At 43.6% G+C, this 230,686-nt stretch carries 182 protein-coding genes, 3 tRNA genes, 3 rRNA genes and 7 pseudogenes (2 of these 195 only partly in view); 125 read left to right on the top strand and 70 right to left on the bottom strand.

Going from position 1 to position 230,686, the window contains the following annotated elements:
* The 4 genes in view from tssF to tssB are tightly spaced (at most 20 nt apart) and all read right to left on the bottom strand, a layout consistent with a single transcriptional unit that may run on beyond the window.
* Positions 1–63, bottom strand: the beginning of a protein-coding gene (gene tssF / locus Xish_RS09025) for a type VI secretion system baseplate subunit TssF (RefSeq protein ID WP_099117584.1). It extends 1,770 nt beyond the left edge of the window; 63 of the gene's 1,833 nt are visible here — the first part of the coding sequence; the start codon lies at positions 61–63; its stop codon lies off the left edge, out of view.
* On the bottom strand, positions 64–504 hold the full coding sequence (gene tssE / locus Xish_RS09020) for a type VI secretion system baseplate subunit TssE (protein WP_074024612.1): 441 nt from the start codon (positions 502–504) through the stop codon (positions 64–66).
* A gap of 2 nt (positions 505–506) precedes the next feature.
* Positions 507–1,985, bottom strand: a complete 1,479-nt coding sequence (tssC, locus tag Xish_RS09015) for a type VI secretion system contractile sheath large subunit (RefSeq protein WP_099117583.1) — start codon at positions 1,983–1,985, stop codon at positions 507–509.
* A 20-nt stretch (positions 1,986–2,005) separates the two neighbouring features.
* A complete protein-coding gene (gene tssB / locus Xish_RS09010) occupies positions 2,006–2,503 on the bottom strand; it encodes a type VI secretion system contractile sheath small subunit (protein WP_099117582.1) in 498 nt (165 codons plus the stop codon).
* A 930-nt stretch (positions 2,504–3,433) separates the two neighbouring features.
* On the opposite strand from tssB, the gene Xish_RS09005 reads away from it, so the two are divergent.
* The 5 genes from Xish_RS09005 (at position 3,434) to Xish_RS08985 (ending at position 12,158) form a co-directional block, all read left to right on the top strand.
* Positions 3,434–3,952 carry an Hcp family type VI secretion system effector gene (locus Xish_RS09005; RefSeq protein ID WP_074024615.1) on the top strand — a complete coding sequence of 173 codons (519 nt, stop codon included), beginning with the start codon at positions 3,434–3,436 and terminating at the stop codon, positions 3,950–3,952.
* 622 nt (positions 3,953–4,574) lie between these two features.
* A complete protein-coding gene (locus tag Xish_RS09000; RefSeq protein ID WP_099117581.1) occupies positions 4,575–6,245 on the top strand; it encodes a ShlB/FhaC/HecB family hemolysin secretion/activation protein in 1,671 nt (556 codons plus the stop codon).
* 125 nt (positions 6,246–6,370) lie between these two features.
* Entirely contained in the window at positions 6,371–10,759 is a 4,389-nt protein-coding gene (locus tag Xish_RS08995; protein WP_099117580.1) for a hemagglutinin repeat-containing protein, read from the top strand.
* A gap of 139 nt (positions 10,760–10,898) precedes the next feature.
* Entirely contained in the window at positions 10,899–11,876 is a 978-nt protein-coding gene (yhjD, locus tag Xish_RS08990; protein ID WP_099117579.1) for an inner membrane protein YhjD, read from the top strand.
* Between the two features lie 75 nt (positions 11,877–11,951).
* Positions 11,952–12,158 (top strand): 2-hydroxymuconate tautomerase family protein, encoded by a 207-nt coding sequence (locus Xish_RS08985; RefSeq protein WP_099117578.1) that lies wholly within the window; start codon positions 11,952–11,954, stop codon positions 12,156–12,158.
* Positions 12,159–12,268: 110 nt separating this feature from the next.
* Here Xish_RS08985 and Xish_RS08980 read toward each other — a convergent pair whose 3' ends face one another.
* From Xish_RS08980 to glyQ, 11 genes are all read right to left on the bottom strand, one after another.
* Positions 12,269–14,413 carry a phosphocholine-specific phospholipase C gene (locus Xish_RS08980; RefSeq protein WP_099117577.1) on the bottom strand — a complete coding sequence of 715 codons (2,145 nt, stop codon included), beginning with the start codon at positions 14,411–14,413 and terminating at the stop codon, positions 12,269–12,271.
* Between the two features lie 84 nt (positions 14,414–14,497).
* The gene (locus Xish_RS08975; protein ID WP_099117576.1) at positions 14,498–15,964 is read right to left on the bottom strand and encodes an insulinase family protein; all 1,467 of its coding nucleotides are present in this window, start codon (positions 15,962–15,964) and stop codon (positions 14,498–14,500) included.
* Between the two features lie 87 nt (positions 15,965–16,051).
* Entirely contained in the window at positions 16,052–16,777 is a 726-nt protein-coding gene (locus Xish_RS08970; protein ID WP_099117575.1) for a HAMP domain-containing protein, read from the bottom strand.
* Between the two features lie 273 nt (positions 16,778–17,050).
* Positions 17,051–18,067, bottom strand: coding sequence for a dipeptide ABC transporter ATP-binding subunit DppF (gene dppF, locus Xish_RS08965; protein ID WP_099117574.1), 1,017 nt, complete (start codon positions 18,065–18,067; stop codon positions 17,051–17,053).
* A complete protein-coding gene (gene dppD / locus Xish_RS08960) occupies positions 18,064–19,044 on the bottom strand; it encodes a dipeptide ABC transporter ATP-binding protein (protein ID WP_099117573.1) in 981 nt (326 codons plus the stop codon). Before dppD ends, dppF begins: the two co-directional genes overlap by 4 nt.
* 13 nt (positions 19,045–19,057) lie before the next feature.
* A complete protein-coding gene (dppC, locus tag Xish_RS08955) occupies positions 19,058–19,972 on the bottom strand; it encodes a dipeptide ABC transporter permease DppC (RefSeq protein ID WP_099117572.1) in 915 nt (304 codons plus the stop codon).
* A gap of 9 nt (positions 19,973–19,981) precedes the next feature.
* A complete protein-coding gene (gene dppB, locus Xish_RS08950; RefSeq protein ID WP_099117571.1) occupies positions 19,982–21,001 on the bottom strand; it encodes a dipeptide ABC transporter permease DppB in 1,020 nt (339 codons plus the stop codon).
* 96 nt (positions 21,002–21,097) lie between these two features.
* The gene (gene dppA / locus Xish_RS08945) at positions 21,098–22,708 is read right to left on the bottom strand and encodes a dipeptide ABC transporter periplasmic-binding protein DppA (protein WP_099117570.1); all 1,611 of its coding nucleotides are present in this window, start codon (positions 22,706–22,708) and stop codon (positions 21,098–21,100) included.
* Between the two features lie 582 nt (positions 22,709–23,290).
* Positions 23,291–23,367 (bottom strand) — tRNA-Pro (locus Xish_RS08935).
* 185 nt (positions 23,368–23,552) lie between these two features.
* Positions 23,553–25,622 carry a glycine--tRNA ligase subunit beta gene (glyS, locus tag Xish_RS08930; RefSeq protein WP_099117569.1) on the bottom strand — a complete coding sequence of 690 codons (2,070 nt, stop codon included), beginning with the start codon at positions 25,620–25,622 and terminating at the stop codon, positions 23,553–23,555.
* 9 nt (positions 25,623–25,631) lie between these two features.
* A complete protein-coding gene (glyQ, locus tag Xish_RS08925) occupies positions 25,632–26,540 on the bottom strand; it encodes a glycine--tRNA ligase subunit alpha (RefSeq protein WP_099117568.1) in 909 nt (302 codons plus the stop codon).
* Positions 26,541–26,745: 205 nt separating this feature from the next.
* Between glyQ and Xish_RS08920 the strand changes: the two genes are divergently transcribed.
* Positions 26,746–27,297 carry a DNA-3-methyladenine glycosylase I gene (locus Xish_RS08920; RefSeq protein ID WP_208614847.1) on the top strand — a complete coding sequence of 184 codons (552 nt, stop codon included), beginning with the start codon at positions 26,746–26,748 and terminating at the stop codon, positions 27,295–27,297.
* Between the two features lie 131 nt (positions 27,298–27,428).
* A complete protein-coding gene (locus Xish_RS08915) occupies positions 27,429–28,685 on the top strand; it encodes a valine--pyruvate transaminase (protein WP_099117566.1) in 1,257 nt (418 codons plus the stop codon).
* Between the two features lie 337 nt (positions 28,686–29,022).
* Here the strand turns inward: Xish_RS08915 and Xish_RS08910 are convergent.
* Positions 29,023–29,196 (bottom strand): annotated as a pseudogene (locus Xish_RS08910) (aspartate-alanine antiporter-like transporter); the annotation flags it as partial.
* A 553-nt stretch (positions 29,197–29,749) separates the two neighbouring features.
* Between Xish_RS08910 and Xish_RS08905 the strand changes: the two are divergent.
* Positions 29,750–30,097 (top strand): YceK/YidQ family lipoprotein, encoded by a 348-nt coding sequence (locus Xish_RS08905; protein WP_099117565.1) that lies wholly within the window; start codon positions 29,750–29,752, stop codon positions 30,095–30,097.
* A gap of 93 nt (positions 30,098–30,190) precedes the next feature.
* On the opposite strand, the gene Xish_RS08900 is transcribed toward Xish_RS08905, so the two are convergent.
* A complete protein-coding gene (locus tag Xish_RS08900) occupies positions 30,191–31,480 on the bottom strand; it encodes a YidR family protein (RefSeq protein ID WP_099117564.1) in 1,290 nt (429 codons plus the stop codon).
* Between the two features lie 135 nt (positions 31,481–31,615).
* Between Xish_RS08900 and Xish_RS08895 the strand changes: the two genes are divergently transcribed.
* Entirely contained in the window at positions 31,616–32,233 is a 618-nt protein-coding gene (locus Xish_RS08895) for a trimeric intracellular cation channel family protein (protein WP_074020083.1), read from the top strand.
* Positions 32,234–32,281: 48 nt separating this feature from the next.
* Here Xish_RS08895 and ligB read toward each other — a convergent pair whose 3' ends face one another.
* Positions 32,282–34,048 carry an NAD-dependent DNA ligase LigB gene (gene ligB / locus Xish_RS08890; protein ID WP_099117563.1) on the bottom strand — a complete coding sequence of 589 codons (1,767 nt, stop codon included), beginning with the start codon at positions 34,046–34,048 and terminating at the stop codon, positions 32,282–32,284.
* A 334-nt stretch (positions 34,049–34,382) separates the two neighbouring features.
* Between ligB and gmk the strand changes: the two genes are divergently transcribed.
* The 5 genes and pseudogenes from gmk (at position 34,383) to recG (ending at position 39,712) form a co-directional block, all read left to right on the top strand.
* Positions 34,383–35,006: a guanylate kinase gene (gene gmk / locus Xish_RS08885; RefSeq protein WP_099117562.1), complete on the top strand. Its 624-nt coding sequence runs from the start codon at positions 34,383–34,385 to the stop codon at positions 35,004–35,006.
* Between the two features lie 54 nt (positions 35,007–35,060).
* On the top strand, positions 35,061–35,336 hold the full coding sequence (gene rpoZ, locus Xish_RS08880) for a DNA-directed RNA polymerase subunit omega (RefSeq protein WP_074020086.1): 276 nt from the start codon (positions 35,061–35,063) through the stop codon (positions 35,334–35,336).
* A gap of 18 nt (positions 35,337–35,354) precedes the next feature.
* Positions 35,355–37,469, top strand: a complete 2,115-nt coding sequence (gene spoT, locus Xish_RS08875) for a bifunctional GTP diphosphokinase/guanosine-3',5'-bis pyrophosphate 3'-pyrophosphohydrolase (RefSeq protein ID WP_099117561.1) — start codon at positions 35,355–35,357, stop codon at positions 37,467–37,469.
* A 5-nt stretch (positions 37,470–37,474) separates the two neighbouring features.
* Positions 37,475–37,591, top strand: a pseudogene (locus tag Xish_RS08870) (tRNA (guanosine(18)-2'-O)-methyltransferase TrmH); the annotation flags it as partial.
* A gap of 39 nt (positions 37,592–37,630) precedes the next feature.
* The gene (recG, locus tag Xish_RS08865) at positions 37,631–39,712 is read left to right on the top strand and encodes an ATP-dependent DNA helicase RecG (RefSeq protein ID WP_099117560.1); all 2,082 of its coding nucleotides are present in this window, start codon (positions 37,631–37,633) and stop codon (positions 39,710–39,712) included.
* 71 nt (positions 39,713–39,783) lie between these two features.
* Here the strand turns inward: recG and gltS are convergent, their stop codons facing one another.
* Positions 39,784–40,998, bottom strand: coding sequence for a sodium/glutamate symporter (gene gltS, locus Xish_RS08860; RefSeq protein WP_099117559.1), 1,215 nt, complete (start codon positions 40,996–40,998; stop codon positions 39,784–39,786).
* Positions 40,999–41,239: 241 nt separating this feature from the next.
* Between gltS and Xish_RS08855 the strand changes: the two genes are divergently transcribed.
* Both Xish_RS08855 and Xish_RS08850 read left to right on the top strand, forming a co-directional pair.
* Positions 41,240–42,625 carry a nucleobase:cation symporter-2 family protein gene (locus Xish_RS08855; protein WP_099117558.1) on the top strand — a complete coding sequence of 462 codons (1,386 nt, stop codon included), beginning with the start codon at positions 41,240–41,242 and terminating at the stop codon, positions 42,623–42,625.
* Positions 42,626–42,767: 142 nt separating this feature from the next.
* A complete protein-coding gene (locus Xish_RS08850) occupies positions 42,768–44,549 on the top strand; it encodes an AsmA family protein (RefSeq protein ID WP_099117557.1) in 1,782 nt (593 codons plus the stop codon).
* Here Xish_RS08850 and fabY read toward each other — a convergent pair.
* The 4 genes from fabY to typA all read right to left on the bottom strand — a co-directional run bounded on the left by fabY (position 44,539) and on the right by typA (position 48,690).
* On the bottom strand, positions 44,539–45,456 hold the full coding sequence (gene fabY, locus Xish_RS08845) for a fatty acid biosynthesis protein FabY (protein WP_099117556.1): 918 nt from the start codon (positions 45,454–45,456) through the stop codon (positions 44,539–44,541). The two genes, Xish_RS08850 and fabY, sit on opposite strands and share 11 nt — an antisense overlap.
* 49 nt (positions 45,457–45,505) lie before the next feature.
* Positions 45,506–45,943: a D-aminoacyl-tRNA deacylase gene (dtd, locus tag Xish_RS08840; RefSeq protein ID WP_099117555.1), complete on the bottom strand. Its 438-nt coding sequence runs from the start codon at positions 45,941–45,943 to the stop codon at positions 45,506–45,508.
* Between the two features lie 39 nt (positions 45,944–45,982).
* Positions 45,983–46,600, bottom strand: coding sequence for a glucose-1-phosphatase (yihX, locus tag Xish_RS08835; protein ID WP_099117554.1), 618 nt, complete (start codon positions 46,598–46,600; stop codon positions 45,983–45,985).
* A gap of 266 nt (positions 46,601–46,866) precedes the next feature.
* A complete protein-coding gene (gene typA / locus Xish_RS08830; RefSeq protein ID WP_099117553.1) occupies positions 46,867–48,690 on the bottom strand; it encodes a ribosome-dependent GTPase TypA in 1,824 nt (607 codons plus the stop codon).
* Positions 48,691–49,187: 497 nt separating this feature from the next.
* Here typA and glnA point away from each other — a divergent pair, with 497 nt between their 5' ends.
* From glnA to glnG, 3 genes are all read left to right on the top strand, one after another.
* Positions 49,188–50,597: a glutamate--ammonia ligase gene (gene glnA / locus Xish_RS08820; protein WP_099117551.1), complete on the top strand. Its 1,410-nt coding sequence runs from the start codon at positions 49,188–49,190 to the stop codon at positions 50,595–50,597.
* A 208-nt stretch (positions 50,598–50,805) separates the two neighbouring features.
* Positions 50,806–51,849: a nitrogen regulation protein NR(II) gene (gene glnL, locus Xish_RS08815; RefSeq protein WP_425275025.1), complete on the top strand. Its 1,044-nt coding sequence runs from the start codon at positions 50,806–50,808 to the stop codon at positions 51,847–51,849.
* Positions 51,850–51,869: 20 nt separating this feature from the next.
* Positions 51,870–53,297, top strand: coding sequence for a nitrogen regulation protein NR(I) (gene glnG, locus Xish_RS08810; RefSeq protein WP_099117549.1), 1,428 nt, complete (start codon positions 51,870–51,872; stop codon positions 53,295–53,297).
* 10 nt (positions 53,298–53,307) lie between these two features.
* Here glnG and Xish_RS18925 read toward each other — a convergent pair.
* A pseudogene (locus tag Xish_RS18925) lies at positions 53,308–53,415 on the bottom strand (transposase); the annotation flags it as partial.
* Between the two features lie 253 nt (positions 53,416–53,668).
* On the opposite strand from Xish_RS18925, the gene Xish_RS08800 reads away from it, so the two are divergent.
* Positions 53,669–54,229 (top strand): hypothetical protein, encoded by a 561-nt coding sequence (locus Xish_RS08800; protein ID WP_099117547.1) that lies wholly within the window; start codon positions 53,669–53,671, stop codon positions 54,227–54,229.
* A 3-nt stretch (positions 54,230–54,232) separates the two neighbouring features.
* The gene (locus Xish_RS08795) at positions 54,233–54,670 is read left to right on the top strand and encodes a type II toxin-antitoxin system YafO family toxin (RefSeq protein WP_099117546.1); all 438 of its coding nucleotides are present in this window, start codon (positions 54,233–54,235) and stop codon (positions 54,668–54,670) included.
* Positions 54,671–54,776: 106 nt separating this feature from the next.
* Here Xish_RS08795 and hemN read toward each other — a convergent pair whose 3' ends face one another.
* Together hemN and yihI are read right to left on the bottom strand one after the other, a co-directional pair.
* The gene (gene hemN / locus Xish_RS08790; protein WP_099117545.1) at positions 54,777–56,150 is read right to left on the bottom strand and encodes an oxygen-independent coproporphyrinogen III oxidase; all 1,374 of its coding nucleotides are present in this window, start codon (positions 56,148–56,150) and stop codon (positions 54,777–54,779) included.
* Positions 56,151–56,310: 160 nt separating this feature from the next.
* Positions 56,311–56,859, bottom strand: a complete 549-nt coding sequence (gene yihI, locus Xish_RS08785; RefSeq protein WP_099117544.1) for a Der GTPase-activating protein YihI — start codon at positions 56,857–56,859, stop codon at positions 56,311–56,313.
* Positions 56,860–57,006: 147 nt separating this feature from the next.
* Between yihI and Xish_RS08780 the strand changes: the two genes are divergently transcribed.
* Positions 57,007–58,476: a glycosyltransferase family 39 protein gene (locus tag Xish_RS08780; protein WP_099117543.1), complete on the top strand. Its 1,470-nt coding sequence runs from the start codon at positions 57,007–57,009 to the stop codon at positions 58,474–58,476.
* A 73-nt stretch (positions 58,477–58,549) separates the two neighbouring features.
* Here Xish_RS08780 and Xish_RS08775 read toward each other — a convergent pair whose 3' ends face one another.
* The 12 genes from Xish_RS08775 to greB form a co-directional block, all read right to left on the bottom strand.
* Positions 58,550–59,887 carry an NCS2 family permease gene (locus Xish_RS08775; protein ID WP_099117542.1) on the bottom strand — a complete coding sequence of 446 codons (1,338 nt, stop codon included), beginning with the start codon at positions 59,885–59,887 and terminating at the stop codon, positions 58,550–58,552.
* A 303-nt stretch (positions 59,888–60,190) separates the two neighbouring features.
* On the bottom strand, positions 60,191–60,934 hold the full coding sequence (locus tag Xish_RS08770; RefSeq protein ID WP_099117541.1) for an amino acid ABC transporter permease: 744 nt from the start codon (positions 60,932–60,934) through the stop codon (positions 60,191–60,193).
* Position 60,935: 1 nt separating this feature from the next.
* Complete coding sequence (locus tag Xish_RS08765; protein WP_099117540.1) at positions 60,936–61,673, bottom strand: amino acid ABC transporter permease; 738 nt, start codon at positions 61,671–61,673, stop codon at positions 60,936–60,938.
* 102 nt (positions 61,674–61,775) lie between these two features.
* Positions 61,776–62,621 (bottom strand): ABC transporter substrate-binding protein, encoded by an 846-nt coding sequence (locus tag Xish_RS08760; protein ID WP_099117539.1) that lies wholly within the window; start codon positions 62,619–62,621, stop codon positions 61,776–61,778.
* 110 nt (positions 62,622–62,731) lie between these two features.
* A complete protein-coding gene (gene phoU, locus Xish_RS08755; protein WP_099117538.1) occupies positions 62,732–63,448 on the bottom strand; it encodes a phosphate signaling complex protein PhoU in 717 nt (238 codons plus the stop codon).
* Between the two features lie 15 nt (positions 63,449–63,463).
* Entirely contained in the window at positions 63,464–64,270 is an 807-nt protein-coding gene (pstB, locus tag Xish_RS08750) for a phosphate ABC transporter ATP-binding protein PstB (RefSeq protein ID WP_099117537.1), read from the bottom strand.
* 49 nt (positions 64,271–64,319) lie between these two features.
* Entirely contained in the window at positions 64,320–65,228 is a 909-nt protein-coding gene (gene pstA, locus Xish_RS08745; RefSeq protein ID WP_099117536.1) for a phosphate ABC transporter permease PstA, read from the bottom strand.
* A 1-nt stretch (position 65,229) separates the two neighbouring features.
* On the bottom strand, positions 65,230–66,189 hold the full coding sequence (gene pstC, locus Xish_RS08740) for a phosphate ABC transporter permease PstC (RefSeq protein WP_099118710.1): 960 nt from the start codon (positions 66,187–66,189) through the stop codon (positions 65,230–65,232).
* Positions 66,190–66,220: 31 nt separating this feature from the next.
* Positions 66,221–67,243 (bottom strand): phosphate ABC transporter substrate-binding protein PstS, encoded by a 1,023-nt coding sequence (gene pstS, locus Xish_RS08735; RefSeq protein ID WP_099117535.1) that lies wholly within the window; start codon positions 67,241–67,243, stop codon positions 66,221–66,223.
* 203 nt (positions 67,244–67,446) lie between these two features.
* A complete protein-coding gene (locus tag Xish_RS08730; protein ID WP_244185962.1) occupies positions 67,447–68,457 on the bottom strand; it encodes an ATP-binding protein in 1,011 nt (336 codons plus the stop codon).
* Entirely contained in the window at positions 68,454–69,173 is a 720-nt protein-coding gene (gene ompR, locus Xish_RS08725) for an osmolarity response regulator transcription factor OmpR (protein WP_099117534.1), read from the bottom strand. Before ompR ends, Xish_RS08730 begins: the two co-directional genes overlap by 4 nt.
* A gap of 117 nt (positions 69,174–69,290) precedes the next feature.
* Positions 69,291–69,773 carry a transcription elongation factor GreB gene (gene greB, locus Xish_RS08720; protein WP_099117533.1) on the bottom strand — a complete coding sequence of 161 codons (483 nt, stop codon included), beginning with the start codon at positions 69,771–69,773 and terminating at the stop codon, positions 69,291–69,293.
* A 275-nt stretch (positions 69,774–70,048) separates the two neighbouring features.
* Between greB and Xish_RS08715 the strand changes: the two genes are divergently transcribed.
* Positions 70,049–72,385: a Tex family protein gene (locus Xish_RS08715; RefSeq protein ID WP_099117532.1), complete on the top strand. Its 2,337-nt coding sequence runs from the start codon at positions 70,049–70,051 to the stop codon at positions 72,383–72,385.
* A gap of 97 nt (positions 72,386–72,482) precedes the next feature.
* On the opposite strand, the gene Xish_RS08710 is transcribed toward Xish_RS08715, so the two are convergent.
* Complete coding sequence (locus tag Xish_RS08710; protein ID WP_099117531.1) at positions 72,483–73,076, bottom strand: ATP-dependent Clp protease proteolytic subunit; 594 nt, start codon at positions 73,074–73,076, stop codon at positions 72,483–72,485.
* A 284-nt stretch (positions 73,077–73,360) separates the two neighbouring features.
* Between Xish_RS08710 and Xish_RS08705 the strand changes: the two are divergent.
* A pseudogene (locus Xish_RS08705) lies at positions 73,361–73,645 on the top strand (IS1 family transposase); the annotation flags it as partial.
* A 75-nt stretch (positions 73,646–73,720) separates the two neighbouring features.
* On the opposite strand, the gene Xish_RS08700 reads toward Xish_RS08705, so the two are convergent.
* Genes Xish_RS08700 through Xish_RS08680 form a run of 5 tightly spaced genes read right to left on the bottom strand, consistent with a single transcriptional unit; the run spans position 73,721 to position 79,369 of the window.
* Complete coding sequence (locus Xish_RS08700; protein WP_099117529.1) at positions 73,721–74,842, bottom strand: aminotransferase class V-fold PLP-dependent enzyme; 1,122 nt, start codon at positions 74,840–74,842, stop codon at positions 73,721–73,723.
* Complete coding sequence (locus tag Xish_RS08695) at positions 74,835–76,055, bottom strand: MFS transporter (protein WP_099117528.1); 1,221 nt, start codon at positions 76,053–76,055, stop codon at positions 74,835–74,837. The genes Xish_RS08700 and Xish_RS08695 overlap by 8 nt, the downstream gene beginning before the upstream one ends.
* The gene (locus Xish_RS08690; protein WP_099117527.1) at positions 76,048–77,304 is read right to left on the bottom strand and encodes an ATP-grasp domain-containing protein; all 1,257 of its coding nucleotides are present in this window, start codon (positions 77,302–77,304) and stop codon (positions 76,048–76,050) included. Before Xish_RS08690 ends, Xish_RS08695 begins: the two co-directional genes overlap by 8 nt.
* Before the next feature lie 19 nt (positions 77,305–77,323).
* A complete protein-coding gene (locus Xish_RS08685; RefSeq protein WP_099117526.1) occupies positions 77,324–78,295 on the bottom strand; it encodes a proline dehydrogenase family protein in 972 nt (323 codons plus the stop codon).
* Positions 78,296–78,319: 24 nt separating this feature from the next.
* Positions 78,320–79,369: a fatty acid desaturase family protein gene (locus Xish_RS08680; protein WP_099117525.1), complete on the bottom strand. Its 1,050-nt coding sequence runs from the start codon at positions 79,367–79,369 to the stop codon at positions 78,320–78,322.
* A 1,013-nt stretch (positions 79,370–80,382) separates the two neighbouring features.
* On the opposite strand from Xish_RS08680, the gene Xish_RS08675 reads away from it, so the two are divergent.
* The 6 genes from Xish_RS08675 to Xish_RS08650 all read left to right on the top strand — a co-directional run bounded on the left by Xish_RS08675 (position 80,383) and on the right by Xish_RS08650 (position 88,411).
* On the top strand, positions 80,383–83,364 hold the full coding sequence (locus Xish_RS08675; protein ID WP_167383244.1) for an inverse autotransporter beta domain-containing protein: 2,982 nt from the start codon (positions 80,383–80,385) through the stop codon (positions 83,362–83,364).
* Positions 83,365–83,742: 378 nt separating this feature from the next.
* Positions 83,743–84,153, top strand: coding sequence for a hypothetical protein (locus Xish_RS08670; RefSeq protein ID WP_141553964.1), 411 nt, complete (start codon positions 83,743–83,745; stop codon positions 84,151–84,153).
* Positions 84,154–84,965: 812 nt separating this feature from the next.
* Positions 84,966–85,193, top strand: a complete 228-nt coding sequence (gene feoA / locus Xish_RS08665; protein WP_074020765.1) for a ferrous iron transporter A — start codon at positions 84,966–84,968, stop codon at positions 85,191–85,193.
* A gap of 126 nt (positions 85,194–85,319) precedes the next feature.
* Entirely contained in the window at positions 85,320–87,632 is a 2,313-nt protein-coding gene (feoB, locus tag Xish_RS08660; RefSeq protein ID WP_099118708.1) for a Fe(2+) transporter permease subunit FeoB, read from the top strand.
* Between the two features lie 22 nt (positions 87,633–87,654).
* A complete protein-coding gene (locus Xish_RS08655; RefSeq protein WP_074023279.1) occupies positions 87,655–87,894 on the top strand; it encodes a FeoC-like transcriptional regulator in 240 nt (79 codons plus the stop codon).
* Between the two features lie 73 nt (positions 87,895–87,967).
* Positions 87,968–88,411, top strand: a complete 444-nt coding sequence (locus Xish_RS08650; protein ID WP_099117522.1) for an OsmC family protein — start codon at positions 87,968–87,970, stop codon at positions 88,409–88,411.
* Positions 88,412–88,474: 63 nt separating this feature from the next.
* Here Xish_RS08650 and bioH read toward each other — a convergent pair whose 3' ends face one another.
* Complete coding sequence (gene bioH / locus Xish_RS08645; protein WP_099117521.1) at positions 88,475–89,242, bottom strand: pimeloyl-ACP methyl ester esterase BioH; 768 nt, start codon at positions 89,240–89,242, stop codon at positions 88,475–88,477.
* A gap of 38 nt (positions 89,243–89,280) precedes the next feature.
* On the opposite strand from bioH, the gene gntX reads away from it, so the two are divergent.
* The 6 genes from gntX (at position 89,281) to glpD (ending at position 94,630) form a co-directional block, all read left to right on the top strand.
* Complete coding sequence (gntX, locus tag Xish_RS08640; RefSeq protein ID WP_099117520.1) at positions 89,281–89,964, top strand: DNA utilization protein GntX; 684 nt, start codon at positions 89,281–89,283, stop codon at positions 89,962–89,964.
* 59 nt (positions 89,965–90,023) lie between these two features.
* Positions 90,024–90,599 carry a Fe-S biogenesis protein NfuA gene (gene nfuA / locus Xish_RS08635; protein WP_099117519.1) on the top strand — a complete coding sequence of 192 codons (576 nt, stop codon included), beginning with the start codon at positions 90,024–90,026 and terminating at the stop codon, positions 90,597–90,599.
* A gap of 175 nt (positions 90,600–90,774) precedes the next feature.
* Complete coding sequence (gene glpE / locus Xish_RS08630) at positions 90,775–91,098, top strand: thiosulfate sulfurtransferase GlpE (RefSeq protein WP_099117518.1); 324 nt, start codon at positions 90,775–90,777, stop codon at positions 91,096–91,098.
* Positions 91,099–91,189: 91 nt separating this feature from the next.
* On the top strand, positions 91,190–92,047 hold the full coding sequence (gene glpG / locus Xish_RS08625; protein WP_099117517.1) for a rhomboid family intramembrane serine protease GlpG: 858 nt from the start codon (positions 91,190–91,192) through the stop codon (positions 92,045–92,047).
* Between the two features lie 84 nt (positions 92,048–92,131).
* On the top strand, positions 92,132–92,890 hold the full coding sequence (locus tag Xish_RS08620; protein ID WP_099117516.1) for a DeoR/GlpR family transcriptional regulator: 759 nt from the start codon (positions 92,132–92,134) through the stop codon (positions 92,888–92,890).
* A gap of 246 nt (positions 92,891–93,136) precedes the next feature.
* Positions 93,137–94,630 carry a glycerol-3-phosphate dehydrogenase gene (gene glpD, locus Xish_RS08615; RefSeq protein WP_099117515.1) on the top strand — a complete coding sequence of 498 codons (1,494 nt, stop codon included), beginning with the start codon at positions 93,137–93,139 and terminating at the stop codon, positions 94,628–94,630.
* Positions 94,631–94,752: 122 nt separating this feature from the next.
* Here the strand turns inward: glpD and Xish_RS08610 are convergent, their stop codons facing one another.
* Positions 94,753–96,258 (bottom strand): adenosine deaminase family protein, encoded by a 1,506-nt coding sequence (locus tag Xish_RS08610; protein ID WP_167383243.1) that lies wholly within the window; start codon positions 96,256–96,258, stop codon positions 94,753–94,755.
* Between the two features lie 535 nt (positions 96,259–96,793).
* Between Xish_RS08610 and yhfZ the strand changes: the two genes are divergently transcribed.
* The 9 genes from yhfZ (at position 96,794) to soxR (ending at position 105,077) form a co-directional block, all read left to right on the top strand.
* Positions 96,794–97,702 carry a GntR family transcriptional regulator YhfZ gene (yhfZ, locus tag Xish_RS08605; RefSeq protein ID WP_244186118.1) on the top strand — a complete coding sequence of 303 codons (909 nt, stop codon included), beginning with the start codon at positions 96,794–96,796 and terminating at the stop codon, positions 97,700–97,702.
* A gap of 44 nt (positions 97,703–97,746) precedes the next feature.
* A complete protein-coding gene (locus tag Xish_RS08600; RefSeq protein ID WP_099117512.1) occupies positions 97,747–98,109 on the top strand; it encodes a PRD domain-containing protein in 363 nt (120 codons plus the stop codon).
* 92 nt (positions 98,110–98,201) lie between these two features.
* Complete coding sequence (locus Xish_RS08595; RefSeq protein ID WP_099117511.1) at positions 98,202–99,392, top strand: YhfX family PLP-dependent enzyme; 1,191 nt, start codon at positions 98,202–98,204, stop codon at positions 99,390–99,392.
* Between the two features lie 89 nt (positions 99,393–99,481).
* On the top strand, positions 99,482–100,390 hold the full coding sequence (locus Xish_RS08590) for a phosphotriesterase-related protein (RefSeq protein WP_099117510.1): 909 nt from the start codon (positions 99,482–99,484) through the stop codon (positions 100,388–100,390).
* Between the two features lie 102 nt (positions 100,391–100,492).
* Positions 100,493–100,855 carry a DUF2620 domain-containing protein gene (locus Xish_RS08585; protein ID WP_099117509.1) on the top strand — a complete coding sequence of 121 codons (363 nt, stop codon included), beginning with the start codon at positions 100,493–100,495 and terminating at the stop codon, positions 100,853–100,855.
* A 10-nt stretch (positions 100,856–100,865) separates the two neighbouring features.
* The gene (locus Xish_RS08580) at positions 100,866–102,215 is read left to right on the top strand and encodes a YhfT family protein (protein ID WP_099117508.1); all 1,350 of its coding nucleotides are present in this window, start codon (positions 100,866–100,868) and stop codon (positions 102,213–102,215) included.
* Positions 102,216–102,218: 3 nt separating this feature from the next.
* Positions 102,219–103,304: an aminotransferase class V-fold PLP-dependent enzyme gene (locus tag Xish_RS08575; RefSeq protein ID WP_099117507.1), complete on the top strand. Its 1,086-nt coding sequence runs from the start codon at positions 102,219–102,221 to the stop codon at positions 103,302–103,304.
* A gap of 196 nt (positions 103,305–103,500) precedes the next feature.
* Complete coding sequence (locus Xish_RS08570; protein ID WP_099117506.1) at positions 103,501–104,469, top strand: methyltransferase; 969 nt, start codon at positions 103,501–103,503, stop codon at positions 104,467–104,469.
* Between the two features lie 146 nt (positions 104,470–104,615).
* Complete coding sequence (gene soxR, locus Xish_RS08565; RefSeq protein ID WP_099117505.1) at positions 104,616–105,077, top strand: redox-sensitive transcriptional activator SoxR; 462 nt, start codon at positions 104,616–104,618, stop codon at positions 105,075–105,077.
* A 337-nt stretch (positions 105,078–105,414) separates the two neighbouring features.
* On the opposite strand, the gene paaZ is transcribed toward soxR, so the two are convergent.
* The gene (gene paaZ, locus Xish_RS08560) at positions 105,415–107,487 is read right to left on the bottom strand and encodes a phenylacetic acid degradation bifunctional protein PaaZ (RefSeq protein ID WP_099117504.1); all 2,073 of its coding nucleotides are present in this window, start codon (positions 107,485–107,487) and stop codon (positions 105,415–105,417) included.
* A gap of 326 nt (positions 107,488–107,813) precedes the next feature.
* On the opposite strand from paaZ, the gene paaA reads away from it, so the two are divergent.
* From paaA to Xish_RS08435, 23 genes and pseudogenes are all read left to right on the top strand, one after another.
* Positions 107,814–108,755: a 1,2-phenylacetyl-CoA epoxidase subunit PaaA gene (gene paaA, locus Xish_RS08555; protein WP_099117503.1), complete on the top strand. Its 942-nt coding sequence runs from the start codon at positions 107,814–107,816 to the stop codon at positions 108,753–108,755.
* 41 nt (positions 108,756–108,796) lie between these two features.
* Positions 108,797–109,084 (top strand): 1,2-phenylacetyl-CoA epoxidase subunit PaaB, encoded by a 288-nt coding sequence (gene paaB / locus Xish_RS08550; protein ID WP_099117502.1) that lies wholly within the window; start codon positions 108,797–108,799, stop codon positions 109,082–109,084.
* Between the two features lie 11 nt (positions 109,085–109,095).
* Entirely contained in the window at positions 109,096–109,866 is a 771-nt protein-coding gene (paaC, locus tag Xish_RS08545) for a 1,2-phenylacetyl-CoA epoxidase subunit PaaC (protein WP_099117501.1), read from the top strand.
* 39 nt (positions 109,867–109,905) lie between these two features.
* Entirely contained in the window at positions 109,906–110,415 is a 510-nt protein-coding gene (gene paaD / locus Xish_RS08540) for a 1,2-phenylacetyl-CoA epoxidase subunit PaaD (RefSeq protein ID WP_099117500.1), read from the top strand.
* Positions 110,416–110,445: 30 nt separating this feature from the next.
* On the top strand, positions 110,446–111,534 hold the full coding sequence (gene paaE, locus Xish_RS08535; protein ID WP_099117499.1) for a 1,2-phenylacetyl-CoA epoxidase subunit PaaE: 1,089 nt from the start codon (positions 110,446–110,448) through the stop codon (positions 111,532–111,534).
* 29 nt (positions 111,535–111,563) lie between these two features.
* Positions 111,564–112,337 carry a 2,3-dehydroadipyl-CoA hydratase PaaF gene (paaF, locus tag Xish_RS08530; RefSeq protein WP_099117498.1) on the top strand — a complete coding sequence of 258 codons (774 nt, stop codon included), beginning with the start codon at positions 111,564–111,566 and terminating at the stop codon, positions 112,335–112,337.
* A gap of 3 nt (positions 112,338–112,340) precedes the next feature.
* Positions 112,341–113,138 (top strand): 2-(1,2-epoxy-1,2-dihydrophenyl)acetyl-CoA isomerase PaaG, encoded by a 798-nt coding sequence (paaG, locus tag Xish_RS08525; RefSeq protein WP_099117497.1) that lies wholly within the window; start codon positions 112,341–112,343, stop codon positions 113,136–113,138.
* Between the two features lie 2 nt (positions 113,139–113,140).
* Positions 113,141–114,772, top strand: a complete 1,632-nt coding sequence (locus tag Xish_RS08520; protein WP_099117496.1) for a 3-hydroxyacyl-CoA dehydrogenase — start codon at positions 113,141–113,143, stop codon at positions 114,770–114,772.
* Positions 114,762–115,244 (top strand): hydroxyphenylacetyl-CoA thioesterase PaaI, encoded by a 483-nt coding sequence (gene paaI, locus Xish_RS08515; protein ID WP_099117495.1) that lies wholly within the window; start codon positions 114,762–114,764, stop codon positions 115,242–115,244. Before Xish_RS08520 ends, paaI begins: the two co-directional genes overlap by 11 nt.
* A pseudogene (gene pcaF, locus Xish_RS08510) lies at positions 115,241–116,454 on the top strand (3-oxoadipyl-CoA thiolase). The gene paaI and the pseudogene pcaF overlap by 4 nt, the downstream one beginning before the upstream one ends.
* A gap of 141 nt (positions 116,455–116,595) precedes the next feature.
* Complete coding sequence (paaK, locus tag Xish_RS08505) at positions 116,596–117,927, top strand: phenylacetate--CoA ligase PaaK (RefSeq protein WP_099117494.1); 1,332 nt, start codon at positions 116,596–116,598, stop codon at positions 117,925–117,927.
* Positions 117,928–118,095: 168 nt separating this feature from the next.
* Positions 118,096–119,037: a phenylacetic acid degradation operon negative regulatory protein PaaX gene (paaX, locus tag Xish_RS08500; RefSeq protein ID WP_099117493.1), complete on the top strand. Its 942-nt coding sequence runs from the start codon at positions 118,096–118,098 to the stop codon at positions 119,035–119,037.
* Positions 119,034–119,663, top strand: a complete 630-nt coding sequence (gene catB, locus Xish_RS08495; protein ID WP_099117492.1) for a type B chloramphenicol O-acetyltransferase — start codon at positions 119,034–119,036, stop codon at positions 119,661–119,663. Before paaX ends, catB begins: the two co-directional genes overlap by 4 nt.
* A gap of 9 nt (positions 119,664–119,672) precedes the next feature.
* The gene (locus Xish_RS08490; protein WP_099117491.1) at positions 119,673–120,212 is read left to right on the top strand and encodes a dihydrofolate reductase family protein; all 540 of its coding nucleotides are present in this window, start codon (positions 119,673–119,675) and stop codon (positions 120,210–120,212) included.
* A 265-nt stretch (positions 120,213–120,477) separates the two neighbouring features.
* Positions 120,478–121,911, top strand: coding sequence for a PTS trehalose transporter subunit IIBC (treB, locus tag Xish_RS08485; protein WP_099117490.1), 1,434 nt, complete (start codon positions 120,478–120,480; stop codon positions 121,909–121,911).
* A gap of 18 nt (positions 121,912–121,929) precedes the next feature.
* Positions 121,930–123,591 carry an alpha,alpha-phosphotrehalase gene (gene treC / locus Xish_RS08480; RefSeq protein WP_099117489.1) on the top strand — a complete coding sequence of 554 codons (1,662 nt, stop codon included), beginning with the start codon at positions 121,930–121,932 and terminating at the stop codon, positions 123,589–123,591.
* Positions 123,592–123,833: 242 nt separating this feature from the next.
* Positions 123,834–125,165, top strand: a complete 1,332-nt coding sequence (locus Xish_RS08475) for a PI-PLC domain-containing protein (RefSeq protein ID WP_099117488.1) — start codon at positions 123,834–123,836, stop codon at positions 125,163–125,165.
* Between the two features lie 130 nt (positions 125,166–125,295).
* A complete protein-coding gene (locus Xish_RS08470) occupies positions 125,296–125,727 on the top strand; it encodes a hypothetical protein (RefSeq protein WP_099117487.1) in 432 nt (143 codons plus the stop codon).
* Complete coding sequence (locus Xish_RS08465; RefSeq protein ID WP_099117486.1) at positions 125,728–126,054, top strand: lysozyme inhibitor LprI family protein; 327 nt, start codon at positions 125,728–125,730, stop codon at positions 126,052–126,054. It begins immediately after the preceding gene.
* A gap of 554 nt (positions 126,055–126,608) precedes the next feature.
* The gene (locus Xish_RS08455; protein ID WP_099117484.1) at positions 126,609–128,168 is read left to right on the top strand and encodes a recombinase family protein; all 1,560 of its coding nucleotides are present in this window, start codon (positions 126,609–126,611) and stop codon (positions 128,166–128,168) included.
* On the top strand, positions 128,161–129,033 hold the full coding sequence (locus tag Xish_RS08450; RefSeq protein WP_099117483.1) for a ParB/RepB/Spo0J family partition protein: 873 nt from the start codon (positions 128,161–128,163) through the stop codon (positions 129,031–129,033). The genes Xish_RS08455 and Xish_RS08450 overlap by 8 nt, the downstream gene beginning before the upstream one ends.
* A gap of 10 nt (positions 129,034–129,043) precedes the next feature.
* A complete protein-coding gene (locus Xish_RS08445) occupies positions 129,044–129,922 on the top strand; it encodes a plasmid partitioning protein RepB C-terminal domain-containing protein (protein WP_099117482.1) in 879 nt (292 codons plus the stop codon).
* A 742-nt stretch (positions 129,923–130,664) separates the two neighbouring features.
* Positions 130,665–131,564 (top strand): YopJ family acetyltransferase, encoded by a 900-nt coding sequence (locus Xish_RS08435; protein ID WP_099117481.1) that lies wholly within the window; start codon positions 130,665–130,667, stop codon positions 131,562–131,564.
* Between the two features lie 272 nt (positions 131,565–131,836).
* Here the strand turns inward: Xish_RS08435 and Xish_RS18570 are convergent.
* Positions 131,837–131,931, bottom strand: a tRNA-Sec gene (locus tag Xish_RS18570).
* 225 nt (positions 131,932–132,156) lie between these two features.
* On the opposite strand from Xish_RS18570, the gene prlC reads away from it, so the two are divergent.
* Positions 132,157–134,199 (top strand): oligopeptidase A, encoded by a 2,043-nt coding sequence (gene prlC / locus Xish_RS08430; protein WP_099117480.1) that lies wholly within the window; start codon positions 132,157–132,159, stop codon positions 134,197–134,199.
* Positions 134,200–134,204: 5 nt separating this feature from the next.
* On the top strand, positions 134,205–134,948 hold the full coding sequence (gene rsmJ, locus Xish_RS08425; protein WP_167383242.1) for a 16S rRNA (guanine(1516)-N(2))-methyltransferase RsmJ: 744 nt from the start codon (positions 134,205–134,207) through the stop codon (positions 134,946–134,948).
* 81 nt (positions 134,949–135,029) lie between these two features.
* Here the strand turns inward: rsmJ and gdhA are convergent.
* A pseudogene (gene gdhA, locus Xish_RS08420) lies at positions 135,030–136,372 on the bottom strand (NADP-specific glutamate dehydrogenase).
* Positions 136,373–136,630: 258 nt separating this feature from the next.
* Positions 136,631–137,062 (bottom strand): universal stress protein UspA, encoded by a 432-nt coding sequence (gene uspA / locus Xish_RS08410; RefSeq protein ID WP_099118707.1) that lies wholly within the window; start codon positions 137,060–137,062, stop codon positions 136,631–136,633.
* Between the two features lie 348 nt (positions 137,063–137,410).
* On the opposite strand from uspA, the gene uspB reads away from it, so the two are divergent.
* Entirely contained in the window at positions 137,411–137,740 is a 330-nt protein-coding gene (uspB, locus tag Xish_RS08405; RefSeq protein WP_099117477.1) for a universal stress protein UspB, read from the top strand.
* A 63-nt stretch (positions 137,741–137,803) separates the two neighbouring features.
* Here the strand turns inward: uspB and pitA are convergent, their stop codons facing one another.
* Positions 137,804–139,294: an inorganic phosphate transporter PitA gene (gene pitA / locus Xish_RS08400; protein ID WP_099118706.1), complete on the bottom strand. Its 1,491-nt coding sequence runs from the start codon at positions 139,292–139,294 to the stop codon at positions 137,804–137,806.
* Between the two features lie 298 nt (positions 139,295–139,592).
* Between pitA and Xish_RS08395 the strand changes: the two genes are divergently transcribed.
* From Xish_RS08395 to Xish_RS08370, 6 genes are all read left to right on the top strand, one after another.
* Positions 139,593–140,819: a BaiN/RdsA family NAD(P)/FAD-dependent oxidoreductase gene (locus Xish_RS08395; protein ID WP_099117476.1), complete on the top strand. Its 1,227-nt coding sequence runs from the start codon at positions 139,593–139,595 to the stop codon at positions 140,817–140,819.
* Between the two features lie 490 nt (positions 140,820–141,309).
* The gene (locus Xish_RS08390) at positions 141,310–142,440 is read left to right on the top strand and encodes a LuxE/PaaK family acyltransferase (RefSeq protein WP_099118705.1); all 1,131 of its coding nucleotides are present in this window, start codon (positions 141,310–141,312) and stop codon (positions 142,438–142,440) included.
* Position 142,441: 1 nt separating this feature from the next.
* A complete protein-coding gene (locus Xish_RS08385; RefSeq protein ID WP_099117475.1) occupies positions 142,442–144,862 on the top strand; it encodes an acyl-CoA reductase in 2,421 nt (806 codons plus the stop codon).
* A gap of 15 nt (positions 144,863–144,877) precedes the next feature.
* A complete protein-coding gene (locus tag Xish_RS08380; protein ID WP_099117474.1) occupies positions 144,878–146,122 on the top strand; it encodes a phenylacetate--CoA ligase family protein in 1,245 nt (414 codons plus the stop codon).
* An 11-nt stretch (positions 146,123–146,133) separates the two neighbouring features.
* Positions 146,134–147,093, top strand: a complete 960-nt coding sequence (locus tag Xish_RS08375; RefSeq protein ID WP_099117473.1) for a GNAT family N-acetyltransferase — start codon at positions 146,134–146,136, stop codon at positions 147,091–147,093.
* A 284-nt stretch (positions 147,094–147,377) separates the two neighbouring features.
* Positions 147,378–148,073, top strand: a complete 696-nt coding sequence (locus tag Xish_RS08370) for a pirin family protein (RefSeq protein ID WP_099117472.1) — start codon at positions 147,378–147,380, stop codon at positions 148,071–148,073.
* A gap of 67 nt (positions 148,074–148,140) precedes the next feature.
* Here Xish_RS08370 and pckA read toward each other — a convergent pair whose 3' ends face one another.
* The 4 genes and pseudogenes from pckA to Xish_RS08350 all read right to left on the bottom strand — a co-directional run bounded on the left by pckA (position 148,141) and on the right by Xish_RS08350 (position 153,362).
* Positions 148,141–149,760, bottom strand: coding sequence for a phosphoenolpyruvate carboxykinase (ATP) (gene pckA, locus Xish_RS08365; protein WP_099117471.1), 1,620 nt, complete (start codon positions 149,758–149,760; stop codon positions 148,141–148,143).
* A gap of 187 nt (positions 149,761–149,947) precedes the next feature.
* Complete coding sequence (gene hslO / locus Xish_RS08360) at positions 149,948–150,826, bottom strand: Hsp33 family molecular chaperone HslO (protein ID WP_099117470.1); 879 nt, start codon at positions 150,824–150,826, stop codon at positions 149,948–149,950.
* A 97-nt stretch (positions 150,827–150,923) separates the two neighbouring features.
* The gene (gene hslR, locus Xish_RS08355; RefSeq protein ID WP_099117469.1) at positions 150,924–151,328 is read right to left on the bottom strand and encodes a ribosome-associated heat shock protein Hsp15; all 405 of its coding nucleotides are present in this window, start codon (positions 151,326–151,328) and stop codon (positions 150,924–150,926) included.
* Positions 151,309–153,362: pseudogene (locus Xish_RS08350) on the bottom strand (IgaA/UmoB family intracellular growth attenuator). Before Xish_RS08350 ends, hslR begins: the two are co-directional and overlap by 20 nt.
* Positions 153,363–153,768: 406 nt before the next feature.
* Between Xish_RS08350 and nudE the strand changes: the two are divergent.
* Positions 153,769–154,320, top strand: coding sequence for an ADP compounds hydrolase NudE (gene nudE, locus Xish_RS08345; protein WP_099117468.1), 552 nt, complete (start codon positions 153,769–153,771; stop codon positions 154,318–154,320).
* Between the two features lie 408 nt (positions 154,321–154,728).
* Here the strand turns inward: nudE and mrcA are convergent, their stop codons facing one another.
* Positions 154,729–157,260 carry a peptidoglycan glycosyltransferase/peptidoglycan DD-transpeptidase MrcA gene (gene mrcA, locus Xish_RS08340; protein ID WP_099117467.1) on the bottom strand — a complete coding sequence of 844 codons (2,532 nt, stop codon included), beginning with the start codon at positions 157,258–157,260 and terminating at the stop codon, positions 154,729–154,731.
* 207 nt (positions 157,261–157,467) lie between these two features.
* Here mrcA and pilM point away from each other — a divergent pair, with 207 nt between their 5' ends.
* The 11 genes from pilM to trpS all read left to right on the top strand — a co-directional run bounded on the left by pilM (position 157,468) and on the right by trpS (position 167,191).
* Positions 157,468–158,316 carry a pilus assembly protein PilM gene (gene pilM / locus Xish_RS08335; protein WP_099117466.1) on the top strand — a complete coding sequence of 283 codons (849 nt, stop codon included), beginning with the start codon at positions 157,468–157,470 and terminating at the stop codon, positions 158,314–158,316.
* Positions 158,316–158,864 (top strand): PilN domain-containing protein, encoded by a 549-nt coding sequence (locus tag Xish_RS08330; protein ID WP_099117465.1) that lies wholly within the window; start codon positions 158,316–158,318, stop codon positions 158,862–158,864. The genes pilM and Xish_RS08330 overlap by 1 nt, the downstream gene beginning before the upstream one ends.
* Positions 158,854–159,405 (top strand): hypothetical protein, encoded by a 552-nt coding sequence (locus tag Xish_RS08325; RefSeq protein WP_099117464.1) that lies wholly within the window; start codon positions 158,854–158,856, stop codon positions 159,403–159,405. Before Xish_RS08330 ends, Xish_RS08325 begins: the two co-directional genes overlap by 11 nt.
* The gene (locus Xish_RS08320; RefSeq protein WP_208614815.1) at positions 159,402–160,460 is read left to right on the top strand and encodes a secretin N-terminal domain-containing protein; all 1,059 of its coding nucleotides are present in this window, start codon (positions 159,402–159,404) and stop codon (positions 160,458–160,460) included. The genes Xish_RS08325 and Xish_RS08320 overlap by 4 nt, the downstream gene beginning before the upstream one ends.
* A 445-nt stretch (positions 160,461–160,905) precedes the next feature.
* Positions 160,906–161,427 (top strand): shikimate kinase AroK, encoded by a 522-nt coding sequence (aroK, locus tag Xish_RS08310; protein ID WP_074023338.1) that lies wholly within the window; start codon positions 160,906–160,908, stop codon positions 161,425–161,427.
* Between the two features lie 45 nt (positions 161,428–161,472).
* Complete coding sequence (gene aroB, locus Xish_RS08305; protein ID WP_099117462.1) at positions 161,473–162,591, top strand: 3-dehydroquinate synthase; 1,119 nt, start codon at positions 161,473–161,475, stop codon at positions 162,589–162,591.
* Positions 162,592–162,832: 241 nt separating this feature from the next.
* Complete coding sequence (locus Xish_RS08300) at positions 162,833–163,792, top strand: SPOR domain-containing protein (RefSeq protein WP_099117461.1); 960 nt, start codon at positions 162,833–162,835, stop codon at positions 163,790–163,792.
* Between the two features lie 85 nt (positions 163,793–163,877).
* A complete protein-coding gene (gene dam, locus Xish_RS08295; protein ID WP_099117460.1) occupies positions 163,878–164,696 on the top strand; it encodes an adenine-specific DNA-methyltransferase in 819 nt (272 codons plus the stop codon).
* Positions 164,697–164,755: 59 nt separating this feature from the next.
* Entirely contained in the window at positions 164,756–165,430 is a 675-nt protein-coding gene (gene rpe, locus Xish_RS08290) for a ribulose-phosphate 3-epimerase (protein WP_099117459.1), read from the top strand.
* Positions 165,430–166,152 (top strand): phosphoglycolate phosphatase, encoded by a 723-nt coding sequence (locus Xish_RS08285; protein ID WP_099117458.1) that lies wholly within the window; start codon positions 165,430–165,432, stop codon positions 166,150–166,152. Before rpe ends, Xish_RS08285 begins: the two co-directional genes overlap by 1 nt.
* 4 nt (positions 166,153–166,156) lie before the next feature.
* On the top strand, positions 166,157–167,191 hold the full coding sequence (gene trpS, locus Xish_RS08280) for a tryptophan--tRNA ligase (RefSeq protein WP_099117457.1): 1,035 nt from the start codon (positions 166,157–166,159) through the stop codon (positions 167,189–167,191).
* Positions 167,192–167,251: 60 nt separating this feature from the next.
* Here trpS and yiiM read toward each other — a convergent pair whose 3' ends face one another.
* A complete protein-coding gene (gene yiiM, locus Xish_RS08275; RefSeq protein ID WP_099117456.1) occupies positions 167,252–167,923 on the bottom strand; it encodes a 6-hydroxyaminopurine reductase in 672 nt (223 codons plus the stop codon).
* A gap of 128 nt (positions 167,924–168,051) precedes the next feature.
* A complete protein-coding gene (gene sodA / locus Xish_RS08270; RefSeq protein WP_099117455.1) occupies positions 168,052–168,678 on the bottom strand; it encodes a superoxide dismutase [Mn] in 627 nt (208 codons plus the stop codon).
* 380 nt (positions 168,679–169,058) lie between these two features.
* Between sodA and acs the strand changes: the two genes are divergently transcribed.
* From acs to actP, 3 genes are all read left to right on the top strand, one after another.
* The gene (gene acs, locus Xish_RS08265) at positions 169,059–171,014 is read left to right on the top strand and encodes an acetate--CoA ligase (RefSeq protein ID WP_099117454.1); all 1,956 of its coding nucleotides are present in this window, start codon (positions 169,059–169,061) and stop codon (positions 171,012–171,014) included.
* Between the two features lie 167 nt (positions 171,015–171,181).
* Positions 171,182–171,493 (top strand): DUF485 domain-containing protein, encoded by a 312-nt coding sequence (locus tag Xish_RS08260; protein ID WP_099117453.1) that lies wholly within the window; start codon positions 171,182–171,184, stop codon positions 171,491–171,493.
* Entirely contained in the window at positions 171,490–173,139 is a 1,650-nt protein-coding gene (gene actP, locus Xish_RS08255; RefSeq protein WP_099117452.1) for a cation/acetate symporter ActP, read from the top strand. The genes Xish_RS08260 and actP overlap by 4 nt, the downstream gene beginning before the upstream one ends.
* A 75-nt stretch (positions 173,140–173,214) precedes the next feature.
* On the opposite strand, the gene rrf is transcribed toward actP, so the two are convergent.
* The 4 genes from rrf to Xish_RS08235 form a co-directional block, all read right to left on the bottom strand.
* Positions 173,215–173,330, bottom strand: a 5S ribosomal RNA gene (gene rrf / locus Xish_RS08250).
* A gap of 81 nt (positions 173,331–173,411) precedes the next feature.
* A 23S ribosomal RNA gene (locus Xish_RS08245) occupies positions 173,412–176,321 on the bottom strand.
* Between the two features lie 188 nt (positions 176,322–176,509).
* Positions 176,510–176,585, bottom strand: a tRNA-Glu gene (locus Xish_RS08240).
* Positions 176,586–176,668: 83 nt separating this feature from the next.
* A 16S ribosomal RNA gene (locus tag Xish_RS08235) occupies positions 176,669–178,211 on the bottom strand.
* Together the 16S, 23S and 5S rRNA genes with 1 tRNA gene alongside form the textbook arrangement of a ribosomal RNA operon.
* Before the next feature lie 580 nt (positions 178,212–178,791).
* Between Xish_RS08235 and mdtD the strand changes: the two genes are divergently transcribed.
* Positions 178,792–180,186, top strand: coding sequence for a multidrug transporter subunit MdtD (gene mdtD / locus Xish_RS08225; RefSeq protein ID WP_099117450.1), 1,395 nt, complete (start codon positions 178,792–178,794; stop codon positions 180,184–180,186).
* Positions 180,187–180,494: 308 nt separating this feature from the next.
* Here mdtD and rbsK read toward each other — a convergent pair whose 3' ends face one another.
* Positions 180,495–181,424 (bottom strand): ribokinase, encoded by a 930-nt coding sequence (rbsK, locus tag Xish_RS08215; RefSeq protein WP_099117449.1) that lies wholly within the window; start codon positions 181,422–181,424, stop codon positions 180,495–180,497.
* Positions 181,425–181,750: 326 nt separating this feature from the next.
* Between rbsK and ravA the strand changes: the two genes are divergently transcribed.
* Complete coding sequence (ravA, locus tag Xish_RS08205; RefSeq protein WP_099117447.1) at positions 181,751–183,244, top strand: ATPase RavA; 1,494 nt, start codon at positions 181,751–181,753, stop codon at positions 183,242–183,244.
* 76 nt (positions 183,245–183,320) lie between these two features.
* Here ravA and Xish_RS08200 read toward each other — a convergent pair whose 3' ends face one another.
* Entirely contained in the window at positions 183,321–186,800 is a 3,480-nt protein-coding gene (locus Xish_RS08200) for a DEAD/DEAH box helicase (RefSeq protein ID WP_099117446.1), read from the bottom strand.
* A gap of 160 nt (positions 186,801–186,960) precedes the next feature.
* On the opposite strand from Xish_RS08200, the gene viaA reads away from it, so the two are divergent.
* The gene (viaA, locus tag Xish_RS08195) at positions 186,961–188,418 is read left to right on the top strand and encodes an ATPase RavA stimulator ViaA (RefSeq protein WP_099117445.1); all 1,458 of its coding nucleotides are present in this window, start codon (positions 186,961–186,963) and stop codon (positions 188,416–188,418) included.
* A 3-nt stretch (positions 188,419–188,421) separates the two neighbouring features.
* On the opposite strand, the gene asnA is transcribed toward viaA, so the two are convergent.
* Positions 188,422–189,414, bottom strand: a complete 993-nt coding sequence (gene asnA, locus Xish_RS08190; protein WP_099117444.1) for an aspartate--ammonia ligase — start codon at positions 189,412–189,414, stop codon at positions 188,422–188,424.
* A 165-nt stretch (positions 189,415–189,579) separates the two neighbouring features.
* Between asnA and asnC the strand changes: the two genes are divergently transcribed.
* The 15 genes from asnC (at position 189,580) to glmS (ending at position 204,599) form a co-directional block, all read left to right on the top strand.
* A complete protein-coding gene (gene asnC / locus Xish_RS08185) occupies positions 189,580–190,041 on the top strand; it encodes a transcriptional regulator AsnC (protein ID WP_074018962.1) in 462 nt (153 codons plus the stop codon).
* Positions 190,042–190,132: 91 nt separating this feature from the next.
* A complete protein-coding gene (gene mioC / locus Xish_RS08180; protein ID WP_099117443.1) occupies positions 190,133–190,573 on the top strand; it encodes an FMN-binding protein MioC in 441 nt (146 codons plus the stop codon).
* 375 nt (positions 190,574–190,948) lie between these two features.
* Positions 190,949–192,838, top strand: a complete 1,890-nt coding sequence (mnmG, locus tag Xish_RS08175) for a tRNA uridine-5-carboxymethylaminomethyl(34) synthesis enzyme MnmG (protein ID WP_099117442.1) — start codon at positions 190,949–190,951, stop codon at positions 192,836–192,838.
* Between the two features lie 16 nt (positions 192,839–192,854).
* On the top strand, positions 192,855–193,475 hold the full coding sequence (gene rsmG, locus Xish_RS08170; protein ID WP_099117441.1) for a 16S rRNA (guanine(527)-N(7))-methyltransferase RsmG: 621 nt from the start codon (positions 192,855–192,857) through the stop codon (positions 193,473–193,475).
* A 611-nt stretch (positions 193,476–194,086) separates the two neighbouring features.
* Complete coding sequence (gene atpI, locus Xish_RS08165) at positions 194,087–194,464, top strand: F0F1 ATP synthase subunit I (RefSeq protein WP_074024336.1); 378 nt, start codon at positions 194,087–194,089, stop codon at positions 194,462–194,464.
* Between the two features lie 31 nt (positions 194,465–194,495).
* Positions 194,496–195,320, top strand: coding sequence for a F0F1 ATP synthase subunit A (atpB, locus tag Xish_RS08160; RefSeq protein ID WP_047770879.1), 825 nt, complete (start codon positions 194,496–194,498; stop codon positions 195,318–195,320).
* Between the two features lie 51 nt (positions 195,321–195,371).
* Complete coding sequence (atpE, locus tag Xish_RS08155) at positions 195,372–195,611, top strand: F0F1 ATP synthase subunit C (protein WP_045967711.1); 240 nt, start codon at positions 195,372–195,374, stop codon at positions 195,609–195,611.
* A 58-nt stretch (positions 195,612–195,669) separates the two neighbouring features.
* A complete protein-coding gene (gene atpF / locus Xish_RS08150; protein WP_099117440.1) occupies positions 195,670–196,140 on the top strand; it encodes a F0F1 ATP synthase subunit B in 471 nt (156 codons plus the stop codon).
* Between the two features lie 12 nt (positions 196,141–196,152).
* Positions 196,153–196,686, top strand: coding sequence for a F0F1 ATP synthase subunit delta (atpH, locus tag Xish_RS08145; protein ID WP_099117439.1), 534 nt, complete (start codon positions 196,153–196,155; stop codon positions 196,684–196,686).
* A 14-nt stretch (positions 196,687–196,700) separates the two neighbouring features.
* A complete protein-coding gene (gene atpA, locus Xish_RS08140; RefSeq protein ID WP_099117438.1) occupies positions 196,701–198,242 on the top strand; it encodes a F0F1 ATP synthase subunit alpha in 1,542 nt (513 codons plus the stop codon).
* A gap of 72 nt (positions 198,243–198,314) precedes the next feature.
* Complete coding sequence (atpG, locus tag Xish_RS08135) at positions 198,315–199,178, top strand: F0F1 ATP synthase subunit gamma (protein ID WP_074019112.1); 864 nt, start codon at positions 198,315–198,317, stop codon at positions 199,176–199,178.
* Positions 199,179–199,212: 34 nt separating this feature from the next.
* On the top strand, positions 199,213–200,595 hold the full coding sequence (gene atpD / locus Xish_RS08130) for a F0F1 ATP synthase subunit beta (RefSeq protein ID WP_099117437.1): 1,383 nt from the start codon (positions 199,213–199,215) through the stop codon (positions 200,593–200,595).
* A gap of 21 nt (positions 200,596–200,616) precedes the next feature.
* Positions 200,617–201,039, top strand: a complete 423-nt coding sequence (locus tag Xish_RS08125) for a F0F1 ATP synthase subunit epsilon (RefSeq protein WP_045967700.1) — start codon at positions 200,617–200,619, stop codon at positions 201,037–201,039.
* Between the two features lie 188 nt (positions 201,040–201,227).
* Entirely contained in the window at positions 201,228–202,628 is a 1,401-nt protein-coding gene (glmU, locus tag Xish_RS08120; protein ID WP_099117436.1) for a bifunctional UDP-N-acetylglucosamine diphosphorylase/glucosamine-1-phosphate N-acetyltransferase GlmU, read from the top strand.
* Between the two features lie 141 nt (positions 202,629–202,769).
* The gene (glmS, locus tag Xish_RS08115) at positions 202,770–204,599 is read left to right on the top strand and encodes a glutamine--fructose-6-phosphate transaminase (isomerizing) (protein WP_099117435.1); all 1,830 of its coding nucleotides are present in this window, start codon (positions 202,770–202,772) and stop codon (positions 204,597–204,599) included.
* 69 nt (positions 204,600–204,668) lie between these two features.
* Here the strand turns inward: glmS and Xish_RS08110 are convergent, their stop codons facing one another.
* The 3 genes from Xish_RS08110 to Xish_RS08100 all read right to left on the bottom strand — a co-directional run bounded on the left by Xish_RS08110 (position 204,669) and on the right by Xish_RS08100 (position 207,239).
* Complete coding sequence (locus tag Xish_RS08110; protein WP_099117434.1) at positions 204,669–205,229, bottom strand: hypothetical protein; 561 nt, start codon at positions 205,227–205,229, stop codon at positions 204,669–204,671.
* Complete coding sequence (locus tag Xish_RS08105) at positions 205,195–205,617, bottom strand: TPM domain-containing protein (RefSeq protein ID WP_167383241.1); 423 nt, start codon at positions 205,615–205,617, stop codon at positions 205,195–205,197. Before Xish_RS08105 ends, Xish_RS08110 begins: the two co-directional genes overlap by 35 nt.
* 209 nt (positions 205,618–205,826) lie before the next feature.
* Entirely contained in the window at positions 205,827–207,239 is a 1,413-nt protein-coding gene (locus Xish_RS08100; RefSeq protein WP_099117432.1) for an MFS transporter, read from the bottom strand.
* Positions 207,240–207,333: 94 nt separating this feature from the next.
* Here Xish_RS08100 and Xish_RS08095 point away from each other — a divergent pair, with 94 nt between their 5' ends.
* Positions 207,334–207,993 carry a helix-turn-helix transcriptional regulator gene (locus tag Xish_RS08095; RefSeq protein WP_099117431.1) on the top strand — a complete coding sequence of 220 codons (660 nt, stop codon included), beginning with the start codon at positions 207,334–207,336 and terminating at the stop codon, positions 207,991–207,993.
* Positions 207,994–208,076: 83 nt separating this feature from the next.
* Here Xish_RS08095 and Xish_RS08090 read toward each other — a convergent pair whose 3' ends face one another.
* On the bottom strand, positions 208,077–209,726 hold the full coding sequence (locus tag Xish_RS08090; RefSeq protein ID WP_099117430.1) for an LTA synthase family protein: 1,650 nt from the start codon (positions 209,724–209,726) through the stop codon (positions 208,077–208,079).
* Between the two features lie 362 nt (positions 209,727–210,088).
* Here Xish_RS08090 and Xish_RS08085 point away from each other — a divergent pair, with 362 nt between their 5' ends.
* The 4 genes from Xish_RS08085 to Xish_RS08070 all read left to right on the top strand — a co-directional run bounded on the left by Xish_RS08085 (position 210,089) and on the right by Xish_RS08070 (position 215,736).
* Positions 210,089–212,170 carry a plasmid pRiA4b ORF-3 family protein gene (locus Xish_RS08085; RefSeq protein ID WP_099117429.1) on the top strand — a complete coding sequence of 694 codons (2,082 nt, stop codon included), beginning with the start codon at positions 210,089–210,091 and terminating at the stop codon, positions 212,168–212,170.
* A 133-nt stretch (positions 212,171–212,303) separates the two neighbouring features.
* On the top strand, positions 212,304–213,149 hold the full coding sequence (fdhD, locus tag Xish_RS08080; protein ID WP_099117428.1) for a formate dehydrogenase accessory sulfurtransferase FdhD: 846 nt from the start codon (positions 212,304–212,306) through the stop codon (positions 213,147–213,149).
* Between the two features lie 243 nt (positions 213,150–213,392).
* Positions 213,393–214,109: a Slam-dependent surface lipoprotein gene (locus Xish_RS08075; protein ID WP_099117427.1), complete on the top strand. Its 717-nt coding sequence runs from the start codon at positions 213,393–213,395 to the stop codon at positions 214,107–214,109.
* A gap of 121 nt (positions 214,110–214,230) precedes the next feature.
* Entirely contained in the window at positions 214,231–215,736 is a 1,506-nt protein-coding gene (locus Xish_RS08070) for a surface lipoprotein assembly modifier (protein ID WP_099117426.1), read from the top strand.
* On the opposite strand, the gene Xish_RS08065 is transcribed toward Xish_RS08070, so the two are convergent.
* Positions 215,733–216,497 carry a transferase gene (locus tag Xish_RS08065; protein WP_099117425.1) on the bottom strand — a complete coding sequence of 255 codons (765 nt, stop codon included), beginning with the start codon at positions 216,495–216,497 and terminating at the stop codon, positions 215,733–215,735. The genes Xish_RS08070 and Xish_RS08065 overlap by 4 nt on opposite strands.
* A gap of 548 nt (positions 216,498–217,045) precedes the next feature.
* Between Xish_RS08065 and Xish_RS08060 the strand changes: the two genes are divergently transcribed.
* From Xish_RS08060 to Xish_RS08015, 10 genes are all read left to right on the top strand, one after another.
* A complete protein-coding gene (locus Xish_RS08060) occupies positions 217,046–217,789 on the top strand; it encodes a Slam-dependent surface lipoprotein (RefSeq protein ID WP_244185958.1) in 744 nt (247 codons plus the stop codon).
* An 87-nt stretch (positions 217,790–217,876) separates the two neighbouring features.
* Entirely contained in the window at positions 217,877–219,352 is a 1,476-nt protein-coding gene (locus Xish_RS08055; RefSeq protein ID WP_099117423.1) for a surface lipoprotein assembly modifier, read from the top strand.
* Between the two features lie 17 nt (positions 219,353–219,369).
* A complete protein-coding gene (locus tag Xish_RS08050; protein WP_099117422.1) occupies positions 219,370–222,348 on the top strand; it encodes a TonB-dependent receptor domain-containing protein in 2,979 nt (992 codons plus the stop codon).
* Positions 222,349–222,368: 20 nt separating this feature from the next.
* Positions 222,369–223,190, top strand: coding sequence for an energy transducer TonB (locus Xish_RS08045; protein WP_099117421.1), 822 nt, complete (start codon positions 222,369–222,371; stop codon positions 223,188–223,190).
* A gap of 300 nt (positions 223,191–223,490) precedes the next feature.
* A complete protein-coding gene (locus Xish_RS08040; protein WP_167383240.1) occupies positions 223,491–223,955 on the top strand; it encodes an acyl carrier protein in 465 nt (154 codons plus the stop codon).
* An 85-nt stretch (positions 223,956–224,040) separates the two neighbouring features.
* Complete coding sequence (locus tag Xish_RS08035) at positions 224,041–225,303, top strand: beta-ketoacyl synthase N-terminal-like domain-containing protein (RefSeq protein ID WP_099117419.1); 1,263 nt, start codon at positions 224,041–224,043, stop codon at positions 225,301–225,303.
* A gap of 3 nt (positions 225,304–225,306) precedes the next feature.
* A complete protein-coding gene (locus Xish_RS08030) occupies positions 225,307–226,389 on the top strand; it encodes a hypothetical protein (protein ID WP_099117418.1) in 1,083 nt (360 codons plus the stop codon).
* The gene (locus Xish_RS08025) at positions 226,389–227,687 is read left to right on the top strand and encodes a beta-ketoacyl-[acyl-carrier-protein] synthase family protein (RefSeq protein ID WP_099117417.1); all 1,299 of its coding nucleotides are present in this window, start codon (positions 226,389–226,391) and stop codon (positions 227,685–227,687) included. The genes Xish_RS08030 and Xish_RS08025 overlap by 1 nt, the downstream gene beginning before the upstream one ends.
* The gene (locus Xish_RS08020; RefSeq protein ID WP_099117416.1) at positions 227,677–228,441 is read left to right on the top strand and encodes a hypothetical protein; all 765 of its coding nucleotides are present in this window, start codon (positions 227,677–227,679) and stop codon (positions 228,439–228,441) included. Before Xish_RS08025 ends, Xish_RS08020 begins: the two co-directional genes overlap by 11 nt.
* 14 nt (positions 228,442–228,455) lie before the next feature.
* Positions 228,456–230,686, top strand: partial view of an aminotransferase class III-fold pyridoxal phosphate-dependent enzyme gene (locus tag Xish_RS08015; protein ID WP_099117415.1) — the 5' portion only. Its footprint extends 613 nt past the window's final position; only the first 2,231 of its 2,844 coding nucleotides appear in the window; it begins with the start codon at positions 228,456–228,458; its stop codon lies off the right edge, out of view.

The raw sequence follows: 230,686 nt of genomic DNA, 5'->3' as shown, positions 1-230,686 counted from the left end.
GGCTTCTTTCCCCAGTTGTCGCAGATAGTTCAACTCATCTCTGAAATATTTTTCAAATGACATTTATTGAGTTCGCTCCAGGCAATAGCGCCGGTTGTTATCCAACTGGATGCTGAATTCCACAAGGTCGTTGATATCATCCAAAGAGATTTCAGCGCTGATATGAAAGCTCAACAACAACGGATCTGAATCATCATTGATGGCGCTGACAGAAACCGCTGATATTCTTGGCTCATAATTTCTGATGCACTCTTCAATCTCCCACTCGATACTTTGCTTGAAATCCACCGATGTCGCGGTCGCGTCATTGAGATCGATAACCCCTAAATCAACGGCACTTTGGCAGGCACCAGGACGGGAATTTAGCACTTCATTTAAATGCTTTTTGATAGAATCAAGTAGTGCACGCATCCTTGACTGACGGGAAGAGCCGGAGCTCTTCCCTTGAATGCGCTCGAACAGACTGGCAGAGCTGCCTCTGTTCCAACTGTACAGCGCAGCCATGATTATTCCTTATCCAAACGTCCAACCAGAGACAGTTCGAAGCTTGCACCCATGTATTTGAAGTGCGGACGAACTTGCATCGCCACCTGATACCAGCCTGGATCACCTTCAACATCCAGAACCTTGATTTCAGCAGCACGCAGAGGACGGCGGCTACGAACATCAGTTGGTGGGTTTTCCTGATCAGCGATGTACTGTTTCAGCCACATGTTCAGTTCGCGCTCCAGATCCTGACGCTCTTTCCAGGAACCAATCTGTTCACGCTGCAACACTTTGATGTAGTGAGCCAGACGGTTGATGATGAACATGTATGGGAGCTGAGTACCCAACTTGTAGTTGGTTTCCGCAATTTTCCCTTCACGAGTATTTGGGAACACTTTTGGTTTCTGAACGGAGTTTGCCGAGAAGAATGCTGCGTTATCGCTACCCTTACGCATGGTCAGGGTAATGAAGCCTTCTTCCGCCAATTCAAATTCACGGCGATCGGTGACCAGAACTTCTGTTGGGATTTTCGCCTGAATTTGCCCCATCGCTTCATACAGGTGAACTGGCAGATCACTCACAGCCCCACCGCTCTGTGGACCAATGATGTTCGGACACCAGCGATATTTAGCGAAGCTGTCAGTCAGACAACTAGCTAACAAGTACGCAGTGTTACCCCACAAGAAATGTTCGTGGTCACGGCTAACATTTTCCTGATAGTTGAAGTTCTTGATTGGGTTTTCAACATTGGAATAAGGCAGACGCAGGAGGAAACGTGGTGCGGTCAGGCCTAAGTAACGTGAATCTTCTGACTCACGCAGCGCACGCCATTTAGTATGTGAAGGGCCTTCAAAGACAGACTTAAGATCCTTGATGGCAGGCAGCTCAGTAAAGCTGTTAATGCCAAAAAATTCCGGTGAAACGGAAGACAAGAATGGCGCATGAGCCATCGCCCCCACCGAACTGACATACTGCATCAATTTGATATCAGGCGTAGTATTGTTAAACGCGTAGTTACCGATGACGGAAGCAACAGGTTCACCACCGAACTGGCCGTAGCCTGAAGAATAAACGTGTTTGTAGAAGCCGGACTGAATAATTTCAGGAGAGAATTCAAAATCTTCCAACAGTTCATCTTTAGTAGCATGAAGGATATTGATTTTGATGTTTTCACGGAAATCAGTGCGATCCACCAAAATTTTCAGTGAACGCCAGGAAGATTCCAATTCCTGGAACTGCTTAGCGTGCATGATTTCATCCATCTGCTCACTGAGCTTTTTATCCAACTCAACGATCATCTTATCAACAAGCAGTTTGTTGATTGGTTCGTCGTTAGAGCCAGTATCCAGGATGCTACCGATAAACGCAGCAACACCTTGTTTAGCAATATAGTAGCCATCATTTTCCGGAGTCATTCTCGCTTGAGACATAATTTCATCAAGCAAGGAAGTCGTTGCGCCAGAAGCAATAGCTGTGCTGTTTTCTTCGTGCTGAGCCATTTAAAAATTCCTTTAACCAGTTATTTTTTATTGACGATTTCAAGTTCTTTCAGGAGTTGCTCACGAACGGATTCATCATCCAGCAGTGACTGCAAACGAGCACGAAATGCTGGGATATTTCCCAATGGGCCTTTTAATGCAACCAATGCCTCACGCAGTTCGAGAAGTTTATTTAATTCAGGTACTTTCTTCGCGATATTATCCGGTGAAAAATCATTCAGCGATTTTATTTCCAGATTAACTGGCAGATCTTCTTCGCTTTTTTCATCGAGACGATTAGGAACGTTAAAAGTTAGGTTGATGTTCGCTTCATTCATTACGGCATTAAAGTTGTTCTTATTGATAGAAACTGTCTGCCGCTCTTCAATTGGCGTATCTTCGCTTTTTCCTTTCAAATCACCAACAACCAATAGATTCAGAGGTAATTCAACTTCTGCGGTTTGGTCACCAGTATTAGGAACATACTTAATATTAATTCTTTCTTTCGGAGCTACGCTACCTGGACTATTCTTACTCATATTTGAATCCTTTGGCTAATACAACCATGAACTGTCTAACAACCCATTATTGGTGAGAGAATGACTCCAATGTTCACCCATATAATAAATACAGAAAATCTTCCTAAAAAATAGGCTAAAGAAGACAACTATATTTGTAGGCACGAATAGTTTTATATCAATATATAGTTAAATAATCAGATATACCCTATGCAATCGTGGAAATAACATCGATACGAGAAATCGTCAAGTTCGAGTTTGACATTTTATTTTTTTGATGTAAAGCCAAAACACAAATTGATAAATACCTCTATTCAAGCTTTTAATCTACACATCCCAATGCAAAGCAATTTATAAACATTTTTCCTCTCTAAAAATAGAGAAAAATTTGGTTTTACACTCTCTAAGAGCATTTGATCCAATTATCTATCACTTGCATCAAAAGAAATATTTTTCATATTCAATTGAATAAAATATAACCTTTCAATTCACTATTAATCATTACCGTCAATATCATTTTTTATTTTGTTTTTATTAATTAAATACCATAAAAACTCAAGTTATTTTCATTTTTTTGATCTAGATAACACTTTTCAAATGATCATACTAAAACAGCTAAGTAAAAAACAAAAATACCATAAATATCATTCAGTTAAGAAAACAAAAAAATCACAGATTATTTTTAAACCAGTCAAAGAAACTCATTGTTTATAAAAAATCAGCTATAAATATTACAACGGCAATAATTATAAAATTTTTATTTGTCATTGAAGTAGAGCATATGTTGCATTTTTCAAATAACTTTGCATTAGACAATTTCAGCTTTATTATTCGCTTCGAGTGTTTGGCAAGCGATAATTTCATCTAATTAGCATTTGGTTAATAAATGGAATAATCACGTAAGGAACGAACACTTACACTAATATTGGTAAATTTTTATAGGATATTCATATGCCAACTCCATGTTATATTTCCATCCATGGTAAAACTCAGGGTCATATTACCGCTGGCTCATTCACTGCTGAATCCGTAGGTAATATCTTTGTTCAGGGTCACGAAGACGAAATGCTGGTTCAAGAATTTGACCACATCGTAACTGTCCCAACTGATCCACAGTCAGGACAACCTTCTGGCCAGCGTGCGCATAAACCATTCCGCTTTACCGTTGCGTTGAATAAATCAGTTCCTCTGCTGTACAACGCACTGGCTTCTGGCGAAATGCTGCCTACTGTAGAATTGAAATGGTATCGTACTTCAATCGAAGGTAAACAAGAGCATTTCTTTACTACAAAACTGGAAGATGCAACTATCGTTGATATCGATTGCAAAATGCCACACTGCCAAGATCCAGCTAAATCAGAATTCACCCAATTAGTTCGTGTATCTCTTTCTTATCGTAAGATTACCTGGGAACACACTACTGCGGGCACTTCTGGTGCTGACGACTGGCGCGCACCGATTGTTGCTTAATATCTTATTCATTAAATATTAAGTAATAACTTTTCAGCCAATGAATATTATTCATTGGCTGAATAAATTAAATATATTAAAAAACCATAAATTTACTTTAATTCCTATTTTTATTTTTTATATTTGTTTTTCTGTTTTTTTTCTTCTGTCAGGTTTTCGTATAGTAATTATTTTCAAAATAAATAAAAATCGGTGAATTTATAATCACATGCATGATTAATTCGTAGACAAACCATCCGGCTAAAAAATATCTGTTCTTACGTCTTATATTCCCTCCACCTCAATACCTTTCATTAACAATCCATAAGTAAAACGTTCAAATAGAAAGCTAAAAATACAAAAAAACTCTAATTTCACCTCATTATTCTGCTGAAACATTGATTAACCAAAATTAAATTTAACTTAACTCTTCACATTGAGATAGTACATAACTAAAATGAATTATCATAAATAACTAATGTAAATTTATAACTAGAAATTATAATTCTTAACAAAACTCCCTTGTTAATCAGAGCAACATAAAAGATTTTCTATGCTCTAATGCCTAATTAATAAACCAGGATGTTTAAACCTAACCCAACACGATATCTTTCCTATCAACTATTGTCATTTGGGTATTTCCATGATTAAAAGGACAACAATCTTCATCTTATTATGTTCTGCATTTCAGGTGAGCGCAGCGTCTGACATGCTTAACCCAGCGTTCCCTACAGATGAAGCCAGAAGAACCTTACAGGATAGTTCACGGGAAATAGACCAATTAATTGAAGAACGCCGTCATCAAGGATTGATTAATCGCACAGATAGCGTTTCTCCACAAACTGTCTCACCCGTGCTGGAGGAAGCACCGCCCTGTTTAGCTGTTCATGGCGTTTACCTTCAAGGCATTACTTTACTCTCCCTAAAAGATTTGAACACACTCAGTGCGCTGCCAGATAACTGTATTACCAGCAATGACATCAACAAGCTGTCAGCGGAAATCACTAATCTTTATATTGCCAAAGGCTATATTACGGCACGGGTACAATTTATTCCCCCCAATACCAATGGCGAGCTAGGGATCAATGTCGTTGAAGGTTTTGTCGAGGCGATAGAGGGAGATGACCGCTGGGTCAATAGCCAAACACTATTCCCACGTTTGATAAATAAGCCACTCAACCTGAATCAAATTGATCAAGGACTGGATCAGGCAAATCGTTTGCAATCAAACAAAACCACTCTCGATATTCTGCCAGGGACAGTTAATGGTGGTTCCATCATCAGGCTGCACAATCAGCACGCTTCCCCGTGGAGAATCACCACCACAACCGATAATTATGGACAGAAAAACACGGGAAAATGGATCACGCGACTCAATGCCAGCGTCGATAGTCCATTGGGGCTATCTGACTTTGTGAGTCTCAGCGGTGCCAGTACCGTAGATAAACCCAGTACCCAATATAATCGCGCCTATACTCTGCTCTATTTGCTCCCCTATGGAGCCGTAACATTGAGTGGATTCAACAGTTATTCCCAATACACCAGCCATCCCCGTTTAAATATAAATTTGGCCAAATTGTACGGGAATTCACAACAAACAGGTATTCGCGCCGATTGGGTCTTTCATCGTAACCAATCGCAAATTAGTACATTAAACACTCAATTTGTTTATAAGAATTACACAAACCATTTTCAGGATGCCAGACTCTCCGTCAGTAGTCAGACATTGAGTGTCCTCGAGCTAGGTATTAGCCATTTACAAATTATCCCTTCAGGATTGATCTCCCTCAATATGAGTATTGAGCAGGGAATGCCGTGGTTCGGCGCCCAAACCTCTACAGCCAGCCTGAATAAGCAGTTTACCAAAGGGAAATTATCGGCAAATTTACAGCAGCGTTTCACACTCTTTTCTGTGCCTTACCAATTCAGTAGCCAATTTTATACCCAGTACAGCGAAAGCGGGCTACCAGGTGTTGAGTGGATAAATATGACCGACCGTAATGCCGTACGAGGATTCAGCAAAAATGTGTCATCGGCTGATAATGGCTGGTATTTGAGAAATACGTTTTCCCACTCTATCCCCATTGGCAAAGGCTCACTTTCGCTGCGTACCGGCGTGGATATCGGTCAGGTTAAAGGCTACCGCAGTCAGGATGGATGGAAAAGCAGTGCCGGATTAAGTGCAGGTTTGACACTACGCTATCAGCAACTATTTGCAGATGTTGAGTTCAGCCGAGGCAAATTTCTTTCTCACCAAAGTAGGGACACGGATGAACCTATGCAACTGTTAACCCGCTTTTCTTACACTTTTTAGTTTTTTGAACCATTTGATGTTTTTTAACCGCAGCCAGTTGTGGGGATCATTTCTAGCATAATTTTCTGGAACCATGATCCCCAGAGCACTGCACATGGCAATAAAGAAGCAAATAAGGTAATTATATGAAAAATAAAAAATTTAAATTATCTCCAACAGGAAAGCTTGCCGCCTCTATGGCAATTATTCTGGCAACCAGTTCTGTCAGTTTTGCCAATGGAATTACGCCTGGTGGCGACGCTGCCCACAGCCCGAATGTTATCCAGGCTGATACCGGTGCAACTGTGGTCGATATCGTTGCGCCTTCCGAATCAGGGTTATCACATAACCAATATCAGGATTTCAACGTCAATCAAATGGGAGCGGTATTCAATAACTCTTTGGAAAATGGAACATCACAATTGGCAGGTGAATTATCTGCCAACAGTAACCTCAATGGACAAGTTGCCAGTGTGATCTTAAATGAGGTTATCAGCCGCAATCCTTCACTCCTGCTCGGCGAACAGGAAGTATTTGGTATCGCTGCCGATTATGTACTGGCAAACCCTAACGGTATCACTTGTAACGGCTGTGGTTTTATCAATACCAATCAGGCGTCATTGGTCGTCGGCAACCCATTGGTGGAAAATGGGATACTGCAAGGCTTCAACACCTTTGATAATCTGAACTCCCTGAATATCAAAAACAATGGCTTATCCCATAATGATGTGCTGAATCTGATTGCCCCCAAAATTGACATCAACGGTCAGGTGATCACCGCAAAAAATCTCAATATCACAACAGGGAATAACAAGATTTCGACCGATGGCCGCATTCTGGATATCCAGCAAGCGAATATTGGCGCACTCGATAGTTATTATTTGGGCAGTATGCGGGCAGGACGCATTCGTTTGCTGAACACGGCGGAAGGGAGCGGAGTCAATTTAAAAGGCCAAGTCACTGCCGATAATGGCATTGAAGTTGAATCCTACGGTGATGTGAAGTTGGAAGCGGCGGTGCTAAAAGGCGGGAATATTACCTTGAGCGGTAATAATGTGCTGTCCCAAGGACGCCTGAACCAATCTCCATCAAACGAAACGGGCAGTGATAATCACCAAAGCATTTTTAGTGGTATTTATACCGAACAAAAGCAAAGCAGTGAATCTGTTGCCCGTACCCAATTAGCAGGCAAGAACATCACGCTGGTGGCTAAACAAAACAATCAGGTAATGGCAACTGATATTGAAGGGGATAGTGTCAAACTGACTGGCACCAACCTGAAACTGGATGGGCAACAGCTTCATCAACTTGACCGTAGCACCAACAATCAATGGAAAATGTCTTGGCAATACGATGTCACCCATGAGAGTGAAAAACATCAATACGAAGGCAATACCATCAACGCCCGTGAAAATGTCCATTTGGCCGCCAGTGAAGGCAATGTAGAAGTCCTTGGCAGTAAAATCAAAGCCGGTAACCGATTGTACGTATCAGCCCAAAAAGATGTGAAGCTGGCAGGTCTGATAGAATCAGAAATGACCTCAGAGAAGGGATATAAAAAGAACCATTCAGCATCACTGCAAACGGGTAATTGGAATGAAGTCAATACTACCCAAAGAAGTACCGGCAATGAATTAAGCGCAGGCGGGGTTTTAGGTATCGAGGCGAAAGGCGATGTTGACATTGCAGGAACCCACATTAACTCAGGCAAAAACCTGATTATCTCTGCGGGTCAGAAAGCCAACATTACTGTGCAATCCCTCGTTGATGATCAGAGAATTACCAAGGATAAAACCTATTGGCGCGGTATTGCGGGTGGCAGCAAAAAAGATAACCGCGATAAGTCAGAAACCCATCATATTTCAGAAGTGACGGCGGGCGAGCTCTTGCTGCTGTCTGGTGAAAATGGTGTCACCATTACGGGCAGTAAGGTCAAAGCCCAAAAAGGCGCTTATGTTTCAGCCAATGAAGGGCAGTTAACTATCGATAATGCAGTCAGCAATATTTCTAAAGAGGTGGATGAAAGAAAAGGAACCATCTTCAACATCACCAAAAATACGAATAAAGAACACAACGAACAGCAAAAATCTTCCGGTAGTCAATTGATTTCTGATGCAGATCTGAAATTACTCAGTAATAAAGACATCAATGTCATTGGCAGTCTGGCAAAAAGTGCTGGCGAACTACAACTAAATACGTCAGGCAATATTAATATCCTGAATTATGGTGAGAAGAATCAGTACCAGCAGGAAAAAACCAACCTTGACTGGCTGTACTACACCAAGGATATGAAAGATAACCAATATCGTGCTGGTGTGGGTTTTGAACACACAACCGATAAACAGCAAGATGACAGCACAACACAACGCCTGTCCGAATTGAATGGTGGCCACCTTACCGTCAATGCAGGTCAAAATGTCACCGTGACTGGTTCTAAATTGGTCACAACTCTGGGCGATGCGAAAATTACCGGCAATAACATTGCGTTGTTGGCTGGAGAAAACAGCACATCAACCTCAACCTCACAAGAAAAGCTGAGCGGCAGTGTGTTTGTCACTGGTGGCATGGACAAGCTCGGTGGTGGTGTTGAAGGAAACTACAACAGCAATGGAAAATCCAACAGCCGAACAACAGCAGAGGTGACGAAAACTCAGGTGACTGGCAATCTTGGGCTGAATGCAGTGGGTGAATTGAAGCAACAAGGTACGGATCACCAAGTACAAGGCTCTTATCAGGCGAATGCCGGCAGCATTAAAAATGTAGCAACGGCCAATACCGAATCTAGCTCAACCAGCCAATTACAGGTAGGTGGAGAAATTAGCGGGACTGCCGATTACAGTGCAACCACCCGTCCTATGGAAAAAACCGCCAAAGCTGCCGCAGATAAAAAACTAGATACTGCCATCACAAAGACCGGTTTGCCTAATGCCGGTATTGAACTGGCGATGAATGGCAACAGCCATTACACCAATAACCATCAGTCCAATGCGGTAGTGACAACCATTCAGGCGGGCGATGTCAAAGCTACCACGAATGGTGATATCTACGACCAAGGTACGCAATACCAGACTAACAAAGGCGGTGTTTCGCTGACTGCTGGCAGCCATACCAGTGAAGCGGCAATCAATAGCCAAAACGCCCATACCGCTGATACCACTGGCAATGCCAGCTTGCGCGTCTACACCACAACCGGTGCAGATATCTCCGTTAATGGCAAAGGCAGTGGCAGCTATCAAGAAACATCCAACAACAATACCAGTGCAGTGACCAGCAACATCAATGCCCAAAACGGTGTTAATGTTCAGGTGACCAGAGATGCACGCTACCAAGGCACCTCAATCAATGCAGGCGAAGGTTCAGCCAACGTTAATGCAGGAGGAAATATTCAGTTCAATCAGGCCACTAACCGCAATGAGAAACAAAGCAATGGTTACAATGGGGAGACTTCTCTGACCGTGGGAACCAACCCTGATGGCAAGAATTTCAGTGGCAGCCTAGGTGGTGGTTATAACACCGACAATCAGAACAATACTACCGCCCAAACCAGCAATATCACTGGTGATCAGGGGGTAAATCTGAATGCAGGCAATAACCTGACGTTACAAGGTGCTAATGTTTCCGGCAAGCAGGTAGATTTAACTGCACAGCGTGGGAAAATCGAGCTGATTTCGGCTCAGGATAGTGCCAACGCCAATGGTTGGAACGTCGATGCTAAAGCGAAAGGCGGTATGTCCTCTACAGCCCGCAAAGGAGGGGGAGACGGTACGGCGGCAAGCGACGATCCGGCTAACAGAATTATCGACAGCAAATATAACATCGGCGGTGAATTGAAATTTGGCGTTAACCAATTGGATCAGACCACACACCGTAATGCACAGGTTTCCGGTGGTAATGTCACACTGACCAGCGCGGGAGATACCTCACTCAAAGGCGCTAATGTGGCTGCGGATCAGGTAACGGGCAACGTCGGTGGCAATTTCAATGTCGAAAGCCGCAAGGACAGCACTCATAGCCTGAATGTGGGTCTGGATGCTGGCTTGGGTTATAGCAAAACCGTCAAAGGGGATGCGGCTGCTAAAGAAGTTGTTGAAACCGCGTCGGCTAACAACACTAAAACCGGAGATAAAGCACCCAGTTTGACAGATCAATTGAAAGCCACATTCAAAGGCTTTGATGGCAAACTCAAAGGCAATTACGATACTCTCGATCGAGAAATTGTCGGTAAACAGACAACATTGACCGGCACTCAAGGGGTTGATCTGGATGTCTCTGGAACAACCTCTTTAGTGGGCAGCAAAATTGATAGCGCACAAGGTGCGGTTTCGCTGAATACCTTGCAAACTAACCACCAATCTATCGCCGGATACGATAAGGGCAAAAACTTAGGCGTTGATGTACCCGGCTCCCTCACCGGTCTGGCAACCTCTGCACAAAAAGACATTTTCTCTGGTAAAGTTCCTTTTGTGAAAAATGAGGGTCACGATACTGAACTTCCGGCAATCCATAGTGAAGTTAAGGGTCGTCAATTAAATTGATCATCGTGATCAACGATTGATCTCCTATACGGTAGCCACTACAAGGCTACCGTATTTTTTGATATTTCTTCATTAGTTGCCTTTTCCATTTTGCCTGTTACTCTTTTTCCGCATACATGTTTTTTCACCAGGGGATGTAATGCCAGGTAACCATGCAAAAAGGGAACAACTCAATACAGGGAAGGATCTTACACCATTAGAGAAAGGGCTATATGGCAGTAAAAAAGCGCTTTCCGTAACCATCCGTATTGGCAATGCCATCCGACGAATTCCTTTTATCGCCCACTTTATTCGGGCGGCGCAACGTTTCAATGACCGAATGGGTAGCCAATTTGGTGCTGCCATCACCTATTTTTCGTTTCTATCCTTAATCCCAATTCTGATGCTCTCTTTTGCCGTCGCAGGTTTTGTGCTGGCCTCCAATCCTGACTTACTGGCACGTTTGATCAATGGTATCGCCAATAGTATCAGCGATCCCACTCTCGCCAACACGCTGAAAAACAGCGTAGACACGGCAATCAACCAAAGAACGACTGTAGGATTGACGGGGTTGGCGATCGCTCTTTATTCAGGTATGAACTGGGTCGGAAATTTACGCGAGGCAATACTCGCCCAATCCAGAGATGTTTGGGAACGCAATCATGAAGATAAGGAGAAAATTTACTTCCAGTATATTCGCGACTTTTTCTCCTTATTCGGCCTGCTATTTGCGTTGGTCATCACTCTTTCTCTGACTTCCATAGCAGGCTCTGCCCAAGCCACTATCGTCCACGCTCTGGGACTGGAGGGTATCGAATGGCTCCGGCCTGCATGGACATCAATTGGCATGACTATTTCTATTTCAGCCAATTATTTGTTATTCCTTTGGATATTGTGGATCTTGCCACGTCATCGCCCTGAAAGAACAGCCCTGTTCAAAGGCACCTTAATGGCAGCCATTGGATTTGAAGTCATCAAATCTATTATGACCATGATGCTGCCACGCCTTGCCAGCTCTCCTTCTGGTGCTGCTTTTGGTTCGGTGATTGGCTTAATGGCATTTTTCTACTTCTTTGCCCGCCTGACTCTGTTTTGCGCCGCGTGGATCGCCACCGCGGAAGAGAAGAAAGCCAAATAAACATATATATCAATAAGTAAGAGTGTTTTTGCTGTACCTACTTGTATATAACAAACCCAAAAAGGAGTCATTTTTATGCCATTTGTGAACATCAGAATTACCCGTGAAGGCGCAACCGCTGAGCAGAAAAAACAACTCATTGAAGGTGCAACCCAATTGCTGGTAGATGTACTTGGGAAAAATCCGGCAACGACTTTTGTGATTATTGATGAAGTAGAAACGGATAATTGGGGTATTGGGGGTAAAAACGTGACTGAGTTACGGGTTGCCGCGAAGAAGTGAGTTAAGAGTTTCAGAAAGCATTAACTATTTAAATCGGGGCGGGTTAAACCGCCCCTTAGGACGATAGATAGAATCCATTTTCCGTTTTTTGCATATCAGGCACGACTATCTTATTCCTCTCCCATCAATGGATCGCTGATGCTGTGCTCACCGTTTTCCAGTCTACCCGCCAAGCGGCGGTACCACCCTTTTGGCCCCACCAGTGAAATATCGTACCAGCCACCACTGATGCGGATGTCAAAAGTCTGGCTGTGACAGCTTCCCGCGGGCATTTCAATGTGCCATGGTCCCTGCAATGTATAAGGGCAGCGTCTTATCGTGATCTCCACCGTTGTGTCACTCGGATTGTTCAGTTCTAGTTGCAGGCAGGTATTATTCTCGATTTGGCTCACTTCTGGCTGTCGCTGTGTCAGTGAGCCGCTCAACGCACGGTGAAAGCCGTTGGGTCCTAGCAACCAGAGATCATAGTTATCTGCCGTCTGCCAGTCATCACTAAGCGACTTACCTGCTTCAACAGTATAACGCCGCGGGATATCATCCAGATGCAGTCTGTCGTAAACATGAAATACCACACCCTGTTCGCCTGTGTTGTGAAAGCTCAGTGTCAGCAAACCTTTATCGGGATAAGCCGAGGCTTCAACATTAAGTCGGTAAGGCAACGCGCGGGATGGGCGAATCTGTCGCCATTGATACGGCAATTGTTGCTTTCCAACCTCCGGTAACGGCACCCGTGGTAACTCCTCTTGGCACCGGCGCAGGCTGTCTGCTGCCTGTCGCGTGATGGCCGGCAAACGAGGCACTTCATTGTTGGGATTGACAAAGTTGAACGCTGAAGTGAGATCACCGCACACTGCACGCCGCCAATCGCTGATATTCGGCTCGCGTACACGGAAACGCTTTTCCAAAAACTGTAGGACTGAGGTGTGATCGAATACCTGTGAGTTAACCCAACCTCCACGACTCCAGGGTGACAGTATCAACATAGGCACCCGCGGCCCAGGGCCATAAATAAGCCCATCTGGTGACGGCTGCCCCTGCGAGCCATCTGGGGCTGGGTGTTGGAAGATTTCGGTGTCAAATGGTACTGTGGATTTGCCGGCGAAACTACAGTCTTTCCGTTGCGACGGTGCAGAGGGCGAAGGTATGTGGTCAAAGAAACCATCATTCTCATCGAAATTCACCAGCAGTACCGTTTTGCTCCACACCTGCGGGTCTTCTGTCAGCGCATTGAGGATCTCCTGAATGAACCAGCCACCCTGTACAGGACAGGAAGGTACTGGATGTTCACAATAGGCCTCCGGTGCAACTATCCAGCTTACCTGTGGCAGTTTGCCCTTCTTCACCTCGGCACGGAATCCGGCCAGTATCGTTTCAAAATCGTCACCGCTGGCAGCCGGCAGAGTATTGCCGTTGCCCTTATACAGCGGGATCTTATCGTTCAGTTCATCACTGTAGGGGACAAAATCGTTGAAATCCTGCGGCGGCTGTGCCGGATTACCGGCCTCGACGCTGGCAGCACGGTACTGGCGGAAACCAGCCAGCGGGTTATCACCGAAGTTGTCCGGCAGGTATTGATAAACTTTCCAGCTAATACCGTTCTCCTCCAGTCGCTCTGGGTAGGTTTTCCATGTATATCCTTCCTCTGGAGGACCAGGAGTGTCCCATTCATTGATCACTGCGGCAACGTTAGCGGCACTGGGGCCGTTGGTGCCGCTCCAGAGGAAAAGACGGTTGGGATTGGTTCCTGCATGGATCGAACAATGATATGCGTCACACAAGGTAAAGGCGTTGGCTAAAGCAAACTGGTACGGCAGCTCGCTCTGGCAGTAATAGCCCATTGAGATTGTTGTTTTATAGGTTGGCCAGGCATTCATACGGCCATTGTCCCAAGCGGAGTGTTCATCCCCCCAGGAATGAGGCGTACCACCAGCCCGCTGTGCATTACCGCATCGGCTGTCCAGATAATAAGGCAAGACCAACCGTCCATCTCCCTGTTGCTGCCAGATGTTGCGCCCATCGGGAAGTGGAATGGTGATACGGTCGCTAAAACCACGAACGCCAGGCAAGGTGCCGAAATAATGGTCGAAGGAGCGGTTTTCCTGCATCAGGATCACCACATGCTCCACATCATTAATAGTACCGGTTCGGTTGTTGGCGGGGATGGCTAGCGCTTTGTGAATCGAGGCGGGTAGTGATGGATTGTCTGCCCCGATAGCCGCAGCCCGTAATATTTTTCTGTGTGAAAAGTTAGGCATAAGTTATCTCCTGAGACGTGTCTTGAAAAGAGCCTCAAGGCAAATGCACCAATATGAATGGAGGAATGAACCCCGTTTACCTTCTTATTCCCTATCGCTCACTGTTTTAGGCTCTTTCAGTTTTTCCGGCAGTGGTCCCGGTCTCATAATCTGATTAAAGCTATTTTTAATTTCACTCACATCAACTGGGGTTTCACCTTTTGGTTGCACCAGAATAAAAGAGATTTCTTGCGACAACATCTCTTGCAGTTTTTTATTCAAAAGTTGTGGTGTCAGGGAGGATAAAAATGCCTGTCTTAACCGTTGGAATTGTTCAGGGGCAATATCTATCACATTATTTTGCTGTGACAACAGACGTTGGTTAATCAGAACATCGGTATCGATGCGGGCATACATAGCAAATAGCTGCTGGAGCTGGCTCCGCTTCTGAGCATGGAGTTCATCAAATTGTTCCTGTGGTAATCCATTTTCCCGCAATGATGACAGTTGGGAAGCCAGATAAAGTGTGGAACCCATCAGCTTATCCGTAGGGGAATCCAAATTTAATGAGCAGTTCGCTCTCTGATATAGCACCCGGCAATCCAAACCTAACTGCATCTCATCCTTGTTCTTTAGCCCTAATTGCAGATAACGGTAAAGCGCTTCACGCGTCAGGTCATTTAACCAGTATTGAATCAAGGTTTGAGAATCGTTAATCGGCAACCAGTTCAGATTCCAGGTCAAAGACAAGCGATCCTGTGTGGCCTTATCACTCACTACACCAATCGTTGCTGCTTTCAGTGGCAGTAACGTAGGAACGGGCACTGGTGTCTGCCGTTTTCCCCCCAATGACGCAAATGCCTGATTAATCCGCTCTGACAGTAATCTGTTGTCAACATTCCCTGCGATATACAGCGTCATCGCGTCCGGCGTGTACCATTGATGATAGAAATTCTCGACTTTTTTTACATCTACAGGCACTGATACGGACATCCCCGGATCATGGTCGATAAGCGTCGAACCTTGCAAACGCATACGCCATACTGGATCTTGGATATCAGATGGAAAAGTCGTTACAAGATGCGCATCCCCTTTCATCGCTTGTGCCAATGTTTCTGGTGTAAATACCGCACCACCAGCAATGTCGGATAACCATATCAATGCATCTTGCAATAGTTCGGGGCGATTATTTGGCAGGCTCAGGCTATAAAGGGTGAAATCATAGGAAACAATGGCAGGTGGAAAGAGATTTTTAGTATCCATCGCATTGTGCCATAAATTTTCCAGCTTCTGCGATGATAAATCTTTACTGCTGGATAAGACGATTTTGGGAATCAGGTAGGTATAGCCCCGTTGCTGGTTTTTCTCAGACAATGAACCTGTCTTTACCAATAACCGCAACTGTATTTTGTCGTTAGGCCGCTGTGGTGTTTGCAGGATTTGCCAACTGAATCCATTTTCAAGTTTGCCTTGTTGCCAGGCCGGATCAGGTTGCAAGGTCTCAGCATGTACCAAATAAGTTGTAGCCAGGATCACACCACCAATAAAATACCCGATTTTGTTGCCCAGCATGTTCACTTACCCCTACCTGTTGAATTTTATCCTGCAAAACCTAAGACAATCAGCCATCCCTAAATATTATCATCAAGGATTAGACCATTATTCATCTTGTAAGGTTTCATTTTGATGGCGTTTTCTGCTATTAACCTGACGATTATAGCCTTTTACCAGCATTCCCAGCTCATCATCCTGATGGCTTTTAGGGCAAGACATAGGCCTTGGCGGCTGTTCTTCATTCAGTTCTCGCGCAACATCGCGCAATGGATGGACGATAATGCGATTTACGCACCAGCTTATCGACACCGTAAGAATCAGTGCGAGTAATAAATAAGTGGTCAACATTAATGCCAGTGTATTCAAAGCAAAACGATACACTCGATTGGAATCAACCTGCAAAATAAGGTGCCCCTGTGATTCCGCTGTTTTTGGCGAAACACCATAAACATAGAGAGGAATATTGACCTCAACAGGAATACCAAAAACCTTCTTTGCCAGTTCAGGTATAGGGCGATGAGTTGCAAAATCCAGGCTCATCACCCGAATATTATCAGGTAATAGCACATCGGCTCGCCCCAGAATGCCCGAGGTCTTCAAACCAATCAATAGTGTTTTCGCTTTATTGAGATCTGAACTTAACAATGCTTCTGCTAAAGGTGTCTGGATTTGTACAGCCGCATTATTAAGCTGGCTGATATAGTCATCTTTCCGTTGTTGTAATAAATGAGATAACTGGATGGTGATGAAAATAGCAATGGTAACCAAAGTGACTCCGGTCACTGCGGCCATCTGTTTAATGGTTAACGAACGTTTGACACGCAATTTCATCTTATCCAAACCAATACCAAACTAATAGTGAAAACATTGACCAATACATCTTAACAATGGGGGTGAGTATACTTGATTTTACTTGCGGTCGTCTTATTTTGATGAATAGCGATGCAAGAAAGAAAATGACCGGGATATAACGGCATCACTCGATAAGCGATTGTATAACGTTCATACTAAAATCGACTATAATCGACTCTACAACAACTTCCCAAAAACACCTTAGGCTCAGCGTTCAAAGGGTGTCAAACGTTATACCGCGGTCAGGTACGATTAGATGGATGGGTTTTCATCCTGTTCGACCGCAAAACATGCGATCAGTTGTCCGCCATATTGCTTTAACTTAGGCTGGAATTGGGTACATTGGCTAAATGCGCGACGACAACGAGCAGCAAAAGCACATCCCGAAGGCGGGTTCATCGGGCTTGGCAGCTCTCCCGTCAGCTTAATACGTTCACGGCGCAGTTCAGGATTAAGGCGAGGCGTCGCCGACAATAATGCCTGTGTGTAAGGATGGCGCGGATTGTTGAAAATCATTTCTTTACTGCCTTTTTCAACACAGCGTCCCAAATACATTACTATTACTTCATCAGCAATATGTTCGACGACTGAGAGATCATGGGATATAAAGACGTAAGACAATCCCAGCTCCTGCTGCAAATCCATCATTAAATTCAGAACCTGCGCTCGCACGGAAACATCCAACGCTGAAACGGGTTCATCTGCAATCACCACGTCTGGGTTTAACATTAATCCGCGGGCAATGGCGATACGCTGACGCTGACCACCAGAAAACATGTGTGGATAACGCGCATAATGTTCCGGTTTTAGTCCTACTTTCGCCATCATCTGTAAGACTTTTTCCTTACGTTTGCTCGCAGTAAGTGAAGTATTAATCAGCAATGGTTCTTCCAAAATTTGTCCCACTTTTTTCCGGGGATTTAAGGAAGCATAAGGATTTTGAAATACAATCTGGATTTTCTGGCGACGAAGCTTTTCTGCTTCTTTATTTGGCACCAACAGGTCTTGCCCCAGATAATAAAGCTCCCCATCAGTCGGTTTTTCAATCATGGTCAGCAGGCGACCCAATGTGGATTTTCCACAGCCCGATTCACCAACAACCGCCAGCGTTTTACCTTTTTCCAGTTCAAATGAGACACCATCCAACGCTTTAACCATACGCTCAGGCGAGAATAAGCCTGTTTTCACTGGATAATATTTCTTCAATGCAGTGGCTTTCAGTAAAGGTGCTTCGGCCTTCTCCTGCTCTCTGCTTTGTGGAATGTTCATACTGTTGGCCTCCCCTGATCATCCAGTGGCGTGTGACATTTAACCTGACGCCCTCTCATTGATTTCAATGGCGGCTCCTCCTGACGACAATACTCATTGGCATAGGGGCAACGGGGATTGAGCAGGCACCCCATCGGGCGATCATATTTTCCGGGAACAACGCCAGACAACGATGCCAAACGGGATTTATCCACCGCAAATTCCGGCAATGCCCGCAATAATGCCTGCGTATAAGGATGGCGAGGTGCGCGGAAGATTTCCGTTGCCTTGCCAATTTCCACCACCTGTCCGGCATACATCACAATAATATGATGGGCGGCTTCTGCCACCAGTGCCAAATCGTGGGTGATCAAGAGTAATGCCATGTTTTCCTGCTGCTGTAATTCCAGCAACAATTCGATGATTTGCGCCTGAATGGTGACATCCAGAGCTGTTGTCGGTTCATCGGCAATCAGGAGCTTTGGACGACATGCGATAGCCATCGCGATCATCACACGCTGGCTCATCCCTCCCGATAATTGATGTGGATAAACATCCAGACGAGAGACCGGATCGGGAATACCTACCAAGGTCAATAAGTCGATTGCCCGCTGATGTCGCGTTTTCCGGTTGCCACCCTGATGGACTTTCAAGGCCTCCATAATCTGATAACCGACGGTGTAGCACGGATTCAAACTAGTCATAGGATCTTGGAAAATCATCGCGACTTCTGCTCCCACCAACTGCCGACGTTCTTTTTCTGAAATTTTGGTCAGGTCACGGCCACCGAATTCCAGTTTTTCTGCCATAACTCTGCCCGGATAATCAATCAGCCCCATAATCGCCAATGAACTGACTGATTTACCTGAGCCGGATTCTCCAACGATGCCGACAACCTCTCCCTGCTCAACACAGTAGCTAATACGGTCAACGGCGCGAAATGGGATATCTTCATCCCCGAAATGCACCGACAATTGGTCTACATTCAATAATGCCATTTCTCAATCCCCCCTACTGCTTGAGCTTGGGATCAAGTGCATCACGCAACCCGTCCCCCATCAGGTTAAATGCCAGTACCGTCAACAGGATAGCCAGCCCCGGAAAGGTCACAACCCACCACGCACTCTGGGTAAATTGCAAAACATCGGCCAGCATGGTTCCCCATTCCGGAGTCGGTGGCTGTGCCCCCATTCCCAGAAACCCTAAGGCCGCCATATCAAGAATAGCGTTTGAAAACCCTAATGACGCTTGCACAATTAACGGCGCAAGGCAGTTTGGCAGGATATTGATAAACATCTGACGTACGGCTCCCGCACCGGCTACCTGGGAAGCAGTCACATAATCGCGGTTAACTTCCACCAATACCGCCGCTCTTGTCAGACGGATATAGTGGGGCAAGGCGACAAAAGTCAGTGCCAATGACGCATTGACAATTGATGGGCCAAAGATCGCCACCAGCACCAATGCCAGTAGCAGGCTTGGCAAGGCCAACATAATATCGACGATACGCATGATAATAGTATCTACCATACCGCCGAAATATCCCGCCAATACCCCCAGAATAATCCCCATGATAAGTGACATCACCACGACCAGGCAGCCAACCAATAATGAAAGGCGTGCCCCATACATCAGGCGAGACAGAATATCGCGCCCAACATCATCGGTGCCGAGAATAAATTGCCAGCTTCCACCTTCCTGCCATACCGGAGGCGTCAGTAAGGAATCACGGAACTGTTCTGCCGGACCATGCGGCGCTAATATCCCCGCCAATAATGCAACCAGCAGCATCAGGACAATATAGACAAGGCCAATCACTGCGCCTTTGTTACGCTTAAAGTAGTGCCAAAATTCCTGTAGAGGCGTCATTAATTTCGGTGCACCCGATACTACACCCGATACGACAGGCTCAGTTGCTTGAGTCATCATGTGCTCCTATTTTTTATGACGAATGCGCGGATTGACAATGCCGTACAACAAATCAACCACCAGATTGACCAGAATTATCATGGTCGCTACCAACAATACCCCACCCTGTACTACCGGATAGTCACGACGTTGCAGGGCATCAATCAGCCAACGCCCTAATCCTGGCCATGAGAAAATCGTTTCTGTCAGAATGGCACCGGCCAACATGATACCCACTTGCAGACCAATCACTGTGACCACGGGTAACAAAGCATTACGCAACGCATGAACAATAATGACACGAATGCGGCTCAACCCTTTTGCCCGGGCAGTACGGATATAATCTTCTCCCAGCACTTCTAGCATAGAAGAGCGTGTCATGCGCACGATGACGGCTAACGGGATCGTTCCCAGCACAATGGCAGGCAGGATTATGTGCATAACAGCATCAGTGAAATCGCCCTCCTCACCCCAAATCAGCGTATCAATCAGCATAAATCCTGTCAGGGGATTGCTGTCATCAATAAACACACTATCACCGATTCGGCCAGAAACAGGGGTCAAATTCCAGTGGACTGAGACCAGCATGATCAGCATGATCCCCCACCAGAAAATTGGCATGGAATAGCCGGTCAATGACAAACCAATTGCGGTGTGATCAAAGACAGAACCCCGTTTGACTGCCGCCAATACCCCGACTGGAATACCGACAGCGATGGCAAATAACATGGCACAGATGCCCAGTTCGAAAGTCGCTTTAAAACGCGGAACAAACTCATCCCACACAGGAATGCGACTTTTCAACGAGATCCCCAAATCACCATGCAATACGCCATTGATGTAATGAAAATATTGCTCCCAGAGAGGCTTATCCAACCCCATTTCAGCCAATAATTGGGCATGACGTTCAGCAGAAATACCACGTTCTCCCGCCATAATCAGCACGGGATCACCAGGTATCATGTGCACAAACGCGAAAGTCAGCAGCGTAATACCAATAAACGTCGGGATCACTAACCCTAGACGTCGGAGGATAAATTGCAGCATATCCTGAGTTCCCTTTTTAAATACCTCAGAGAAGCGAAACCATCCCCACAGAAAAATCTGGGAGGATGGTTAATCACAACAGCTCAACAGTAAGAATTATTTGAGATCAACGTTGTAAAAATGATGTTTACCAAAAGGATCAATTACATAACCTTTCACTTCTTTACGGATAGGTTCATAAACCGTGGAATGGGCAATGATTATTGCAGGAACTTGCTCGTGCATGACAACCTGCGCCTGTTTATAAAGCTCTGTACGCTTGTTGGTATCAGCGGTTTCACGTGCTGGCTGGATAATGTCTTCAAATGACTTGTAACACCATTTGGAATAGTTGGAACCCCTTTCTTTGGCAGCGCAGCTAAATAAAGTGCCAAAGAAGTTATCAGGATCGCCATTATCTCCTGTCCATCCAAACAAAACAGTTTGCGGTTCACCATCTTTGGCGCGTTTCAGGTATTCACCCCATTCATAGCTGACAATCTTGGCCTTAACACCAATTTTCGCCCAATCGGCCTGAATCATTTCCGCCATGCGACGGGCATTCGGGTTATACGGACGCTGTACTGGCATCGCCCACAAATCAGTTTCAAAACCACTCGGGAAACCGGCCTCTTTTAGCAATTCCTTCGCTTTGGCGGGATCATAAGAGTAGTCTTTAATGTCATTGTCATAGCTCCACATTGTAGGAGGGATCAGATTTTTCGCTTTCTGCCCTGCGCCCTGATATACAGCCTCAATAATGGCGTCTTTGTTCACCGCCATAGCCAGTGCCTGACGCACTTTCACGCTATCCAATGGCTGCTTGGTGACATTGAAAGAGAGGTAACCCACGTTCAAGCCAGCCTGTTCCAGCAAGACAATGTTTTTATCCTGCTTCATGCGGGAGATATCCGCAGGGTTTGGATACGGCATAACCTGACATTCATTTTTCTGCAATTTTGCATAACGCACAGAAGCATCAGGCGTAATGGAGAAGACTAAGCGATCAATTTTAGCTGGCCCTTCCCAATAATCCTTAAAGGCCTTATAGAGAATTCGAGAGTCTTTTTGGTATTGCACTAGCTGGAATGGACCTGTACCAATGGGATTCAGGTCAACTTTCTCGGGAGTTCCTGCTTTCATCATCACATCAGCATATTCCTTGGACATGAGCGACGCAAAATCCATCGCTAGATTGGCCATAAAAGGTGCTTCAGAGCGTGACAGGACAAAGCGGACGGTATAATCATCGACTTTTTCTATTTTGCTGATGATATTCCCCATATCCATACCAATAAAATATTCGTAGCTGCCACCCGAAACCTGATGGTACGGATGATTTTTATCTTTCTGGCGCATAAAAGTAAAAATCACATCATCAGCATTAAAATCACGGGTAGGTTTGAACTCCTTATTGCTATGCCACTTCACACCTTCGCGTAAATGGAAGGTATAAACTTTACCATCCTCACTCACATCCCATCGTTCAGCAAGGCTAGGAATAATCTCTGTGGTGCCCAGCTTAAAATCCACTAAACGATTATAGATTGGAACTGAACTAGCATCATAAGTTGTACCAGAAGTGAATAACTGTGGGTTAAAGCCTTCAGGAGACCCTTCAGAGCAATAGACCAACGTTTTAGCCTGAATACTGGCTGTGACAGCCAGAGCAACGAGACCGACACCCAGTTTTAACAAACCAGACTGTTTTTTCTTGGAAATTGTCATTACTTAAACCCCGTTTGTGATGTTTAGCTTGTTTTATTATTTTTCGCTTATCAATTAATCAATTGTTATGCCTGACGTCAACATCATCACACACAACACCAGAAACATAAGAAAAACACAAAAGAAAAGAATTATTAACAACAATGGTTAAAAAACATGACATAAAGCACACAGAATAGACAAATCAACTAAATATTAAGCAAGCAGAAAGAATTTATCTCTGGTGATGATAATTTTGAATTTGTGACCACATGCTTAAACAATGAGCATCATGGCTTATGAAGAAGGTGGGAATATATAAGATGAGAATATTTAACTTATTGGAGCATAATATCATGGCTATTCAAGCAAATATGCACGAGACGAAAACACATTTAAGCCAACTGACAGATAAAACTGTTGACGGAGTTCAGCAATGAGAAAGAATATCAGGAGGAGTAGACGATGATGTCAGCATAGATGAAAAATTTTCGAAGCTGACCAGAATATACAGAAAATGTTTACAGGATCTTTATGAAAAGGCGTTTATTGGGTTGTTTGATATAGAAAAACCCCGCTCATAAGAGCGGGGTTTCTGAATGCTGGTCGGCGAGAGAGGATTCGAACCTCCGACCCACTGGTCCCAAACCAGTTGCGCTACCAAGCTGCGCTACTCGCCGAAAACGAAGCGCATCTTACTGCCAGAGCTACAAACCGTCAATACCTTTTTAAGGATAAGCAATCAATTGGCGACAAACCATCCAAAGCGGCCGTTATAGGCGATATTACAGACAAAAAAAAGCCTTACCCTAAAAGGTAAGGCTGTTCGATTAAACTGATTGACACTACCCCAATCAATCAGAAATTACTGGAGCAGTGAAATATCGGCGACACGCAAGAACAGGTCACGCAATTCACTTAACAGCGTCAGACGATTGACCCTGACTTGACTGTCTTCATCCATAACCATCACATTGTCGAAGAACGCATCCACCACTTCACGCAGGGAAGCCAATTCAACCAACGCATCCTGATAGTTACCTTCGGCAAACAAAGGCGCCAGTTTCTCTTTCAACACCACAAGGTGTGTCGCCAGTTGGATCTCTTCTGCTGCTTTCAATACGGAAGCAAGAACAGTGTCATTCAACTGTTCTTCTGATTTCGCCAGAATGTTGGAAACGCGTTTATTGGCCGCTGCCAAAGAAACGGCTGCATCCAGGGTGCGGAAATGCGTAACCGCTTTCATACGGGCATCAAAGTCTGCCGGTTGAGTCGGACGACGTGCCAGTACCGCCTGAATAGTATCAACGCTATAACCCAGTTCTTGATACCAGGCGCGGAAACGGCCGAGCATAAACTCAACCACATCATCCACCGCTTTTTCGTTGGTCAGCTTGTCACCATACAGACGTACCGCTTCTTCTGCCAACGTCTGGAGGTCAAGAGGCAATTTTTTCTCAACGATAATGCGCAGAACACCCAATGCCGCACGGCGCAGAGCAAACGGGTCTTTATCCCCTTTCGGATGCTGACCAATCCCGAAGATCCCCGCCAAAGTATCCATTTTATCGGCAATGGCAACGGCACAGGAAACCCCTGTTGATGGCAATGCATCACCAGAGAAACGTGGCTGATACTGTTCATTCAGTGCCAGTGCCACATCTTCGGCTTCCCCATCATGACGCGCATAATGCATTCCCATTACGCCTTGCGTATCGGTGAATTCAAACACCATATTGGTCATCAGGTCACATTTGGACAATAGACCTGCACGAGTCGCATGATTGACATCTGCACCGATTTTTTCCGCAATCCAGCCAGCCAGAGCCTGAATTCGATCAGTTTTGTCACGCAGTGTTCCCAGTTGTTTCTGGAACAAAACGCTCTCTAAACGAGGCAGGTTGTCTTCCAAACGTTGTTTACGGTCAGTCTTGAAGAAGAATTCTGCATCCGCCAGACGTGGACGAACAACTTTTTCGTTACCTGAAATAATTTGCTGAGGATCAGAAGATTCAATATTGGTGACAAAGATAAAGTTCGCCATCAATTTGCCGGCCTTATCGTAAACCGGAAAATATTTCTGGTCACCTTTCATGGTATAAACCAGCGCTTCAGCAGGAACTTGCAGGAATTTTTCTTCGAATTTCGCCGTTAGTACAACTGGCCATTCCACCAGAGAAGTCACTTCTTCCAACAAACTGTCGCTCAGATCCGCAACCCCGCCAAGCTGCATTGCCGCCTGCTCTGCATCACGCTTGATTATCGCCTTACGAGCTTCGTAATCTGCGATAACCCGACCACGCTCCTGCAAAATAGCGGGATACTGCTGCGCATTCTCAATAGTAAATTCCGCCTCACCCATAAAGCGGTGACCACGAATAATGCGATCCGATTGAATCCCCAGAATTTCGCCTTCAACCACTTCGCTGCCCAGCAGCATAGTGACCGTATGTACCGGACGAACAAACTGGGTCTGTTTATCGCCCCAACGCATCAACTTAGGGATCGGTAACTTACTCAGAGAACTGCTCACCATATCCGCCAGCAGCTCTTTTGCTTCGCGGCCTTTGACCTGGGCACGATAGAGCAACCATTCCCCTTTGTCCGTTACCATGCGTTCAGCCTGATCAACGGTGATACCGCAACCACGCGCCCAACCTTCTGCGGCTTTGGTTGGTTTACCTTCTGCATCAAACGCCTGAGCAATCGCAGGGCCACGCTTTTCAACTTCACGATCAGCCTGTGCTGCCGCCAAATTTGCTACTTTCAGTGCCAAACGGCGAGGAGCCGCAAACCAACTAACTTCACCATGACCCAGATTGGCGTTATTCAGTTCGGCCTCAAAATTGGCCGCAAAGGATTCAGCCAATGAACGCAACGCCTTTGGCGGTAGCTCTTCTGTGCCGATTTCCACAAGGAAAGTCTGTTGAATCATGATGGCCTCTTATTTCTTGTTACACATAGGGAAGCCAAGCGCCTCGCGGGAGGCATAATAAGCTTCAGCAACCGATTTAGTCAGGGTACGGATGCGCAGGATATAGCGCTGACGTTCTGTCACAGAAATCGCTTTGCGGGCATCCAGCAAATTGAAGGTATGACCCGCTTTTAAAATGCGCTCATAAGCGGGCAATGGCAGCGGAGTTTCCAGCGCCAGTAATTCCTGAGCCTCTTTCTCATATTGCTCAAAGCAGGTAAACAGGAAATCCACATCGGCGTGCTCGAAGTTGTAAGTAGACTGCTCAACCTCATTCTGGTGGTAAATATCACCATAGGTGGTTTTACCCAGCGGGCCATCGCTCCATACCAGATCGTAAACGCTATCCACGCCTTGAATATACATCGCAAGACGTTCCAACCCGTAAGTAATCTCACCAGTCACTGGCTTACATTCAAGTCCACCAACTTGCTGGAAGTAAGTAAACTGGGTGACTTCCATACCGTTCAGCCAAACCTCCCAACCCAGTCCCCAGGCGCCCAAGGTTGGGTTTTCCCAGTTATCTTCAACAAAGCGGATATCGTGAACAGTCGGATCGAGTCCTAACGCTTTCAAAGAGCCAAGATAGAGTTCCTGAATGTTATCTGGAGATGGCTTGATGATAACCTGAAATTGATAGTAATGCTGGAGGCGGTTTGGGTTTTCGCCATAACGACCGTCAGTTGGACGACGCGAAGGTTGCACATAAGCTGCGGCAATAGGCTCTGGCCCCAAAGCACGCAGACAGGTAATAGGATGAGAGGTTCCTGCACCGACTTCCATATCCAATGGTTGGACAATGGTACAGCCTTGATGCGCCCAATAATCCTGTAATGTCAGGATGAGCCCCTGAAAGGTTTTGGTATCAAACTTTTGCATGTTGAACCCGCACGCGATACATATGAATTTAAACGAAAGAGGCCAGTATACCCTCTGGATGTAAGATATACAGCACTGATCACTCTCAATTTTGCCGCGATATAAAAAAATCTTATTCAAGTTTCTTTACTTGTATATTTACACAGCTAATATTGGTGTGATTATCAACCATTATCTGGGGTAAGTACGGTTCATGAGCAAGGAAATCACTCGCTGCGGTTGGGTAACATCTGACCCTGATTATCTGGCCTATCACGATAACGAATGGGGGATACCTCTGAGGGATAGCCAGCAACTTTTCGAACTGATTTGTCTGGAAGGACAACAAGCCGGTTTATCATGGTTCACCATACTGAAAAAACGGGAAGGGTATAGAAAATGTTTCCATCAGTTTGATCCGGCCAAAATCGCCAAAATGGATGAAACTGACGTTGAGCGACTCATGAAAGAACCTGCCATCGTGCGTAATCGAGCCAAAATCAATGCGATTATCCATAATGCCCACGCTTACCTAAAAATGGCTGAACAAGGTGAAGACTTTAGCGCTTTTATCTGGCGTTTCGTCGATGACTCCCCACAAGTTAATCACTGGCGAAATTTATCAGAAGTTCCTGCTAAAACAACCAATTCCGATGAGCTTGCAAAGGCACTAAAAAAGCGAGGATTTAAATTTATTGGTAGCACCACTTGCTATGCTTTTATGCAGGCAGCAGGTTTGGTCAATGATCACCTCATAAATTGTTTATGTAGAAAATAAATTACTGTGGTGAAAAATTAACATTAGCACGTAAAAATAAACAAAAATAACACTTTTACCCCATTGCACCCTATTAATGAGCAGGGTATGGTGTTTTATTCTCATACAAAAAAACAGACGCTAACGCCACTATGAAATTTTCGCAATTCGGAAACAAATTTACACAAGATTCGGGAATTACCCGTCTGATGAATGATCTCAACCAAGGTCTGAGAACACCTGGTGCAATTATGTTAGGTGGTGGAAATCCTGCACATATCCCGGAAATGGATGAATATTTCCAGCAGATATTGACTGACATGGCGTTAGACGGTCAATTAAGTGAAACACTATGTAACTATGACGGCCCACAAGGGAAAAACACCTTGATAACGGCGCTGGCCCAAGAGCTAAGAGAAAAGCTCGGCTGGGACATCCAACCACAAAACATTGCCCTGACTAATGGCAGCCAAAGCGCCTTTTTTTATCTGTTTAACTTGCTGGCCGGTCGTACTGAAGACGGCTCAATAAAGCGCGTTTTATTTCCTCTTGCTCCAGAATATATTGGCTATTCGGATTCAGGTTTAGATGAAGGATTATTTGTCGCTAATAAACCGAATATTGAATTATTGCCCAACGGCCAATTTAAATATCACGTTGATTTCGATCACCTGAATATTACCGAAGACATTAACCTGATTTGTGTCTCTCGTCCGACCAACCCAACAGGCAACGTGATCACCGACGAAGAATTACTGCGCTTGGACAGTCTGGCTCAACAGCACCAGATCCCCCTACTGATAGATAATGCCTACGGTGTGCCATTTCCCGGTATTATCTTCAGTGACGCTACCCCGCTGTGGAATCACAATATTATTCTGTGCATGAGTCTGTCCAAACTGGGACTGCCAGGTTCCCGCTGCGGTATCATTATCGCTAATGAAAAAATCATCAGTGCTATCAGTAACATGAATGGCATTATTAGTCTGGCTCCTGGGGGGGCTGGGCCAGCTATCGCACTGGAAATGATTAAGCGCAACGACCTATTCCGTCTGTCACAAAATGTTATTCAACCGTTTTACAAGCAGCGGGTAGATAACGTGATTACAATCATTCGGCGCCATATATCGGAAGATCGCTGCCTTATCCATAAACCGGAAGGCGCCATATTTCTCTGGCTCTGGTTCAAGGACTTACCAATCACGACGGAAGAGCTTTATCAGCGGTTAAAGAAACGCAAGGTGCTGATGGTGCCGGGACATTTCTTCTTTCCGGGGCTGGAACATGATTGGCCACATGCCCATCAATGTATGCGAATGAACTATGTTCCTGATATTGAAAAAATAGAAGAAGGCGTTCGTATTCTGTCTGAAGAGATTGAGATAGCGCATCAGGAAGCAGGATGCTGATCTTGCCAATAAAATAAAAAAAAGCTCCCTCATTTTAGGGGGAGGGAGCAAAATGATAACGAGGACTTTTACCTGCGAACAGGACAGTAGTTATTAGAATCCAAAAAGAATTCTTCACACACAATAGGAAAGGAAAACACTCCTTGTTTTTATACCTTTCCCTGAACTGCGTATATTTAACCAGAAATATTTTATTCTAATGAATTGAATAAGCAGGGATTTTATACTTTAAATTGCCCCTACTATCTCAAATTGAGACCAGATCAAGACAATTAGGTAACATTCTGTGATCTAAAGCACATTTAATGAATCAAACAATTATATTTTACAACATAAATTATAACGCCAAGAAAATAATAACCAAAATTTGAGGAGACATGATCCTCAAAAACATCGCCAATGGATAGACTGTCACATATGACAATGCCGCTGCCCCGCTGGTACTATGAATCCCATTAGCAAAAGCCAGAGCAGGGAGATCCGTCATAGCACCTGCCAGCATTCCACATAACTCGCTTCCTTTACCAAAGGTTAATCATCCGGAAAATTAGTCATTTTCCCTTACTCCCCATAAATGATGGCGTTTCCATCAATTAAATATTGGCATGCATCAACCGTAAGTGATGTGTTTTAAACCACATCGCTTTAAACCAAGCATATTTTTATATAACCAGTTTGATACAGAGAAAATTTTTATTTTTTGATAGAAAGCAAAAGATGAATATTCAAAAATAAATATCGGTTAATTCAATCAATATAATCCTTGATGATTGATGATAATTATCAATGAATTTAGTGAAATAATTATTTCATCTATTTCCTTCAACTATATGATCTTTCTTATCAAAAAAGGAACTTAAAAATAAATCTAAATTCAACTCAAAAAAATTATCAAATTTAGTGATAATTGATATAGAAAACTGAATATTACCTGACTATAGTAAATAGTACTCAAGGATAAACCGCATTAAAGGCTTATACCTGTCATGCTTTTGGAAAAGTGGCGTTAATAGCGAATAAGTATCTGAACATTGGCAAATTAACTCATTGAGATCACGGAAATGATGAAAAATTGTAAAATGCTTCTATTACTATGTACCACATTAGGATGGTTACTTGTTACAGGCTGTTCCAGCATAATGACCCACAGCGGTCCCTACCACGGTTACTATGCCGGAGCAAAAGCCAATATTGGCATGCTGCAAGATGACAGAACGGGATGGCTTATGAAGCCATTGCTTGCGATAGACCTGCCATTTTCTGCTTTCCTGGACACGCTTCTGCTTCCCTACGATTATATTCGTTCCGATCAAGATAATTCAGAACAATCTCCTAAGCATCGTATAGAGCGACTCAATAAAAACTCAGTTATCATATTGCCTACACCAAAAACTGTAGACCACGAGACGTAGTTGTTAAAATTGAAACATAGTGAGATATATCAGCATATTATCGGGCATCACCCACCATTAACCAGCGATGCCCATTTTGCTATATCTTTTGTTTCAATTAATCCCTGTTTCCACTACAAATATCTGTCGGTAACCGTCAATATCACGCATAAAAGCGACATAACGATCATCTGGTGATATTACTATCGCATCAGCGGAAGGTGCATTATCAGTGCGTTCTGTTAAACGCTGAATTTTTCCAGTCTGGCTATCACAGAGTACAACGCTATTGTCACAAACACAGGCAATAAACCGCCCGTGACTATCCCAGCTAAATGCAGATTGTATGCTGTTTTTGCTGTAAGTTATCTGCATTGGCTCACCTCCATTTGGTGAGATATACCATAGCTGGACAATTCCCTTTTCATCTTTCATCAGAAAACAAATTTTACTGCCATCCGGTGATGTTCTTAGCCAATGACGTGGAACATTCATCACTCCTGGCCAGCGATTATCGTGCGTAAAAGTCAAACGTTTCTGTTTCACTCCAGCAGGTGGAGCTGGTAATGTTGTTTCTGTACCAGCCAGAGGTTGGTCGCTTGCTATAGCATAATCGTCGTCGTTTTCAGGTAAATCAGCGAGATAAATTTCCGGTATTTTTTCGCCATTGATGGTATATGTGTCCCCAATAAAAGCCAGCGCCCAACGTTGCCATTGGCCATTATCTTTACGATATCCTCGCTGCCCAATCCATCCTTCTTCATAAGCTCGATTTATGTCATCACTTCCGGGACGCGGGTAAGCCGTAGTTTCGCTAACTACAACCGAAAAATAACTCCCCCCATATTCCCTTGGATGTTTTTTGGCTGGCATCACAGCTCGCAAAGGGATGGCCACTGCCACATTGCGTAAATCAAACACAGGATCTAATTCATGCATCACATGATCATTGTAGGTAAAGCTTAGACGACTGCCATCAGGGCTGAAAACGTGAACGTGTGTTCCACCGCGCAAAGCGCCAGCAGTATAAGGTGGAGTAATATCCATTGCATCAATATTAATTGCCACATTTGGCTGCACATCGGAAACAATGACACCACGGCGATGATGAAAATCATATTGCCACTGCGCATCGGGTTTTTCCGGACCATGAATAAAGGCATAATGAATTGGCTCTTGTGGGCTCACAGTCACAACACCGACATGCGCGCCATCCTTTGCCTGATAGATAATTTCATTTTTCCCATGATTAACATGAATTTTTTCTATCGTTAAACCTGTAAAAGATGCACCATGTGGACGAACATCGTATACCAACCATTGGCTGTCTGGTGTCCAAACATTTATATTAGTTATCTGATGGCTACGACTATCGAATGTAATTTGACGTTCCTTAAAAACCATTTTGCTGCCTTATTTTGCGAGGTTTCGGATAATAAAAACTAATTTTATTCAAATTTGGCTAAAAAATTTCAGTCGAGACGTTATTATTTCAACAGTACCCTTTACTTCTACGTTATATTTCATGTAATTAAATTTATGCTACTTAGTGTCCTTTATATTATTGGTATTACGGCAGAGGCCATGACAGGCGCTTTAGCCGCAGGTCGCCGAAAAATGGATGTATTCGGCGTTATCATTATTGCTTCCGTGACAGCCATCGGTGGTGGCACCGTCCGTGATATTATTTTGGGGCACTATCCCCTCGGCTGGGTAAAAAACCCAGAATATATAGTGACCGTTGCCTGTGCTGCCGTACTCACTATCTGGGTTGCTCCCATGATGAAACACCTACGCCGTCTGTTTCTCATTCTTGATGCAATTGGCTTAATTGTCTTCTCCATCATTGGCGCACAAATCGCGTTGGATATGCACTACAGCCCGATTATTGCCGCCATTGCAGCCGTCATCACTGGCGTTTTTGGTGGCGTATTGCGCGATATGTTTTGCAATACCATTCCTCTGGTATTCCAAAAAGAGATTTATGCCGGTGTCTCTTTTGCAGCCGCCTGGCTTTATATTGCTTTACTACATACACCATTACCCCCGGATATCGTCATCTTGATTACGCTTGTTGCGGGACTGGCTGCACGATTGATTGCTATTCGTTATCGTCTTGGATTACCTATCTTCAATTACGATGGCACAGACCACTGATACCGCTGTTAACCTCTGGGGCAACCATTTGCCCCTATTTCTTTGCTCCTATTCACTGAATATCTCTTGTTTATTCTCAATACCCCGTAAAGACAAAATACCGATTACCGTCTTAATCTCAGGATGCTGTAAAAAGGCCAGGATTTTTTCTCTTTGTTTTATTGTTAACGCTTGTTCCGCTTTTACGTCGGATAATATTGTTTCCCACTGCCATTCCAGTTTACCTGCTTGTTTATCCGTAAGGTGCTTGGCATAAGGCAGGCCAATGGCCTCGCGCCATAGCGAAAGGGGTTGTAATTTTGCCTGCTGAAATTGGGCGAAGATCGATTCTGCACGTTGAGTTCCTATATTGGTCACGGTCTCAAGCTTTTCCTTATCCAAATCCAACCAATCCGTTAAATTTGCCACCAGCCCATGTTTTACCAAAACTGACCACGTTCCTTGCCCAATGCCTTTCATTTTCAATTTTTCCCCAAGCCATGTCAGGCGAGCAATAAACTGTTGCCGGCAATGTTCACCATTGCTCTTATTTCCATAATCGAATGTCAGGCAACTGAGGAAATGATAATCCTGTCCATTAGGTGGCTGAACATCAGGGCGTTCCGCCATACGCCACACCACCTTATCGAGTTTGGGTATACCATGCCCCGCCAGCGCCACTGTAATCTTATCGCCAGGATAGACATCCCACTGCTTCCAACGTTTGATCGAACCGATATTGACTCTACTCACCAGTCGATCATCTACCTTTACTTTCTCCAGATCTAATACAACGGATATTCTCCCTGTCCGGCCTATTGTGAAATTAACACCTTTTACGGTTGTTATTTGCTGCCGCAGTGGATATTTCCATGCAATCGCCCAACTGTTTGATCCGACACGCCATTGCCGACCTGTTGGCTCAATCGCCTGCCGTAAGACAACTCCATCCGTAGCAAAAGGCAAGGGCTGGACAAAATAATCTTTCCATCTTTTTTCGGCATCTTCTGCTGTGGCAATAAGGTGGCTATATTGTTGTGTGATGGGAAAACCCATTGCAGCCAATTTTTCCAGTTTCACTGCCATTTCATTTGGCCCATCCGGCCAGCCCCAAATAAAAATACCCACTTGTTTCAGCTCTGGTGCTGGAATTTTACGTATCATTAAGCCCGCCACTTTACTGCGCGCCCCCTGACTCCCCGAAACAAACTGCCGATGCTGTTCCTGCTGCCAGAAAAGCTCACCTTGTAATACCAAATGTTCAGGAGCATTTTTAATCCGCTGAGGAATACTGGGAATAAACGCACTTTTCTCTATCCAGTCTATTCCCTCAATACCATCACCACGGCTGATTAGCTGCACTAATTGACCTTTTTCATACACCAAAGTCACCGCAACACCATCAATTTTAGGTTGCAGCCACACCCTTGTGCGACCCTGCAACCACTGGCGAATTTCTTGTATTCCTTTCAACTTATGCAAGCCTGTATGCTGGACAGGATGAAGCTGTTTTCCTGCCTGTTGTACGGGGATCACAGAAGTGTCGGGAGCAGGGCTAGCAGAGGTCAAAGCGCTGTCTGATCCGTGAGTTAAGCAACTTTGCCAAATTCTCAAGGTTTCCAATAATTGATCGTAAATTTCATCATCTATTTCACTCATCCCCTGCTGACGATAAAGATGATCCCATTTAACCACCTGCTGTGTGAGTTGATTAATTTCATGCTGAAATTTTTCTTGTGACCAGTCAGGACACTGAATCTTGTTTGCAAATGCCATTGGCGTACCAGATAGCAATATCCACACGGTTATTAAAAAACTGATGAGAAAATTAAGCATCCTTGCTCCTTGGTTTCCTTAAAATGGCTTCCTAAAAATTGATTCGCAACATACGGACAAAGAATAAAAAGCAGGAAAATTTTTACCAAGTGGCAAAAAAGAAGTTTGCGGAATGTTTCGAAAAATAAATGTGCAATTTCTGCAAACGACTACTTTTGCTGAAAATATCTCGCAAAAAATCTCATTAATGCCCGTTTGTTAAGAAAAAATTTTGGTGAAATACCGGTTGGCATGTATTGTAGCGCTGCATGGATTAACGTATCCGTGTATACTATGTGGGATCTTATATTCCTGCGCTTGCATTTATTTATACCCAATCAGTCAAGAAATCATCATGAACCAAGGAACGTTATATATTGTTTCTGCACCGAGTGGAGCAGGCAAATCAAGCCTTATTCAGGCTTTATTAAATACCCAGCCCTTGTATGACACTCAGGTTTCTGTTTCGCATACAACGCGACAAGCTCGCCCAGGCGAAAATCATGGTGAACACTATTTTTTCGTCACAGTGGATGAATTTCAAAATATGATCAACCATGATGAATTTTTGGAATATGCCTGTGTTTTTGGTAACTATTACGGCACATCCCGAAAAGTCATTGAAGATACACTCGCCAGTGGCGTTGATGTTTTTCTTGATATTGACTGGCAAGGTGCACAGCAAATCCGCCAGAAAATGCCAACAGCTCGCAGCATTTTCATTCTTCCACCTTCTAAGGAAGAGTTGCTCCGTCGCCTGCGTGGGCGCGGTCAGGACAGCGAAGAAATCATTGCCAAACGAATGGCTCAGGCTGTCGCGGAGATGGAACATTACAACGAATATGATTACGTCATCATCAATGACGATTTCAATACGGCATTGGCCGATTTACAATCTATTATTCGTTCAGAGCGTCTACGATTAGATCGTCAGACCCAGCGGCATGATGCCTTAATCAGCAAATTATTGGCAGACTGAACCAAGTTTCAGTATTATGCCCAGTCATTTATTTATCTGTGGAGTAGCACTCATATGGCACGCGTAACTGTTCAAGACGCAGTAGAAAAAATTGGTAACCGTTTTGACCTGGTGTTGGTCGCTGCTCGCCGAGCACGCCAATTGCAAGTAGGTGGCAAAGATCCCCTCGTTCCAGAAGAAAACGATAAGATGACTGTTATTGCCCTGCGTGAAATCGAGCAAGGTCTTATCAACAACAAAATTCTCGATGTTCGTGAACGTCAGGAACAGCAAGAACAAGAAGCCGCAGAAATCAAAGCCGTTTCTGCCATCGCTGAAGGTCGTCGTTAATTTTACGGTAGGTCTGCCTTGTACCTGTTTGAAAGCCTGAATCAGATAGTTCTGAAATATTTGCCTGAAGATCAAATTGATCTGCTTAAACAGGCCTATGTGGTTGCGCGGGATGCCCACGAAGGGCAAACCCGTTCCAGCGGTGAGCCGTACATCACTCACCCTGTTGCCGTTTCCTGTATTTTGGCTGAAATGCGCCTTGACCATGAAACACTTATGGCAGCACTGTTGCACGATGTCATTGAAGATACTCCTGCAACATTTCAGGATATAGAACAGTTATTTGGCACGGCCGTTGCCGGATTGGTGGAAGGTGTATCCAAGCTGGATAAGCTGAACTTCCGTGATAAAAAGGAAGCACAAGCTGAAAATTTCCGCAAAATGATCATGGCGATGGTGCAGGATATCCGCGTCATTTTGATCAAACTGGCAGACCGTACACACAATATGCGTACCCTTGGCTCACTGCGCCCCGATAAACGGCGACGCATTGCCAGGGAAACGCTGGAAATTTATAGTCCGCTGGCTCATCGTCTGGGTATTCATCACCTAAAAACGGAGCTGGAGGAACTTGGGTTTGAAGCCCTGTATCCAAACCGTTACCGCGTGATCAAAGAGGTTGTGAAAGCCGCCCGCGGTAATCGTAAAGAGATGATCCAGAAAATTCTGTCGGAGATTGAAGGCAGGTTAACGGATGCCGGCATCCCCTGTACAGTCAGTGGCCGCGAAAAACATCTCTACTCAATCTATCGTAAGATGCGCCTGAAAGAACAGCGTTTCCATTCCATCATGGATATTTACGCTTTTCGTGTCATCGTCAATAATCTTGATACCTGCTACCGCGTATTGGGGCAAATGCACAGTTTGTACAAGCCACGCCCTGGCAGAGTGAAAGATTATATTGCCATTCCCAAAGCCAACGGCTATCAATCCCTTCATACCTCCCTGATAGGCCCGCATGGGGTGCCCGTCGAAGTTCAGATCCGTACCGAAGATATGGATCAAATGGCGGAAATGGGGGTTGCCGCACACTGGGCCTATAAAGAACAAGGGGAATCCGGTACGACTGCGCAGGTTCGTGCCCAACGTTGGATGCAGAGCCTGTTAGAACTCCAACAAAGTGCCGGCAGCTCTTTTGAATTTATTGAAAGTGTTAAATCTGATTTGTTCCCTGATGAGATTTACGTTTTTACCCCTGAAGGACGAATTGTTGAGTTACCGGCGGGCGCGACTCCTGTCGATTTTGCCTATGCCGTCCATACCGATATCGGTCACGCCTGTGTTGGTGCACGCGTTGATCGTCTGCCTTATCCTCTCTCACAAACGCTTAACAGTGGGCAAACTGTCGAAATTATTACTGCGCCAGGAGCACGTCCTAATGCTGCATGGCTGAACTTTGTCGTTAGTTCCAAAGCGCGAGCCAAGATCCGCCAGTTATTGAAAAACCTGAAACGGGATGATTCCATCAGTTTGGGACGCCGTTTACTTAATCATGCACTCGGTAACGGCACGAAAATTGCCGATATTCCGCAAGAAAATATCAACAAAGAGCTGGCAAGAATGAAGCTCGTTACTTTGGATGATTTATTAGCGGAAATCGGATTGGGTAATGCCATGAGCGTGGTTGTCGCCCGCAACTTATTATTGGGCTCACCAGAGAAAGTACCGAACAATAACGGCAATCCTTCCCGTAAACTTCCTATCAAGGGCGCTGACGGCATCTTGATTACCTTTGCCAAATGTTGTCGCCCAATTCCAGGCGACCCGATTATTGCCCATATCAGCCCAGGAAAAGGTTTAGTCATCCACCACGAATCCTGTCGCAATATCCGTGGATATCAGAAAGAGCCGGAAAAATTCATGCCAGTTGAGTGGGATAAAGATATTAATAGCGATTTTATTGCTGAAATTAAAGTCGATATGTTTAACCACCAAGGAGCGCTGGCAAATCTGACTGCTGCCATTAACGATGTCAACTCCAGTATTCAAAGCATGAATACAGAGGAAAAAGATGGTCGCGTCTATTGTGCTTTCATCAGGCTGACGACCAAAGACCGCATCCAGCTAGCGAATATCATGCGTAAGATACGTATCATGCCAGATGTGATGCGAGTCAGCCGTAACCGAAACTAGAGGTTATGAATCCAAAACGTTACGCACGCATTTGCCAGATGATGGCAATGCGTCAACCTGACCTGACAATCTGTTTAGAAGAAGTTCACAAACCCCATAACGTATCCGCCGTTATTCGTACCCATTAGCAAGGAAATAAATCACACTGACGGAGAAATCGTATGAAAGGCCAACTACTTGATGCCATACCCTTAACCACGTTGCGTGGTGTTGGAGACAATCAGGTCACTAAGCTCGCTAAGTTAGGGTTGGTCAATCTACAGGATCTGCTTTTTCATTTGCCTCTTCGTTATGAGGATCAAACCCGCCTGTATACCATTAATGAATTACTGCCCGGCACTTATGCTACGGTAACAGGTGAAATACTACGTACCAATGTGGCATTTGGGCGTCGGCGTATTATGACCTGTCAAATCAGTGATGGCACAGGTATATTGACCCTGCGTTTCTTCAATTTTACTGCCGCTATGAAAAATAATCTGGCCGCAGGAAAGCACGTTGTTGCTTATGGGGAAATTCGGCGCGGCAATCAAGGGCCGGAGATTATCCATCCTGAATATAAAGTCCAGCAACACGCCAACCGCATCCAACAGCAAGAGACGTTAACGCCCATCTATCCCACAACCGAAGGAGTGCGTCAGGCAACGCTGCGCAAGTTAATCGATCAGGCATTGGAAATATTAGATACCTGCGCCATTCATGAATTGCTGCCGGAAGAATTCAGCCAGAAGATCATTAGCCTGCCCGACGCACTGCGTACATTGCACCATCCTCCGCCGGATACTTCTCTGGCCGATTTGGAAAATGGCCGGCATCCAGCCCAGCGAAGGTTGATTCTGGAAGAATTACTGGCTCATCATTTAAGTATGCTGGCGGTCAGGGCTGGAACCCAGCGCTTTCATGCTTCCCCCTTAACGGCAGATGATTCGCTAAAGCAGAAACTTCTGAGCCAGTTACCATTCTCACCCACAGGCGCACAATCCCGTGTCGTTGCAGAAATAGAACATGATTTGGCAAAAAATGTTCCCATGATGCGTCTGATACAAGGAGATGTCGGTTCGGGAAAAACATTGGTGGCAGCACTGGCAGCCGCCCGTGCCATTGTTCATGGCAAGCAAGTGGCTTTGATGGCACCAACTGAACTTTTGGCAGAGCAACATGCCAATACCTTCCGTCAATGGCTTGAACCGCTCGGTATTCAGGTCGGTTGGTTGGCTGGTAAACAGAAAGGCAAGGCGCGGCAGGCACAGCAAGAGGCGATAGCAAGTGGTCAAGTGGGCATGGTTGTCGGTACTCATGCCATGTTTCAGGAGCAGGTAAAATTTGCCGGATTAGCGCTGGTTATCATTGATGAGCAACATCGATTCGGTGTTCATCAACGTCTGGCCCTATGGGAAAAAGGGCGTGAACAAGGCTTTCATCCCCACCAATTGATCATGACTGCGACTCCTATTCCACGCACATTGGCAATGACCGCCTACGCCGATCTGGATACGTCTATCATTGATGAATTGCCACCGGGACGAACACCAGTCACAACGGTCGCCATCCCAGATACTCGCCGAAACGACATTATCCAACGTATCAAAAGTGCCTGTCTGGATGAAGGCCGTCAGGCTTACTGGGTATGTACCCTGATCGAAGATTCTGAGTTACTGGAAGCACAAGCAGCACAGGCAACTAGCGAAGAACTGACACTGGCATTGCCTGAATTGAAAATTGGCTTAGTGCATGGACGAATGAAACCGGCAGAAAAACAAGCCATTATGGAGGCTTTCAAACAGGGTGAGATACAACTGCTGGTTGCTACTACAGTCATCGAAGTTGGGGTAGATGTGCCCAATGCCAGCCTGATGATCATCGATAATCCTGAACGGCTAGGGTTAGCCCAGTTGCACCAGCTTCGAGGTCGTGTTGGACGTGGAGCCATTGCTTCTCACTGTGTCCTGCTCTATAAAACTCCACTGACCAATACAGCCAAAATCCGCCTGCAAGTTTTACGGGACAGTAATGATGGTTTTGTGATTGCCCAGAAAGATTTGGAGATCCGCGGGCCAGGTGAATTACTGGGTACACGCCAAACGGGCAATGCAGAATTTAGGATCGCGGATTTATTACGGGATCAAAGTATGCTGTCTGAAGTTCAACGTATCGCCCGCTATATCCACCAGCGCTACCCTGAACATGCCAAAGCGCTGATTGAACGCTGGTTGCCGGAGCGTTCTCAATATAGCCATGCTTAAAACCAAGATGCCGCTGAGTTTTTCAGCGGCATATTTCACCAAGATATTGGGCGAAGCAAAAGTAAATTAATTTAACCTGCTACAGATGGGAATATCGGTAATAACAGATACAATTTGATAACGGCAGCGTTGACGATATCAATAAAGAATGCACCCACCATAGGTACGAGTAAGAATGCCACATGTGATGGCCCAAAACGATCAGTGATAGCTTGCATATTCGCGATGGCTGTTGGTGTTGCACCTAAGCCAAAACCACAGTGACCGGCTGATAATACTGCCGCGTCGAAATTCTTGCCCATGATACGGTAAGTGACGAAAATAGCATATAAAGCCATAACCACTGCCTGCACGGCAAGGATAATCAGCATTGGCAGCGCAAGGGAAGCCAATTGCCACAGTTTCAGACTCATCAAGGCCATTGCCAGGAACAACGATAAACTCACGTTACCCAAGACCGAAACCGCCCTGTCAAAGACCCGATAAAAACCAAGCAGAGATAAGCCGTTACTAAGAATGACACCAACAAACAGGACACATACAAACGTCGGCAATTCAAAGGCCGTGCCTTGTAGCAATTTCTCAATAAACTTACCCGCCAATAAGCAAATGGAAACCATAGCAATAGTTTCCACCATCACTAATGGCGTAATAAGCCGACCAGTATAAGGTTTCTCAAATGCCGTCGGCAGCTCGGTATCCTCAGCCCCCAATCCTGGGGTTTGGGTATTTTTCGCCAACATGCGGGCGACCGGACCACCAATCAGGCCACCTAAAACCAGACCGAATGTTGCACATGCCATTGCCACTTCCGTTGCATTTTCAAAGCCATAGCGCTCAGTGAATACCTTACCCCAAGCACCGCCTGTTCCATGACCACCAGATAGTGTAATCGAGCCTGCCAGCAATCCCATTAATGGATCAAGGCCAAGCATTTTCGCCAATGCGATACCTACGGTGTTCTGTACAAATAACAGGCCAACAACCACGAAGACAAAAATGACCAAAGATTTTCCGCCGGCTTTCAGGCTGGCAAGATTAGCGTTCAAGCCGATTGTGGCAAAGAACATCAACATGAGAGGCTCTTGGAGAGATAAATCAAAACTGACTTCCCAACCTATAGATTGTTTAACTGCCAGCAGAACTAACGCAACCAATAATCCACCCGCGACAGGTTCAGGAATAGTATATTTTTCAAGGAATGGGACTGATTGTACGAGTTTTCTTCCTAGTAGCAAAACAAGTGTGGCAGCAACGAGCGTGCCATAAATATCTAGATGATACATTTATGTACCTCATCCATTGTTAGTGTTATGTAAAATTAATACGACGTTATAATCATCCTATAAAAACGCCAAGAGCAGGTAAGGGTTGGATTAGAAAGAAAATTACTCATAAACACAAGTTAAAACATTTAAAAATGTGACGAATTTAAGCTGCATTTGATAATGAAAACTTTACGCAAACGATTGCTTTACTGTTGAGAATCATTAAAATGCGCTTTTTGTCTATCTGGAATTTCACAACATGGTCAATTTACCCCGTGAATCCAATTCATCAGAAGTTCCCAATAACTCAAACAATGAACTTATCTATCGTCTGGAAGATAAGCCACCGTTCCCACATGCTCTATTTGCTGCCTGCCAACATTTACTGGCTATGTTTGTGGCTGTTATTACGCCAGCAATGCTGATTTGCCAGGCTCTGGGGCTTCCAGAGCAGGATACCCAACGCATTATCAGTATGTCCCTGTTTGCCTCAGGTGTGGCATCACTTATTCAAATTCGCTCTTGGGGACCTGTTGGTTCTGGGTTGCTTTCAATTCAGGGCACCAGTTTTAATTTCGTTGCCCCGCTGATTATGGGTGGCCTGGCGTTGAAAAATGGCGGTGTAGATATTCCCACTATGATGGCTACTCTGTTCGGGACACTGATGCTCGCCTCCATGACGGAAGTGCTGCTTTCGCGAGTGTTGCATTTAGCAAGACGGATCATTACACCTCTGGTATCCGGTATCGTGGTGATGATTATTGGTCTGTCATTAATTCAAGTAGGATTAACCTCGATTGGAGGCGGTTATGCTGCAATTCAAAATGGCACATTTGGCGCACATGAAAACTTGCTGCTTGCAGGAACGGTTCTTGCCGTCATCGTGTTACTGAATCGCCAAAATAACCCTTATTTACGTGTTGCTTCTCTGGTCATTGCTATGGCAATGGGTTATCTGCTGGCCTGGTATATGGATATGTTGCCCGTATCAACACCAAAAGAAGATGCACCAATCATCATTATCCCAGCTCCACTCTATTATGGTTTGTCTTTTGACTGGAATCTGTTGATCCCACTGATTTTGATTTTTATGGTGACATCACTGGAAACGATTGGCGATATCACTGCTACCTCAGATGTCTCCGAGCAACCTGTCAGCGGGCCACTTTACATGAAGCGTGTTAAGGGCGGTGTACTGGCAAATGGCCTCAATTCTATGGTATCAGCCGTGTTCAATACATTTCCAAACTCCTGTTTTGGTCAGAACAATGGGGTGATCCAGCTAACCGGTGTTGCCAGTCGCTATGTCGGTTACATGATTGCTTTAATGTTAATTCTATTGGGGCTGTTTCCCGCTGTGGCTGGTTTTGTACAACATATTCCTGAGCCGGTTCTGGGAGGGGCGACAATTGTGATGTTTGGTACTATCGCCGCATCTGGTATCAGAATTGTTTCTCGTGAGCCTTTGAATCGACGTTCTATTATGATTATTGCACTGTCTCTGGCCGTGGGATTAGGAGTCTCTCAACAACCACTGATTTTACAGTTTGCCCCTGATTGGGTGAAAAACTTACTCTCTTCAGGTATTGCCGCAGGTGGGTTAACTGCCATTCTGCTTAACCTGATTTTTCCTCAGGAAAAATAGTTGGCAGATTTTTTGTATGATACTTTTCTCCCGCCTTAGCCGCGGGAGTTTTCTTTTTTTAGCTAAATCATCTATTGAGTGCTTCTCTATTTTACGGCATAAAAGGGCTTCTATTGGAAGGTCACACTGTTGAGGTGAAATAATGAGGTGGTTAGGGAAGTTTTTTGTCACTCTTTTAGTGTTACTAATTTTGGCAACCATAGTTATCTATGTTGTTGTCCAGACGCATTGGGGCGCTAAACAGTTAAGCCAATGGCTCAGCAAACAAGGACATTATCAAGTCAGTATTGAAAGCATCAGCCACAGTTGGCAGCAACCTGCTACCTTAACGTTTAACCATGTTGATATTCGGGACAAACAAAGTCCTTTCTCTCTCAACGCCAATACCATTAATCTCGATTTTAAATGGCAGCATTTACTGTCCCCCAAAAATCTCCATCGTTTGACTTTGCAACAAGGGACGCTGCTACTGTTTGAAAATCAATTTCCCCCTCTTTTACAAGCGGATATCTTACAACTGAACCAGATGAATATTCAGCTAGAAAGGCCCAACACACATATTCAGGGGGAGAATATTACAGGCGGCATTACACCCTGGGCTCCTGCTATGGGCAACCCATTTGGTAATGGAAAATATCAATTCAGTGCCAGTACGATCCGTTTAAATGACATATCTGTTGAAAATGCCGTTGTGCAGGGCAGTTACCTAAATAAAGCCCTGACTATCGACTCTTTTGGCGCAACATTTCTGCGAGGTGCAATTTCTGGTGATGGTCAGCAATTACCGGACGGCAGTTGGCACTGGAATAATATCCTGCTCAGTGACATTCGCTGGCAAACACCGATGACTCTGGGCGACTTAAAAGAAAAAATCCGCCATCTGCCAGCTACTTATGTTAAAGATCTCAATATCACTAATGCCAAACTGCAAGGGAAAAACTGGTCTGTTGATTATCTGGATAGCACCATCAAAAACTTAGGGTTAGTCAACGGCAGTTGGAGCACCGAAGATGGATTGATGGATTTTAACGCGATGAACATGACGTTGGATAATGCTCAGTTTAGCGACACGCTTGGAAAATTCCGTTTTTCTGGTGATATCTTTACCATCGCAAGCCTGACAACCCATTATCAAAAAGGGTTGTTCAATATCCAGTCTCAATGGGATCGCAAAAATCGGCTCCTTACCCTCAAAGAAAGTTCTGTAACAGGGCTGCTTTATGCTTTGCCACCAACATGGCTCAACTATTTCAAACAACCTGCACCAGAATGGATTTCAGAAGTAAAACTCAATGATATTACTATCAATAATACTCTGCTGATTGATACCAATCCCAACTTCCCGTTCCAGCTCACCACTCTTGCAGCCCATATTAACAACATGGATATTTTGAAAAATGGCAAGTGGGGATTGTGGAATGGTCAGGCATCACTGCAAGCTGCTGCGGGAACTTTTAACAAAATCGAAATAACCCGTCCTTATCTGCAATTACATGCTAAAGACGGCAAAGTCACCATTGATAAATTGAATGGCTTTACACGTGAAGGGCTGTTGCAAATGACTGGCTCGGCGGAACAACAAACTGCTCATATTCCTTTTAACCTAAACTTCAAAGGCATGAATGCGGATTTGAACATCTTGCCACAATGGGGTTGGATACCACTTAAGATTCAGGGAGAAGGAAATTTCTCACTCGCTATCACAGGAGATCTCTCCGCTGACGATGTGAAGGGAACGATAAACGGGACATTGGTTGCTGAAGATAAATCATCAGACAAAGAGTCACAATCTGTTGAGCAAGGTTTGATCTCAACGAACCGCTGTACCCCAAAAGCACCCTCTTCCGTAGATAACCCTGAAGCTGAGAACTCAACAACTGGCCATTCTACGGAGAGCCAAATCTGCGCAAAAATCAAGCTTTAGTAAAACGTTCGGGAGGCAGGACGATATAAGTACCGGTGAACACGCTACCTACACCATGTTCGCCGCTAACCTGCACTTCTACTTTGACGCGCGCTTTATTACCGCGGGCAAGGCGAGCAAGGTCTCCGCTCATATTATTGAAATCCGCGGTTGCACAGGGGCGCCCTGTAACCGGTTGTCGATAACGAATATTGGCATCCACTAAAATGATATCTCCCCCTAACTGGCGCTCCTGTAACAACAACCAAATCAGTCCCCATGCGGTTAACGTGGCCTGAGAAAATAAGCTACCGGCGAAAATAGTATGATGTGGATTCTGGTTTCCGGCTTCAGGCATCGTTGTGATAAAACGCTGGCCGGTATATTGGGTGATCCTCAATCCCATCTTTTCACTCAAAGGGATCTGCTTATGCCATGCCTGCTGCAACTCTGCACACCAATCAGGGCGGTGCAAGATATCATCAAGGCTTATTATCGGTTTTATCATGAGGAAATGGCTAATCGGCGACGCCTTAGCACCATTGATCAAACCACGATTTTGAAAACCCAACTTGTCGAAGAAATCAACCGCGTCTTCCCGTGCGCTGCAAACAATGCGTTTCACACCTTCCTGTCTGGCTACCGATTCCAATGCCATCGCAATCAGTGTACCCAATCCTTTTCGCTGCACATGGGGATGAACAGCCAGGAAACGAATGGCTCCTTCATTATCCGCATTAATATATAAGCGCCCAACAGCCAGCGGATTACCCAGTTCATCCACCACCATTTGATGGTGTGCCATCGAATCGTAACCATCTTTCTCGGATCCGCTGGGCTGGTGAAGTGGTTTCCGCAACATTTCCCAACGAAATTGGTAATAGGTTTCCAACTCTTGTTCTGTTTGAGGGACTCTCAGATGATACATAGAAACAGCTCCTTCTCTTGTGTGTGCTATGTGTAGCCAGAGAAACACATCATACTTGCAACCAAAAAGTCACAGGCCCGTCATTTGTCAAACTGACTTTCATGTCTGCCGCAAATTTCCCCGTTTCTGTTTTTACACCAGTAACACGGCTCTGTTCAACAAAATAGCGATAAAGTTCCTCTGCTTTTTGTGGTTCAGCGCCACCAGAAAAGCTGGGTCTTAAACCTTTTTGCGTGTCCGCAGCCAGTGTAAATTGCGATACCACCAGCAAACTACCGCCAGCCTGCTGAACGTTAAGGTTCATTTTTCCCTGCTCATCGCTGAATACCCGATACCCCATTACCTTGTCGCATAAACGTTGTGCTTTTTGTGGGGTATCATCTTTTTCAACTCCCAGCAACACCAGCAACCCCTGCCCAATTTCTCCGATTGTTTCACCTTCAACAACAACCTTTGCCTGTGTTACACGCTGAATTAATGCGATCATTTCTCTTGCCTGTTATTCCATTGCTATAAGCAAACGAGGTTAATTTTTTGAGGGAAGCGAGAAATCATGTGACTTAAAGTAATCAGGGATCACACTCCTGTCAGCCACATGAATTGCATCAATGCCTGATTTTTTTGCTGCTTCAACGTTTTCTAAAAGATCATCAAAAAATATGGCTTGCTCCGCTGCCATACTTTCTGCGGCAAGCACATAGTTAAAAATATCAGGATTGGGTTTACGCATCCCCAATTCGTGGGATAGGTAAAGGAAATCCGCTGATACTGTAATCTCAGGATAATGCACTGAGCAGTAATCAATATGCAGACGATTTGTATTTGACAGCACAACCACACGATGCCCTTGGGCACGCAATTTATTCATTAACTCAATAACTTCCTGCCTGACATCAATAAAAATGGCGTTCCAGCCTTCAGCAAATTGTGCAAAACTGAGTGAGATCTCCATTTCATCACACATCCTTTCTGCAAATTCAGTATCACTAATTTGCCCACATTCATGTTTTTCAGCCAATTCCCTCAGCGAAAATTTTGAGGTTAATGTTGCCAGTGGTGTCCCACTCAGATTACTCCAGACAGCCAGCACTCTTTTAAAATCAATATCAATAATCACGTTACCCAAATCGAAAATATACAGCATACTTCCTCCTGACTGACGCTCATGGTGTGGTACTTTTATCATAATTTTGTTAAGAAAAAAGGCTGAAAAGATAAAAAAACAAGCAAGTTGTTCTTTTGATAAATTATCTTATGCATTATCGTTGTAGTGCTGATTAGCTGTTCTGGCTGATAATCAGGAATGGATAACAAAAAGGACTGGAAGGAATATGCTAAAAAAACTCAGGGCACCTAAATGCCCTAAGCTATTCATATTTAAGCTGTCATAGACAATGCGTAACGCAGAAATTAAACTTCTTTGCTACGATTTGCACGACGGCGATCATTTTCAGTCAAATGACGCTTACGCAAGCGAATTGACACTGGAGTCACTTCAACCAACTCGTCGTCATCAATGAATTCCAACGCTTGTTCCAATGTTTTCTTGATATGTGGAGACAGTGTTGTCGCTTCATCTGTACCTGATGCACGCACGTTAGTCAGTTTCTTACCTGTCAGACAGTTTACGGTCAGGTCATTTGAACGTGAGTGAATACCAATAATCTGGCCTTCATACACTTCAGTACCATGACCCAGGAACAATTTACCACGCTCCTGCAAGCCATACAGCGCGTAAGCAACTGCCTTGCCTTGTCCATTGGAAATCAACACACCATTTTGGCGACGGCCAATCTCACCCGGGCGAATGTCATCATAGTGGCTGAATGTTGCATACAACAAACCAGTACCCGAAGTCATGGTCATGAATTCAGTACGGAAGCCAATCAAACCACGGCTAGGAATGACGTAATCAAGACGAACGCGACCTTTGCCATCTGGCAGCATGTCACGCATTTCACCTTTACGCTCACCCAATGCCTGCATCACATCACCTTGATGCTGTTCTTCGATATCCAAAGTGACCTGCTCGAAAGGCTCCTGCTTACGACCATCCATTTCACGGAAAATCACTTTTGGACGGGAAACTCCCATTTCGAAACCTTCACGGCGCATGTTTTCGATCAGAACGGACAAGTGCAGCTCACCACGGCCTGATACACGGAATGCGTCTGGATCTTCAGTCTCTTCAACACGCAGTGCAACGTTATGAACCAGTTCTTTTTTCAGACGATCCAAGATCTGGCGAGAAGTCACATACTTACCTTCACGACCACAGAACGGTGAAGTATTGACACAGAAGTACATGCTTACAGTCGGCTCATCAACGGCCAATGCTGGCAACGCTTCAACCGCATTGACTTCACACAGGGTATCAGAGATGTTCAGCTCACCCAGACCGGTAATGGCGATGATATCACCAGCTTCCGCTTTATCAGACTCAATACGCTCCAAGCCCAGATGGCTAAAGACCTTACCCACTTTACCGTTGCGAGTTTTACCTTCGCTGTCGATGATAGTGATGTTTTGGTTCGGTTTTACCATACCACGCTTAATGCGGCCGATACCGATAACCCCAACGTAGTTGTTGTAATCCAACTGCGAAATTTGCATCTGGAATGGGCCGTCAAGGTCAACCTTAGGCGGTTCAACATGCTCAACGATTGCCTGATACAGCGGAGTCATGTCTTCAGCCATCTCGGTATGATCGTTACCAGCAACCCCCATCAGTGCAGAAGCATAAATGATTGGGAAATCTAACTGCTCATCGGTTGCACCGAGATTCACGAACAAGTCAAATACTTGATCCACAACCCAGTCAGGGCGAGCGCCAGGACGGTCAACTTTGTTGATCACCACAATAGGCTTCAGGCCGTGAGCAAACGCTTTTTGGGTTACAAAGCGAGTCTGTGGCATTGGGCCATCCATCGCATCAACCAGCAGCAGGACACTGTCTACCATTGACATTACACGTTCAACTTCACCACCAAAATCGGCATGGCCTGGGGTGTCTACGATATTGATACGATAGTCATTCCATTTGATGGCAGTGTTCTTTGCAAGGATGGTAATACCACGCTCTTTTTCCAGATCATTGGAATCCATCACACGCTCAGTTGTTGCAGCACGCTCCCCAAAGGTACCGGACTGTTGCAGGAGTTTATCAACCAGCGTGGTTTTGCCATGGTCGACGTGAGCGATGATGGCGATATTTCTTAAGTTATTAATTGACAAGTATTTTTACCGTTTTAGCTATTTGAGGACATATTACATGCATGCAGCGTGGCAGAACGCCGCTACAACATCTAACGCAAAAATGCTGCTATTTTACACGTTATGGCTACAGAGTGAAATAAATGTGAGATGTATCACCTTAGAAGGTGGTATTGAATCGTCACAATTGAGCAATATATTTATCGGCACCCCAGTTGGCGCCCTGAATAGCACTATAATAGTGCAATGGTGGGGTCATCATTCACTATTTTAGTGCAAAAATATCGAAAATTCCGCTTTTCCCTTATATGGATTTTTCTTTCCCCATTGCTATCTACCTTTATCATACTGATATTAAATATTTTTAAAATATTGGCACACTTTTCGCATTAATCTTGGCAAGAGTGATTTCATAAGCGTTATCCATACAAAGATCCACAATCACCCTAAACTTTAAGATAAAACAGCCTGTTTCTTGCCCTGTTTTATCAGGCCGACGTAAACCCAGGAGAACCAGTATGTCCGCTGAACATGTTTTGTCCATGATTGAAGAACATCAGGTGAAGTTTATTGACTTACGCTTTACTGACACTAAAGGTAAAGAACAACATATCACCATCCCTGCCCACCAAGTTGATGAAGATTTCTTTGAAGATGGCAAAATGTTTGACGGCTCATCGATTGGTGGCTGGAAAGGTATCAATGAATCTGACATGGTGTTAATGCCAGATCCAAGTACTGCGATGCTTGATCCCTTCTTTAATGATGCAACCCTGATCCTGCGCTGCGATATTCTAGAGCCTGGCACTATGCAAGGTTATAGCCGTGATCCTCGCTCCATTGCGAAACGCGCAGAAGATTTCCTGCGTGCAAGCGATATTGCTGATACCGTTTTATTTGGCCCAGAACCCGAATTCTTCCTGTTCGATGACATCCGTTTCGGCAATTCTATCGCTGGCTCTTACTACCATATTGATGATACGGAAGCGGCCTGGAACAGCGGCACACGCTATGAAGGCGGTAACAAAGGCCATCGTCCTGGTATTAAAGGGGGATATTTCCCTGTTCCTCCTGTGGATTCTTCCCAAGATCTGCGTTCAGCCATGTGCCTGACCATGGAAAAAATGGGGTTGGTAGTTGAAGCTCACCACCATGAGGTCGCCACTGCCGGACAAAACGAAGTTGCCACCCGCTTTAATACCATGACCAAAAAAGCGGATGAAACCCAGATTTATAAATATGTGGTCCATAACGTTGCCCATAAATTTGGCAAAACCGCTACATTTATGCCAAAACCGTTGGTGGGCGATAACGGCTCAGGTATGCACTGCCATATGTCACTGTCCAAAAATGGCACTAACCTGTTTGCGGGTGACAAATACGGTGGGCTGTCCGAAATGGCACTTTACTATATCGGCGGTGTCATCAAACACGCTCGTGCGTTAAATGCCTTTACCAACCCAACCACTAACTCGTACAAACGTCTGGTACCTGGTTTTGAAGCACCGGTTATGCTGGCGTATTCTGCCCGTAACCGTTCTGCTTCTATCCGTATTCCCGTGGTCGCCAGCGCCAAAGCTCGCCGTATTGAAGTGCGCTTCCCTGATCCCGCAGCGAACCCTTATCTGGCCTTCTCTGCCCTGTTGATGGCAGGCCTTGATGGCATCATCAACAAAATTCATCCAGGTGATGCAATGGATAAGAACTTGTATGACCTGCCCGCAGAAGAAGCCCAAGAGATCCCAACTGTGGCCTCTTCTTTGGAAGAAGCACTGGCCGCATTGGATGCAGACCGCGAATTCCTGACACGCGGTGGTGTTTTCACTGACGACACGATTGATGCTTATATCAATTTATTGAATGGGGAAATTGAACGTGTCCGCATGACACCACATCCACTGGAGTTTGAACTGTATTACAGTGTGTAGTGCTTTATCGGGTAATGCCCAGAACGTGAGGGCATTACTATTGCTTTTTTTGTTGCCGTGAAACTTTTGGCCCATCCCTGGATGGGCTTTTTTCCCTTGCATATACACAATTGTATTACCCATAAGGATGTATGCTGAGCGGAAGGATTGATCAAACTATGCTTAAATAAGCTACAATGCACCAAAAAAGTGCAGGAACTGAATGACAATGGTTAGTTTGCCCAAAGCAGAACAGATTCTCGACTCACAGATAAACAACGTTTTGGTGCTGGATAATGATTTGATCATTCGCTACGCCAATCATTCTGCTATGCAACTTCTGGCACAAAGTTCCCGTAAATTATTTGGCACGCCTCTGCCTATCCTGTTTAGCTATATTTCGCTGGATACGGAGTTGATGCGTTCCAGTTTGATCAACGGTCATGGTTTTACCGATAACGAAGTCATATTGGTGATTAATAATCACTCTCATGTGATGTCGCTCAGTGCCCAACCAATTTCCGAGCAGTTTATTTTGCTGGAACTGGCGCCTATGGACAGTCAGCGCCGGCTAAGCCAAGAGCAGATCCAACAAGCACAGCAGGTAGCTGCGCGGGAATTGGTTCGGGGGCTGGCACATGAAATCAAAAACCCGCTGGGGGGATTACGGGGAGCCGCACAATTACTTGCCAAGGCACTGCCGAATCCGTCCTTGCGGGAATATACTCAGGTGATCATTGAGCAGGCAGACAGGCTGCGTAACCTTGTTGATCGATTGTTGGGACCACAGCATCCTGGCTGCCAAACCCGCCAGAGCATTCACCATGTAGTCGAACGGGTTTATCAATTGGTCTCGCTGGAAATGCCTGCCAATGTCACGCTGATCAAAGATTATGATCCGAGCTTGCCTGAACTGGCGCACTATCCTGACCAAATAGAGCAAGTATTACTGAATATCACCCGCAATGCCCTACAGGCACTAGGGGAAAAGGGAGGAGTTATCACCCTGAGAACGCGAACAGCGTTCCAGATTACTTTACAGGGTGAACGCTACCGATTAGCAGCCCGAATTGATATTAAAGATGACGGGCCAGGCATTCATCCCAATATTCAGGATACGCTTTTTTACCCGATGGTTAGCGGGTATGAAGGAGGGACTGGACTTGGCTTATCTATAGCACGTAATCTTATCGACCAACATGCTGGCAAAATTGAATTTACCAGTTGGCCAGGGCATACGGAATTTTCCATTTACCTGCCGATCAAGAAATAACCGTTAAGTAGGGGGTAACCATGCAACGAGGAAAAGTGTGGATCGTTGATGATGACAGTTCTATCCGCTGGGTACTTGAACGGGCGCTGAATGGCGCAGGGATGGAGTGTATCAGTTTTGAAAATGCCGATGCCGTATTGACTGCACTAGGACAAAGTAATCCAGAAGTTATTCTGTCAGATATCCGCATGCCCGGATTGGACGGACTTAGTTTACTCAACCAAATAAAGCAGAACTACCCACAGCTTCCGGTCATCATTATGACTGCCCATTCTGATCTGGATGCCGCTGTCAGTGCCTATCAACACGGTGCATTCGATTATCTGCCAAAACCTTTCGATATTGATGAAACTGTTGCGCTGGTTGAACGGGCACTGAGTCATTATCGGGAACAGCATCAATCAGCCGCAAATCCGCAGTTGCCGGTATCAGTTTCAGATATGATTGGAGAAGCCCCTGCCATGCAGGAGGTATACCGGATTATCGGCCGCCTTTCCCGCTCTTCCATCAGCGTGTTAATCAATGGCGAATCCGGCACAGGAAAAGAGCTGGTTGCCCATGCCCTTCACCGCCACAGTCCACGCGCCTCAGCACCATTTATTGCCCTGAATATGGCGGCAATCCCGAAAGATTTGATCGAATCTGAACTGTTTGGTCACGAAAAAGGCGCGTTCACAGGTGCAAATCAAGTACGTCATGGTCGTTTTGAACAAGCTAATGGTGGCTCACTGTTTTTGGATGAAATTGGTGATATGCCGCTGGATATCCAAACTCGCCTGCTGCGAGTACTGGCCGAAGGACAATTCTATCGCGTCGGGGGCTATGCACCCGTGAAAGTGAATGTTCGTATCATCGCTGCCACTCACCAGAACCTTGAGCAACGCGTTGCAGAAGGTAAATTCAGGGAAGACCTCTACCATCGCCTGAATGTGATCCGTGTTCAATTACCACCTTTGCGGGACAGAGTGGAAGATATTCCTCGTCTGGCACACCATTTCCTGCAACAAACCGCCAAAGAATTAGGCGTTGAAGCCAAAGTGCTGCATCCTGATACTGAACTCGCCCTGATGCGCCTGCCGTGGTCGGGCAATGTCCGCCAGTTGGAAAACGTCTGCCGCTGGCTGACCGTGATGGCAGCAAGCAAAGAGGTACTGGTACAAGATCTACCCGCTGACCTGATTGGCAACCAACCGACCGGACAGACAGGGAACGCCTCTATTTCTCGCTCCACACTACCTGAAAACTGGTCACAACTGCTGGCTGAATGGGCACAACATGCCTTAAAAGAGGGAAAAACTGATCTCCTTGCCGATGCCTTACCATTGCTGGAACGCACTCTGCTTAATTGCGCATTGGAATATACCAATGGACATAAACAGGAAGCCGCCCGTTTGCTGGGTTGGGGAAGAAATACGATAACGCGGAAATTGAAGGAACTGGGGTTATAACAAGTTTCACAATACTACCGATGTCACAATAAAGAGAACCCGTTATATCTTTTGCTAATTCGTGAACAGGTTCCCGATCATCCACATTACCGACCGTCACTTTAAGCACCAGAATTTCCCTTTTAATTTAATCGGATAATTGCACAAATTAATTCTCATCACATGTATAACATTTAATACAAAGTAATGGCAACATTATACCATCTTTCTAAATCATGCTTCTAATTTGTTTCCATTTTCTTTAATCATGATTATATAAGTTGTTAATTCCATTTTTCACGTGATTGTAAGATTCAGCAATGTATCGTATAGTGATACATAGTGACGCATTGTGACACTCTATGATCAACTATTTGATAAGGTAAAACGTCATGAATCTACCACTAAAAATTTGTTTAACAGGAATCTTATTTGGAGGCGCTTTAACGATCCCTTCATTTGCTGTTGAACAAGTGGATTCAAAGGACGCTCGAAATATGTTTAGTTTTGATATAGGTAAAACTACTTATAACTTGGACGAATTAAAAACTCAATATCAACAAAGGAGAATAATTGTTGATTCGTTAGCTAATGAAATCAGCGAATATTATCTAAATCTTCTGAGTCTTGATAAAGGCCAAATTCATGGTGTTATGCTGCAAAATGATTTGGAAATGAATAAAGCCTGTGAAGCCACAATAAGAGGGTTTGAGCAGGGACTGAAAGCTATGTTGAAACAAGACCGCCCAGATGAAGAGAAGCAAGAAATGAAGCTTTATCTTAAGTCTGTGGCAAAGGCTAGGTTTGAGATAGCCCGACTAAACGATCTTTCTCGCCAATTATTTAATTTGCCTAATATTTACAAAAGCGATATAAATAGAGACGCCTTATCAGAATTAGCTGCTTATACGACTGAAAAAATTAAGTCTGGGAATTTTTCATTTACTGGGTGATAAATGGAACAGGTAGACGTATCAATAAATGAATACACAAGAAAAGATTTTTTTGATGACGTTTTCCTAAAGCACCCAGAGCTTGAACAAGCTATATTGCGAGATTTTAAGCGCTATAAAGAAACTGGAGAATTACCAGATTATTTTGGCAGGGACGTTGCTTATACTCAGCCAGAGGCAGCATATAAATCGTGTATGATGCACATTCATCTTCGCTTTCCACCTGATTCATTCCCTAAGAGTAAAGTGCAGTATTATAGAACTTGCAAGCTAAATGACCCGAAAAACGATGCGTGTTTAGTTTATGTTCAAGGATTATTGGAAGAAAACAGGTTTTCTCTATTGGCAATAATGCACCCAGATGCCCACAGTAAAGCCAGAAATCCCAAAATAATGGGTCATTTAGCAAGAATAGCCCAATATTTTAGAGATAATAACTAACGCGAATGGGCGAAAGCAAAAGCGATAAGAAGACGAAAAAGGTGCTCAATTGATGAATTATTTATTTCGCATATGAAATGTGCCTAATTTATTGATTCACCGATACTCATATCACCCGCGAAAATTGCCGCTGTCGCATCTGGTTACGCAGATAACTATCAAAACACATACAAACATTACGTATCAGCAATCGCCCTTTCGGGGATACCTGAAGCTGTGTTTCGGTCACTTCAACCAATCCATCTTCTGCCAATGGAGCCAATAATTGCAGGTCTTCGGCGAAGTAATCCGCGAAATTCAGCCCGTAACTCTGCTCAATATCCGCAAAATTCAGCCGGAAGTTACAGATTAGCGCCTTAATCACATCACGGCGAATGCAATCATCCCGTGTCAACGCTAAACCACGCCATAAAGCATGGCCTTGTGCCTCCACCGCAGCGTAGTAGGTTTTCAGGTCTTTCTGGTTCTGGGCATAGCTATTCCCCAACATACTGATCGCGGAAACGCCCATACCAAGTAAATCGCATTCCCCCTGCGTGGTATATCCCTGAAAATTTCGGTGTAAGATGCCTTGGCGTTGGGCAATTGACAATTCATCATCAGGGCGGGCAAAGTGATCCATACCAATAAACTGATAACCATTACCTGTCAGGGTTGCGATCGTTTCTTGCAAGATATTCAACTTTTGCGTCGCAGTGGGTAAATCCTGCTCCTTAATCTTGCGCTGTGCCGCAAATAAATTCGGTAAGTGGGCATAGTTAAATACACTTAAACGGTCAGGAGACAAGGCCAACACCCGCTGTAATGTAAAGGCAAAACTTTCAGGTGTCTGTTTCGGCAAACCATAGATCAAATCAATGCTGGTGGATGTAAAGCCTGTTTCACGGGCGCGTTTGATCAGTGCGAAAATAAACGCTTCATCTTGCTCTCGATTAACTAAACGCTGCACATCTTTATTAAAATCCTGCACCCCCATGCTCAGGCGGTTAAAGCCTTCATGATGCAAATGATCAATGACATCAAGCTCGATTTCTCGCGGATCAATTTCAATGGAAAGCTCAGCATCGGGCAGAAAATGGAAATGGCTGCGCAGCATCGACATCAATCGGCTGATCTGTGTTTTGTCCAGATAGGTTGGCGTCCCTCCTCCCCAGTGCATCTGGCTGACTTTCCGCTGGGAAAATAATTTTCCACGAGCAGCAATCTCTTTTTCCAACACATTCAGATACTCATCCGCTTTGTGCTTTTGGCGCGTCACCAGCTTATTGCAACCACAGAAATAACAAAGCTTATGGCAGAACGGGATATGGATATAGAGGGAAAGCGGGCGCTCCGGATAACGGGTGGCAGCCTGTGCAAAAGCAGTCTCATCGTACTGTTGGTTAAACTCCAATGCCGTTGGATACGAAGTATAACGAGGCCCTGAATAGTTGTATTTTTGGATCAAAGGCAGATCCCAAACAATGGATTGCTCTGACATGCTTAGTCCTTCCGCTGTTTTCGCCCATCAAAACGCAACATGATTGCCGCCATAGTTTACCCAATAACCACAATAAATAACATACTAATACTATGGTTATTAATATTGTGGTTATCAGAATGAACCCGCCTTTTACGATCACAATTCATTGATGAAGGTTTTACTTACCCTTCAGCAATTGCATGATATCTTCCTGTGATTCTTCTTCGCTGTTCTCTTCACCCAGATTGATGCCCAACTCTTCCATCAGGGTATCAATGCGATCGAGCATATTGTCGACATAAACGTTGTCTTCCTGAGACAATTTTTCCCCCTGCTCAAGGCGTGCCAACAAGTCATCCAATCGCTCATCACTTTCCAGCATTGCCAGCTCTTCCTGTAGTGACAGGCGAGGTTCCTGTTTCTCTACAGCCGGTTTAACTGCGGGTTTCATCGTCGCCGCTTTCTCACCGGCAACTTTCTCATCGACAATCAGAGGAACCGGCACTTTACTGCCGATACGTGGATCTTTTTCCTGTTTGACGACCGAACGCTTTTTATTGCTGCCATTATCGCTCTGACGGCTACCGGTCGGATTGCCATTACCACGGCGTTTTTTCTGGCGCTTACGCTCGCGTCCTTCTGCATCCAGCTCTGCGCGACTTTTTCTTTTTTGCTTTTGCTGACCAGCAGAAAACTTCGCTGGTGATTTTTTCTTTAACGGGCTCATAGCTTGTGACTCAACTCATTTTTATCAAGATATTTTCGGCGGAATCTAACAGAAACTCCCATTAACATCCAATGCCATTCACCTATAGTTTAAATTTCGTCTAGTATTCTAGATAATTTAACTCAAATAATATGATCATTAACGACGATGCGTTTTTTTGATACCTCTTCTTATCGCATGCCACTGTATCTTTGGGTCACTGGTTATGCCGTTTTGTGGATAATAGCAAGTTACTCTCTCGATCCCACCGTTCCTTATGATGCTGTAGAAGCTTTAAACTGGGGCATTAATGGGGAATGGGGTTCGCCCAAAAACCCATGGCTAGTGGGCGCCATCATGCTACCCGCTATTTCTATCAGCGATATTTCTCTTAGTTTTTATTGGTATTTCAGCCACTTTGTTGCCATTGCCATTGGTATGCTTGGAGTTTGGCAACTGGCTTTCCGACTGACAGGCAAAGTTGTGCTCGCATGGCTTGCCATGCTGACTCTGAATCTATCCGGTATCATCAATTTTGATATCATTCCTTATAACGATAATTATCTTTTGATCATGCTCTGGCCGTGGTCATTGCTGTTTTTCCTGCGTGCCATTGACGATCATCCCATATGGTGGCTGGCATTCGCCCTCACCACCGGGCTGGCAACGATGGCAAAGTATTCTTCACTTGCTATAGTCGGCTCGGTCTTTTTGCTCTCCCTGTTCGTACCTAAAATACGCCGTAACTATCGGGAGCCACTATTTTATCTCGCCATTGTCATCTGGTTCCTGCTGGTATTGCCGAACGTTTGGTGGCTGGTGCATAATGACTTCGTCGCCTTTAAATGGGTAGATTCCCAAATTCAGCAAGGATTCAACCTACATACCACACGGGCTATGCTTTCCGTGTTCTACCCGTTAATTATCGTCAGCGTTATTATTTATCTGCTGGGTGGCCGGATTGGCTGGCCTAAGCAGCAATCCAATGCGCTGGCTAATATCGTGATCCTGCTGCCTCTGCTGATTATTTACGGCTGGTTCTCTTTCAATCAGGGCGGACGTATGACCGAATGGGTGCAACCTTTTATGGTCGTTTCGGTGGCATTATTAGTGGGATCGATAACAGTCTTCCCCACTAAACCCTTGCGAAGCACATTACGGGGATTGACTGTGTTTGGTGTATTGGTGTTATTCGGTTACGTCGGTGTGATGATGGCAAATGTCCGTGATGCGGGGCAAAAATTTGTTGGCATAAAAACCTTTGCCAGCCAACTTGATCAACGTTGGAACGAACTGTATCCAACACCATTGCATTATGTGGGTGGAGAATATCTGCATCAATGGCTGACATTTTATAGCCACTATCACCCTGAAACGATACAACCCTGGGAATTAGATAATGGTGTGCCACCAAATATCTATAACCGCCATATCAAAGAGGACAATATTGTGAAATATGGTGCCTTGCTAGTAGGAGAGCGAGGAAAGAGCTGTGCAGAGGAAGATTTCCAACATACACTTGCACAATGGCCATCATTGGTGCTCAGTCACAAAGAAGAGTTCACCTTCCAGTCCCAACCAAGTGCTGAGTCAGATACTGTCTGCATTGGCTTTATCGCGCCTAAAAATATTCAATAAAATATCCCATTAAATAAGCAAGCCTGACATAACCTGCTGTCAGGCCTGCTCTTACTCACTGTTTCAATTGTGTTCAATGGGCATCCACAAATACCATTTTTAATACAAACAATAGGGTCACGACAAGAACACATGGGCTAATTTCACGCCACTTGCCAGTGCCCAATTTCATAGCACAGTAGGCGATAAAACCCAGAGCAATACCTTCGGTAATGGAGAAGCTAAATGGCATCATCACTGCGGTAATAAAAGCAGGAACGGATTCAGTCAAATCATTCCATTTCACCCTTGTCAGGCTGGAAGTCATCAAGACGCCCACATAGACCAAAGCTCCCGCTGTAGCATAAGCAGGCACCATGCTTGCCAGTGGAGAAATAAACATGACCAACAGGAATAAAATACCCACAACAATTGCTGTCAAACCCGTCCGGCCACCAACAGAAACGCCCGAAGAACTTTCAATATAGGCGGTAACCGAAGACGTTCCAATGTAAGAACCCGCCATCGAACTGATACTGTCCACGTACAAGGCTTGTTTCATGCGTGGGAATTTGCCACTACTGTCAGCAATACCCGCTTTATCCGTCACACCAATCAATGTGCCGGAAGAATCAAACAAGTTCACCAACATAAATGAGAAAATAACACCAGCCAAAGCGATATCCAGAGCACCTTTTACATCAACGTTACCCACTACACTCATCACACTGGGCGGCAGATCAAAAATACCGTGATATTCCACATACCCCATCATCAATCCAATGCCGGTTGTCACAATAATCGAAACCAACACCGCCGCATGGAAATTACGTGCTGCTAAAATGGCAATAATGAAAAAACCCAATGTCCCCAACAAGACATTGTGAGAAGCAAAATTGCCGATTGAGACGATTGTGTCGGGATTAGGCACGATAATACCCGCATTTTTCAATCCCATCATGGCGATGAAAAGACCGATACCACTGGTAATGCCCACACGCAGGCTCAATGGGATATTGGCGATCATCCAGTAACGGACTCGCAGGAGAGTCAATATAAACAATCCCACCGCCCCCCAGAAAATTGCCCCCATCGCAACCTGCCACGAAAGACCCATCGCTCCGACCACAACAAAGGCAAAAAACGCATTTAGCCCCATTGCAGGTGCAACGGCAACAGGCAGATTCGCCATCAATCCCATCATAATGCTGCCAACTGCGGCGATTAAACAGGTCGTCACAAATACCGCCTTAATATCCATGCCTGCAACCGCCAGAATTTGCGGGTTAACAAAGACGATATAAACCATCGTTAAAAAAGTCGTCAATCCAGCAATTATTTCAGTACGAATTGTCGTGCCATGTTCCCTTAATTTAAACACGCGATGAAGCAAGCTCTGGCGATTAGCAGAGCCAGAATTTATTGTGCTCATATAATATTATTTCCCCAAAAAAAGCGAAGTTTTCGACCTATCCTACAGGAAACCCATCTAAATCGTTACCCTGAAACGACAAAAAGAAAACGTTTGCTATATGTGTAATCAATAAGTTACATAACATTATGATTATTGGGGGAATTCATTTTGTGACGATATTTTATTCGTTTTTTTTGGTCACGTGTTCAACCCGTTGATGATGGGATATTTACTGTCCAAGTCTCTTGACCTATGAAATATGATCAAGAGACAGGCCTCGCAACAGGGAATGAATGCAATAACGAAAATATTTGCCAGATATTAATTTTGAGGAACCACGGTCAACGTTTTTTTACGCCAAAACCCGAAGATGGCGGTCTTTTTACGCCTCACTGAGAAACGACGGGCCATGTAATTAGCCATTAACTCCAGTGATAAACACATCACAAAATAAACCAGCGCAACGAATAAAAAGACTTCCATCGGATAGACCATACTGCGGTTATTCACTTGGGTCGCCAAAAATGACAATTCCGCGACGCCAACGATATAAGCCAATGAGGTATCCTTGATTAACGCAATCCACTGATTGATAAATGAAGGCACCATCATACGCAATGCCTGTGGCAAAACGATATGCCGCAATACTTCCCAACGATTAAAGCCCAGCGATAATCCTGCCCGCCATTGACCATCACCAATCGCTAAAATCCCCGCTTTGACGCCATGTGCTAAATAAGCCGAAGTAATCAATGCCAATGCACAGACAACGGTCGTAATTTCAGGGATCTCCATTCCCAATACGACGGGCAATAAGAAATACGTCCAGAAAATCAGCATAATGACCGGAATGGCGCGAAAGAAACCCAACACTGCCGCCAATAAGTTGACCCAAAAACCGCGCAGCATCGCCAGTGCAACGCCACCGAGAATACCCAATACGATGGAAATAGTCCCCGCTATGATACTGATTACCAGCGTCAATGCCGCCCCTTCCAGTGGTCCATCGGGAAAGGTTCCCAAGAGCAAATAACGCCAGTTTTCTGCAATAACAGTAAAGTCCATATCAATACCCTCTCGCCAATGTTCTCTGTTGGCGCCATTGTCCCCAGCCTTCCATCATGGCAATAATGGCGATGTAGAGTACGGTCGCCACACCAAATGCCTCAAAGGTTTGTAAGGATTGGGTTTCCACCTGACGAGAAGCATAGGAGAGTTCTGCCACACCAATCGCCATCGTCAATGATGAATTTTTGACAATATTCATGTATTGCCCCAATAAAGGTGGCATGGCTATTTTCAGTGCCTGAGGCAATACAACGTGACGCATGGCCTGCCAGCCCGTTAAACCCAATGCATGGGCTGCATATTTCTGCCCGCGTCCGACGCCCTGAATGCCCGCACGTAATTCTTCTGCAACAAACGGCGCTGAATAGAGGGTTAATCCAATAAATCCCGCCAAAAACTCAAAAGACGGCCATTCCAGTGTCAGACCGAAAATCATTGTATCGTGGGGCGTGTTCAGCCACATCATCGCCGCTTGTGGCAGAACTTGCCCGGATGCGAAGTACCAAAAAAACAGTTGTACCAATAAAGGCGTGTTACGAAATACCGTCGTATAAGCCGTAACCAGCCAGCACAGTGGCTTGATTTGGCTATCCCGTGCTGCCGCAATCACAAAACCCAGTAAAGTAGAAGAAGCAATGACACAGGCAGAAAGCCACAAGGTGATCAGAAATCCCTGCCAAAGCCATTGCAGATATTCAGGAGCCAGTAAGTGCTCGGTAATAAATTGCTCAAACATATCATTTACCACATAAACCAACAGCAAAGCCCCGAAATAACGGGGCTAATCAATTTGTCTTTTTAAATGGAAGCACCAAACAGAAACGGCTAAACGAACTTACTATTTTGCCTGATCCTCTAACGGAGCAAATTTAAAATCACCACGCGGTTGAGCGGATTTAGTGTCTGGGCCAAACCAGCGGTTATAGATTTTCTCTGCTTTCCCCTCTTTTTCCAATTTCAGTAAGGTTTGGTTAACCGAATCAACCAATCGCGTTTCCCCTTTGGAAGCCGCGACTGCTTGATATTCACGGGTAATGCTGAAAGGGGAAATTTCAAAATCGGCTTTCTGGGCTTCTGGTACGTTTGCCAGCAAACCAACCAGTTTCGCATCGTCCTGCGTGATCGCCTGAACATTACCATTTCTCAGAGCCGCAAATGCCAACGGTGTATCATCATAAGAGATCACTTTGGTTGTTGGATAACGCTCACGCAAGGTAATTTCCTGTACAGTGCCCTTGTCTGCACCAATACGCAGTTTGGCAATATCGTCCGGCTTGATCAAAACACCTTTGCGGGCAATGAATTTCTGGCCCGTCGCAAAATAAGGGATGGAGAAATCAACTTGTTTTGCGCGTTCATCCGTGATCGTGAAGTTAGCAGCAATTAAGTCAATTTTCTTGGAAGAAAGCAGAGGGATGCGGTTTGCTGGATTCGTTGGACGCAGTTCCAGCTTTACCCCCAAATCATTGGCAATCGCATTGGCGATATCGACATCATAGCCTGCCAATTTTTTTGTTTGGGGATCGATAAAACCAAATGGTGGGTTACTGTCAAATACCGCAATACGTATCGTGCCAGCTTTTTTAATGTCATCAAGTTTATCTGCTTTTGCCACTCCTGAAACCAATGCCAAGCTGGTCAGCAAAGCAGTAACCGCTATGCGAGATTTGTTGCGAATCTTCATTGTATACCCCTGTTGGTTATTAATTTTTATATATCAACAAAAGTTATCAATTTCGATATAGCACATGAAATAATATAAAATACTATATTTATTCAATTTTGGAATAAAAATTACTCTTTTTGGATCAGTAATTTTTCCAGATTATCGCCACCAATATGGCGGAAGTCCTGCCCTTTAACGTAATAGAAGATAAATTCACAAATATTCTGGCAACGGTCACCAATGCGTTCAATAGAGCGAGCACAGAAGAGAGCCGTCATAACATTCGGAATGGTTCTGGGATCTTCCATCATATAGGTCATTAGCTGGCGGATAATACTTTCGTATTCCTGATCAACTTTTTTATCTTCATGGTAGATACGGATAGCTTCTTGCAGATCCATACGGGCAAAGGCATCCAACACATCGTGCAACATTTGGATTGTATGACGCCCTAATGATTCCAGGCTGACCAGCAAGGATTGCTGTTGATGTGAAAATCTTTCAAGCGCGGTCTGGCAAATTTTATCGGCAACATCGCCAATACGCTCCAGTTCAGCAATGGTTTTTGAAATGACCATGATCAAACGCAGGTCACTGGCCGTCGGTTGGCGTTTTGCAATGATGCGGACACACGCTTCATCAATCGCCACTTCCATCATATTAACCTTTTGGTCATCCTCAATGACTTGCCGTGCTAATACTTCATCTTGGTTATGCATCGCCAGAATCGCTTTGCTGAGCTGCTCTTCCACCAGCCCCCCCATTGTCATCAATTCTGTACGAACATGCTCCAGTTCAGCCGTAAATTGACCGGAAATGTGTTTGCTGAGATTCAGATTGTCCATATTGTTATCCCCATATCAACCGTAACGGCCAGTAATATAATCTTCGGTCTGTTTCATTTTCGGTGTGGTGAACAATCTATCGGTATCGCTAAATTCAATCAGTTCACCAAGGTACATAAAAGCCGTGTAATCCGAACAGCGAGCCGCCTGCTGCATATTGTGGGTGACTATCACAACGGTATATTCCGATTTCAGTTCGCTGATTAACTCTTCAATGCGTCCTGTAGAGATGGGATCAAGTGCCGAACAGGGTTCATCCAGCAGCAAAACCTCAGGGCGAATAGCAATACCACGGGCAATACACAGACGCTGTTGCTGGCCACCGGAAAGGCTATACCCACTCTGATGCAATTTATCTTTGGTTTCATTCCACAATGCCGCTTTTGTCAACGCCCATTGGACTCGCTCATCCATCTCTGCTCTGGGCAGTTTCTCAAACAAACGCACCCCGAAAGCAATATTGTCGTAAATGGACATCGGGAAGGGTGTCGGCTTCTGAAAAACCATCCCAACTTTGGCACGTAGCAAGGCAATATCTTGCTTGTCTGTCAGGATATTCGTGCCATCCAGAGTAATTTCACCTTCAGCACGCTGCTCACCGTACAATTCATACATTTTGTTGAAAGTACGTAGTAACGTGGACTTACCACAGCCCGATGGCCCGATGAATGCCGTTACTTTATTTTGTGCGATATCCAGCGTAATATTTTTCAGCGCATGAAACTTGCCGTAATAGAAATTCAGATCGCGTACCTGAATTTTACTTACCGCAATTTTATTTACTGCAATTTTATTTACTGCAATGCCATTCGCTTTATTCATCAGTATTTGTCTCTTTAATACCTTCTATTTTTATTCCTTTGAAAAAATATTAGTATTTTTTCTTCGCAAACAGTGCACGCGCCACAATATTAATTAGCAATACACACAGGGTGATCAGCAATACCCCCGCCCATGCCAACTGCTGCCAGTCAGAAAATGGACTCATGGCAAACTTGAAAATGGTGACAGGCAGGTTTGCAATCGGCTGGCTGAGATCGGTGCTCCAGAACTGATTAGAAAGCGAAGTAAACAACAGTGGAGCCGTTTCACCAGCGATTCGGGCAATAGCCAGCAATACACCGGTAATAATGCCTGATATCGATGCCTTTAATGTAATAGCAGAGATCATTTTCCATTTCGGAGTACCCAGTGCATAAGCGGCTTCACGCAAGTTATCCGGCACTAATTTCAGCATGTTTTCCGTCGTGCGGATAACGATGGGGATCTGCAACAGTGCTAACGCAATTATCCCTGCCCAACCCGAAAAGTGTTGCACCTTTGCCACCACAACCGTATAGACAAATAATCCGACAACAATCGAAGGGGCTGAAAGCAGGATGTCATTAATAAAGCGGATGATTTCTGCCAGCCATGAACGGCGACCATATTCCGCCAGATAAATTCCCGCCATAATCCCCAATGGCGTACCAAACACCGTTGCCCAGAAGATTAACAATCCGCTGCCAACAATGGCGTTTGCCAATCCACCGCCCTCGGTATTGGGCGGTGGCGTCATTTCGGTAAACAACGCCAGCGACATACCATCAATACCTTTAGTAACGGTGGAGATTAAAATCCAGCCCAGCCAGAATAAGCCGAATGCCATCGTCATCATGGATATCATGAGTGCCAGCCGATTTTTCTGGCGACGCCAAGACTGCATACGGCGACGGCTTTTCATCTCCGCGTCGTTTACTGTATCGACTAAATGTGGAAGTTGCTTATTGATGGTTGTCATCTCAGCGCTGTCCCTCATTTTTTGCCAGACGCATAATCATTAATTTTGACAACGCCAATACGACAAAAGTGATGACAAACAAGATCAGCCCCAGTTCCATCAATGCAGCAGTGTGCAAACCAGACTCAGCCTCAGCAAATTCATTTGCCAATGCAGAAGTGATACTGTTCCCTGGCATATACAGCGACACACTATCAAGTTGGTAGGTATTACCGATAATAAAGGTGACAGCCATTGTTTCCCCCAATGCCCGACCAAGCCCTAACATTACACCACCAATCACACCATTTTTGGTATAAGGCAAGACGATATGCCAAATCACTTCCCATGTTGTACAACCAATGCCATAAGCAGACTCTTTCATCATTACAGGAGTCTGTTCAAACACATCACGCATGACAGAAGCGATATAGGGGATAACCATAATGGCAAGAATGACGCCCGCAGCCAGAATGCCAATACCAAAGGCAGGGCCAGAGAACAGAGCGCCCACGATGGGAATGCTGGAGAGCACGTCACCAACGGGTTGCTGGAAATAGCTAGCAAATAGTGGAGCAAAGACAAACAACCCCCACATGCCATAAACAATGCTGGGGATCGCCGCCAATAACTCAATCGCCACACCCAATGGGCGTTTCAACCAGTTTGGGGACAACTCCGTCAGAAACAGGGCAATGCCAAAACTTACTGGAACCGCAATGATCAGGGCAACTAACGAAGTCATCAATGTGCCATAAATCGGTACTAATGCGCCAAACAACTCAGCCGGTGCATCCCACTCTTTACTCCATAAGAAAGCAAAACCAAATACTTGTATACTCGGCCAGGAAGCAATAATCAGCGAAATGATAATGCCTCCCAGCAGAAATAAAGTTAACAACGCAGCTAACCTGACCAAAGCACTGAAGATAATGTCACCCTTTTTGCCCGGTGCTTTCAGTGCCGTTTTACGTTCGGCCATACGCTTCATTCTCATTTTAGGTTATTTCCCCTTAATAAAAGGGGAGATTGCTCTTCCATGCTGCACGTACCTGACTGACCACCTCTTCCGGCAGGGTGGCATAATCCAAATCTTTCGCCTGTTTTTTGCCGTTGTCATAAGCCCAATCAAAGAATTTCAGCACTTCAGTACCATTAGCAGCATTTTTCTGTTGTTTATGGATAAGAATGAAGGTAGTAGACGTAATTGGCCACGCATTATCGCCTTTCTGATTTGTCAGATCCTGCGCAAAACTGCTGTTCCAATCTGCACCTTTAGCCGCTGCGCTAAAATTTTCTTCAGTCGGCGCTACCACAGCACCACCCGCTGAGACCAGTTTGGTATAAGCCAGGTGATTCTGCTTCGCATAGGCATATTCGACATAACCAATCGAACCCGGCAGACGCTGAACAAATGCAGCAATCCCATCATTACCTTTACCGCCCAATCCGGTTGGCCATTTGACAGTCGTGCCAACTCCAACTTTTTGTTTCCAATCGCTGTTAACTTTGGACAAATAACTCGTGAAGACATAGGAAGTTCCTGATCCATCAGCGCGACGAACTACGGCAATGTTCTGATCCGGCAGTTTGAGATTCGGATTCAACTTTGCAATTGCCGGATCATTCCATTTCTTGATATTACCCAGATAGATGTCACCAAGGGTTTTACCATCCAAAATCAATTGACCAGATTTAACGCCAGAAATATTCACTGCCAGCACAATCCCACCGATTACCGTTGGGAACTGGAACAAACCATCAGTCGCCAATTTTTCATCAGAAAGCGGGGCATCAGATGCACCAAAATCAACGGTATTGGCAATAATCTGTTTTACACCACCAGAAGAGCCGATGCCTTGGTAGTTGATTTTGTTACCCGTTTCTTTCTGATAAGAATCGGCCCACTTGGTATATATCGGTGCAGGAAATGTCGCACCTGCCCCCGTCAAGCTGGCTACCGCAAATGAAGGCAGAGATGTCATGGCAAATACAGTAACCATGATGCTCGCCACAGTGGTACGCATTGATTTCATAGTATCTCCTGTTAAGTCTCCTACTGAGATACGCATCATTAATGAGAAACGAATGACAGGTATCGCTGACAATCTGATTTTCAGGTAATAAAACGATTCAAGAAGGAAAAATAGGTGAATTCAATGACAATAAGATGTAGGAGTTATGACATTTTTATGACAGGACGTTTCAGCAGTGCCTTACTCTTCGTTCAATGATGTTATCATCTTGCACTCAACGGAATATATATGCGAATGGATAGCCCCTCTTTTTCGCTGCTCCCCACCTGAATATTTCCCCCATGGGTATCAATGATACGACGGATGATAGCCAGCCCTAGCCCCACGCCATTATTTATTTCATTTCTATTTCCCTGCGTGAAAGGCTGGAATAAAACGGTGGCTTCTTCTTTCGTCATTCCAGTACCGTTGTCCTCAACCTGAAACCAGCCGAATTTTTCTGTTGAGCCACTACTGACGCGTATCCACCCATTGCCATAACGTCGGGCATTAGTGAACAGATTGATCAATACACGTTTGATGGAAAAGGGATGAGCCAAAATGAAAATCGAACTTGTCGCTAAGCAATTTTCAATATCTGTATCTACCGCACAACGCTGCTCTGCCGTAATCACCTCTTCAAGCAATCCATTCAATTCACAGCATGCCATCGGCATATCCTGCCCTGCTCGCTGGTAATCAATAAATTGATCAATCATGACATTGCACTCTTCAATATCCTGATGGATAGACTCTGTCAGAAAATCATCTTTTCCTTCCATCATTTCCATCGCCAAACGAATACGGGTAAGTGGCGTGCGCAAATCATGGCTTACGCCAGCTATTAATACCGCCTGATCGCTTTCCTGTGATTTCAGCTTCATCGACAATCGGTTAAGCGCCCTAATCACAGAACGAATAGCGGGCGTCCCCATTTCAGGCATCGATGAACCTCTTCTGCCTTTTTCTATGTCGATAACGACTTTTTGCATCACCTTCAATGAATGTTTCTGGATAGCGGAATATCGCCAGAACATCATGAACACGGGCAATGCCACCACAAAAACACTGATAAAGAGATAGGGAAATATCGCGTTAAAAGGGAGTTCTTCCAGTACCACCAGCAGTAAGGTAACCAGAGAGCTGAACAGCAAGCTGCCCAGCACTAAATACAGGACACGGAAAAATAAAGTACGCAAAGAAAGCCAAAACTTTTTCACACTGGGATTTTTCATACCTTGTTTCCATCAGGAACAAAAACGTACCCCAGCCCCCAAACTGTCTGGATATAACGAGGATGGGCAGGATCTTCTTCAATCAGGCGACGCAGGCGGGAAATCTGGACATCAATGGAACGCTCCATCGCACCATACTCTCGTCCGCGAGCCAAACTCATCAATTTATCCCGTGATAATGGCTCACGTGGGTGAGAAACTAACACCTTCAACACGGAAAATTCCCCACTGGTCAACGGTAATAATGCATCTTGATGAAACATTTCACGCGTTCCAAGATCAAGTTTAAATTTCCCAAACTTGATCACCGCATCATCTGACGTCGGCGCTCCCGGTAATTCATTTGCTTGTCTCCGCAGGACAGCCCGCATACGTGCTAACAATTCACGCGGGTTAAAAGGCTTGGCAAGATAATCATCAGCGCCAATTTCAAGCCCAACAATCCGATCAACCTCTTCCCCTTTCGCGGATACCATGATGATCGGGATTGAATTATGCTGACTTCTCAGCCTTCGACAAATAGACAATCCATCTTCTCCCGGTAACATTAAATCCAGGACAATCAATTGGATGGATTCTCTGGTCAATAAACGATCCATCTGCTCTGCATTTGCTGCGCCACGCACTTGGAATCCCTGTTCGGATAAGTAACGTTCCAGTAACGCCCGCAAGCGCATATCATCATCAACAACAAGGATCTTATAACTCTCTTGCATGTTTCAGCTCCCAAGGTGCTCCATTGCCCGCAACATCCATCACTTTCACAGAAAACCCATAACTCCAATAGAGACTTAACCGCATGTCTTTTAAGGCCATTAGACAAGCACTGTGACTTATGCCAAAGGCTGGTAGCTAATTTCCAGTATCCAGTAAGTCACCACGCCATTTGGTGTCATCACCGTGACTTCATCATCAACCTGCTTACCAAGTAATGCTCTCGCCACCGGAGAATCAATGGAAATCCACTTTTTGGCTGGTTCAAATTCATCCGGCCCTACCAAACGAAACATGTGTTCTTCTTCATTTTCGTTTTCAACTTTTACCCATGCCCCAAAAAAGACTTTCCCTTCTTGTCGCGGGTCAGGATCGACAATTTGCAGTATATCCAGACGCTTGGACAAAAAACGTACTCGGCGGTCAATTTCCCTTAACCTTTTTTTACCATAAATGTACTCAGCATTCTCTGAACGATCCCCCAGTGCAGCAGCTTCTGAAACAGCCTGGGTGACTCTGGGACGTTCAACTTTCCAGAGATATTTCAATTCCTGATCAAGCGCATGCCAACCCTCTCGGGTAATATAGTGACTCTTGGCCATGAAAAAACTCACGTGAGAAAAGATGATTAATGGCGGAGTACTATATCTCATCAACTCTCATCAACCCAATCCCAACCTAGAAGATATTTGATGAATTCTGTTACAACATGACCGAAATATCGCGCTAAACTGGAAATTATTGCGCTCAACACGTATAAATGGAGCCAGTTTGAACCATGCCGATACTGTTTCAGATGAAATTTGATCTTATCCGGCTCTGTCTGACGATGTCTCAGAATATCTACAGACCCTAAAGAAGTTGAAGAAAACAGACCATGAATGAATCTTTAAGTCGAATCATTGCCGGTGAGCTACAAGCTCAACCACAGCAAATCCTAGCTGCCATCTCCCTGCTTGATGAGGGAAATACGGTTCCCTTTATCGCTCGTTACCGTAAAGAGGCCACCGGTGGTCTGGATGACACACAGCTCCGCCAACTCGAAAGCCGTCTCGGTTATCTGCGTGAACTGTCCAACCGCCGTCAGACTATCCTAAAATCGATTGAGGAACAGGGAAAGCTAACCATTGAGCTGGCAGAAGCGATTAACGCAACGCTGAGCAAAACTGAGTTGGAAGATCTGTACCTACCTTATAAACCTAAACGCCGTACTCGTGGACAAACTGCCATCGAAGCCGGATTAGAGCCTCTGGCCGACCTGCTATGGCAAGATCCGCAGCAAGAGCCTGAACTGGCGGCGGCTGCCTATGTCAATGCTGACAAAGGCATTGCTGATACCAAGGCAGCATTGGATGGCGCACGTTATATCCTGATGGAGCGTTTTGCCGAAGATGCAACCCTGCTGGCGAAGGTACGTGAATATTTATGGAAAAATGCCCATTTGGTTTCCAGGGTTATCGAGGGTAAAGAGGAAGAAGGGGCTAAATTCAGCGATTATTTCGACCACCATGAAGCCATTGCCATCATCCCTTCCCACCGTGCCCTTGCCATGTTCCGTGGACGCAATGAAGGCATCCTGCAACTTTCTTTGAATGCTGATCCACAATTTGAGGAAGCCCCAAAAGAGAGTCATTGCGAACAAATTATTACCGATCACTTGAACCTGCGCCTGAATAATGCACCGGCTGACAATTGGCGCAAAGCAGTGGTGAGCTGGACATGGCGCATCAAAGTGTTGCTGCATCTGGAAACCGAATTGATGGGTACACTGCGTGAGAAGGCCGAAAACGAGGCCATCAACGTCTTCGCCCGTAACCTGAGTGACCTGCTGATGGCTGCCCCTGCTGGTATGCGTGCAACAATGGGTCTGGACCCAGGCTTGCGTACCGGAGTAAAAGTTGCCGTTGTTGACGCGACGGGCAAACTGATTGCTACCGATACTATTTATCCGCACACCGGACAGGAAAACAAAGCGGCGGCAACCGTTGCAGCTCTGTGCACTAAACATCAGGTGGAACTGGTTGCCATTGGCAACGGCACCGCATCTCGTGAAACAGAACGCTTCTTTGCCAACGTTCAGAAACAGTATCCTGACGTCACGGCACAAAAGGTGGTGGTCAGCGAAGCGGGAGCCTCCGTCTATTCTGCATCTGAATTGGCTGCACAAGAATTCCCTGATCTGGATGTTTCCCTACGTGGCGCTGTCTCCATTGCCCGTCGCCTGCAAGATCCACTGGCTGAGCTGGTGAAAATCGAACCCAAATCCATCGGTGTTGGTCAATACCAGCATGATGTTAGTCAGACTCTGCTTGCCAAAAAACTGGATAACGTGGTTGAAGACTGTGTAAACGGCGTCGGCGTTGACCTGAATACTGCTTCTGTCGCCTTGCTGACTCGCGTTGCTGGCCTGACTCGTACTGTTGCCCAGAATATTGTTAACTGGCGCGACGAAAACGGTCGTTTCGGCAACCGTAATCAACTATTGAAAGTGACCCGTCTGGGGCCAAAAGCCTTCCTGCAATGTGCGGGTTTCCTGCGCATCAATCAGGGTGATAACCCACTGGATGCTTCAACCGTTCACCCAGAAGCCTATCCTGTGGTTGAGAAGATCCTGGCAACAACCCAGCAAACCCTGCCTGAACTGATGGGTAATCCGGCTAATTTGCGTAATCTGAGCGCGCAGGAATTCACGACCGAAAAATTTGGTATTCCGACCGTCACCGATATCCTGAAAGAGCTGGAAAAACCAGGCCGCGATCCACGTCCTGAATTCAAGACAGCCACATTTGCCGATGGCGTTGAAACCATGAATGACCTGCAAGCAGGTATGATTTTGGAAGGTACTGTCACTAACGTAACCAATTTTGGTGCATTCGTGGACATCGGTGTCCATCAGGATGGACTCGTTCATATCTCCTCCCTATCTGATCGCTTTGTAGAAGATCCACACACTGTCGTCAAAACAGGTGATATCGTGAAAGTGAAGGTGATGGATGTTGACCTCAACCGCAAGCGTATTGCATTGACCATGCGTCTTGATGAGCAACCCGGTGAAACACAAGCACGCCGTAGTTCCCAAGAAGGTAACCGTCAGGATCGCAATAATCGTAACGGCAATGGCAGAAACCGCCCTATTTCACGTTCAGGTTCTGCGCCTTTAGCTAATAGCGCTATGAGTGATGCATTGGCTGCTGCCTTTAATAGAAAACGTTAATTCATTAAAAAACGTTAGATGACTTAAATAATTTCCTGAACTGGCTCAATTGTGCCAGTTCAGGATCTTTAAATTTGTGTTTATACATTGCTTGGATTCACTTATAATTGATATCTTCCCACTTGGTTATTATTTTCCCTACAATTCCATATTCAGTAGCCTGTTTAGGACGCATCCAATAATTTCTATCAGTATCTTTTTCTACCTTCTCTACCGGTTGTCCTGTGGCATCACTGATGAGCTGATTTATCCGACTACGTATCAACAAGAATTCTCTAGCTTCAATTTCAATATCAGATGCTCTTCCTTCGTATCCTCCTAAAGGTTGGTGTATCATAAAACGAGTATTTGGAAGTGAGTAGCGATTTTCTTTTTTGGCAGCAAGAAAAATAGTAATACCTGCACTTGCAACCCAACCTGTTCCTATTATAAATACTTCTGGTTTTATAAATTTAATCAAGTCATGAATAGTATCACCCGCTTCAACATGTCCACCCTGACTATTAATAAAAATCTTAATTGGCTCGTTACTTATTTCTTGTAAAATTAGTAGCTGTGTTGTTACCCTTTCAGCTAGTTTTTGATTAATCTCGCCAGAAATAATAATACATCTAGACTTTAATAAACTACTTTGCTCATAGGGGATCTCTTTAGAAATTTCAGGGGACTCTTTTGATGATTCTTCTAACATAATACAGACCTCTTATATTTGAATTGAGTAAAAGCATATTTAACTTGATGTTCCGAATGTGAACTATATTTCTTATGTGAAAAATTCACCAATAAAATTTTCAGATTATTAGCATTCAATTGCTATAGATTGAAAAAAGCGCTAACCTAAACCTGTTTACTCACCATCATAGATGCACGTCCGGTCTGCCTTCACGACCGATTTGAACCACGCATTACTCAAAGTCAGGTAATGTATTAAATGGTTAGTTGTGGTAAACTTCCCGATTCTTCTTGAGCAGAACACATGTTTTTGGCGATCGCAGCAGAAAAACTTTATGCAAGCTGCTTGCCCTTTTATCCCCCTTTAATATTCGATTTTATTGTACGGATGATTATGGGGTTTATGACCTTCTTCCCGAAGAGGGGCATCTGACGGGAAAGACGTTCACCCAACGCATAGAGAGCACGAACTTAACTCATCGTACTCGAATCAAAAGACTGAATCGCAAAACGATAGGCTACTCTAAATCAGAGGAAATGCACGATAAAGTGATAGGAACTTTCATTGAGCTTGAGTACTATTTTTGATATTTAATATAACCATTTAATACACGACCAAAATATAGATATTTAAACACTATATTAATATTATCCGAAAGCATCTTATATTTCTCTAATTGCATTTAACGCAATCTCAATATCATGAATTGATAAATTTTTATCAAAAGAAGCACGCACAAATTTACTATGTAACATATGAGGGGCTAAAAATGGTGTATGTTGAGCAGTCCCTTCCCATAAGTTAATTCCTTGAGTTCTTAATTTTTTCACTCCATCAGAAGCGGAACAGTTTTTAAATTGAAAGGCTGCTATACCTTGTATGGATGAATCAGGAAAAAGTATTTTAACACTTTTAATTTTCTTTAATTCCTCAAGAAAAAATACGAAATTTTTATTATTATAATCACTATCATTAATTCTTAATTTCAATGCGTTATTGAAACCATAAATAGAAACAAGACTCCTTTCTGCTTTTTCAAAACTCTTTGCTGAATTTACAATCAAACATTTATTAAAATTATCTGTATAACCTACATGAAGATCAAAAAAATCGTAGCTAAGTTTTCTTGATAACTTTTTTGAGACAAATGCAAACCCTACTCCTCTGGGACCACTAATAAATTTACGACTAGCTCCGGTTAAAAGATCACATTGTATTTTTTTTACATCTATGGGTAATTGACCTATTGATTGGCAGGCGTCAACTATATAAGTAACATCTTTATTTTTTAGTATCTCACCAATTTCCTCTATGGGATTGATAATACCACAACATGAAGGCATATGCGTAATACTTACAATTGAAACATTATCAGACAAATTATTTTTCATCCATTCCAAGTCAATAGTAAAATTTGAACTTGATGGAATTCTTCGTAATTTTAAATTATACTTATTGGATAAAAATGAGAAATATATTATGTTGGCTGCATATTCTGAGTCACTAATCCATATTTCTGATTTTTCTTTAATACGTAACATTCTAATAATATTAACCCATGCATCTGTCGCACTAGTAAATAATGCCACATTTTCAGGATCACAATTCATCAATTTTGCACAATTATTATAAACTTCATTATTTAAAATAGACTCATACTTCAACTCAGTTTCATAACTACCTATTTTAAATTCAGAAAATAAATAATCTCTCATAACTTCATGAGTTGAAGCATGGATGATTCCAGAGCCGGCTGTATTCATGTGCACTATCATATCAAGCATTATCCTTCCATAAAATTTTATTTTTCTTTATTAAAGTCAAAAAAGCAGAAATAAACAGTAAAAACATTCCAATAAATAGCCAAGGTGAAATAATTTTATTTTCCATCATATAAAAAGCGATAGATGGTGTTATCATCACCCCTATATTCACACCAGCAGAATAAAAACCCAAGTTCCTATCAACATTTTCACTAGAAGAAATACCACTAATATAATGCGTTATAGCAGGAAATATTATCATTTCTCCCAAAGACCATAATGCAGTCGCTATTATTAGAAAAATAATACTATGGCTGGCCACCATTAATACAAAACCTCCTGCCGCTAACAGAAGACCCAGAATCAATGAAATCCTACTATTTATATCATTCATTTTTTTATTAATAGGAAGTTCAAACAAAATAACAAGAAACGCATTAACAAAGAAAATAATACCAACAAAATAGCTTGGAAGTGATGTGTAATTTATTATATATGCAGAAAGAAATGTAGGTGGAAGAGCATATGCAATATGTACAGGCAAAACAGAAGAAAGAATAAAAGCTAATCTTGGATAATGATATTTTTTATCCTCCATAATTTCACATTCCTTTTTTACACCATTGTTTTCATTATCTCCATCAAACTCTCTATTCAGAACGCTTTTCATATTTATAGAGAAAAGATAAAAAATAAGCGAGAATAAAGCAAAGACTGAATTAACTAAAAAAACAAATATAGGACTAATGGAAAATATAAAACCACCAACAAAAGGACCAATAGCCATACCTATATTTATAGCAAGTCTATTACATGAAAAAGCAATTTTCCTTGTTGAGTAATCTGAATTTGAAACGGTTTCAGAATATGCTGCAGGAGTAAAAGATTCATAACTAATCCCCCAAAGAAAAGAAAATAAAATTATTGCATGATAAGAATCTAAGAATGGGATGAAAAACAATATAATCGATGTAAATAATAACGAAAAAACAATAATTTTACTGGAGCCAAATTTTTTAATGAAATATCCTATAATAAGATCACAAAGTAACGCACCTGCACCAAAAACACCAACTAACACACCTGCTTGAATCGCATTTAATGATTTTTCCTGTATAAGATATGCTGCAAAAAATGGGAACCCCATAGTTCCCATTCTGAATGAAAGAGTTGCAAAAAATAAAGTTCTAAGCTTTGCGTTCAACCCACGTATAGTTGCTATTGTATCAAACATGTAACTCATACACTCCATCTTTGATTGAATCAATTTTCTGATAATCTATTTCTATAGCGGTTATATCATCAGAATAAACAAATATTCTTAGAGGGCTTGATAAGAGATCAATAGTTGGTGTTATTTTTCTACCAACACCATATTTTACAACCAATTTAAAAACCGTATCCAATCCTTTAATTTCATTAACTACTCTTTCATTAATTTCTGTTATTACTCCATCAAGTTTAGTTGATGTATTTAGAACACATGCCTCTTTTGATTTTATATATGTTTTGCCAGAAAAATTTTTCAAAAATCTGTCAGGTGAACAATAAGAAATGTAAGTAATTCTTGCCTGATTGTTGCCTAATACAATATCATGAAAATCAGGTTCCATATTTCCATTTAAACGGGCTCCTATTTCTACTAGAGCAGGTCCTTCATTAGTCAATATAACTTCTGCATGAGCTGGGCCATTCATTATTCCTAGTGCTGGCAACACCTTATAGATATACTTAACAAGTAATTTTGCCTCATAAGTATTTTCATCAATCAACACGTCTCTATCATATATTTTCTTTCCTCCACAAACCATTCTTTTAACATATTTCCATATTCCACAAATATAAACATGACCGTCACAACTTACTGTATCAACTATATATTCGTCACCATCAAGAAAAGATTGAACCAATATCTCTTCATTATCAACACCAAATATATCTTTGTTTTTCAAAACAACATCACAAGCATCAACAACATCCCTTTCATTAAAGCAAATAGTAACACCATCAGTTGAGGCTGAACTTAATGGTTTTATTACACATGGGTATCCATTTTTATCATTAACCCAATTAATAATATCTTCCTTGTCTGATGATTTAATTTGACAAGCTACTTTAATGTTATTTTTATGAAGTGTTTCAATCATATCATACTTATTTCTCCTGGAACTTGATAATCGAGTTCCATTCGAATTTCTTAAGTTAAGTGATTCACTTAATAAATCAGCTAAAGTTACCCCTGGTTCCTGTCCAGCAATAACTGCAATTACTTCCTTTTCTTTCAACGAATTTATAATTTCATCTAAATTATAACCAGTATAAACCAAATTTAGTTCATATTCTGATAAATTAGGTCCTAACATTGATGGCATCAATTCAGGTGTACTTTGTACGTGTATGAGAGAAATTCCATTTTCTTTAAAGAAACGAGGTAAAAAATTACCACTAGAATAAACATCAACTAAGGCAACATATTCTTTCATATAGTTTTTCCATTTATTTCTAGTACTGATGATTATATAAATTATTGATTCTACCATTTAAATATATATCATTAAATGCCTGATAAATATTTTCAGGGGATTCTGCTAAACGATGCATAAAATGCAAATACCAATTGTAACCATAAACACATGCAATTCGTGGTTTAATAGCAAAAAAGTCTCTAGAGCTTTTTATCAATTCAGGCCTTACTCCATGAAGCATCTCATGCTCTCCTTTCTTATGTATACCTTCCTCTCTAATCATCTCTACCAGCTTTGGATCCTGAGTTGCATAAGCAAATATACTATTATTATTAGCGATATTTATTAAAATTTCCAAATATCTCTTATCAAGTTTACTTCCCCTGGGGAGGGAGATCTTTCTAGACTCATCATAAACTCCCTTTACTAATCTAATTTTACACCCAGTTTTAAGAACATCCTTTATATCATCATCAGTTCTATTTAATTGCGCCTGTAATGTTATACCTAAGTTATTAAATTTCTTCCTAAGCATGAAGAAAATATCAAGAATTATATCAGTCCACTTAGATCTTTCCATACTAATAATTATTGATATACCTTTCTTTATTGCTTTTTCACAAATTTTTTCACAATTTAAGATAGCGATTTCCTTTGAAATTCCTGAACCTAAATTAGATAAGTCAAACCCCAACTGGGGTTTACTCTCAATTCCATCTTCTATGCGGTCAATCAAATTAAGATATTCATTAGCTATTGTAGTTACTTCAGATATTGAGGAAGCTTCTTCTCCAGCAAATTCTATTCCCGTGTTATATCCTATATTTTCTAAATTTTGCAATCTTTCAAACAACTCAAAATAATTTTCTCCTACAATATATCTATTTGCTGCTGGCCTTAAAAAATCCTGAAAAACTTTTGATGAAATAAATAACTCTCTTAAAAAAGAGTCTGCTGCAAGGCTCTTAAGTGCCTTGATTGTCATGTCTCTGTTCTCAAAATAATTCATAAGCAACCTCCTTTTTAATATAATTTATTGAATAGATAATATATATTTTGCAAAACTGTCATTCACTTCACCTTCTTTATTTAACCTTTTATATTCTCTATATTTTTTAGAATAACTAAGAAGTGTTTCTTCATTTTTGCTTTTACGTGTAAATATTCCCCCCCATAAACGATCCCACTTGGCGTAATTAGTATCCTTCATTAAAAGGACATGTGCTTTTTTCATATTCCAATGTGGAATACCTGGATGTAAATGATGAACCAAATGATAGTTATCATTATGTCTTCCAAAAAAGAAATTTTCCCACCATGCCCCTTTACGATTTCTAGTTAACAATAGAGCTTCATCTTCAGATTCAGGCAATGGATAATGCTCGGAAAGTTCTACTATCCAACCTATTGCAACTGCAAATGTAAATAATGGCACTAACCAAAAGGCTAAAAAATACAATATAATATCAAAATATATACAAACTGATAAAATAACAATCCAATATAATATAAAGGGAATTAATTCTTTTTCTCTTTCTTCGTTATTTTTTATCTTTATTCTATCTTTTATTATATATTGTATATATTTTAAAGTTCTGTACCCTGTTAGAGCTAATAGAATGTTTTTAATAAAAAATTCCTTTGAACTTTTATTTGCATCATACAATCCACATTGTATATGAAAGTTATAATCTGGATCTTTATCTTTATCCCCTAAATAAACGTGATGAAATTTAATATGCGAGTAACTATAAGAATTATAAAGATGAAAGATCAAATAACCAGACAAGTAAGTCCCAGCTATATAATTCAACATCTTGTTTTTAGCTAATATATTGTGAGATGACTCATGCAATATATTAGATAATGCTCTTTGTGTAGAACCAATCACAAACAATGAAATAGGATAAAACCAATAACTGACACCAAGTGTTAGATATATTGATATGGCTATAAGAGAGTAATCCTTTAAGATAGCTAACAACCAGTGATAATTATCTTGTTTACATAAAGGCTTTAGTTCTCTAATTACATATTTTGATATTTTATATCTATTAGATATTTCTATATTTTCCAAATTCATAATCTCCCCTTTTTTACTAAGTAAAAATCACACCATGACATTGATAATATATTTGCACTGATAAAAACCTCATTTTATTTTTACTAGCGCATACAATTCCACTGCAAAATTAGATGTATAGTTATAACTACAAACATTTACTTAAAAGGCAAATTACAATTATCTACATTAAATAAAATTTCACACAAAGATATAATCACTCTTAAAAAACTATAATTCCAGATATCAATACAAACCAAAATATTCAATATTTAGTTATAGTTTCACAACTAAATATTTATTAGTGTTTCATTAAACAAATACTAAGTTATAGAGCAAAAAACAAAATAACAAACAAGACACGAAAATGCAACAAGGACATAAAAAATTAACATTATAATAAAATTTATTTTTTACTTTAGATTAAGCCTAATGCTATAAATAATATTTCTATAAATTTAATATTGTAATTATTAATTTAGTATGTAAATCCAAGATAAATAATCCATTATATTCCAATGTTCTTATACCCAATGGGCTTAGCATTTAGGTATATTTGATATTTAATCTAACCATTTAATATGTGAATCCAAGCATATTAATATTATCCGAAAGCACTTTATATTTCTCTAATTGCATTTAACGCAATCTCAATATCATGAATTGATAATTTTTTAAAAATCTCATTTAGCCTAAAGTCGCTTAATTTTTTATTCCTTCCTTGATACATCCTTAGCTAAAACCATCAGTGCCTTAAGTCATTAAAAATAGTTATCACGTGATAATTATTTTTAATAGCAAAAAAATAAAAAAATAAAAAAACACATTACTATTATAATAATAGGGTTACATCCATATTATTTAATATGAGGTATATGAATATGTTATCATATATTGGTAAGGTCATATTTTTACTCTTTTTTCTTTACACGTTATTAGTACCCTATACAATAACGAATTCCTTTGCAGAGGGGGGGCTTAAAACTGAAGGGTCTACGAAAAAAGCAGATGAGAACGATAATATCGGCGCGCGAATGAATGGTTCAGATAAACAATATCTGAATTCGGATACGCATAAAAAAAATAGCGTAAAAGAAAACAATCACACTTCAAATGCTGATACACAATATTTTATTGCTAAAAACCTCCAAATGGCCGGTAGTTTACTGTCATCCTCGCCTTCAGAATTGGCCGAAAAAGCCAAATCCTATGCGGTAGGGCAAGTTAACGGCCTGGTAACGTCTGAAGCACAAAAATGGTTATCCCAGTTTGGTACCGCCAGAATTAATTTTGGATTGGATAAAAAGGGATCACGAAAAAACAGCTCAATCGAGCTTTTACTGCCACTTTATGATAATAAAGCGGATTGGCTGTTCTTTTCCCAACTTGGCTATCGCAACAAAGACAGCAGGGATACCATAAACTTGGGGCTGGGTGGACGTTATTTCTATCAGGACTGGATGTATGGCCTGAATACCTTTTATGACAATGACCTGACGGACAAAAACCAGCGTCTTGGGCTGGGCGGAGAAATGTGGGCAGACAACATTAAACTGGCTGCTAATACCTATTTTCGTGTCAGTAACTGGAAAAACTCACGGGATTTTGTCGGTTATTACGAACGCCCCGCTAACGGTTTTGACATTAGTGGAGAGTTTTTCTTACCTGCTTACCCTAATCTGGGCGCCAAGCTGACTTATGAGCAATATTTTGGCGATGAGGTTACTTTATTCGATCGTGACACCAAACAGAAAAACCCCGTCCTGGCTACATTAGGGCTGTCTTACACCCCAGTTCCGCTATTTACTCTGGGTGTGGATTATAAACAAGGAAACGGGCACAACGAAACACAGTTTTTGGCGAACTTAAGCTATAGATTGGGTGTTCCCCTGAGTGTGCAGTTATCGCCAGAAAACGTGGCGACGGCAAGGACATTAGCGGGCAGCCGTTATGATCTGGTAGAAAGAAATAACCATATCGTGCTTGAGCATCAGGCAAAGCCAGCCGCTCAATTGTCGCTGCCGGAGGTTATCACCGGCTATAGTGGAAGTCAGCAGGATATTACCGCCAAGTTCTCTTCTGAGTCTCCGCTTAAGCAGATCCATTGGGCAACCAACAAAGATTTTGAACAACACGGTGGGAAACTCTCTTCCAAGACCGGCAACACCATCAACGTTACCCTGCCAACCTATTTATCTGGCGATAACCAAAATAACAATTACCCCATTTATGCTGTTGCTGAATGGGAAAATAACCAAAAATCAGCGCCTGCTGAAATGCGTGTCATTGTCAGGCCGTTTATGCTGAAAAAACAGGAAGGAGCTAACTTTACTCCAGCAGGACCATTACCTGCGACAGGAGATCAAAAGGACGGATATACGTTTGACCCTGTGATTACCTTTGATACGGCCGCTAATGCACCGATAAAAAATGTCACCATCAATCATGTTCAGTGGATAACCGATCCTAAAATCGGCCCAGAGAATGGGTTGAAGTTACTTGATTGGGGAACGTCGGATTCTGTGGTTCTTGATGAAAACGGGCGTTTCAAACAAAAACCGGTCTTAGTGAGTACACAACCATATAAAGATGTCAAAGTCTACCTGCAAATAGATAGCCAGCCTCCAGAATTAGTGGGCGAAGTTAGCTTTGGTGAAAACCTAGCCAGTTTCCACGTCAATAAAGTTGAAGTTTCACCGGCAGTACCATCACTGATAGCCAATGGTTCCCAGGCTTATACCTACAGTGCTGTGGTGTTAGATGGTAATAACAATCCAGTGAAAAACCAGAAAATCGCCAATGTGACATGGAAAATTACTCAGAATGGTAAGGAAGTGAGCATCACCGATCCGGATATTAAATTTACAACTAACGGAGATACAACGACTACGGATGGGGAATTAACGGCAAAATTGAGCAGTAAAAAGGAAATGAAAGATGTGATAGTTTCACTTTCCATTGAAGGTCATTCCGCTGTTTCTGCACAAACCAAAGTGACCTTTACTACAGATACCCAAGATTACAGTATTGATCAGGCTGGTATTACGTCCGAGAAATTAAAGTCCTTATCGGCCGATAATTACCAACAATATCAATTTATGGCGACTATCCTGGGTGTTGATGGCAAACCCGTTAAAGAGGGTTCGGTCATTAGTGATGCACATTGGAAGATAGATAAACCATCAGACGCCAGTAAAAATGGAATAATACTCATCCCAGATACTAAAACAGATAGCAAAGGAAACTTAAAGGCAATCATCACCAGTACTAAGGCATACACAGGGGATGTAGTGGTTTCACTTCAGCTTGGGAAACATAAGCCAGTTCAATCACCAACGTATACGGTAGATTTCGGACCAGCAGAGATATCGCCAATAATATCGGACTTACCAGGCCCTATAGCGGTAAATAGCACTTATAACCTGACAGTCACCGTTACAGATAGTGAGGGTAACCCGTTGCATAATAAGACAGTTAACTGGCATACAAAGATTGATAACACTGATAACCCAAGCGCGGTAAAAATATCCCCAAGTAGCACAACCAATCCAAGTGGTAAAGCTACCACAACATTGACCAGTTATACTGCTCAAGACGTTATAGTAACGGCTTCAGTGGATGGCATAGGAACAACGCAACCTTTGACGATGCATTTCGCATGGCCAAAGATCAGTAATCCCGTACGGACCGGCCAAAACCCGCCAGTGGGTAAAATTAAGGCGGATGGACAGCAGTATTATATATATACTGCAACGATAACTGGTCCTGATGGAAAACTTTTTAAAAATGCGCTAAAAGGCACGCTGGGTTATGTTCCTATTAACTGGTCGTCAACGGGCAAGCTCGTGACGTTTGCACCTATAGAGGACGCCGAAAAGACTCCTGGAAAGTTGCAAGTTCATGTGAAGAGTGCTGTGGCAGAAAACATTCAAGTATGTGTTGCCATAGATACAAAGGAAAAGGTAGAACCGATCTCGAGCTGTTCAGAAACCGGCCAACAAGCAGATTTTAACTAACTTTAATTTTAACTTTGCTTAAGGACAGTTATTTTATCATCATGTAAATGTAGGCTCGGCTTTTTAGGTTCAGCAAAAAGCCGGGTCTGTTTCATTTTCTGAAACACAGTGTTTTCTGCATAGCCGCTTATTTCAAAGTAATTTCCTCTCTTAAATAAAACGCCGATGAATTAGCAGTAAACTTTGAATTTACACGCCAGCGCATCACTCACTCGACGAATAGAGAGATTTTATTATGCTAAACCCGATTTTAGTGTGTATTCATTGCTATATGATTACCGCTTATTGCTATAAAGATTTAACTTAAGCAATATAGTTTGGCGATTTAGTCGTAGGATGAAATAACCTTAAACTTTAATGAAGATCAGCGAGGTGTTTATGTCTAACGTTAATCAGCAAGAAAAACAGGTGCTAGATTCCACATCGGATCTCAATGTGGAAATTAAAACGTATCCAAAAGGCCCAGTACCGGCGACTGGGATTTATACTATAAGAGTCAACGTTACAAATATAGATAATAATATTAAAGAAATATCTAACAAGAGAATTAAATTGAGCGTAACCGATCCACAGGGAAACCCCGTATTGGGAGAGGATGGCAAACCTCAGGTATACACCAATGCTGATGAGAGTGGTGATACATTAACCGATAGTCATGGTGTGATTTTCTTTACACCGTATCTTAGGCTTAACAAGCACCAAACTCAAATTGGAATATACACAATAGAGGCCTCTGTGGAAGGCTCAGGAATAAAACCTGTGCAGAAACAGGTAGAATTCGTCAAATAGTTAAAGAAAGTTACTGTTCAAACTGATTTATTATCACGTAAATGTAGACTCGGTTTTTATTAAAAAACCGAGTCTGTTATAGTTTCTATCACAAAGAATATTGCTTTATCATTGGTTCGAATTATTGAGTATTTTTTTTATGCCAATATGATATATGTTCTGTTTGTGTGATAAGTTGATTTAATTTTAATATGTGAATTTTTATCTTAATTATCTTATCTGTTTTAATTTTTTTAGACAAAATAAAATGAATCACACTTTAAATAATTATATTACCATTAAAAATAATATTTACGATCTCAATAGGGGTTATTATCACTGCATTGTGCATTTAGGAAAATATCAGCAGTAAATTTTGAATTTACAACCCAACAGGTTATTCATTCTGAGAGTAAACAGATTTTATCATGTTAAGCCAGATATTAATGCGTATTTGTGGCTATATGACTGCATCCCATTAAATGAACTGATTTATCCTCCAAAAAGCTAATTCAAGCCAATAATTTGTTAAATTACTAATGAAATAAAAATCAACAAGTCCTATTCATTAACATAGATTATCAATAAAGAATTTTTCCAAATATTAAATAATTTTGATAATGACTTATTTTCAATAAAACCACCATTAATTTGATAAATATCAATTCATTCCCATCTTATCCAATATAAATAGCTGACATCGCAGTTGCGTATTATTATCATTAGCAATTATAATTCAGAGTAATTACCATACTTTTTTCTTGTGGTTCTCCCGTTATTGAGGATAATAATTCTTATAATCACTTATTTTTTCAGTTAGAGCGGAGATTTATATGGTTCTTATTCCAGAACGTAGGTATAAAATTCTGGGATTTTCTCCAGAAATTACCCCAGCTTACCGACAAAAATTATTGTCACTCGGTATGTTACCTGGCTCAACATTTCAGGTCATTCGCTTCGCTCCATTGGGCGATCCAATACAAATCGAAACACGCAGAGTTAGCCTTACCCTTCGTAAACAAGACTTAGCATTTCTTATGTTGCATGAAGATCTGAATTAACAAAGCTCTAAGACGATTTGGTTCAGAATAACCATCTTCCATACACTTTTTATAACCCGATAGAACCAGAGTACTGAACGTATAGCTAAGGTACGAAATTCGCTTTACTGATTGGCAGAAAGTATGATGAAACAATTAACTATAGGCCTGATTGGTAATCCCAATGCCGGCAAAACGACGCTTTTTAACCAGCTTACAGGCTCCCATCAACGAGTGGGAAACTGGGCTGGCGTTACTGTAGAACGCAAAACCGGCCACTTTACTACCGATAACCATCAGGTCGAACTTGTCGACCTCCCTGGCACTTATTCACTTACCACCATTTCTGAGCAGACTTCTATTGATGAGCAAATCGCCTGCCACTATATTCTCAGTGGTGAAGCGGATATGCTGATCAATGTTGTTGATGCTTCTAATCTGGAACGTAACCTTTATCTCTCACTGCAATTGATTGAACTGGGGGTTCCCTGCATCATTGCACTGAACATGTTGGATATCGCCCAGAATCAACGCATCAATATTGATATTCCGGCACTGGAGAAACGCCTTGGCTGTCCGGTCATCCCGCTGGTTTCAACCCGTGCCACAGGAATAGATACTCTCAAAAAAACCATCGATAATTACCCACAAAAATCTCATCTTGTACAGGTTAATTATCCTGATGCGTTATTGCAGGAAATTTCTCACCTTTCCAGCCAGATCACAGAAAAATTCACGCCACAACAGCGCCGCTGGCTGACTTTGCAAGTCTTGGAAGGAGATATTTACAGCCGTGAGGTATCCGACCTGACTCACGTACAACTGGCTGAAAGCAAAGAACGCTTGCAAAAACAACAAATTGAAGAGCCAGATCTCATCATTGCCGGCTCACGCTATCAAACCATCAGTGAAATTTGTCTGGAGGTCATTGATACCCGCGCAGCCACACCAAACAAACTGACCTTAGCGTTAGATACCGTTATCCTGAACCGCTGGTTAGGTTTGCCTATCTTCCTGTTTGTCATGTACCTGATGTTTGTGCTGGCTATCAATATTGGTGGAGCTTTACAGCCTATCTTCGACGGTGCTTCCGCTGCCATTTTCATCGATGGAATGCAATGGCTCGGCCATACTCTCCACTTCCCGAATTGGTTAACGGTTTTCCTTGCTCAGGGAATTGGTGGGGGCATCAACACGGTACTGCCGCTGGTTCCTCAAATTGGCATGATGTACCTGTTCCTCTCCTTTCTGGAAGATTCCGGCTACATGGCGCGGGCGGCATTTGTTATGGACAGGCTGATGCAAGCCATAGGGTTGCCAGGTAAATCCTTTGTGCCCCTGATTGTTGGCTTTGGTTGTAATGTGCCTGCCGTGATGGGTTCAAGGACACTGGATGCCCCTCGTGAACGCTTGATTACCATTATGATGGCACCGTTTATGTCCTGCGGGGCAAGGCTGGCAATCTTTGCCGTCTTTGCTGCTGCGTTCTTCGGCAAAAGTGGGGCGAGCATCGTTTTCTCCCTGTATATTCTGGGGATTGTTATCGCCATCCTGACAGGGCTGCTACTCAAGTTCACACTAATGCGTGGTGAAGCATCGCCATTTGTTATGGAACTGCCGGTCTATCACGTTCCCCATGCCAAAACCCTGCTGCTCCAGACATGGCAGAGGCTGAAAGGTTTTGTCATACGTGCAGGTAAAGTGATTGTCGCAGCGAGCATGTTGATTGGTGCCCTGAACAGTTTCTCCTTCTCCGGTAAGACTGTTGATAATATCAACCAATCGGCGCTGGCCTCCGTCAGTAAAGTGCTCACACCTATCTTGCAACCTATCGGTGTGCATGCCGATAACTGGCAAGCAACCGTCGGGCTTATCACTGGAGCGATGGCAAAAGAAGTGGTTGTGGGAACCCTAAATACCCTCTATACCGCAGAAAATATTACCCAAGAGTCATTCAATCCAGATGAATTTAATTTACTGGCTCAACTAAAAGATTCTGTCGCCGAAACGTGGGATAGCCTGAAAGAAACCTTCACCTTGAGTGCACTTTCTAACCCGATTGAAGCCAGCAAAGGCGATGGCAATATGGATCGCAGTTCTATGGGAACAATGAGCGCTAAATTTGGCTCAGCCATTTCCGCTTACAGTTACCTGATTTTCGTGCTGCTGTACGTGCCCTGCGTTTCCGTGATGGGAGCCATTGCCCGTGAAACCAGCCGTGGCTGGATGACATTCTCGATTCTGTGGGGATTAAACGTCGCTTATTCTCTGTCAGCACTGTTTTATCAAATCACAACGTTTTCAGCTCATCCACAAAGTAGCCTGATCACCATTCTGGCCGTGATCCTGTTTAACATTCTGATAGTTATTGGCTTACGCCGCGCACGCAGCCGAGTCACTGTGACATTAAACAACACCGCTGATCGCAGTTGCGAATGCTCAAACAATAGCTGTCACTAGCTGGAGCCATGAGGAGCCATAAATGATTAACCTGCTGAAAATCAGAGATGCTGTTGCCCTCAACGGGCGTACTGATGCCAGATCACTAAGTCACCAGTTTTCAGCACCGCTGCCAATGGTGGAAGCCATGCTCAAGCAGCTTGTCATAATGGGTAAACTGGAGGAGGTAGATGCTTCCTCCTGCCTCAGCGGAGGCTGCAAGCAATGCCCGGAAACGCAGAAATGTGACACTAAGGCATATCAGCTTGCCGTAAAAGAATAAATAGATTAATTATAATTATCTCTTTATTATCTGATATGCGGTATCCCTATATTAATAACCTGAGGATAGTAATATGCCTAAAGAGTTATTCACTGCAAAAGTTGAGTCGGTTGGCAAGCTCAAAATGAAATGCTCATCGCGAGATTTTACCTTTCATGTAGACGAACCCAAAAGCCTCGGTGGAACCGATGAGGCGATGAATCCAGTGGAAGCGTTACTTTCTGCATTTGGTGCATGTCAGTGCATTGTGGCGAAAAGTTTTGCCCGCAAGCATAAAATCAATTTGGTCGATATTCAGGTTAAAATGGAAGGAGAACTGGATACCGATGGCTTCACCGGTAGAAATAAAAACGCCAAAATGGGCTTTTCAAAAATCACCTCCAAATTTTATATCAAAGCCGATAATACCGAACAAGAGATCCGCAATTTTATTACTTTTGTCGAAAGTAATTGCCCTGTTCTCGATACTATCTTGAATGCGCCGGAAATTGTGACTGAAATTTACTCCTCAAGATAAATCATCGATTACCCATAACAATTAATGCTATGGGTAATTATTCAATAATGACAAATCAAATGACTACTCCGCCACAAAATTCTTTAATATCTCGACAAACTCATCAGGATGGGAAATAAAAGGGGCATGGGCAGCGTTGCGTATAATAACGGAATGCGTGTGTGGCCATACCCTGTCAAGCTGTGAAGCGATCTTACGTGGCACCAAACCATCAAGATAACCATACAGACGCAGGAACGGTAATTGAAGTTGGGACAATTCTCCCCTTAAATCATCGGTGCGCAGGATTTCCAAACCGGCATTAAGTACTTCGACTGTCGGCATCGGCTGATTCAGGATCACAGATTTCAGTACACGGGCATCTTGGCGTGCACTGTCTGTCCCCAAGGTCTGCAAAGCCAGAAAACGTTCGACAGTCTTTTGAAAATCAGTACTCAATTGAGACTCAAATGCACTCAAAACCTCTGGCTTAATACCAGGCCAATCGCCATCAGCACTAAATTTTGGCGAAGAAGCCACAGTTATCAAGCCCGCAACTTGTTTCGGATGATCCAAAGCAATCCGGCTAGCCACCAATCCGCCTAAAGACCAACCTAGCCACAAGGCATTTGCTGGCGCTTGCTGCCATACAATATCTGCCATATCCACTAATGACATAGCCGGATACGATTGGCTACGCCCATAACCTGGCAAATCCACCAGATGCAAACGAAAATGCGAAGCTAATCGCGTTTCCACTGAGCGCCAAACCTCAGCGTTTAGACCCCATCCGTGCAGCATCACAAGATCACGTGGTGCATCGCCAATTGTCTGCCAAAACAACTGATTCATTGTTATTCTCACTTTATTTGTCACCAAGGAAGGAAACTATGCTAACAATGGTTGGATACTGTTGGCTATGCCATCAAAATTTGTATTTTGCCCATCATGGGATCTGCTACATCTGCCACCACCAATTAAAGCGGTTGCAACATGTCTGCCCGCGCTGTGCACAGCCCTCTGAATCCGGTAACCTTCCCTGTGGGCGATGTGTAAAGAATCCCCCAGCGTGGCAATATTTGATCGCCATTACGGATTACACACCACCATTAAGTCAGCTTATTCAACGATACAAATATTACAACACTCCACAACTCGCACCAGTGCTGGCACGTTTGTTCTTGCTGCATTGGTTGCAAGGCTATCGTGAAGGCCGCTGGCATAAGCCAGATCGCATACTAGGCATTCCTTTGCACAGCAGAAAACGCTGGCAACGTGGTTTTGATCACATTGAACTCATTACCCGAACCCTATCACGTTGGCTGCAATGTCCATATCAACCCGATTTTTTGCACCGTTCACGTGCTACACTCACGCAGCGGGGACTCTCTGCCGCCCAAAGGAGAACCAATCTTAAGCAAGCCTTTCAATTACAGGGCGATTTTACTGATCAACATGTCGCTATTTTCGACGATGTGATCACCACGGGTACAACGCTGCATGAAGCTTCACAGTTGATGATTCGTGCTGGTGCTCGCTCTGTACAGGCCTGGGCAATATGCCGAACCTTGTAGTTCCTTTATAAATGGGCGTATTATAACCAACTAGAACAGTCAACTATTGAGCAAATGACATGATTAATATTACTGAAGCAGCGCAAGCACATTTTGCCAAGCTACTGGCAAATCAAGAACCGGGCACACAGATCCGCGTCTTTGTTATTAATCCAGGAACGCCAACCGCTGAGTGCGGTGTTTCCTATTGCCCACCGGATGCTGTTGAAGCCACTGACACCGAATTGAAGTTCGATCAACTCTCTGCTTATATTGATGAAATTAGTGCCCCTTTTCTGGAAGAAGCCGTCATTGATTTTGTGACCGATCAACTGGGTTCCCAACTGACCCTGAAAGCCCCGAACGCTAAAATGCGTAAAGTGGCGGATGATGCCCCACTGATTGATCGTGTTGAATACGTCTTGCAATCGCAGATCAATCCACAACTGGCAGGGCATGGTGGTCGTGTCAGCCTGATGGAAATCACCGATGAAGGTTATGCTATCCTGCAATTCGGTGGTGGATGTAACGGCTGTTCAATGGTCGATGTCACTCTGAAAGAGGGAATTGAAAAACAGTTATTACAGATGTTCCCTGAATTAAAAGGCGTGAAAGATCTGACTGAGCACCAGCGCGGTGAACATTCATACTACTGATTTTTGATTCTTGTTTTGACAATTTTTAACCATTTTTTTGTTTCTAACGTTTTCTATCTCTATATTTCTACGCCTTCCCAATAGTTATATTGGGAAGGCAGTCAGGTCATATCAGACGACTATTAAGAAATGAATATATTGAAAATGAAAATTTTAGAAACTATGTTGAGTATTTATGGACCATTTTCAAACGATAACTCCTGAACAGGCTTACCAGCATTGGCTCGATAAAACCGCAGTCATGGTTGATATACGCGATCCACAAAGTTTCCATACCGGACACGCAACCGATGCGTTTCACCTAACAAACGAAACGCTCAATAGCTTTCTACAGGAAGCGGATTTTGACCAACCGGTCATGGTGATGTGCTACCACGGCCATAGTAGCCAAGGAGCAGCACAGTACCTGATCAATATGGGATTTGAGACCGTTTACAGTGTCAATGGCGGTTTTGAAGTCTGGCAGAGAGACTATCCTCACGCTGTCCACACTAAATAAACCTTTAACGCACTGATTCCAATGTCATTAGCTCCAATGCAGTTAACCCTGGTGCAATTAACTTCAACTTAAGGCAGAGATAAGACGAGCAATGATCCATATAACCTCAATATCTAACCCTCGGCTGGCTCAAGCCTTTATTGATTATATGGCGACGCAAGGCATTCATTTGACCATGCGACCCACCAATGAGCCACCATTAGTTGAACTCTGGTTAGAGGATGACAGCCAATTAAGTCGGGTTGAAGAGGAGCTTCGCCACTTTGCTCACGATCCACTCAATGAACGCTATCAAGCGGCCAGTTGGCAAACAGGCAAATCTGTCAGCTTCAAATATCATAACAACCTGAATTTAAGTACGCTTAAAAGCCAGTCTGGACCACTGACTATCGCCATAACCCTGCTCTGTATCCTTATTTACTGCTGGATAGCAATGGCGGACATACCGGATGTTATGAACGGGCTGGCATGGCCGGCCAACAGTGATCAGTATCTGGAGTTATGGCGCTGGATAAGCCCAGCTCTATTGCATTTCTCCCTGACACACCTGCTCTTTAACCTTGTATTATGGTGGTATTTCGGTAGCCAGGTTGAGCAGAAGATTGGCAGCGGCAAACTTTTTGAAATCACGATAGTATCCGCAATTTTCAGTGGTTGGGCGCAATCATTGTTCAGCGGATCTCATTTCGGGGGACTATCCGGTGTCGTCTACGCACTGCTCGGGTATGTTTGGCTAACGGGTGAAATGTCTCCCAAACGTGGGATCAGTGCTCCCAGAGGGTTAATTGCTGTCTCTGTCATTTGGCTCTTGGTTGGCTATTTCGATCTATTTTCGTTAAACATTGCCAATGCCGCCCACGTTGCAGGATTAATCATCGGGTTAATGATGGGGCTATGGGATAATTTGCGTAAACAAAAAAACCAAAAAATGCCAAATAAGCCCCAATAGATTTTAAGTTTCAGCATCGGCTTGAAATAGGGGGGATAATTTTGATCAACTATAATCCATCTATGCACATATTAGGGGAATTTTGTGAAGCAAACTCAGCGACATGATGCAATAATCGAGCTGGTGCGCCTTCAAGGTTATGTCAGCACTGAAGAGCTGGTTGCACATTTTGATGTTAGCCCGCAAACTATTCGACGTGATTTAAATGATCTCGCAGATAAAAATAAGATCCAGCGTCATCACGGCGGTGCCGCGTTGCCATCCAGCTCCGTCAACACAGCCTATCATGACCGTAAGATCATGTGGTCGGATGAAAAAGCTCGCATTGCACAACAGGTTGCTACCCAAATTCCAAACGGCGCAACCCTGTTCATCGATATTGGAACGACGCCAGAGGCTGTAGCACATGCCCTGCTCAACCATCGCGATTTACGGATTGTCACCAACAATCTCAACGTCGCAACTCTATTTATGGGCAAAGAAGATTTCCGCCTGATTTTAGCGGGTGGTGAAGTGCGCTCCCGCGATGGCGGCATCATTGGTGAAGCAACGCTAGACTTTATTTCCCAATTCCGCCTTGATTTCGGCATTCTTGGGATCAGCGGTATTGATAGTGATGGTTCACTGCTGGAATTCGATTACCACGAAGTGCGTACCAAACGTGCCATTATCGAAAACTCCCGCTGTGTCATGCTGGTTGCCGACCATTCAAAATTCGGCCGCAATGCAATGGTGAATCTCGGTAACATGAACCTGATTGATTTTTTGTTCACTGATAAAGCACCTCCTACTGGCGTCCAGAAAATCATCGAACAGCACAACGTCAAGCTGGAATTGTGCTAACCATTTTTTAGGCAATAATATCCCCACCTGATATTTTGGTGGGGCTCATTTCCGTCAATATTCCCTCTCAAATTTGTATCCCACGAAATCCTTATTAATCTTATGTATATAAGAAGATTTTGTTACCTCTATCACGTGAATATGTTTTTTCTGAGTTAATGGTTGGCGACTGATGAATTTTTGATTACAATTCTTGAGCGAAAACGAACATTAAAGAACTGTTTCGAACATTTCAAAGGGGATGCAATGGAAACCAAAGACTTGATTGTAATCGGCGGCGGAATTAACGGCGCTGGTATTGCGGCAGATGCTGCTGGCCGAGGACTTTCTGTCCTATTGTTGGAAGGTCAAGATTTGGCCAGTGCAACTTCATCTGCCAGCTCCAAGCTGATCCACGGTGGCTTACGCTATCTGGAACATTATGAGTTTCGTTTAGTCAGTGAAGCACTGGCAGAACGTGAAGTGCTTTTAAAACTGGCTCCCCATATTGCATTCCCGATGCGTTTTCGTCTGCCACATCAACCACACCTGCGCCCAGCGTGGATGATCCGCATTGGCTTATTCTTGTACGATAACTTAGGTAAACGCGTCAGCTTACCAGGCAGCAAGGGGCTGAAATTTGGCACAAACTCAGTATTGAAGTCATCTATCACCCGTGGCTTTGAATACTCCGACTGTTGGGTTGACGATGCGCGTTTGGTGGTTCTGAACGCTCAGGAAGTGCAGAAACACGGCGGCGAAGTACGTACCCGCACCCAAGTAACCCGTGCATGGCGTGAAAATGGTTATTGGATGGTTGAAGCCACAGACCTCAAAACTGGCGAAACCAATACATGGCGTGCGAAAGGTTTGGTCAACGCAACAGGCCCGTGGGTGAAAAATTTCTTCGATAACGGCCTGCAACTGAAATCACCTTATGGCATCCGCTTGATTAAAGGTAGCCACATCGTTGTGCCTCGCGTTCACGATGAACCGCAGGCTTATATTCTGCAAAATGAAGATCATCGTATCGTGTTCGTTATTCCATGGAATGATGAATTTTCCATCATCGGTACAACGGATGTTGAATACAAAGGCGATCCAAAAGAAGTCAAAATTGAAGATAAAGAGATCGACTATTTGCTGAAAGTCTATAACGACCACTTTAAGAAACAACTTGGTCGCGATGATATTGTCTGGACTTACTCTGGCGTTCGTCCCCTGTGTGATGATGAATCCGATTCACCACAAGCGATCACCCGTGATTACACGCTGGATGTGCAGGATGAGCAAGGCCAGACGCCATTACTGTCCGTATTTGGCGGTAAGCTAACAACTTATCGTAAACTGGCTGAACACGCTATGGATAAACTGGCACAATACTATCCTAACGCGGGTAAGGCATGGACCAAAAATGGCAAGTTACCCGGTAGTGAGCTGGAAGGCTGTGATCGCGACGGCTATGCGCGTTTGCTGCGTCAGCGTCACAACTGGTTGCCAGAAGGTGTAGCATTGCGTTATGCCCGTACTTACGGCAGCAACAGCCAATTCATCCTGAAAGGTGTGGAAGCACTGACCGATCTCGGTGAATGTTTTGGCCATAATTTGTATGAAGCTGAACTGCGTTATTTGGTTGAGCATGAATGGGTGACACAGTTAGATGATGCTATCTGGCGCCGTACTAAACTGGGTATGTGGCTAACGGATGAACAAAAACAGCGTGTAGCTGACTGGCTGACACAAAACGCCAAAGCCGCTTAATTGCAAGATTGATGTTGAAAATGGCGATAATTTCTATCGCCATTTTCTATTTTGATTAATTTCTATCATATAAGTTTTTCCCCGCTCATCAACATCCGCCAAACGAACATTAATTTTCGGAATCAATCATCCCTATTTTCTATTCCCGCAATTTCCGATTCGAAAATCAAAAATCTGGATCGCAGATCCTGCAACGCTGCCAATTTCTCTTTTGAGGGTAAAAAAGAGTATCGAAGACTATTAAATACGGTTTTTTTGATATCGGCATATGATGGCTTGTAGTTTGTGACAAAAATGACAAATTCATGAGTTAGGTCACCACGAGAAACCCCTGGGTCATCACTTGATATCACAAAAGGCACGCCATAACGCTGGTAAAGTTTTATCGGGTGCTCATTCCCTTTGATACCAAGAATAAAGTCATTACTCGTCAGATTAATTTCAACCGGAATATCCTTTTTTCTCAGTACCTGGAGTAATTCCAATGCGTTCGTTTCCCGTGCAATGTCAACGCCGTGGCCTACCCGATCGGCTCCGGCGATCTCTACGGCATATCGAATATGATTTGCCAGCACCTCTGGCGGAACCATGCCGCTAGCCAACTCTCCCGCATGCAAAGACAAATGAACATCAGGGAAAATCTTTTTTAGATACCGCAGCATCGTCATGTGCAATTTATAGTCACGAATGGCAATATCACCGTTTTCCGGCCCAACAATATTCACGCCGACAATCTTTTTGCTGGCATGTGCTGCCGAAAATGCCGAATATAAACTTGAAAATACCGTCGCGCGTGACGCATTACGAACAATATAGGATTGGAGCCGAATACGAAATTTATCATCGTCCATCCCTGAGACCGCAGCTTCTTCAGTTTGGATGTAATGAGAGATACCTTGCATAACAACTGGGCTGTGAGCCATGAAGTCCGCATAAGGCACCAGTGCTGCGAAAACGGTATTTTCATCGGCATCCGGCTCTAATTCGTCAAGAGCCTTAGACAAATTTGGATACTGAAAAGAAGGGGCTTTGTTTAACATCATTTCCAAATACTGGACATTTTCATATTTGGCGCGATTTTTTAATTTAGCAATCCCCTCCCTCACAATTCGATGTGACAACGGTCTGAAATAACTAAAGGTGTCAAAAAATTGCTGGTCAGGTGCTTTCTGTATGTGATCATGGTTATAGAAATCTTTGTTTGACCATACCTTCAACAATTTTCGGTAGAAAGCATCGTTTGCAATGACCGCACTTTTTTCGAGGCAAAATTGCTGGTTCTCCGGCGGGATCTGATCTTTCTGACGCGTTTCGATTCGATATATTTCGATCTTGAGTTTTGGATCAGAGCGATCATAAATGCAATATCCTTTATCCCCTACCCAATCAAGATAGGTTTCTGCGTATATTGCACCAGAATAGTGAAGGTGGATATCTGCCCCTTTAGGCATCATTTCTATTGCCATCGTAAGTTCTGCAATATCCGGATCATCGGTTTCAATCAGATCACGGAAGAAATGTGCAGTCGCTGTTTCATTTTTTCTGGCTAAAACGGTATTGACTTCCCCTGCATTGACCAGACACGGAAGTAATATCAATAAAATAATTTCAATGGATAAGATATTCATAATATTTTTCCTGGTTTCAATGTTTGTTGAATGCTTTATCTGCATGACAAATAAAGAAATAACATAATTTATCTTCAACTATGGCTGAAAATATAACCCCCTAAAATATAAACCAGAAATAAACCAAAGTTATTATTTGATATGGCAATAAAAAACTAAATTTTGTTTTTTTTAAATAAGCCTCACTTCATAGGATATTTTATTGATTCATGCAAAAATAAGGTGCAGAATATAGCCTAATTATTCTGTTGCGTGATAAATAGCGTAGAAAAAATCACCATATATCCAGAAAAATACAGTGAGTAATCATCAATAATACTTTCACCCTCCCTATATTCTTCCATAGTGGCAATTTTTATATCTTCAATAAAAAATTGAAATATATATCCAACATATTGATAATATTAGACTTTATCATTTTTTAAATTTTCATTTTTTTTGTAATTGTGATATTAATCCCCTTTCTTTAATTCACTTATTGCGATTTATGTTCAATTTTATGAATATAAATGGGAATGGATAACAACTTGTCATGATGAGCCAAACATTCATTAAGAAAGAGGGGATAGCACAGTCATTCTTGGCTCGTTACCTTCTCGCTGAAAAATGTGGTAACCGACTGAAAACCATAGAGTTACTAGCTAAAGAATGTGGATTGTCCGTGGGCTTGATGCAAGCAGCATTAAAATCTCTCGAACAGGCACAAGTGGTTGGAATTAAGCGTCGCGGTCGTAATGGTAGCTTTCTTGCACAGATAAACCACAAATTACTGTTGCAGTATGCCGATATTGGCAATGTGGTTTGTGCGATGCCGCTCCCATATACCCGTGCTTATGAAGGGCTGGCAAGTGGTCTAAAAGCATTGTGTGCAGGCGTTCCCTTTTACTTTGCACACATGCGTGGCTCAGATATCCGTATTGAATGTTTACTGAATGGTGTTTACGACTTAGCAGTAACATCAAGACTTGCCGCAGAGCAGCACCAAGAAAATAAAGATCTATATATTGCGCTTTCACTAGGGACACAAAGTTATACAGACAGGCACAGGTTAATCTTTCGTAATGGCGAAATGGAATCAATTCGTCGCGTTGGATTAGATAGCACCTCAGCAGACCAAAAAATAATGACAAAGCAATACTTTGCTGACAAAGAGATTGAATTGGTCGAGGTCTCCTATCATGAGTGCCTAAATCAAATCATAAAAGGTCACGTTGATGCGGCCATCTGGAACGTTGGACAAGGCCATGAACTAATATCACAAGGCCTGATGACCCAACTTCCTGACGACAATTCGGAGTGTTTTATCAAAGCTTCTGAAGCCGTTATCCTGACCCGAAAGGATAATATTCCCATCCAGCAGCTCCTGCATACTATGGTTGATCAGGAGCTATTGTTGACCCATCAACAAAACGTAGTAGCAGGCATCATAGAACCCGTTTATTGAACCAAAATAAACTGTTGATTAACACCTACGTATAACAAAAAGCAATGATAGAACAACGGCTAACTATCCTGCTAAAAGGTGGCGTTATCGATCAAGATATCTACGATAACATGCTGGAAGTTGTGCATGTTCTGGAAGATATCTGGCTCATCCCTATCCGTCATCCACAAGGTGAAATGGCACTTACCCACATGGCAAGTGCTTTCATGCGTTCACGTCGTGGCGAAATAATCTCCCCGTTGGATAAAGAAATATTGGCAAAACTTGAACAATCTGAACACTACAATCAATTACTCACAATGCATCGCTCTCTAATCAAAAAATTTACCGTGGCCTTACATCCCAATGAGGAAGGCTATCTGTTGGTAAATTTATATGGTTTAATATTTTCACTCGAAAGAGATTAGCTTTTGATTCTCATAAAAATATTCAAAAAAATGAAAATTTATCTGCAAAACATTTTGATTTCATACAGCTTTGCAGCCACGGAGGGATCCCTATGTTTATTGAGACACTAAAAAAACAGAACCCCAAATTGATTGAAGTTACAAAAGATCTTTGGCAACAAGGTGCAATATTGCCAGATACCTACATCATTGACGTCGATCAGGTTTTAGACAATGGCCGGCGCTTGCTACAAGTTGCAAAGCAATATGACATTGAACTCTATTTGATGACCAAACAAATTGGACGTAACCCATGGCTGACTAAAAAGTTACTTGAACTCGGTTATCGTGGTGTCGTGGCGGTCGATTTCAGGGAAGCCTATAGCCTAAGCCAGCATGGTATTCCACTGTGCCACATCGGCCACTTAGTGCAGACACCAACTCATTTAATAGAGACCATGCTCAAACACAATCCAAGTGTCATTACTGTGTTTTCCCTTGAAAAGGCTCAGGCCATCTCGGATAGTGCGGAAAAATTGGGGCGAATTCAGCCCATCATGCTGAAAATATTTGATAAAAGAGATATCACCTTTTCCGGCCAAGAAGCAGGAATCTCCTTTAATGAACTCGATAGCGTTGTCGATGCCTTAAAGCACATGCCAGGCATAAAATTGAGCGGACTGACGCATTTTCCTTGCCTGTCATGGGATTCACAGTATCAAATAACCTTACCCACCCCCAATTTGCTCACCCTCATTCGGGCGCGGAACCGACTGGAACAACTTGGCATCAAACTTTCACAGATCAATGCTCCGGCTGCCTCAAGCTGTAATACCATACCATTGCTGGCCAAATACGGCGCCACCCATCTGGAACCAGGACATGCCTTGACCGGAACCATCCCCGCCAATATCTGTGGCCGAGAGCCGGAACATATTGCGATGGTCTATCTCACAGAAATTTCCCATCACTATGATGGTAATAGTTACTGCTATGGTGGCGGATATTATAAACGCGGGAATATGAAATGTGCATTGGTTCTTCCTGAACGCACCATCCCTTCTGGTATCATCCCTGCTAAAAAAGTACGCATACTGCGTCTGGGTGAACCCTGCATTGACTACCACCTTCCATTGGCAGGCAATCACCCTATTGGTAGTCCGGTAATCATGTGTTTTCGTCCTCAAATTTTCACAACGCGCAGCGATGTAGCCCTTGTTTCAGGTATTCAATCTGGCTCTCCAAAACTTGAAGGCATTTATGACAGTCAAGGAAATTGGAAAAATAGTGGTTATCCTAACTAATCCCTCAATAGGGGTATTACAAATAATATCATCCCATCATTAAATAATATTATTTTCGCTATAACGGAATTACCGCATGATCCGGCCGTTTGGCAATAAAGGCAAATAACTTGATTGATGTTTCAGGCTACACCTATGTACATGAGCACTTGCATATCGATCTCTCTGATGTGAAAGGAAGCCTAGATTGTCGATTAGATCAATACGATCTGATCGTAGAAGAACTTCGTCACCTCTACGCCCTTGGGGTAAGAAACATCGTGGAGATGACCAATCGTTATATGGGACGCAACGCGGCTTTTCTGCTGGATCTGATGCGTGATACTCACATCAATATCATTGCCTCGACTGGCTATTATAAACAACCATTCTTCCCTGCCCATTTCAGTGAGTTAAGTGTACAGGCCATTGCCGATGACATGATCGCTGAAATTGAAACTGGCATTGATGGCACTGTATTAAAAGCAGGGATAATTGCAGAAATTGGCTCTAGCCTCGATAAAATCACGAAAGATGAGCGAAAGGTGTTTATAGCTGCGGCATTAGCACACCAGGCAACAGGCTGTCCCATTTCCACCCACACCACATTAAGCACAATGGGATGTGAGCAGTTAGCGTTACTAAAGGAGTTTGGCGTTTCCCCTGAATATGTGTCTATCGGTCACTGTGATCTGAGAGATAACCTGGACACCATTATTCCGCTGCTAGAGGCCGGAGCATGGGTACAATTCGATACAATCGGCAAGAATAATTATTATCCCGACAGTCGGCGCATTACCATGTTGCAGGAGATTGCCAAGCGTGGGTTGCTTGATCGGATCATGCTTTCCCAAGATATCACACGTCGATCTCATTTAAAAAATAATGGGGGAAATGGCTTCGATTACCTGTTAACTGTATTTGTTCCCATGTTGCTGGAAGCCGATTTTTGCCAGAAACAGATAGACCAAATGCTACGTGATAATCCTGCACAATTTTTCCAAGGCAAGATTAAATAAAGAATAAACCTATAAAATAGAAAATTAAAATAAGTTAATTCTAAAAACATAGCTTTTTCAAAAAGCAATCCGATATGAAGATACAAAGAGAGGGATAACAGCATGAAATTTGTCGTTGGTGGACAAATAGAGAAAGAGGCAATAGCCGAAGGTATTCGTCAACTGGCAGGCAATAAAGCCACCGCCATTACCATCATGAATGATATTGACGCGGCGATGGCAATTAAAAATGGCGAAGCGGATTACTATTTTGGCGCATGCAATACAGGTGGTGGTGGCGCGCTGGCAATGGCAATTGCTCTCATTGGATTAAAGCAATGTGCCACCATCGGAATGCCGGGAAAAATCTTGTCTAATGACGAGATCATCACCCATGTGAAAGCAGGCAAGAAGGCATTTGGTTTTACAGGCCAGGATATTGATATCGTCCTGCCTGTGCTCATCAGTACCATCATCTCACTGTAAGGAGGCAATCATGCAACATTTCCATGATTTTCTGCTGAGATTGATGGAAGTCGATCCTTTTAAAGCAGGGTTATTGGCAGCCATTGGTGCCATTGCCGCTATGATGGCAAACCGTGGCATCGCTGTTTTCCACGATGGCCTGCGCCCACTTTTGCCGGAATACCTTGAAGGCCGCATGAGTCGCAAAGCACTTGCCGCAACCAGTTTCGCCCTGAGCATTGGTTTGGTTGTTGGCTTCGGTATTCCTTTTTCACTTACAGCCCCAATTGTATTGGTTCACAGCCTGTTACTCGGTACAGACATGATCGGGATTTGGTGTGCTAACAGCCGCAGAGGTTTTATCGCTTCAGGCATTATCGGTGCCCTATATGCCATCGCGTTGCTGGCTGGCCTGCGTTCAGTGGTGGAACTATTCGCCATGTTACCCGTCAATTTTACCGATGATCTCAAGAAAGTGGGCGACCCGATTGTCGCTTGCTTTGCCCTGTTTCCTGCGATGGTTGTCGGCTATCAATATGGCTATCGCAAAGGGCTTTTGGTCATGTTCACCGCACTGTTCGGCTATCTGGCAACCAAGGCCATTGGCCCGTTGAGCTTTGGAGGGATGATCGAAAAACCCGTCAGCATTGACCCTAACGGAGCCGCACTATTGCTATCGATGATTGCCATGTTCTACTTTGCAATGCGTGAACGGCCAACACAGTCAGCGGAGCAAAAAGGCAGCAATGAAGTCTTGGTCGGCTTATTTTCTACTCGTATAGAACGTATTCAAAAAAATAAATGGCTGTTAATCCTGTGCGGCGGATTGACCGCCAGTGCTGCTACCATGTCTTTTAGCCTGTTGGCGGAAGGGCCAGTTTCCCTGCAACTGATGGCGCAAGGTGAGCAGACCAATGCATTGCTGGTAGCACTGGCACGTGCCATCGGCTTTATTCCATTAGTGGGTACGACGGCGATAGCCACAGGCGTTTATAGCCCAAATGGCATGAAATTTGTGTTTGTGGCAGGGCTGGCAACCAACAACCCGTGGATTGCCTTTGTTGCAGGCGGCATCACCATGTTCATTGAAATTCAGCTACTGGCAAAAATCGCTATCTGGTTGGATAAATACCCTGGAGTGAAAGCATGCAGCGGACATATTCGTACCGCGATCACCAAAATGCTCGAAGTTGCCTTGTTGGTTGGTGCGATGATTGCCGCCAACGCTATTTTGCCAGGCATGGGCTTTATGATCGTGGCGGGTATCTACCTGCTTAACCGTACATCCAAACGTCCTTTAGTGGAAATGGCTATCGGCCCAATCGCAACAATCATTGTGGGCATTCTGGCAAACTTGCTCTTTCTGCTGGGAATAAAATAAGAAATGAAAACCTATCCATTGCAAAGCATGACGATGGCACAAGCTCAACAGCAACAATTCAAGCTGGTTGATATTATCTGTCATCACTTTCCTGGTGCTGATTTTCTTTCGCAAGGTGATCTGGGCTTGGTCCCAGATCTTCACCAACCGCGGATGACCCGACGCATTGAGGCGGTAATTGCAGAGTTTTTTGGTGCTGAAACCGCCGCTTTTGTTAATGGGGCAGGAACAGGTGCACTACGCGCAGGGCTGGCCGCCTTGGTCAGCCCCAATTCAACGTTACTTGTGCATAATGCACCGATTTATCCCACAACCAAGGCATCAATTGAACAAATGGGGCTTCGTGTCGTTCAGGCAGATTTCAACCACACAGAGCAACTTGTTGCCACCATTCAGCAATATCAACCCGTAGCCACCCTTATTCAACATACCCGCCAGAAGATGTCTGACAGTTATTCCCTACAAGAGGTTATCGACATCCTGAATCAATATGACATACCTTCATTAGTCGATGATAACTACGCGGCGATGAAAGTGGCACACATCGGTTGTCAATATGGCGCAACCCTTTCCACGTTCTCTTGCTTCAAATTATTGGGACCACAAGGCGTTGGGTTAATTGTAGGAAAGCAAGCAATCATTGATAATCTGCGCCACAACATGTACTCCGGTGGCTGCCAGATCCAGGGTTATCAGGCAATGGAAGCCCTTCGTGGTATGGTATTCGCGCCCGTTATGCACGCAGTACAGGCCGAAGTGAATAACGAACTGGTTACTCGTTTGAACCAAGGAGAGTTGCCACAGGTAAAATACGCCTTTCTCGCCAATGCCCAATCGAAAGTATTATTAGTGGAATTCCACGATCCCATTGCAGAAAGAGTACTCGCCACAGCCCATACACTCGGCGCACTACCTTATCCGGTAGGTGCAGAGTCAAAATTTGAAATCCCCCCCCTGTTTTACCGCATTTCCGCCACCTTTCGTCAGACAGATCCCACTCTGGAACAACGCATGATCCGCATCAATCCTAACCGTAGCGGCGCAAATACCGTCATGCGCATTTTACGGGAAAGCTGCCAGTTGAAATAACAGGGCACAGACCAGTGGTAAATCGCATACTTTCAAAAAACATTAGATGTAGTTAGATTAATATTACTTGACCTCAAGTTAGCTTGAGGTTTTATAGTGTGCCCATTAACCAGGGGAAATAAATAATCATAAAATTTAAAATAAAAACACCCAATGTATTTCAAATTATTTAAAAATTTGAATAAGGAGAATAATAATGTCATTGGAAATGGTTACTGCCTATCGTAAATCGAATGCACTATATGCTTTTGTAGACAGTAAAGCACCACTGTATTTAAGTACCCAAGATGGCAAAACCGTGGAACAAATTGCTCAGTTATGCAATGTTTATCAAGATAGATTCCATAGTCTATTGAATTATATGCAAACACTTAATGTGTTAACAAAAAAAGATGATAAATTTTACCTTACTGAACAATGGGCATCACTCAGTGATCCAAATAGCTTTGAAACATTATATATAAAGTTTGAATTAGATCCTGCCTTCTGGAACTCCTGGTCACAATATAGTGCGTCCTTAAGTAAAAGGAATGAAAAATCTGCTTTTGAACTTACCCATCATGAGCCATTTTTTGATTATCTCAATCATGAACATAATAAAACCATCAAAACTATTTTTGATAATTTATTGGCAAAAATGACCGATAAAATGAATAAACATATTATTGAACATATCCCTCTCAATGGAATTTCTTCATTTATTGATATCGGGGGTGGGGTGGGTTCTTTTGCAAAAAATATAAAAATGAATTATCCACATATCCAATGTCACGTTATGGATCAATATGGTTTTACCAGACAAGAATCAGACGGAATTACTTTCATTAATGGTAATTTTTTCTCTGCTATTCCATCAGGATATGATGCTTATAGCATAAAAAATGTTTTGGATGACTGGCCGGATAATAAAGCCATTGATATTCTCAAAAATTGCCAGAAATCCATGCGAGAAAATTCCGTTTTATATATTATTGATATGATTAAAGAACCAAATGAGGCAGTGTCATTTGATTTATATATAGATACTCTTCTGTTAGGCCGGAAACGGTATCAATCAGAATTTGAATTTATGGCAAAACAGGCGGGATTATCTATTACAAATATCTACAGCTTGAATTTTTCCACAGAAAATGGTTGTTACTATATTATCGAAATGAAAAAGTGAATTTACACTAAAGTGACCGCTTCAGGGGCTGGGATTATGGTCCCTGCTAAGGCTCGTATAATTTTCAGAGAAAAAGCACTTCTTTTTTCAAATTACAAAAAAAGCAGTGCAGTATAAAATCTAAAGTCAAATTAAGGTTCATAGATATGGAGAAAGATAAATCCATCGATTTTAATCGGGCATTAACTATCGGAGAGGTATCAAAACGTAGCGGAGTTGCTATATCTGCCCTCCATTTTTATGAATCGAAAGGGCTAATCAAAAGTTCACGCAATCAAGGTAACCAACGCTGTTTTCCTTCGATTGTATTGCGTTATATTGCGATCATCAAAGTTGCACAAAACACTGGTATCTCTCTGAAAGAGATAAAAAAAGCACTAGAACAATTCCCACCTGATAGTAAATTGACAGCCGAACAATGGCTAACGTTTTCTCTACAATTGCAGGATATTCTGGATCAGCGCATTAAAAAACTCATCCGATTACGGGATAATTTAGGTCGTTGTATTGGATGTGGATGCCTTTCGTTAACCGAGTGTCCTTTACGTAATCCGAATGATGTTCTTGGACAAGATGGAGCCGGTCCAAGAATTTTAGAAGAGGATTAAACACGCTGTTCACTCGCATCTTGAGGAAGTCTTCCCCCATTTTGGCGGCTGGCTCTGCTTATCGCAATCTAAAACGAGATTGGATGCTGCCCGCTGGTCTTCATATTGGTCAGAAAGAAATAAGTAGACAGATATACCATTTTTATACTTAGCATGTATTTAATAGCAACATTGGAAAAATTATTCCGAACGTTACAACTCACATATGATACCGATAAAATCCAGCCTGAATTTAAACTTTAATAAACAGCCTGAGGATTACCGCTGCCCTTGCCTTTGACAAATCCCCTCAGGCCACTCTGTTTCCCTGACTTAACAACGCTTATCCTAACTGTGATTATACCGACGCCGCAAAATCACTTTGCTGCCGTTCTACCAACGTCAGGATGCTATAAAGCGCCACCGGCTGTTGTTCCTGATTCAACACCTGCACATCCCACATCACCACACCATGTGGTTTATCTTCCGGCGTCTTCTGGACTTTCTTAATCTTCTTCTTGCAGGTCAAACGAACTTGGATAGTATCGCCAATCTTAACCGGCTCAATGAAACGCAGGTTTTCCATACCGTAGTTGGCAAGCACCGGCCCTACCGCACCATCAACGAACAAACCCGCAGCAGCCGATACGACAAAATAACCATGTGCCACACGCTCGCCAAACAAGGATTCAGCCGCGCCGATTTTATCCATATGAGCGTAAAAATGATCGCCACTCAGGCAGGCGAAATTTACGATATCCGCTTCCGTCACCGTCCGGCGAGCAGTCAGTAAACTTTCACCAATTTCAATTTGTTCAAAGTACTTGCGGAATGGATGAATCGGTTCTTCCTTCACTTTCGCGCCACGCACCCACTCACGACCAATCGCTGCCAGCATACTTGGGCTGCTTTGAATCGCTGTACGCTGCATATAGTGTTTCACGGCACGCAAGCCCCCCAACTCTTCTCCACCACCAGCACGCCCTGGCCCACCATGTACCAACATGGGTAGCGGGGAGCCGTGTCCCGTGGATTCCGCAGCAGCCGCTTCATCCAGCACCAACATACGGCCATGAGCACATGCTGTCGCACGGATCACCTGAACTGCAATCTGCTCATCTGCCGTCACCAATGACCCCGCCAAACTACCTTGTCCCATCATCGCCAATGCAATCGCCTGCTCAGTATCCTGATACGCCATTAATGTGGCAACCGGCCCAAAAGCTTCCGTGCTGTGTACTACCTGATTAGTCATTGGCGCAGCGCAGTAGAGCAACGTCGGTGGATAGAATGCGCCATTACTGTTGCTATCGCCTGTCAGTACGAGTTTATCCAGTGAACCGCCACACAAAACCTCGCAACCACTATTGCGCAATTCGTTGACTTTCGCCTGCACCTCATCACGCTGTTCCAGGTTAATCAACGCCCCCATGCGCACTTCAGGCAAAGTAGGATCACCAACTGCCACACCAGATAACCGCTTGAGCAGCGCTTGTTTGACTGCTTCCATTTGGCTGGCAGGGACAATAACGCGCCGGATAGCCGTACACTTCTGACCGGCCTTCGCCGTCATTTCACGAGTCACTTCCTTAATGAAAACGCCGAATTCCGGCATGTCAGGTGTCACATCCTCGCCTAAAATGCAGCAGTTAAGCGAATCGGCTTCCATCGTAAAAGGAATGGATTTTTCTATCAGTCGGGGATGGACACGCAACTTCTGCCCTGTTTGTGCCGAGCCGGTAAACGTCACGGCATCCTGATAATCAAGATGATCAAACAGATCACCAATGCCACCACAAATCAATTGCAATGCCCCTTCCGGCACCAAACCGCTATCGATGATCATTCTCACCATCGCCTGTGTCAGTTGGGCAGATGCCGTAGCAGGCTTGATAATCGCTGGCATACCTGCCATCCACGTTGGTGCCAATTTTTCCAGCATCCCCCAACAAGGAAAGTTAAACGCATTGATATGCAATGCAACACCGGAGCGGGAAGTCAGCACATGGCGTGCCACAAACTGGGATTGTTTAGACAGCGGGATCATCTCATCTTCCGGCCACAGGGTATCATCCGGCAATTCGCGCCCTGCTAATCCGGCATACGAGAACAGGGTTGCTACGCCCCCCTCAATATCCACCCAACTATCCGCACGGGTTGCACCTGTTTCTGTGGAAATGGCATACAGTGCTTCTTTATTGGCAAGCAAGTGTTTTGCAACTGCCTTCATCATCTGCGCACGTTGCTGGAACGTCATCGCAGCCAATGTTCTTCCTCCTTTTTCACGGGCGTAAACTAGACTTTCTGCCAATGGCAAACCTTCTGAAGATACCTGATACAACGCTTCGCCGCTGACTGCATGATGGATAATTCTGGGATTACCTTGCCCATAAACCCAGTCACCACAAATGTAACTCGTTAACTGTTGCATTTTTTTCTCCACCGATTTAACCAATGAGACAATCATTAAGTAATGGAATGCCATTTATGTATCACATATACGATTAACAAAACCAGCCATATAATTAACAAAATACAAACATCTGCACCCAATCACTTGTTAATATTTATCCCACCGCTAAATAAAAATAATTAATCTATTGTTTTATAAAGAATAAAAATTCATATTGTGATGTGAACAACAAATAAACAATTTTTGTGTTTGCTATTTTGTTACCATTTTGTAGATTTGCGGTTACATAAAGTGATTCATTTTTATTTCCTATATCAAAAATAAGAATCATAATGGAGTCACGCATGACAATTGATCTACTTCAGGCGAGCTTTGAGGCAAAAATAGCAGCAGACCTCTCTATTGAGGCTAAAGATTGGATGCCCGAAGCCTATCGCCAAAACCTGATACGCCAGATCGGTCAACACGCACACTCGGAAATAGTCGGCATGTTACCGGAAGCCAATTGGATCACCCGTGCCCCGACACTGCGTCGCAAGGCCATATTGCTGGCGAAAGTACAAGATGAAGCAGGACACGGGCTGTATCTCTACAGCGCCGCTGAGACATTGGGCTGTTCCCGTCAGGACATCTACCAAAAACTGCTGGATGGCAGGATGAAATATTCCTCGATCTTTAACTATCCCACCCTCAGTTGGGCAGATGTTGGCGTGATTGGCTGGCTGGTGGATGGTGCGGCGATTGTTAATCAGGTTGCTTTGTGCCGTGCCTCTTATGGTCCCTACGCCCGCGCGATGGTGAAAATCTGCAAGGAAGAAAGTTTCCACCAGCGCCAAGGTTATGAAGCGGTAACGGTGCTGGCGAATGGCAGCGAAACCCAGCGTGCCATGTTACAAGATGCCATTAACCGCTTCTGGTGGCCGACATTGATGATGTTTGGTCCCAATGACAGTGATTCCCCCAACAGCGCCCAGAGCATGGCCTGGAAAATCAAGCGATTCAGCAATGATGAACTGCGGCAAAAATTCATCGACAACACTGTGCCCCAGTTGGAAGCCTTGGGTATGACAGCTCCCGATCCTGAGCTGGCTTGGGATGAAACAACAGGACATTACTGTTTTGGTGAAATTAACTGGGATGAATTCTATCAAGTGTTGAAAGGGCAGGGGATATGCAATCACGAACGTCTGGAAGCCAAACGCCAGGCTTGGGAAAGCGGGAGTTGGGTACGGGAAGCGGCTTCTGTTCACGCCAAAAAAAGGGCGAGCAGAAACCATACCGCTTAATTTCAGGCGTTACCCGAACAGCATCAAAGGGAGTGACTCTAATGAAAGATACCGATTGGCCACTGTATGAAATCTTTGTCCGTAGTAAACAGGGATTGGCGCACCGTCACGTCGGCAGCCTTCACGCAGCAGATGATCAAATGGCACTGGAAAATGCACGTGATGCTTACACGCGACGCAATGAAGGTTGCTCCATCTGGGCAGTGAAATCCATCTATCTGGTGGCTTCACAACCGGAAGAGCGTGGCGCTTTTTTCGAGCCATCGGAGGACAAAATTTACCGTCATCCGACTTTCTACACCATCCCTGATGGCATCAAGAATATGTAAGGGATGAGAATATGAATATACACAGTATTTCATCACCCAATCATGCCTTATTCAAATATGTACTTCGTCAGGGAGATACTCCGCTGATTCTGGCACAGCGCCTGTGCGAATGGTGTGGACATGCGCCAGAACTGGAAATTGACCTCGCCTTGTCCAATATCGGGCTCGACCTATTGGGGCAAGCACGCCATTTCCTCAGTTATGCCGCTACTCTTTCAGGACAGGATGAAGATCATTTGGCGTTTTGGCGTAATGAACGCGAATTCTGCAATCTGCTGCTGGTGGAACAACCTAATGGCGGCTTTAACGACACCTTGGTACGTCAGTTTTTTATCGATGCCTACCACGTCTTGCTGCATCAGGCTCTGGGACAAAGCCGAGATCCCCAGTTAGCGGCCATTAGTGCCAAATCGTTGAAGGAGGTGGAATATCACCTGCGATTTAGCCGAGGCTGGATGATCAGATTGGGGGATGGAACAGAACTGAGCCACGCAAAAATCCAACAGTCCGTTAATCAACTGTGGCGCTTTACCGGCGAACTCTTCCATTGCGACGAAATAGAGCAGCAATTGGCAGAAGCGGGCATTGCCGTTGATCCCGACACCCTGCATGAACCGTGGCTACAAATCATCAACGAAACGTTCACCGAAGCCACTCTAGAAATTCCACAGGAGGCACCTTATCGCCAAGGTGGAAAACAAGGACTGCACACAGAACATTTGGGATACATATTGGCAGAAATGCAATACCTGCAACGCACCTACCCCAACTGCAACTGGTGACAAAAACGAATAGAAAACAGAGGGTAATGGGAGAAGATCATGGAACAGCTATGTTTTTATTCAGAGATACAACCGCCAGAAATTCATCAAATCTGGCAATGCCTGCACCAGATTGCTGATCCAGAACTGCCTGCACTCTCCATTACTGATCTCGGCATGATACGGGCTGTCACGTCCTTGCAAAACGGCTGGCGGGTGATATTTACCCCAACCTATTCCGGCTGTCCTGCGACGGAGTACCTGATCGAAACTATTCAGGAAATTCTGGCACAAGCAGGCTTTTCTCCGGTGCATGTCGAAGTGAGCCTGAACCCCGCATGGACCACCGACTGGATAAATGCAGAGGCCAAACAACGCTTGCGAGAATCCGGCATTGCCCCACCTCAGGGATTATCTTGCGAAAAGACGGCAGACATAGATCCCATCATCTGTCCGTACTGCGAAAGCCATGAAACAGAAAAAATCAGCGAATTTGGTTCTACTGCCTGCAAAGCCCTCTATCGCTGTCGAGATTGTTGGGAACCATTTGATTATTTCAAATGCATTTAACGAGGATGCACTTAACGAGGAAAGTAGAAGATGTCCACTTTGCATCAAACACGCTCACATGGCTTTCACCGCTTAAGCGTTGCCGCCATCGAAAGAGAAACGCCGGATGCTGTGGTCGTTACTCTGCATATTCCTATAGCGCTGAAAAAACAGTTTTCTTATCACCCTGGCCAGCACCTGACACTCAAGGCGAAAGTAGATAACGAAGAACTACGCCGCTGCTACTCCATCTGTAGCTCACCGTTGGATGATGTATTACAAATTGGTGTCAAAGCCATTCATCAAGGCCGCTTTTCGACTTTCATCAACCAACAATTAAAAGTCGGGGATGAGCTGGAAGTCATGCAGCCACAAGGAAATTTTGGTCATCACCCCGATACCGACCAACAGGGGCATTATCTGGCTATCGCCGCCGGTTCGGGTATCACTCCCATTTTATCGATCATCAAAAGTACGCTGGCACTAGAACCCAATAGTACTTTTACGCTTATTTATGGCAATCGTACCAGTCGCTCTGTCATGTTCAAAGAAGCACTGGCCGATCTCAAGAATTGCTATCTGAGCCGTTTTCAGGTGTTGTACCTGTTTAGTCAGGAATCCACTGATAGCCCATTGTTTAACGGACGTATTGATACTGAACACCTGAACCGCGTTGGTAAAATCCTGCTCAATTTTACCCAATTCGACCATGCTTTTCTCTGTGGACCGGAAGCCATGTTGGATGATGCTCATTCTGTGCTGGAACAGGCGGGGATACCTGCTAAGCGTATCCATAGTGAACGCTTCAATACCGGACAAGCCACAATAAAGCCCCGCTCAGCCAATCCCGCAGAACGCAGTAAGACTCGCGTTGAGATCCATCTGGATGGCCGCACCCTCCACATTGCCATGAACACCGAAGATGACAGTATCCTCGATGCCGCATTGCGTCAGGGCGCAGACTTACCCTACGCCTGTAAAGGAGGGGTATGTGCTACCTGTAAATGCCGGCTTAAATCCGGTGAAGTGGACATGAGGATGAACTACAGCCTGGAACCTGATCAATTGGCTGCCGGTTATATCTTAAGCTGCCAGTCATGGCCGAAAGGCGATGGCGTAGTTGTCGATTTTGATATCTAACCACTTTCATATGCTTGTGAGGAGCTACCATGAGTCAGGAATGGATTTTATGCCACCAGCAGCAAAAAGTACGCACATTGACCCTAAATCGGCCAGAAGTGCGCAATGCCCTCAGTAATGACTGTCTGGAACAACTCGTGCAGCAATTGGAATTCGCGGATACGGATAGCGGAACAGGCGCCATTGTTATTACGGGATCAGCGCGCTGTTTCGCGGCAGGTGCCGACCTGAAAGAACTGCAACAACAAAACATTGCGACAGCTATGACTGATCGCCGTCCACAACTTTGGCAACGTTTAAATAATATCAGCAAGCCTCTGATCGCCGCTGTCAATGGCTACGCACTTGGCGCGGGCTGCGAACTGGCATTGGCTTGTGATTTGGTGATTTGTGGAGAAAACGCCCGTTTTGGTCTACCAGAAATCACCCTAGGGCTGATGCCAGGGGCGGGGGGAACACAACGACTCATCCGCAGCGTCGGCAAGGCACTGGCTTACCAGATGGTATTAACCGGCGAGGCTATCGATGCCCATCGCGCTCTGGACGCGGGGCTGGTAAGCGAAGTCTGCACTGATGCCCTGACATTAGAGCGTGCACAGCAACTCGCCCAACGCATCAGTGAATTTTCTCCTCTGGCATTGCGGGCAGCCAAAGCCGCCCTCAAAGCCGCACAAGAAACCAGCCTGTCACAAGGGCTACTCACCGAACGCCAACACTTTGTTGCTTTGGCAGGTACAACCGATCGTCAGGAAGGCATCTCCGCCTTTTTAGAAAAACGTAAACCAACATTTAAGGGGTTCTGACAGATGGAAAACATGTCAACGGTACTGACTGATATACAAGCAGGTGTCCTTAGCATTACTCTCAACCGTCCAGAATGCCTCAATAGCTTTAACGAGGAACTACACCAACAATTAAGTCAGGCAATGGATATTGCTGAACAGGATGGATCCGTGCGCTGTGTCCTGCTCACCGGAACCGGACGCGGCTTCTGTGCCGGACAAGACTTAAATGATCGCAATGCCATCATTTCTGATGGCAGTATTCCTGATCTCGGCCGATCGGTTGAACGCTACTACAATCCACTGATCCGGCGTATGACTTCCTTGCCTAAGCCCATTATCTGCGCCGTCAACGGCGTGGCGGCTGGTGCGGGTGTCTCCCTTGCTTTGGCCTGTGACATTGTTATTGCCTCCCGCACTGCCAGCTTTATTCAGGCTTTCTGCCGTATTGGCCTGACACCCGATTCTGGCGGTAGCTGGTTTCTGCCCCATAAGATTGGACAAGCGCGGGCAATGGGGATGGCACTTTTAGGCGACAAAATCAGCGCTGAACAAGCACTGGATTGGGGCATGATCTGGCAAGTCGTTGCGCCAGAAGAGTTGGAAGATAAAACCCAGAAGCTCGCCCTACACCTTGCTACTCAACCTACCTTGGCTCTTGGCTGCATCAAACAAGCCACCTATGCAGCCGCAACTAATACACTGGAACAACAGCTTGTTCTCGAACGAGATTTACAACGCCAGTGCGGATATAGCGAAGATTTCCGTGAAGGTGTCAATGCGTTCATTGAAAAACGCCAGCCGACGTTCAAGGGGAAATGATCATGAACACGCCTCACCTCTGCGGTTCCATAGCCGTTATCGGTGCGGGAACAATGGGAATCGGCATTGCCCAGGTTGTAGCTCAGGCAGGACATTCCGTCCTGCTGTTTGACCTCAAGGGCGAAGCGGTCTGTCAGGCGTTGGACAATTTACGTACCCGCCTGTATCAACGTGTGGAAGCAGGTAAAGCTGAAGCCAGCGCAACAGAAGCCTTGTTACAGCGCATCACTCAGGTGAATTCGTTACATGCACTGGCACCGTGTGGTCTGGTGATCGAAGCCATTATCGAACAACTGGAAGCCAAACAGGATCTCTTCCAGCAACTGGAATCCATCTGTTCACACCAAACCCTGTTTGCCAGCAATACTTCATCATTGTCGATTACCGCCATTGCCCGTGTTCTGTCTGCCCCGCAGCGCATGGCAGGGTTACATTTTTTCAATCCAGCTCCGCTGATGAAGCTGGTAGAGATCGTACAAGGTTTGGAAACGTCCTCTCAAACCGTGGCAACACTCAAAACCCTCGTGACGGGCTGGAAAAAACAGCCTGTGATTTGCCGTTCTACGCCGGGGTTTATCGTCAATCGCATCGCCCGTCCATTCTATGCTGAAACCCTGCGCGCACTGGAAGAACGGATTGCGACACCCGCCACACTGGATACTGTCCTTAAAGAATCCGGCGGTTTTGCGATGGGACCATTACAACTGATGGATTTGATTGGCAATGACATTAACTATACTGTGACTGAATCCCTGTTCCATGCCTTCCATTACGATCCCCGTTTCCAGCCTTCACTGCTGCAAAAAGAGCTGGTGGATGCCGATCATCTTGGACGCAAACGCGGTCGTGGTTTCTATGCCTATGATATAAAAGGAAACAACAGCGTAAGAAAAAACGGAGGAACAAAAGAGACCCAGCCACAACCTAAAATAGAGCCGAAACACACCAAAGCACAAAAACAGCCTGTGCGGATCAAGGCGACAGGAAATTGGGCAGCATTGCCACACTTTGTTGCCCTGTTACAACAGCCTAAGTTACAGCAATATGGGATCATCTTCGAAGAAAACAAAAATGACCGATTCCACTCCCCGACTTTACAGGTTGATGAAACGTTCTTGATTCTGGCCAAAGGAAGAACCAGTGCACAGATTGCCGACGAAGTCAGGGCACCCGTGATGCAATTTGATCTTTCTGCCAATCACCAATTGGCTTCTGTCATAACTCTTAGTGCCGCCTGCCAGAATACGCCCCAACAAACGACAAAGGTGATCGGTTTTCTGCAATCCCTCGGTAAGCAAGTTATTCTCTTGCCGGATTATCCCGCCCTGCTAACCATGCGTACCGTTGCTATGTTGTGCAATGAGGCACTGGATGCCATTAATAAAGGTATCGCCAGCGTTGAAGATATCGATCTGGCGATGTGCTATGGCGTGAATTATCCCATCGGCCCTCTGGCATGGGGTGAACAGTTGGGTTGGAAACATATTCTCAATACGTTGGAAAACTTGCAGAAGTTTTATGGGGAACCCCGTTACCGCCCAGTGCCCTTGCTGCGCCAACTCGCGGCAGGACATACCAAACTCCCTCGCCAGCAAGCTCAAAAACACAAGAAAGGGGTTGACCATGCAAAATAATGGTAACACAGCAAGTCAACTGGCTCGCCATCACGTAGAAGCCATGTATGCTCAGGATGCCTGCGCCCAAAATATGGGAATGCACATCGAACATATCGATGTCGGATTCGCCCGACTCAGCATGGAGATCATGCCTCACATGCTAAACGGTCATAAACGTTGTCACGGCGGCATTCTGTTCAGTCTGGCGGATACGGCTTTCGCCTACGCCTGCAACAGCGAGGGACTGGCAGCCGTCGCTTCCAGAGGCAACATTGATTTTATCCGTCCGGTATGGATGGGTGATCAACTGACCGCCACCGCTTCTGTTCGGCATCAAGGCAAAAACACCGGCCTGTACGACGTAGAAATTACCAACCAGAACGGCAAGGCCGTGGCTTTTTTCCGCGGTTACGCCCACCGTCTCAGTCCCTCTATTTCAGACAATGCGGTGAAAAAAAACCAGCCAAACCGTCAGGGAGAGCAATCATGAATCATGCATTTATCTGTGATGGTCTCCGCACACCTATCGGCCGTTATGGTGGTGCGCTATCCAGCCTGCGGGCTGATGATCTGGCTGCCCTGCCGCTACAGGCATTGATGACTCGTTATCCAGCATTGGATTGGGAACAAATTGATGATGTGATCCTCGGCTGCGCTAATCAGGCAGGAGAAGATAATCGCAACGCCGCACGTATGGCACTATTGTTAGCAGGACTACCAAATTCGGTCTCTGGCACGACAGTCAATCGGTTGTGTGGATCTGGTCTGGATGCGCTGGCCTTCGCCGCTCGCAGTATTAAATCCGGCGATGCCCAACTGATATTGGCGGGGGGGTTGAATCCATGACCCGTGCTCCTTTCGTGATGGGCAAAGCAGACAGCGCTTTCAGCCGACAGGCTGAGATCTTTGATACTACCCTTGGCTGGCGCTTCATTAACCCTTTGATGCAACAGAAATTCGGCACAGACTCGATGCCAGAAACGGCGGAAAATGTGGCCGATCAGTTTCAAATTAGCCGTGATGATCAGGATGCCTTCGCCCTGCGCAGCCAACAACGTGCCGCCATAGCGCAACGACGTGGAGTATTAGCTGAGGAAATCAGCCCTGTTACTCTGCCTCCAACCAACAAAAAAGGCGTAGCTACGGTCATTTCACAGGATGAACATCCCCGACCAGAAACAACACTCGAACAACTACAAAGGCTCAGAACCCCATTCCGTATAGGTGGCACTATCACTGCGGGTAATGCTTCCGGTATTAACGATGGTGCGGCGGCGCTAATCATTGCCTCAGAAACGGCAGTCTTACGCCAAGGGCTGACACCACGGGCGCGCATCGTCGCAACGGCAACATGTGGTGTTGAGCCACGCATCATGGGGATCGGGCCACTGCCTGCGACTCGTAAAGTATTGGCACTCACAGGCTTAACCCTAAATCAAATGGATGTTATTGAACTGAACGAGGCTTTTGCTGCACAAGCACTGGCTGTGATGCGCCAACTGGGGTTACCGGATGATGCAGGGCACGTAAACCCGAACGGAGGGGCAATTGCACTGGGGCACCCTTTGGGCATGAGCGGTGCCCGCCTTGCACTGACTGCCACCCTTGAACTGGAGCGACGTGCCGGACGTTACGCCTTATGCACCATGTGCATTGGCGTCGGACAAGGCATCGCCATGATTCTTGAACGTGTTTCATAACAGCTATTTTCACAACGATCATTTTTACAACAACAAAACTGATACACGATTAACTGACTTAACCAACACCTGCATATCACTACGTGCACATAACGACAAAAGCAACCTGTTACAAACAAATCAACAAAAGGACAGGAAACTATGAGCAACAACGTACAAAACCTAAAAAAACCCTCTGAACAACCTCTGGATGCCATTGAATTTGCTTCACGTGATGAGATTCAGGCGTGGCAATTTAACCAGATGAAATGGACCCTCAACCACGCCTACAACAACGCTCCCCTGTACCGCCACAAATTTGATGCAGCAGGTATCCATCCGAGTGATTTCAAGCAACTCAGTGACATCACCAAATTTCCTTACACCACCAAGCAAGATCTACGGGAACACTATCCTTTTGATGCCTTCGCCGTCCCGATGGAGCAGGTCGTGCGCATCCATGCATCATCCGGCATGACCGGAAGTCCTACTGTGGTAGGTTATACCCAACGGGATATCGACACATGGGCGGATATCATCGCCCGTTGTCTGCGCTTTGCCGGAGTCAGTGCCAAAGATAAAGTTCACATTGCTTACGGTTATGGACTGTTCACGGGAGGTTTAGGGGCACACTATGGTGCCGAACGACTGGGGGCAACTGTCATTCCGATGTCTAGTGGCAACACCATAAAACAGGCAAAACTGATTATGGACTTCCAGCCTGACATCATTATGATGACGCCTTCTTATTGCCTGACTTTACTGGATGAGCTGGAGCGCCAAATGGGTGGGAATGCCAGCACGTGCTCCTTACGTATTGGCATCTTTGGCGCAGAACCGTGGACAGCCGCTTTGCGTACTGAAATTGAAACACGCATGGGCATCAAAGCATTGGATATCTACGGCCTGTCCGAAGTGATGGGGCCAGGCGTTGCGATGGAATCGCTGGAATACGCCGACGGCTCTACCATTTGGGAGGATCATTTCTATCCGGAGGTCATTGATCCTGACACACAGAATAATCTGGCAGATGGCGAAACCGGAGAACTGGTTCTCACAACCCTGAGCAAAGAAGCCATGCCCGTGATCCGCTATCGCACCCGCGATCTGACACGCTTATTGCCTGGTACAGCACGTAATATGCGGCGTATGGACAGGATCACCGGCCGTTCCGATGACATGCTGATTATCCGTGGCATCAATGTTTTCCCATCACAAATAGAAGAACAAATTATACGCTTTAAGGAGCTTTCCCCTCATTATCAATTGGAAGTCAACCACGAGGGTAACCATGACTGCTTGTCAGTCAAAGTTGAACTGAAAGAACCCGATCTGCTGAACCACGAACAACGTTGCAACCTCTGTCATCAATTGCGCCATCACATAAAATCGACCGTAGGACTTAGCACCGATGTCAGCATCGTCAATTGTGGTGTCATTCCTCGTTCAGAAGGTAAAGCGGTACGGGTAATCGACAACCGACCACGCGAATAACTTTCTGCCACCGCAAGTTAAATGCGATGAAACAGCGGTGGCACCTTTTTCAATAGTATTTTCCCAACAATATGTTGCTCCGAAGGGTTTTCTCTAAGCGTATCGATTAAGCTTATCGATACAGTTATGCTAACGTTATGACACACTTTTGAGCAAATCACAGAAACTATGGCACATAAACTTGACGATTTTATCCAACACGCTCTCAATGCACAGCCTGTCAGCGGAACATCGCTGATTATCTCCTTATATGGGGACGCTCTGAATCACCGTGGCGGTGAAGTTTGGCTTGGCAGTTTGAGCCTCTTGCTGGAGCCGATGGGGTTTAGTGACCGTTTCGTGAGAACATCCGTATTCAGGCTGCAAAAAGAGGGGTGGCTTACGGTAGAAAAACTAGGGCGACGCAGTTATTACCGCATCGCCGAGCGGGGAATGCATCAGTTTCGTCATGCAGAGAATAAAATCTATCTCAATGAGCAGCCAGAATGGGATGGCAAGTGGGATCTGCTGCTACTGGAAGGCACCACCAAAAACGAACGTAACCGTTTAAGAAAAGAGCTGGCCTGGTTCGGGTTTGCGCAATTTAACAGCACCCTGATCGCCGCACCAAGCAATACCCAAAGAGACATTCCTTCCCTGTTGGGGGAGCTTAACGCCAGCGATTCCGTCATCTATTTCCGTGCTGATTATCCCTACCCACGTTCGCAACAGAGCTTGAAAGAACTCGTCTCTAACAATTGGTCACTGGAGCAGATATCACAGCACTATCACGAATTTATTGTTTCCTTCCGCCCGTTGATGACACTGCTGCGGGATTGCCATGAGGACGACCTGACACCAGAACGCTGTTTCCAATTGCGCCTGCTGCTGCTACACTTTTACCGCCGTATAGTCCTGCGCGATCCACTATTGCCTGATGCCCTGCTGCCCGCACAATGGGAAGGGCAAATTGCCCGTAATTTGTGTATAAATATTTATCAATACATTGGCCTTGCGGCAACACGTTACGTCAGTGAACGTTGCGAAACGACTATTGGCCAATTACCTCAACCCACCGCCGCGTATTACCGACGTTTCGGCGGATTACACAATGAAATAAATACCCTATGAAAAACTATTTTGACAGCCCCTTTAAGGGCAAAACATTAGCGGAACAGGTTACCAATCCCAATATTCAGGTTGGCCGTTTCAGTTATTATTCCGGTTACTATCACGGCCATTCATTTGACGAATGTGCCCGTTATTTATCACCTGATTTAACCAATGTCGATAAGCTCATTATCGGCAGCTTTTGCTCCATTGGTACAGGTGTCGCCTTTATGATGGCAGGCAACCAAGGGCATCGTCTGGATTGGATTTCGTCATTTCCGTTTTTTTATATGCCGGAAGAACCCGCCTTTGCCGATGCACAAGATGGCTACCAACCTATGGGAGATACCATTATCGGCAATGACGTCTGGATTGGTGCGGAAGCGATCATTATGCCTGGCATAAAAATTGGTGATGGTGCCATCATTGGCACTCGTGCGCTGGTGACTAAAGATGTCGAACCTTACACCATTGTTGGTGGCAATCCGGCAAAAGTGATCCGAAAACGCTTTTCTGATGAATACATTACCTTGCTACTGGAAATGCAGTGGTGGAACTGGCCACTAGAACAACTTAAGGCAGCAATGAAGCTGATGACATCATCGGATATTGAAGCGCTATATCAGTGGTGGAAAGAGCAAAAATAAGGAAAAACCATGTCAAAACTCATCTATTATGTCGCCGCCACAATGGATGGTTATATCGCTACTAAAAACCATGAATTAGGTTGGTTATATGATTTTCCGCCAGGCGATGATGCCACTCCTTATGATGAGTTTTATCAAAATATCGGAGCCACAATTATGGGAGCTGGAACCTATGAGTGGATTATGAAAAATGCCGCAGATGAATGGCCGTATCAAAATATTCCTTCCTTTATCCTCTCCTCAAGAAAATTAACGATTTCTGCCAACATTAATGCCGTTATCACTCAAGATAATCCCCAAAATATTGCCGCCAAGGCAAAAGTCGCAGCTAAAGGGAAAGATGTTTGGGTCATTGGGGGAGGTAAGACTGCCGCAAGCTTTGCCGATGCCGGAGAGTTACAACAACTGTTTATTACCACCATTCCAGTCTTCTTAGGCTCTGGTATTCCTGTCCTGCCCGTTAGCCAAGCTGTTAATGTAACGCCTAATAAGCAAAGATGCTTACGAAATGGCGCGATTGAAACAATTATGGATATTAAAATGATATGACTGACTATTTTGGCGTATCTGCTGACTAAAAACCCGATAATAATAAGCACCATGAATATAAAAAATCCTTTAATTTCAAATCAATAGCCTAAAGTGTGATCTAAAACTCAAACAAAGCAACTTTTCATATTCAAAATATAAAAATCTGTCTACGATTGACCTGCTATTATCTCAGTCTATTTCATTATCTCATCACGAGAATAATCATTCTGTTAATCGCAAAACTCCATTATTTATAACTCCTGCCATACCAAGGAGAAAAGGCATGAAGAAAAAACAAATAAATCAAAAGGATATTGATAATCTTATTACCCTGATTGGTGGTAAAGAGAATATCGCTTCCGTCAGTCATTGTATCACCCGCCTCAGATTCGTTCTTAATACACCAGAAAATGCCGACGCCAAAGCCATTGAAGAGTTACCAATGGTCAAGGGATGCTTCACTAATGCCGGACAATTTCAGGTCGTGATTGGGACGAATGTGGATGTTTATTACAAAGCGCTGCTTGAAACCACAGGAAAACAATCCGTTAATAAAGAAGAAGTTAAGCAAGCTGCTCGCCAAAATATGAAATGGTATGAAAATGCAATTTCACATTTTGCTGAGATCTTCTTCCCCCTACTGCCAGCCCTGATCAGCGGAGGTTTAATCCTCGGTTTTCGTAACCTGATCGGCGATATCCCGTTTAGTGAAGGCAAATCGCTCGCGCAGCTCTATCCTGTCTGGCAAAGTGTCTATGATTTTCTCTGGCTAATCGGCGAGGCCGTATTCTTCTACCTCCCTGTCGGTATTTGTTGGTCTGCCGTCAAAAAAATGGGCGGAACCCCCATTCTGGGGATTATTCTCGGCATTACCCTGGTTTCCCCGCAATTGATGAATGCTTACCTGCTTGGGCAACAAACGCCCGAAGTCTGGAATTTCGGCTGGTTTACCATTTCTAAAGTCGGTTATCAGGCTCAGGTTATTCCTTCCCTATTAGCCGGCCTGACGTTGGGATGGATTGAAACGCGACTGAAAAAATGGGTACCAGACTATCTCTATCTTGTGATTGTCCCTGTGGTTTCTCTGGTACTGGCGGTTCTCCTTGCCCACGCCTTGATAGGCCCTGCCGGACGTGCTATCGGGGATGGTGTTGCCTGGGTTGTTAAAAGTCTAATGACGGGTAGCTTTGCGCCTATCGGAGCCGCTTTGTTTGGTTTCTTCTACGCACCGTTAGTCATTACAGGTGTACACCAAACAACACTGGCCATCGATTTGCAAATGATCCAAAGCACCGGAGGAACACCGATCTGGCCTATTATTGCGCTATCTAATATCGCCCAAGGTTCTGCCGTTCTTGGCATTGTCTGGGCAAGCAAGAAACAAAAAGAACGCGAAATTTCTGTTCCTGCGGCCATTTCAGCCTATCTGGGGGTCACCGAACCCGCCATGTATGGTATCAACCTTAAATACCGTTACCCCATGTTCTGCGCAATGATTGGTGCAGCGCTGTCTGGGCTGGTTTGTGGGCTCAACCATGTAACCGCTAATGGTATCGGCGTTGGCGGAATACCAGGGATTCTTTCTATCAAGCCGCAGTTCTGGATGGTTTATCTGATTGCCATGCTCATCGCGATTGCTGTGCCATTCCTGCTGACCGTTCTGGCTTATCGCAGAAATGAACGCAAAGCGATCTTATCCAATGAACAGGCCAATTAATTTTGTAGGTATCTATTTATGACGGAACAAAAACCCTGGTGGATGGATAGCGTTATCTACCAAATTTATCCAAAAAGTTTTCAGGATAGTACCGGTAGCGGTACAGGAGATATCAACGGGATCACCCAACGGCTGGATTATTTACAGCGACTCGGCGTTGAGGCCATTTGGATCACGCCGATTTACCCCTCTCCGCAGGTTGATAATGGCTATGATGTCGCTGATTACTGTGCCATCAATCCTGATTATGGCTCCATGGAGGACTTTGATAATTTGGTGCAAAATGCCCATCGCCGTGGCATTCGCATTATTTTGGATATGGTCTTCAATCACACTTCAACCCAACACCCGTGGTTCCAGGCGGCACAAGACATTAATAGCCCCTATCGCCAGTTTTATATCTGGCGGGATGGTTCTGAAGGTTCCCTGCCCAATAACTGGAAATCCAAATTCGGTGGTAATGCGTGGCAATGGCATGCAGAGAGTCAACAATATTACCTCCACCTGTTTGCGGTTGAACAAGCCGATTTAAATTGGGAGCATGAACCGGTTCGTGTTGAGCTGAAGAAAATTTGTGAGTTCTGGGCTGATCGTGGCGTTGATGGCTTGCGTCTGGATGTCATTAACCTTGTCTCAAAACAGCAAGATTACCCTAGTGATGATCGCGGAGATGGCCGCCGATTCTACACCGATGGCCCGCGGATACATGAGTTTCTGCAAGAAATGAGCCATGATGTTTTCCAGCCTAAAGGATTGATGACTGTTGGTGAAATGTCATCCACCAGCCTTGAGAACTGCCAACGCTATGCTGCCTTGGACGGAACGACGCTATCCATGACATTTAATTTCCACCATCTAAAAGTGGATTATCCAAACGGAGAAAAATGGACGCTGGCAAATCCAGATTACGTTGAACTGAAGAAGATTTTCTCAACATGGCAGCAGGGTATGCACCAAAAGGCCTGGAATGCGCTTTTTTGGTGTAACCATGATCAGCCGCGTATTGTCTCTCGGTTCGGGGATGAACTCCAGCACCACAAAACATCCGCGAAAATGCTGGCGATGGTGCTGCATGGTATGCAAGGCACGCCTTATATTTATCAGGGCGAAGAGCTGGGTATGACAAATCCTCACTTTACGCGCATTGAAGATTATCGGGATATCGAAAGCCTGAATATGTATCAAGAGCGCATTGAGAAAGGTATGCAACCCGCGGATATACTGGCAATCTTGGCGCAAAAATCCCGTGATAACAGCCGAACCCCCATGCAGTGGGATAATTCAGCAAACGCTGGTTTTACCACAGGAACACCGTGGATTGCGCCTTGCAGTAATTACTCAGAGATCAACGCCGAAACCGTATTACAGGATGAAGATTCCGTTTTCTATTGCTACCACAATTTGATTAAGCTGAGAAAGCAGCAGCCCATTCTGACATACGGTGATTACCTGGATCTGCTTCCAGAACATCCGTCGCTGTGGTGCTATCTGCGTCGTTGGCAGGATCAAACCTTGCTGGTCATTGCAAACCTAAGCGATGAAACCCAACTTTGGTCTCCAGAATCTTCACTGTTAAGCAAAGAATGGCAGGTATTGATAAGCAATTACTCATCACCTGCAATGGTAGATCATGAAATTAAAATTAAACCTTATGAATCAATATACTTAATATCAAAGTGATAATGTGATTTATATATTGTCATTTATTGTAATAAGTTGTTTATAAAACATTTTAAATACCATACCTCGCTAAAAATAAGGTGAGGTATGGTATCCCCCCTTAAAATATAAGAAAATTTCATACTTGTTCGATATAGAAAACATTCTTTAAATCCCACTTGATATTAGATAATCCCTGCTATACTTAAAAGTAACACATATGAATAATAACATATGGTTACTTTTAACAAGGAGAAATAATCATGTCTCAATATTCAGATGTCATGCTAATTAATAGCACAAATTCCGATTGGAAAATTACATCAGTATCTTCCAAACTTATGCAAATCCCAGACATCCCATACCCAATTAAATCTAGATTTTGTCAACATTTTGATATTTCATCTCTCAATGGAGTTGATATAAAAAATTGTAATTTTGAAGCAGCATTCCAAATAATGGATTCAGTAAATAGTACTTTCAGAGTACGTGGAAGGTATAAAGATGAGCTTGGACGATTCGATGTAGAAGTCTATTTGGAAAATTTAGAAACACACAAACATAAAAAAGGTTCTGCAGTCAGCCTTGGTTGGGTACAATCTGGAAAAACTTATTTATTCCTTATTGGTGATGTTGGTAATTATATAGGGCCTAATATAAACACTGAATCCTGGATGCAAGAACATCTTAACATTTTAGGAAACCACTCACTAAAAGAAATCTGTATCTCTGGTTCTCACGATGCAGGAATGAGTGTCTCTACATGGAGTACACATTTAGCCTCAGAATGTAATACATTAACTCAGTCAAATAATATCTTAAATCAGTTGAAATTAGGTATAAGATATTTTGATATTAGACCAGTCCTTAGCGATAAAAATTTCTTTACTGGACACTATAAAAAATTGGGTTTCTTTTGGGAAGGTGCTAATGGTGAATCAATTAACTCTATTATTGATGAAATTAATTCATTTATGGAATCTAACAATGAATTGATTATGATAAAACTTTCCCATTCCCTTAATTTAGATGTGGGTTTTTTTGATACTTATCGTCCTTTTAACCAAGATCAGTGGTTTGATTTGTTCGATAAATTATCTAACATTAATAATTTATACTTCCATATTGATGAAGGGAACGTTTCCGATTCAACACTCAATACCCTGACAGCTAATGGAACCCGCTCAGCCGTTTTATTCTTTGTAGAAGATAAAGAAGCTGATATTGATTTAGGTGAGTATGAAGATGCAGGATTTTTTCTTCTTAGTGAATTAAATATGTATCATAAGTATTCTAATACAAATGACATATACATAATGTCTAAAGACCAACTTAAAAAAATGCATGACCATGCACCACAGCAATACTTTGAGTTAGAGTGGACGCTGACCCAAGACGCTATACAAGTAGCAAGCTGCCCTACAACAATTGGTTTCAGCATTAAAGAACTGGCCGATATAGCAAATCGTGAGTTCATAGACCTTCTTTATCCGAATATCAAAAAAAACGAATATCCTAATATTATTCTCGTCGATAATGTGAAAGATATAGCTGTTACAACATTAGCCTTAGCTATCAATTGGATAGTACTTTAATCAAAAGATATATCGATTAATAATAATCTTGTCTAAAAGTTACCCAAAGCCCATACAATGGTAGTATGTTAATAGCATTCCCACAAAATCTGTGCCATACTTTTTAGTCTCAAACAAGGAGTATACTATTATGTTTTACTCAAGATGCTTAACTTATTTGGGGATCATCAGCCTACTATTATCTGCCTTTGCACAAGCACAAGTGCCATCTCAAAAATTATCTCCAGACCAAAAAAAATATCTAAAACAGCTAATTAATAAACAAGTTACAGATAAATCTGAATTGCCAACGGTAGAAAGTTGGTCAGATACTAAAAAAGTGGCAGAATTTATTTGTCGTCCTTTTGCCTTATCCATCATTAAAAAATATCACAAAGACGCTGATAAAGTTTTCCTCGGTGTGGGTTCAGAAGATAGTATAAAACTCAACCCCCCTTCTGAGTTGGTCGGCATAGGTATGTATAGAGCGGATGATGGTTGGCACGACATTCGATTTTCCTGCAAATTAGATGCAACTGGTAAAGCCCGAATATTCAAGTTCTTTCCCATAGAGGAGAATTAAATGAAATATCTCTGGTTTATATTACTCATCTTCTCTCCACTCAGTTTTGCTGCTAGTTTTGACTGTGCCAAAGCCAAGGAGCCGGATGAAAAAGCAATTTGTTCAAACCCAAAACTAAATGATTTGGATGTGGAATTAAGTGTGAAATATCACTTTCTGCGAGGATTGTTTGCCATGGGCGTATCTGGCGCAATGTATGATGAACAAACTGCATGGCTGAAACAGCGTCAAAAGTGCAAGGGGGATACAACCTGTTTGCTGCAAAGTTACCACCAACGCATTCATCAACTTGACAAACTGTATAATTGGATAGAGAAACCGATTTGATAATAAATAATTATGGTTCCAAGGAAGGACCTTCTTTTCAATACATAAACATCATATAGATAGCCAAACGCCGCAAAATCCATTACGAGCCAGGAAAATCCTATTTGGTTTTCGTCTTTATACAACCCAAATGTCAGGCTGTTTTCAATAGCAGACCGTACTGTTTCGAGATTAATACCTTCCGCCCAACGAGAACGTGTAAGAAATTGGTGGATAGCGGTGATATCTAATAGCGATTTGTCTGTTGAAACTTGGTAGTTTTCTTTCTGCCAATGAAAGTGTTGCACCATACTTTTATTCTCCAACATTTTTATTCCCCCTCTGGCTGAGTTATCAATATTTAAAAAGAAAGTGTCACTACATTATTAAATGCGAAAATAGCAGCATGTAGACATTTAATAATTCGCAAAGTTTTAATTGCAAAGGCATTATTTTGTCTTTATTTGATAAACATCAACTAAACATCAACAGATATTAACATGACATGAAATTTAAGTTGCAGGTGTTAATTACATTGCTCAATACTCAGTCCGTTAAAATCATTGAGGTCTAACATGGAAAAAAAATCATCTAATTCAAAAGGGGAAGTTATTTTTGCTGCAGAGTATGTCCGAATGTCTACTGAGCATCAAAAATACTCGCAAGATAATCAATCTGCATACATTCATGATTACGCAAATAAGCATGGTATCACTATCATTCATACTTATAATGATGCTGGCAAGAGTGGATTAAACTTAACTGGCAGAACCGGACTCAGGTCATTAATTGATGATGTCATAAATCACAAAATTAATATCTCCGCTTTACTTGTTTATGATGTCAGTCGGTTTGGGCGTTTTCAGGATGCAGATGAAGCAGGGCATTATGCCTATTTGTTAAAAATGCATGGTGTGAATATTATTTACTGTGCTGAACCATTCTCCAGAGAACAATCGGAGATGTATATGCTGGGTATGTCATTTTCTCGCTATAGTGCTGCAAGCTACAGTCGCAATTTGTCAGAAAAAGTATTCCTCGGACAGGTTAATTTGATAAAAAAAGGATTTCATCAGGGGGGAATGGCCGGATATGGATTACGTCGTTTACTCATTGATGAACATCGGAATCCAAAAGGGATACTTGAGTTCGGCCAGCGTAAGAGTATTCATACCGATCGGGTTATACTTATCCCTGGCCCACAAAATGAAGTAGACATCGTTAATCTAATTTTCTATATGTTTATACAAGAAGGCAAGCCTGAATTGGTGATTGCATCTGAGCTCAACAGAAAGAAGATCTTCGCTGAGAATGGCACTGAATGGACTAGGGGAAAAATTCATCAGATACTCACAAATGAAAAATATATTGGAAATAATGTTTACAATAAAACTTCGTTCAAACTCAAGCAACGATACATAATAAATCCCGAAGAAGAATGGATACGGTGCAATGGAGCATATGAACCGATAGTCAGTCACGATAAATTCAACCAAGCGAGAGATATAATAAAATCTCGTTCACTTATTTTTACCGAAGATGAGTTGTTGGAAAAGTTACACACATTATTACAAAAAAAGGGGCGATTATCCGGCCTTATCATTGACGAGGAAGAGTTATTACCCTCAAGTAGCGTTTATCGCTCTCGTTTTGGTAGTTTACTTCGAGTATATAAACTGGTTGGGTACGATCCCAAAACTGACTATTCCTGGCTGGAAACCAAAAAATATCTGAAAGGAATAAATGCCGAAATAACAGAGTCCGTAATCAATAATATTTATCTTTCCGATGGCTGGATTAGCGACCCACCAGAAAAAGGGATTCTGAACGTTAATGATGAATTCACATTAACCCTCCAGGCAGTCAGGTGTCAAAGGACATCACCGGAAAACCTTAGATGGCGAATTAAATTTGACCAATTGCTTTCACCGGATATAAGTATTGCAATTCGTATGGATAGCCTGAACCAATCTATTGTTGATTACTATATATTTCCTTCAATAGACGTTATTTTCGGGAATCATTATCTGAGAAAGCAAAATCCATTCAGTTTCGAACTGTACAGATTCGATACATTACATCCTCTCTACCAATTAATAAAACGAACGACTATCCAGGGAGAAAAAAATGCATGAAGAAAAAATAACAATGGTAGAAATATCTAAAATACTCATTGTTAACCCACGAAAAAGAGACAAATTTACGCATAATGAAATAAAAATGAACATACATACAATTGGTCTCAAACGGCCAATTACTGTAAGGAAAATAATTCATGATGAATTTCTTTATGCCCTGATTTGTGGACAAGGAAGACTGGAAGCATATCAACAATACAATGAAACACATATTCCAGCAATTATTAAAGATGTTGATGAAGAAACGGGACATCTGATGAGCCTGACCGAAAATATTGCCAGAAGAAAACCCCGTGCAACGGAATTATTGGAAAGCGTAAAGCAACTTAAAATGCAAGGACTCACGGATAAAGAAATCGGTGAGCGTTTAGGGTATGTTGTTAGCTGGGTAAATGGTGTAATCAGTCTTTTGGAGAAAGGAGAGAAAAAACTTTTAGCCGCTTTTGAATCTGGACACATTCCACTTTATCTGGCAGTTGAAATATCGAGAGCAAACGATGATGAAATCCAGAAATCACTTACAGAAGCACTGATTAACGGAAAAATAAAGGGCAATCAGATTAACATTATAAAGCGTATCATAGAACGGAGGAGGTTGGGAGATAAAGGTATGGAAAATAAAATTTTTGTGAATAACCGTTCTCAGAAAAGGTATACACCGGAAGAACTATCAGAAATTTATCAAAAAAATGCTAATGAACATTTAAGCATTCAAACAAAAGCAAAATATACAAGAGAAATGCTTATGGCTGTCAGGGAGATATTTAAAAATCTAATGCGCGATGAGAATTTCTGTTCTTTGCTTAGAGATAACAATATCACAGATATGCCAACAATATTATCCCATTCCCATACTGAGTGAGTTTTCCACCATGATAAAACAATGCTTTGATAGCCATTTTCAAACCTATGCCATTGAGAGCTTATCACAATCCAGAACATTACCTATAAATATAAAATCAAGTAATAAATACAAGCAAATATTGACCTCAATTTCAGAAATTGGGCTGATTGAGCCAGTTATCATTTACTTAAATGATGATGGAGGGAAGAAAATTCTGGATGGACACCTCCGAATTGAAGCGCTAAAAGATCTGGGTATATCCCATGCTCACTGCCTGATATCTCCTGTTGACGAAGCCTATTCATATAACAAACGGGTTAATCGCCTGACCATTTTACAGGAGCAAAAAATGCTAAAGAAAGCTGTAGAATCAGGCGTATCGATTGAAAAGCTTAGTGCTGTGCTTGGTGTATCACCCAGCATAATAAATACTCGGCTCCGTATATCTGACGGTATCTCAGGGGAGGTCATTGCTCTGTTGGCTGAAAAAAACATATCGCAAAATGTTTTTGATGTGCTAAGAAAAATCAAACCTTATAAACAAATGGAATTTGTTACCACAATGATCACATTGAATAACTTCACAAGAAAATTTGCATTGTCGATGCTACATGCTTTGTCTCCAGAGCATTTGGTTTCGAAAAATAAAACTCAATCCGAAAACAAAGATGTCATTAAAACACTGGCTCGACTTGAAAAAGAAATGGCTGCATTACAAATTGAAACCCAAAATTTGAAAGATGAATACGCAGAAAACAACTTGAGCCTGACAATAGTGAAAGGCTATATAGCAAAGCTTCTTAGTCATAACAATGTTATTCACTGGCTGTATGAAAACAATATGGAGTACCTGAGTATTCTGAAAAAGATATCAGGCATTGAAAAACTTGATGACATATATCCTTAAGGGAAAATTTCATTTTTCCCATATTAGCCTTATAAATTATGAAATTTAAGGTAATAAATAATTCATGGCTAATAATATCCACTTAGCTAAAAATGATTGTAGGATTACAAGTTTAACTCCCGTGTTATCGATACAGGCCGCGCCGTCCTAAGGAAGCGCGGCCTATTGCCGATAGCGGTGATGGATTACTTATAGTGGCGTAATTCATCATTACTGAGTTTCACTGGGTCGGCTGAGTTTTAGTCTGATTACGTTTTTCATCAGACAAGGTTTCATAACGGGTTATTTCTGTATTCAGAGAATCAGACTGATTGCGCAGTTCGTCGAATTACTTGTCTTCATCAGCATTGAGTGAGCGCTTTTCGTTTTCGGTTTTGGTGAGAAGCGAACGCACTTTTTGGGTTAAATCGGATTTTTGTTGGCATAATTCGAGTAGTTTTTTCATGATATTTCTATAATTAATTTATTTTTTCAGTAAGTAAATATTTAACACAATGAAAAATAACAATAAAGAATTCTAACCATGATGTTTGAACATACAAAAAATTAATGTTTGTTGTTTAAAAAGAAAATGGGATTAAGCACTTTTGTTAAAAATCAAGTAGAGTAAAATAAGTAACACAGTCATTATTACCTGTGTATCTCAAGGTAAAAAACCAATAATCAGAGCAAGAGATAGTCTTTCTTAAAAAGTTAAATCAACTAATTATGATTTTTCAAGCAACTAATAGGAGTATTAAAAATGTCTGATAAAGACTCGTTAAGATCGTATATAGATAAAATCCGATCAAATAAAACAAATAATTATCAATTCAATAATATAAAAATGGATATATTTAATTGTAAAATAATATTAAAGCATTTAAATGCAACATCTCGTATGAATGCACATCCTACTATTATGACTGTGCATGAATTTACTGGACATATAAAAGAATTAGATAAATCAAATAAATTATTTAGTAATGAACACAAGCGATTTGTGATTAACGCTGGTGAAGATAGGACGCATTTTGCCTCAGCTAATGTTTTTAAAGATGTAGATAATAATATTTCTATCATTTTTGTTGATTCAAGCCGCGGAAAAAATCAATTTATTTTTTCTAAACTATATTTTGATTTTAAGGATATTCCAAACATAAAAACCCTTTATATTTATAACCAAATACAAAATAGTGATGCAGATTGCCTACTCTTTTCACTCCATTTTTTGAAAAAGATGCATAAATATAGTGATCACTTTGTAAAGCTTCATCAAGATCTTTTCAATAATAAAATAGAATTTATTAGAGAAAAACACTCACCTTACAAACCAGAACTTGATGATGACTCAATAAAAAAAGCGCGGGTTGTATTTTTCGATCAAGCAATAAAATTATTGCCTATTGATTTTTTTAAACACGCGCAGTCAATGAGTTTAATGAATATTTATAATGATTACTTCAAAAGTCATTTTGGTGAAATCAATAAGGATATGAAAGCGAATAAGCAACCAGGAGGAAGAGAGACATTGATAGACAGATATAAGCGCCATGAAGTAACCCGCACAATTGACGAAAAAAAACGTACCTACAGTAACTCTATTGAAGAAAAAAGACTTAGCCTTGCTGAAGCTGCGCTACATTGGCTCGATGAGTCATGAATAAAAAATAAGTTATATCAGTAAGATGATAACCTTCTATCGCTTCTTCTCGATAGAAGGTTATTTAGGGCTATCGCAAACCCAAATTTCAAGCGGGGTTTATATCCAGTAAAGCCAATTTCACCAAGGGTGAAAATAAAATTGTCCCTGCTCCTTACACTTTTATATTTACTTTATCCAGTTTCTCTAATTTCATTTACCTGCTGAAGGGTCATGTATTCATTGAAATAAATACATTTTATTGAGGTAAAAAGACGACACCAGACAATAACTGGAGGAGAACATAGGAGTCGAACCTGCCGAGGGTCGCTGGCGGCTCCCATCTGGATTTGAAGCCCAGCCGCCCCACCGGAGGCGATGATCTTCCATTAATGAAATTGATAAAGAGCAGGGATTATAGCGCGTCGCCAATAATATCTAAACGTCTCCGTGACTTCACAGATCTCTGATAGAAAAAGAGCCTAATTATTCGCATAAAAGTGCAGCATTAGCATTGAACTCACGATATCTTATCCCCATCTATCGTCAACAACCCATTGGGATGCGGGGCTGGTTTCAGCCTATACCCAAATATACATATAAGGCGCTCATTATGACTAATCCGCTACTGACATCTTCTGCATTGCCTAAGTTTTCTGCAATCGAACCAAAACATGTCGTGCCTGCTGTGGAAGAAATGTTAGCCAATTACCGCCAATTAATTGAGAAGATTTTATCCGAAAACTCCGCTTTTACCTGGGATAATCTGTGCCAACCCATTTCAGAAGAGAAAGATCGGCTTTCCCGTATGTGGTCGCCAGTCGAACACTTGAATGCGGTCAAGAATAGTCCAGAGCTTCGCGAAGCCTATGAGCAAAGCTTACCCCTGCTCTCTGAATTCGATACCTGGTTGGGGCAACATAAAGGGTTATATCAAGCCTACAAATCCCTGAGAGAGAGCCAAGCCTTCACAACCCTTTCCCAGCCACAGCGCAAGGTTGTTGAAAATACTTTGCGTGATTTTGAATTGACCGGCATTGGCTTGCCAGAAGAAAAACAGAAGCGTTACGGTGAAATTACTGCCCGTTTATCTGAGCTGGGTGCAAAGTTCGGCAATAATTTGCTGGATGCCACTATGGGGTGGACCAAATTGATTACCGACGAGTGCGATCTGACCGGTCTGCCTGAAAGTGCCAAAGCCGCAGCCAAGGCAGCCGCCGAAGCCAAGGAGCTGGATGGATGGCTGTTGACACTCAACATGCCAAGTTATCTGCCAGTCATGACCTATGGCGATAATCGTGAACTGCGCAAAGAAATGTACTACGCCTATACAACACGAGCTTCCGATCAAGGGCCAGATGCCGGCAAATGGGATAACAGTGAAGTGATGGCGGAACTACTCGCATTACGCCATGAACTCGCCCAATTACTGGGGTTCAAGAATTATGCTGAAAGTTCTCTGGCGACCAAAATGGCTAAAACCCCCCAGCAAGTGCTCGATTTCCTGAACGATCTGGCTAAACGTGCCCATCAACAAGGTAAAGAAGAGTTGGAAGCACTCACTGACTTCGCCAAATCTTACCACGGTGTTGATGAGCTGGAAGCGTGGGATCTGGCATATTACAGCGAGAAGCAAAAACAACATAACTTCTCTATTGATGATGAACAATTACGCCCTTATTTCCCTGAACAGCGGGCGTTGGAAGGGCTGTTTGAAGTGGTTCGCCGCATTTATGGCATTACCGCCAAAGAGCGCCATGATGTAGATACATGGCATCCTGATGTTCGTTTCTTTGATCTGTATGATGATAAACAGGTATTACGCGGCAGTTTCTATTTAGATCTTTACGCCCGTGAACATAAACGCGGGGGCGCATGGATGAACAGTTATGTCGGCAGAATGCGCCGCTCATCTGGCGAGTTGCAAAATCCGGTCGCTTATCTGACGTGTAACTTCAACAAGCCAGTCGGTGATAAGCCAGCTCTGTTTACGCACGATGAAGTCACAACCCTGTTCCATGAGTTTGGGCATGGACTGCACCATATGCTGACCCAGATTGAAGCCTTGGATGTAGCTGGCATTGATGGTGTACCGTGGGATGCCGTAGAGTGTCCAAGCCAGTTTATGGAAAACTGGTGCTGGGAGCCGGAAGCATTAGCATTTATCTCCGGTCACTATCAAACTCAGGAACCACTGCCACAAGAGATGCTGGATAATATGCTGGCAGCCAAAAACTATCAGGCCGCAATGAGAATTCTGCGTCAGCTTGAGTTTGGTCTGTTCGATTTCCGTCTGCATGCGGAATATGATCCAGCTAAAGGGGCGCAAATCCTGGAAATGCTGCAATCAGTGAAAAAACAAGTTGCGGTTGTGCCATCACCAGATTGGGGACGCTTCCCGCACTCCTTTAGCCATATCTTTAATGGTGGCTATGCGGCGGGTTATTACAGCTATCTGTGGGCGGACGTTCTGGCAGCCGATGCCTATTCTCGCTTCTCGGAAGAGGGGATTTTCAATCGCACAACAGGCCAGTCATTCCTCGACAATATTTTGACCCGTGGCGGCTCAGAAGATCCCATGACTCTGTTTGTCCGCTTCCGTGGTCGTGAACCAGAATTGGATGCAATGCTCGAGAGCTACGGCATCGGCGGATAAAACCAGTGAAGATTTGTTTGATTTGTGAAGAAGGCGCTGATCATAGCGCCTTATCGCGATTGGCTGAACGTTGGGAGCTGATCCACGATGAAGGTTCAGTCATGGCATTAGTATTGACTCCCGAACGTCTGGAATTACACAAACGCGATGAGCCTAAGCTGGGCGGGATTTATGTCGATTTTGTCAGCGGGACAATGGCACACCGTCGCCGTTTTGGTGGCGGCCGTGGTGAAGCCGTCGCGAAAGCAGTCGGTATCAAGAAAGATTATTTACCCAATGTTGTAGATGCTACCGCTGGATTAGGACGCGATGCTTTTGTGTTGGCTTCTATTGGCTGTCATGTCAGGATGCTGGAGCGTCACCCCGTGGTAGCCGCATTGCTGGATGATGGTTTACAGCGGGGCTATCAGGATGAAGAGATTGGTGGCTGGCTGAAAGAGCGCATGACGCTGATCCATGCCTCAAGCATTACGGCATTGACGGATATTACACCGTCGCCTGATGTGGTTTATCTTGACCCTATGTATCCACATAAACAAAAAAGCGCTCTGGTCAAAAAAGAGATGCGGGTTTTCCAATCGCTGGTCGGGGCTGATGAAGATGCTGATAGTTTACTGGAACCTGCCAGAGAATTGGCAAAACGTCGTGTTGTCGTGAAACGACCAGATTATGCAGAACCACTGGCAGGTGTTAAAGCTTCCGCCGCAATTAGCACCAAAAATCACCGTTTCGATATTTATCCTTGTTAGAAAAATTAAACCCCATGTTCTGAATGGGGTTCTTAGCGCTACAATTCCTTATTACACAATTACTTATTACACAATTACTTATTACACAACGCCTTGTGACAACATCGCATCCGCCACTTTGACAAAGCCAGCGATATTTGCGCCTTGTACGTAGTTAGTCTGTTTCTGTTCTCCACCGTATTCTACGCAAGCCTGATGGATATCGAGCATGATGTGATGTAAGCGAATATCCACTTTCTCCGCTTTCCAACTCAGACGCGCTGCGTTTTGTGCCATCTCCAGACCCGAAGTTGCCACGCCACCCGCGTTAGCCGCCTTACCCGGTGCAAACAAAACGCCGGCTTCAAGGAAAGCCGTAGTAGCTTCAATCGTCGCTGGCATATTGGCGCCTTCCGCAACCGCTTTTACACCATTTTTAATCAATATCTTCGCAGCTTCTAAATCCAGTTCGTTCTGCGTTGCACAAGGCAAGGCAATATCCACAGGAATAGACCACGGATCTTGGCCTTTCAGGAAAGTCAGTCCGCGATCTTTGGCATACTCTTCCACACGTCCGTAACGCTGATTTTTGATCTCTTGCAGGTGAGCCAGTTTCTCCGGTGTAAAACCATCTTCGTCCAATGCCGTACCGCCTGAATCTGATACCGTGACGACTTTCGCCCCCAGTTCCATACATTTCTCAATAGAATACTGGGCGACATTTCCCGCACCGGATACAGATACCCGCATACCTTCAAGTTCCATACCATGCCGTTTGAGCATTTCATGGGTGAAATAAACCAGTCCATATCCGGTGGCTTCAGGGCGGATCAGACTGCCACCAAAAGACAGATCCTTACCGGTAAAAACGCACGCCGTATTGTTGGACAGTTTTTTCATCATACCCGCCATAAAACCTACTTCACGGCTGCCCACACCAATATCGCCGGCAGGTACATCGGTATCCGGCCCCAGATGCCGGTAAAGTTCAGTCATCAATGCCTGACAGAATCGCATAATTTCACCGTGGCTTTTCCCTTTGGGATCGAAATCTGAACCCCCTTTTCCGCCCCCATCGGCAACGTTGTCAGCGCATTCTTCAATGTCTGTTCAAAGCCTAAAAATTTCAGGATAGAAAGATTAACAGAAGGATGAAAACGCATCCCACCTTTAAATGGCCCAATAGCAGAGCTGAATTGAACCCGCCATGCTCGGTTAACCTGTACTTTCCCTTGATCATCCACCCAACAGACGCGGAATTGGATGACCCTTTCCGGTTCCACCAGACGTTCCAATAATCCTTGCTCACAATATTGTGGATTTTGTTGCAGAAAAGGCCAGAGAGAGGTCAACACTTCTCGTACTGCCTGTAGGTATTCTGGTTGATGCTGATTACGGAATTGAACTGAATCGAGAAATGAGACTAAAGATGATGAAATATTCATTTGGGCTTCCTTTATGTCATTCAGAAGTGATGACCCCCAGCCATTTTCCATATTATTTTGTTGTCGAAAATGTGAGGTAATTACGGTTTGCTTTCTGAATATAGCACTGTTCCATGCTTAATTTTCAACAAATATTTTTTATAGATTTTCTTAAAAATACCTTTGACAATTTCTAAAGCAGTTTCATTATCTTTTTTGGGGATAAAAAAATCGCCTGCATAAGCAGGCGATTTTACGGAATAAAATATCAGCCGAAGATTATTCTTCATCACGCAAAGGTACAATCAACATATCAACATGAACGGTGTTAATAAGCTGGCGAGCAGAAGACATCAACTTACTCCAAAAGTCCTGATGGTGACCACATACAACCAGATCCATATCATATTGTTTAATAGCATCCACAAGGACTTGCCCTAAATCACCACTGCCACTCAACGTTTCCTGAACGGGATAATCTGCACCAACAGAGAGTTCTTTCAGGGAATTACGGGTTTCATCTGCGATACGCTCCTGCATATCGCCAAGGTTTACGTCAATCAGGCCGGTATAAAGATCAGAGTAGTTGACATCAACATGGATCAGGGAAATTTTGGCATTGTACGGTTTCGCCAATGATACAGCTTTTTCCACCAAAATCTGACTTTCTGGAGATAAATCAACCGCAACAAGAATGTGTTTGTAAGCCATAAAAACTCCTTCCATAACGTCAATTAAATGGATTGGCAACATTAAACGCCATTATTCGATGCTTACACTATAACCGCTCAATGTGTCTTTTGTGTGTTGTTTTGATCACAACTTATTGTTTTACTTTCTTAACTCGCTGAAAACAGCGAGCCTGACCCAGAAAAAACAATATTTCTAACAAACCTGTCACAATAGCGGATTATATGCCCTACGATAATACCCGCTGAGAGCTGTATTTTTAACTAAGATTTAATATAGTTATTATTCAAATAAAAACGTTTTCTAGTGGTTTCTTCTTTTACTGGCAACTATTGGCAACCTTTGCTGCCACAATCAGGAGGGGAAAGTATGTTCAATACCACTGCACTATTTTGGGCAGTCTGCCTTATCTGCATTATTAACATAATTCGCTACTTTTCTTCGCTCCGTGTACTTCTGGCAATTTTACGCGAATCAGACCCTCTCCTGTATCAATCCGTTGATGGGAATGGTTTTTTCAGAGCTAATGGCCAATTCAATAAACAGATTCGGCTCGTGCGTTACATCAATTCACAAAGTTATATCAACCATCACGACCCTGATGTCGTCTTGTTGTGCGAAAGGATGAGGAAACAATTTATTTTGACGGAAGTGCTATGTGGTGTTGTTCTGCTATGCCTGATAGCGATGATAATCTGAAGTAAAAAATAAAAAAGGTTGGCTCTCAATGACGAACAGCCAACCTTTTTTTCTAAAACGTCATTAGATCAGTTTAAGGGCGATCCAATACAGTAAGCCTGACAATGCAATGGAAATCGGCAACGTCAAAACCCATGCTAACATGATATTTTTGATGGTCTTGCTTTGCACGCCACCACCATCAACCAGCATCGTCCCCGCTACCGCAGAAGAGAGCACTTGTGTTGTGGATACAGGCATACCCGTATAGCTGGCAACACCAATAGAAACCGCAGCCGTCACCTGAGCAGAAACACCTTGGGCATAAGTCATGCCTTTTTTGCCAATCTTCTCGCCGATAGTCACAGCAACACGTTTCCAGCCAACCATTGTGCCCAAAGAGAGGGCAAGAGCCACTGCAACAATGATCCATAATGGCGCATATTCCACCGTACTTAACAGATCTTTACGCAGCTTATTCAGGAAACGGGCATCTTCAAGGCTGGTTTCTGGCAGTTTAGCCACAGCGTTGGCTGTATCAGCGACGCACATCAACATACGGCGCATGCTGTTACGTTGATCCGGCGTTAACTCGTTGAAATTATGAATACTCGCTAACATACTTTCAGCTTTGTTCAACACCACCAACGCGCGTGAGCTATCGCAATGGAACGTCATATCAAGCTGATTTTCAACTGCAGGAGCGGCTGGACTCAGCTCAATCGCATGAGTCAACGCAGGAGCATGCTGCCCATAATACTGCTGCAAGTGGACAACGGCATCACGAGTGCGAGCGATATCATAACTGGTTGAATTCATATTGACGACAAAACCCGCAGGCGCAACGCCAATCAGAACCAGCATAATCAAACCGATACCTTTCTGGCCATCGTTCGCTCCGTGAGAGAAACTCACACCAACCGCAGAGAGGATCAGGGCTGTACGTGTCCAGAATGGGGGTTTGCGTTTGCCATCCTGTTTTTCACGTTCAACAGGCGTCATATGAATACGACGACGTTTTTTTGTACCGCTCCAATAGCGACGCAGTAAAAACACCATCGCGCCGGCAATGACCAGACCAACAAGAGGAGACAGAATCAAGGACATGAAAATCTGTATCATCTTCGGAATATTCAACGCATCAACCACTGAAGAACTGGTCACTATCGCATTGGTCAAGCCAATACCGATAATAGAACCAATCAACGTATGGGAACTAGATGCAGGAATGCCGAAATACCACGTACCTAAATTCCAGATGATCGCCGCCAGCAGCATGGAAAAAACCATAGCCAAGCCGTGAGCTGAACTGACATTTAGTAGAAGATCCGTCGGTAGTAGATGCACAATCGCATAAGCGACACTCAATCCACCAAGGAGAACACCCAAAAAATTAAAAACCCCTGCCATCACAACGGCAAGCTGTGAACGCATTGCCCGGGTATAAATAACAGTTGCTACTGCGTTTGCGGTATCATGAAACCCATTGATGGCTTCATAGAAAAGCACAAACAACAGAGCAAGCACTAACATAAGGCCGGTATAAAATTCCAGGCCAGTAAACAGATGTAGCATAAACGTTAAGCCAGTTAGTAGGACATGAACGCGCGCATTATCAGTGACAAATGGTAGCGGGAAAAGAGAAATATGACCTTTTTTTGATTTAATGATGGTCAAATGACATAAAAAATCTTGCATTTATTAAATATATCAAAGAGTTATTTAATTTTAATGTTTTGATATTTTTTTGATGAAAAATAATTTTTTATAGCAGAAAGTTAAACCAAATGCCTATTTTTCTCCGTAGTTCGTGAACAGAGCCCTCACAATGCAGTGAATTCCCACAAATAAATTGGCCAAAAGAGACAAATGAATGGAAAAATTTGATGTAGTTATTATTGGTGCTGGCGCTGCTGGCTTATTTTGTGCTGCACAGGCAGGGCAAGCTGGATTAAACGTTCTGGTACTGGATAATGGCAAAAAAGCAGGCCGCAAAATTTTGATGTCCGGTGGAGGGCGCTGTAATTTCACCAACATGTATACCGAACCGGCAGCATACCTTTCTGCCAATCCCCATTTTTGTAAGTCAGCACTTGCTCGCTATACCCAGTGGGATTTTATTGATCTTGTACAACGCTATAGTATTCCTTACCACGAAAAAACATTGGGGCAGCTTTTCTGCGACGACTCAGCACAACAAATCATAGACCTGCTTTTGAAAGAGTGCGAAATAGGACAGGTAACGATCCGATTGCGTAGCGAAGTGACTCATGTCGAGAAGAAAGAACAAGGTTTTGTCATTACGGTAACAGGAAGGCAAGTAAGTGCACACTCACTTGTTGTGGCATCCGGTGGTTTGTCCATGCCCGGACTGGGAGCTTCTCCTTTGGGTTACCGCATCGCGGAACAATTTGGACTCAATATCCTGCCTACACGTGCAGCATTAGTTCCCTTTACCCTGCATAAACCGCTACTGGAACAACTTCAAACCCTTTCCGGTGTTTCGGTTCCTTCTGTCGTGACCGCAAAAGATGGCACCGTATTCAGGGAAAATATTCTATTCACCCATCGTGGCCTTTCTGGCCCAGCTATCTTGCAGATTTCCAGCTATTGGCAGCCTGGTGAGTATGTGAGTATTAACTTACTTCCTGATACAGACTTCGGGAGTTTTCTGGATAAAGAACGAGAATCTCATCCCAATCAGAGTTTGAAAAACACACTGGCTAAATTACTGCCTAAACGTCTGGTGGAATGTTTGCAGTCTCTTGAGCAATTGCCGGAACTGTCCCTGAAACAACTTAATTCCATACAGCAAAAAGCGCTAATCACAACCCTGCAATGCTGGCAGGTGCAACCCAATGGTACGGAAGGTTATCGTACAGCGGAAGTGACTCTTGGCGGGGTGGATACTCACGAGTTGTCATCAAAAACGATGGAAACCCATAAGGTGAAGGGGTTGTACTTTATTGGTGAAGTGGTGGATGTAACCGGTTGGCTTGGTGGGTATAACTTCCAATGGGCATGGAGTTCGGCATGGGCTTGTGCGCAGGCTTTGGTGAGTAGTCATACAAAAGTTTATGTAGAAAACCACATTATTTAAGAAAAATTAGACCACTTACTTAACTTAAGAGGTGGTCGCTATTTCATGGACACTAAGCTTATCCATCTAATCCCTTCGTGCATCAAAATAAAGCATTACATAATAATAAAGAATGAAATGATATATTAAACAATGATTACATCAAACACAGAAAGAAAAATAAACATTAGAAAAATAGTTTGATTGTTATCATTTGGTTTGAAATAATGCGCTCCGCAAACACAGGGTGACATTAGCTAAAAAACGGTAAAAAACACCTATTATCACCTTTAATATCATTATTCTTAAAAAATCATCACAGTCAGACGCAACATAACATTCTCCAAAAACGTCAAAGTATCAAATTTAGATAGATGCCAAATAAATTATAATAATTAATATATATTGACTATCAAAAATGATTACACGCAATCTAAGAATAAACAATTCATTAATAACTTTTAATTAATTGCTTATTTATTATAGCTGTTACTGAAGAATGAGTGCTGATATGCAAAACTTACCTCACGTCAAAGCACTGTGTGCTATCACACATCCTTACCGTGCTTGTACCGAATATGATGCATTATTTAATAACGCCATGTGTGAACTGACGCTGTACCACTGCGAACATACCCCTGGTTACAAGCAGTGGCTGGCAGATCACGGCTTGGATAAACAGGCATTAATGACGTTGGATGATTGGTCAAGCCTGCCTTTGCTATTTGCCAATTATTTCAAACGTAATTTGATACTCAGCGATAGTGCACAAGATGCGCTGGAACTGACTTCCTCCGGCACTACCGGACAAAAAAGCCGTATGCGCTACGATACGGAAAGTATTGCGGCTGCCCAGCATATGGTGGACTCTATTTTTGACTATTATGGCTGGAATACCTCTGATCAACCCTGTAACTACTTGCTGCTTAGCTACGAACCCGCTGGTGCCGTCACTCTGGGTACAGCCTACACCGATCAATTCCTGTGTAAATATGCTCCCGTCAACCGCGCCTATTACGCCTTGCGCCATAACGGACAAGGTAATGAATTCGATCCCTTCGGTACTATTACGGCACTCCAGCAGTTCGCTCAGGAAGGATTACCTGTGCGGATTTTCGGTTTTCCTGCCTTTTTATGGTTCACCCTGCAAAGAATGGAGCAGATGGGGCTGCCGGCACTGAAACTGCATCCTGAATCGCTGGTTTTTCTCGGTGGAGGATGGAAAACACATGCCGATAAATCCATTCCTAAAAAAGAACTATATCAACGAATAACCGAACAACTGGGTATCCCTGATATGCGCTGTCGTGATGGTTATGGTTCCGTTGAACACCCAGTCCCTTATGTTGAATGCTCCCACCATAATTTCCATGTTCCAGTCTATGCCCGTGCTTATGTGCGCCATACGGCCAACTTAACCTGCCAACCTTATGGAGAGCCAGGTTTTCTGCATTTTACATCACCTTATATCACTTCCTGCCCAGCCCACAGCATCGTTACAAGCGATCTGGCTGTGCTGCATTGCGGTGAAAGCTGTGGTTGTGAACTTGAAACAGATTGGTTTGAACTGCTTGGCCGCGCTGGCACTAGCAAAGGCCGTAGTTGTGCGATTGCCGCTTCAGAATTGATTAAGAGATCTTGATATGTCTTCCGTAAAAATCATGAATAATCCGATGCCTTCAGAACAATTGGCAAAACAAGAAATCGCGAAATTGCGTGAGCGTTTACCTGATCTGCTGGCACACCCCCATACTTCTGAGCAGGTACTTGATTGCGCACAACGCTTTGCCGAATATCTTGCCAATCTGGATGAACATCCATTGTTTGATGTCCAAACTAAGGGATCGCTTATCGCTTTTTGCCAACGTGAAGCCCTGGAAGCCAAACTGGAGCGGGAACTTGGGCAAAACCCTTTTTCACTGCGTCGATTCGATTATAACCAGAACCGATATGAAACCTGGAAGCCATTAGGCCTGATCGTCCATATTACGCCTTCCAATGCTGAACTTTTGCCCTTTATGGCTATAATAGAGAGTTTGCTGGTAGGTAATATTAACTGGTTACGCCCAAGCAGCAGCGATAACGGGTTTAGTGCGCAACTGCTGGCAGAATTTTTGTCTCATGATATTTCAGGTAATTTAGCTGCCAGAGTAGCCGTCTTACCGTTGCCAGTGTCGCAATTGCCAGAGCTGTTCAGTCTGGCTGATGCGGTTTCTGCTTGGGGAAGCGATTCTTCCCTGACATCCATTCGTGCCCAACTACCCGCAGGTTGCCGCTGGATAGATTGGGGGCATCGTATCAGTATTGCCTGGTTAAGCCCTGACGCCGCCGATGATACCCAATTGGATGCATTGGCTGATGATATCTGTCGTTATGACCAACAAGCCTGTTCCAGCCCACAATGTTTGCTGGTCGATAGCGATGATCCTGAGGTTTTACAACATATCGGACAACGCATGGCAGCCGCGCTGCAACGTCGTGCCGGATTACACCCTGCCCTGAAACCGGACATTCAGGAAGCCGCTGAAATTACGACTCAAACGGCTTTCCAACAACTCGATTTCGCATTTACACAGGTACAGGGTGAAATATGGCAAGCCGACGGCTGGCGAGTGATATGGCGACACGAAGAGGAATTAGCGGCGTCCCCTTTGTTCCGCACATTGCAAATACGCCCTGCTCCACGTCAGCATCTGTGCGCTATTTTGCTGCCTTGGCGTAACTATCTGCAAAGTTGTGCTTTGATTACCCATCAAGAGCATATCACCGAAATGAGTCATACCCTGTTTGCTGCGGGTGTCAGCCGTATCACGCCGGCGGGACAGATGCATGACGGCTATCATGGTGAACCACATGATGGAGTCTACGCACTATCACGCCTTACCAAGCGAGTATCTGTCAGCCTTGCGCCTGATTTAATGGCAGGTTGCGCCCATCTTGATGTGCCTCCACTACGTCCACGCGGATTAGAAAATCTGCCTGTCATGAATAAAGCAGATTTTCAGACACTGGTTCCCAACGATAAAGCTCGTCTGTTTTTTCGCAGTGGCGGTAGTAGTGGTACGCCTAAGCTGGCTGCTTATAGCTACCATGATTACCACAGGCAGATGCAGGCCGCTGCCGATGGCGTATTCGCCTCAGGGCTTCAACCTGCAACCGATCGCGTCATGAACCTATTGTATGGCGGGAAGTTGTACGGTGGCATGATGAGCTTCTTCACCATTTTGGATAAATTAGGAGTGACACAATATCCAATGGGTGGCCCTGCCGATAATGATTTTCGTGAAATCGCTGATTTTATCGTACATCAACGCATTAATACGCTGGTAGGTATGCCAAGCACGATACATCGGCTATTTTTAAATGAAGAAACCAAACTACGTCAATATGGCGGCATTCGTAAGTTATTACTGGGGGGCGAACACCTCAATATAAACCAACGAAACTTTCTGACCAGCTTTGGTGTTACCCTGATACGCTCAACAATTTACGGTTCCGTCGATGCAGGGCCAATGGGACATGCGTGCGCAGCCAGCGAGGATGGTGTTTTCCATTTAATGGCTGAAACTCAATGGTTGGAAATCCTCAATATAGAGAATGATCAACCCGTGGCAGAGGGGGAAACGGGTCGTCTGGTATTCACTTCCCGCCACCGTGAAGCACAACCCGTCCAACGCTACGATTTAGGGGATCTCGGTTGCTGGATTAATCAACCTTGTTCATGTGGTCTGACTTCACCACGTTTCCGGCTTAAGGAACGCCACGGTTCTCTGCTACGTGTAGGCAGTATTTTTTTCAATCTTGCTGATTTGTCTGAACAACTGGCATTACCCGTGCAATGGATCATCAATCATGACAGTAATGGGATCGATAGCATTCAGCTATTAGTTGATCATGCCGATCCTCTCACTGTGCGCCAAAATTTATTGAAAGATCTCAAAATTGCCGAAGTTGTTGAAGGAAATCTGCTGAATTTAGGCGTTATTTCCACTTCAAGTACTGAATTCCAACACAATAAACATAGTGGAAAAACACCATTATTCATTGACTTGCGTAAATATTAATTGAGTAAAATTAAGATGATGACCAAAATGACATTGACTGATTTGCTCCATCATGCACGCGAGCATTCTGCTTATTACCAAGAGCTTTACAAATCCATCCCCGATAATTGGGTTTTGGAAGATTTACCTCTCGTGGAACCCAACCATTACTGGGCGCATTCAACTAACTTATCAACATGGCCGGTGCTGACTGCCCCGCTGGAAGGCGGTCATGTGTTTAAAACAGGTGGCTCAACCAGCGATGGACGGTTGTCGGTTTTCAGTCAGCAAGAGTGGAAAGCATTTATTAATTCCTTTGGCCAAGGCATTGCCCGCCAGTTAAAAACTGGGGATCGGGTGGCTAATTTATTTTTTGCTGGTGATCTTTATACCAGCTTTATATTCATCCACGGTGCATTATCTAATGCACCAATCCCTATATTAGAATTTCCTTTCACCTGTAAAGTGGAAGATGAACTGCTGATTAACAATATCTGCCTTCACAATATCAATGTGCTGGCAGGTGTACCCGTGCAGTTAATCCGTCTGGCTCACTATTTGCAAGAAATGGGACAAACATTGCCGATGGTGGAAACCATTCTTTATGGTGGAGAAAGTTTGTTTGATTCACAGGTCGCTATCATACAACAAGTTTTTCCGCACGCCCGTTTAGGTTCAATCGGTTGTGCCAGTGTTGATGCTGGTTTGATTGGCTTTGCTGATCCCCACTGCAAACAGGGAGAGCATCGCGTATTTTCTGACGACACGATTATCGAAATCGTCGATGAAATAACTCACCAGCCCATTACTGTGCCAGGAAAACGTGGCTTATTAGTTGTCACTAATCTGCAACGACAACTGATGCCGGTGATCCGCTATCCTACTGGTGATATGGCTTGCTGGTGCGAGCTGGAACAACCCGCCCGTAAATTCGCGCTGCAAGGACGTGCTAATCAAGGCTATCGTGTACGATTTGGCACCCTGTCATTATTCCCTGACGATTTAGCTACACAACTATCAAAACACCCAGAGCTTTTGGCCTGGCAATTGGAGCTAAGCCAGAGGGTAGAGCAAGATAAAATCCGATTGTTGGTAGCAAGCCTGCAAACTGTAGATATCGACAGAATACGCCATCGGGTTATGGCCGCCTTTCCGGGTCTGGAAGAGGCTTGTATACGCCAAAATATGCTGGAGATCGTTCAAACCAATATCGATAGCATGTATACACACCCACGATCAGGAAAATTGCAGCGAGTTGTGGATCTACGTCGTTATAACTAAGGTTGAAATCGATGACTATCTTCCAATCCACTATTCAGATCCGCAGTTATCAATCTGGTGATGATAAAAAAATCAGCCAATTATTCCGAGAGGTTTACGGTGATTCGTATGTCTATCCTGACATCTATTTGCCAAGGCTCATCAATGACTACCAGTCTACAGGACAATGGTATTCTGCCTTGGCATTCCATCAAGGTAAGCTCATTGGTCATGCGTCTCTGGTTAAAGATACGGTACAGAAAAATCAGGCAGAGCTGGCACTGATTGTCGTTTATCCTGATTTTCAAGGTCATGGTGTGGCTAAGTCACTGGGCAGTTACTTATGCGGCTATGCGAAAGAACAGGGTTATAATTTATTGACGATGAAACAGGTATGTTCACACCCTAAAAGCCAGTACATCGCTCGAAATTTAGGCTTCTACTCTACAGCACTGCTGCTGGATTATGTTGATTCGCCATTTGGTCTGCCTGCACCTGAAAGCATCGTTCAGGGCATCTTGCCACTTAAGTCCTTGCCATTACCAAAGCTGAACTGGCCCCAACCTTGGCAGAACTGGGTTGCCCACATCCGTCAATATGTTGGTGAATCATCTAAAAATACTCCATCAGCGTATCGGCGTTCCATGGTTTCTGAGCCATTTACCATTAAAAAATCTGGTCGACGTTTGGAAATCACACTATACGAGGTTCATACTGACTTTTTATCAGAGGTCATCGCTCTTCCCTCTGGACAGTTAACCTATTTGAAACTGCCCGCATGTGAAGAAACTCTGGGATTGTACTCATTGCTTAAAAAAGGCGGATTTCGATTCGCTGGACTTTGTCCAGATACCTATGATGGATGGTTTTTACTGTGGCTACGGGGCTACCAATTAACACCATATCGATTTCATGATATGGGCACTCAACATCTCTATCAGATGGAGTTGGGGTTAGCTAATACGACAAACATGATGGAACCATACTTTTAAACAGTGCCTGCAAATTTGTCTAAAAAAACACTTTACAAATGATATTGAGAACGATTATCATTCTTAGCACTTTCAGTGCACCACCTTCAGGGTCCATGTGAAAGTACGACATTGCTCACATTGCTTCCAGTGTTTACTTTTATAAGCCAACTTTCGTTGGCTTTTTTTTTGCCCTGACATTGTCTTATTTTTCTTCAAAAATTTTGAATTTTTAGATTAAATTTCCCGTCTTTTCTATTTCATTCCTTCAACTAGACTACAAAAAAACTTTGAGGGATTTTGTAATGATCTACTTACGCCAAGCTTCAGAACGGGGTCATGCCAATCACGGCTGGCTGGACAGTTGGCATACTTTTTCATTCGCCAATTATTATGATGAAAATTTCATGGGATTTTCTGCACTCAGAGTCATTAACGAAGATGTGATTGACGCTGGCCAGGGATTTGGTATGCATCCTCATAAGGATATGGAAATATTGACTTATGTGTTGTCTGGAACAGTGGAACATCAAGATAGTATGGGGAACAAAGGGCAAGTGTCTGCGGGAGAATTCCAGATTATGAGTGCAGGAACGGGTATCCGTCACTCAGAATATAACCCACAGCATGATAGCCAACTGCATCTTTACCAGATCTGGATCATGCCGGAAAAAACAGGACTCACTCCTCGCTATGAACAACACCGCTTTGATACTATCGAAAGTCGCCAATTAATTCTTTCTCCTGATGCCCATGCCGGTTCCCTGAAAGTTTTTCAGGATATGACATTATGGCGTTGGACATTAAAAAATGGCGAACATAATGAATATAAGATGGAAAAAGCACGCAACATCTGGATTCAGGTCGTTCGTGGTGAAGTGACAATTAATGGGATACAGGCAACCACCAGCGATGGTATTGCTATCTGGGATGAGACCCAACTTAAGCTAATTGCCAATCAAGAAAGTGAAATCTTGCTGTTTGACTTGCCATCTAACTGATGTTGAGTACCGAAAAAGAACTCTACCCAACCGAATAGAGTTCTTTCATCGAAAACTTAAAATTACACTACAGATTAGGGCCCGCTTTCACCAATGCGGCACCCGCAGCGGTGTCAGTATATTTATCAAAGTTATCGATAAAGCGCTGCGCCAAATCCTTTGCCTTCATATCCCATTCGGATTTATCGGCATAAGTATTGCGTGGGTCCAAAATGTTGGTATCCACATCCGGCAATGTCGTTGGTACGGCCAGATCAAAAATCGGCAGTTGAATGGTATCCGCCTCTTCAATATCACCACTGAGAATCGCATCGATAATCGCACGGGTATCTTTGATGGAGATACGTTTGCCCGTGCCATTCCAACCCGTATTGACCAGATAGGCTTTCGCACCCGATGACTGCATACGCTTAACCAGCACTTCCGCATATTGCGTCGGATGCAGTGACAGGAAGGCCGCCCCAAAGCAGGCAGAGAACGTCGGTGTCGGTTCTGTTACACCACGTTCTGTTCCCGCCAATTTTGCCGTGAAGCCAGACAGGAAGTGATATTGGGTTTGTTCTGGGGTTAAGCGGGAAACCGGAGGCAGTACACCGAAAGCATCTGCGGTCAGGAAAATGACTTTAGTCGCGTGCCCTGCTTTTGAAACCGGCTTAACGATATTTTCAATATGGTAAATCGGATAAGAAACACGGGTATTTTCTGTTTTGGAACCATCGTTGAAATCAACCGTACCATCTGCCAGTACAGTGACGTTCTCCAATAGGGCATCACGGCGAATGGCGTGATAAATGTCCGGTTCCGCTTCTTTGGATAAATTGATGGTTTTTGCGTAGCAACCACCTTCAAAGTTAAACACGCCATCATCATCCCAACCATGCTCATCGTCACCGATTAACTTACGTTTCGGATCAGTAGAAAGCGTAGTTTTCCCCGTTCCAGAAAGACCGAAGAAAATAGCAACATCCCCCTCTTCACCCACGTTGGCGGAACAGTGCATAGAGGCAATACCTTTCAGTGGTAACAGGTAGTTCATCATTGAGAACATCCCTTTTTTCATTTCACCACCGTACCAAGTACCGCCAATCAACTGCATACGCTCTGTCAGGTTAAAAGCAACAAAGTTTTCAGAATTCAGTCCCTGCTCTTTCCATTGTGGGTTCGTGCATTTAGCTCCGTTCATCACAATAAAATCAGGGGTGAAGCCAACTAATTCTTCATCTGACGGGCGGATAAACATATTTTTCACAAAATGAGCCTGCCACGCCACTTCAGTAATAAAACGCACTTTCAAGCGCGTATCTGCATTGGCTCCGCAAAAAGCATCAACTATAAACAAACGTTTGCCTGAAAGCTGCTGAGTAACTAAACCTTTTAGATGAGACCAGGTTTCCTGACTGAGCGGTTTATTGTCGTTCTTTCCTTTGCCCTGATCAGCCCACCATACGGTGTCGCGGGTAACATCATCGCGGACAATATATTTATCTTTCGGGGAGCGTCCCGTGAAAATACCTGTATCTACCGCGACAGCACCGAGGTTAGTCAATGTGCCACGCTCATACCCTTGTAGTGAGGGTTGAGTTTCTTCAGAGAATAACAGTTCATAACTTGGGTTATAAATAATTTCACTAACATCACGAATACCATAAACCGCAAGTTCCTGCTCAGTAATGCCTGTAACGCTCATTTGTTGCTCCTGGTCAGTTATACTTTATCTCTGTAGGGGATAATAAATAATTATGACTAATTAACAGCGATTGTTATCAAAAAATTGAAATCACATTACTTTTTTTAAGTTTATATGAGACACAGGGCACGAAATGGCGGAATGGTTTGGATAAAAAAGGGCGTGTATAACGCCCTATAAAAATTCATTACGAATCAGTGCAACCGTTCTTTTTTGCAGCTTTTATTTCGTTGATATCTTTTTCGTCGAAAACATAGTGCATGCCACAAAACTCACATTGCATGTCGATTTTGCCATCGTTGTGCAAAATTTCCTGAAGATCAGCGTCTGATAACGTCACCAGCGTATCAGCACAACGTTGCTGGGAACAGGTGCAACGAAATGCGACTGGCTGAGGTTCATAGAGCGTGACATCTTCTTCATGATAAAGGCGATGCAAAATCTCTTTCGCATCCAGCGTAAACAACTCTTCTCCCTTAATGGTTGCAGTCAGTTGCACCAAGTGGTCAAGCATATCTTCGCTGCCTTCCTGTGCTCCAGGCAAGCTCTGCAATAACATGCCACCTGCTGCTATTTTTCCATCCTGCATACCAGTGCGGATAAACAGGCGAGTTGGCAACTGCTCTGACTGTTTGAAGTACGCATCCAGGCATTCTGCCAATGTATTCCCTTCCAGTGCCACAACGCCCTGATAACGCTCACCTTCTGTTGGTGTCACGGTGATAACCATATAACCATTACCAATCATATCGCGCAGGCTACTTGCGGCATTCACATCACCATCAATGCGAGCGGTGCCGCGCATCTGTTGCAAGTTGTTACCATTAATCACCGCCAGTTTGACTGGTCCATCTCCCTGAATTTGTACCGTGATATCCCCATTGAATTTCAAGGTGGCTGTCAACAGGCTGGTTGCGACCAACAATTCACCCAAGAGCTGCTGTACCTGTTGGGGGAAATGATGATTCTCCAGCATCCGTTGGTAAGTTTCACTAACGGACACAAGTTCCCCTCTGACAGAATGGCTTTCAAATAAAAAGCGGTGTAATTGGTCATGCTTGGTCATAAATTTCTCTCATTTCGCTGAGGCGGTTGTACCCTTCGTCTTTCAAGTTGCCTGTTTTTATTGGATGCAGCTTAAAATCGATTAAGTATCTCCCGACTCATTTAATTTTTGCGTTTTTGAATTTTATCAGTGTACGCCGTTCTTTTTTGTCTGGACGGCGATCAGGGTGTGGCATCGTGAGCGCATTCATTTTACGAGCCAATGCCATTTTTTCCCGATTGATAATACTTTCTGCCGTTTCCTGATAAAGCTGCTGAGCTTCGGTAGCACTCCGTCTGTGACTGCATAAGGCCAAAACAATCACCGTTTTTTCATCACTTCCCTGACGTAGTTTAATCTCTGCGTTCAACTCAACCAGCTTACTCGGCTTACTCCGTTGCCCATTATAATGGACTTTTCCCCCTTCAATCATTTCACGCGCGATGGAACGGGTTTTATAAAAACGGGCAGCCCACAGCCATTTATCAAAGCGAACAGCCTGATCAGTATCTGAATTCTGCATGGATATTTCTCTCATTAAAACAGCTATCGTAGTATTGGGTGATATGTTGGAGACGCTGCCGGTTTTTCTGCCTTTTCTTGATAATCAATATGGCGTTGATTATCAACGTTACCAGCAAGATCGCCAGCAACAGACAACTTCCCAGATAACGAATAATCGACGTGGAATCCGGTTCACGATGCAACATAATATGGCGAGTCCCATTGGGATCTTCTGATAATTTTGTCACAATCCCCTCTGTTTCAAATGGTGTCTTCATCAACAGCTCTAAAAGCCCTTGTAGTTCCCGCCATCGTTCTAAAGCTGAGTATTCATATATGTATTGTGTCCGCATCGGGTATTCAACTAGTGTTCTTCCCTCATCACTTAGCAGTAAAATGCCCCCGGAGACGGGCTGTTAATAAGAATAACCATTCTATCGATTTCTCGATAAATAAATGATGCAGTAGTAGAATCAACCAGTTTTTCCAATGCATCAGCACTGATAGAGCGCAATAGCACCTTAGTTCCGTCCAGTTTGCCGCTTTCAGCATCTTTCAACAATTTATCCCAATTTTTGGCATTTCCCAAATTGACCAGTGCATTTTTCAAACGATCGCAATCAGCATCGTTCTGGCACAACTTTTGTGTTTTCAAGATGATTTGTGAAAAATTATCGAGCAAAGTCATACCCGATTTGGCAATGGCTGCATTCAGGCCAAGATTAATTTTACGTTCAACTGGATGTAATTGTTTACCGACTGCCGTAATCAGTGCTGAAGCATTTTCGACAACCTCAGATTCCAGCATAGGTAATGGAATTTCACTATTCCAATAGATGCCGACACAATCAAATGGCGCGAATATTGTAATATTTACTTTGGGCATGATATTGGGGGGAACATAGCACATCCCAACACCTTTGACCTTCAATACATCCCCTTTCTTCAATGGCATATCTTGTAGCTCATGGAAGCTGGTAATGACCTTAGTATTACTGCCATATAACCAGGCAAAACTCAGCCGCATAGATAAGTTCACCGGCTGGAAAAAGTAAATCAATGTAATGATAAATAAAGAAAAGATCACCAGCATTACATTCGTTCTGCTACGCTGATAAGGATAGTGCTTCTCTTCTTCATGCAAAGAGAGATAGCGCCCCTGCCGCACAACATGGCAGTTGGTATAAATATCGATATCAGTATTCTGATCAAGATCATGGGAAATATAACGCTCCCAATGTACGGGATAAACCAGATCAATGCCGCCCAAAGAGATATTCTTTCTTTGCTCTGGCTCAAATTCGCTAAATACTTCCCATCGCTTCGCAATGCCATTGAAACAATGGATGTTGGCTCGTTCCCGATCAGAAGGCATTCGAAAATATGACCAAAAACTGCCTAGAAGAAACAAAAACGCCCCCAGCATTAACCACGGCAACATCGGAATGGGCACAAAAAGAGCCACAAACCACAGCGATAAACCAACACACATCAGGATGCTTCCCTGAATGCCCGTTGATTTCCTCAGACGATATTCTTCCAATGTCTCCTTACGGACATGGAGTAATTTAGCACTCGAATTGCCATTTTTTTGAATGGAGGCATGTTCGGTTTTTGCCGTTGCTCTCGTGATGGACAGATCTTGCTGATAATCTTTCAGAAAGTGACCATTAACCGCGATGACAAGCGGTATTGATGCGGTTTGAACAATCTCAATCGTATTCTGCTGCTTGATAAATGGCTCAAGCAGTGCAGGAAAATGTATTTCTGTTTCACCAAGATAATAGCGCCAATGGCGTACCCCATCCGTTGCGGCAGAAAAACGGGTAATAGGGTGCGTGATGGTATAAACATTATTATGTTTAACAGGTAGTACCGGATAATCCGCCCTGTATCTACTATGTGTCTTCATCGGAAGACGGGCATTTCGCAAATAAGATTCTATGGCTTGATATTCATTGCTATTCAGTTTTCGGCTGGCTGTTTTAGTGATTAACTGTAGATAACAGGCGTTACCAAGCCGCCTCCTTCTGAAAATCAAAAAGGAAGCCATTATAATCAGGCTAATGATCAAAATAGCCAATATAATGACCAATGAGCTCATTTTTTCCCCATACTCACAACAACAGTGCAGAGATCAGCAGAATAACAATCTCATGAAACACCCAAAATCAGGCTATTCCTATTCTTGTCTTCTATTTTTAATTTTATTTACAAAAGGTTATATAATTTTTCTCATACCTTTCCATAAACTATGGTCTTTTTACAAGGGTAAGATAGCAACAAAAATACATTCAAGCGATAATCGCTATCATTTACTAACATAATCCGCCATATTAAAGCAAAGCTTGGATGCGTAACCATTTCATCACAACACTTAAAAAATACAGTAATATTTAAGTGACTGGGCGCATTATTGTTTTCAATTATCCGGTATATGACAACCATCAGGGGCAAGCATGATTGATCTAAAAAAACCTAAGATACTGAATATAATTGACGTTGCCCACTCACGCTTATTCAATATTCAATCAGTTGATCTTGAATTCAGCAATGGTGTAAAACGAATTTATGAACGAATGAAACCAGCAAATCGTGAAGCAGTTCTAATTATTCCAATTATTGGGGATGAATTAATCCTTATTCACGAATATGCCGTTGGTATCGAACAATATGAACTGGGTTTTCCAAAAGGTGCCATTGATGCTGGTGAGAGTATTTTTGAAGCCGCCAATCGTGAATTGAAAGAAGAAATTGGTTTCGGTGCAGGAAAATTGGAATTGTTGACAAAATTGACGATGGCACCGTCCTATTTTTCCAGCAAAATGAATATCATGATTGCTCATGATCTTTACCCAGAATGTCTGACAGGGGATGAACCAGAGCCATTAGTGCAGAAACGCTGGCCAATCTCTGACATGATGTCACTATTGGATCATCCCGATTTCAACGAAGCCAGAAATGTCAGCGCCCTATTTTTTGCTCAACGATATCTACAAGCAGAAAAATAATGGGAAGCATTAATTCATTCTTTAAAAACTGGTATGCAATTGATGTCCAATATCAATTTTATACTCGTTTTAACTGAAATACGGAGATAAAGAATAAACACCCAAACAGAGTAAGGTTTAATTTGATACATGTAATAATTTCAATGATATTTATGAAAAATAACACAGCTTATTAAAAATAATAAATAAACAAATTAACTACAGATTACAAATTAATTCACATCATAATTATATCTTACCCATAAAATAGTTTCTCATTAATCAAAGGCCTATTTTTTTCAGATAGTCTATTTCTGTATGTAAGAGTAAACAGTTTGCCAAGACTTCAAAAATAACAAAAGACCTTGCCAGTTCCCCAGCAAGGTCTTTTTATCTTCATGTCTGTTATCCTGGTTGCGGTAAGATCAATCAGAATAATTCACGGCTTTCACCATTCTCGGTGACTATCGTACCCACATCTGGTACGGCATATTCCGTCGGCTGCGTGCCATCAATAAAATACTCTTTACGGGTATTGCTACCACCGTTAGATAACTTACCTGTAGCCCGATCAATTGTGACAGAAACAATGCCGGTAGGAGGTGCCATAACTTTTTCAGGAACACCTTCTAACGCAGTTTTCATAAAATCATCCCAAATTGGCTGAGCTGTTTTCGCCCCACCTTCCCCTTTTAATGCCGGAGTACGCCCTAAACTTCTGCTATGTTCATCGAAACCAATCCAGGCCGTTGCCACCATATCTGGGCCATAACCGGAGAACCACGCATCTTTTGAGCTGTTGGTCGTCCCTGTTTTGCCGCCAATATCACGGCGTTTTAAATCTCTGGCAGCACGCCAGCCTGTTCCCATCCAACCCGGCTCGCCAAAAACATTGGTATTCAAAGCATCATGAATAAGGAACGCCAGCGGCGTACTGATAACGTGAGGAGCATACTGTTGATCATCCACATTAACATTTCCCGATACGCTCTCTAACTCCGGTTGGGGTGGTAAGGCTGGATTTTGCGGAACATCAGAATGAGCCACGTTCTCAATGGAATCTTCAGACAATTCAATGGAGCGTGCTGTTTCACCATAAATCACCGGAATGTTTTCACATTGTGGACAAGCAATTTTAGGTTTCGCTTCAAACAGTACCTTCCCTTCATCATTTTCAATTTTGCTGATGAAGTAAGGATCAACCAAATAACCCCCGTTTGCCATCACAGCATAACCGCGTACTAGCTGTAGCGGAGTAAATGAAGGGGAACCCAGAGCTAAAGATTCCGTGCGCACAACGTTTTCACCCGGTAAGCCAAAGCGCTTCAGGTAATCAGCCGCATAATCAACTCCCATCGCACGCATGGCACGAACCATCACTACGTTTTTGGATTGCCCTAGCCCTTGACGCAAGCGAATTGGCCCATCGTAAGTCGGTGGTGAGTTTTTCGGACGCCAATCCGTTCCGGCTCCGGCATCCCAACGGCTGATTGGCGCATCATTCAGCAACGAAGCCAACGTCAGCCCTTTATCCATTGCGGCGGTGTACAGGAATGGCTTGATATTGGAACCGACCTGACGCAACGATTGTGTCACACGGTTAAATTTACTCAGTTCAAAATCAAACCCACCTACCAAGGCTTCTATCGCACCATTCATTGGATTGATGGAGACCAATGCCGCGTTAACGTCGGGAAGTTGAGCCAACCACCAAGTATCATTAACGTTTCTGATCCAAATTTGTTCGCCTGCCCGAATAACTTCACTGACACTACGTGGTGTAGCTCCTTGCAAGCTGTCGGTTTTAAATGGACGTGCCCAGCGCACACCTGCCATTGTTAACTCAATTTTGCTGCCATCCACCAACATAACTTGTGCCTGATTAGCGCTGGAGCTTGTCACAATGGCCGGCACCAGAGAACCATATTTAGGCAAGGTTTTCAGCTTATCGATAATCTGCGTTTGGCTCCATGCCGGCTGATTGGCTTTCCATAACACTTCTTGAGGGCCTCGGTAACCATGACGGACATCATAATCAATCACATTAGAACGAACAGCGTTCACAGCCGCTATCTGGGATTTTTGCGTGATAGTGGTATAGACCTTATAACCATCTGTATAGGCATTTTCCCCATAACGATTGATCATTTCCTGACGAGCCATTTCCGTCAGATAAGGCGCAGAAAAAACAAGTTGCGGAACGTGATAACGGGCAACCAATTTTTCTTCTTTGGCTTCGTTATACTGACGCCGAGTGATATATCCTTCTTCCAACATTCTTCCCAGTACCACATCGCGGCGAGCGATTGCTCTATCGTAAGAATAAAGTGGATTAAACGTTGAAGGTGCCTTCGGTAAACCGGCAATCATCGCCATCTCACCCAATGTCAACTCGTTAACGTTCTTGCCAAAATAGACATGAGCCGCCGCGCCAACACCATAAGCACGATAGCCGAGATAGATCTTGTTGAGATACAACTCCAGGATTTCATCCTTAGTTAACAACTGTTCGATTTTAATCGCCAGAAATGCCTCTTTCGCCTTACGTATCAATGTCTTCTCTCGGCTAAGAAAAAAGTTTCTCGCAAGCTGCTGAGTGATAGTACTCGCCCCCTGGGAAGCATGACCAGAAGTAATTACCACAGAAACAGCACGGATAACCCCAATGGGATCAACCCCGTGATGTTCATAAAAACGGCTATCTTCCGTAGCAATAAAGGCTTGCACCATTAAGGGAGGGATTTCTGACAAGGTAAGGGGTAAACGACGTTTTTCACCATATTGGGCTATTAATTCGCCATCAGCACTGAACACCTGCATCGGTGTTTGTAATCGGACATCCTTTAAAGTCGCAACATCAGGAAGCTGTGGCTCGATATATTTGTACAAACCAAAAATCGAGGCGACTCCCAATAAAATGCAAACAACTATAAGGATCAAAAAATACTTTATGAACTTCACCTGAAATTTCTCACGCCATGTTAATTGGGCAGTTTATAAACGATCAGTACGTAGTATAAAAGGCTTAGTATAAAGGGATTAGTATAAGGGCTGTACAGTACTACATGTACAGTAATAGATATCACCTTATACCAATCCCATTTTCATGTCTCATTAGGTTTTCATTAAGTTGATGTTTTCGTTGATAGTAGATAAGGAGATCTCTATATGTATCCACCTAAATGGCATATCGGACTGGATATCCAAGATCATTACATTCGCGCTCTTGCCGCCATTAAACGCCGTGATGGTTGGCAACTTCGACATTGCTGGCAATATCAATTATCCAGTGAGATTATTTCAGGAGGACGGCTACAAGATCCTGAAAAATTGCTCCGTATTTTAATGCAATGGAGAAAAATATTACCTAAGAATATTAGCCTAAGATTAGCACTCCCTGTTCAGCAAACCTTACAGCGACAGATCGCCTTGCCTAACCATACGGCTTTGCAGGAGCCAGAACTCGGCTGGTTTGTACACGCCAATGCTGAAAAACAATTTCCTGTCAGTGAGCTGGCGTTGGATTATCGTATTCATGGTCAGCAGATTTGCATCAGTGCAACTCGCCAAAAAGATCTCAACCTCTGGCTGAATCTGTTTGCAGAGATCAATTTATCTCTTGATGCCATTGATATTGCGCCCTGTGCATTGCGTTATGTCGCTAAACTTGCTGGAGTGCCTGACGACAGTTGGTTGGTTCACAAACGTACAACAGACTGGCTATGGGTAGCGCCTGCCAACCGACCTTTCAGTTATGGCCTGATAGCTTCACAACCGGATACCTATCTACTCCAAATCGTCAACCAGCTCCCCATGACTCCAGAAACAGAAGATTATGCAATTTATTACAGCGATGAAGAGCAATCAACATCAGTAAAAACGATAGCAATATCAATAAAATCGGCCAATATTTGGCAACTCTTAATGGCATTCCGTCATTACCATCCCCCGCTGCCAGACAAAACGAATGCATTCATTATTGCCGCTGGTTTAGCGCTCAGGCCGAGTGATCAGTGATGCATCAAGTCAACTTCTTACCCTGGCGGCAGAACAAGCTGAAACGTCGGTGCCGAACATGGGGGGCACTACTTTGCTTACAATTTACATTGTGGATAACAGTATTGGTGTTTATTTCTACGCTACAAACAAACCAGATTAAACAATATCGCGGGCAATTAACGGAAATTACTTACCAATTGGCTCAATTGCAGCAAACTATCAATGCAACAGACCAAGCCGTACAACAACACCAACAATTGTCACAACTATTACGGAAAAAACGCATATTCATGGAACAGAACCAACGCTATTTACAACTATTTCATCAGCTTCCTCATTTATTACCAGAGAATAGTTGGCTGACTGCATTTAGTGACGACAGTGGACAATTAATTTTTACCGCCCGCAGTCAAAACTATACAGATATCTCCAATTTGTTGGATAACCTGACTGACGATACTTCACTTATCAATGTACAACTAAGAAAAATGACCACGACAGAAGATCATTTCAAGGTCTTTACCATTGATGCCAATTGGTTGATGGGAGAGTCCGATGAGAAATAATTACCTTGAATGGTTTTATCGTCCTGTCTGGCAACAGCTTATCTTGCAGCAATTGCTCATCATCTCACTACTGTTGGGGTTCTATTTTTTAGTCTGGCAGAAAAATCGGTATGAGATTCACGCTCTCCAGAGCAATATTAAGCAGCAGCAACACAATGCGGTTCTATCCCGACAAAAACTTGCTGAACTGCCATCTCTGCCTGCAACTCAACAGCAGATCCAGCATATGACCACAAGTCTTGCTCAAGACAGCCATCTTTCATCCTCAAAAAATATTCCGCCCCAAAATACGACCATACTCAAACGACTGCATATACCGCTAACCCACTCTGGTAGCCAGCTAATGGAATGGAAAATCCACAAAGAAAATGAACACGTTTTCTGGCATATCATGCTGTCACTAAATTACGGCCAGTTTCTCCATTTTTTGAATGAAATTCAAAAGTTGCAACCACCGTTACTGATTAATCACATCACAATTACGCCCGCTGACGATAGCCTGATGGTTCGCATAGTTTTTTCAGATAAGGAGAAATCATGAACCGCCATCCTTTGATTCTCCTAATCTGCCTCTTATTCCCCCTATCCGGTTTTACCGGAGAAGAGCCAAATTTTGAAATGCCAATAAGAGATCCGTTCCAGCCTCCGATAATAGAGAATGCAACTGACTTTTCTCCGGCAGAACAAAATGAGCAAGAACAAGAGATCGAATATCAGGTAATGACTTTGCAATACGCCGATGCAGGACAAGTGGCGGAACAATTACAGCAAAATCACCCTGCGCTACTGACAAAATGGGGAAAGGTTGAACACGATCCTTTAACCAACAGCCTGATCCTGGAAGATAAATTTGATGCCATTACGCGTATCAAAAACTGGCTGAAAGAAGTCGATACCCCACAGCAACAAGTACAGATTACCGCCCATATTGTTACCAGCAGCAGGGAAGCCCTGCATGAACTGGGAATTCATTGGGGAGTAAACGCCGATCCACATAATCAATCAATAGGTCTAAACCGCTTAAATCTACATCAACCTGCCGGCAACCAGCTCCATAGGTTGGTACTGAATACCGCCCGCATTCACGCAAACTTGTTAGAGTTGGAACTCAGTGCACTAGAGCAGGAAAACCAGCTCGATATCATTGCCAGCCCACGGCTAACAGCTTCACACCAGCAAGCCGCCAGTATCAAGCAAGGTTCTGAAATTCCTTATATCGTTCAGAACAAGAATAAAACAACCGTCCAGTTTAAAGAGGCAGTATTGGGTATGGAAGTTACCCCCCATATTTTAAGGCAGGGAAAAATCCGGCTTGCGTTAAAAATCAGTCAAAATGCCCCTGGTTTCCCTATCAATCAGGGAGGGAATGAAAATCTGGCTATCGATAAACAAGAGATAATAACTCAAGTTACGATTAGAAATGGGGAAACCTTGATTCTTGGAGGAATTTTTCAACAGAAAAAAACCGCAAGTTTACAAAAAGTTCCTTATCTGTCTGATCTTCCCCTGTTTGGGGCGTTATTTAACCAAAAAGGAGAGCAACATAGCCGCCGAGAGCTCGTCATTTTTATTACACCTCAATTGACTGATATTTAATCAAATAAAAAATATCAAATGTAAATCAATAGATTAATAGCAATAACTGTGTTTTTTCTGGCAAATAACCTGCTGTTTTTCTTGGTCTGACCTATTTATGGATTTGACGCTGAGAGTAATTTAGCATACAAGGATTAACTAATTGAGTGAGCAGATCTAACATCACAAGCAGGAGTCCATACCCAATAGATTTCGAATTGCAGTACAGCAACAATTTGAAAAATGACAGGTAGATACAGTAGGCTCTCAATCGGCCAGTAAAAACATAAATCTGATGATTCAGGTTCGTGCCAGATTTATATAGTTGCAATACAGGCTGATGTGCTGAGATAATTTTCCTATCTGATCTCACATTCTCACTCATGAGGTTTCAGTTTAGGTCCCGTGGCTAATCTGATTGGCGGGGCGGGTTATCATTAACAAACAGTCTTAGAATACCAAAAACATGGCAGAGAAACGCAATATCTTTCTGGTTGGGCCTATGGGTGCCGGCAAAAGCACTATTGGTCGTCAGTTAGCTCAGCAACTCAATATGGAGTTTTACGACTCTGATCAAGAAATTGAGCGACGTACCGGAGCTGACGTGGGCTGGGTATTTGATGTGGAAGGCGAAGAAGGCTTCCGCGATCGCGAAGAAAAAATAATTAACGAACTGACTGAAAAGCAAGGCATCGTATTGGCTACCGGAGGGGGATCTGTTAAATCAAAAGAAACCCGCAATCGCCTGTCTGCTCGTGGTGTGGTCGTCTATTTAGAAACAACCATCGAAAAACAGTTGGCTCGTACCCAGCGCGATAAAAAACGCCCTTTACTTCAAGTTGAAGCACCAGCACGAGAAGTTTTAGAGAATTTGGCTGATGAGCGCAATCCTCTTTATGAGGAAATTGCTGACGTGACTATTCGCACAGATGAGCAAAGCGCCAAAGTCGTCGCTAACCAAATCATTGAACTACTGGAAAAAAACTGATTATAGCGAGTCCGCATAGCGGCAAACGATAAGGCGAAAGCTGATATGGAACAAGTGACTGTTACGTTAGGTGAAAGAAGCTATCCAATTACCATAGCCGAAGGGCTATTTTCTGACAATGAGGCGTTCAAACCCCTGCAAGCGGGTCAACAGGTCATGATAGTGACCAATGAAACCCTTGCTCCCCTGTATCTTAAACAGGTGAAATCCACATTGCAGAGAATAGATCTTCGGGTAAATGAAGTTATCTTGCCTGACGGTGAACAGCACAAATCGCTTTTTGTGCTCAACGATATTTTTTCCGCCTTACTGGAAAATAATCATGGTCGTGACACAACACTTATCGCTCTTGGTGGTGGTGTAATCGGTGATATGACGGGGTTTGCTGCTGCCAGCTATCAACGCGGCGTTCGTTTCATCCAAGTACCCACCACGCTGCTCTCTCAGGTTGACTCTTCCGTCGGTGGAAAAACAGGAGTCAACCACCCCCTCGGCAAAAACATGATAGGCGCTTTCTACCAGCCAGCTTCGGTTATTGTCGATCTCAATTGTCTGAAAACATTACCTGCTCAAGAGCTGTATTCAGGTCTGGCTGAAGTGATTAAATACGGTATCATTCTGGATGGCGAATTCTTTAGCTGGCTTGAAGAGAATATTGAGAAATTACTGGCTCTCGACAGTCAGGCGATGGCCTATTGCATCCGTCGTTGTTGCGAACTCAAAGCGTTAGTTGTCGCGGCTGATGAACAAGAACGCAGTGGAATGCGGGCACTGTTAAACCTCGGTCATACCTTTGGACATGCAATTGAGGCTGAAATGGGTTATGGCGTCTGGTTACATGGTCATGCCGTTGCTGTAGGTATGGTGATGGCAGCCAGAGCATCCGAACTGGTCGGCACATTCTCAAAACAGGACACTCAACGGATCATCCGCTTGCTGGAACGCGCAAAATTGCCGATCAATGGTCCTGAAGCAATGTCCCCTGATACCTATTTACCTCATATGATGCGTGATAAAAAAGTTTCTGCCGGAAAACTGCATCTGGTACTGCCGACAGCTATTGGGGAAGCCAAACTTCGTTCTGATATTGAGAAAGAAGTTATATTGACTGCCATTCGTCTATCTCAGCTATCCCCAGCCAAGCACACGACACTCTCTAATTAATTCCAACTTATTGCTCTGGCAGTGAGTTTACTGCCAAACTGAAATTTGGAAGAAGATGAAGGGGATTTCTGGATATAGCAAAATTTGCGCTGATAATATAAAGCTGAATGATGAATTATTCTCTAGCTGTTATGCTATACAATAGCTACATTATCAAATAAAGCATTATCGGTTTTAGTTAGGTCAGACTGCCAAACCTCTTCAATAGCAATTGGCAGAACTATCTCTGTTGGGAGGGCATATGGACGAATTAAAATCAGAAAACAAACAAAAACCAGAAAATGAATTAAAGCCTGATACTTCTGATCGCAGTCCTCAGCGCTCCAGAAGCCAATTCAACCAACCTAAGCTCTCTATGTCCCGCCAGCAAATAATGATCGGTGTTGGCATTCTGGTACTTTTGCTTCTGATTATTGCTATCAGCTCTGCATTAAAATCACCCACTGAGCATGAAAAACAGCAATCACAGCAAAATGCAGTGGAAAAGAGTATTAATCTCTCTGGTTCCTCCTCACTTTCTAACCATTCTTCCGGCAGCGAGCCAGAAACCCCATCAGAGTCAACAATTCATGGCGCACATGAAATCAGTCCGCCCCCCATTAGTAATACACCAAGCAAAGGTCTTCCCTCCGAAACCGAAACTGGTGGTTATAACCAGCGTATAGAGTTACCCGGTGATATTTCTGATGCGTTGAATCAACAACAAAGTAACATTAATAATTCTGTGCAAAACAATTTGACACAACCGCACGTTAAATCCACTAATCCAGCAGTAACACCTCCTGCTGAACCAAATAAACCAACAAAAGTTACATCACCAAAAATAGAAAAATCTAAAACAGAGAATAAGGTTAGAGAAGAAAATTACACCAAAGCGACTAATAGCCATCATGTCCATAACAAGAGTGTAACCGATGCTGGTGGTGATTTGCTGAAAGCACCAGCAAACCGATTCACACTACAATTGAGTAGTGCCAGCCGTTCTGATACCTTAACCGCTTTCGCGAAAAAAAATAACCTTGGTAATTATAAGGTTTACGAAACCAAACGCGATGGCAAGGCATGGTTTATTTTGATCCACGGTAATTACCGTTCTGTTTCTGATGCTAAAAGAGACATTTCTTCACTCCCTGCTGAAGTTCAGGCCAAAAAACCTTGGGTCAGAAAACTACAACAAGTTCAGCAAGATCTGAAAAAATAAAACTATTTTGATTAGGCGCTGATATGCTGTCCTAAACAGAGTACAATCTGCGGCTCTGAAATTATTGAATAACTAATTTGACGGCATGAAAAAAAAACGCGCTTTCTTAAAATGGGCCGGTGGAAAATACCCCTTAGTAGATGATATTAAACGTCATCTGCCAGAGGGAGATTGCTTGATTGAGCCATTTGTTGGCGCAGGCTCGGTATTTCTCAATACCGATTATGATTCTTACATTTTGTCAGATATCAATAACGATCTGATCAACCTGTATAATGCCGTAAAATCTCGTGCGGATGAATTTATTCATCATGTCCGTCCATTATTTTCACCGGAGTTCAACACTGCCGAAAACTTCTATCGCCTGAGAGAAGAGTTCAACAAAAGCAAAGATCCCTTTCACCGCAGTCTGCTGTTTCTTTATCTAAACCGCCACTGCTATAACGGGCTTTGTCGCTATAATTCACGAGGTGAGTTTAACGTGCCTTTTGGGCGCTATAAAAAGCCTTATTTTCCTGAAGATGAGCTTTACAGGTTTGCAGAAAAATCTCAGAAAGCGACTTTCATCTGCCAACATTACGAAATAGCATTAAACAATGCCTCAAAAGGCTCGGTGATTTATTGTGATCCCCCGTATGCCCCACTTTCGGCTACGGCTAATTTTACAGCCTACCATACAAATAGTTTTAACCTTCTCGATCAGGAAAATCTGGCGCATATCGCCTACCATATCTCGTCTCAAAAAGGTATTCCGGTGCTTATCTCTAATCATGATACGCCGATGACACGGGAGTGGTATCATCAGGCTTCCCTTTACATTGTTAAAGCCCGCCGGACAATCAGTAGAAATATTCTTGCCCGTAGTAAAGTTGATGAACTTTTGGCGTTATACTGCCAGAAGTGATTGAGGTTTCCAGCCCCTGAAATAACAGGGGATAAGACAATGAATTGGAGAAGATAACAATGAAGAAAGACTTTCTGATTGCCCCATCCATTCTATCCGCAGATTTTGCCCGATTAGGTGAAGATACCGCTAAGGTTTTGGCAGCAGGCGCTGATGTTGTGCACTTTGATGTCATGGATAACCATTACGTACCAAATTTGACGATTGGTCCAATGGTTTGTCAGGCACTGCGTGATTATGGCATTACAGCACCAATTGATGTTCACCTGATGGTAAAACCCGTTGATCGCATTATTCCTGATTTTGCTAAGGCTGGGGCAACTTATATCACTTTCCATCCTGAAGCCAGTGAGCATATCGATCGCACACTACAACTTATCAAAGAACATGGCTGTAAAGCAGGCTTGGTTTTTAATCCGGCAACGCCCCTTAGCTATCTTGATTACGTATTAGATAAGCTGGATGTAATTTTGTTGATGTCTGTTAACCCTGGTTTCGGTGGTCAGTCTTTCATTCCAGAAACACTGAAAAAACTGAGTCAGGTACGCAAAATCATTGATGACAGCGGATACAATATCCGTCTCGAAGTTGATGGCGGTATCAAACCCAGTAATATTGCAGAAGCAGCTCAGGCTGGTGCTGATATGTTCGTTGCTGGCTCTGCTATTTTCAGCCAACCAGATTATAAAGCGGTTATTGATGAGATGCGCCGCGAATTATCGAAGGTCGCATAATGAAAAATGACATTGTAAAAGGAATTCGTGCCATTGCATTTGATTTGGATGGCACACTGGTAGACAGTGCAGGTGGTCTGGCTGATGCTTTAGATCAGGCTCTGGTTGCCAAAGGTTTACCCGCTGCGGGCAAAGAGCGCATTGCCGTCTGGATAGGCAATGGAGCTGATGTTATGGTTGAACGCGCATTAAAGTGGGCTGGAGCAGAACTGTCTGCCGAATTGCATAGCGAAACACGTAAGCTATTTGATAAATTTTATGAAACTAGCGTAACCACAGGCAGCCAACTGTTTCCCCATGTAAAAGAGACGTTGGCTGAACTGGCAAAACACCATTTACCAATGGCGATTGTTACGAACAAACCAACTCCTTTTATTGCTCCGTTGTTGGAATCACTAGGTATTAGTGAATACTTTTCATTGGTACTGGGCGGTGACGATGTTAAAGAGAAAAAACCGCATCCCGCCCCACTTTATCTAACAATGGGTATGTTTGGTTTACATAAAGAAGAATTGCTTTTTGTTGGCGATTCCCGTAATGATATTTTGGCAGCGCAAGCCGCTGGTTGCCCTTGTGTTGGCTTAACCTATGGATATAACTACGGCGAGTCGATAACATCAAGCCACCCAGATTATGTATTGAACCATTTTTCGGATTTACTCCCAACGATTGGACTATCCACTTTGAAACCATTATCCGGTCTGAAAATACAGGAAGCGTAATAAAATGAATGAACCCACTGCAATGAAACCAAACTCCCAAAAACCTATTGTATTCAGCGGCGCACAACCCTCCGGTGAATTGACCATCGGTAACTATATGGGGGCGTTACGTCAGTGGGTTAAGATGCAGGATGAATATGATTGCATTTATTGCATCGTTAACCAGCATGCCATTACTGTGCGTCAAGATCCCAATGAACTGAAAAAACGCACACTGGATACGCTGGCACTTTACCTTGCCTGTGGTATTGACCCAAAGAAAAGCACCATCTTCGTTCAATCACATGTTCCACAGCATGCTCAATTGAGTTGGGTACTAAATTGCTACGCTTATTTTGGCGAACTTAGTCGTATGACGCAGTTCAAGGATAAATCAGCCCGTTATGCAGAAAACATCAATGCGGGTCTGTTTGATTACCCTGTTCTGATGGCTGCCGATATTTTGCTTTATCAGGCCAATCAAATCCCTGTGGGTAGTGATCAAAAACAGCATCTTGAACTAACCCGTGATTTAGCATTGCGTTTTAATGCCTTATACGGTGATATTTTCACTGTTCCAGAGCCATTCATTCCAAAAGGTGGCGCTCGCGTGATGTCATTGCAAGATCCGGACAAGAAAATGTCAAAATCGGATGATAACCGCAATAACGTCATTGCTCTGCTGGAAGACCCTAAATCCGTCGCTAAGAAAATTAAACGCGCAGTTACCGACTCTGATGAACCACCTTGCGTACGTTATGATCAGGAAAACAAACCAGGCGTTTCCAACTTACTGGATATTCTCGCTGGTGTAACAGGTAAAACTATTCCTGAATTAGAAGCCGAGTTTGAAGGTAAAATGTACGGCCATTTGAAAGGTGCTGTTGCAGATGCCGTAAGTGAAATGTTGACAGGTTTACAGGAACGTTTCCATTATTTCCGTAACGATGAAGCCTTACTTAACCAAATCATGGCAGAAGGTGCAGCTAAAGCTCAGGCTCGTGCTCAGGCAACGTTAGATAAAGTTTATGAAGTGGTAGGTTTGATCGCTCACCCGTAACAGCCGTTCTTATGTGAATGCCAAAGGGTATATTTTCCCCCCTTTGGCATATAAATTCCGTTACTTACCGAATAAACGGCGATTAAAATCCTCAATTTTTCCATGCAATATACGTTTTTGCATCGTCAGATTCCAACTGGCAGATAATCCAGCAGCTCCCATTAAGCGACGATACAGCTCTTCATCGAATGGGTTATGAAAAGCAATGGAAATAGCTTCCTTAACAGAAATATCGCTATTGCGGCTTAACAGTTTTATCGGTTCACCAGCACTAACTAAGCCAGGAGAAATAACACGATATAACCAACCACAACGCCCATTATTTTGCATCATTACAGCAAATTCACTGAGGTTTGTAATAAAATTGAGTTTATAGCATGGAGAGCGTGGTTGAGTGACCTGAATCAGCGCTTCATCCCATTGGAAAATATCGCCAATATAAACATTATCTTCTGTCATTCCTTCTGTAGATAGATTCTCACCAAATAAGGGAGAGACTAATAATTCCATCAATTCAGGAAATTGCCTTTTCCAAAATAGGTAATGCTCTCTTGGATAATGACAAAGCGCCCGATCAACTCCACCATGAAAACGAGTTTCCGCTTGTTCATCGCCTTCTAGCCCAAGAGAGGTTAGCTGTAAACGACCATTCACCACCAGTTTATTGATCGCACTGAATCCCAGTGTTTCTGACGATGATATTTTGCCTCTATATATTTGTGGATAATACATGTTTATTCCCTCTCAATAAGCTAGTAAAGATGAATAAGTATTATCCTGGCATAATAGCCAATATTGCAGGCAATAAAAATGCTGGTCATTGCTATGACCAGCATTCTTGTAAAAAATAATTGGGTGGATTATTTAGTTTTTTCTTCGTAGCGTTTTGCCGCTTCATCCCAGTTGACTACATGCCAAAATGCTTTAATGTAATCAGGGCGGCGATTCTGATATTTCAGGTAATAAGCATGCTCCCATACATCCAGACCTACAATTGGGTAGCCAGAAGCACCAGCTATCTCTTCACCCATGAGAGGACTATCCTGATTAGCTGTTGAAACAACCGCAAGTTTGCCATCTTCTTTCAGTACCAACCATGCCCAGCCGGAGCCAAAACGAGTTGCTGCCGCTTGTTCAAATTTTTCTTTGAAGCTGTCGATACTGCCAAAATCGCGTTCAATTGCGCTTTTCAAGGCACCATCCAATACTGTACCTAATTTTAAGCCTTTCCAAAACAGACTGTGGTTTGAGTGACCACCTGCATTGTTGCGAATAAAATTGCGTTTATCGGCTGGAATTTTATCAAGCTGCTGGACAAGATCATCAATATCAAGTTTGCTTAATTCTGGAAAGGCTTCCAGAGCAGTATTCGTGTTAGTGACATACGTCTGATGGTGTTTAGTATGGTGAATTTCCATCGTTTGCTTATCGAAATGAGGCTCTAGCGCATCATAGGAGTAAGGTAGAGAAGGCAATGAATGGCTCATATCATATCTCCAGTTGTTTAGAATTTAGAATATATAAAGCTCACACCTTGTGAACAGCATGATTATTATAGTGAATTGAAAGATAATGAAAATGATTATCAATTCCATGTTATTACTATGGTTTCCTTTATACATTCATGTTTCATGTCTCTACCTAGATAAAAATATCAATTAAAAACCGAATTGACAGAATATAAGCCCAATAAAAATAATAAACTCATTACTTAGTATTGCTTAAATCTACAGCATTAAATGATCATTCCATAAAATTCACTCTCTTTATTGCGTGATCTTCCGCGCAAAAAAGAAACAAAAATGCTTCTTACACTTTAGTTAACCTTGTTTTGACATAGTATTAACAATTGCAAGGAGATAAAAATATGACTCAAATAATCAAGCATCTTATTCCTGCTGATATTGCAGATACGGCCCTGATAAGCAAGCAACAGTACCTACAAGACTATCAAAGATCAGTTCAAGACCCAGAAGGCTTCTGGGGGGAAAAAGGTAAAGTTGTTGACTGGATTAGGCCCTACACCAAGGTCAAAAATACTTCTTTCGATCCTGGGCATATCAGCATCCGCTGGTTTGAAGATGGCACCCTGAACTTAAGTGCCAACTGTCTTGATCGCCATTTGCAAGAGCGGGGTGATCAAACTGCCATTATATGGGAAGGAGATAATCCCGCAGAGTCCCGCCATGTCACGTATCGAGAATTACATCATGACGTCTGCCAATTTGCCAATGTGTTGAAAAAACTGGGGATCAAAAAAGGCGATGTTGTTGCTATTTACATGCCAATGGTGCCAGAAGCCGCCGTTGCAATGTTAGCCTGTGCTCGTATCGGCGCGATCCATTCTGTAATTTTTGGTGGTTTCTCTCCTGATGCCATCGCTGGCCGAGTTATCGATTCCAACGCTAAGCTCGTGGTTACCGCAGATGAAGGCTTGCGAGCGGGTCGCACAATCCCATTGAAAAAAAATGTTGATGAGGCTCTGAACAATTCTGACGTCACTAGTGTGACTAATGTGGTTGTTTTCAGACGTACAGGAAATATTAAAAACTGGAATAACGGTCGTGACTTATGGTGGCATGAGCTGACCGAGAGTGTTAGTGCTGAGTGTCCCGTCGAAGAAATGGGTGCCGAAGATCCATTATTCATTCTTTATACCTCAGGCTCTACAGGTAAACCTAAAGGTGTCCTGCATACGACTGGCGGTTATTTAGTCTACGCATCTTTAACGTTTAAATACACGTTTGACTATCGCCCTGAGGAAATTTACTGGTGTACAGCCGACATAGGTTGGGTAACAGGGCATAGCTACCTGCTATATGGGCCTCTGTCTTGTGGTGCCACAACGTTGATGTTTGAAGGTGTTCCCAACTATCCCGAAGTTAACCGACTCTGTCAGATAGTTGATAAACATAAAGTTAATATTCTTTATACTGCGCCAACCGCCATCAGAGCATTAATGGCCGAAGGTGATAAAGCCATAGAAGGTACGAAGCGTACATCATTGCGTATTATGGGCTCTGTGGGAGAGCCCATTAACCCAGAAGCATGGGAATGGTACTACAAAAAAATAGGCAACAGTAAATGCCCTATTGTAGATACATGGTGGCAAACCGAAACTGGCGGATTCATGATCACACCGCTACCTGGAGCTACCGATCTCAAGGCAGGCTCCGCCACTCTGCCATTTTTTGGTGTTAATCCGGCATTAGTTGATAATTCTGGAGAAATTTTAGAGGGTGTGAATGACGGCAACCTTGTTATCACGGATTCCTGGCCAGCGCAGGCACGAACTTTATATGGTGATCATGAGCGTTTTGAACAAACCTATTTTTCCACTTTCAAGGGAATGTATTTCAGTGGTGATGGTGCTAGACGTGATGAAGATGGCTATTACTGGATCACCGGCCGTGTTGATGATGTCCTGAATATTTCAGGCCATCGTTTGGGAACCGCAGAAATTGAATCAGCTCTGGTTGCATACCCTAAAATCGCTGAAGCTGCCGTTGTTGGCATCCCTCATCATATCAAAGGACAAGCTATTTACGCCTACGTCACTCTAGTTCATGGTGAAGAGCCGTCCCCTGAACTGTATACCGAGGTCAGGGACTGGGTTCGTAAAGAAATCGGCCCAATTGCAACACCCGATATCCTTCATTGGACAGATTCTCTGCCCAAAACACGTTCAGGAAAGATTATGCGGCGTATTTTGCGCAAGATTGCCTCTGGTGATACCAGCAACTTAGGAGATACCTCTACGCTGGCCGATCCGGGAGTTGTTGAAAAACTGCTGGAAGAAAAACAATCCATCAACATGTCGTAAAACATATGCGCCGCCGCAAGGCGGCTTGAATAACGTATCACCAAAAGTATGGAGCCGTACAAGGATGTGACTAACCATCAGGAATTCCTTGGGTATGGCTATCCAACATCTGGCTCTCATGAGGTGGCTTAAGGTGTAACGTTTAAAATCAGCAAGGAGATACTCTAATGAGTGACGACATTTATCAAGAGATTGAAAATAATCCCCGCTTTAAGGAGTTAGTTAAGAAGCGGGGGCGTTTTGCCTGGCTGTTATCCATCATCATGTTAGTACTTTATGTTGGTTTTATTTTCCTTATTGCTTTTGCTCCTGAATGGCTTGGAACACAACTGCATGAAAATACCAGTATGACACGGGGAATTCCTGTAGGAGTTGGGATCATTTTCATATCTTTCATACTGACCGGTGTTTATGTAGTCAGGGCGAATGGTGAATTTGATCGGCTGACGTCAACTATTCTCAACGAGGTGAGAAAATGAGAAAAATCGCACTATTATTTTCCTCCCTCTTTCCTATCCTGGCTCAGGCAGATACCATTTCCGGTAATGTAGAAAAACAACCTTTGAATATTCAGGCAATTATCATGTTCCTGTTATTCGTCGGGTTAACTCTTGGTATTACTTATTGGGCTTCAAAGCGGACTATTTCACGTTCAGATTACTATACCGCTGGCGGACGTATTACTGGATTCCAGAATGGTATGGCGATAGCAGGCGACTATATGTCAGCCGCCTCATTTCTGGGAATTTCAGCGTTAGTTTATACCTCTGGCTATGATGGGCTGATCTATTCCATTGGCTTTCTTGTTGGCTGGCCAATTATTCTATTCCTCATTGCTGAAAGATTAAGAAATTTGGGGCGTTACACCTTTGCTGATGTTGCTTCTTATCGGCTGAAACAACGACCTATCCGTACCTTATCCGCAATGGGTTCGTTAGTTGTTGTTGCATTATATCTAATAGCTCAGATGGTCGGAGCTGGAAAACTGATCGAGTTACTGTTCGGATTGAATTATTACGTCGCTGTTGTCTTGGTCGGTATTTTGATGGTGCTTTATGTATTATTTGGCGGCATGCTGGCGACGACATGGGTCCAGATTATTAAAGCAGTTTTGTTGCTGGCAGGAGCAACATTCATGGCCCTGATGGTCATGAAAACGGTTAATTTCAATTTTCATACCCTGTTTCAAGAGGCCATTGCGGTACATCCTCTAGGACCAGCCATCATGAGCCCTGGAGGATTGGTATCTGATCCTATCTCTGCACTCTCTCTAGGATTGGCATTAATGTTCGGTACTGCGGGATTACCTCATATCGTCATGCGGTTTTTTACCGTCAGTGATGCTAAAGAAGCCCGTAAAAGCGTTTTCTATGCAACCGGCTTTATCGGCTATTTTTATATCCTGACATTTATTATCGGATTTGGTGCAATTCTACTCGTCAGCGCCAATCCTTCATTCAAAGATGCAACTGGCGCATTAATTGGTGGTACCAATATGGCTGCTGTCCATCTGGCAAATGCCGTTGGCGGTGATTTTTTCCTTGGTTTTATCTCCGCTGTTGCTTTTGCCACTATTTTAGCTGTAGTAGCAGGGTTAACATTGGCAGGCGCTTCCGCAGTATCTCATGACCTCTATGCCAATGTGATTAAACGGGGACAAGCTAATGAGCGAGATGAGCTAAAAGTTTCAAAAATTACTGTCGTTATTCTGGGATTAGTTGCTATTGGCTTGGGTATTTTGTTTGAAAAACAAAACATTGCCTTTATGGTCGGCTTGGCTTTTTCCATTGCTGCAAGTTGTAATTTCCCTATCATTTTATTGTCAATGTACTGGAGCAAGCTGACTACACGTGGAGCATTAGTTGGCGGGTGGCTGGGATTACTGACGGCAGTTGTATTAATGATCCTAGGTCCTACTATCTGGGTTAGTATTCTTGGCCATGAGAAACCAATTTATCCTTATGAATACCCAGCTCTGTTTTCTATGTTTATAGCATTTATCGGAGCTTGGTTATCTTCAATTACTGATACTTCCATACAAGGCATGCAGGAAAGGAAAATGTTTCGCAACCAGTTTATTCGTTCGCAAACGGGTATTGGTATCGAACAAGGAAAAGCACATTAGCTTTTGGTTATATTTATATTTTCCCAAACGCAAAAAAGCCATCCGGTGACGGATGGCTTCTCTGGCAAAATAGATGTCTGGCAGTTCCCTACTCTCGCATGGGGAGACCCCACACTACCATCGGCGCTACGGCGTTTCACTGCTGAGTTCGGCATGGGGTCAGGTGGGACCACCGCGCTCTTGCCGCCAGACAAATCCTGTTTTCAATCCCGAACAAGCTGCTTTCTCTCTGAAACTGTCTTCTCTCATGCCCAAAACACCTTCGGTGTTGTCAGGTTAAGCCGCACGGTTCATTAGTACTGGTTAGCTCAACGTCTCGCAACGCTTACACACCCAGCCTATCTACGTCCTCGTCTCGAACGTTCCTTCAGTGTCCTCAAGGGACAAGGGAAGACTCATCTTAAGGCAAGTTTCCCGCTTAGATGCTTTCAGCGGTTATCTCTTCCGCACTTAGCTACCGGGCAGTGCCATTGGCATGACAACCCGAACACCAGTGGTGCGTCCACTCCGGTCCTCTCGTACTAGGAGCAGCCCCTTGCAATCTTCCAACGCCCACGGCAGATAGGGACCGAACTGTCTCACGACGTTCTAAACCCAGCTCGCGTACCACTTTAAATGGCGAACAGCCATACCCTTGGGACCTACTTCAGCCCCAGGATGTGATGAGCCGACATCGAGGTGCCAAACACCGCCGTCGATATGAACTCTTGGGCGGTATCAGCCTGTTATCCCCGGAGTACCTTTTATCCGTTGAGCGATGGCCCTTCCATTCAGAACCACCGGATCACTAAGACCTACTTTCGTACCTGCTCGAGCCGTCACTCTCGCAGTCAAGCTAGCTTATGCCTTTGCACTAACCTCACGATGTCCGACCGTGATTAGCTAACCTTCGTGCTCCTCCGTTACGCTTTGGGAGGAGACCGCCCCAGTCAAACTACCCACCAGACACTGTCCGCAACCCGGTTCACGGGCCTACGTTAGAACATCAAACATTCAAGGGTGGTATTTCAAGGATGGCTCCATGCAGACTGGCGTCCACACTTCACAGCCTCCCACCTATCCTACACATCAAGGCTCAAGGTTCAGTGTCAAGCTATAGTAAAGGTTCACGGGGTCTTTCCGTCTTGCCGCGGGTACACTGCATCTTCACAGCGAGTTCAATTTCACTGAGTCTCGGGTGGAGACAGCCTGGCCATCATTACGCCATTCGTGCAGGTCGGAACTTACCCGACAAGGAATTTCGCTACCTTAGGACCGTTATAGTTACGGCCGCCGTTTACTGGGGCTTCGATCAAGAGCTTCGCCTTGCGGCTAACCCCATCAATTAACCTTCCAGCACCGGGCAGGCGTCACACCGTATACGTCCACTTTCGTGTTTGCACAGTGCTGTGTTTTTATTAAACAGTTGCAGCCAGCTGGTATCTGCGACTGGCCTCGGCTCCGGGCGCATGTCCCTTCACCTAACGCCAGCGTGCCTTCTCCCGAAGTTACGGCACCATTTTGCCTAGTTCCTTCACCCGAGTTCTCTCAAGCGCCTGAGTATTCTCTACCTGACCACCTGTGTCGGTTTGGGGTACGATTCAATGTGACCTGATGCTTAGAGGCTTTTCCTGGAAGTAGGGCATCTGTCACTTCAGCACCATAGTGCCTCGTCATCACGCCTCAGCCTTAAAGCACCCCGGATTTCCCTGGGATGCCAGCCTACACGCTTAAACCGGGACGACCGTCGCCCGGATGACATAGCCTTCTCCGTCCCCCCTTCGCAGCCACACCGAGTACGGGAATATTAACCCGTTTCCCATCGACTACGCCTTTCGGCCTCGCCTTAGGGGTCGACTCACCCTGCCCCGATTAACGTTGGACAGGAACCCTTGGTCTTCCGGCGAGCGGGTTTTTCACCCGCTTTATCGTTACTTATGTCAGCATTCGCACTTCTGATACCTCCAGCAAACCTCACAGTTCACCTTCTCCGGCTTACAGAACGCTCCCCTACCCAACAACACCTAAATGTCGCTGCCGCAGCTTCGGTGCATGGTTTAGCCCCGTTACATCTTCCGCGCAGGCCGACTCGACCAGTGAGCTATTACGCTTTCTTTAAATGATGGCTGCTTCTAAGCCAACATCCTGGCTGTCTGAGCCTTCCCACTTCGTTTCCCACTTAACCATGACTTTGGGACCTTAGCTGGCGGTCTGGGTTGTTTCCCTCTTCACGACGGACGTTAGCACCCGCCGTGTGTCTCCCGTGATAACATTCTTCGGTATTCGCAGTTTGCATCGGGTTGGTAAGTCGGGATGACCCCCTAGCCGAAACAGTGCTCTACCCCCGAAGATGAATTCACGAGGCGCTACCTAAATAGCTTTCGGGGAGAACCAGCTATCTCCCGGTTTGATTGGCCTTTCACCCCCAGCCACAAGTCATCCGCTAATTTTTCAACATTAGTCGGTTCGGTCCTCCAGTTAGTGTTACCCAACCTTCAACCTGCCCATGGCTAGATCACCGGGTTTCGGGTCTATACCCTGCAACTTAACGCCCAGTTAAGACTCGGTTTCCCTGCGGCTCCCCTATTCGGTTAACCTTGCTACAGAATATAAGTCGCTGACCCATTATACAAAAGGTACGCAGTCACCCTGATAAATCAAGGCTCCCACTGCTTGTACGTACACGGTTTCAGGTTCTCTTTCACTCCCCTCGCCGGGGTTCTTTTCGCCTTTCCCTCACGGTACTGGTTCACTATCGGTCAGTCAGGAGTATTTAGCCTTGGAGGATGGTCCCCCCATGTTCAGACAGGATACCACGTGTCCCGCCCTACTCGTTGAGCTCACAATAGGCATGTCTTCGGATACGGGGCTTTCACCCTTTACTGCCGGCCTTTCCAGACCGTTCTCCTGACACGCCTATCGCTGATGGCTCTGGGCTCCTCCCCGTTCGCTCGCCGCTACTGGGGGAATCTCGGTTGATTTCTTTTCCTCGGGGTACTGAGATGTTTCAGTTCCCCCGGTTCGCCTCCTTACCCTATGAATTCAGGCAAGGATAGTGCAACGGATTGCACTGGGTTTCCCCATTCGGACATCGCCGGCTGATAGCGCTTCATATCAGCTCACCGGCGCTTTTCGCAGATTAGCACGTCCTTCATCGCCTCTGACTGCCTAGGCATCCACCGTGTACGCTTAGTCGCTTAACCTCACAACCCGAAGGTGTCTTCGGACTGGAGTTTTTGAGAGACTCATCAATGTTATCGTTCAACAACATCGATTGTTTCAAATTTTCAGCTTGTTCCAGATTGTTAAAGAGCAACGATTGCTAAACCGGCTCACCAGCCCGCTTAGCAATCATTTTAGGCACCGTCTTTCACCCGATACCGGAGCAAAGTGGCGTCCCCTAGGGGATTCGAACCCCTGTTACCGCCGTGAAAGGGCGGTGTCCTAGGCCTCTAGACGAAGGGGACTTCAAGTCTTCTTCGCAGACGCTTGCTCATACTGCATTTCATCAGACAATCTGTGTGAACACTCACATTTCACCATCGTTGGTTAAGGAGGTGATCCAACCGCAGGTTCCCCTACGGTTACCTTGTTACGACTTCACCCCAGTCATGAATCACAAAGTGGTCAGCGCCCTCCAAAAGGTTAAGCTACCGACTTCTTTTGCAACCCACTCCCATGGTGTGACGGGCGGTGTGTACAAGGCCCGGGAACGTATTCACCGTAGCATTCTGATCTACGATTACTAGCGATTCCGACTTCATGGAGTCGAGTTGCAGACTCCAATCCGGACTACGACAGACTTTATGAGGTCCGCTTGCTCTCGCGAGGTCGCTTCTCTTTGTATCCGCCATTGTAGCACGTGTGTAGCCCTACTCGTAAGGGCCATGATGACTTGACGTCATCCCCACCTTCCTCCGGTTTATCACCGGCAGTCTCCCTTGAGTTCCCACCATAACGTGCTGGCAACAAAGGATAAGGGTTGCGCTCGTTGCGGGACTTAACCCAACATTTCACAACACGAGCTGACGACAGCCATGCAGCACCTGTCTCACGGTTCCCGAAGGCACTTCCGCATCTCTGCAGAATTCCGTGGATGTCAAGAGTAGGTAAGGTTCTTCGCGTTGCATCGAATTAAACCACATGCTCCACCGCTTGTGCGGGCCCCCGTCAATTCATTTGAGTTTTAATCTTGCGACCGTACTCCCCAGGCGGTCGATTTAACGCGTTAGCTCCGGAAGCCACAGCTCAAGGCCACAACCTCCAAATCGACATCGTTTACAGCGTGGACTACCAGGGTATCTAATCCTGTTTGCTCCCCACGCTTTCGCACCTGAGCGTCAGTCTTCGTCCAGGGGGCCGCCTTCGCCACCGGTATTCCTCCACATCTCTACGCATTTCACCGCTACACGTGGAATTCTACCCCCCTCTACGAGACTCTAGCCAACCAGTCTTAGATGCCATTCCCAGGTTAAGCCCGGGGATTTCACATCTAACTTAATTGACCGCCTGCGTGCGCTTTACGCCCAGTAATTCCGATTAACGCTTGCACCCTCCGTATTACCGCGGCTGCTGGCACGGAGTTAGCCGGTGCTTCTTCTGCGGGTAACGTCAATCGCAAGGTGTATTCAACCTTGCGCCTTCCTCCCCGCTGAAAGTACTTTACAACCCGAAGGCCTTCTTCATACACGCGGCATGGCTGCATCAGGCTTGCGCCCATTGTGCAATATTCCCCACTGCTGCCTCCCGTAGGAGTCTGGGCCGTGTCTCAGTCCCAGTGTGGCTGGTCATCCTCTCAGACCAGCTAGGGATCGTCGCCTAGGTGAGCCTTTACCCCACCTACTAGCTAATCCCATCTGGGTTCATCCGATGGCGTGAGGCCCGAAGGTCCCCCACTTTGCTCCAAAGAGGTTATGCGGTATTAGCCACCGTTTCCAGTGGTTATCCCCCTCCATCGGGCAGATCCCCAGACATTACTCACCCGTCCGCCGCTCGCCGGCAGGAAAGCAAGCTTTCCCCCGCTGCCGCTCGACTTGCATGTGTTAGGCCTGCCGCCAGCGTTCAATCTGAGCCATGATCAAACTCTTCAATTAAAAGTTTGATGCTCAAAGAATCTTACTGTTAGTTCGTAATGAATTAACTGTCAGTCACTCTTCAAGACTTTAATCTTTTTTTGCCTTTCGGCTGAGATAGTGTCTTGCGAGTGCCCACACAGATTGTCTGATTAATTTGTTAAAGAGCGTTGGCAACCGGCCGTTTCTGCCGGGTTGCGAGGCTGCGTATCTTACGCTTTTCGCCTCCAGAGTCAAGCGATTATTTTCGCTTTTCTCTGCGGCCGTCGTGGCTTGTTTCAGCACATCGCCGGTCAGTGGTGGCGCATTATAGGGAGTTTTCTGGGGCTGGCAATAGTTTTTTTTGGTTTTTTTTCTGTTCGTGGTTTTTTTCAACAAATCCGACAATATTGTGCTTTTTTCACCCTAACATTGCTGATTTAGCCAACAGTTATTGAATTGATGTTTCACATAATCATTATTGGTACGATTGACTACCGCAACATTCAACCAGTTTTAACAGCACTCATTGATTCATTAGTAGCCAAAAAATAGTTTTAGTTTAATGTATTAAGATATTATGTAATCACTAATTATCATTAAAAAAGAAACGGGATATCTAATGGTCAAATCCGCACGCAATATGTCGGGATTGCCTTGGATTGCGGCTATTGCTTTTTTTATGCAGTCTTTGGATGCCACAATTCTTAACACCGCACTACCGGAGATTGCAAAAAGTCTTCATCATTCTCCATTGGCAATGCAGTCCGCTATTGTCAGTTATACCTTAACTGTAGCAATGCTAATTCCCGTAAGCGGTTGGCTCGCTGATAGATTTGGTACTCGTACAGTATTTATTTATGCTGTTTCTTTCTTTTCTTTAGGTTCACTTGCTTGTGCACTATCACACAGTCTTTCTTTCTTAGTGATATCCCGAATTATTCAAGGTATAGGTGGGGCTATGATGATGCCAGTCGCTCGTCTGGCTTTACTCAGAACATATCCACGTAGCGAACTGTTACCTATTTTGAATTTTGTCACCATGCCTGGGTTATTGGGCCCTATTTTGGGTCCGATGTTTGGTGGATTATTAGTAACCTATGCAACATGGCATTGGATCTTCATCATCAATATTCCTATTGGTTTATTGGGTATCGTTTACGCCAGAAAGAATATGCCCAATTTAACTATGCCCAAATGCCCTTTCGATTTTCTGGGGTTCACATTGTTTAGCACGGGCTTAGTCATGATTTCAGTCAGCTTTGATTTATTTGGGGATCATTCATTCTCTGGCTATCTCCCTTTTGCTTTATTTTCTAGTGGCGCCATGATGCTATTAGGGTATATATTTCATGCGAAAAGATACTCAAATCCCCTCATTAATCTCCAGTTGTTTCAAACACGCACATTTTCAGTTGGCATTGCCAGTAATATTGCTACTCGGCTAAGTACTGGCTCGCTTTCATTTATTATTCCTTTGATGCTGCAAGTAGGATTTGGATTTTCAGCGGTGATTGCTGGCATAATGATGGCACCGAATGCTATTGGTTCAATTTTAGCCAAATCTTTTGTGACCAATGTATTGACTCGCTTTGGATATCGAAACACTCTCATTTGGGTCACGATTATTATTGGTCTAATGATTTCACAATTTTCGCTACAAACTCCAGAACTCCCCATCGTACTTTTGATAATCCCTCTTTTTATATTGGGAATGGTAATGTCCACACAGTTCACAGCAATGAATACAATCACCTTAGGTGATCTGGATGATAACAATGCAAGTGCCGGTAACAGCCTGCTGGCAGTCACTCAGCAGTTATCCATTAGCTTTGGGGTGACCGTCAGTGCGGCAATCCTGAGGTTTTATGAGTCAATGGAATATGGCTCAACCATAAGCCATTTCCACTATACTTTGATGACGATAGGAGTGATTACCTTGATTTCTTCTACTGTTTTTCTATTGCTGCATAAAGAAGACGGTAATAACTTAATTAAGAAGAAAGAAACCCGTTAACAGCGGACTACAGAATTTCGTTCGAGTAATTTAGGCGTCAAAATCAATTTCCCCTGCTCGCTTTCTGGCTTGTTCATTCGATAAAGCAGGCTATCAATCGCCATTTTCCCCAATTCATCTTTTGGTTTGTTTGATTTTCAAGCTACCTGCCAAGGCAGACAACACATAACTAAATCTATAAGTAATTATATTAACTATATTTTTACGTCTTCACTGACATAACAGTTGCCACTAATCATATGAGAAACAGTTGATGTTGAGATGCAGATGCCGCCAGACCGAACAACGTCCTTCATGGTTAGTCACGGTTAATCCTGTTCAGATAGGAATGCATCAATTTCATTTCTCCACGGAACCGCAGGCTGCGCCCCCTGACGTGTTACTGCAATTGCAGCCGCAGCATGAGCAAAACGGATCGCCGACAATAGCTCTTTTCCTTCCAGCAGTCCCGTTACCAAGGCACCATTAAAGGTATCCCCCGCAGCAATTGTGTCGATTGCTTTTACTTTGAATCCGGGAATAATTTTACCTTCTTTACCTTTTTCACTCAGCCATACTCCTCGGCTACCCAATGTGATAATGATCGTTTCTATGCCTTTATCATGTAAGGCCTGAGCTGCTTTTTCCGCTCCAGCAGCATCTTTTACAGCAATACCAGTTAAATATTCTGCTTCTGTTTCATTCGGTGTAATGATATCTACCAGAGAAAGCAATTGATCCGAAATTTTCTGTGCTGGTGCTGGATTCAAGATCACTTTAACATGATGTTTCTTGGCCGTTTCAGCCGCAAGTTGCACGGTTTCCAGTGGAGTTTCAAGCTGCAATAATAATGCATCAGCATCTTTGACTATTTGGTTATGACGAAGGAAATAATCAGGGGTAAGCCTGCTATTCGCCCCGGCATTAATGCCAATAACATTTTCTCCCTGCCGATTGACAAAAATCAGGGCAACGCCCGTTGTTTCTCCTTCAATAACCTCAATTGAGGAAGTATTGATTTTATCTTTCACCAACTGCTGGCAAACACGTGTGCCAATGTCATCTTGGCCAACGCAAGCAATAAATGTAATGTCAGCACCACAACGACCAGCAGCAACTGCCTGATTTGCTCCTTTTCCTCCAAAAGCAACCTTATACTGTTCTCCTCTCACTGTTTCCCCTGGTTGGGGAAAAGAATTGAGATTCAATATGTGATCTACATTGATGCTACCCATCACCACCAGCTTTGCCATACTCATTACATTTATTCCTGTTCAGTTATGCCTGCCCAGTAACAACGCCGCCATTTGTCTCGATAGCTGCATCGCCATGCTAATTTTTGATCACTAATTCCAATCCAACCGGAATAGTGGCACTTAATTGACCGCTCTGTACTGCCTTAATGCCATCATCTGTACCATCGAATCCAACAACTAGCACATCTTTTTTATTGAAGAAGTTAAGCTGAATCGATTTTTTAAAATATGCTATTAAAGCCCAATAAATTATCACCAAAATCTTTGCATAGCGTGAATTTTATCTATAAATAAAGGGAGGTAACTATTCAAGCCAGGGTGTAAATAATATGCAATTGGTCGAGAAAATATCTCTACTCAGTCAGTATCTAGAAAACGGTCTATATGAAAGACAACAAGCCATTCGCCTGTGCCTATTAGCCGCCTTATGTGGAGAGAGCGTTTTTCTTCTTGGGCCTCCAGGAATAGCTAAAAGTCTTATTGCACGTCGGATTAAATTTGTATTTCAAAATGCACGCGCTTTTGAATATCTGATGACCCGTTTTTCCACCCCAGAAGAGATCTTCGGCCCCCTTTCCATTCAAGCACTCAAAGATGAAGGGCGTTACCAGCGCCTTACCGAAGGTTATTTACCCGAAGCTGAAATCGTTTTTCTGGATGAAATTTGGAAAGCAGGCCCCGCCATTTTGAATACGTTACTTACCGCGATTAATGAAAAAAAATTCAGAAATGGCAACCAAGAAGAACAATTACCGATGCGTTTACTGGTTACAGCGTCCAATGAACTCCCAGACAGTGATAATGGTCTGGAAGCACTCTACGATCGCATGTTGATCCGACTCTGGTTAGACAAGATCCAGGAAAAGAAAAACTTTCGCGCCTTACTGACTGACCGAAATAATGAAAATGACAATCCTGTACCTATCCATATCCAAATCACTGATAACGAGTTTCATCAATGGCAAAACAAAATTAACCATATATTCGTACCAGATCATATCTTTGAGCTGATTTATCAATTACGCCAACAAGTCAATGCAATAGAGAATACGGCTGATGTCTCAGATCGCCGTTGGAAAAAATCCATCCGTTTATTACAAGCCAGTGCCTTTTTCAGTGGGAGAAATGAAATATCTCCGCTAGATATAGTGCTATTAAAAGATTGCCTATGGCATGATTTGAACACCTTAAAACTTTTCTCCCAGTCCTTACATGCTTTATTAACAGAACAGGCTTATCTGCAACGTTCTCTTATGCAAAAAATGGAGAAGTTATACCAGCAGTGGGTACAGTCCAGCCAAGACGAAAATGAACATCATCCCCTGCAATTAGTCGCCAAATCCTCTCTGTTTAGCCGCAAGACACTTTATTCACTGCCCGAAAATATGACAGATGAAAAACTCACTCTGTTTTTACATCCTTCATTACACATGCATGATATTGAAGTCAATTTTATCGAAATAGATAAAAAATCACTGGAAAACACCCTAAAAAATAATACTGGAAAGCTTCCTGCTTGCTTAAATGGCATTGGTTTCCCGCAAACCATCACAGCAGAAATCAACGAAAAGAATCAGCTTACCGTACTGGATATTAGCCGTAATAGCGCAGTCCTCTGCCTATCTACTCCCTCAAAAAACACTCATACAGAATGGCATGAAAAGCTGACACCTATCAGCAATGAAATTCAACAACAACGCTATCTGTTTAATCAGCATCAACCCTGTTTATTTATCGAAAAATATTGGCTTGCCAGCATTGAACAGAGTTTCCTGCAATTAACCGAAAAACAGAAACAATTAAGATCAAAAATAGGGAAGTAATATCGTGTGGATCTTCTGTAAGGGAGCGATTTATACAGAGTATTAAATATCGTCTCCCTTAAGATAAAGTCATGCATCAAGCAAGCACAAACAGTTCTCTTAATGCTTGCGTATCCAGATTACCTATCCATTGCTCTCCACTACCCACCACCATATCCGATAGCTCACGTTTGCGCTGGATCATTTCGTTAATGCGTTCTTCAAAAGTGGCACTGGTAATAAAACGGTGCACCTGCACATTACGCTGTTGACCAATGCGATACGCGCGGTCAGTGGCCTGCGACTCTACCGCAGGATTCCACCATAAATCGAAGTGAATCACGTTTGAAGCAGCAGTGAGGTTAAGACCTGTCCCTCCGGCCTTGAGGGATAACAGAAACACCCGCTCAGTGCGGTCGGTCTGAAATTTCTCCACCATTTCGTCACGTTTGGAGCGAGGTAGACCACCATGCAGGAACATCGGGGACTGCCCGTAGCGCTGCTGCAACCAGTGAGCCAGTAATTCCCCCATCTCACGGAACTGAGTAAAAATGAGCGTCTTTTCGTGGCTGGCATATATATCGTCGAGCAAATCGAACAAGCGTTCGAGTTTGCCGGAAGCCACAGCATCACTGGCAGGTTGTTTCAGGTACAGATCGGGATGATTGCAGATCTGTTTTAACGCCAAAATCATTTGTAATACTAACCCCTGACGTTTGAACTGATCTTCTTCAGCTTCAAGGGTCAGCAAACCTTCACGCACTACTGATTCGTACAATGCGGTTTGTGTTGCCGTTAATGTGCAGTATTGATCACTCTCAACCTTGTCGGGCAGATCGCTTATCACGTTGCGATCGGACTTAAGGCGGCGCAGAAGAAAGGGAGCTGTGATGCGTTGAAAGCGTTCCGCTACCTGCCGATCACGGTTGATCTGGATCGGCATAGTGTAATCTTTCTCGAAACGCTTAAGTGTGCCCAGATAACCGCGATTGGCGAAATCCATTAAGCTCCAGTACTCAGACAGACGGTTTTCGACAGGCGTTCCACTCATGGCGATATAGCCGGCAGCAGGAATGGATTTGATCGCTTTGGTTTGCGCGGCCGATGGGTTCTTGATGTTTTGCGCTTCATCCACCACCAGCACCCGCCAAGGCATCGCCTTGAGCGTGTTCACCGCACTACGAACAATACCGTAGGTAGTCAGCAAGACGTCTGGTCGTTCACAGGTCAATTCACGTTTACTGCCATGAAATATGCCGATGCTGATCGTTGGTGCAAAGCGGGCTATTTCCTTCTGCCAATTGGTCAGCAAACTGGTGGGAACCACTATCAGTGCCTTAGACTGCGCTAAGGCACCATCCTGCTTAAGCTTGAGCAGAGTAGTGATCACTTGCAACGTTTTTCCAAGCCCCATATCATCAGCAATAACACTGCCAAATCCTACTTGTAAATTGCGCAACATCCAAGCGTAACCGCGTTGTTGATATGGACGCAAGGTAGCGTTAAGGTCACACGGTAAGGGCACTTCACCTAATTCCCTCAACTCGTTCAGTAGTTGCAACGTGTTGTCATCGAGCTTGATTGGTGCACCATCAAATTCGCCAGCCAATGCAGTGCGCAGCAGTTCATTACCCGATAATTTAGAGGGGCGATCCAATTGGGCTTGCAAACTCGCAATTTCTTCCGGGTCGAGGTAAACATATTCTCCTTTGAAACGCACCACGCCTGTTGCGCCTTGAACCAATTGCTCGAACTCGGCACGTGTCAGATAATGTTCACCCAGAGCTACCCGCCAATCGAAAGTCAGGATCTCATCAACTCTCAATTGATTGCTTCTCAGCCCCTGAGCCTGACTGGATACATTCATCGACAACCGAGGACGTAACAGTCGCTCCAGCGCTTTGGGTAGCAAAGTACGAATACCAAGCAATTGAATGGCTGGTAGTATGTTGAACAATAGCTCAGGCAGTTGTTCAGACGTCAGAACAATAGGAAAACGTGCTCCCTGTCTCAAGTAATCATCAAGGGGTGGGAAAAATTCAGTCAGCAAAATAACCGTCTGCAAAATGCCGAAACGCGCCTGACTCCATTTTTGCTCAGTCAGCACGTGGAGCAACGGAACAGGGGGAGTCAACAAGGCTGATTTGGGCTGAATAGCCAACCCCACTTCGAAATCGCCGAATTCCCCCTCATCCAAGCTCAGCACGGGGAAATAGTCCCGTTCGGCCAGATGATAGCGTGCAAGCCAAGTCTGTAAGGAAGGGCCGATAGAACTCTCCTCCGAGCCCTTAAAATTTTTCGGTTCACCACTGAATAACAGGGACAAGATTTTATTGCCAAGCGGTTTCTCTCTGACATACTCCGACCCCACTTGCAGGTAGTAACCGAGAAATACCGCACATAGCGCACAAGCCTGCATCATCGGTGAAATGGTCTGGTTCCGACTTAACACGGCCAATTGCGACGGCAAGCCTCTTGCCAGAAGCTGCATCTGTTCAGCAACTCGGTTATCGAGCATAGCTGGTAACCAACGCACCCCCAGAACACCCGGCTCCACAGAAAATACCTGTGGCACCACCGCGCCGTGAGCTAACAGATGCAAAGATATCATGCGCAGGTGAAACAGTGCAGCCACCTCTGGTTGCCTGTCCGGCAAGTCTGCTGGCGTGAGTTGTGCCAGCGCGGTATCCAGCTCTTCAATAGTATGCAGGCCGTTGACACCACTGATAATGGCATCTCCCTCCCGATTCAGCGTGATACGGGGGCGGTGGGGCGCCAACAAAGTGACTATAGGCATATCCATTAGAATTTTGCCATCCAACACCTTGCGAGCAAACTTAGCCACCCGCGCCAGTACTCTCTGCATCACTTTGCGCAGATCGCCGTCAGGGAAAAAAACAGTCTGCGTTGGCAGTACCGCCAATAGTGGCTCAGACAGCGATGGCAAGTCATCATAGGCCAACGCCTCTAGTGCCATCGGATCAGGCAAAGTAGCCTCTTCCGACGCTCCAACTTCAATTAACAGAGTCGACAAGCTCGGCACATTGACCACCACTTCGCGCTCAATATTAATTCCTCGTTCTTTTAGCTGCTGAATCAGATCCACACCACGCAGGGAGAACACCAGAAAAGGATTACTGTCGATTTGACGACTGATCACGTAAATCGTTGCCGCCAAGTGCTTACAAGGTACTGCCCAGTCGGGGCAGGAACATCTCATCGCTAAATCTTTCCACTGGGATGGAAAGATGGCAATACCTAAGCGTTTAGCCTGCTCTAACACTGAAGGATCTAATTCTCGATTGAGCAGACGGGCAATCACACCAGGATCATCCACTAACACGTCAAGCAATTGATCAACTTGCTTCTGGGTCAATGAAGGAACTTGAATTAAGACTTGGTAAGGTAATGGACGAGAACCCAATACCTCAGCCTGCAAAGTACCTCTCTTCAATGTCAGATTCTTGACCACACCTTTATTGGCATAAGTTCGCCCGCGTGGCAATCGGTTGTCATAATCTATATTAGTGAGAGCATTTAGCCACTGTTTACCCCACCAGGTATTGCCATAAGCCATAATATTTACCAAAGAAGATAGAAGATATAGACTGAATTTTACGAGGATTAGCAACAAAACGCATGGCTATTTCTGTAACATTGGCACATGTTCCACAGTGGGAAACTAATCAGACTTCAGGACAGGATGAGGAAACTGAGATCAAAAATGGGATAGTTTCATGTTAACACTAGCTACACTCGATCTCTTACTTTCTATCAACGAAAGCGAACTGATCGAAGAGATCATTTCAGCACTGTTAGGTACCCCTCAGTTAGTTATTTTCTTTGGAAAGTTTCCAAGGCTTAAGAATGCATTACTAAAAGATCTCCCCTCATGGCAACAAATATTACAGCAGAGAATAAAACAGACGATTATTCCTTCTCCATTGGCCGAAGAGTTTCAGTTATACCAACACATACAATCAATTGACACGACTGATTTCTATCAACAGTTACCTAATATCGTAGAGAAACTTCAACAACTCGAATCTCCCTTTGCCAAAGAAGCCGATACACTGCTCAAAGCATTCTCTGAATACACCTCTTCAGGACAAATATTGTTTATTCAACGCTGGCGTCTTAGCCTGATCCTGCAAGCGACATCTTTTAACAAGGCACTGTTAGAACAAGAAAAAGAGCAACGACTCGCTGAGATCCAAAAGCAATTACTCCTAAGCAGTAACCTTGATCCCATATTTGATCACAATGATCACGCGGCAGGTAGATTATGGGATATGTGCAAAGGACAACTTCACCTGACTAAGCAAAATGTACAATTATTTACTCTCTATGCTGACTTTCTCAAACAGCAACCTGATCTGGAAAAACTGGCACAATTACTCGGCCGCAGTCAGGCAGCGAAATCAATTCCTAAAGAAAGTCCAGTTCTTGAACCCTTCACGCGATTTGAAAGAATACCAGATACGATACCTGAGCAAATTAGTGGGATTAGACAAAGTGATGACATCTTAAGGTTATTACCCACCGAGCTGGCTATGCTGGATATTGAAGAGTTGGAATACGAATTTTATCGGCGACTGGTGGAGAAAAAATTACTGTCCTATCGCTTACAAGGGGACGGCTGGCAAACAAAAACCACACTCAAACCCGTTACACATCACCATAATAAAAAACAGCTTCGGGGGCCCTTTATTGTTTGTGTCGACACATCAGGATCAATGGGGGGGTTTAATGAACAGTGTGCAAAAGCATTTTGTCTGGCTTTGATGCGTATCGCGCTAGCGGATAATCGTCACTGTCATATCATGCTGTTTTCAACACAACTCGTCCACTATGACTTAACATCACCGAATGGACTGACTCAGGCCATGCATTTTCTGGGGCAAACATTTAAGGGTGGAACTGATCTGGCATCTTGTTTAAATGCAACCGTAGAAAAAATGAAAGAAAAGATTTGGGAAGATGCTGATGCTGTTGTTATTTCAGATTTCATTGCCCAACGCTTGCCAGGCTCCCTAATCCATCAGATAAAAAATCTGCAACAGCATCAACAACACCGCTTCCATGCGGTCTCCCTTTCCCATTATGGAAAACCCGGTATTATGCAGATATTCGATTATATCTGGCGTTTTGATACCGGGCTTGTAAGCCGTTTACGCCGAAAGTGGCGAAATTAAAACTTAGAGTACACCTTCAACTGATTCAATGATTTCAGGCGACCAGACACCGCACTGAACCTGACCGATATGTGACATTTGCAGCATCAGCATCACTAAACGAGATTGTCCTATGCCACCACCGATAGATTGCGGCATATCCCCTTTGAGCAACGCCTGATGCCAATCATATTGCAGACGATCTTCATCACCCGTCAGTGAAAGCTGACGTTCCAGAGCCTCTGCATCAACCCGGATACCCATTGAAGAAATTTCAAAAGCATCCTGTAAAACTGGGTTCCAGACAATAATGTCACCGTTTAGACCAAAGAAACCGTCACTGTTTGGTGTCGTCCAGTCGTCATAATCCGGTGCACGTACATCATGTGCCTGATCATCAGACAACTTACCACCAATGCCCATCAAGAAAATTGCACCAAACTCTTTGGCAGCCTCACGCTCACGACCTTTAGCATCCAGATCAGGGTAACGTTTCAGAAGCTCTTCACTGTGGATAAAGTGAATTTGATCTGGCAGGAACGGTGCCAGACCAAATTCCTTACTTACCGCTTGTTGTGTTTCTTTTATCGCTTCGTAGATTTTACCTACTGTCTGTTTTAAATAGTCGAGTGAACGCTGACCTTCACCCATCACTTTCTCCCAATCCCACTGATCAACAAAAACAGAGTGGATAGGTGTCAGGCGATCTTCATCAGGACGCAGAGCTTTCATGTGAGTATACAACCCTTGTCCAGCTTGAAAACCAAAGCGACCTAATGTCTTACGTTTCCACTTCGCCAGAGAATGAACAACTTCAAAAGTAGCGTTCGGCAACGTTTTCACCTTCACCTGAACCGCTTTTTCATGACCCGATAAGTTGTCCTGAGTACCATCACCAAGACGACTTAAGATAGGTCCTTGAACTTCGATCAAACCAAGTTGTTTCTCTAGCAGACGGGAAAAGTATGATTTCACAAAACTAATCTGCTGTTGCTTTTCAATAAAGGATGTTTTCATGATGCAGCTCTCAAAATTTTTAGTGGCCCTGTGTCCTGTTGATATAGATTAAGCAACAAAATGAGGTACAAATTCAATATCTGATAATAAAAATATTGCATAAGGTTTATAAATGATAATTTATACACTATAAAAATGAATATTATTCAAAAATAGGGGTTAAAAATGGCAGAAATTTATCAGATCGATAATTTAGACCGTGACATACTTCACGCTTTAATGGAAAACGCACGTACACCTTATGCAGAATTAGCCAAAAAATTCGCAGTAAGCCCAGGAACAATCCATGTTCGCGTAGAAAAAATGAAACAATCAGGGATCATTACGGGGACTCGGGTGGATATCAGCGCCAAGCAACTGGGGTTCGATGTGTGCTGCTTTATCGGTATCATATTGAAAAGCGCCAAAGACTATCCGGCAGCATTGAAGAAACTCGATATGCTGGATGAAGTCGTTGAAGTTTATTACACCACTGGACACTACAGCATTTTCATTAAAGTCATGTGTCGATCCATAGAAGCCCTTCAGGACGTACTTATCAACAAGATCCAGACTATCGACGAAATCCAGTCAACAGAAACCTTGATCTCCCTGCAAAACCCGATAATGAGGACAATCAAACCTTAAAACAAAAAACCGGTTAACCACATTATCCACAGGTAGATCCCTATAGATTCACAACGTACAATAGTTGTTCTTTAATTTAGCAAGGATCATGATGAGTACAATAACCTTGATCAGTGGCAGCACAATGGGTAGCGCCGAATATGTTGCAGAACATATAGCTGAGATCTTAGAAAATAACGGCTTTTCAACAGAGATGCTTCATGGCCCCTCATTGGAAGATCTTCCACTTGAAGGATTATGGCTTGTGGTTACGTCAACGCATGGTGCTGGGGACTTACCTGATAATCTCCAGCCTCTGGCAGATGAGATCACACAGCAGCAACCGGATCTCAGCAATATCACATTTGGTGCAGTCGGTATCGGCAGTTCCGAATATGACACATTCTGTGGTGCGATAAGATCACTGGAGCGCTTATTGGAAGATCACGGAGCAAAACGGATCGGAGATCGATTGGAAATCGACATTCTGCAACACGAAATTCCCGAAGATCCAGCCGAAGAATGGGTTAAAGAGTGGTCAAAGTTACTCTGATCTGATTAAAAATATAACGAACAACTGTGGATAACTTATCTGAAAAGCAGGGGTTAACCCGTAGTTATCCATTTAATAACCGAGTTACAATCGAATGGCTGTGAATAACTAGGCTTTTTGATCCCAGCTTATACTGAGTTGGATCACGGATCATTCACAGCAAATGATCCTTTACAGCATCATGATCTTTATATGGAAAATCCACTTATCCACAGATGATCGCGATCCTAATAAAAGATCTAATAAAGAGATCTTTAAATAAAAAGATCTTATTTTAAATAACGATGATCTCTCACCTCTTGGTCTAAGGTCCAAACTTGAGTAGAATTCTCTCTCCAATGCATATGAAGCATTCTCACAATTGAAGGTTCGCACATGTTTTATCCAGAGCACTTTGACGTCATCATTATCGGCGGGGGTCATGCCGGTACTGAAGCGGCGATGGCCTCCGCACGTATGGGGCGTCAAACCTTACTACTGACTCACAATATTGATACTTTGGGCCAGATGTCATGTAATCCAGCCATTGGTGGGATCGGTAAAGGGCATCTGGTAAAAGAGATCGATGCACTTGGTGGCTTAATGGCAAAAGCCACGGATCAAGCCGGTATTCAGTTTAGAACACTCAATGCCAGCAAAGGCCCGGCTGTTCGGGCTACACGAGCACAAGCGGATCGAGTACTTTACCGACAAGCTGTAAGGACGGCATTGGAAAATCAGCCTAATTTAATGATCTTCCAGCAACCCGTTGAAGATCTCATCGTTGAAAACGACACTGTTACCGGTGTTGTTACGCGTATGGGATTAAAATTCAAAGCAAAATCTGTAGTTCTGACTGTAGGAACTTTCCTTGATGGAAAAATTCACATCGGATTGGAAAACTACAGTGGCGGACGAGCCGGAGATCCTCCTGCGATCTCATTATCTCACCGTTTACGTGAACTACCTTTGCGTGTAGCTCGCCTGAAAACAGGAACACCGCCTCGCATTGATGCACGAACTATTGATTTTAGTCAGCTAGAACAGCAACTGGGCGATAACCCAACACCTGTATTTTCATTCATGGGTAATGTCGATCAACATCCAAGGCAGATCCCGTGCTATATCACACATACCAATGAAAAAACCCATGAAGTGATCCGCAATAACTTGGATCGCAGTCCAATGTACGCTGGGATCATCGAAGGGATCGGCCCTCGTTATTGTCCTTCCATCGAAGACAAAGTCATGCGTTTTGCGGATCGTAACGCTCACCAGATCTTCTTAGAACCCGAAGGGCTGACCAGTAACGAAATCTATCCAAACGGTATTTCGACCAGTTTGCCATTTGACGTTCAGATGCAAATTGTTCATTCCATGAAAGGCATGGAGAATGCCCGTATTATTCGTCCTGGTTATGCGATCGAATATGACTTCTTCGATCCACGTGATTTAAAACAAACACTGGAAAGTAAATTTATTCATGGTCTGTTTTTTGCTGGCCAGATCAATGGCACCACCGGATATGAAGAGGCAGCCGCACAAGGGTTACTGGCTGGTCTCAACGCTGCCCGTTATGCTAACGGTGAAGAAGGTTGGTTCCCACGCCGTGATCAGGCTTATATTGGCGTATTAGTCGATGATCTATGCACACTCGGAACTAAAGAGCCTTACCGGATGTTCACTTCCCGTGCTGAATATCGTTTGATGCTGCGTGAAGACAATGCGGATCTTCGTCTGACCGAACAAGGCCGCAAACTAGGCTTGGTTGATGATCTTCGTTGGGAACATTATTGCCGCAAATTTGAAATGATCGAACAGGAACGGCAGCGCTTGCGCAATATTTGGGTACACCCTCACTCTGATAACTTAGAGGATATCAACCAGCTCCTGAAAACACCGTTATCAAAAGAAGCCAATGGTGAAGATTTGCTGCGCCGCCCTGAAATGAATTATGAATTACTGAAGTCATTACCCCGTTTTGCCCCTGGATTGACTGAGCCTCAAGCCGCGGATCAGGTTGAAATTCAAGTGAAGTACGAAGGCTACATTGCCCGTCAACAAGAAGAGATCGAAAAACAATTACGTAATGAGAATACTGCACTGCCTGTTGATTTGGATTATCAACAAGTGAGCGGGCTTTCCAATGAAGTTATTGCAAAACTAAATGATCATAAACCAAGTTCAATTGGTCAGGCTTCACGTATTTCAGGTATCACTCCGGCAGCCATTTCTATTTTGCTGGTATGGCTGAAAAAACAAGGTTTACTGCGTCGTAGCGCCTAAGGGAAAGGAACAGATTTTGCTTAACAAATTGGAAGCACTGCTGGCGAAAACTGACATTGAGTTATCGCTGACACAGAAACAACAGCTTGTTGCCTATGTTGACATGCTGAATAAATGGAACAAGGCTTATAACCTGACATCTGTGCGTGATCCGGTACAGATGCTAATTCGGCACATCATGGATAGCATCATTGTTAATCCATTCCTGCATGGAACACGATTTATTGATGTGGGAACAGGGCCTGGCTTGCCAGGCATTCCTCTGGCAATTGTACGCCCTGATTCTCACTTCACTTTATTGGATAGTTTGGGAAAACGGGTTCGTTTTTTGCGTCAGGTTCAACATGAATTAGGCTTGAACAATATTGAACCGGTGCAAAACCGTGTTGAAGAATTTGTTCCTGAGCCTCCCTTTGATGGGGTAATTAGTCGTGCGTTTGCTTCGTTGCAAGACATGTTGTCATGGTGCAGTCATCTTCCCAAACCACGTGAAGGCCGTTTTTATGCCTTAAAAGGTGTATTGCCGGAAAATGAATTGTCTCAATTGCCAACAGGGATTGTACTCGACACCGTCATTTCTCTCCAAGTCGCAGAGTTAGATGAACAGCGTCATCTGGTAATACTTAAGTCAAACTAACTTTGCTATTTATCAAAAAAAATCTAAATAATAAGTAACGTCAATTACATTTAAAATGTAACGGGCGTTACTCGTTATTCTCTTCTATGGATTCAACTTTATTTACTGATGATTCACAGAAAACCAACGTTACTTTTATATTGATATAATTTCTCTTTTTAAAGATTTCTATCGGTTTTCTTTATAAAAAAATTTTAGAGAAAGTGAGTAAAATAATCATTTAACCTTTTTTATCGATATAGCAGATAAAACTTCATAGGTGTAATATTAATAGGTTGATTTCTGTTGAAAAAAATAAAAGATTTTTATCACATACCTAATGATAAATATAATTAATGGTTTTTGTTTAATGTGATGTATATCACGTTTAATTTAAAGACAATACCATTAGTCATTGCAGAATATTAAATGGTATTTGTGAGCGATCTAGCACCAAAGTTAGAAATTTAAATAATTATTCACTTTTTCGCTACTTATGGATTGAATTCATTTTGGCTGCCCGTATAATTTGCACGTTTTTGTCACTTGACACTCTTAAGCAAAGCCAGTTTTATACAACATTCAGCAAAGCCTGATATGTGATGGTGTACCACAGGGAGAAAACAAAAGTCATGTCTGTATCCCTTTACAGCGGTAGAATGGCACTGAAACTGTTATTTTTGCAGTTAATGACTTTTGTTATTCTCAGTGTAGCTTTTTGTACCAAAAGTATAGAGTGGGGCGCTTCTGCTTTTGCTGGTGGGCTAGCATGTTGGTTACCGAATACCATTTTTATGTTGCTTAGCCGCTTCCAAAAAGTAAAAGAAGAAGGGGTTCCAGTACGGATTGCATGGTTTTTCGCGATTAGCGAAGGGGTTAAGGTTATCATTACGATAACCGTGCTGATAGTCGCTTTAGGGGTGTTCAAGGCGGCATTTGCACCACTTGGTGTGGCCTATTTAGCGGTGCTGATTGTGCAGATCATCGCACCTGCCGTAATGAACGGTTAGCGTTTTTAACAACAAAAGGGTAAAAAGCATCATGTCTGCATCAGGAGAAGTTTCAACTTCGGAGTACATAAGTCATCACCTGAAGCACCTTCAGTTGGACTTACGTACCTTTGAGTTGGTCAATCCCCACGCTAGTGGTTATGAGGCGACGTTCTGGACGTTGAATATCGATTCGCTTTTTTTCTCCATCGTATTAGGGATGTTGTTTCTATTTGTGTTCAGAAGAGTCGCGGTTCGCGCTACTGATGGTGTTCCGGGCAAATTTCAGACTGCAATAGAAATGGTAATCGGCTTCGTTGATAACACTGTTCGTGATATGTATCACGGTAAGAGCAAAGTGATAGCTCCTCTGGCTTTGACTGTGTTCGTCTGGGTGTTACTCATGAACGCATTGGACTTGCTGCCAATCGATTTTATTCCTTTAATCGGTGAACACTTCTTCGGCTTACCTGCTCTGCGTATTGTTCCAACCGCAGATGTCAGTGTCACTTTGTCGATGGCTCTCGGTGTCTTTGTCCTCATTCTGTTCTACAGCATTAAGATGAAAGGAATTCGTGGTTTTGCGAAGGAGCTGACATTGCAGCCTTTCAATCATCCACTCTTTATTCCAATTAACTTAATCTTGGAAGGGGTCAGTTTGCTGTCTAAACCTATATCACTCGGTCTGCGACTGTTTGGTAATATGTATGCGGGCGAATTGATCTTTATTCTTATTGCGGCTCTTCTACCGTGGGGAGCACAGTGGTTACTCAGCCTGCCTTGGGCGATTTTCCACATACTGATTATTACGTTACAAGCCTTTATTTTCATGGTTCTGACGATTGTTTATCTATCGATGGCATCTGAAGAGCATTAATTTTTATCAATCAATAATTGTGTTTTAACTTGAAACAAACTGGAGACTGTCATGGATATAAACATGGATCTGCTGTACATAGCTGCCGCTATTCTGATGGGTTTGGCGGCTATTGGTGCTGCGATCGGTATCGGCATCCTCGGGGGTAAATTCCTGGAAGGCGCTGCTCGCCAACCTGATCTGATTCCTCTGCTGCGTACGCAGTTCTTTATCGTCATGGGTCTGGTTGACGCCATCCCGATGATTGCTGTGGGCTTGGGCTTGTTTATGATGTTCGCTGTTGGCGGTTAATAAAATAGCAGAACTTAAAATTACGCCAATTCATTAATTGAAATAGAGGTATTGTGTCGTGAATATTAACGCAACAATCCTCGGCCAGGCCTTAGCGTTTGTCCTGTTTGTTTTGTTCTGCATGAAGTATGTATGGCCACCAATTATGGCGGCCATTGAAAAACGTCAGAAAGAGATTGCTGACGGTTTGGCTTCAGCAGAGCGTGCCAAAAAGAACCTGGACTTAGCGCAAGCCAATGCGACCGACCAACTGAAAAAAGCGAAAGCTGATGCACAAGTTATCATTGAGCAGGCTAATAAACAAAAAGCCCAAATTATTGATGATGCTAAAGCAGAAGCAGAGCTTGAACGTAACAGAATTGTAGCGCAAGCTCATGCTGAAATTGAAGCTGAATGCAAGCGCGCTCGTGAAGAGTTACGTAAACAGGTTGCGATACTGGCGATCGCAGGTGCCGAGAAAATCATCGAACGTTCCGTGGATGAAGCTGCTAACAGCGACATCGTTGATAAACTGGTCGCTGAACTGTAAGGAGGGAGGGGCATGTCTGAATTTGCTACGGTAGCTCGCCCCTACGCCAAAGCAGCTTTTGACTTTGCTGTAGAACATCAATCTCTCGAACACTGGCAGAACATGCTGGCGTTCATTGCTGAGGTGACTCGCAATGAGCAGGTTGGTGAGCTGCTTTCCGGTTCATTGGCACCGGAAACGTTAGCCAAAACCTTCATCACCCTTTGTGGTGAGCAGGTTGATGAGCATGCTCAGAACTTTATTCGTGTAATGGCAGAAAATGGTCGCTTGCTGGTACTGCCAGAAGTCTTCCTGCAATTTATCCAATTGCGTGCGTCACTTGAGTCGACTATCGATGTTGAAGTGATTTCTGCGTCCGAACTGAATGAGCAGCAGCAGGCTAAAATTTCTGCGGCGATGGAAAAACGTCTGTCACGCAAAGTGAAGCTGAATTGCAAAATTGACAAGTCTGTTATTGCCGGTGTGGTTATCCGTGCAGGTGACATGGTGATCGATGGCAGTATTCGTGGCCGTCTGGATCGTTTAACAGACGTCTTGCAGTCTTAAGGGGACTGGAGCATATGCAACTGAATTCCACCGAAATCAGCGAACTGATCAAACAGCGTATTGCTCAGTTCAATGTCGTGAGCGAAGCTCACAATGAAGGTACGATTGTTTCCGTTAACGACGGTATCATTCGTATTCATGGTTTAGCCGATGTCATGCAGGGTGAAATGATCTCCCTGCCTGGCAACCGTTATGCAATTGCACTGAACCTGGAGCGCGACTCTGTAGGTGCGGTTGTGATGGGTCCGTATGCTGACTTAGCCGAAGGCATGAAAGTCAAATGTACGGGTCGTATTTTGGAAGTGCCTGTTGGCCGTGGTCTGCTGGGTCGTGTTGTTAACACACTGGGTGAGCCAATTGATGGCAAGGGCGCTATTGATAATGATGGCTTCTCACCGGTAGAAGTTATCGCACCAGGTGTTATCGATCGTCAATCCGTTGACCAGCCTGTCCAGACAGGTTACAAATCCGTTGATGCCATGATCCCAATTGGCCGTGGCCAGCGTGAGCTGGTAATCGGTGACCGTCAGACCGGTAAAACCGCTCTGGCTATCGATGCGATCATCAATCAGCGTAATTCTGGTATTAAATGTGTCTATGTTGCGATTGGTCAGAAAGCTTCTACCATTGCTAACGTAGTCCGTAAACTGGAAGAACACGACGCACTGGAAAATACTATCGTTGTTGTTGCATCCGCTTCTGAATCTGCGGCTCTACAATATCTGGCACCATACTCTGGTTGTGCGATGGGTGAATACTTCCGTGATCGTGGTGAAGATGCACTGATTGTTTACGATGATCTGTCTAAACAGGCTGTAGCATACCGTCAGATTTCCCTGTTGCTGCGTCGTCCACCTGGGCGTGAAGCCTATCCTGGAGACGTTTTCTACCTGCACTCCCGTTTGCTGGAGCGTGCAGCGCGTGTTAACGCTGAATACGTTGAAAAATTCACTAATGGTGAAGTTAAGGGTAAAACAGGTTCTCTGACTGCACTGCCAATCATTGAAACTCAGGCGGGTGACGTTTCTGCGTTCGTACCAACAAACGTTATCTCCATCACTGATGGTCAGATCTTCCTTGAATCGTCTCTGTTCAACTCAGGTATTCGTCCAGCGGTTAACCCAGGGATTTCCGTATCCCGTGTAGGTGGTGCTGCTCAGACTAAGATCATCAAGAAACTGTCTGGTGGTATTCGTACCGCTCTGGCTCAGTATCGCGAACTGGCAGCATTCTCCCAGTTTGCTTCTGATCTGGATGACGCAACGCGTAAGCAGTTGGATCATGGTCAGAAAGTCACTGAGTTGCTGAAACAGAAACAGTATCAGCCGATGTCTATTGCACAGCAGGCTCTGTCTCTGTTTGCTGCTGAGCGTGGTTATCTGGAAGATATCGAAATCGCAAAAGTGGTCAGTTTCGAAGCTGCGCTGTTGGCGTATGCTAACCGTGAACATGCTGATCTTCTGAAAGAGATTGACCAGTCTGGTGATTACAATGGAGAGATCGAAGCGAAGCTGAAAGCTCTGTTGGAATCCTTCAAGGCGACTCAGTCCTGGTAACACTATTCGGCCCTGTTTGATTCTATTTAATGGAAAAACTTGGGCCGTCTGGTTGAATTCGGAGAAGCAGAAATGGCCGGCGCAAAAGAAATACGTACCAAAATCGCCAGTGTGCAAAACACGCAAAAAATCACTAAAGCGATGGAGATGGTCGCCGCGTCCAAAATGCGTAAAACGCAGGATCGCATGGCGGCCAGCCGTCCTTATGCAGAAACCATTCGCAATGTGATTGGACACCTTGCGTTAGGTAATCTGGAATACAAACATCCATACCTTGAAGAGCGCGAAGTCAAGCGTGTTGGGTACGTGGTTGTTTCGACTGATCGTGGTTTATGTGGCGGTTTGAACATTAACGTGTTCAAAAAATTGCTGATAGAAATGAAAGACTGGTCTGATAAAAACGTCCAAGTTGATTTGGCGCTTATTGGATCAAAAGCGGTTTCCTTCTTTTCTTCTGTTGGGGGCAACATTGTTGCTCAAGTAACAGGAATGGGAGATAACCCATCATTATCCGAACTGATCGGGCCAGTCCACGTCATGATGCAAGCATATGACGAAGGGCGTCTGGATAAACTGTATATAGTGACAAACAAGTTCATGAATACAATGTCTCAGGTTCCGACGATCACTCAGTTATTGCCTCTGCCAGCCGGAGACGATGAAACACTGAAGAAGAAGTCTTGGGATTATTTGTATGAACCTGATCCTAAGGCACTGTTGGATACCCTGCTGCGCCGCTATATAGAAGCGCAAGTTTATCAAGGCGTCGTTGAAAACCTGGCTAGTGAACAGGCCGCACGAATGGTAGCGATGAAAGCCGCGACCGATAACGGTGGCAACCTGATCAAAGAGTTGCAGTTGGTTTACAACAAGGCTCGTCAGGCCAGTATCACTCAGGAACTCACCGAAATCGTTTCGGGTGCTTCTGCGGTTTAACAGCTAGGTTTACGAATTACGTAGAGGATTCAAGATGGCTACTGGAAAGATTATCCAGGTAATCGGCGCCGTGGTGGACGTCGAATTCCCTCAGGACAGCGTACCAAAAGTATACGATGCCCTTGAGGTTAAAAACGGTGAAGAAAAACTGGTGCTGGAAGTTCAGCAGCAGTTAGGTGGTGGTATTGTCCGTTGTATCGCAATGGGTACCTCTGATGGCCTGCGCCGTAATTTGGACGTGACTGACTTAGGACACCCAATCGAAGTACCAGTGGGTAAAGCAACACTGGGCCGTATCATGAACGTATTGGGCGATCCAATTGACATGAAAGGTGAGATCGGCGAAGAAGAGCGCTGGTCAATTCACCGTACAGCACCAAGCTATGAAGAGTTATCCAACTCTCAGGAACTGCTGGAAACCGGTATCAAAGTTATGGACTTGATCTGCCCATTTGCTAAGGGTGGTAAAGTTGGTCTGTTTGGTGGTGCGGGTGTAGGTAAAACCGTTAACATGATGGAGCTTATCCGTAACATCGCTATCGAGCACTCAGGTTACTCTGTATTTGCCGGTGTTGGGGAGCGTACCCGTGAAGGTAACGACTTCTATCATGAAATGACTGATTCAAACGTACTGGATAAAGTATCTCTGGTATACGGTCAGATGAATGAGCCACCAGGAAACCGTCTGCGTGTTGCATTGACTGGTTTGACAATGGCGGAAAAATTCCGTGATGAAGGCCGTGACGTTCTGTTGTTCGTTGATAACATTTACCGTTATACCCTGGCAGGGACAGAAGTGTCTGCACTGTTAGGTCGTATGCCATCTGCGGTTGGTTATCAGCCAACGTTGGCGGAAGAGATGGGTGCCCTGCAAGAGCGTATCACCTCAACCAAAACGGGCTCCATCACCTCCGTACAAGCAGTTTATGTTCCTGCGGATGACTTGACTGACCCATCACCTGCGACAACCTTTGCTCACTTGGATGCAACCGTCGTATTGAGCCGTCAGATTGCATCTCTGGGTATTTACCCTGCGGTTGACCCACTGGATTCAACCAGCCGTCAGCTTGACCCACTGGTTGTTGGTCAAGAGCACTATGACGTAGCGCGTGGCGTTCAGTCTATCCTGCAACGTTATCAGGAACTGAAAGACATCATCGCTATTCTGGGTATGGACGAACTGTCTGAAGACGACAAACTGGTTGTGGCGCGTGCCCGTAAGATCCAGCGCTTCCTGTCTCAGCCATTCTTTGTTGCAGAAGTCTTCACCGGCTCACCAGGTAAATTCGTTTCTCTGAAAGACACTATCCGTGGCTTCAAGGGCATCCTGAATGGTGATTATGACCATCTGCCAGAGCAGGCGTTCTACATGGTTGGTACCATCGAAGAAGCTGTGGAAAAAGCGAAAGAGCTTTAATACGGCTGACGGGAGGTTGATATGGCTGCAATGACGTTCTCCCTGAACGTAGTCAGTGCTGAAAAACAGATGTTTGAAGGGCTGGTACAGAAAATTCAGGTGACAGGTAGTGAAGGTGAGCTGGGGATCTATCCTCAACACACACCACTGCTTACTGCCATAAAACCGGGCATGATACGTATTGTTAAGCAGTTTGGTGAAGAAGAGTTTATCTATCTGTCAGGTGGTATTCTTGAAGTTCAGCCAAACGGCGTTATCGTACTGGCCGATACAGCGATCCGTGGTAAGGATTTGGACGAAGCTAAAGTGCTTGAAGCCAAGCGCAAGGCAGAAGAACACATCCGTAACTCCCACGGCGATGTTGATTATGCTCAGGCATCTGCTGAATTGTCGAAAGCGATCGCGAAACTTCGCGTTATCGAGCTGACAAAAAAAATGATGTAATAAGTACCCGATAGATTTTCGAATTGCATCCAATTGGGTTGCGACATGAAAGATAAAGGGTATAGGCAGTTAGATAAAGAGCCAGTTGGTGAAAACTAACTGGCTTTTTTGCATTGCGAAATATGTGGCAATTTATTTCGCAAACAGGTTTACTTTCATACTTAAAAATTGGGATTGTCAGGTTTCTTATGTCTGTGATTGCAAATAATGCCAACGTAAATAATGTCAGTACAAAAAGTGTCGTGATCCTTGCCGCAGGCAAGGGAACTCGCATGTATTCCGCTCTTCCTAAAGTTCTGCACTTGCTGGCTGGTAAGCCGATGGTTCAGCATGTTATTGATACCGCAATGGAGTTGGGCGCCCAAAATATTCACTTGGTTTATGGGCATGGTGGTGATTTGATGAAACAAGCACTTCCCAACCAGAATCTAAATTGGGTACTGCAAGCTGAGCAGCTTGGTACGGGGCACGCCATGCAGCAAGCGGCTCCGTATTTTTCGGATGATGAAGATATTCTGATCCTTTACGGTGATGTGCCCTTGATTGGTAAAGATACTTTGGCTCGTTTGATTGAAGCTAAGCCAGAGGGTGGAATTGGCTTATTAACAGCAATTTTGGATAATCCAACGGGTTATGGTCGTATCATTCGTGAAGATGGTGAAGTGACGGGCATTATCGAACAGAAAGATGCAACAGAAGAACAGCGCAAAATCAATGAGATTAACACCGGTATTTTAGTTGCGAATGGCGGTGATTTGAAACGTTGGTTATCCAGGTTGGAAAACAATAACGCACAGGGCGAATATTACCTGACTGATGTTATTGCGCTTGCACACAGAGAAGGCCGTCAAATCAAGGTAGTACACCCAAGCCGTTTAAGTGAGATGGAAGGGGTTAACAATCGCCAGCAACTTTCTGCCTTAGAGCGTATTTACCAATTTGAGCAAGCAGAAAAATTACTGCTGGCGGGCGTCATGTTGTTAGATCCTGCTCGTTTTGATTTGCGCGGAACATTAGAACATGGTCGGGATGTAGTGATTGATACCAATGTGATCATTAAAGGTCATGTCACATTGGGAAATAATGTTCAGATTGGCTCTGGTTGTATCCTGAAAAATTGTGTTATTGGTGATGGGGCAGTCATTGACCCTTACACTATCATCGAAGATTCTGAAATTGCGGCTGAGTGCACTATTGGGCCTTTTGCCCGTTTACGCCCTGGCTCTAAATTGGCGGAAAAATCCCATGTTGGCAATTTCGTTGAAATGAAAAAATCCACGCTTGGCAAAGGTTCCAAGGCTGGTCACCTGACTTATCTTGGTGATTCTGAAATCGGCAATAATGTAAATATTGGTGCGGGAACCATTACTTGTAACTATGATGGCGCCAATAAATTTAAGACCATCATCGGTGATGACGTTTTTGTTGGTTCTGACACACAGCTTGTAGCACCAGTTACGGTAGCGAAAGGTGCGACTATTGGTGCCGGAACCACAGTAACAAAAGACATTGCTGAGAACGAATTGGTTATCAGTCGTGTAAAGCAAACTCATATTAAAAACTGGCAGCGTCCAGTGAAGAAAAAATAATTTTAAGATATATCCATAATAAAAAATCCCCATCTCTACAAAGCTCGGGGACGGCAAAGCCAGAGCGCGATTTGCCGTAAGATAATCAGGTTGTGCGACATAAAAAGGGCTTCATTGCCCTGTTCTTAGGAATAAAACAAAATGTGTGGAATTGTTGGTGCAGTAGCACAACGAGATATTGCAGAAATACTGATCGAAGGTCTTCGTCGCCTGGAATACCGTGGTTATGACTCTGCGGGTATGGCTGTTATTGACAGCGAAAACCGTATGACCCGTCTGCGTGAAGTCGGTAAAGTGCAGATGCTGGCTGATGAAGCAGACAAACAGCCGGTTACTGGTGGCACAGGGATTGCCCATACTCGTTGGGCGACTCACGGTGAACCAAACGAGCGTAATGCCCATCCTCATGTTTCTGAACATATTGCGGTTGTGCATAACGGCATTATTGAAAACCACGAAGAACTGCGCGAAGAATTAAAAGCGCGTGGTTACACTTTCTCTTCTGATACAGACACAGAAACCATTGCCCATCTTGTTCACTGGGAACAGCAACAAGGCGGTTCACTGCTGGAAGTGGTGCAACGTGTGATTCCACAATTGCGGGGCGCTTATGGCACAGTGGTTATGGATAGCCGTCATCCTGATGTACTGGTCGCTGCGCGTTCTGGCAGCCCATTGGTAATCGGTTTAGGCGTAGGGGAAAACTTCCTTGCCTCTGACCAATTAGCATTACTACCTGTGACTCGTCGCTTTATCTATCTGGAAGAGGGAGATATCGCAGAAATCACTCGCCGTACCGTTCGCATCTTTGATGTGCAGGGCGAAGCGGTTGAGCGTGAACAAATTGAATCTAACGTTCAGTACGATGCAGGTGATAAAGGTGTTTACCGCCACTACATGCAAAAAGAGATTTACGAACAACCGATGGCGATCAAGAGCACATTGGAGGGGCGTTTAAGCAGTGGTCAGGTAAATCTGTCAGAACTGGGCGCTAATGCTGCGCAATTGCTGTCTCAAGTTGAGCATATCCAAATCGTTGCCTGTGGCACCTCCTATAATGCGGGAATGGTTTCGCGCTACTGGTTCGAATCACTGGCAGGTATTCCATGTGATGTTGAAATCGCTTCTGAGTTTCGTTATCGCAAGCCATCACGGCGTAAGGGAAGCCTGCTAATCACCTTGTCTCAATCTGGCGAAACGGCTGATACCTTGGCTGCCCTGCGTTTATCCAAGGAGCTAGGCTATCTGACTTCATTGACTATCTGTAACGTTGCCGGTTCCTCTTTGGTACGTGAATCTGAATTTGCCCTGATGACCAAAGCAGGAGCAGAAATCGGCGTAGCATCCACCAAAGCCTTTACTACCCAGCTAACTGTATTACTGATGCTGGTGGCTTACATGGGACGACTGAAAGGTACAGATGCTGCATTGGAACAAGATATTGTCCATGCCCTACATGCTTTGCCAAGCCGCATTGAAAGCATGCTATCCAAAGATAAACTGATTGAATCACTGGCGGAAGACTTCTCAGAAAAACATCATGCCCTGTTCCTCGGCCGTGGTAATCAGTACCCGATCGCGGTTGAAGGTGCACTGAAACTGAAAGAGATCTCCTATATTCACGCAGAAGCTTACGCTGCCGGTGAATTGAAACATGGTCCATTGGCATTGATCGACGCGGATATGCCAGTGATCATCGTTGCACCGAACAACGAACTGCTGGAAAAACTGAAATCCAATATCGAAGAAGTTCGTGCCCGTGGCGGTTTGTTATATGTCTTCGCCGATCAGGATGCGGGTTTCACCAACAGCGAAAACATGAAGATCATCTCCCTGCCACACGTAGAAGAGTTGATCGCCCCGATCTTCTATACCGTGCCACTGCAATTACTGTCTTACCACGTTGCATTGATCAAAGGTACGGATGTGGATCAGCCAAGGAATTTGGCGAAATCGGTGACGGTGGAGTAATGGTGTAATATGCAAATGCGTTGAATAACGGCAACAGGTGGGGATAATCTCCCCACCCAATAAAACAAATTACCAATCGCCTGAAGCACCACCACCATCACTGCGTCCACCACCACCAGAAAAGTTATCATGATCGTTGCTATTCTTGTCACTTTCTGGACGCTCAGAGCCAGAACCACCAAACAAGCCGCCAAAGAGACCGCTGAATAGGTTTTTCAATAATGACCAGATCGTAGAAATAACCAAAAATACCAGAATCACTGGTAGCAGGAGGATTAACAGGTAAAACTCCGCCGGAATGGAAGAAAACAATCCCACCAGGGTCAGTAGATAGGTTCCTGCGGCTATCGTCAGGACACTCTTAAGGAAACGTTTAAACCAGTGTCCCTCGCGAAAGACTTTCATTGGTAAAAGGAACAGACTGATTAGCCAAAAAAACAATAGTGCGGCAATGTCTTTGCCAGAGATTTTGCTGAATGTGCCATCACCCTCTTCTGAGAAAGCCGATGTCATTTTCGTTATTTCTTCATCAATCCCTGTTTGTTTAGACAGTTTCAGCAATGTATCAACTGAATTAATCGCATTACTGATACCCTCAAAATAAGCATTTTCTTTGAAAGCCGGTTTCACCTATACGTGCGATCTTGCCATCGGTTAATTTCCTCTCTAAACCGGAACCAACTGCGATACGCATTTTATGATCATCAGAAGCGATCAAAAACAAAATACCATCATTGCTTTCTTTATTACCCAACTTCCATTTATCAAATACACGGGAAGAAAACTCCTCAATAGTATTACTGCCCGTCGTTGGAATAATCAAAACGGACATCTGTACCTTTTCTTCAGATTGCAGTTTTTTCAGTTGGCGAGTCAGGCGTTGGTTCTCTTCTTTCGTTAAAACTTTAGAAATATCAGCCACACGCTTGCTTAACGTAGGAATATTAATCGTGACTGTTTCTTGTTCTACCTCTTTCGCTGATCCATTGCCCATTCCGATAATAAATAAAAACAGCATAAAGAAATATCTGATTACCAAGGAATATATTATTCTCGGCTTTGTGATTTGAATACGGAAACCATCCTTCGACATAGGGGAAATTATTAACATAAAGTATCTTTATCGCTTATTTATGATATCAATGACCACTATTATACGGATATCTTCCATGATACATAATCAAGAAAACGGCATTATTTTTTACAATAATACCGTCAATAATAAAATTATTTCTCTGCTTTAATTTTTGCTGATTGAAATGCAGTGAATAATGCCAATATTGGTGCAATGGAGAAGAGTAAAAATAGCCAATGTGAAGCAGAAACTGCTCCTATAACGCCTCCTGGCTGATAAAATCCAAATAAATTGACGGTCATTCCCCCCAATGCCGAACCAAATGCCGTGGAAAATAACTGTACGGTGGTAATGGATGAACCAGCGATGTTTTTATCCGCATCACTGGAAACCTGCAAAATGCGGGTCAAAAGATGGGGCCAACCGAATCCAACCCCGAAACCAAACAGCCCCAATCCCAAAATTATCGGTAGCATTATTTGCCACTCTCCTGCCGATTGAGATGGCAGCAATATAAGCAACAGTAACATGCCAGCCAACATAAAGACTGGACCGCTGACAATTGCAAATCGCATCTTAGCCCGTTGCCAGCTAGCACTGAGCATTTCTCCTATCGTCCAACCCAATGCCGCGGAAGCAACCATATAGCCAGAAGCCAAAGGAGATTGTCCGTGCAGGATTTGCAGAAAATAGGGTATAAAAACATCCCCTGCTAAGCCAATGACCAATAGAGATATCGTCGCAAATAAAACCAAATGGGGAGAACGTAAATTAAGGGCATTTTCAGGCAATAACCTTGCTGAAGCTCGTCGCTCATGGATGACCAATAAAGAAACCAATATTACAGCCGCAACAATACCGAGAATGTTGAGCCGAACATCTTGTGACAAGCTGCCTGAGGAAACCGCCAGCACCGCCGCTGATAGCAGGATCAATTGCACGATGGGTAATGCCGTTTTGGTTTTATTTTCCATCTCTGTCTTCGGTAAAATCAGGCAGGTAAATACGGCATAACACAGAATAATGGGAAGCATAATGCCAAAAGCGTAACGCCATGCATTCATTTCCGCAAAAATCCCGCCAATAGCCGGCCCGATTAAGGTCGCCACACCCCACATTCCCGAAATCAGCGCCATAGCCCGAGGCCAAAGTGATTGTTCAAATACGAGATTGATCATCAAATAGGAAAGGGCAAACAGGAATCCACCGCCAAGACCCTGAACAGCTCTGCCAATCAGCATAACCTCCATCGTCGGTGCAACGGTACAAAGTGAACTGCCAATGAAAAAGACCAGCGATGCAACCAGATAAGCCTTTCTTGCACCCGATGAACTTAGCAATTTCGCAGACAAAACGGAACCCACAATCGATGCCACAACAAACAATGTCGTATTCCAGGCATAGAGATTCAATCCTCCAATATCGTTGACGACAGAAGGCAGAATAGTAATTGCAATTAAGGTATTCATTGCCATCAATACCACACCCAGTGAAAGTGCTATCGCACTTGGTGCATTTTTGCTGGAAAACAGATCCCTCCAGCGGCTTTCCTCAGTCATTATCATAATTTTTGCCCTGAACACAGGTTGAGTTGTGAAAAGTCTTACGCTAAATTAAACAAGATAAATCTTGGAATAAATTAATGTCGGGATCAACAATATGTCAAGCGATGACTTGGAAAATAGTACAATCGTAGGGCAAACAGTGAGTGAGAAGCTATTAATGCTGCTAAAAACTCAAGGTGCCTTACAAGCCTCTGATGCCGGCAAATTATTGGGAACAACTGGAGAAGCAGCCCGTCAACAATTTGTGAAAATGGCTAAGGAGGGATTAGTTGAAGCAAAATCAGAAACCAGGGGAGTTGGGCGTCCAGTACAGCTTTGGCATATCACAGAGAAAGGCCATGCCAAATTTCCTGATACCCATGTAGAGCTAACAACGCAACTGATCTCGATTATTCGTAGTCAGTTGGGTGAAGATGCTATGGATTTGATTATCAGTGCCCGTGAAAAAGAGGCTTTTTCCAACTATAAAAAGGCGATGGAAGGTGCTACAGGGTTACAGGAGAAAGTTGAACGTCTGGTTTCTATCCGTTGCCGAGAAGGCTACATGGCTTATTCTTCTGTTGAAGAAAATGGCGATATTCTGTTTTTTGAAAACCATTGTCCAATTTGTGCCGCAGCCAAATTGTGTCAGGGCTTTTGCCGGACAGAGCTGAAACTGTTTCGGGAGATCCTGCAAGCCAATGTGGAAAGAACCGAATATATCCTTAGTGGTCACCGACGCTGCGCTTATCGCATCACAGCCTCACGTTCTTGATACAAATCTTGCTTGATATAAGCCATCAAAAAAACCTACGCAATATTTCAGTTGCGTAGGTTCCTTATACAGAAGGAATAAAATTATTCCTTACCTGCCACCGCCAACTGTTGGTAAATATAATGCTTATAACTCTCTACCAGTGCACTATCCTGACAATCATTTAAGGCACCATCACATAAATGGCGCATCATCATATTCGCCTGATAAAACGCTGATGCTGACAAACGGGCACGCTCCAGAATTATTCCGCCGAGGAAGGCGATATCTGTCAGTTTTCCCGTTGTTATTGACGCTCCCTGTTTCAGGTTATCCCGCAAAGTAAACTGAGTAACATGTGCCGGATCAGGTAGCGGAGAATTATAGTGATCAAAATTTATGTTTGGCTGATGATCACCAAAATAGAGGAAAACGGTGGGTTTGTTGCGATTGGCAACGAATTCACTGAAATCCCTGATAGCAGGATCAGACGCCACGATTTTTTCCATGTAATGGCTAAACTTACCTGCCGCCGTTGCAGAATTAACTTTACCAGTCAAACCATAATCATCATGATGATTCTCTTCATAAGGCCCATGTTCATACATGGTCAGAGAGAAAATAAAAATCGGCTTGTCTGTTTCCTTAGCTAAGATAGTTTTCACATAAGACAACATGTCTTGTGTCGGGATTTTCCACAAATTTTCATCCATATCTGCGGGATATCCCAGCTCCTGCGGTTGGATAATTCGATCAACGCCCAGCGTTTTGTAAGCATGTCCCGCATGGTAAGCGGATTTATTAAACGGTGTCAGAACAACCGTGTAATAGCCATTGTCTTTCATGGCACGGAACAGGCTGTTTTTCAGGTGATCAACGACAAAATAAAACACTGCATTTTTACGGGAGCCGAAATCATCCGTATTCAATCCGGTTAAAACGGAGAATTCGGATAACCAGGTTCCGCCACCAAAGGTTTGTACCCTGAGTGGACTTTGGGCACTAACCCCCGCATCATGCCGGAACATGTAGAGATCTGGCAACTGCACATTGGCAGGTAATTGGTAAATATGGGGATTGACAGTGGACTCTTGCAGCAATACAACTACATCGGGTTTAACCTCTGACTGAGGTTCAGGCAACATTACTTGTTTTGCCTGCTGCAAGAAATAATCAGCAGATGTACCAAATTTTGGCGGCTGATATTGCGCATCAAAGGCAGACATTACCATATTGGTCATTGTCCCCCTCCCCTTCGGCAATTCCCCTTGCCATCGGGTATGGTAGGTATTCACCGTTAGGTTGATACCCCAGGCACTCGCGACCATCAAAATGATACTGGCGAGGCGCCATCTGATCCCACGCGCAGAAGGCACCGCTTTCCAGCTCAATATCATGTTGAATATTAACCAGATAAACATCGCCACCACGGCAATGCCCGCCAGCCAATAATGGTGTAAAGTCTCCTGATTTGAAGGATCTAACATAACATTCAAATCAGAAAACATCAGGTGTTCTTTATAGTAATGGATTTTTATCTGGTTGAGGAATTTTAGGATGATAAACACTGTTCCAGTGAATACTACCGAAAATAACCAGCGCGCTGAAACTAAAAAAGCCAGACCAAAGATGACGCCGAATACGCCGACAGATACCAGTGCAGGATAAATATCTCCACCTTTTTCAAATACTAATATCAAGGAAGCAATTAACAACAATCCAAGATAAATCCTCGAGATTATCTTTTTTTTCATACTCTATTGAATTCCACACGTGAGTTCAGTTTGCCAACCCGATGAAAAATAGCACAGGTTGGCACATATACAGATAAAAAAGTGACTGCTCCCCGCGCCCTATCGGGCGAGGCTTCCCACTTCACAGGCCGTATGATTGGACAAACAACGGAATGGCATTGTCAAATCCTGTCTATTTCAAGCTACAGATCACACACAGCCGCAAATTAGAAAATAACGAGGATAAATTTCAACACAAACTTACTGACCTTATAAAAATTCAGGTTAGACTATTTGTAATTGTCAAGGGGAAGGGTGGATATGACCCAGAGTGATAACCAGCACTTTTCTTGGTTGAAATATATATATTGAAGAGGTTGATAATGAAATTAACACCTGAAAAATTGCTATCTGCAATAGAAAAATACGCCCATGCTCCTGAGAAACAACGTTTCTTAACCCAAAAGCAGATACAGTGGTTTTCCGATCCAGAAAACGTTTTCTTTTTGATTAGCCTGGCTCTGGCGCTGCCCAAGGAAGCGATGAAGGAGATAGGCGATAGCATTAACTATTGGCTTGAAATTGCCATAGGAGAACTTGCATTAACAACAAACAAATTGCCTGCTGAAGCCAAACAGCAGCTTGAAGAGATCATTGAGCAAATTTTGGTGAATACCAAAGAAAAGTTCGAGATCAATAGCGAATGCGCATTGTTATGTGTATCGATCCTGAAAAGAAATCAGTTTCATATCAACACTGATATTACCCAACTATTGGATACCTCCCAATATGCTGAATATGCTGATAACACCAACATAGAAACTTTTCCGACAAAACCTCTAAACTTAAGTCAGTTATTTAAACAGTTTAAAATTCATTCTGGTATTGAATTTGTCGACTTTTTTGAGAGTGGTTTTTCCGTTATTCCTCATGAAGCATTGCCTCATTTATTGTCAGAAGTCGCCAAACACTCATGGGGTATCGATGCCCTGCTGCTACTGACTCAGTACTTTGAAGAACCGATTGCCCTTGCCTGTGCGCAAACCTTGGACGATTGCTCCTCTTCTGTATGGGCCAATTTATCCTACCTGCAACTTATCAATCTGTGTGCACGGTTCAACCGCCATCCTTCCATTCGTTCTAGTTTTAAGCGTTGGAAAAAAAAGGCGATGTCACACCACAATAAAGTTCGTGAAACAGCAGAGATACACGAATTATACGCCACTCATGTTGATGGCAATGACTGTGCCAGCATGATGCTGACAATCACACTGGATGGTCAAAAATGCCAAATGAATATGATGCTGGACTTTAAATCGGGTATCCGCGAGAGTTTACTGAATATTGATCCTGACCGCACAATTCCCGAACTGATTAAAGAGCTGAACACTCAGGAGGCTTATGTTGACTTTACTCCGGTCTCCCCTGACTGGCTACAACAAATTTTACCGTGGATACTTTCAGTTCAGCAAAATAAAAACACTCCTCTCGATCTCGACTCACTTTATTGGTTGTCACAACTTCCTGTCGAATGGACACAGCCAGAAGCCTTTGAATTTGAACACTGGAGCCAGAAGTTCGGTTATCAAGCTGATCTGAAACGACAAGAACAGAATCGCCTTGGCATTACTATGGGATCATCATTAATATTGAGCTGGCTGGCGCCGGAAGACTGTTTGCAGAAAGCAAAGAAACCCAGGGATTTATTGAAACTCTATTATTATGCAAACCGAGAACTATTTATTGAACGTTTGACTTATTCCGCTGCAATCGAGCAATACAGACTGCCACCAAAAGCCCCATATTTGGTAGATCAATTTTTAGATTTGGCCTATGCCCTCAGAGATCCAGCATTAAACCGCAAGAAATTTGCTTTATTTGATACGTTGTCTGAACTCAGCTTTGAATATTTCTATATGGAACAAGAGGAAGAGATTGAACCGCAAGGTTTGGTTCTCAAAGTGAGTTTACTTGATGCCACTCCAGCCGTATGGCGTCGGCTCCGTGTCAGCAATCAACTAACACTCCGTGAATTTCATGATGTGATACAAACTACCATGGGGTGGGAAAATGCTCATTTATTCAGTTTTAGTTTTGCAGGAATAGACATTCCAGAAGAACATTATGACCAAATGTGCATCGGTGAATTTTTGGAGGAGGTTGGGAATGAATTTAATTACCAATATGATTTTGGCGATAACTGGCTTCACCAGATAACCGTAGAGAAAATCCTTGCAAAAGATGTTATCCAGCCTGAAGTCACAGCAGGTAATGGCATGTGTCCGGCTGAAGATTCTGGTGGCATTTGGAGTTGGAACTATTTGCTCAAATTGAGGAAAAAGAAAGCTCTGACGGAAGATGAAGCAGAACAATTAGAGTTTGTGCGATTATCCCCAAATGAGTCACTGGAACCTTTTGATAAAAAACTGGTTAATAATAGGCTCAAGGCGTTAATTAATCACTAAAAGTCAATAAACCGGAGGAAAAAACGGCCTCCGGTTTCCTTTCGGTTATTCTCAATCCGAAGTAATGCTCGATAAAGTGATAGGCACGTTCGTTGAGCGTAACTTATGAATCAAACTACAGGGGAATTCATTAATGGAAAATGAAAGGCCAGAAGATAAGTTTACGATGGAAGAAATCCGTGGTGCTTTTCGCATTAATGTACAACAAAAAAATACCAAACAAAGTGACCGATTGAGCATTCCAACGCCGGATTGGGTAGCCGAGGAAGTGCCTGTCGCATTAGTCTATAACGGTATTTCCCATGTCGTGATGATGGCCAGTCCAAAAGATCTTGACCATTTTGCTATCGGGTTTTCCTTGTCGGAAGGGATCATCACATCTGCACAGGAAATTCGGGGTATTGATTCAATAGTGAGCTGTCACGGGGGCATTGAGCTTCATATTGAACTTTCCAGCCGTCGTTTTGCGGGATTAAAAGAGCGTCGACGCAATATGGCTGGGAGAACGGGTTGCGGTATTTGCGGCACAGAACAACTCGCAGAGATTTTTCGCCCAATTACGCCCTTGCCGTTCACCCAAACATTTTCCCTCTCCCATCTTGATACTGCACTTACCCAATTACCAAATGTTCAGGAAATCGGTGCACTGACTGGCTGTACCCATGCAGCGGGTTGGATTGACTTAGAGGGAAAATTGCTTGGGGGTTGTGAAGATGTTGGGCGCCATGTTGCATTGGATAAGCTACTGGGAATGCGAGTAAAAATGGGCTGGCAACAAGGTGCTGTAGTTGTTTCCAGTCGTGCCAGTTATGAGATGGTACAAAAAACAGCGAATTGTGGGGGAGAAATTTTACTTGCCGTTTCTGCCGCAACCTCACTTGCCATTAAAGTTGCACAGAAATGTAATCTAACATTGATCGGATTTTGTAAGCCAGGACGAGCAACAGTGTATACCCATCCTCAACGATTAGTGGATTAATTGAAATCCACAAATTTATCCCATCCTAAAAAAATAATTTAATTTCAATCAATTAATCTCTTGGTTGGCACAAGAAATGAGATTAAACAGACGGAAAACATAACTGTAACTTATGGTTTACATCGTTATTTAGCCAACATACATTTTATTTGTTGCGCATTTTTTGCGCACGCCTTTCACACAAAAAGTTCAGGACGCTCTTATGACAGGATAACAAATATTCAATACTCTGTGAGGTTACTTATGAAAAAGGTCAATATATTAATCGCCATATTAGGTGTTCTTGGGTTTACTACACAGGTTCAGGCAAAAGTTGAGTATGGTATAAGCCAACAAGACACCAATCCACACCTTGTAATAGGAGAGGTAGATGGTGAACCTGCTCTGGGTATCACTTTACCTATAGCAAAAGGTCTATTACTTCCAGCCTCCAAACTGAAATCTTACGCTAAACGCGACAATAATGGCATTTATCATGCCGAGAAGAACGGTAAAGCGCTCGGCATCGAGAACCAGTATATCGATATCGGTCAGATTCCCAATACAGAAGTTTACTTTGGTGAATGGGCTCAAAAAACGCCCGATAAATCGGATGCTACCCATACTGTTTTTTATGCGGGTAAAGATGCTACAACCAATCTGCCAACTGGCGGCACTGCGACCTATACAGTAAAAGGTCTGAACCAATATAACGGCAATAATCTCCTCTTCGGCAAATTAGTTGCAAACTTTGGTACCAAAAAATTGAATGGCTCACTGAAAAATGACTCACTAAATATTAGTATTGATGCCAATATAAATGACAATGCCGGATTTACAGGTAAGGCCACCGCCAACGGTAATATTCATGGGGTTACCGATGGGAAATTCTACGGTGATTCCGCCGCCGCTCTGGCAGGGTATGCCAAATTTGATGGCGACAGAAACAAAGATACTGCTTTCGGCGGTGCTAAAGAATAAGTATTTATTTTCCAGAAAACAGTGCCATTTTGACACTGTTTTCCTTTTCATCTTCTTTACCCTATTTATTTACAACTTCTTTCTTTCAAATAAATATGGGCCTTATGAATCGGGTTTTACTATGTCTGATCAAAAAAAAGTGACTGAAAAGGAAATATTTCCAATATTACTTATAGTACTGCTGATCTCATTCCTGTCTCCAGCAGTTTGCGCCAATGAAGATATTAACCACAAGATTTGGCAAGAAGCACGATATAATCAACAACACAATAAACAGAAAAATAAAGTTAAACAGAAAAATAAAGTTCTAAATTCCGTTTCTATAAAAGATCGCTTCTCATTAACCGTGACTCATGGACAAGAACTTAAAGTTGAAAATAATCTTAAGGACATCAGTCAAGCTCTGTACTTTGCTATTAATCATCAGCAATGGCAAGACGTCAAACGTCTTTTGCCGATTTATCAAAAAATTCCTGAACACGATCCGTTACTCAGCGATTTTGCTCAAGGCGGACTAGCACATTTTAAAGGGAATTTAGCGCTTGCTACCTCTTATTATCAAAAGATCCTACGTCAAAAACCGAATTTTACCCGCATTAAACTGGAACTGGCTCGTATTTATTTTGAAGATCACAAAAACCAAGAATCTGCGCAGTTATTTAAAGAAGTCGGTAAACAATATCAGTTACCAGAAATGGTTTTGAATAATATTGACCTTTATCTGGCTGCAATAACCTCAAGAAATGATTGGAGCGGTTCATTCTCATTTGGCTATACCTATGACGATAATATAAATATGTCTCCAAATCAGGAACCAATCTGCCAATATTTCAAAGAGGGAAAGTGCGTAATTGAACGTGGCGTGCCAAAACCTATCAAAGCATGGGGTGGGACTTACAGCGCTACCTTAAGCCGACATTACCAGCTTGTCGGTCATCACGGCATTTTTGGCCGAGGTCTGGTTTATGGTGAAAATTATCCCAATTATCACGACGAAAATGAAAATATGTTTCTGCTGATCAGTGGCTACAACTATAGAAACAGGAGCCATGATTTCTCCTTTGGCCCCCTATTTGAATATCAACAGCGTGCAGGGAGTACCGAATACCATGCCATCGGTGCCAAAATAGAATGGCAGTGGGATATCACCGAACAAACCGCCCTTAATGTTGAACTTGGACATAAGAAATTGAGTTATCAGCCGTTTTACAGTTGGAAAGACGGCGAACTTTCCTCATTCTATTTCAGCCTATCGCATGCCATCAATGATAAATTAGTTCTGTTTGGCGGTGGTAATTGGAACTATCGAAATAATGAACAACCAGCGGATCGCTATCAACAATGGGGAATAAGTGCGGGAGTAGCTGGACAAATCTACCCCCACATTAATGGCTCGCTGCTTGTCACACTGAGAAAACAACGCTTCGGCGCTTACAACCAATTATTGGGTGCCAGACGCCAGGATAATGAACAAATCTATACTGCCGCCATTAAATTTCCTGCCGCTAAGATATTGGGTATGACACCATCTTTAACTTTCCACCATCGACACAATCGCAGTAGTGTGAACTGGTTATACAATTACGATAAAAACGAAGTACAGATACAGCTAGAGAAATATTTTTAATCAAGGCCGTGATACATCCACAAATTAGGTTCAATGTAGTAAGCCATTTGCTTTTCCGCATCCACCACCAATGGCACCAGACCACCTGGAATGATGTATTCCCCGCTTTGCGGAAACTTCATGCCGGTCCACGCCTGCCACTGTTCTACTGTGCCGTAAATATCCATGGAGCGAAGAGCAGGCTTGATGATTTTGGCTCCTAAACGATAATGCGTGCGGATCCACGGATCAAACGGTTCGCCTTTATCATTTTTCCAACCACAATATTCGATAAAATCTTGCAGGGGATATTGGCTTTTCAAACTCGGCCTGACGGGAACAACCAGCCCCTGCAACCCTTCATATCGGGCAGTTTGTTTCAAACTGTTGATCAATAAAGCCGGAATATTTTGCCCGCGGAACGCAGGATCAACCGTCACACTCAGGGCAGACACCATATTGGCTTGCACTTTTCCCTTAGCTTTCCCCCCAGCGTCAAATACAGCATCCCAGCCTTCATCAGGCAATTGGTCTAATGAATGATTTTCCCAGGGAAAAGGAATTGAGCTCAGTAGGCCAATAAGACGCTCTTCTTTCCCCTGTTGCAGAATGGCAAATTTTTGGAAGTGACTAAAGCCAGGTTCATATAATTTGTGCCAATGTTGTTCAGCGACTGCATCATAATTCATAAATAGAGGCCAATTGTTATCAATAAGCGCCTCTACCCTATCACCAAGATCTGTCCTTTCTTCAGCAGATTGAATAATAATTTTTGCTTCCATAATACATCTCCAATTAGGCTTTTTTCAGCCAGATAGATATATGAAAACTGCTATACCCCTTATTTTTTCAATGGCGGCTTCCTCAGTGCAGAAAATAAATATATGGATAAAATGGTTCTTTACTCGCAAATTTCATCATAACGAATCGTTTTCCACAACAGGACATGAATATTTATCCATACAAGGCATACTTATTAATTATTCTTAATTATGTAAATTGTTATATAATTCTATTAATTTAATTTCATTAGAAACTTTTTTAATGCTAATTAATTTGTTAATAAAAAAATAACTTCAATAAATAAAATCTACCAATCTCACATTTTCAATAAAAAATCAGATAGTTCAAATCCCTCTCAAAATAAAAAATAAAATAAAAATCAATAAAATAAAAAATACATTGACTAATAAACCTTATTATTAGTGAAACAAATAATAATAATTATCATTTACATTATCATTTGAACGGTGTACGTTTTTCTCGCGCGATAGAATCAGGCCGTTTTTAAGATTGGGTAACGAGGGATCCCCCATTCCAAACGAGGATAATGATGAAAAAGTTGAACGTATTAATCGCTGCTTTAGGCACATTGGGATTTATGGCACAGGCTCAGGCAGAAGTCGGTTTTGGGCAGAGTCAAATAAGCTCATCAGCATATATTAAGGTTGGTGCAACCGAAACGGGTTCAAATTCACACGGTGGTGCGAGTGGCAATCCTGGTATTGGGATCAGTTCCATCGGTGGAGGAAAACTCATCGGTTTTTCTGGCTTGACTCGCATGGCACCAGCGGACAGTAATGGGATTCATAACATCTCAAGAGCAGGTGCACCAGGCTCTCATGGTGGTATGGGGGTATTCAATTTCAGCAAAGTTGCCAATGCAGATGTTTATTTCGGTGAATGGTCTCAGACCGGTCAAGCTGGTGATAATACCCATACTGTTTACTATGCAGGCAAAGATATCACTACCAATATGCCAACCGATGGTACAGCAACCTATGTGGTGCAAGGTATTAACCAGTACAGCGGTGATAATGCCTTGTCCGGTACATTTACCGCTGACTTTGGTGAGCAAACTCTGGTTGGTTCCATGGAAAATACCGCAATGACAATAGATATTAGTGCCAATATTGGTGCTGATGCTAAATTCGAAGGTATAGCCATAACTGATGATTTGGTTGGAACAACCAATGGTCACTTCTTTGGCGACAGTGCATCCAGTCTGGCTGGATACACCACATTTGAAGATGACAGATCCAAAGATACTGCTTTTGGTGGTTCTAAACAGTAATCATTAATCTTTCAGAGAACAGTGCTGTTTTTGGCGCTGTTCGCTGTTTTTATTTCTAATAATTGAGCTTTGTGATCTGGTTTTCCAATGTCTGAAAATAGAATTACTCCAATATTATCAACGGCACTTATGGCTCTATGCCTCTCCCTACCCGTTCATGCCGATGAAGATACCTCACGGAAAATCTGGCAAGAAGCACAGCATAATCAACAGGAAAATGAAACCAACCTGATTACACCAGATCCTATTTTTGTTGAAAATAATGCTTCATTGATTGTCATTAATGGGCAAACGTTTCAGGTAGAAAACAATATTAATGATATCGGCCAAGCGCTATTCCTGGCTATTAACCATAGACAATGGTCAGATGTCAGACGTTTTCTCTCGGCTTATCAAAAATTGCCAGAACATGATGTAATGTTGGTCAATTTTGCTCAGGGTGGGCTGGCACGTCTTGAAGGAAATTTGGATCTCGCCGCCTATCATTATCAACAAATTCTGAATCAACAACCGGATTTCACACGTATTAAATTAGAACTGGCTCGTGTCTATTTTGAAGATCATAAAAATAGGGAATCTGAACAACTGTTTACTGGATTAAGCAAACAAAACGAATTACCTGAAACGGTTGTGAAAAATATCGACAGTTATCTAAAAGCAATAGCACTGAGAAATGGCTGGCGTGGCTCTTTCTCGGTCGGTTATGCCTATAACGATAATGTGAATATGTCTTCTCAGTCTCCCCCAACTTGTCTAATCCCTAATCCTAACGGTGGCTGCCATAAAGAACGCCATATACCAAAAGCCATCAAAGCGTGGGGCATGTCTTATGATGCGACTTTAAGCCGACGTTACCAACTTTCCGGTCATCACGGTATTTTTGGTCGCGGCCTGATTTATGGTGAAAACTATCGTGATTACCATGATGAAAATGAGAATACGTTTCTGCTAGTCGGAGGATACAACTATAAAAGTAGTAACCACGATGCCTCCTTCGGTACTCTATATGAATATAAACAACGTGCTGGTTATACCTTCTCTCACTCTATAGGTGCCAAAACAGAATGGAGATGGGCATTAACCAAGCAAACAGCCCTTAATGTTGAACTTGAACATAAACAACTGCGACATAGGCAAACTTACCGTTGGAAAAATGGTGCACTAACCTCCTCCTACCTCACCCTATCCCATGCTATCAGCAAAGAATTTGTTCTGTTTGGCGGTGGCGATTGGGTATATCGGAATAACGACCTGCATCCTACTGATAGTTATCAACAATGGGGCTTTCGGGCAGGGATAGCCGGACAGATTTATACCGGTATTAATGGCTCTCTGTTTGCCACGCTAAGAACCCGCCGCTTTGATGCTTATAACCCGATATTTGAAGTTAAGCGGCGAGAAAATGAGCAAATATATACCGCTGTTATCAGAGTCCCAGCCGCTGAAATAGGGGGTATGACACCTTCTTTCACTTTCCGCCATCGACACAACCGCAGCAATGTGGATTGGCTGTACAGCTATAACAAAAATGAAGTGCTAATCAGGTTGGAAAAATATTTTTAACCAAAATGGAGGCATCAATGGCATACCGAGTTAAAACACAGCTCACCCCCATCACTATTGCATTGTCACTGGCATTGTCACTGGCTGCACCGCCTCTGGTTGCTGAATCCGAAGCGACGGTCACAACCTCAAACAGCAAGACAGATCTGGGCAAGATTCGTGTCACGGATAACAGCGCTAAAGATGAAGAGGGTTATAACGCAGTCTATGACAAAGATATTTCCAATATTTATATCGGCAAAAAACAGATAGAACGCTACAAAGGAGCTTCTCCCGCCGATTTAATTAAAGGTGCCGTAGGTGTATATAGCGGTGATGCCCGTAATAGTGGCGCTTTAGATATCAATATCCGTGGTGTTCAGGGGCAAGGACGCATTCCTGTCACCATTGATGGTACAGAACAATCCATTACCGTAGGACGCGGTTACAATGGTGCCAATAACCGCAATTACATCGATCCAAACCTAATCAGTAGTATTGAAATTGAAAAAGGCCCGTCTCTGAATCGCAGAATCAAAGGTTCCGTCGGTGGTGCCGTATCTATAAAAACCCTAGGCATTGATGATGTAGTGCCAAAAGGGGAAACTTTTGGCATCAATACTAAACTGGAAACCAGTAGCAACTCAGTGAGAGAGCGCACACCATCCCTATCATTGGGGCAAGACTACCGAGATATTCCTGACTTTATCCAAAATAAGGTTGAAACCGATCCGGCGTTACAAATTACGCCTCATTCATCGAAAGACAATAAACTGTTTGGCTTCAAAGATAATGCCTTCCGTTTCGCATTAGGAACACGGCAGGAGTATTTTGACCTAATGCTGGCCTATGCATACCGTCGTCAGGGTAACTATTTTGCCGGAAAAGGTGGCGCCCATCGCTATGATGAACCCATTACGGAAAATGACAGGGAACTCATGAAAAATGTCCAGACAACACTGGACCCATATCTGCCTTTTGCTGCTCGTATCTATCGCCCCGGCAATGAAGTTCCCAATACTTCCAATGAAATGCGTTCTGTATTAATTAAAAATACCTGGCATTTCACCGAAGATCAGGCTCTACAATTAGGGTTTCGCAATACCCATATGGAATTTGGTGATATTATGCCTTCACGCTTGGGCTGGGTTACACCCGAAAAAAATAAAGTTCCTCAATGGCCATTAGCGAAAGTTCATCAGAAAGCTGCCAACCTGACCTATAAGTGGCAGCCTGAGAATAATCCCTATGTCGACTTCGACATGAACTTATGGACAACTCGCACCACCAGCAATACCAACACCGCCGGAGGATATCCACGCACTCCCACCGATAGAGACTGGCGTTGGGAAGATGGCCTTGAGGGCAGAAACGCCAATATTGATGGCACATTGATCAATACCGCTATCACCCATTCTCAAAACAATCGTTGGGGTGTCGATCTTTCCAATAAATTTACCCTACACCCTAGTTTAGAGCTGACTTTAATGGGGAATTTCCAACGGGAACGCCTCGATTCCAACGATGATTATAATTCAACTAATCTATATTTCTTCCAGTCACCGGCGCGGAAAGGACAACGCCAGGAAATCAATCTCGCCTTTAACTTCAACTGGCGGCCAGCTTCATGGTTGGAGCTGAATGCTGGAGCCAAGCGCGTTTCTTATTGGTCTCAAGATGATTTGCTTAATGAACGACGTGCCGAAAGGGATGGCCATTATCAGAAACAACGAGAAACCATCGGCCATGAAATGAGTTATTGGCGAACAATGACCGAAACAGAAGCTAATATGGAGAGAAAAAGAAAACAATTTATAAAATCAAATAATATCTTGAAAATGAGTCCCGCAGAGAAGCTTGCGTTTATGAATAAACTCGAAACTGAATACTCTGTGGTTAAGACAACTCGTATTAATTCACGTGATGGCCTAACGCGTAAAATGGTTAGCGAAAAATTCACTTGGAATTACGATCCTAACAATGGCAAGCTCAGTAAAAATAGTAACCCCTATTTCAATGGTCAACTGGATATGAATGAAAGGGTTATCGACCCAATCAGTGGCAAAGAAGTCTATAAATATGAATACGGCGAAAAAGTTGACGCAAATGGCGTACCAGGTCCTGCTGTTAGCGATCCTTGGGAACCTGCGCCAAAACGTAAGGATCACGCTTGGGCACCTACTTTCTCCGCGACGGCCTATGTCACCGACGATTTCCGTATCTATACCCGCTACGCCGAAGCGGTAAGAATGCCCAGCATTTTTGAAGATACCGTCGGTTTTTCAGGCTCTACAACCAATCAAATAGGCCATAAATTCAAACCTGAACGCGCCAGAACCGCGGAAGTCGGCTTAGTCTACGATTTCAGCCAATTAGTCAAAGCTGAACGCCATGCGGATATCAAACTCTCTTATTACAACACCATCATTGAAAATGTGTTCGATAGGGACAATACCTATAAATTCTCCCAATTAGAGAAACAGAAATTGGCTGGTTTGGAACTACAGGCACGTTATGACAACGGCAGTTTCTTTGCCGATATGGGGCTAGTTTACAACATGAAAAACAAGGTCTGTGACAGTAATTCTGTCATGAGACTGGATTCCCAAAATCGTTATGGCATACCTGAATGTATTGATGGTGGTTTCCCTGGCGGTTATTTACGCACCTCTATCCAGCCAAAATACTCAGCTAACCTGAGCGTCGGCGGCCGCCTGTTTGATGAAAAACTGGAGCTAGGCAGCCGAATGCTCTATCACAGCAAGGCAGAAAACAAAGATGAAAAATGGCTGATGAATGACTTGCCAGATATTTATAAGGGGCAATCCAATAACCCAATGCGCTGGAATCCAGTATTTACGGTTGATGCCTATATTAGCTACCAAATCACTCCCTCTATATCAATGGAGTTAACTGGCACAAACCTCACTAACCGCTACTATCTCGATCCGCTGACGCGTTCGATGATTCCGGCACCAGGCAGAACCTTCAAACTCAGTTTGACCAGTGAGTTTTAGAGATTTGATTAGAGGATAGTATGACCAATACAGCCATATTAGATAATCCAGCCGCGTGTTTTCCATTAATTCCCAAAAGGAGATTGCTGGTTGGTATCCTAATCGCCATTTTATTGCATACCAGTTTAATATGGCTGTTCAAACGACATGCTTCATATGATGATGACACGGCACATCATATCAACAACAACGCTTCTACTCTGGGGTTATCTATTACGATGGTTGCTGCCCCATCGTGGGAAAATAAACCGGAGCCTGTTTCTCCGCCATCCCCACTTTTGACTGCACCGGAATCACCAACAAAACCGGAACTCGTGCTGGATAAAGCCATTCATCCTGAAAATAAGGTAGTCAAACCGCCTGAAGCCGATAAACCCAAGAAACGTCAAAAGCAGCAGAAAGAAAAACCGCAAGAAATGGCAGAAAAGAAAACCACCCAATCACCACAGGTACAGAAAGACAATCAGACAGAGCAGGAAACGCACGGTAGCGATCAGGCTAATTCAGAAGGCAGTATGAGCCGCGCAGCGACGTCACAACCTTTGGTGGGACAAGGAAATAGCGAAGTGGACAATTACTATGCAAGACTGCGGCAAGAAATTGAACGCCATAAACGTTATCCCCGCAAGGCAAAGAGAATGAAGCAACAAGGTTCGGTCATCGTCAAATTTATGCTGCAAAATGACGGTTCCATTACTGCTGCCGGAATCGTTCAATCCTCTGGTAACAGTGCGATAGATAATGAAGCCCTGAAAACCCTCAGTCTCGCTAAATCTGTTGGTTTCAGGCCTGCAAATATGAATCCAGAGGTAACACTTGAGATCGATTTTAAATTGAAATGATGATGAACTCCTCTCAATCTCTTAAGCCAACAAGCCACTCCAAATCATTTGGAATGTGCTAAAAAGACTCTTTATATTGAATAAATAACTAAATATTTTTACCATTCACAATCTGTTATTACTTTTTAATTTTTATTATTTTTTATATGTGTAATTTATTTTATTAAATATATTGTTATTTCACCCACTAGTCTTCATTCATTTTTATTGGTAAAAATAACTGGCGCTTCATTATTATTGTTGCGCATGTTGTTGTTCATGTTAATGTGTTACTTATTGTTTTCTTTTGGGACTATTTATATGGAAAAATATATTTCTGCTGTATGTGAAGAAGTTTCTTCAATTCTTTTTGTTGATAAAAGTGAAATTAATGAAAATTCTTCATTAATTAATGAATTAGGCGCTGACTCTTTGGATGTCATTGATCTTTCATTTAATCTTGGAAAAAAATTTAAAATCACCATGCCAACAAAAAGCCTCTTTTCTCATGTCCAGGATACTGTTTCTGAAAGCATTATCAATCAGTTGTTAATTGGAGATGTTCTTACTGAGGAAGGAAAGGGATTACTAGCTTTTAGTTGTTATAATTATACATCAGAACAATTAGAATCTATCCATACACTGGGTGATTTATTTGGTGAAACTAATGTTCATAATTGGGCTTCATTATGCAAATCCATTTGTGAATCAAATGTTGAAAATGCAGATGATATTATTTTGACCGAAATAAAAAAATACTGTCATGATATCTTAATTAAATCATAATATTACTCTATTCACCTTAATAGTTTAATTTGAGTTGTTTAAATTTAAGTGTAAATATAATGTTGTTACTAAGGTGGAAGTCAATATGGCTGGTATAACGACAGAGAAAGTTGCTGTAACCGGTTATGGTTTGATTGTTAGAAATCATGATTGCCCAAGTGATTTATTCAATTCATTGATGGAGGAAAGATCACTTATCTGTGAAGACGCGTTGTTAAAAAAATATGGAATAAATAATATTCCAAGCGCTAAATTAACTTCCACAGATATAGATAAGTTACGTAATCAATTCAACGTTACGAAGCAACCCTCCAATAATCGTGTTTTATTGATGGCTTATTGTGCAGGCGAAAATAGTTTGCAAATGGCAGGATTAACCCATCAGAAACTGAAACAATATAAATGTGAGTTATTTTTTGCCAACAATAAGATGTTTATTGATGGTGATACGCTAACTCATTACTTCAATGAGAATACATCTTCCTCAGAATATATTGACATTGAACATGTTGGGGCGCTGATGCGCCCGTATGAAATTGCTGAAGAATTGATTAAGCGTTTTCATCTATCGGGGCAACCAAGAGTCTATAGTGATGCTTGTACGGCAGGTATGGTCGCTCTCTATTCTGCATATCTCACCATTAAAAGTGGTCGGCGCAATATAGCCCTGGTGGGTGCTTCTGAAGAAGCTACTCACCCTATTATGCAAATCTTATTCAAAAAAGTCAGGGCGCTTTATGATGGTAAATTTACAGAATTAAATCAATCTTCACGGGCATTTGATAAAGACAGAGCAGGCTGCGTTTTGGCGGATGCTTCTGCGTTTCTGGTGGTTGAAAATTATGCTCACGCTATTGCCAGAAAGGCAAAAATATTGGCTGAGATTGCAGGCATGTCCCGACAATCTGAAGGTTATAAAATGACATCAACGGATTTATCGGGAAAATATTACCTCAACTGCATGTCTTCAGCGCTGAAAGATGCTGAATTATTGCCTGAAGATATCGATCACATCAGTTCTCATGGCACTTCAACGGTCAATAATGATCTTGCGGAAAGTAAAGCGATTAATGCACTTTTCCCTCATCAACCACCCGTTATTTCTACTAAATCAGCGATGGGGCATTCATTAGCGGTGAGTGGGCTACTGGAAACGATACTTTCAATTGAAACGCTGAATAATAATCAACTTCTTCCCAGCCTTAACTTTTCTGAATTGGGAAAAATTGATGGCTTAATTCATGTAAACAAGGCGGCAAAAGCTCTGCGGGTCAAGCATATCCTCAGTAATTCCTTTGGCTTTGGTGGAGAGAATAGTAGTTTGATTTTAAAACGAGCTGAGGGATAGGTTATGGCAATTTATATAACCAGAGGAAGTAGTTTGCTTCCTGATGGCCTAAATATGGCTGATATTATTCATGGAAATATAAAAGAAGCCGACTTATCAGACAATACGCTGCGTTTCCCACATATTATAGGAGAGAGATTCATCAAAGAAGGTGATTTTGTCATGCCTTCTATGGATAAGATGATTCGACGAACAGCGCATGAGCAAAGTCAGTGGGTGCTCTATACCGGCATTAAAACGTGGGAAAACAGTATTGGTGAATACTTTCCTCCTGAACAACGCGGGTTGTTTATTGGGCTAGGCACAAGTGATGCTGATAATAATTCGTATCTTATTGCATCTGATACGAAAGATGATAAGGATTATGTTTCCAGAGCATTAGTGGAGACGCCTCCATTGATGGGATTGACACTGTTGAATACTTCCACAGCCAGCCATTTGTCACAACATCTTGATATCATAGGCGATAATGCTTTCTTTTCTCCTCATGTTGATGCAGGCGGTCATGCTCTTCTGGAAGGTTATTACAGTCTCAAAGAAAAACGCTGTCAGTTTGCACTTTGTGGGGGTAATGCCCAGAAAATCTCGACATGGTATTACCTTGCTTATGAGCATTTAATCGGTGATACACCGTGGCTGCCAGCGGAAGCGGCCTCGTTTATCACCTTACATGAAGATAGCCGAAATGCTGATAGTGAGGTAACTTATGTTAATCGCATGATAATTCACAACAGCAAGCAATATTCCTGTTTCTTGTCGCAAGTCAGCACATCAGATGTATCACCACAGCAAATAATCCACGTTGGAAAAGTTGATAATGAATCTATCTCGTTGACGCATGGTATTTTTCCCGATGCCATACAGTTTAATCTTGATAAAGCCATCGGATATACGGGGCCTGCCGCCTCTTTTATTGCTATCAACCTGGCCATTGAAATGCACCAAAAGACCTTAAGTGTCGATAATGTCCATTCGAATCTTATCTCTCAACAACCCTCCTCTTTGGTACTGATATTGGTTCATGGTCTGGAAAAACAGTGCATTGCTGTTTTGCTTCGAATGAAAATGGCTAAGAGAGAATTGTGATGCTATCTGACCATCGTGTTGTTGTTACAGGAATGGGGGTCGTGAGTGCTTTCGGCACCCGTCTTGATACTGTTTGGAAAAAGCTCTGTGATGGAGAATCAGCAGTTAAGCCACTCGTATTTGAGGATAATGGTGTACTGCCTGTGAAATATGGCGCTCAGATTGATTTTAATACTTTACTCACTGAAAACTCAGCCTCTCTACCGACATCAGGTATCACGGATAAGCGTGGCATTATGGGCATTATCTCAGCGTCCAGAGCGCTGGAAGATGCGGGGTTATTCATGCCGAGCTGGGAGAAGAATAAACAGCCTATCGGCATTTATGGATGTAGTGGCGTGACCGAACTCTCAGAGGATGACAGACATCTATGGCGCAAAAGTCGTCATGACGAGGACACTGAACAACAAGCTATTGCAGCCTTGTTCGAACAACGTCATAACTTGAGTTTCTGTTCCGGCATAAGATGCAGCAACGATGGCATGGTAAAAGAAATCGCACGCCGATTTTCTTTATCGGGGCCTGCGGTAAACGTGAATGCTGCTTGTGCTGGAGCGACCCATGCTATCGGGCTGGCTTGTCAATCCATAAAAAGAGGCGAAACGTCCATCATGCTGGCGGGTGGGGCTGACTCAGTTATCAATCTTCATACCTTGATAGGGCTGAAATTATTGGGAGCGGCTGCCACAACAGAAAAGTGGGGTAATAGACTTTGTCGCCCCTTTGATAAAGATCGTAGTGGATTGGTTGCGGGTGAAGGTGGTGCATTTCTGGTTCTTGAAAGTGAAGAAAGTGCGCTACGCAGAGGAGCCAAAATTTATGCTGAGATTAAAGGCTATGGGGCTTCCTTAGATGCCTATAAATTGACAGCGCCGCATCCTACTGGGATTGGCGCAGAAAGTGCCATTAGGCGAGCTATCAAGGATAGTGGTTTGCATTTGCATCAGATCGACTATATCAATGCCCACGGTACATCAACACCCTTGAACGATGCCCAGGAATCCGCTGTCATAAAGCGTATTTTTGGTTCTCAGCCTCCCTTAATTTCATCAACCAAATCGATGTTAGGCCATTGGATAGCGGCAGCAGGCGCCATTGAAGCCGTGGCGACGGTTTTGACTGTAAAGCATAAATTCATTCCACCTACGATTAATCTTGAAATTGCCGATCCACTTTGTGATTTGGACTATGTCCCAAATTATGGGCGGCCTTTCCTGGTGAAGAATGCGATAACCAATTCATTTGGTTTTGGTGGAATCAATTCCTGCTTAGTTATAGGGGATTACGATGGAAAATAAGATAATAAAACTGATTAATTATAATATAACCACCCCTTGTCATCTATTTAATAGTCTAAATGATGAAAAAGATGGCAATGAGCTAATTAAAAATGCAAAGCTCAGACGCTTTTATTCTACGGGAACGAAGAAAGGCATTATTTCAACCAGAAGGGCTTTAATTGCCTCTGGCTTGAATATCAGTGATCCAAAAATAAAATTTGGCCTGTATACCACGCAATATGGCTATCTTCATCCATTGCCTTCAGAATTATTACCAGAACATGAACAAGCTAAGGCTCACCATTCAAAGCATATTTATCAAACTATCTGGGAATGTGAACGAGTCAATCCTTTCTTAATCACTCTATCACTCAGTAATAACCTGTTGGGCATCCTTTCCCAAGAACTCAATTTGCAATGTGACTGCGCTGCTTTTTTGCGTGGAAATTTAGGCTTACTGTCGGCATTTAGCGAAGCTGAGTTGTGTCTGAATAATCACTTGATTGACTACGCCTTAGTGGTTGCTTCCGGGATAGGGAGCATAACTCAAGATATTCAATCTGAATTTTCGGGTGGAAGTATTGAGTTTGGCGCCACTTTCATTCTCACAAGAGTTGAAAACCAGGCACCGCAAGGTAACTCACATCTCATTGATATTCCATATCTCTATCAGAATTATAGTGAGAGAAATTATGCTGCTGAAACTCTCTTTTTTATCAAGGATATAGCAGATCGTATAAAGCCCCATAGGCAGGTTGAAACAGTTAATTAACAATAGGATTTACAATGGAAAATTACGCTATTTTTTGTAAACCTCAGCTAACTCAGGCATTAATTTCACTTGGTTTAAACAGAACTTATCACCGGGCAGCAGGTAATTTTCTCTATTACAAAGATGAAAATGATAAAGAAATTCCTGTCTTGGATCTCTTGGGAGGATATGGTGCGACATTATTAGGCCATAACTCTCCTTTTATAAGAGAAAAAATAAAGTCCTATCTTGATGAAGAAATTCCTGTTCATAACCAATTTTCCATCAGAAAACCTGCCGCATTATTAGCTGAACGTCTTAATGAATTACTAAAAGAAGAAACTGGAACTCATCGTGATTTTATCTTCTGTTTTGCGAGTACAGGGGCGGAGTCGATGGAAGTTGCACTGAAAAGTGCAGAATTTACACGTAATGCTCAACTTGAAGAGTTAGAGCAGGAAGTCGTAACAGCGATTACCAAAATCAGTGCTGATAAAGAAATTGTACTGACAGAGGAACAGCGCCAGCGTTTGCAATTGGGGGCAAATGCCACTGTCGAAGAGATAAAATTAGCCTTGATGGCGTTTGTTCAGGAACGATTGAATACAAAACCAACATTCTTAGTTCTTGAACATGCTTTTCATGGAAAAATGATCATGACGGCCAACTGTACGCATGGTGCCATGTATCGTCATTATCTAAGAAGAATGAAAATAGACACGCATTTCCTTTCTTCTGAAAAATTGAATGAATTTGCGAGCATGGGTGAAAAAGCCAATGATATTTTTAATAGTTGGTTGTGGTTACCGCAAGAAGAGAATAACCAAATTATTTTAACGAAGAAACCATTCAGAGTTGTTACCGCATTTCTCGTAGAACCTATACAGGGAGAGGGCGGCGTTTACCCGCTTAATGCAGAACAAATTAGCGGAATTAACCGGCTAAAACAGATATTGGGTTGCCCTGTTATTGCTGATGAAGTTCAATCAGGATCAGGAAGATGTGGGTTTTTAGTCGCATCCAGTGATGTCGATCTTGATGCAGACTATTACGTTCTTTCCAAGGCCTTGGGAGCGGGATATGTCAAAATTGGGGTAGTGGCTATCCGTCAGGAAAGTTTTACACCGGGATTTGATGTCATCCAAAGCTCCACCTTTGGTGAAGATGATTTTTCTTGTCGGGTAGCACATGATTTCGTCAATCTTCTGCATGCTGACCAGCGCCACTTACTAAAACAAGTGACTCAGTTAGGGGAGGAATTCAGAACACGGTTGAATGCGCTGAAAGAACAGTATCCTGATGTCATTCGAGATGTTCGTGGCAAGGGATTGATCTGGGGAATAGAGTTTCATGATGTCATTAATTCTGACTCCTATATCTTACAAAATATTGCCGTACAAGGTAGCTTAGGCTATGTGATTAGTGGGCATTTATTGTGTGGTAGCCACATTCGTGTCGCCCCTTCTGGAAGTGCAGCAAACGTTATTCGTGTAGAACCCTCAGTATTTCTGGAAATTGAACAAATTATTCGGTTTGTTGATGCCCTTTCCAAAGTTTGTCTGGCGATCCGTCATGCTGACGCAGGGTTTATCGTTGCTCCCATGCTTGGGAAAAAGGATCACACTGTGGCTACAGATTATCGGCGGATAGAAGCCTCGCAGAATGATGACAGAGAGGCTGACTATAAAGTGGCTTTTATTAATCATCTGATTTCCGCAAGCGGGCTTAGGGAGGTTGATCCCTCACTCAGCATATTTAGTGATGAAGAATTAGAGCTGTTTGTCGAAAATTCCACCTTTAATCTCGCAACCAAACCTTTCAAAGCGGCACGTATCCGTTCGGATAAGGGTAAATCGGTGGAATTCACGCTCTATCCACTGACAGTGACGTCAAAAATGATCAAAAAAGCACTAGAAAAAAATGAGTTAGGGCGCTTACGGCATGAAATTGAAGTTCGGGTTACTCAAGCAGCCTCTGAAGGGAATATGGTCGTTGGGTTGGGCATGTTTACGTCTATCATCACCAATAATGGCAAATCCTTAAAAAATACGTCAATCAACGTGACAACAGGTAATGCTTTGACTATAGGCATTGGCATTGAAGCCTTGCAGAAAAGTATTACCGATCGAGATAGCACTAACATGCGGATAGCGATTGTGGGAGGGGCAGGGAATATCGGAAGTGTTTATGCAAAGATATTAGGCCCTCAATTTCAAGAAATGATCTTGATAGGTAGCAGTAATCACGGTTCGCTGAAAAAACTGGA

It is taken from the genome of Xenorhabdus ishibashii (genome assembly GCF_002632755.1).
In the GTDB taxonomy this organism is placed as follows: domain Bacteria; phylum Pseudomonadota; class Gammaproteobacteria; order Enterobacterales; family Enterobacteriaceae; genus Xenorhabdus; species Xenorhabdus ishibashii.
This window is presented reverse-complemented; position numbering and strand designations above follow the sequence as displayed.

Coding starts and splice junctions, on each gene's coding strand:
- tssE (WP_074024612.1), bottom strand. CDS start 504: ATGGCTGCGCTGTACAGTTGGAACAGAGGCAGCTCTGCCAGTCTGTTC.
- tssC (WP_099117583.1), bottom strand. CDS start 1,985: ATGGCTCAGCACGAAGAAAACAGCACAGCTATTGCTTCTGGCGCAACG.
- tssB (WP_099117582.1), bottom strand. CDS start 2,503: ATGAGTAAGAATAGTCCAGGTAGCGTAGCTCCGAAAGAAAGAATTAAT.
- Xish_RS09005 (WP_074024615.1), top strand. CDS start 3,434: ATGCCAACTCCATGTTATATTTCCATCCATGGTAAAACTCAGGGTCAT.
- Xish_RS09000 (WP_099117581.1), top strand. CDS start 4,575: ATGATTAAAAGGACAACAATCTTCATCTTATTATGTTCTGCATTTCAG.
- Xish_RS08995 (WP_099117580.1), top strand. CDS start 6,371: ATGAAAAATAAAAAATTTAAATTATCTCCAACAGGAAAGCTTGCCGCC.
- yhjD (WP_099117579.1), top strand. CDS start 10,899: ATGCCAGGTAACCATGCAAAAAGGGAACAACTCAATACAGGGAAGGAT.
- Xish_RS08985 (WP_099117578.1), top strand. CDS start 11,952: ATGCCATTTGTGAACATCAGAATTACCCGTGAAGGCGCAACCGCTGAG.
- Xish_RS08980 (WP_099117577.1), bottom strand. CDS start 14,413: ATGCCTAACTTTTCACACAGAAAAATATTACGGGCTGCGGCTATCGGG.
- Xish_RS08975 (WP_099117576.1), bottom strand. CDS start 15,964: ATGCTGGGCAACAAAATCGGGTATTTTATTGGTGGTGTGATCCTGGCT.
- Xish_RS08970 (WP_099117575.1), bottom strand. CDS start 16,777: ATGAAATTGCGTGTCAAACGTTCGTTAACCATTAAACAGATGGCCGCA.
- dppF (WP_099117574.1), bottom strand. CDS start 18,067: ATGAACATTCCACAAAGCAGAGAGCAGGAGAAGGCCGAAGCACCTTTA.
- dppD (WP_099117573.1), bottom strand. CDS start 19,044: ATGGCATTATTGAATGTAGACCAATTGTCGGTGCATTTCGGGGATGAA.
- dppC (WP_099117572.1), bottom strand. CDS start 19,972: ATGACTCAAGCAACTGAGCCTGTCGTATCGGGTGTAGTATCGGGTGCA.
- dppB (WP_099117571.1), bottom strand. CDS start 21,001: ATGCTGCAATTTATCCTCCGACGTCTAGGGTTAGTGATCCCGACGTTT.
- dppA (WP_099117570.1), bottom strand. CDS start 22,708: ATGACAATTTCCAAGAAAAAACAGTCTGGTTTGTTAAAACTGGGTGTC.
- glyS (WP_099117569.1), bottom strand. CDS start 25,622: ATGATTCAACAGACTTTCCTTGTGGAAATCGGCACAGAAGAGCTACCG.
- glyQ (WP_099117568.1), bottom strand. CDS start 26,540: ATGCAAAAGTTTGATACCAAAACCTTTCAGGGGCTCATCCTGACATTA.
- Xish_RS08915 (WP_099117566.1), top strand. CDS start 27,429: ATGAAATTTTCGCAATTCGGAAACAAATTTACACAAGATTCGGGAATT.
- Xish_RS08905 (WP_099117565.1), top strand. CDS start 29,750: ATGAAAAATTGTAAAATGCTTCTATTACTATGTACCACATTAGGATGG.
- Xish_RS08900 (WP_099117564.1), bottom strand. CDS start 31,480: ATGGTTTTTAAGGAACGTCAAATTACATTCGATAGTCGTAGCCATCAG.
- Xish_RS08895 (WP_074020083.1), top strand. CDS start 31,616: ATGCTACTTAGTGTCCTTTATATTATTGGTATTACGGCAGAGGCCATG.
- ligB (WP_099117563.1), bottom strand. CDS start 34,048: ATGCTTAATTTTCTCATCAGTTTTTTAATAACCGTGTGGATATTGCTA.
- gmk (WP_099117562.1), top strand. CDS start 34,383: ATGAACCAAGGAACGTTATATATTGTTTCTGCACCGAGTGGAGCAGGC.
- rpoZ (WP_074020086.1), top strand. CDS start 35,061: ATGGCACGCGTAACTGTTCAAGACGCAGTAGAAAAAATTGGTAACCGT.
- recG (WP_099117560.1), top strand. CDS start 37,631: ATGAAAGGCCAACTACTTGATGCCATACCCTTAACCACGTTGCGTGGT.
- gltS (WP_099117559.1), bottom strand. CDS start 40,998: ATGTATCATCTAGATATTTATGGCACGCTCGTTGCTGCCACACTTGTT.
- Xish_RS08855 (WP_099117558.1), top strand. CDS start 41,240: ATGGTCAATTTACCCCGTGAATCCAATTCATCAGAAGTTCCCAATAAC.
- Xish_RS08850 (WP_099117557.1), top strand. CDS start 42,768: ATGAGGTGGTTAGGGAAGTTTTTTGTCACTCTTTTAGTGTTACTAATT.
- fabY (WP_099117556.1), bottom strand. CDS start 45,456: ATGTATCATCTGAGAGTCCCTCAAACAGAACAAGAGTTGGAAACCTAT.
- dtd (WP_099117555.1), bottom strand. CDS start 45,943: ATGATCGCATTAATTCAGCGTGTAACACAGGCAAAGGTTGTTGTTGAA.
- yihX (WP_099117554.1), bottom strand. CDS start 46,600: ATGCTGTATATTTTCGATTTGGGTAACGTGATTATTGATATTGATTTT.
- glnA (WP_099117551.1), top strand. CDS start 49,188: ATGTCCGCTGAACATGTTTTGTCCATGATTGAAGAACATCAGGTGAAG.
- glnL (WP_425275025.1), top strand. CDS start 50,806: ATGGTTAGTTTGCCCAAAGCAGAACAGATTCTCGACTCACAGATAAAC.
- glnG (WP_099117549.1), top strand. CDS start 51,870: ATGCAACGAGGAAAAGTGTGGATCGTTGATGATGACAGTTCTATCCGC.
- Xish_RS08800 (WP_099117547.1), top strand. CDS start 53,669: ATGAATCTACCACTAAAAATTTGTTTAACAGGAATCTTATTTGGAGGC.
- Xish_RS08795 (WP_099117546.1), top strand. CDS start 54,233: ATGGAACAGGTAGACGTATCAATAAATGAATACACAAGAAAAGATTTT.
- hemN (WP_099117545.1), bottom strand. CDS start 56,150: ATGTCAGAGCAATCCATTGTTTGGGATCTGCCTTTGATCCAAAAATAC.
- yihI (WP_099117544.1), bottom strand. CDS start 56,859: ATGAGCCCGTTAAAGAAAAAATCACCAGCGAAGTTTTCTGCTGGTCAG.
- Xish_RS08780 (WP_099117543.1), top strand. CDS start 57,007: ATGCGTTTTTTTGATACCTCTTCTTATCGCATGCCACTGTATCTTTGG.
- Xish_RS08775 (WP_099117542.1), bottom strand. CDS start 59,887: ATGAGCACAATAAATTCTGGCTCTGCTAATCGCCAGAGCTTGCTTCAT.
- Xish_RS08770 (WP_099117541.1), bottom strand. CDS start 60,934: ATGGACTTTACTGTTATTGCAGAAAACTGGCGTTATTTGCTCTTGGGA.
- Xish_RS08765 (WP_099117540.1), bottom strand. CDS start 61,673: ATGTTTGAGCAATTTATTACCGAGCACTTACTGGCTCCTGAATATCTG.
- Xish_RS08760 (WP_099117539.1), bottom strand. CDS start 62,621: ATGAAGATTCGCAACAAATCTCGCATAGCGGTTACTGCTTTGCTGACC.
- phoU (WP_099117538.1), bottom strand. CDS start 63,448: ATGGACAATCTGAATCTCAGCAAACACATTTCCGGTCAATTTACGGCT.
- pstB (WP_099117537.1), bottom strand. CDS start 64,270: ATGAATAAAGCGAATGGCATTGCAGTAAATAAAATTGCAGTAAATAAA.
- pstA (WP_099117536.1), bottom strand. CDS start 65,228: ATGACAACCATCAATAAGCAACTTCCACATTTAGTCGATACAGTAAAC.
- pstC (WP_099118710.1), bottom strand. CDS start 66,189: ATGGCCGAACGTAAAACGGCACTGAAAGCACCGGGCAAAAAGGGTGAC.
- pstS (WP_099117535.1), bottom strand. CDS start 67,243: ATGAAATCAATGCGTACCACTGTGGCGAGCATCATGGTTACTGTATTT.
- Xish_RS08730 (WP_244185962.1), bottom strand. CDS start 68,457: ATGAAAAATCCCAGTGTGAAAAAGTTTTGGCTTTCTTTGCGTACTTTA.
- ompR (WP_099117534.1), bottom strand. CDS start 69,173: ATGCAAGAGAGTTATAAGATCCTTGTTGTTGATGATGATATGCGCTTG.
- greB (WP_099117533.1), bottom strand. CDS start 69,773: ATGGCCAAGAGTCACTATATTACCCGAGAGGGTTGGCATGCGCTTGAT.
- Xish_RS08715 (WP_099117532.1), top strand. CDS start 70,049: ATGAATGAATCTTTAAGTCGAATCATTGCCGGTGAGCTACAAGCTCAA.
- Xish_RS08710 (WP_099117531.1), bottom strand. CDS start 73,076: ATGTTAGAAGAATCATCAAAAGAGTCCCCTGAAATTTCTAAAGAGATC.
- Xish_RS08700 (WP_099117529.1), bottom strand. CDS start 74,842: ATGCTTGATATGATAGTGCACATGAATACAGCCGGCTCTGGAATCATC.
- Xish_RS08695 (WP_099117528.1), bottom strand. CDS start 76,055: ATGTTTGATACAATAGCAACTATACGTGGGTTGAACGCAAAGCTTAGA.
- Xish_RS08690 (WP_099117527.1), bottom strand. CDS start 77,304: ATGAAAGAATATGTTGCCTTAGTTGATGTTTATTCTAGTGGTAATTTT.
- Xish_RS08685 (WP_099117526.1), bottom strand. CDS start 78,295: ATGAATTATTTTGAGAACAGAGACATGACAATCAAGGCACTTAAGAGC.
- Xish_RS08680 (WP_099117525.1), bottom strand. CDS start 79,369: ATGAATTTGGAAAATATAGAAATATCTAATAGATATAAAATATCAAAA.
- Xish_RS08675 (WP_167383244.1), top strand. CDS start 80,383: ATGAATGGTTCAGATAAACAATATCTGAATTCGGATACGCATAAAAAA.
- Xish_RS08670 (WP_141553964.1), top strand. CDS start 83,743: ATGTCTAACGTTAATCAGCAAGAAAAACAGGTGCTAGATTCCACATCG.
- feoA (WP_074020765.1), top strand. CDS start 84,966: ATGGTTCTTATTCCAGAACGTAGGTATAAAATTCTGGGATTTTCTCCA.
- feoB (WP_099118708.1), top strand. CDS start 85,320: ATGAAACAATTAACTATAGGCCTGATTGGTAATCCCAATGCCGGCAAA.
- Xish_RS08655 (WP_074023279.1), top strand. CDS start 87,655: ATGATTAACCTGCTGAAAATCAGAGATGCTGTTGCCCTCAACGGGCGT.
- Xish_RS08650 (WP_099117522.1), top strand. CDS start 87,968: ATGCCTAAAGAGTTATTCACTGCAAAAGTTGAGTCGGTTGGCAAGCTC.
- bioH (WP_099117521.1), bottom strand. CDS start 89,242: ATGAATCAGTTGTTTTGGCAGACAATTGGCGATGCACCACGTGATCTT.
- gntX (WP_099117520.1), top strand. CDS start 89,281: ATGCTAACAATGGTTGGATACTGTTGGCTATGCCATCAAAATTTGTAT.
- nfuA (WP_099117519.1), top strand. CDS start 90,024: ATGATTAATATTACTGAAGCAGCGCAAGCACATTTTGCCAAGCTACTG.
- glpE (WP_099117518.1), top strand. CDS start 90,775: ATGGACCATTTTCAAACGATAACTCCTGAACAGGCTTACCAGCATTGG.
- glpG (WP_099117517.1), top strand. CDS start 91,190: ATGATCCATATAACCTCAATATCTAACCCTCGGCTGGCTCAAGCCTTT.
- glpD (WP_099117515.1), top strand. CDS start 93,137: ATGGAAACCAAAGACTTGATTGTAATCGGCGGCGGAATTAACGGCGCT.
- Xish_RS08610 (WP_167383243.1), bottom strand. CDS start 96,258: ATGAATATCTTATCCATTGAAATTATTTTATTGATATTACTTCCGTGT.
- yhfZ (WP_244186118.1), top strand. CDS start 96,794: ATGAGCCAAACATTCATTAAGAAAGAGGGGATAGCACAGTCATTCTTG.
- Xish_RS08600 (WP_099117512.1), top strand. CDS start 97,747: ATGATAGAACAACGGCTAACTATCCTGCTAAAAGGTGGCGTTATCGAT.
- Xish_RS08595 (WP_099117511.1), top strand. CDS start 98,202: ATGTTTATTGAGACACTAAAAAAACAGAACCCCAAATTGATTGAAGTT.
- Xish_RS08585 (WP_099117509.1), top strand. CDS start 100,493: ATGAAATTTGTCGTTGGTGGACAAATAGAGAAAGAGGCAATAGCCGAA.
- Xish_RS08580 (WP_099117508.1), top strand. CDS start 100,866: ATGCAACATTTCCATGATTTTCTGCTGAGATTGATGGAAGTCGATCCT.
- Xish_RS08575 (WP_099117507.1), top strand. CDS start 102,219: ATGAAAACCTATCCATTGCAAAGCATGACGATGGCACAAGCTCAACAG.
- Xish_RS08570 (WP_099117506.1), top strand. CDS start 103,501: ATGTCATTGGAAATGGTTACTGCCTATCGTAAATCGAATGCACTATAT.
- soxR (WP_099117505.1), top strand. CDS start 104,616: ATGGAGAAAGATAAATCCATCGATTTTAATCGGGCATTAACTATCGGA.
- paaZ (WP_099117504.1), bottom strand. CDS start 107,487: ATGCAACAGTTAACGAGTTACATTTGTGGTGACTGGGTTTATGGGCAA.
- paaA (WP_099117503.1), top strand. CDS start 107,814: ATGACAATTGATCTACTTCAGGCGAGCTTTGAGGCAAAAATAGCAGCA.
- paaB (WP_099117502.1), top strand. CDS start 108,797: ATGAAAGATACCGATTGGCCACTGTATGAAATCTTTGTCCGTAGTAAA.
- paaC (WP_099117501.1), top strand. CDS start 109,096: ATGAATATACACAGTATTTCATCACCCAATCATGCCTTATTCAAATAT.
- paaD (WP_099117500.1), top strand. CDS start 109,906: ATGGAACAGCTATGTTTTTATTCAGAGATACAACCGCCAGAAATTCAT.
- paaE (WP_099117499.1), top strand. CDS start 110,446: ATGTCCACTTTGCATCAAACACGCTCACATGGCTTTCACCGCTTAAGC.
- paaF (WP_099117498.1), top strand. CDS start 111,564: ATGAGTCAGGAATGGATTTTATGCCACCAGCAGCAAAAAGTACGCACA.
- paaG (WP_099117497.1), top strand. CDS start 112,341: ATGGAAAACATGTCAACGGTACTGACTGATATACAAGCAGGTGTCCTT.
- Xish_RS08520 (WP_099117496.1), top strand. CDS start 113,141: ATGAACACGCCTCACCTCTGCGGTTCCATAGCCGTTATCGGTGCGGGA.
- paaI (WP_099117495.1), top strand. CDS start 114,762: ATGCAAAATAATGGTAACACAGCAAGTCAACTGGCTCGCCATCACGTA.
- paaK (WP_099117494.1), top strand. CDS start 116,596: ATGAGCAACAACGTACAAAACCTAAAAAAACCCTCTGAACAACCTCTG.
- paaX (WP_099117493.1), top strand. CDS start 118,096: ATGGCACATAAACTTGACGATTTTATCCAACACGCTCTCAATGCACAG.
- catB (WP_099117492.1), top strand. CDS start 119,034: ATGAAAAACTATTTTGACAGCCCCTTTAAGGGCAAAACATTAGCGGAA.
- Xish_RS08490 (WP_099117491.1), top strand. CDS start 119,673: ATGTCAAAACTCATCTATTATGTCGCCGCCACAATGGATGGTTATATC.
- treB (WP_099117490.1), top strand. CDS start 120,478: ATGAAGAAAAAACAAATAAATCAAAAGGATATTGATAATCTTATTACC.
- treC (WP_099117489.1), top strand. CDS start 121,930: ATGACGGAACAAAAACCCTGGTGGATGGATAGCGTTATCTACCAAATT.
- Xish_RS08475 (WP_099117488.1), top strand. CDS start 123,834: ATGTCTCAATATTCAGATGTCATGCTAATTAATAGCACAAATTCCGAT.
- Xish_RS08470 (WP_099117487.1), top strand. CDS start 125,296: ATGTTTTACTCAAGATGCTTAACTTATTTGGGGATCATCAGCCTACTA.
- Xish_RS08465 (WP_099117486.1), top strand. CDS start 125,728: ATGAAATATCTCTGGTTTATATTACTCATCTTCTCTCCACTCAGTTTT.
- Xish_RS08455 (WP_099117484.1), top strand. CDS start 126,609: ATGGAAAAAAAATCATCTAATTCAAAAGGGGAAGTTATTTTTGCTGCA.
- Xish_RS08450 (WP_099117483.1), top strand. CDS start 128,161: ATGCATGAAGAAAAAATAACAATGGTAGAAATATCTAAAATACTCATT.
- Xish_RS08445 (WP_099117482.1), top strand. CDS start 129,044: ATGATAAAACAATGCTTTGATAGCCATTTTCAAACCTATGCCATTGAG.
- Xish_RS08435 (WP_099117481.1), top strand. CDS start 130,665: ATGTCTGATAAAGACTCGTTAAGATCGTATATAGATAAAATCCGATCA.
- prlC (WP_099117480.1), top strand. CDS start 132,157: ATGACTAATCCGCTACTGACATCTTCTGCATTGCCTAAGTTTTCTGCA.
- uspA (WP_099118707.1), bottom strand. CDS start 137,062: ATGGCTTACAAACACATTCTTGTTGCGGTTGATTTATCTCCAGAAAGT.
- uspB (WP_099117477.1), top strand. CDS start 137,411: ATGTTCAATACCACTGCACTATTTTGGGCAGTCTGCCTTATCTGCATT.
- pitA (WP_099118706.1), bottom strand. CDS start 139,294: ATGCTACATCTGTTTACTGGCCTGGAATTTTATACCGGCCTTATGTTA.
- Xish_RS08395 (WP_099117476.1), top strand. CDS start 139,593: ATGGAAAAATTTGATGTAGTTATTATTGGTGCTGGCGCTGCTGGCTTA.
- Xish_RS08390 (WP_099118705.1), top strand. CDS start 141,310: ATGCAAAACTTACCTCACGTCAAAGCACTGTGTGCTATCACACATCCT.
- Xish_RS08385 (WP_099117475.1), top strand. CDS start 142,442: ATGTCTTCCGTAAAAATCATGAATAATCCGATGCCTTCAGAACAATTG.
- Xish_RS08380 (WP_099117474.1), top strand. CDS start 144,878: ATGATGACCAAAATGACATTGACTGATTTGCTCCATCATGCACGCGAG.
- Xish_RS08375 (WP_099117473.1), top strand. CDS start 146,134: ATGACTATCTTCCAATCCACTATTCAGATCCGCAGTTATCAATCTGGT.
- Xish_RS08370 (WP_099117472.1), top strand. CDS start 147,378: ATGATCTACTTACGCCAAGCTTCAGAACGGGGTCATGCCAATCACGGC.
- pckA (WP_099117471.1), bottom strand. CDS start 149,760: ATGAGCGTTACAGGCATTACTGAGCAGGAACTTGCGGTTTATGGTATT.
- hslO (WP_099117470.1), bottom strand. CDS start 150,826: ATGACCAAGCATGACCAATTACACCGCTTTTTATTTGAAAGCCATTCT.
- hslR (WP_099117469.1), bottom strand. CDS start 151,328: ATGCAGAATTCAGATACTGATCAGGCTGTTCGCTTTGATAAATGGCTG.
- nudE (WP_099117468.1), top strand. CDS start 153,769: ATGATTGATCTAAAAAAACCTAAGATACTGAATATAATTGACGTTGCC.
- pilM (WP_099117466.1), top strand. CDS start 157,468: ATGTATCCACCTAAATGGCATATCGGACTGGATATCCAAGATCATTAC.
- Xish_RS08330 (WP_099117465.1), top strand. CDS start 158,316: ATGCATCAAGTCAACTTCTTACCCTGGCGGCAGAACAAGCTGAAACGT.
- Xish_RS08325 (WP_099117464.1), top strand. CDS start 158,854: ATGAGAAATAATTACCTTGAATGGTTTTATCGTCCTGTCTGGCAACAG.
- Xish_RS08320 (WP_208614815.1), top strand. CDS start 159,402: ATGAACCGCCATCCTTTGATTCTCCTAATCTGCCTCTTATTCCCCCTA.
- aroK (WP_074023338.1), top strand. CDS start 160,906: ATGGCAGAGAAACGCAATATCTTTCTGGTTGGGCCTATGGGTGCCGGC.
- aroB (WP_099117462.1), top strand. CDS start 161,473: ATGGAACAAGTGACTGTTACGTTAGGTGAAAGAAGCTATCCAATTACC.
- Xish_RS08300 (WP_099117461.1), top strand. CDS start 162,833: ATGGACGAATTAAAATCAGAAAACAAACAAAAACCAGAAAATGAATTA.
- dam (WP_099117460.1), top strand. CDS start 163,878: ATGAAAAAAAAACGCGCTTTCTTAAAATGGGCCGGTGGAAAATACCCC.
- rpe (WP_099117459.1), top strand. CDS start 164,756: ATGAAGAAAGACTTTCTGATTGCCCCATCCATTCTATCCGCAGATTTT.
- Xish_RS08285 (WP_099117458.1), top strand. CDS start 165,430: ATGAAAAATGACATTGTAAAAGGAATTCGTGCCATTGCATTTGATTTG.
- trpS (WP_099117457.1), top strand. CDS start 166,157: ATGAATGAACCCACTGCAATGAAACCAAACTCCCAAAAACCTATTGTA.
- yiiM (WP_099117456.1), bottom strand. CDS start 167,923: ATGTATTATCCACAAATATATAGAGGCAAAATATCATCGTCAGAAACA.
- sodA (WP_099117455.1), bottom strand. CDS start 168,678: ATGAGCCATTCATTGCCTTCTCTACCTTACTCCTATGATGCGCTAGAG.
- acs (WP_099117454.1), top strand. CDS start 169,059: ATGACTCAAATAATCAAGCATCTTATTCCTGCTGATATTGCAGATACG.
- Xish_RS08260 (WP_099117453.1), top strand. CDS start 171,182: ATGAGTGACGACATTTATCAAGAGATTGAAAATAATCCCCGCTTTAAG.
- actP (WP_099117452.1), top strand. CDS start 171,490: ATGAGAAAAATCGCACTATTATTTTCCTCCCTCTTTCCTATCCTGGCT.
- mdtD (WP_099117450.1), top strand. CDS start 178,792: ATGGTCAAATCCGCACGCAATATGTCGGGATTGCCTTGGATTGCGGCT.
- rbsK (WP_099117449.1), bottom strand. CDS start 181,424: ATGAGTATGGCAAAGCTGGTGGTGATGGGTAGCATCAATGTAGATCAC.
- ravA (WP_099117447.1), top strand. CDS start 181,751: ATGCAATTGGTCGAGAAAATATCTCTACTCAGTCAGTATCTAGAAAAC.
- Xish_RS08200 (WP_099117446.1), bottom strand. CDS start 186,800: ATGGCTTATGGCAATACCTGGTGGGGTAAACAGTGGCTAAATGCTCTC.
- viaA (WP_099117445.1), top strand. CDS start 186,961: ATGTTAACACTAGCTACACTCGATCTCTTACTTTCTATCAACGAAAGC.
- asnA (WP_099117444.1), bottom strand. CDS start 189,414: ATGAAAACATCCTTTATTGAAAAGCAACAGCAGATTAGTTTTGTGAAA.
- asnC (WP_074018962.1), top strand. CDS start 189,580: ATGGCAGAAATTTATCAGATCGATAATTTAGACCGTGACATACTTCAC.
- mioC (WP_099117443.1), top strand. CDS start 190,133: ATGAGTACAATAACCTTGATCAGTGGCAGCACAATGGGTAGCGCCGAA.
- mnmG (WP_099117442.1), top strand. CDS start 190,949: ATGTTTTATCCAGAGCACTTTGACGTCATCATTATCGGCGGGGGTCAT.
- atpI (WP_074024336.1), top strand. CDS start 194,087: ATGTCTGTATCCCTTTACAGCGGTAGAATGGCACTGAAACTGTTATTT.
- atpB (WP_047770879.1), top strand. CDS start 194,496: ATGTCTGCATCAGGAGAAGTTTCAACTTCGGAGTACATAAGTCATCAC.
- atpE (WP_045967711.1), top strand. CDS start 195,372: ATGGATATAAACATGGATCTGCTGTACATAGCTGCCGCTATTCTGATG.
- atpH (WP_099117439.1), top strand. CDS start 196,153: ATGTCTGAATTTGCTACGGTAGCTCGCCCCTACGCCAAAGCAGCTTTT.
- atpA (WP_099117438.1), top strand. CDS start 196,701: ATGCAACTGAATTCCACCGAAATCAGCGAACTGATCAAACAGCGTATT.
- atpG (WP_074019112.1), top strand. CDS start 198,315: ATGGCCGGCGCAAAAGAAATACGTACCAAAATCGCCAGTGTGCAAAAC.
- atpD (WP_099117437.1), top strand. CDS start 199,213: ATGGCTACTGGAAAGATTATCCAGGTAATCGGCGCCGTGGTGGACGTC.
- Xish_RS08125 (WP_045967700.1), top strand. CDS start 200,617: ATGGCTGCAATGACGTTCTCCCTGAACGTAGTCAGTGCTGAAAAACAG.
- glmU (WP_099117436.1), top strand. CDS start 201,228: ATGTCTGTGATTGCAAATAATGCCAACGTAAATAATGTCAGTACAAAA.
- glmS (WP_099117435.1), top strand. CDS start 202,770: ATGTGTGGAATTGTTGGTGCAGTAGCACAACGAGATATTGCAGAAATA.
- Xish_RS08105 (WP_167383241.1), bottom strand. CDS start 205,617: ATGCTGTTTTTATTTATTATCGGAATGGGCAATGGATCAGCGAAAGAG.
- Xish_RS08100 (WP_099117432.1), bottom strand. CDS start 207,239: ATGATAATGACTGAGGAAAGCCGCTGGAGGGATCTGTTTTCCAGCAAA.
- Xish_RS08095 (WP_099117431.1), top strand. CDS start 207,334: ATGTCAAGCGATGACTTGGAAAATAGTACAATCGTAGGGCAAACAGTG.
- Xish_RS08090 (WP_099117430.1), bottom strand. CDS start 209,726: ATGAAAAAAAAGATAATCTCGAGGATTTATCTTGGATTGTTGTTAATT.
- Xish_RS08085 (WP_099117429.1), top strand. CDS start 210,089: ATGAAATTAACACCTGAAAAATTGCTATCTGCAATAGAAAAATACGCC.
- fdhD (WP_099117428.1), top strand. CDS start 212,304: ATGGAAAATGAAAGGCCAGAAGATAAGTTTACGATGGAAGAAATCCGT.
- Xish_RS08075 (WP_099117427.1), top strand. CDS start 213,393: ATGAAAAAGGTCAATATATTAATCGCCATATTAGGTGTTCTTGGGTTT.
- Xish_RS08070 (WP_099117426.1), top strand. CDS start 214,231: ATGTCTGATCAAAAAAAAGTGACTGAAAAGGAAATATTTCCAATATTA.
- Xish_RS08065 (WP_099117425.1), bottom strand. CDS start 216,497: ATGGAAGCAAAAATTATTATTCAATCTGCTGAAGAAAGGACAGATCTT.
- Xish_RS08060 (WP_244185958.1), top strand. CDS start 217,046: ATGATGAAAAAGTTGAACGTATTAATCGCTGCTTTAGGCACATTGGGA.
- Xish_RS08055 (WP_099117423.1), top strand. CDS start 217,877: ATGTCTGAAAATAGAATTACTCCAATATTATCAACGGCACTTATGGCT.
- Xish_RS08050 (WP_099117422.1), top strand. CDS start 219,370: ATGGCATACCGAGTTAAAACACAGCTCACCCCCATCACTATTGCATTG.
- Xish_RS08045 (WP_099117421.1), top strand. CDS start 222,369: ATGACCAATACAGCCATATTAGATAATCCAGCCGCGTGTTTTCCATTA.
- Xish_RS08040 (WP_167383240.1), top strand. CDS start 223,491: ATGGAAAAATATATTTCTGCTGTATGTGAAGAAGTTTCTTCAATTCTT.
- Xish_RS08035 (WP_099117419.1), top strand. CDS start 224,041: ATGGCTGGTATAACGACAGAGAAAGTTGCTGTAACCGGTTATGGTTTG.
- Xish_RS08030 (WP_099117418.1), top strand. CDS start 225,307: ATGGCAATTTATATAACCAGAGGAAGTAGTTTGCTTCCTGATGGCCTA.
- Xish_RS08025 (WP_099117417.1), top strand. CDS start 226,389: ATGCTATCTGACCATCGTGTTGTTGTTACAGGAATGGGGGTCGTGAGT.
- Xish_RS08020 (WP_099117416.1), top strand. CDS start 227,677: ATGGAAAATAAGATAATAAAACTGATTAATTATAATATAACCACCCCT.